General features: G+C 55.3%; 158 protein-coding genes, 1 pseudogene and 1 riboswitch. Of the genes and pseudogenes, 89 read left to right on the forward strand and 70 right to left on the reverse strand.

What is annotated here, in order from left to right:
* Positions 1-275 precede the first annotated feature (275 nt).
* On the forward strand, positions 276-2549 hold the full coding sequence (locus KJ970_14875) for a hypothetical protein (protein MBU2692203.1): 2274 nt from the start codon (positions 276-278) through the stop codon (positions 2547-2549).
* Between the two features lie 69 nt (positions 2550-2618).
* Here the strand turns inward: KJ970_14875 and tagF are convergent, their stop codons facing one another.
* Genes tagF through KJ970_14905 form a run of 6 tightly spaced genes read right to left on the reverse strand, consistent with a single transcriptional unit; the run spans position 2619 to position 10449 of the window.
* Positions 2619-3599, reverse strand: coding sequence for a type VI secretion system-associated protein TagF (tagF, locus tag KJ970_14880; GenBank protein ID MBU2692204.1), 981 nt, complete (start codon positions 3597-3599; stop codon positions 2619-2621).
* Positions 3600-3655: 56 nt separating this feature from the next.
* The gene (gene tssM, locus KJ970_14885) at positions 3656-7138 is read right to left on the reverse strand and encodes a type VI secretion system membrane subunit TssM (GenBank protein ID MBU2692205.1); all 3483 of its coding nucleotides are present in this window, start codon (positions 7136-7138) and stop codon (positions 3656-3658) included.
* Between the two features lie 28 nt (positions 7139-7166).
* Positions 7167-7943: a DotU family type IV/VI secretion system protein gene (locus KJ970_14890; GenBank protein ID MBU2692206.1), complete on the reverse strand. Its 777-nt coding sequence runs from the start codon at positions 7941-7943 to the stop codon at positions 7167-7169.
* A 10-nt stretch (positions 7944-7953) separates the two neighbouring features.
* On the reverse strand, positions 7954-9297 hold the full coding sequence (gene tssK / locus KJ970_14895; protein ID MBU2692207.1) for a type VI secretion system baseplate subunit TssK: 1344 nt from the start codon (positions 9295-9297) through the stop codon (positions 7954-7956).
* 26 nt (positions 9298-9323) lie between these two features.
* On the reverse strand, positions 9324-9797 hold the full coding sequence (tssJ, locus tag KJ970_14900; protein MBU2692208.1) for a type VI secretion system lipoprotein TssJ: 474 nt from the start codon (positions 9795-9797) through the stop codon (positions 9324-9326).
* Entirely contained in the window at positions 9784-10449 is a 666-nt protein-coding gene (locus KJ970_14905) for a hypothetical protein (GenBank protein MBU2692209.1), read from the reverse strand. Before KJ970_14905 ends, tssJ begins: the two co-directional genes overlap by 14 nt.
* Before the next feature lie 224 nt (positions 10450-10673).
* On the opposite strand from KJ970_14905, the gene KJ970_14910 reads away from it, so the two are divergent.
* The 14 genes from KJ970_14910 (at position 10674) to KJ970_14975 (ending at position 36440) form a co-directional block, all read left to right on the forward strand.
* The gene (locus KJ970_14910; GenBank protein MBU2692210.1) at positions 10674-10916 is read left to right on the forward strand and encodes a hypothetical protein; all 243 of its coding nucleotides are present in this window, start codon (positions 10674-10676) and stop codon (positions 10914-10916) included.
* Positions 10913-11917, forward strand: a complete 1005-nt coding sequence (locus KJ970_14915) for a hypothetical protein (protein MBU2692211.1) — start codon at positions 10913-10915, stop codon at positions 11915-11917. Before KJ970_14910 ends, KJ970_14915 begins: the two co-directional genes overlap by 4 nt.
* 132 nt (positions 11918-12049) lie before the next feature.
* Positions 12050-13882, forward strand: a complete 1833-nt coding sequence (locus KJ970_14920) for a hypothetical protein (GenBank protein ID MBU2692212.1) — start codon at positions 12050-12052, stop codon at positions 13880-13882.
* A 118-nt stretch (positions 13883-14000) separates the two neighbouring features.
* On the forward strand, positions 14001-15218 hold the full coding sequence (locus tag KJ970_14925) for a PEGA domain-containing protein (GenBank protein ID MBU2692213.1): 1218 nt from the start codon (positions 14001-14003) through the stop codon (positions 15216-15218).
* A gap of 44 nt (positions 15219-15262) precedes the next feature.
* Positions 15263-16423, forward strand: coding sequence for a CsgG/HfaB family protein (locus KJ970_14930; GenBank protein MBU2692214.1), 1161 nt, complete (start codon positions 15263-15265; stop codon positions 16421-16423).
* A gap of 11 nt (positions 16424-16434) precedes the next feature.
* The gene (locus tag KJ970_14935; protein ID MBU2692215.1) at positions 16435-17550 is read left to right on the forward strand and encodes a CsgG/HfaB family protein; all 1116 of its coding nucleotides are present in this window, start codon (positions 16435-16437) and stop codon (positions 17548-17550) included.
* 5 nt (positions 17551-17555) lie between these two features.
* Entirely contained in the window at positions 17556-19127 is a 1572-nt protein-coding gene (locus KJ970_14940; protein ID MBU2692216.1) for a tetratricopeptide repeat protein, read from the forward strand.
* Between the two features lie 8 nt (positions 19128-19135).
* On the forward strand, positions 19136-20269 hold the full coding sequence (locus KJ970_14945; protein ID MBU2692217.1) for a hypothetical protein: 1134 nt from the start codon (positions 19136-19138) through the stop codon (positions 20267-20269).
* A gap of 237 nt (positions 20270-20506) precedes the next feature.
* On the forward strand, positions 20507-25135 hold the full coding sequence (locus KJ970_14950) for a choice-of-anchor D domain-containing protein (GenBank protein MBU2692218.1): 4629 nt from the start codon (positions 20507-20509) through the stop codon (positions 25133-25135).
* Between the two features lie 298 nt (positions 25136-25433).
* Positions 25434-26015 carry a PadR family transcriptional regulator gene (locus tag KJ970_14955; protein ID MBU2692219.1) on the forward strand — a complete coding sequence of 194 codons (582 nt, stop codon included), beginning with the start codon at positions 25434-25436 and terminating at the stop codon, positions 26013-26015.
* Positions 26005-27519: a TolC family protein gene (locus tag KJ970_14960; protein MBU2692220.1), complete on the forward strand. Its 1515-nt coding sequence runs from the start codon at positions 26005-26007 to the stop codon at positions 27517-27519. The genes KJ970_14955 and KJ970_14960 overlap by 11 nt, the downstream gene beginning before the upstream one ends.
* A 36-nt stretch (positions 27520-27555) precedes the next feature.
* Complete coding sequence (locus tag KJ970_14965) at positions 27556-28737, forward strand: efflux RND transporter periplasmic adaptor subunit (GenBank protein MBU2692221.1); 1182 nt, start codon at positions 27556-27558, stop codon at positions 28735-28737.
* A 93-nt stretch (positions 28738-28830) separates the two neighbouring features.
* The gene (locus tag KJ970_14970; GenBank protein ID MBU2692222.1) at positions 28831-31914 is read left to right on the forward strand and encodes an efflux RND transporter permease subunit; all 3084 of its coding nucleotides are present in this window, start codon (positions 28831-28833) and stop codon (positions 31912-31914) included.
* A gap of 173 nt (positions 31915-32087) precedes the next feature.
* Positions 32088-36440: a fibronectin type III domain-containing protein gene (locus KJ970_14975; protein ID MBU2692223.1), complete on the forward strand. Its 4353-nt coding sequence runs from the start codon at positions 32088-32090 to the stop codon at positions 36438-36440.
* A gap of 28 nt (positions 36441-36468) precedes the next feature.
* On the opposite strand, the gene KJ970_14980 is transcribed toward KJ970_14975, so the two are convergent.
* The 11 genes from KJ970_14980 to KJ970_15030 form a co-directional block, all read right to left on the reverse strand.
* Positions 36469-36984: an N-acetyltransferase gene (locus KJ970_14980; protein MBU2692224.1), complete on the reverse strand. Its 516-nt coding sequence runs from the start codon at positions 36982-36984 to the stop codon at positions 36469-36471.
* A gap of 121 nt (positions 36985-37105) precedes the next feature.
* Entirely contained in the window at positions 37106-39607 is a 2502-nt protein-coding gene (locus KJ970_14985; protein MBU2692225.1) for a T9SS type A sorting domain-containing protein, read from the reverse strand.
* A gap of 11 nt (positions 39608-39618) precedes the next feature.
* Positions 39619-40401: a hypothetical protein gene (locus KJ970_14990; GenBank protein MBU2692226.1), complete on the reverse strand. Its 783-nt coding sequence runs from the start codon at positions 40399-40401 to the stop codon at positions 39619-39621.
* 34 nt (positions 40402-40435) lie between these two features.
* Positions 40436-40927 (reverse strand): hypothetical protein, encoded by a 492-nt coding sequence (locus KJ970_14995; GenBank protein MBU2692227.1) that lies wholly within the window; start codon positions 40925-40927, stop codon positions 40436-40438.
* Between the two features lie 586 nt (positions 40928-41513).
* Entirely contained in the window at positions 41514-43883 is a 2370-nt protein-coding gene (locus KJ970_15000; GenBank protein MBU2692228.1) for a sigma 54-interacting transcriptional regulator, read from the reverse strand.
* A gap of 72 nt (positions 43884-43955) precedes the next feature.
* A complete protein-coding gene (locus tag KJ970_15005; protein ID MBU2692229.1) occupies positions 43956-44312 on the reverse strand; it encodes a hypothetical protein in 357 nt (118 codons plus the stop codon).
* 365 nt (positions 44313-44677) lie between these two features.
* Positions 44678-45787, reverse strand: coding sequence for an SMP-30/gluconolactonase/LRE family protein (locus KJ970_15010; GenBank protein ID MBU2692230.1), 1110 nt, complete (start codon positions 45785-45787; stop codon positions 44678-44680).
* Between the two features lie 117 nt (positions 45788-45904).
* Positions 45905-47713: a T9SS type A sorting domain-containing protein gene (locus KJ970_15015; GenBank protein MBU2692231.1), complete on the reverse strand. Its 1809-nt coding sequence runs from the start codon at positions 47711-47713 to the stop codon at positions 45905-45907.
* A gap of 223 nt (positions 47714-47936) precedes the next feature.
* Entirely contained in the window at positions 47937-49217 is a 1281-nt protein-coding gene (locus KJ970_15020; GenBank protein MBU2692232.1) for a tyrosine--tRNA ligase, read from the reverse strand.
* Between the two features lie 61 nt (positions 49218-49278).
* Complete coding sequence (locus KJ970_15025) at positions 49279-50709, reverse strand: RtcB family protein (GenBank protein ID MBU2692233.1); 1431 nt, start codon at positions 50707-50709, stop codon at positions 49279-49281.
* A 125-nt stretch (positions 50710-50834) separates the two neighbouring features.
* Complete coding sequence (locus tag KJ970_15030) at positions 50835-51377, reverse strand: archease (protein ID MBU2692234.1); 543 nt, start codon at positions 51375-51377, stop codon at positions 50835-50837.
* Positions 51378-51485: 108 nt separating this feature from the next.
* On the opposite strand from KJ970_15030, the gene KJ970_15035 reads away from it, so the two are divergent.
* Both KJ970_15035 and KJ970_15040 read left to right on the forward strand, forming a co-directional pair.
* Positions 51486-51860, forward strand: coding sequence for a hypothetical protein (locus tag KJ970_15035; protein ID MBU2692235.1), 375 nt, complete (start codon positions 51486-51488; stop codon positions 51858-51860).
* A gap of 40 nt (positions 51861-51900) precedes the next feature.
* Complete coding sequence (locus KJ970_15040; protein ID MBU2692236.1) at positions 51901-53394, forward strand: hypothetical protein; 1494 nt, start codon at positions 51901-51903, stop codon at positions 53392-53394.
* A gap of 43 nt (positions 53395-53437) precedes the next feature.
* Here the strand turns inward: KJ970_15040 and KJ970_15045 are convergent, their stop codons facing one another.
* The 7 genes from KJ970_15045 to KJ970_15075 all read right to left on the reverse strand — a co-directional run bounded on the left by KJ970_15045 (position 53438) and on the right by KJ970_15075 (position 61718).
* The gene (locus tag KJ970_15045) at positions 53438-54076 is read right to left on the reverse strand and encodes a hypothetical protein (GenBank protein MBU2692237.1); all 639 of its coding nucleotides are present in this window, start codon (positions 54074-54076) and stop codon (positions 53438-53440) included.
* Position 54077: 1 nt separating this feature from the next.
* Positions 54078-55499 (reverse strand): dihydrolipoyl dehydrogenase, encoded by a 1422-nt coding sequence (lpdA, locus tag KJ970_15050; protein ID MBU2692238.1) that lies wholly within the window; start codon positions 55497-55499, stop codon positions 54078-54080.
* 54 nt (positions 55500-55553) lie between these two features.
* Positions 55554-56879: a 2-oxo acid dehydrogenase subunit E2 gene (locus KJ970_15055; protein MBU2692239.1), complete on the reverse strand. Its 1326-nt coding sequence runs from the start codon at positions 56877-56879 to the stop codon at positions 55554-55556.
* 9 nt (positions 56880-56888) lie between these two features.
* Positions 56889-57869 carry an alpha-ketoacid dehydrogenase subunit beta gene (locus KJ970_15060; protein ID MBU2692240.1) on the reverse strand — a complete coding sequence of 327 codons (981 nt, stop codon included), beginning with the start codon at positions 57867-57869 and terminating at the stop codon, positions 56889-56891.
* Positions 57870-57871: 2 nt separating this feature from the next.
* Positions 57872-58948, reverse strand: a complete 1077-nt coding sequence (gene pdhA / locus KJ970_15065; protein MBU2692241.1) for a pyruvate dehydrogenase (acetyl-transferring) E1 component subunit alpha — start codon at positions 58946-58948, stop codon at positions 57872-57874.
* Positions 58949-59294: 346 nt separating this feature from the next.
* On the reverse strand, positions 59295-61256 hold the full coding sequence (locus tag KJ970_15070) for a potassium transporter Kup (GenBank protein ID MBU2692242.1): 1962 nt from the start codon (positions 61254-61256) through the stop codon (positions 59295-59297).
* A 63-nt stretch (positions 61257-61319) separates the two neighbouring features.
* Positions 61320-61718: a hypothetical protein gene (locus tag KJ970_15075; GenBank protein MBU2692243.1), complete on the reverse strand. Its 399-nt coding sequence runs from the start codon at positions 61716-61718 to the stop codon at positions 61320-61322.
* A 211-nt stretch (positions 61719-61929) separates the two neighbouring features.
* Between KJ970_15075 and KJ970_15080 the strand changes: the two genes are divergently transcribed.
* The 5 genes from KJ970_15080 to KJ970_15100 all read left to right on the forward strand — a co-directional run bounded on the left by KJ970_15080 (position 61930) and on the right by KJ970_15100 (position 66824).
* Positions 61930-62658 carry a hypothetical protein gene (locus KJ970_15080; protein MBU2692244.1) on the forward strand — a complete coding sequence of 243 codons (729 nt, stop codon included), beginning with the start codon at positions 61930-61932 and terminating at the stop codon, positions 62656-62658.
* The gene (locus KJ970_15085) at positions 62659-63594 is read left to right on the forward strand and encodes an ABC transporter ATP-binding protein (GenBank protein MBU2692245.1); all 936 of its coding nucleotides are present in this window, start codon (positions 62659-62661) and stop codon (positions 63592-63594) included.
* Positions 63587-64384 carry an ABC transporter permease subunit gene (locus KJ970_15090; GenBank protein MBU2692246.1) on the forward strand — a complete coding sequence of 266 codons (798 nt, stop codon included), beginning with the start codon at positions 63587-63589 and terminating at the stop codon, positions 64382-64384. Before KJ970_15085 ends, KJ970_15090 begins: the two co-directional genes overlap by 8 nt.
* Positions 64385-64394: 10 nt before the next feature.
* Complete coding sequence (locus KJ970_15095; GenBank protein ID MBU2692247.1) at positions 64395-65396, forward strand: ABC transporter ATP-binding protein; 1002 nt, start codon at positions 64395-64397, stop codon at positions 65394-65396.
* Positions 65397-65519: 123 nt separating this feature from the next.
* Positions 65520-66824 carry a nucleoside transporter gene (locus tag KJ970_15100; protein ID MBU2692248.1) on the forward strand — a complete coding sequence of 435 codons (1305 nt, stop codon included), beginning with the start codon at positions 65520-65522 and terminating at the stop codon, positions 66822-66824.
* A gap of 224 nt (positions 66825-67048) precedes the next feature.
* Here KJ970_15100 and KJ970_15105 read toward each other — a convergent pair whose 3' ends face one another.
* Positions 67049-68179: a hypothetical protein gene (locus KJ970_15105; protein MBU2692249.1), complete on the reverse strand. Its 1131-nt coding sequence runs from the start codon at positions 68177-68179 to the stop codon at positions 67049-67051.
* Positions 68180-68481: 302 nt separating this feature from the next.
* Here KJ970_15105 and KJ970_15110 point away from each other — a divergent pair, with 302 nt between their 5' ends.
* Both KJ970_15110 and KJ970_15115 read left to right on the forward strand, forming a co-directional pair.
* Complete coding sequence (locus tag KJ970_15110; protein ID MBU2692250.1) at positions 68482-68880, forward strand: hypothetical protein; 399 nt, start codon at positions 68482-68484, stop codon at positions 68878-68880.
* A 121-nt stretch (positions 68881-69001) separates the two neighbouring features.
* Complete coding sequence (locus KJ970_15115; protein MBU2692251.1) at positions 69002-69661, forward strand: hypothetical protein; 660 nt, start codon at positions 69002-69004, stop codon at positions 69659-69661.
* A gap of 114 nt (positions 69662-69775) precedes the next feature.
* Here the strand turns inward: KJ970_15115 and KJ970_15120 are convergent, their stop codons facing one another.
* Complete coding sequence (locus tag KJ970_15120) at positions 69776-70864, reverse strand: right-handed parallel beta-helix repeat-containing protein (protein ID MBU2692252.1); 1089 nt, start codon at positions 70862-70864, stop codon at positions 69776-69778.
* A 389-nt stretch (positions 70865-71253) separates the two neighbouring features.
* Between KJ970_15120 and KJ970_15125 the strand changes: the two genes are divergently transcribed.
* The 16 genes from KJ970_15125 to KJ970_15200 all read left to right on the forward strand — a co-directional run bounded on the left by KJ970_15125 (position 71254) and on the right by KJ970_15200 (position 88905).
* A complete protein-coding gene (locus KJ970_15125; protein MBU2692253.1) occupies positions 71254-72162 on the forward strand; it encodes a GNAT family N-acetyltransferase in 909 nt (302 codons plus the stop codon).
* 315 nt (positions 72163-72477) lie between these two features.
* Entirely contained in the window at positions 72478-73071 is a 594-nt protein-coding gene (locus KJ970_15130) for a hypothetical protein (protein ID MBU2692254.1), read from the forward strand.
* Positions 73072-73309: 238 nt separating this feature from the next.
* A complete protein-coding gene (locus KJ970_15135) occupies positions 73310-73678 on the forward strand; it encodes a GIY-YIG nuclease family protein (GenBank protein MBU2692255.1) in 369 nt (122 codons plus the stop codon).
* A gap of 6 nt (positions 73679-73684) precedes the next feature.
* Positions 73685-74533 carry a hypothetical protein gene (locus KJ970_15140; GenBank protein ID MBU2692256.1) on the forward strand — a complete coding sequence of 283 codons (849 nt, stop codon included), beginning with the start codon at positions 73685-73687 and terminating at the stop codon, positions 74531-74533.
* Positions 74534-74566: 33 nt separating this feature from the next.
* Positions 74567-74989: a hypothetical protein gene (locus tag KJ970_15145; protein ID MBU2692257.1), complete on the forward strand. Its 423-nt coding sequence runs from the start codon at positions 74567-74569 to the stop codon at positions 74987-74989.
* A 78-nt stretch (positions 74990-75067) separates the two neighbouring features.
* Positions 75068-76975: a hypothetical protein gene (locus tag KJ970_15150; protein ID MBU2692258.1), complete on the forward strand. Its 1908-nt coding sequence runs from the start codon at positions 75068-75070 to the stop codon at positions 76973-76975.
* 96 nt (positions 76976-77071) lie between these two features.
* Complete coding sequence (locus KJ970_15155; protein MBU2692259.1) at positions 77072-77641, forward strand: hypothetical protein; 570 nt, start codon at positions 77072-77074, stop codon at positions 77639-77641.
* 119 nt (positions 77642-77760) lie between these two features.
* Positions 77761-78375, forward strand: coding sequence for an isoprenylcysteine carboxylmethyltransferase family protein (locus KJ970_15160; protein MBU2692260.1), 615 nt, complete (start codon positions 77761-77763; stop codon positions 78373-78375).
* A 275-nt stretch (positions 78376-78650) separates the two neighbouring features.
* Positions 78651-80711 (forward strand): hypothetical protein, encoded by a 2061-nt coding sequence (locus KJ970_15165; protein MBU2692261.1) that lies wholly within the window; start codon positions 78651-78653, stop codon positions 80709-80711.
* A gap of 391 nt (positions 80712-81102) precedes the next feature.
* Positions 81103-83352: a S8 family peptidase gene (locus KJ970_15170; GenBank protein MBU2692262.1), complete on the forward strand. Its 2250-nt coding sequence runs from the start codon at positions 81103-81105 to the stop codon at positions 83350-83352.
* A gap of 136 nt (positions 83353-83488) precedes the next feature.
* Positions 83489-85948 (forward strand): transporter substrate-binding domain-containing protein, encoded by a 2460-nt coding sequence (locus KJ970_15175; GenBank protein ID MBU2692263.1) that lies wholly within the window; start codon positions 83489-83491, stop codon positions 85946-85948.
* Positions 85949-86072: 124 nt separating this feature from the next.
* On the forward strand, positions 86073-86783 hold the full coding sequence (locus tag KJ970_15180; protein ID MBU2692264.1) for an MBL fold metallo-hydrolase: 711 nt from the start codon (positions 86073-86075) through the stop codon (positions 86781-86783).
* Between the two features lie 154 nt (positions 86784-86937).
* Positions 86938-87324, forward strand: a complete 387-nt coding sequence (locus KJ970_15185) for a hypothetical protein (protein MBU2692265.1) — start codon at positions 86938-86940, stop codon at positions 87322-87324.
* A gap of 96 nt (positions 87325-87420) precedes the next feature.
* Positions 87421-87651: a VF530 family protein gene (locus tag KJ970_15190; protein MBU2692266.1), complete on the forward strand. Its 231-nt coding sequence runs from the start codon at positions 87421-87423 to the stop codon at positions 87649-87651.
* 65 nt (positions 87652-87716) lie between these two features.
* Entirely contained in the window at positions 87717-88244 is a 528-nt protein-coding gene (locus KJ970_15195; protein MBU2692267.1) for a hypothetical protein, read from the forward strand.
* A gap of 49 nt (positions 88245-88293) precedes the next feature.
* Positions 88294-88905, forward strand: a complete 612-nt coding sequence (locus KJ970_15200; GenBank protein MBU2692268.1) for a GNAT family N-acetyltransferase — start codon at positions 88294-88296, stop codon at positions 88903-88905.
* Between the two features lie 230 nt (positions 88906-89135).
* Here KJ970_15200 and KJ970_15205 read toward each other — a convergent pair whose 3' ends face one another.
* Entirely contained in the window at positions 89136-89282 is a 147-nt protein-coding gene (locus KJ970_15205; GenBank protein MBU2692269.1) for a hypothetical protein, read from the reverse strand.
* A 160-nt stretch (positions 89283-89442) separates the two neighbouring features.
* On the opposite strand from KJ970_15205, the gene KJ970_15210 reads away from it, so the two are divergent.
* From KJ970_15210 to sodN, 5 genes are all read left to right on the forward strand, one after another.
* Entirely contained in the window at positions 89443-90414 is a 972-nt protein-coding gene (locus tag KJ970_15210) for a toll/interleukin-1 receptor domain-containing protein (GenBank protein MBU2692270.1), read from the forward strand.
* 304 nt (positions 90415-90718) lie between these two features.
* Complete coding sequence (locus tag KJ970_15215) at positions 90719-91441, forward strand: sugar phosphate isomerase/epimerase (GenBank protein MBU2692271.1); 723 nt, start codon at positions 90719-90721, stop codon at positions 91439-91441.
* Positions 91442-91503: 62 nt separating this feature from the next.
* Positions 91504-92754, forward strand: a complete 1251-nt coding sequence (locus tag KJ970_15220; protein MBU2692272.1) for an Nramp family divalent metal transporter — start codon at positions 91504-91506, stop codon at positions 92752-92754.
* A gap of 1 nt (position 92755) precedes the next feature.
* Positions 92756-93169 (forward strand): universal stress protein, encoded by a 414-nt coding sequence (locus KJ970_15225; protein MBU2692273.1) that lies wholly within the window; start codon positions 92756-92758, stop codon positions 93167-93169.
* A 103-nt stretch (positions 93170-93272) separates the two neighbouring features.
* Positions 93273-93755 carry a superoxide dismutase, Ni gene (sodN, locus tag KJ970_15230; GenBank protein MBU2692274.1) on the forward strand — a complete coding sequence of 161 codons (483 nt, stop codon included), beginning with the start codon at positions 93273-93275 and terminating at the stop codon, positions 93753-93755.
* A 10-nt stretch (positions 93756-93765) separates the two neighbouring features.
* Here the strand turns inward: sodN and KJ970_15235 are convergent, their stop codons facing one another.
* A complete protein-coding gene (locus tag KJ970_15235) occupies positions 93766-94743 on the reverse strand; it encodes a hypothetical protein (GenBank protein MBU2692275.1) in 978 nt (325 codons plus the stop codon).
* A 4-nt stretch (positions 94744-94747) separates the two neighbouring features.
* On the opposite strand from KJ970_15235, the gene KJ970_15240 reads away from it, so the two are divergent.
* The 4 genes from KJ970_15240 to KJ970_15255 all read left to right on the forward strand — a co-directional run bounded on the left by KJ970_15240 (position 94748) and on the right by KJ970_15255 (position 100539).
* Positions 94748-96469, forward strand: coding sequence for a capsule assembly Wzi family protein (locus tag KJ970_15240; GenBank protein ID MBU2692276.1), 1722 nt, complete (start codon positions 94748-94750; stop codon positions 96467-96469).
* Positions 96470-96538: 69 nt separating this feature from the next.
* A complete protein-coding gene (locus KJ970_15245) occupies positions 96539-98263 on the forward strand; it encodes an SEC-C domain-containing protein (protein ID MBU2692277.1) in 1725 nt (574 codons plus the stop codon).
* Positions 98264-98360: 97 nt separating this feature from the next.
* The gene (gene queF, locus KJ970_15250) at positions 98361-98759 is read left to right on the forward strand and encodes a preQ(1) synthase (protein ID MBU2692278.1); all 399 of its coding nucleotides are present in this window, start codon (positions 98361-98363) and stop codon (positions 98757-98759) included.
* Positions 98760-98853: 94 nt separating this feature from the next.
* Entirely contained in the window at positions 98854-100539 is a 1686-nt protein-coding gene (locus tag KJ970_15255) for a hypothetical protein (protein ID MBU2692279.1), read from the forward strand.
* A gap of 67 nt (positions 100540-100606) precedes the next feature.
* On the opposite strand, the gene KJ970_15260 is transcribed toward KJ970_15255, so the two are convergent.
* Genes KJ970_15260 through KJ970_15275 form a run of 4 tightly spaced genes read right to left on the reverse strand, consistent with a single transcriptional unit; the run spans position 100607 to position 104461 of the window.
* Positions 100607-101422: a ferredoxin--NADP reductase gene (locus KJ970_15260; GenBank protein MBU2692280.1), complete on the reverse strand. Its 816-nt coding sequence runs from the start codon at positions 101420-101422 to the stop codon at positions 100607-100609.
* Between the two features lie 52 nt (positions 101423-101474).
* A complete protein-coding gene (locus tag KJ970_15265; GenBank protein MBU2692281.1) occupies positions 101475-103019 on the reverse strand; it encodes a hypothetical protein in 1545 nt (514 codons plus the stop codon).
* A 1-nt stretch (position 103020) separates the two neighbouring features.
* Positions 103021-103971, reverse strand: coding sequence for a hypothetical protein (locus KJ970_15270; protein MBU2692282.1), 951 nt, complete (start codon positions 103969-103971; stop codon positions 103021-103023).
* Between the two features lie 22 nt (positions 103972-103993).
* Positions 103994-104461, reverse strand: coding sequence for a hemerythrin domain-containing protein (locus KJ970_15275; protein MBU2692283.1), 468 nt, complete (start codon positions 104459-104461; stop codon positions 103994-103996).
* Between the two features lie 874 nt (positions 104462-105335).
* On the opposite strand from KJ970_15275, the gene KJ970_15280 reads away from it, so the two are divergent.
* On the forward strand, positions 105336-105821 hold the full coding sequence (locus KJ970_15280; GenBank protein MBU2692284.1) for a YkgJ family cysteine cluster protein: 486 nt from the start codon (positions 105336-105338) through the stop codon (positions 105819-105821).
* A gap of 19 nt (positions 105822-105840) precedes the next feature.
* On the opposite strand, the gene KJ970_15285 is transcribed toward KJ970_15280, so the two are convergent.
* The gene (locus KJ970_15285; GenBank protein MBU2692285.1) at positions 105841-107175 is read right to left on the reverse strand and encodes a T9SS type A sorting domain-containing protein; all 1335 of its coding nucleotides are present in this window, start codon (positions 107173-107175) and stop codon (positions 105841-105843) included.
* 139 nt (positions 107176-107314) lie between these two features.
* Between KJ970_15285 and KJ970_15290 the strand changes: the two genes are divergently transcribed.
* Positions 107315-108112 carry a GNAT family N-acetyltransferase gene (locus KJ970_15290; GenBank protein ID MBU2692286.1) on the forward strand — a complete coding sequence of 266 codons (798 nt, stop codon included), beginning with the start codon at positions 107315-107317 and terminating at the stop codon, positions 108110-108112.
* 147 nt (positions 108113-108259) lie between these two features.
* Positions 108260-109969 (forward strand): SLBB domain-containing protein, encoded by a 1710-nt coding sequence (locus KJ970_15295; protein ID MBU2692287.1) that lies wholly within the window; start codon positions 108260-108262, stop codon positions 109967-109969.
* Positions 109970-109975: 6 nt separating this feature from the next.
* Here the strand turns inward: KJ970_15295 and KJ970_15300 are convergent, their stop codons facing one another.
* Positions 109976-111121, reverse strand: a complete 1146-nt coding sequence (locus KJ970_15300; protein ID MBU2692288.1) for a glycosyltransferase — start codon at positions 111119-111121, stop codon at positions 109976-109978.
* Positions 111122-111316: 195 nt separating this feature from the next.
* Here KJ970_15300 and KJ970_15305 point away from each other — a divergent pair, with 195 nt between their 5' ends.
* The 7 genes from KJ970_15305 to KJ970_15335 are packed head-to-tail and all read left to right on the forward strand — an operon-like array spanning position 111317 to position 120167.
* Positions 111317-112606: a hypothetical protein gene (locus tag KJ970_15305; GenBank protein ID MBU2692289.1), complete on the forward strand. Its 1290-nt coding sequence runs from the start codon at positions 111317-111319 to the stop codon at positions 112604-112606.
* Between the two features lie 10 nt (positions 112607-112616).
* Positions 112617-114173 carry an O-antigen ligase family protein gene (locus tag KJ970_15310; protein ID MBU2692290.1) on the forward strand — a complete coding sequence of 519 codons (1557 nt, stop codon included), beginning with the start codon at positions 112617-112619 and terminating at the stop codon, positions 114171-114173.
* Positions 114170-115462: a glycosyltransferase family 4 protein gene (locus KJ970_15315; protein MBU2692291.1), complete on the forward strand. Its 1293-nt coding sequence runs from the start codon at positions 114170-114172 to the stop codon at positions 115460-115462. The genes KJ970_15310 and KJ970_15315 overlap by 4 nt, the downstream gene beginning before the upstream one ends.
* Positions 115463-115471: 9 nt before the next feature.
* The gene (gene rfbD / locus KJ970_15320; GenBank protein MBU2692292.1) at positions 115472-116329 is read left to right on the forward strand and encodes a dTDP-4-dehydrorhamnose reductase; all 858 of its coding nucleotides are present in this window, start codon (positions 115472-115474) and stop codon (positions 116327-116329) included.
* Entirely contained in the window at positions 116313-117563 is a 1251-nt protein-coding gene (locus KJ970_15325; GenBank protein ID MBU2692293.1) for a glycosyltransferase family 4 protein, read from the forward strand. The genes rfbD and KJ970_15325 overlap by 17 nt, the downstream gene beginning before the upstream one ends.
* Positions 117550-118941, forward strand: a complete 1392-nt coding sequence (locus KJ970_15330) for a hypothetical protein (protein ID MBU2692294.1) — start codon at positions 117550-117552, stop codon at positions 118939-118941. The genes KJ970_15325 and KJ970_15330 overlap by 14 nt, the downstream gene beginning before the upstream one ends.
* Before the next feature lie 17 nt (positions 118942-118958).
* On the forward strand, positions 118959-120167 hold the full coding sequence (locus tag KJ970_15335) for a glycosyltransferase (GenBank protein ID MBU2692295.1): 1209 nt from the start codon (positions 118959-118961) through the stop codon (positions 120165-120167).
* On the opposite strand, the gene KJ970_15340 is transcribed toward KJ970_15335, so the two are convergent.
* Entirely contained in the window at positions 120159-121601 is a 1443-nt protein-coding gene (locus KJ970_15340) for an oligosaccharide flippase family protein (protein MBU2692296.1), read from the reverse strand. The two genes, KJ970_15335 and KJ970_15340, sit on opposite strands and share 9 nt — an antisense overlap.
* A 125-nt stretch (positions 121602-121726) precedes the next feature.
* Positions 121727-121939: riboswitch (cobalamin riboswitch) on the forward strand.
* Positions 121940-121964: 25 nt separating this feature from the next.
* On the opposite strand from KJ970_15340, the gene KJ970_15345 reads away from it, so the two are divergent.
* The 3 genes from KJ970_15345 (at position 121965) to KJ970_15355 (ending at position 126484) form a co-directional block, all read left to right on the forward strand.
* The gene (locus KJ970_15345; GenBank protein ID MBU2692297.1) at positions 121965-123995 is read left to right on the forward strand and encodes a TonB-dependent receptor; all 2031 of its coding nucleotides are present in this window, start codon (positions 121965-121967) and stop codon (positions 123993-123995) included.
* Positions 123996-124036: 41 nt separating this feature from the next.
* The gene (locus KJ970_15350) at positions 124037-125443 is read left to right on the forward strand and encodes a hypothetical protein (GenBank protein MBU2692298.1); all 1407 of its coding nucleotides are present in this window, start codon (positions 124037-124039) and stop codon (positions 125441-125443) included.
* A gap of 111 nt (positions 125444-125554) precedes the next feature.
* Entirely contained in the window at positions 125555-126484 is a 930-nt protein-coding gene (locus KJ970_15355) for a phosphodiester glycosidase family protein (GenBank protein ID MBU2692299.1), read from the forward strand.
* Between the two features lie 21 nt (positions 126485-126505).
* Here KJ970_15355 and KJ970_15360 read toward each other — a convergent pair whose 3' ends face one another.
* The 11 genes from KJ970_15360 to malQ form a co-directional block, all read right to left on the reverse strand.
* Positions 126506-127999, reverse strand: a complete 1494-nt coding sequence (locus KJ970_15360; GenBank protein MBU2692300.1) for a trehalose-6-phosphate synthase — start codon at positions 127997-127999, stop codon at positions 126506-126508.
* Positions 127996-128829 (reverse strand): trehalose-phosphatase, encoded by an 834-nt coding sequence (gene otsB / locus KJ970_15365; protein ID MBU2692301.1) that lies wholly within the window; start codon positions 128827-128829, stop codon positions 127996-127998. The genes KJ970_15360 and otsB overlap by 4 nt, the downstream gene beginning before the upstream one ends.
* The gene (locus tag KJ970_15370; protein MBU2692302.1) at positions 128826-130070 is read right to left on the reverse strand and encodes a glycosyltransferase; all 1245 of its coding nucleotides are present in this window, start codon (positions 130068-130070) and stop codon (positions 128826-128828) included. The genes otsB and KJ970_15370 overlap by 4 nt, the downstream gene beginning before the upstream one ends.
* Entirely contained in the window at positions 130063-130731 is a 669-nt protein-coding gene (locus KJ970_15375) for a hypothetical protein (protein ID MBU2692303.1), read from the reverse strand. Before KJ970_15375 ends, KJ970_15370 begins: the two co-directional genes overlap by 8 nt.
* A gap of 329 nt (positions 130732-131060) precedes the next feature.
* Entirely contained in the window at positions 131061-131324 is a 264-nt protein-coding gene (locus tag KJ970_15380; protein MBU2692304.1) for a hypothetical protein, read from the reverse strand.
* 28 nt (positions 131325-131352) lie between these two features.
* Positions 131353-132018 carry a hypothetical protein gene (locus KJ970_15385; GenBank protein MBU2692305.1) on the reverse strand — a complete coding sequence of 222 codons (666 nt, stop codon included), beginning with the start codon at positions 132016-132018 and terminating at the stop codon, positions 131353-131355.
* 66 nt (positions 132019-132084) lie between these two features.
* Entirely contained in the window at positions 132085-132813 is a 729-nt protein-coding gene (locus tag KJ970_15390) for an SIMPL domain-containing protein (GenBank protein MBU2692306.1), read from the reverse strand.
* 66 nt (positions 132814-132879) lie between these two features.
* Positions 132880-133452 carry a hypothetical protein gene (locus tag KJ970_15395; protein ID MBU2692307.1) on the reverse strand — a complete coding sequence of 191 codons (573 nt, stop codon included), beginning with the start codon at positions 133450-133452 and terminating at the stop codon, positions 132880-132882.
* 77 nt (positions 133453-133529) lie between these two features.
* A complete protein-coding gene (locus KJ970_15400) occupies positions 133530-135956 on the reverse strand; it encodes a DUF3536 domain-containing protein (protein MBU2692308.1) in 2427 nt (808 codons plus the stop codon).
* 17 nt (positions 135957-135973) lie between these two features.
* Positions 135974-137932 carry a 1,4-alpha-glucan branching protein GlgB gene (glgB, locus tag KJ970_15405; protein ID MBU2692309.1) on the reverse strand — a complete coding sequence of 653 codons (1959 nt, stop codon included), beginning with the start codon at positions 137930-137932 and terminating at the stop codon, positions 135974-135976.
* Positions 137887-139998, reverse strand: a complete 2112-nt coding sequence (malQ, locus tag KJ970_15410; protein MBU2692310.1) for a 4-alpha-glucanotransferase — start codon at positions 139996-139998, stop codon at positions 137887-137889. The genes glgB and malQ overlap by 46 nt, the downstream gene beginning before the upstream one ends.
* Positions 139999-140211: 213 nt before the next feature.
* Here malQ and KJ970_15415 point away from each other — a divergent pair.
* Both KJ970_15415 and KJ970_15420 read left to right on the forward strand, forming a co-directional pair.
* Positions 140212-142226, forward strand: a pseudogene (locus tag KJ970_15415) (S9 family peptidase).
* 59 nt (positions 142227-142285) lie between these two features.
* Positions 142286-144232, forward strand: a complete 1947-nt coding sequence (locus KJ970_15420) for a hypothetical protein (GenBank protein ID MBU2692311.1) — start codon at positions 142286-142288, stop codon at positions 144230-144232.
* On the opposite strand, the gene KJ970_15425 is transcribed toward KJ970_15420, so the two are convergent.
* The 3 genes from KJ970_15425 to cysK form a co-directional block, all read right to left on the reverse strand.
* On the reverse strand, positions 144129-145373 hold the full coding sequence (locus KJ970_15425; protein ID MBU2692312.1) for a glycosyltransferase family 4 protein: 1245 nt from the start codon (positions 145371-145373) through the stop codon (positions 144129-144131). The genes KJ970_15420 and KJ970_15425 overlap by 104 nt on opposite strands.
* The gene (locus tag KJ970_15430) at positions 145351-146454 is read right to left on the reverse strand and encodes a glycosyltransferase (protein ID MBU2692313.1); all 1104 of its coding nucleotides are present in this window, start codon (positions 146452-146454) and stop codon (positions 145351-145353) included. The genes KJ970_15425 and KJ970_15430 overlap by 23 nt, the downstream gene beginning before the upstream one ends.
* Before the next feature lie 150 nt (positions 146455-146604).
* Complete coding sequence (gene cysK, locus KJ970_15435) at positions 146605-147537, reverse strand: cysteine synthase A (protein MBU2692314.1); 933 nt, start codon at positions 147535-147537, stop codon at positions 146605-146607.
* Positions 147538-147632: 95 nt separating this feature from the next.
* Between cysK and KJ970_15440 the strand changes: the two genes are divergently transcribed.
* Positions 147633-148067 (forward strand): Rrf2 family transcriptional regulator, encoded by a 435-nt coding sequence (locus tag KJ970_15440; protein ID MBU2692315.1) that lies wholly within the window; start codon positions 147633-147635, stop codon positions 148065-148067.
* Positions 148068-148340: 273 nt separating this feature from the next.
* The gene (locus tag KJ970_15445; protein MBU2692316.1) at positions 148341-148808 is read left to right on the forward strand and encodes a hypothetical protein; all 468 of its coding nucleotides are present in this window, start codon (positions 148341-148343) and stop codon (positions 148806-148808) included.
* Between the two features lie 107 nt (positions 148809-148915).
* On the opposite strand, the gene KJ970_15450 is transcribed toward KJ970_15445, so the two are convergent.
* Complete coding sequence (locus KJ970_15450) at positions 148916-149173, reverse strand: hypothetical protein (GenBank protein ID MBU2692317.1); 258 nt, start codon at positions 149171-149173, stop codon at positions 148916-148918.
* Complete coding sequence (locus tag KJ970_15455; GenBank protein MBU2692318.1) at positions 149170-149721, reverse strand: hypothetical protein; 552 nt, start codon at positions 149719-149721, stop codon at positions 149170-149172. Before KJ970_15455 ends, KJ970_15450 begins: the two co-directional genes overlap by 4 nt.
* Positions 149722-149864: 143 nt before the next feature.
* On the opposite strand from KJ970_15455, the gene KJ970_15460 reads away from it, so the two are divergent.
* A complete protein-coding gene (locus KJ970_15460) occupies positions 149865-151175 on the forward strand; it encodes an OmpA family protein (GenBank protein MBU2692319.1) in 1311 nt (436 codons plus the stop codon).
* Here the strand turns inward: KJ970_15460 and KJ970_15465 are convergent, their stop codons facing one another.
* Entirely contained in the window at positions 151176-152660 is a 1485-nt protein-coding gene (locus tag KJ970_15465) for a nucleoside hydrolase (protein ID MBU2692320.1), read from the reverse strand.
* Between the two features lie 29 nt (positions 152661-152689).
* The gene (gene typA, locus KJ970_15470; GenBank protein MBU2692321.1) at positions 152690-154540 is read right to left on the reverse strand and encodes a translational GTPase TypA; all 1851 of its coding nucleotides are present in this window, start codon (positions 154538-154540) and stop codon (positions 152690-152692) included.
* Positions 154541-154901: 361 nt separating this feature from the next.
* On the opposite strand from typA, the gene nadE reads away from it, so the two are divergent.
* From nadE to KJ970_15485, 3 genes are read left to right on the forward strand one after another with little or no spacing between them, the layout of a single operon-like run.
* Entirely contained in the window at positions 154902-155888 is a 987-nt protein-coding gene (nadE, locus tag KJ970_15475) for an NAD(+) synthase (protein ID MBU2692322.1), read from the forward strand.
* Complete coding sequence (asnB, locus tag KJ970_15480) at positions 155888-157894, forward strand: asparagine synthase (glutamine-hydrolyzing) (GenBank protein MBU2692323.1); 2007 nt, start codon at positions 155888-155890, stop codon at positions 157892-157894. The genes nadE and asnB overlap by 1 nt, the downstream gene beginning before the upstream one ends.
* A 17-nt stretch (positions 157895-157911) precedes the next feature.
* Positions 157912-158208 carry an acyl carrier protein gene (locus KJ970_15485; protein ID MBU2692324.1) on the forward strand — a complete coding sequence of 99 codons (297 nt, stop codon included), beginning with the start codon at positions 157912-157914 and terminating at the stop codon, positions 158206-158208.
* 42 nt (positions 158209-158250) lie between these two features.
* Here the strand turns inward: KJ970_15485 and KJ970_15490 are convergent, their stop codons facing one another.
* The 4 genes from KJ970_15490 to pgsB are packed head-to-tail and all read right to left on the reverse strand — an operon-like array spanning position 158251 to position 162005.
* Positions 158251-159126 (reverse strand): hypothetical protein, encoded by an 876-nt coding sequence (locus tag KJ970_15490; GenBank protein ID MBU2692325.1) that lies wholly within the window; start codon positions 159124-159126, stop codon positions 158251-158253.
* A 56-nt stretch (positions 159127-159182) separates the two neighbouring features.
* The gene (pgsW, locus tag KJ970_15495; protein MBU2692326.1) at positions 159183-160385 is read right to left on the reverse strand and encodes a poly-gamma-glutamate system protein; all 1203 of its coding nucleotides are present in this window, start codon (positions 160383-160385) and stop codon (positions 159183-159185) included.
* The gene (gene pgsC, locus KJ970_15500) at positions 160366-160827 is read right to left on the reverse strand and encodes a poly-gamma-glutamate biosynthesis protein PgsC (protein MBU2692327.1); all 462 of its coding nucleotides are present in this window, start codon (positions 160825-160827) and stop codon (positions 160366-160368) included. Before pgsC ends, pgsW begins: the two co-directional genes overlap by 20 nt.
* Entirely contained in the window at positions 160821-162005 is a 1185-nt protein-coding gene (gene pgsB, locus KJ970_15505) for a poly-gamma-glutamate synthase PgsB (GenBank protein MBU2692328.1), read from the reverse strand. The genes pgsC and pgsB overlap by 7 nt, the downstream gene beginning before the upstream one ends.
* Before the next feature lie 489 nt (positions 162006-162494).
* Between pgsB and KJ970_15510 the strand changes: the two genes are divergently transcribed.
* From KJ970_15510 to KJ970_15525, 4 genes are all read left to right on the forward strand, one after another.
* Complete coding sequence (locus KJ970_15510; GenBank protein ID MBU2692329.1) at positions 162495-163016, forward strand: hypothetical protein; 522 nt, start codon at positions 162495-162497, stop codon at positions 163014-163016.
* Between the two features lie 425 nt (positions 163017-163441).
* Positions 163442-164611, forward strand: coding sequence for a hypothetical protein (locus tag KJ970_15515; protein ID MBU2692330.1), 1170 nt, complete (start codon positions 163442-163444; stop codon positions 164609-164611).
* A 10-nt stretch (positions 164612-164621) separates the two neighbouring features.
* Complete coding sequence (locus tag KJ970_15520) at positions 164622-165581, forward strand: metal ABC transporter substrate-binding protein (protein MBU2692331.1); 960 nt, start codon at positions 164622-164624, stop codon at positions 165579-165581.
* Between the two features lie 14 nt (positions 165582-165595).
* Positions 165596-166396, forward strand: a complete 801-nt coding sequence (locus KJ970_15525; protein MBU2692332.1) for a metal ABC transporter permease — start codon at positions 165596-165598, stop codon at positions 166394-166396.
* A gap of 105 nt (positions 166397-166501) precedes the next feature.
* Here KJ970_15525 and KJ970_15530 read toward each other — a convergent pair whose 3' ends face one another.
* Positions 166502-167602 carry a DUF1624 domain-containing protein gene (locus KJ970_15530; GenBank protein MBU2692333.1) on the reverse strand — a complete coding sequence of 367 codons (1101 nt, stop codon included), beginning with the start codon at positions 167600-167602 and terminating at the stop codon, positions 166502-166504.
* A gap of 296 nt (positions 167603-167898) precedes the next feature.
* Here KJ970_15530 and KJ970_15535 point away from each other — a divergent pair, with 296 nt between their 5' ends.
* The gene (locus KJ970_15535) at positions 167899-169134 is read left to right on the forward strand and encodes a hypothetical protein (protein ID MBU2692334.1); all 1236 of its coding nucleotides are present in this window, start codon (positions 167899-167901) and stop codon (positions 169132-169134) included.
* Between the two features lie 40 nt (positions 169135-169174).
* The gene (locus tag KJ970_15540; protein MBU2692335.1) at positions 169175-171631 is read left to right on the forward strand and encodes an SUMF1/EgtB/PvdO family nonheme iron enzyme; all 2457 of its coding nucleotides are present in this window, start codon (positions 169175-169177) and stop codon (positions 171629-171631) included.
* A gap of 34 nt (positions 171632-171665) precedes the next feature.
* Here the strand turns inward: KJ970_15540 and KJ970_15545 are convergent, their stop codons facing one another.
* From KJ970_15545 to KJ970_15565, 5 genes are all read right to left on the reverse strand, one after another.
* A complete protein-coding gene (locus KJ970_15545; protein ID MBU2692336.1) occupies positions 171666-172160 on the reverse strand; it encodes an MgtC/SapB family protein in 495 nt (164 codons plus the stop codon).
* 122 nt (positions 172161-172282) lie between these two features.
* The gene (locus tag KJ970_15550; GenBank protein MBU2692337.1) at positions 172283-173350 is read right to left on the reverse strand and encodes a nitronate monooxygenase family protein; all 1068 of its coding nucleotides are present in this window, start codon (positions 173348-173350) and stop codon (positions 172283-172285) included.
* Positions 173337-174593 (reverse strand): beta-ketoacyl-ACP synthase II, encoded by a 1257-nt coding sequence (fabF, locus tag KJ970_15555; GenBank protein MBU2692338.1) that lies wholly within the window; start codon positions 174591-174593, stop codon positions 173337-173339. The genes KJ970_15550 and fabF overlap by 14 nt, the downstream gene beginning before the upstream one ends.
* 468 nt (positions 174594-175061) lie before the next feature.
* Positions 175062-175817: an MBL fold metallo-hydrolase gene (locus KJ970_15560; GenBank protein MBU2692339.1), complete on the reverse strand. Its 756-nt coding sequence runs from the start codon at positions 175815-175817 to the stop codon at positions 175062-175064.
* Position 175818: 1 nt separating this feature from the next.
* Positions 175819-176961, reverse strand: coding sequence for an MFS transporter (locus tag KJ970_15565; GenBank protein ID MBU2692340.1), 1143 nt, complete (start codon positions 176959-176961; stop codon positions 175819-175821).
* Between KJ970_15565 and KJ970_15570 the strand changes: the two genes are divergently transcribed.
* Complete coding sequence (locus tag KJ970_15570; GenBank protein ID MBU2692341.1) at positions 176960-177157, forward strand: hypothetical protein; 198 nt, start codon at positions 176960-176962, stop codon at positions 177155-177157. The genes KJ970_15565 and KJ970_15570 overlap by 2 nt on opposite strands.
* On the opposite strand, the gene KJ970_15575 is transcribed toward KJ970_15570, so the two are convergent.
* The 4 genes from KJ970_15575 to KJ970_15590 all read right to left on the reverse strand — a co-directional run bounded on the left by KJ970_15575 (position 177146) and on the right by KJ970_15590 (position 184798).
* Positions 177146-178492 carry a hypothetical protein gene (locus tag KJ970_15575; GenBank protein MBU2692342.1) on the reverse strand — a complete coding sequence of 449 codons (1347 nt, stop codon included), beginning with the start codon at positions 178490-178492 and terminating at the stop codon, positions 177146-177148. The two genes, KJ970_15570 and KJ970_15575, sit on opposite strands and share 12 nt — an antisense overlap.
* 40 nt (positions 178493-178532) lie before the next feature.
* Positions 178533-179015 carry a DinB family protein gene (locus KJ970_15580; protein ID MBU2692343.1) on the reverse strand — a complete coding sequence of 161 codons (483 nt, stop codon included), beginning with the start codon at positions 179013-179015 and terminating at the stop codon, positions 178533-178535.
* Positions 179016-179147: 132 nt separating this feature from the next.
* Positions 179148-182972 (reverse strand): hypothetical protein, encoded by a 3825-nt coding sequence (locus KJ970_15585; GenBank protein MBU2692344.1) that lies wholly within the window; start codon positions 182970-182972, stop codon positions 179148-179150.
* A 188-nt stretch (positions 182973-183160) separates the two neighbouring features.
* Positions 183161-184798 (reverse strand): right-handed parallel beta-helix repeat-containing protein, encoded by a 1638-nt coding sequence (locus tag KJ970_15590; protein MBU2692345.1) that lies wholly within the window; start codon positions 184796-184798, stop codon positions 183161-183163.
* 345 nt (positions 184799-185143) lie between these two features.
* Between KJ970_15590 and KJ970_15595 the strand changes: the two genes are divergently transcribed.
* The 9 genes from KJ970_15595 (at position 185144) to KJ970_15635 (ending at position 212194) form a co-directional block, all read left to right on the forward strand.
* Complete coding sequence (locus KJ970_15595; protein MBU2692346.1) at positions 185144-190009, forward strand: carboxypeptidase regulatory-like domain-containing protein; 4866 nt, start codon at positions 185144-185146, stop codon at positions 190007-190009.
* A gap of 296 nt (positions 190010-190305) precedes the next feature.
* Positions 190306-195141 (forward strand): carboxypeptidase regulatory-like domain-containing protein, encoded by a 4836-nt coding sequence (locus KJ970_15600; GenBank protein MBU2692347.1) that lies wholly within the window; start codon positions 190306-190308, stop codon positions 195139-195141.
* A gap of 150 nt (positions 195142-195291) precedes the next feature.
* A complete protein-coding gene (locus KJ970_15605) occupies positions 195292-200145 on the forward strand; it encodes a T9SS type A sorting domain-containing protein (GenBank protein ID MBU2692348.1) in 4854 nt (1617 codons plus the stop codon).
* A 197-nt stretch (positions 200146-200342) separates the two neighbouring features.
* Positions 200343-202103: a hypothetical protein gene (locus KJ970_15610; GenBank protein MBU2692349.1), complete on the forward strand. Its 1761-nt coding sequence runs from the start codon at positions 200343-200345 to the stop codon at positions 202101-202103.
* Entirely contained in the window at positions 202100-203824 is a 1725-nt protein-coding gene (locus KJ970_15615; GenBank protein ID MBU2692350.1) for a hypothetical protein, read from the forward strand. Before KJ970_15610 ends, KJ970_15615 begins: the two co-directional genes overlap by 4 nt.
* 39 nt (positions 203825-203863) lie before the next feature.
* The gene (locus tag KJ970_15620) at positions 203864-204421 is read left to right on the forward strand and encodes a LemA family protein (GenBank protein ID MBU2692351.1); all 558 of its coding nucleotides are present in this window, start codon (positions 203864-203866) and stop codon (positions 204419-204421) included.
* Positions 204422-204441: 20 nt separating this feature from the next.
* Entirely contained in the window at positions 204442-205413 is a 972-nt protein-coding gene (locus KJ970_15625) for a DUF3137 domain-containing protein (GenBank protein MBU2692352.1), read from the forward strand.
* A gap of 264 nt (positions 205414-205677) precedes the next feature.
* Complete coding sequence (locus KJ970_15630) at positions 205678-209391, forward strand: T9SS type A sorting domain-containing protein (GenBank protein MBU2692353.1); 3714 nt, start codon at positions 205678-205680, stop codon at positions 209389-209391.
* 31 nt (positions 209392-209422) lie between these two features.
* Positions 209423-212194 carry a VCBS repeat-containing protein gene (locus tag KJ970_15635; protein MBU2692354.1) on the forward strand — a complete coding sequence of 924 codons (2772 nt, stop codon included), beginning with the start codon at positions 209423-209425 and terminating at the stop codon, positions 212192-212194.
* Positions 212195-212541: 347 nt separating this feature from the next.
* Here the strand turns inward: KJ970_15635 and KJ970_15640 are convergent, their stop codons facing one another.
* Complete coding sequence (locus KJ970_15640) at positions 212542-213609, reverse strand: DUF362 domain-containing protein (protein ID MBU2692355.1); 1068 nt, start codon at positions 213607-213609, stop codon at positions 212542-212544.
* A 113-nt stretch (positions 213610-213722) separates the two neighbouring features.
* On the opposite strand from KJ970_15640, the gene KJ970_15645 reads away from it, so the two are divergent.
* Complete coding sequence (locus KJ970_15645) at positions 213723-215996, forward strand: glycosyltransferase family 39 protein (protein MBU2692356.1); 2274 nt, start codon at positions 213723-213725, stop codon at positions 215994-215996.
* A gap of 76 nt (positions 215997-216072) precedes the next feature.
* Here the strand turns inward: KJ970_15645 and KJ970_15650 are convergent, their stop codons facing one another.
* The gene (locus tag KJ970_15650) at positions 216073-219435 is read right to left on the reverse strand and encodes a PDZ domain-containing protein (protein MBU2692357.1); all 3363 of its coding nucleotides are present in this window, start codon (positions 219433-219435) and stop codon (positions 216073-216075) included.
* Positions 219436-219724: 289 nt separating this feature from the next.
* On the opposite strand from KJ970_15650, the gene KJ970_15655 reads away from it, so the two are divergent.
* The gene (locus tag KJ970_15655; GenBank protein ID MBU2692358.1) at positions 219725-220411 is read left to right on the forward strand and encodes an ABC transporter ATP-binding protein; all 687 of its coding nucleotides are present in this window, start codon (positions 219725-219727) and stop codon (positions 220409-220411) included.
* 142 nt (positions 220412-220553) lie between these two features.
* Entirely contained in the window at positions 220554-221942 is a 1389-nt protein-coding gene (locus tag KJ970_15660) for an ABC transporter permease (protein MBU2692359.1), read from the forward strand.
* On the opposite strand, the gene KJ970_15665 is transcribed toward KJ970_15660, so the two are convergent.
* Positions 221939-222138, reverse strand: a 200-nt coding sequence (locus tag KJ970_15665) for a hypothetical protein (protein MBU2692360.1), incomplete at its 5' end; no start/stop codon positions are given. The genes KJ970_15660 and KJ970_15665 overlap by 4 nt on opposite strands.

Consider the following 222138-nt stretch of genomic DNA (forward strand, 5'->3'; position numbering starts at 1 on the left):
GCTGCCTGATCGGGATTTCCGGTTGGGTTCGGGGGGAGGTATGTCTGGGAAGATCGATCGGAGCGCCTACTGCGCTGGGAAGACGCCATCATGGACCGGATGAGTGGGGATTCGCAGAGGGGACAGGTCAGGAAAGGCTCTTCAAGCTGTCAGACCTTCCTTTGCATCCCGCCATCCCGTATACTAATCCCGGGTGGCTTATAACCATCAAGAATGTGAACTATCAGATCTTTTTCCGCCTTCCCTTTCCTGGGGGCCGCAGAGGAGCTAAATAAATGAAAATTTCAACAGCTCTTATCGCATTGGGCTATCTCGTTCTCTTTCTTGGGATTCTCCTGGGACCAAGTGCCGCGCTTGGTGATGACTGCCATGACTATTCGAATCATATGCGCTATGTAAGCCGCACACTGAGCGGCTATGACCACCAGGATATCGTTCTCCATGGATCTTACCTGCTCTCCGTCGGCCCGCAGAACGGACTCCTTGTGGCCGATATTTCTGATCCGACGGATCCATTTCCGGTCAGCTCACTCTGGTTGGATTCCTACCAATTCGGTCTCGCGGCCGAAGGCGATCTGGCCGCCATCATGGCCTATACCTCGGATGACGGTGAAATGGAGGGAGAGGGTCCCGCTTCCGGCGCGGTTCAGCTGGTTGATATCTCCGACCCCGCCCATCCTGAGTTCGAGGGAGAGCTTACTTTCAGGACGGCGCCGGATGATATCGCGATGCACAACAGCCATGTCTATCTGGCCATGCGGAATCTCGTTATTATAGACGCCTCCAATCCCGCCGAACCGGCCACTGTAAACAGAGTGCCTTTCATCAACGCTTCCGAGATTTTGATTTCGGACGGTGTCGCATTTGTTATGGATAACCTGTTCGACGATTCCGGTGTCCTTCACATTCTAGATCTCACGGATCCAGCGGAGCCCCTCGAGATCGCGTCTCTTGAAACGGCCTGGACCGTTAACAATATGGCGATTGATGAAAATCTCCTGTATCTCGGCTGCCGGCAAGACGCGGCGACAGGAAACCTCCTCGTCATCGATATCTCCGACATCGCGGATCCCTTCTTGGTCAGCACGACCGCATTACCGATGTGGCCGCAGGCCCTGGATGTCGACAACGGAGTCGCCACGATTCAATGCCACCTGCTGACAACCTACGATGTCGCTCAACCTGAAGGTCCGGTGAAGCTCGGCCAGACAGACAGCTCCACCGGCGCCTCCACAATACTCATGCGGGATGGCTACGCTTTCCTGGCGACCGGCACTCATGGGGTGCAGATCTATGATATCTCTCACCCCACATCGGCCGATTTTATTGGTTCCAATCCCATCCCGCCCGATCCTGAAGATATTGTCACGGATGGAACTCTCGCCTATGTCGTCGACAGATTCCGGGGGCTGCTCGTATTCGACATCTCGGATCCCCTCAAGCCGGCGGAAGTGGCCCAGACGGAGATCCCCGCCTCCGCGACAAGAAGAAAAATCGAGCGGGCCGGCGATTACGCCTATATCGCCAGCGGCGGGCTGCGCATTGTCGATGTATCGGATCCCCACAACCCACAGCCTCGCGGCGGCGCGGCCGTCGCCGAGCCTCCTTTCTCCTACAATGTTAAAGTCCGTGGCGATTACGCCTATCTCGGCACGTCCGAGGGCGTCTTGGTTTATCTCATCACGGATCCCGATCATCCCCTGCGGATGAGCACACTCACATTTGATGACTTCAGCTCCTATCTCGATATCGAAGAAGACTATCTCTATGTCGGTTCCTCCGCCTTTTCTCCGTACAGATCCTGGCTCAATGTTCTTGATCTCTCGGTTGATCCGGTTCTTCCGGAACGGGTCGGCTCCGTTGAAATTGACTTCGGCCACGGAATGGTCGAAGTTTTCGGCGACATCGCCTATGTCGGCGGCCACGATTATGTCGTCAGCACAATGTCTGTTATCGACATTTCCGTACCGGACGCTCCGACACTGCTCGGATCAACGGTCTGCCCGAATTCTCTCTACGATTTCATGGTTGTCGACGGGATCGGATACGGCGCTTCTCCTTACACCGGTCTTTCCGTCTTCGATTTAACGGAGCCCGCCGATCCGCAATTTATGTGTAATGTCCCGATCGAATCGGGGGAGTTGGCTCGTACAATTTGTCTTCTCGGCAATAACATCGCGGTCGGCGCGGACGGCCTGTATTACGCCCTTCCACATTGCGATTCATCCGCGGGTAGCGATGGTCCCGTTTCAAATCCGGCGGCCTATAACGCCACCGTCCGCCTGATCGGAGCGCGGCCCAATCCCTTTAATCCCAAAACATCGATTGATTTCACTTTAACAACCCCGCAGAAAATCAGGGTCGCCATCTATAATCTTGAGGGGCGCCATGTGACCACCCTCTGTGACAAAGGTTTTTCCCCGGGACCGCATTCGATTGTTTGGAACGGTCTGGATTCCGACGGGCGGCCGGTCGCGTCGAATCTCTATATGATCCGCCTGGAGGGAGAGCGGGAGCAAGAGGTCAAAAAGGTCATTTACTTGAAATAGGCCGGCGAATGAGGCGTCATCGCCGATCAAGACTCATAGGGCGCATTACACAATTCTTCAGGACCGGGGTCAGTGGCCCAGGGCGCGGTCCAAAGACCTCAGGACCGAGACCAGCGGCTCATCGGAACGCCCGGCCTGCTCCATGGCGCCCGCTATGAGGGCGTTGTGACTCATTCGCTGCGGAGCGTCATCCTCATCGAGTGGATAAAGATTATCGCTGGAGAGCGCCGGAACGAGCAGCAGTAAGAAGCGCGCCGGCGGGGGCGTCATATAGTAGAGATCGAGGTGGGCCTGGCTGCGATCCGCGGCCAGCGTCCAGAAGATGATCGGTAACGGGAGCGCGGATCCCAGAATCACTCGTGACGATTCCAGCCAGAACGTCAGCGCCGGCAGAACATTCTCGGCCTCGGAGGGCATCGGAAAGCGGAAACCAAGGGCCGGTGTGCGGTCAGGCCGTGTTTGGAAGCGCGGGGCGATATCTAAGAGATTACGGCTGACCCGGCGGACAATCTTGATACCGCCCCCAAAACCCAGAGATTGTGCAAGTTTTCCGACAGTCCAGCCATCCAGCGGATCCCAATCATTGCCCCGCCCCATTTGATCCATGGGGGGAATGGTCCCGCCCAGATCATTGAGGACCCGGTGCAAATCATTTATATCAGACGGATCCCCATCCCGGATCGCCGACGCCGCTTTAACAAACTCCCCGAGGTGCCGAGGGATCGCTGCGGCGTTGAGGGTTGCCGCCGAGCCGCCGGACCGAAAGAAGGTCGCAAAAGGAAAAGCCCGCCCGCTTTGATCCCTGGAGGGGAAAAGCGCCCCCGCCAGATAGGAACTCGATCCATTGGAGCGATAAATGAATCCATGGGGAGGCATCTTCTGAAAATGTTCAAGCCAGTCATCGTTCAGGCGCGTCCGGGCAAGGCTTATCGCCTCATCCAGCCAGCGGACAAACCCGGCGGCGGCTGGATGATCAGCCTGAGACGAAATGAAATCGGCCGCGACGGGAAGCTTCCCGTAGCAGCCGATTTCATAACCCTTTTCGTTCATGCTTCCCGCTCCGCCTCCTCGCATGAATCACAGAGGATCAATAAAAGTTCAACGCTTTAATTCGCCGTAATGTCCCGAGGGAATTGAATCCTCAAGAAATTCTTCTTCAAAGGATGCCGCGAAGGCAGCCCCCGAACTTCATATGTGACCGTGACATCCCACTTGTCGGCCGGGAAGCGCCAGATCAGCGATACCTCGCCTTCCGAGCCGCCGACAACGATCTCCTCCGTCCGATCCATGAGCCGGAAGAATCCCCAGGCGCCGTCATATTCCATGGCGGCAAGCGACGCTGTGGTTCCCGCATCAAGTCGCAGAACCGCGCCCGCCTCCGGGTTGTTTCCCGGCCAGCGAACCGGGCTCCAATTGCGCGCGCCCATATTGTAAATAAACGCTTCGCCCCCGACATCAAGCCGCATGCTCCTCACGGTGATCCCGGATGCGGCATCGCGCTCCGGCGGACGGGTGCGAATTGAAAAATCAAATCCGGCCGTACTTCTTCCGCCGGAGAAAAGGGCATGACGGATATGATTCGCTTTTCGCAACTCGCCCAAAAAAGTATTCGTCAGCGTCACGCTTTGGTTTAACACCTGTCCGTCTTCAGAGACCAAGGAAGCTAGGTTCTCTTCATAAAAGGTCCAGAAAGTCCCGCCTGTGCCGAAGAACTTTTCAAAATCCTTTAAAGACGCATCCACATCGGATGATTCGAGAGGATAACGTCCTGCCAATGTTTCCCGGTACTCTTGATAAACCGGATTCCATTTGACTTGCAGATCACTCTGCACGGCGCGGCGTACGGTCCGCGTGGCGGCAGCCGTTGGCAATCGAAGAATGCGGACCATCTCCGCGGCGACCTGATCTTCCGGTGCTTGTGGAATGCGGGTATCGATCCAGCTCCCGAATCCCAGATAGGCTTCCGAACGGCGGAGATCCCCGCCCTCGGCGGCGATCGCCGCATACGCCTGCGCCAGGGCGTTGACGCGTTCGAGGTACTCCAGATAGGGCGCCTTGCCGCTGTTATCCCCGCCCTTCAAAAACCGAAGGGGATTTGAGCTCGTGGGATTGCGGAAGAATTCATTTATGACACCGTACTTCTCAGCGACATCCAAAAGGCTCGGATCGGCTTCTTTATCAAAACGGGTGTTCCTCTCCACCTCACGCAACACTTGCAGCAACGGCGAGTTTTCCTTGCCGGCGCGCTCCAAGAAGGTGCGGGTGGTTTCCACATCCGTCACACCAGCCAATTCAACACCTCGCATATATTCAAGCCAAGCCTCTGCATAACCCAGAGCATATCGTGCCAGTAAACCATTGCGAATCGATGCCGGCATATCGTTGTAGGTGTTCTCCATCACCCATCCGGTGCGCACCTCTTCCAACTGCTCCAGATATTCACGGACCGGCCCTTCCCATCCCGCCGCGGAAAAAACGCCCGGAACGACGGCGCTTCCCGTGACCCCGAGATCGATGCTCACTTTGTCCGAGACGGCAACGTCGGGAATTTTAGAAGAGGCCAATAGGGAAGGATACATTCCATCAGCGGACCAATAGCGGCGGATGACGCTCTGGGCCTCCATATCCATCGATTCATCGCGCCCCGGCACAAAATAACTGACGAGCAGATGGGGAAAATCCGAACCATACTCAAGCTGCTTTTCAAGAAGTTGTACATATTCCTGTTGGTTCCGCTCGCTCGAGAGGCCGCCCGTCAACGGCATCCAATACTCCGACAGGGCCGGCGTGACATCCTTTACCGCCGGCCGCGAGAAACGCGTTCCGGGATCCTGGAGAATGCTCCACGTTTTGTACCACTGATAATAAGTATCGAATGAAACGCGCAGGGAGTCGGCATTGCGATGAAGCTTGTTGGCGAGCACCGGTGATGCGGGGCGCATGACACCGCCGAGCAGGACTCTTAGGTAGAGCTCCCGCGCCGCCTCAGCCGCCGGTTCACCTTGATAAGTGCCGAGAAACATCACCTTCGCCATGGTCTGCCCGCGCATATCCATCTTCTGGAGCTTTTTGCGAAGGGCGTCCATATCCTTGAGGTGGCCCAAGGTCAGCTCCGGGGAGTGACTCTGCCCCAGCACGGCGACTTTATCGGACAGGCGCCGGACATCCCGGATCAGTGAGCGATTGGTTGCGGAGAGGATAAACAAGGCCGCCGCCAAAACAGCCGTCACCACCGCACCGGTAGCAAAGACTCTGACCCTCCTCGCGCGCCTACGCCGTTCGCCCGCCGCCGAAGGGCCCGCCATGTGCCGGTCGGGGAAAATAATTTTTGAAAAAACCCGGCGGATAAAATAGGACTTCGTCTCGGTCGGCGCGACAGCCATTCCCTCATCTTTAGATGTCAATCCGAATCCGGCGAGCATCGCATTGATGACTTGATCGATCGGCCGGCCTTCCTGTGTTCCGCTGGTATAGTAGAAACCGCGAAAAATAGGACTCTCCTGATAGGGATTCACGCGGAAGAGATGTTCAATAAATATAGCGAGCCGGTCTCTCAGCGCTTGGTATTGCAGGGGGAAAAAGTGCAAGTCGGCCCGGGTTTCACTGCGGGTACCCGCCGCCTGCCGTGGAATGCGGGCATTCAACAGCTGCTGCTCGAGAAGCGCCATCTCGGCCCTGAAGATATCCTCGGCCGTTTCCGTAGCGGATCGATCGCGGGAGATCGTGGCGCCCCAAACCGAGGCCCGCTGATCTTTGTTTATATCGCCATAGTACTCTACAAACCCGCGGATCAAATCGCATTTTGTAAAAACAAGATAGACGGGGAAAGAGATCCCCAGACGGTTTATCAATTCATCGATGCGGGTTCGGATTTTTTTGGCATGTTCTTCGACGGCTTCGATTCCCCCCTTGACCAAATCCTCTATCGAAACGGCGACAAGCAGACCGTTGATCGGTTTGCGGCCCCGGTGGCGCCGGAGCAGATCGAGGAACCCAAGCCATTCCTGTGAATCATCCTCCTCAACCGGGAGGACATACCGGCCGGCCGTATCGAGAATCACCGCTTCTTCGGCAAACCACCAGTCGCAGTTGCGTGTTCCACCGACGCCCTTGACCGATGGATCATTCCGCTTCGGATCGGCATAGGGAAAATTGAGACCGGACTTCTTTAGAAGTGTCGTTTTTCCCACAGCGGGCGGGCCGATGATCATATACCAAGGAAGAAAATACAGCGCGCCCCCGCTTCCCCGGCTCTTGCCGACGCGGGACCGCTTCAATGCCTCGATCGCCTGCTGTAATCCCTCTTTCAACTCTTCGATATCTTTTTCCCGGCCGGGCCGCGATCCATCAATTTGGGCTTGCGCCTGTTCTTCAATCGACTTTTCCAAGGCTTTTGATGCACGGGAGGCGCGAACTCGCATGATAAGCATGACGATCATCCAGATCAGGAAGACCGCGATGATACCGAAGAAAAGATATCGCCTGGGGATTCCGAACTGAGGCCCGAGCCAAAGGGCCATCAGGATGAGACCGGCGGCCCCGGCCGTTACGAGGCTTTTAGGTTTAAGCAACCGGAACAGCAGATTCACGCCACCTCCAGATGTAGAAGGCTCCTACTCAAAATCCGATCGTCGCCAGCAGGCTCCGGATCTCATCGGCCGCATGGGATCCCGCAATGCGGGCGACGAGACCGAAGACGATTATAAGGAGGGCCATCGCGGGTATAAAAAGGAGCGCCGTCGCCCAGATTGGAAATCCTTCACCGACGACCTCGGGGAAATCATCCGGCCGTTTCCAATGCGGCGACAATTTCTCCACCATAAAGATATTGTCCCCCGTCAATTCACGGGCCAACTCCAGCAGCAGGGCGTCGCGCTTCTCCGGACCACTGAGGACATAGCGCCCGGAGAATCCGAGAACCAGCGCATCGTGATAAACCTCGAGCGCGGGCCGGTTCTCCCCCGGATTCATGCGCAGCCTGTCGAGCCGCTTGAAAAACTCCTCACCGGCGATATTGATGCCGAAGAGCTGCGATTGCAGCTTCGTCGAACGCCAAACATTTTTCCCAGGCCATTGTGAATTGAGAATCGCTTCGTCGAGAAGGGCGACGATGGCGAAGCGGGCTTCATCAACCTGCTGTGTGGAGTACCCGGCCTCTTTGCCCTCTTTCTCAAATCGTCCCAGCTGATCCAAAATCCTATTGCGGATATCCCCGGGCTCGCCGAGATCGGTCCTCGTGCGCAACGTGACGATAAAGGAAAAGAGATCGGAGGACAGAGTGCTCAGCGTCCGGGTGGTTGCGAGGGCCGCCGATGGCCGAGAAGGGTCCCCGCCGGCGCCGAACCCCGCCTCCGGTGTTTTCCTACTCCGGTTGAACAGATGACCCAGTCCCATGAGACTCCTTTCAACCCCAAACCGCGATGAGTTCGAGATGAATCCCCGGGAATTCCGGTGGGATATAGATCGACAGATTTCGCGAGCCGGCTACAAGATCCCAAACCTCGCCGGATTTTTCCATTTTGAAATAGACATAATTGCCCTGAGCCGGAAGCGAGGCGGGAAGCGTTTGCGCCAATGTTAAACCAACTCCGGTGAGGGCGTGGGCAAGCAGAAAATCGACCCGGTCGGGCGACGCAATCTTCACCTTCTCCGGGAAGTTTCTTTGGATTTCCTCGGTGGAGAGGCTCGCCGTAACACCCAGGAACCATGAGACCGAGCCGTCCAGATGCCGGTCATCCTGAATGGCCGCCGTGTACATTGTCTGATCCATCTTCGTCAGCGGGATCCGCGCGTAATTCTTCGGCAGCGAGATTTCCAACAGCCCCGGAATGCGAGTTCCGAGATCCTTGAAGACCGGGCCGCTGTGATCGTGTTCATAGGCGGGAATATCCCGGGGTGACTGATCGCTGAGGGTCGTCAGCCGGCCGGCCAGATCGGCCAGCATGAGATAGACCATTTCGCCGCTGCACCCTTGGAACCTCAGATAATGTGTCAGCCGGGGAATGGCGCCGTTCAGCGTTCCCAGAAGCCAGAACCCGGCGACGTCATCGCGGCCGAACTCGGCGGCCCCTTTGCCGCTGTGCCGGCGGCGGTCGCTGAGCTCCGTCGACCGGGTCACCAGGATCTCGAGCAAGCGTTGCAGCAGGCGGAGGAGATACGGCGAGCCTTCTACGGAAAGCAACGGGGGGACAAACTCTTTCAGATATGTATAACCCCCTTCCGGCTTCCGAACGACACGCGCCAAGGGGAGGACATCATATTCCCCAAGGGGATCGTCGGGAAACAGGATCATGAGGTTCGTCCTCGCGACTTCCACCTCGCGCTCATCCTCCCCGGTCACTTCATCCATTGCGGCGACCGAGACCCTCCGGAAACGCGATTCATGATCATCCCCTGATGACACCTGAATCTGTCCGGGGCGATGCAGGCGCACACCGAGATAAACGGGAAGCTCCGTCTCCTTGATCGGGAAATGCTCGTCAACATTTCTCGCTTCCGGCGGCTCTTCTCTTTCAGGAGCTCTGAACGGCGCCATGCTGGGGAAGACACCCGCCGTCTCTTCGATGCGGATCTGCCCGTTTTGCACGGCGGCCTCATCCAGGACAAGTTTGTTAAAACCGTAGGAGAACATCCGTTCGCTGCGGAGCTGGTCCGCAACGCGTTGTTCATGATAGAAATCCTGCAGCTGAAAATGGTGGGGGGAAAGCAGCATCCCCTCATTCCATATGACTCGGGAGCGTTTACTCATAGCATCACCATTGCCAAGACTCCGCCTCAGCGGGCCTCGCGGATACAGAATTTGTCAAATGTCAAAGCCTGGGGGGAAGAGATTTTGTCAATGGGGCTGACCCATTTCCAGCAGCTCCCCTCCGTTTGGCAGAAGTTGCCGACGACGGCGATGATCGAGGCGCCGTCCGCGGGTTTCAGGTTCATCGGGATTCTCTGCGAGGGTTCGAGAATCATCTCCAGTTGGTCTACAAATTCGTCGCCCAACTCCTTTTCCGGATCCCACCAAAGTCCCTGCAATGAGGCGATCGATATCTGTGAGTCGCCCGAGAGCTGAAAAATGCGGATGGGAAGCGTATTGGCGACTTCCTCGCCGCATGAATTCAACATATCGGTTCCGTTCAAGATCAGCACCAGCTCGCGGCTTTGAGTCTTCCCTCCAAAGATCCCGCATCCGGAGAACACAACCCCCGCCATGAGAAGTCCCACCACAAATTTCAACACCAGATCACGACGTTTCATCCTTCTCTCCCCCATCCTTCTCTACCCCGTCCTTCTCTACCGCCGTTTTATCTTCCCCGGTCTTCTCTCCCGCCATCTGATGCCTTTGGAGAAACCGAAGATACCCTTGCCGGAATCCCTCCCGATGGAACCGCTCATAATCGGCAGCCTCCAGCGCGCGCAACTTTTGGAACCGAAGGAGGTATTCTTCCCATATCGCTTGAGTCCGCAACGGCCTCCAGCTGCTGTTCATCATTATGGGCCCGACTTTAACTTTTGTCCCTTCCAGTTCGCGGCTCATCGCCTCGGGATCGAATTCATCGAGGATCTGGCGGGTGCCTTCGGCCACCGCCTCCTGGTATCCCTCGAGCAAGGCGGCATGATGAAGTTTCAGCTCCTGCACCCATTGATGCAATGACCGCCGGACCGCCTCTTTTTCGGATGATGTGAGGAGCTTCGCCGCCAGATCGTGCGGCTTCAACGAAAGCAACTCCGGATCGGCGCCGGGCAATTGATTCGCCTTTCGAAATCCGTCCATACCCCGCCACATGTCGAGCAGGAACTCCAGGAGTTCGAGGTTGACGTCGGCCAGAAGACGGGAGAAAGCCTGTTGCCCTGACAGCACCTCTTTGGGCAGCGCTTGCGGGGCATCATTGGGTGCTTCCGTTCCCATCGGTCGCCGCTTCCTCTGTTGGAGATCAAGATTACCCGCCCCGAGACCGGCACGCCGGTGGCGCTCGGATTCACCTTCAAGGCACACACTATCTTGTGCGAGAGAAATGGGAGCGTCAAGGATGCAGCGGGAGCAGACTCCATATCCCTTGAACCGATCCCCAAATCTCCCTCACCATAGGTTCATGATCCGGTCGTTTTGATCGGAGGGGGGATTCATCAACAATGACCGATATGACCCGGATTTCAAACCTTTCGGCGCCGCGCAGGGACCCCGCCGCCAAGCCTCCCTCCGGTTGGCTGTGGTTCGGCATCGGGATCTTGCTGCTTCTCGGCTCGTTGGCTTTTTCAATCCTCCTGCCGCGTGAGCCGATAGGGAAGCTGGAACGTTCCCTCGCGCCCATTGATATGACGATCGAAGCGACATCCGATGCAACGGGTGAAATAGAGGGATCAGAGAACCCATGACCGGGATCCGAGCGGCATCAGGGCGCCGAACAACATCGATTCATGCCGGCAGATGTCTTGAGCGATGCGCCGGAATCCTTATTTGGCGCCTTGCCGATCCGTCCACCTTGCCTGTCGAGGCGCTCTCCGCCGGAGCCGCCGGCTCCGCGAAGCGGCGCCGTTCAAAAGCCGACACCCTCCTCCGCATTTTTGGGATGGGTCTGGGGATCGGCGGATTCCTTCTCCTTGCCGCGGGGATCCTTGGCACCCGCGATGTTCGACATCTCACCCAGCGCTACATCACCAATCCGCCGGGATTTTCCATCCGTCAGACGGCCGATGAGCTGGAGCGGGCCCTTGATCAAGCCTGGTGGCGACCCCTGCAGCCCGGTCTCGCTCCGCGCCTGAACCGCCTCGCGGACGCCATCCGCCAGGGTCGGCGAACTCTTATGGAGGCCGCCGTTGCCTATTCCAACGCCGGCGAGCGGATGATGGAATACGGTCTGCCCGGCCGGCTGATTTATGGACCGGAGATCACCCGGCCGATAGTGGAAGCCCTGGCCCGTGTGTCGACCCGATGGCATCGAACCAGCTTGACTTATCTTCATATACAACAAGTGATAGCGCCATATCTTGAACCCGTCGTGGATCCGTCGCAAAGACTGGTGTTGACCCTGAAGCAGGCCCCGCCGCATCACGCCCTCCTTATAACAGTTCGCAATGAAGCGGGGCAGGAGATTTATGCCACGCCGCCGATCCCTGTCGGGTCAACCGCGGAAATCCCCTTCCGTCCAGGGTCAATCCTCACGTTGAGTGATCTGACGCGGCCGGCGAACGACAAGCCGTTTCAGATTCTCGAGGATATAAGCCGGCCGCTGGAAGATCTTTCGGAAAAGAGGCCCCTCGAATTTCCGGTGCATGGCGCCTCATTTCAGATTGGGTTTTCCGGAGAGCTGGCGGCCGCGGCGCCGCCTTGGGACCGGCTTCCTCCCGCCATCCGCCAGGAATTGGACATGCCTTAGAGGCGGCGACACAACATTGGATTCGCTTGTTCTCGGCGCACGACGATTGCTATTCTCGCAAAGAGTCAATATTCAGAATCCGATTCTGATCGGATGAAGCCATCAATTGCCCTTCGCAGGGAGGAGATGATCATGTTTTTTAGACGTCATAATTTTCTATGGAGCCTGCTCCTCGTTCTTCCTCTTCTCTTCGCCGTCGGTTGCAGCGACGACGACAATGGCGGCACCCAACCGACGGGTTCGGATGAGCCGCCGTTATTGGTCACACCGACCGTTCCCACCAATGTGACCGTCGGAAACGCCACGGCCGAGGCGATTGTTGAAGGGCAGCTGGCGATGGCTCAAGGGATGGCCTCTTTCGCCACCGCATTTACAGCGCCCGCCAACAATGCCGATTGGGATGATGTGGGCGGATGTTTCTCTTACACGGTATCCTATCAGGCCTGTACATGGACTTATCGCGTCTGTGAACTCACTTCCGGCTACGAGTGGACGCTGACCCTCGACGGCGCCTGCGATGGCACGACCTATGCAAACTGGGTGGCGATGAGAATCACCACCAACGCCAACGGCACCGAGGGAACGCTTAGAATCTATGGACAAAACACGGCAACGGTGGAATTCGCGGCGGCGTGGACCAGCACGGCGACGTCCGGCACCTGGACATATTATGAGGGTGACATTAACGCGTCGAATGTCGCCGCCATCATGGCATGGACTCAGAACACCGACGGCTCATCCGACTGGACCTATACCGTTCCCGCGGATATGAAGTGGGAAACCCATATTTCCGGCGATGGCGCCTCGGGATATTGGAGATTGTACGAGTGGAACGGCACGGCCTGGTGGCTCACCAGCCAGATCCTTTGGGATGCCGACGGCGGTTCCTACACGACTTATGATGAACAGGGAGGAATTGTCAGCCAGGAAACCTGGGGCGATGCCGGCGACGATCCGATCTGCCAGGTATCGACGATGACGCTCGATTTCGAAACGGTCACCATCGGCCAGTCGGCGACACTTTCTTATACAATATCCAACAGCGGCGGCGGGACGCTCACAGGAAGCGTCGGCCCCGGATGTGATGATTTCCAGATTATACAAGGCTCCGGGAGTTTCAGCCTCGCGGCGGGGGCGAGCCACACGGTGACGATCGCCTTCGCGCCGAGCATCTCCGGTTATCAAAGCTGCAGCATCGACAATGGGACCGCCTGCGAAAATGTCCTGGCCTTCGGCTTGGGGTCCACCGGCGCGGATGAGCCTGAGTTGCCCGACACGCCGATCCCCGATGTCAGCCTGATTGATATCGGCAACACCTTGGCGCAGGGAACGGTCGCGGGGAGCGCTCAGATCATTGCAAGCTTGGTGGGATTCGGGACAGCTTTCACAAATCCGGCAAACGGCGCCGATTGGGATGATCTCGGCGGCGGTTGCTGGGAATACGAGCTCACCGAAGCCGGGTGCACCTGGACTTATGAGGTCTGTTTGGACGGCACAGACTTTGTGTGGATCATCACACTCAACGGCACCTGCGACAGCGGGAGCTACAGCAACTGGGTCGCCGTTCGGATCACAGTGAACGAGGACGGGACCCAAGGCACCTTCGTCATGTACGAGCAGAACTCGACGACGGTCGCCTTCACTCTCGCCTGGACCAGTAACGCGACATCCGGCACTTGGACTCTTTACAGCGGAACACAGAGCCAGAGCAACCTCATCGGTATCATGACCTGGGTCGACAACGGAGACGGCACCGAGGAATGGACTTGGACCATCCCCGAGATGACGCGATGGGAGATGCAACTCAGCAGCAGTGGAACATCCGGCTGGTACAAGGCCTACTACTGGGATGATGATGGTCAAGTTTGGTGGCTCCGCACCGAGATCACCTGGATGATCAACGGCACCGGTACGATGACGACATACGATGAAGAGGGCGCCGTCGAAGATGAAGAGTCCTGGTAGTTTCGACGGAATTAAAGCCGCTCCTTGCGAAAAGATTGAGATGAGACCGGGCGCCGCGAAAGGCGCCCGGTTTTGTCACCCGCGCATTCCCGTGTTCGTTGACACTCCCCCCAGACTGGTGAAGAATGAATCCGCAATGACGACCGGCAAAAAACCCAGCCTGAGACCCGGCGGATGGCGTCTAGCCGCCTCTGCGGAAACCGGGTGGTCTATCCCGCCCATGAACTTCACGACGGGCCTGATCTTCCTTGGCTTGTTTCTTCCCCTCCTCTTTTCCGCCTGTGGCGGCCAAGGGGGGTTGAAGATTGATGTCCGCGATATGTCTAACAACTCGGTCGCCGATGTGGAAATCCGCCAGGTCGGCCAGGACAATCGCCTGCTGGGAAAAACCAATGAAAGCGGTACAGCCACGATCCACCCCGACCGGGGAGAGGGCTCCGTTCTGATTAAATTGAACCGGCCCGCCGAAGATGGACGCGTCTACCAGTTCCGTGCTTCCTATACCCTGTCGGAGGAGGATTTCCGTGTCGGCGTCAAGGTCATCCGCATTGAAGGGATCGACGGTGAGAGCCCATCCGGACAGATCACGACCAGTCTCTTGCGGCTATCCAGCACGCCGACAGGAGCCGAAGTTTGGATCAATGGTGCGTATAAAGGCATAACTCCCATCAGCTTACCCGATCTCGCCCCCGGGCGCTCTCTGGTCATCCTGACGAAGCAGGGTTGGCACCCGGATTCGACCGAGATTTTTCTCGAGGCGGGCGATGAAGTGGAGCACTTCCGGGAGCTCTCCGCCACCGCCGTCAAGACCGCCAGCCTGGAGATCCTATCGGATCCCTCCGGCGCGGCGATTTATATCGACGGCGCTCCAACCAACCGCACAACACCGGCGACACTGACCGATCTCCAGCCGGGTGAGCGCCGCGTCCGCTCCAGCCTGAGCGGCTACAAAAATGTGGAGCGGACCGTCCGTCTCAAGGCCGGAGGCGCCGGCTTTATCGATCTCGGCCCACTTCCTCTCGTTGAATCGACCCCCGCCCCCGTTCCCCGGGACGACTCCAATATCGCCGCCCCCGTGTCTTCGTCGTTCGAGAAACGGTACGGCGTGAGTACCGCCCCCTATTTCGCGGAAGTTTATATCGACGGCTCCGACCAGAACCTCAATATTCTGGGCAAGTTCAGTTTGACATTGAAAGATGGTCTTCACCGATTCAGGGTCATCAACCAACAGGCGGGTATCGATCGCGTCCTCACCTATGAGGTCAAGAAGGGCGATCCTAATGACAAATTGATATTGGATTGGAGCAAAGGCGTCGTCCGCGCCAAGAAAGATTAACGCTTCTTCGTTGTGGATTTCGGCGCCGTTAACGTTTCAACCAAGTGTTCCGATATGGAGGTGAAACGATGATCCCTTATACAAACCGTGAGAATGGCCGTTCCACATCAATCGCCGCAGCCGCCGGGGACATGCTTCTTTTACTTGCCATCGCCTGTCTTCTGCTTGTACCGGTACGCCCCGCCGAATCCCAGGCGCCGGTTCCCGAGGATCCCTCGCTGGTGGGAGATTCAAAAAGCGTCTGCCAGGCCTTCTGGGATCAGGAATACGACGAAGCGTTGAAGTTAGCGGATAAAATCCTAAAGACAGAGGAATCCATACCGGTGAAGGTCGGCGTGTACAAATGCACAGCCTGCACCTATGTCGCCAAGGGAGAGCTCCCCAATGCGATGAAGTCTATCGAGAGCATGCTCCAGCTGGATCCATCCGCCCGTTACTCGCCTGATTATCTCTATCCCCCGCCGGTGCTCGATCTCTATCACACTGTTCGGGAATCACTCTACGCCGGGTCGATGGATATCAAAACCATCGCCATTGGAGATTTCGAAGACAACTCGGTTTTTGTCGACAAGGACGGGAAGTATGACTACTCCAAGCTGCGCCTGGCACTCGTCCACACGGTCATGGCCGATCTGGCGCAGGCGACATCATTGAAGATCGTCGACCGGCAGCGCACCGAGACGATTCTTAAGGAGATCGAGCTGGGGCAATCGGGTTTCACCGATCCCGAAGAGGCGGTCCGCGCCGGCAAGCTGCTCGGCGCCCAAACCTTTATTTTCGGTCAATATATGATTCTTAATAAGAACACTGTACGGATCGACGCCCGGGTTGTTCATACAGCGACGGGAGAGGTTATCCTGACGCACAGCACCACCGGCGATTTCTCTGGCGACCCGGAGAAATTCCTAGCCCTCGAAAGGGATTTGGTGATGGGCCTGGCCGAGGGGATCGAGAAGATTCTGCTTTTGGGCGAGGCGCCCATGGAATGCCGGAGCCTGGCCGCATCCTATTTCGATGGAAAAACCAAGACCATCGGCAAGCGCAAGAAATACGTCGAAAGCAAGTTCCTCACGGCGGAGGCGTTAGAGCTTGAGGACAGAGGCGATCTCAAACAAGCTCGTACGGTCTGGCATTCAGTTGTTGAATTAGATCCCGAAAACGATGTGGCTCGAGCGCGTGTCCGTTCACTGGACGCACTTCTTTGAAAGGGCCGGCCATGATGAAAGAGATCCGGTTGATCCTGCTCGCGGGTGCGCTGCTGCTTGCGGGCGCGCCGCTGCTCCTCATGACAACCGCGGGGTTCTGTCAAAGCGACATGAATATCACCGAGCAGGACCTGGCTCGTTTCCGGGAAAGCCCGATGGAATTCTTTTTCGAAATGGAATCGGGTTCTGCGATTCGCGCCGCAGAAATTCTTCTTCAAGAGAAGGATTTACACAATGGTGAGAGAAAAGACATTCTTACCACCATGGGGATGATCTATCTGGCAGAGGGTCATCCCCGCGCGGCGCGGGCGTCATTTATGGAATGTATAACTCAGGATCCCCAGGCCGAGTTGACCGGCGCCGCAAAGCTCCCACCGCCGGTCGTGAATCTCTTCTATTCGCTTCGGGACAGCATTGTCTTGGCGAGACGGATTGAGCGTCCCCTGCAACTCAACACGCTTGCCATCGGGGACATCGAAAACAACTCCATCATTCCGGGACCGTTCGATCTCGACAAATTCGCAAAGGGGCTGGTTCATATCATCACCACCGATCTCTCCGGGATCGACAACCTCACTCTCGTGGACCGGCAGCGCCTTGATGTTCTCCGCCGGGAGATCGAGATGAACAACAACGACGCCATTTTTGATCCCGAGAAACGGGTGGCGTTCGGCAAGCTTACCGGGGCGGGCTCGTTTCTTTTCGGCAGTCTCATGATGGCCGAAAAGAACAACCTCCGAATCGATCTCCGGCTGGTTGAAACCGAGACCGGTGAAATCCTCCTCGCGGAGAGTGTCGACGGCAAAGCCAAGAGCGGATCCGATCTGATCAAGCTGGAACAGAAGCTGGTGGTCGATATCCTAGCCCCAAAAATCAAAGACCTTCTGGGTGGCGGTCCGGAGGATTGGGATAAAAACTTGAAAAACCAGATTCGTCGGCGAGAGGATGAGAAGTATCTTGTGATGGTGCTGGCAACAGGTCGGGCCGTGCTGGCTGAAGAGGCGGGCGATTTGGCGGCCGCCGCAACGGCATGGGCCGAGGTTGTCGCGTTGGATCCGAGGAATGAACAGGCCGCCGGCCGCACCCGTTCTCTGGCCGCCTACGCGGCCTATACCTCGAAGGAGTAACGGAGATGTCAACTTGGAAGTTATTCCTCGTCTCATTCATCTTGTCGTCTACCCTCCTGGCGGGATGTTCGGGTGGACCCAAGCCGCAGCACCTCTTCAAACAGGGTGATTACAAAACTGCGCTGGCGCTTTATCAGGAACGCGCGGAGAGACTCCCCGACAATGCCGAGACCTTCCGCGCTATCGGAGCCTGCCAATATGAGCTCGGGGATGTCACCGCGGCCCTGGCTTCATTGGAAAAGGCCCACGAACTGGATTCAAAAGATGCTTCCACGCTTTTCCTGCTCGGACGGGTCAATGAAAAGCTGAATGACCCGGGCGGCGCCCTGGCCGCCTACACCGCCTATATGGAAAGAAAGCCGGATGCGGTGGAGGTTAGTGCGCGGATGAACCTCCTCCGGCGGCAGATGCTCGAAAAGCAGACGCAGATCCTCGTCGCTCGTGAGGGTATGATGACGGCGACGCCCCCCTCCCGGCTGACCCTGGCTGTCTTCGATTTTGAGAACCTCTCGCCCGATTCCTTACTGACACCTCTGGGCAAAGGATTAGCGGCGATGTTGATCACCGATCTCTCGCAAGCCGATTCGCTGCGCCTGGTGGAACGGCAGCGACTCCAAGTGCTTCTTGATGAATTGGGAATGACGCATGCGGCGCCGCCGGCGGGGACACCCGCTGACAAGCCGGCGGGAGAACCGGCGGCGACCGCCGATCCGATCCTCCAACTCAAAACAAACTTGGCGACCCTCATCTCATCGGACGGCACGCCCTATTACAAAGGCCCTTTGGATTCCGAACAAACGACAATGTATAAAAATGCAGTTCGAGCTTTTCAACGCGACGCCGGATTGGTTGTCGACGGTATCCCCGGTCCCAACACCCGGAATGCCGTGAAGGCCGCGCTGAAGGCACAGACGTCAAAGACGGGGGCCGAAGGATCGGCTTTTGCACAGGGACGTGCGCCCCGTCTAGGACGTCTCCTCAGCGCAGGAACCCTTCTGCAGGGATCATTTTTAACATTTGAGGAAGGGGCGCAGGTCCGTTTGGACGCCGATCTGCTGGCGACGGAAACGGGCAGCCCCCGTGCCGACGTACAACCCGCGGCCGGAAAACTCGAACAGGTCCTCCACTTGGAAAAGGAACTGGTTCTCTCGATTCTAGCGGCGCTCGGACTCTCTCCCAGTGTCGACGAACGGGCGATTCTCATGGATATGCCGACCGAATCATTTGACGCCTTCCTCGCCTATTGCCGCGGTTTGGATATGGAGGAGCGCGGCTATCCCGCCCAGGCTGCGGGATACTACCGTGATGCGGCGAATCTCGATCCCGGCTTCCGCATAGCCTCTTCCAGAGCTGATATCCTATCGGTCACCCCTGAAGATCAAGAAAGCTACGATGCCGGTGAGATGGAAAAGATCGGCGAGACAAAACCACCGACCGATGACCGGCATATCCACCAGGGCGAGATCATCGGCCTTGTTCCCCCACCGGAGAAAACGCAGGCCGATCCACAGTTGACCCCGGGGCAAAAGCTACCCACCGAGGGAACCATTATTGTTGAAGGGGATGTGCCCAATTGAGGTTCGATATGAAAAGACGAGCGATGTCCTTGGTCTGTCTGTGCGGCATTCTGTTCTTCGTATTTCCTTTCTCCCTATTCCCGGCTTCTCTGTGGAATACCCCTATCGCGGCTCAAGATCAGCTCCGTTTCCCTTTCACATACCGCGTGTGGCAAATTGACTCCCCCGGAGAAAGCTTCGAGATTTCACAATGGATGGGAACGGCTTGGGGTGGATTCTCCTTCGGCGACACCTGGAGCCTCGCCGCGTCAACATCTTCCGCTGGAAGCACACTCAATTTGGAGCCTTCGGAATCATTGAACGGTTTAACAAATCTCCGCGCTCAACTCTTCGGATCCTTTCTGGATCATCATTTGCAGTTCCAGGCCGGCGCCAGCCTCCCGACCGGAAAGCGCGAGCTCACCTTCGAAGAGCTGACCGTTGAAGACAGCCTCTGGAACCCTGTTTTGGGATTTCCACTCCGCCATTACGGACAGGGTTTCGACATGAATATCGGGCTCTCATGGGCCATGCCTCTGGGATCGGCATGGGTCTTCGGGCTCGGTGGTTCATACACGATCAACGGAGCCTACGCCTTGGAAGCAGGGCAGCCCGATTACGAACCCGGCGATGTCGTCAATATCACAACCGGTCTCGACGCCAGCTTCACATCATTGAAGCTGATGCTCGATCTCACCGGGCGGTTCTTTGGGGCCGATGGTTTTGACGGCGTAGAGGTTTACGACGAAGGTCCCCAATGGGAGGGCCGCCTACAAGCCCAGCTCTTCAGAAGGAATTTCACCTGGAGCACCCATCTGCAAGCGATCTGGAAGGGCGAAAATGGTATCTTGTCCGCATCCCAACCGGAGATGCCCGATCTCTCTCCCGAGGGAGGGCGAACACTCCAACTGGCGACGGATGGACGATGGGGTTTGTCCCACCAATGGGCGGCGGGGATCACCCTAAGTTGGATGCAGTTCGTCGGATACGAAGATGAAAGCAAGACAGGCTGGTCGGCCGGATTTGGCCCCCTGGTTGGATGGTCCTCAGGCAAGTCCCTCTCCGCAGTCTTGCGGTGGGCGATGCTGACGGGAGCCTTGGATTCGGGGAATACAGATCTATCGGGGAACGACTTATCCTTGGCGCTCAGCTGGAATCTCTGATTCTAGTTGAAATTGGTTTAATTCTAAAAAGCAGATTTATTAATGCATACAATCTCATCAGGGTCGATGACTTGGATAGATTCCGTCCAGAAGGTTTGATTCGTTAAAAAACGGCCACCTTGCAAAATGCAACGGATTAGAAATATTCCATCCCCGCCTTGGCAACCGTAAAACCCAGGGTGTTTATGTTGTATAATAATGGGGTGACCACCAACGAACGAGTCGAGGAGGTATGACATGTTTTCTATGAAGCACCGGAATCAAGCGATTCGACAATTGGGCATCCTGACTGCCATCATCGGGGCCATGGTGATCATCTTTGTCGCTTGTGGAGAAGATAAACTCGTTTCCTCCTCCGCGACGGGAACCCTCTCGGTTCAGATGCAGTTTGTGGATAACCCGGCAGGTGCGGGGAAAGCCTTCGGCAATTCCAACATCGCCCTTATCGACTCAATTCAAGTTTTGGTTTTGGAAGAAGATTCCGACGAGATCGTCGCGCAGGCGATTGTGCCGGTCGCCGAAAACCAAAACTCATTCCGCATTTCTCTGGATGTTCCATCGCAGAAAAATCTTCGGATACGCGGCGTGGCGATTGGAACTCCGGCGGATGCCGGATGCGGCGCCTCGACGTCGGGGTCGGCTTATACCGGCCTGTCGGCTGTGATGTCGGTCCGACCTCGTTGCGAGGAAACAGTTCCGCTCACGATGAACAGCTTTATCCCCGGCATTCATATCACATCGATCCAGGGCCCCCTGGTCAATCTTGCCTGGGGACGGGTTCCGGGCGCTGAAGAATATATCCTGCGGACTTTTGATGAGCAGTGTGGATTCACCGATCTCGTTCAGGCCGATACGATCGCCATGGTAAACCTTAACGGCAAACTCCTCGAAAGCAGCAATGAGATCCTCCGCGTGCGGGCCGTTAATGCCATCTCAACGGGAACATTCTCCGCTCCGATCACCTTGAATGAGCTGCCTCTTTGCCTTGTCGAGCCCGCCTTCATCGATTTCGGTGATGTCAATATCGGTGAACTCTCCGAAAGAACTTTCACGATTATAAATGACGGTGGTGGTCTTTTGACCGGTTCCGTCGAATCAACCTGCGACGCCTTTGAGATCATTGAAGGGGCAGGCAACTTTGAACTCGCGGGAGCAGAGTCCCGCACCGTCACCATCCGTTATCTCCCGACCGCGGCCGGGGATCAGGATTGTACCATTCTCACCGGCACCGGGTGCGCTCAGGTCCAGATCACCGGATCCGGTGGTGTGCCGGGGTGCGAGATTAGCACCGCCAGCCTCGATTTCGGTTCGATCAAGGTCGGCGAAACGGCCGATCGCTCCTTTACGGTCAGCAATATCGGAAGCGGCATCGTCCGGGGTTCCATTTCTGCCAATTGCAATCAGTTCGCGGTCATCGAAGGCGCCGGCGATTACGTGCTGGCCGCACAGAGCTCCCGCACCGTGACCGTCCGCTATCACCCATCAACAACGGGGAGCCATTCCTGCGCGGTTCAGACCGGAACCCGCTGCGGCCAGGTATCCCTCACCGGTCATGCGACCAGCCCCAGATGCCAGATCCTTCCGGCTGTTCTCAATTTCGGCGATGTTGTCTTGGGCGCTTCAAAAGAGTTGTCCTTCCGGGTCACTAATACCGGCACCGGCATTCTGAACGGCGAGATAGGGATTGATTGCGATCAATTTGAAATCGTTTCCGGCGGGGGCGCCTTCGATCTAGAGAGTCTCGAATCCATCAGGATTACCGTCCGTTATGCGCCCGATGAACTAGGCGAACATACTTGTACAATTACGACGGGAACCGATTGCTCAGATATTACCGTCACCGGCGCATCCCGGAATGGCGACTGCCGCCTCACCGCATCAAACCTTGCCTTCGGCCTGGTGAATGTGGGTGAGTCAAAGGATCTAACTTTTGGGATCAGCAACCCGGGCGCGGGCAATCTGCATGGGAAAGTCGAAGAGGCTTGTGAACCCTTTGCGATCATTGAAGGGGCCGGCGACTTTGACATTCTCGGCGCCGGCACGCATACCGTCACGGTCCGCTATAGTCCTACGGCAGACGGCTTCCAGGCTTGCACGATTCAGACGGGCACCTCATGCAACGGCGTACGCGCCACCGGAACAGCCGAAACGCCTGTATGCCAAATCACCCCGGCCCAGCTCGACTTCGCCGCGCTGAATGTCGGCAGTATGCGCGACCGGTCTTTCACGATCAAAAATACCGGCGGCGGCGTGCTGAAAGGATTCATCGAAAGCAACTGCGATCAATTCGCCATCGTCAGAGGCGGCGGCGACTTTGCCCTCGAGAGCCTGAAATCACGAACCGTTACGGTTCGTTATCAGCCCACGGAATCTGGTGAACACACATGCACCATCCTCACCGGAACGGAATGCGATGTTATCCCCGCGGTGGGAACAGCGGTTCGACCCGACTGCCTCATCGAGCCCTCCGAGATCGTCTTCGACGCGACGGCGCTCGGCGATTTTCCGGAAAAGACCTTCATCCTCACCAATGTCGGCACCGGAATCCTTTCCGGCTTTGTTGAAGTAACCTGTGATGATTTTGAGATCATCGAAGGCGGCGGCGCCTTCAATCTGGGTGTGAATGATACGCTCACAGTCGTCGTCCGTTACCAACCGATGGTTGCCGGCGAGCACAGCTGTTCTATCCTCACCGGGACAACATGCGGGATGATTCCCGTCTCCGGCACGGCTCAAGGACCCATCTGTCAAATTGACGCCACCGAGTTTGATTTCGGCGAACTCCTCGTCGGCGAAACCAGCGAACAGACTTTCACATTGAGCAATGTGGGAATGGGAATGCTCACCGGTTCAATCATCACCGATTGCGATCAATTTGAAATCGTGGCCGGAAGCGGCCCATATGATTTAGGATCGCTTCAAGAGCTCGAGGTAACGGTCCGTTATCAGCCTACCGAGATCGGTAATCACTCCTGCTCGATCTCTACCGGCACAGAATGCGGATTCATTTATATCACCGGCTCGGCCAACTCAGCGATCTGCGATGTCAATCCATCCATCCTCGACTTCGACAATTTGGATGTCGGTGATTCAAATGAATTGACCTTCACACTCAGTAATATCGGAGTCGGAACTCTCTCGGGAGTCATCGAGGCCGATTGCGAGCATTTTGAAATCGTCTCCGGCGGCGGCGCTTTCGATCTTGCCGGCGGCGATGATGTTGTCGTCACGGTTCGCTACGAGCCGACAGAGCCGGGCGATCATCTCTGTATTATTGAAACCGGCACTGGATGCACCGTTCTGGCGAGAGCGGGATCGTCGCAGCCCGCTGCTTGCATTGTTGAGCCCAGCGCCGTCAATTTCGGCGAGGTGACCGTCGGATCCACGAAAGATTTGTCTTTCACTATCACCAACGGCGGTGGTGGAAATCTAAGCGGTTCGCTTTCACTGAGCTGCGAGCCCTTCACAATCATCAGCGGCGGTGGCGCCTTCAGTCTCGGCTCGCTGGATTCACGGGAGGTTGTGGTTCGCTATAGCCCCACCTCGGTCGGCAACCATTCCTGCACGGTCGCTTTGAACGGTACGACCTGCGGCAGCGTGGCCTTAACGGGATCGGGCACGCCGGCGCCGCTCGGCAAAGTCACGCCTTCTGTTCTCGACTTTGGCGTCGTCCCGCTCGGGTACAGCAGCGAACTCACCTTCACGCTCAAAAATATCGGCAGCATCAACTTGTCCGGCACGGTGACGGAAACCAGCCCGCATTATGAGATTATCGGCGGGAAGGGCGCCTATGAGCTCGCTCCCAATGCACAAATCCAAGTCACCGTCCGCTTCAAGCCGGTCGCGTACGGATATCAATCGTGCGTGGTGCAGACGGGACGCTATACTCCCAATGTTTCCTGTTTCGGAACCGGCGAGGCGGATGCGGACTGTTTCTTGAATCCAAGTACGTTGAACTTCGGCGATGTCGTCGTGGGTGAAACCCGCAATCGAAGCTTCACCATTTTGAATGTCGGTGACCATAACTTTACCAGCAGCGTCAGCGAAAGCTGCCCCAACTTCGAAATACTCTCCGGCGGCGGAACCTTTACATTATTCCCCGGCGACTCACGTACCGTGACGGCGCGCTTCTCGCCGACGACGGTGGGATCGCAAAACTGCTATATCAATACGGGAGCCACCTGCGGCGGCGTTTCCTGCAGCGGTGAAGGGATTGAATCTCCCCCGGCATGTGATGTGAATCCCACCAGCCTCACCTTCGGTATGGTCGAGGTCGGTGATTGGGAGAACCGCAGCTTCCAGATCACGAATACGGGAGGGAACATCCTCACCGGGCAGCCGGTTATCATCGGTAGCAGTTACTTTACCATTATCTCCGGTGGCGGCCCCTACAGCCTGGGCGCCGGGCAGAGTGCGTATGTCACGATACGCTACCAACCCTTTGTTGAGGGCGCTCATACCTGCAACGTCTCCGTCGGTACCTCGTGCAGCATGGTAGCCTGCTCGGGTGAGGCGGAAGACGGCCCCATCTGCCATGTGGAGCCCACGCTGGTTGATTTCGGAGAGGTGAAGATCAATCCTTGGACACCCACTTCCGGAAAAACCGACACCTTTGTCATTTCCAATTTGGGTGGGGGAACGCTCACGGGATCGGTGACGATGCCGGCCGGATGTGTCAGTTTCAGCATATTATCGGGCGGCGGGAGCTTTAGCCTCGGCGCAGGACAATTCCGCGTCGTCACGGTCCGCTTCAGGCCGCAGGGTGGATATGGCGAATATGAATGCACGGTCGATACGGGAACCGATTGCGACGACGTTACTCTCAAAGGAATCGCTATTCCTTGGTCGACATTTAGCGGGAATTAATCGTAGAAGACGGAGCTTCCCGGGGTCGGGACATTGTTGGTCCTGATCCCGGCAAAGACGACAACGTTCGGGATCGGCTGCTCTTAAGATCCCGAATCAACCAAGAGAGACCGCGGCCCGATAGGGATCGCGGTCTCTTTTGTAGATGTCTCGCCGACGAGATTCAGTAACCTCTTATAATTCAACAGCAAAAATCAGAAAGCCTGAGCATTTATTTCAGTGCATATTATCCCATATTTGAGTATTCTATATTCGAATACTCGAAAACCGGACGCAAGATCCGAAAAGGAGAGTCGTCATGAGCCTCACCGTCCCGCCAAAGAAGAATGAAATCGCCGCCCTGGGGCTGATTAATTGGCAGCCGATGCATGGTTATCTCTTGAATCAGAAGATGCAGCAGCTCGGGCTGGAGCAGTGGGCCAATATATCCCAGTCATCAATCTACTATGCCCTGAATAAATTGATGGAGCATGGGGCCGTGACCGTGACGACCGAGAGGGAGGGCAAAGCGCCCGAGCGCACGATCTACCATATTACGGAAAAGGGCCGCCGCCTTCTCGCCGGGCAACTCCGGGTCGCGATGGGTAAAATCGAATCCGATGATCTTCTTTTCTATCTGTCGATGTCATTCATCGATGCCCTCCCTATCGCCGAGACGATCTCCCTTCTTGAAGCGAGGGTCGAAAAGTTGAATGAAATTATCAAACTCGAGAAAAGCCAAGCGGGAGAGCCGGGAATGCCGCCCCACCTCATGGCTCTATGCCATGTCGGCGCTCGCCATATGAATGTAGAACTTGAATTCTGTTTGGAATTGATCGCGCTGTTCAAATCTCACCCCGATTATTTCGAAACCCTCGGAGGAATGTCCAATGAAGGTTAAATCATCGCGAAATATCATCAGCAGGAGCCGGATCGCTTGCGTTTTTGGGAAATCTCCTTCGGCGTCCACGGCGTCAGCCCGCCGGTTTTTGGCCGCATTATTATTTATGCCGGTCCTCCTCTTTCTCGAATCGCCATGTGATGCTTCTTATACATTATGTGAAGCGGTCAGCCGGGCTTTGGAGCATAACCATAACATCGCGGCGAAGAGCCACGCCCTCGATGCAGCTGTCTGGGCGCACCGGCAGGCAAAAGCACAGCTCTTCCCATCACTCTCCCTGCAATCTTCCTACACCCGGCTCGACGACGAGACGGTGAAACGCGCCAATAGTATCGGACGCGAGTTGACCTTTTTTTATCCGGATACCGCTGGTAACTTCCAGGCCGAGACGGTCGAGATTCCCCAGACGGTCTTTCGCAACGGATTTGAAACACAGATTACGGCGCAGATGCTGCTTTTTCACCCTACAGTCTGGAATGGGGTCGCCGCCACCGGTGCGATAAAGGATGCCGCCTATTGGCAGGAAATCCTGACGCGGCAGGAAACAGCGCATCAAACGGTGAGAGCCGGCATCCAACTCCTAAAAGTCTATTCCTTGATCGAAATTCAGAATGAGCATCTCGCCCAGGCGAGAGAAAATACAGCCCTCGCGGAGAGGCTCTTCTCCGTCGGCCGCTATTCAGAGGCGGATGTCCTTCGCTGGCGCGTTGAAGAAGCCCGCCGGCAGGGAGAATTGGCCCAGCAGGAGAACCTCCGGCGTGTCAACGCCATGAGTCTCGAAAATCTGCTCGGTGAACCTTCTGGTGGTTTTCTGGAGCTGGACGATCACCTCCCGCAGCCAATTCTTGATCAAATTGATCTTTTCCTCGGGTTTGATATGAATGAATGGTCGGACTTTGAGAGCCGGCCCGTCAACGAGATAATAGAGAATAATCCCACATTGAAGATATTGAACAACTCTGTACGGATTTCTGATCTCGAAAACCAACGCAGCAAGACAAAGCTGCTACCCAGCCTCACTCTCAGCGGCTCCTACGGCTGGCAAAATAATAACACTCTTAATCTCGACGGCGCCAAAGCGTGGAATGCAAGCCTCGTTTTCAGTCTGCCGATCTTTACAAGTTTCTCCAACTATTCCGAGTGGCAGATGACCAAGCGAAAGGTTCTACAAACCCGCGAGGAAAACGAAGTGGCCATCCGAGGGCTCTATCTGAGCGCCGAGGCGGCCAGATCCTCCATACGAAGCAACACCAAGCTTTTGTTGCTGGCCGAAGCCACTTTGGAAAGCGCGAGACGTAATCTTGAAATCATGCACAGCAATTACACATTGGGACGATTGACGAATCTTGAGTGGATCGATGCTAACTTGACCCTTCAGGAGGCCGAGCAGATCCATTCAGCCGCTTATTACGATCTCGTTCTCGCCATCGCCGATTTCTTCCAATCGCGGGGAGAAATCCTGGAATTGTTTTCAGGGACGGGCGCAGAAGGCGTTTCTCATTGATAGTTTGACTCACAGAGTGAATGGAGAGGTTCAAAGATGATATTTCAATCAACGAATTCGCCGAACAAGACTGAACCAGCACAAGAACACCGGTCGCTGGAAGGGATGAAGCCGTCACCGTCCCTTCCGTTGTTGCCGTCGGTCTTATTAATCAGCTTTTGTCTGGGCGTCATATTCCTCTCCGCCGGATGTGGCGCCAAGACGGGATCACAGAAGGATACCTCCGCCATTCCGGTGGAAATTTTGACCGTCTCTCCGGATTCCTTGACCGAAACGGCCGTTTTGACCGGCCTTCTCAAAGCCTACCGGGCTGTCAATGTGGTCAGCGAGGTTGGTGGTGAAATTACCTCAATCCTGCATGATGTCGGTGATCGCGTAGACTCAAACATACTCCTCGCCGTTATTGACAAGACCATATCGCGAGAAAGCCTCCATCAGGCTGATGCGGCGGTGATCGCTGCGCTCGCGCGGTTTGAAATGACAAGAAACGATTATCAGCGCGATTCGACTTTGTTTAAGACCGGCGATATCGCCGCCGCCGTCTACGATAACAGCCATCTCGCCTATCGAGCGGCCGAAGCAGAGCTTCTGAGCACCAAAGCGGCGAGGGAACTCGCCAAGCGGCAGCTTGATAAAACCGACCTGCGGGCGCCCTTCAAGGGAACCCTGTCACGGCGTCATTGCGATGTCGGAACCTACATTGTCCCAGGCCAGGCGGTTTATCGTATCGTTGATATTGACTCTCTGCGTCTTAGGCTCGGTGTTTCACAAAATGACATGATACAGCTGTCGGTTGGAAAGCGTGTCTTAATCACACCCGATGCGCTTAGCGATTGGACATTTGATGGAAAGATCCGTTCGGTTTCTCCCGAGGCGGATGAAATATCCCACACCTTCAGTGTCGAAGTCGTCATTCCAAATCCGCCGGGATATCCCCTTCGGGATGGATTGGTCGTTCATGCGACTCTGCTCCTCAAGGAGCATCCCGCCGCTTTCGCTGTTCCCAGAGAAGCGATTCTGAAGCAAGGACCGGAAACATACCTCTTCGTCATAGTGGACTCAACGGCTAAGCGGCGGGCAGTGGGATTGGGGCCGCTTATCGGTGATCGTTATGTCATCGAGAGTGGATTGAAGAACGGCGATAGAGTGGTCGTCGTCGGGATGCGAAACCTGCGCGAGGATTCCGAAATCATTATCGAGAAGCAGCCCAGGCAGTGACCGCCTGGGGAATAAAGCCCTTCGGCTTTTATGGGGCCGGGCATGACGGAGCCATCGAAAGACAGTACGTAATGAATCGAAGGAGTTGATGTCATGAGTAAAATGTTGCCGCGCTTTTCCGTGAATCAACCCGTCCTGGTGAACCTTTTGATGTTGGGTATCTTTCTGGGCGGTCTCTTCGCCTTGATGGCGATGCCGCAGGAATTGAATCCGAATATCAGCTTCAACTGGGCCTTTGTTACAATTCTCTATCCCGGCGCCTCACCACAAGAAGTCGAAGATCTCATTATCATTCCCGGCGAAAAAGAACTCGACAAGATTGATAGCGTGGATGAGATCCTGGCTACGGCCGGTGAGGGGTTCGGATTCTTCTTTCTGAAATTTAAGGATATGTCCGATTCCGATTTCACGGTGAAGCTCCAGGAAGTCCGGATTCAGATCGACAATACAGATCTACCCAACGATATCGAGGATCCGATCATCGAGGATTTCGGATCTGATGACTTCATGCCGATCGTGGCGGTCGGCGTTACGTCCGACGGCGATCCCAAGACCGCGTCACTTATCATCGATGATCTCGCCGAGGATATTGAACGGATCGCCGATGTCGCCAAAGTTCAAGTGTCGGGATTGGAGGACCGGGAAATCTGGGTCGAAGTGGATCCTATGAAACTCAATGCGCACAATCTGACCCTTGGCGGCATTGTGCAAGCCCTCAACCAGCGAAATATTAATTTTCCGGGCGGAAACATCACTATCGGGCGATCTGAATTTCAAATCAGGGCTTTGAGCCGGTTCACCTCCCCCGAAGAAATCAACGATCTTGTTCTAAAGATCGGGCCATCCGGAGGGATTGTATACCTCGGTGATGTGGCGACCGTCAGGGAAGCGCGCGCCGAACGATCGACTCTATCCAGGCTCAACGGCAAGAACGCCGTTTCAATTTCCGTTTCAAAATCGGCCCAGGGGTCGACATTCGCTATTGCCGGCCGAGTCAAAGAGCTCGTCAAACAATATCGCGCCGCCAGTCCTGAGGGAATTGAATACACCATCACAATCGATTCGACCAGGCATATCAGCAGGATTCTCAGCGTTCTTCGTAATAACGCACTCATCGGTATCTCAATAATCTTCATCATCTTGTTGATCTTTCTCGGAAGAGCCAATGCCCTACTCGCTGCGCTCGGCATCCCGCTGTCCTTCATGATTACTTTTATCCTGATGAAGTTCACTGGAAACACCATCAACGGTTCAAGCGTCTTTGCGATGATTGTCGTCCTTGGTATCATTGTCGACGACGCCATCATTGTATTGGAAAATGTTCATTGCCACCGGCAGCTGGGGAAACCGCTGCGGGAAGCCGTGATTGACGGCACGTCGGAGGTTGTGAGTCCGGTAACGTCGGGGATCCTCACGACTATTGCGGCCTTTCTACCGTTGATGTTGCTGCCCGGCATCATGGGCAAGTTCATGCGTGTTATCCCCCTCGTCGTCAGCCTGGCCCTCGCCGCTTCGCTATTTGAGGCGTTGGTGATGCTGCCGTCTCATATCCACGATTGGACAGGCGGCTCCACCCGGCACATGAAACCCGAGTTCCGCGGTTATCTATGGCTGCGTGAACGATATGAGCGGATCGTCCGACGTTTTATGAAACGGCGCTATCTCGTCATGCTGGTGATGACCGTTATCTTGGGCGGTTCTCTCGCGCTGATCCCCCTCGTCGGTATTCAGATGTTCGGCGAGGAAAACCTCGATTTCTTCACTATCCTTATAAAACTTCCCGAGGGTACGACACTCGAAGAAACGGATCGCATTATTAGTAAGATCGAATCAGCCGCCTTGAATCTCCCCGCGACTGAAATCTCATACATAGAGGCCACCCCGGGACTTTACCAAGGTAATGATGACTGGATCATTCGCAATAATGTCGGCCAGGTTCTGGTCAGCCTAATACCGGACAAAGCAAAACGCAGGCCGATGGATGAGATCATTGCGAGTCTTCGCGATTCTATCGCAACAGTCAGCGGCCTCTCCTCACTGAAGTTTGAAAAGCCGTCGAGCGGGCCTCCCTCGGCCCCGCCCGTGAGCCTTCGGCTGACCGGAAAATACTTCAGTGAATTGGAACGGGCTGTCGCCGATATCAAGGCGGTTCTCTCCAATACCGAAGGGGTCTACGACATCCGCGATGACTTCCCGGGGGGAAAGCAGGAAATTCGCTTTGTAATTGATGACGAGCGCGCCGCACTGTACGGACTCACGCCCCGGGAGATAGCCATTGAGCTTCGCACCGCCATCGGCGGCGTGAAGGCGACGACGTACCGCGAGGGTGATGAAGATATCGATATCATTGTGAAATTTCAGGAGGAGGCCATTAACTCGCTTGCCGAGATCCGCTCGCTACAGATCTCCACGAAGTCAGGAACGTCCGTCCCTTTGTCGGATGTCGCCGAGATCAGTATTCATGATTCCGTGACCGAGATCAAACGACGGAATCTAAAACGTACAATAATTGTCGGAGCTGATATCGACAAATCCGTCACATCGGTCGACCGGGCGATCAAAAATATCACACCGGTCTTTGACGAGATCCGCAAGCGATATGAAGAGGTCGATGTCGAGATCGGCGGTGAATTCGAAGAGTTCAATCAAGCTTTCAACGATATCGGCAAGCTGTTTGCCATCGGCCTCATGCTGATGTACCTGATACTCGGAACACAATTCAGGTCATACATTCAGCCATTGGTCATCCTTTGCACTATTCCCTTCGCCTTCATCGGCGCGATGGTCGGTCTCCTCGTCTGCGGCGACAAATTCGGGATTGTGACCCTCTTCGGCGTCGTCGCCTTGGCCGGGATCGTCGTCAACGATGCTATTGTCATGATCTCTTTTATCAATGCTGCGCGGCAAAATGGACTGGAGCGATGGGAATCGATTGTCTCCGGCGGGACACAACGGCTGCGCCCGATAATTCTCACATCGGTCACCACTATCGGTGGGCTGTTACCGACCGTCTTGGGGATCGGCGGCACTTCGAATGTTTGGCGCCCCCTGGCCAATACAATCACCTTCGGCCTGATCGCCTCCACCCTTTTGACCCTGCTGATCATCCCCTGCATTCTCGCCATAATTGACGATTTGAAGGTAAAACTAGGGATGGCATTGATAAAGGAAAGATAGGGAGAAAAGGGGGGGATCCGTCAGGCGGCCGCAAAGGGGCCGGCCGCCCCCAGCGAACGGTCACCAACGAGGATTCGGCGCTGGACCTGGCATGCAAGAGTGTTACTCTAAATGCGTCGCCGACCACGGCCGCGGTTTTAGGGATGGGCACGAACCGATGGATGGGGGTTGTGATGTCATCCACATGTCCGGGTTTCCGCTGTATCACTTTGGGATTTCTCTCGCTCCTGATCGTCTGTCTTCTGCCCACCGGCTGCGGAAAGGACGCCCGCCCCGGGGAACCCGCCCCGCTGATGATCAGCCTTTCCTGGAAGGGACTCCCAGCACCGGATGAGGGATCCGTGGAGATCGCCGCCATCCGTATCGCATTATACGATACCGAAGAATATCTTGTGACCGAGGGCTGGGACGATGTCGCGGCGGATGATTCGTTCTCGGTGCGGTTGGAGGAGATTCCCCCAGGCGAAGGTTACACTGTCACCGCGGAAGCCCACGGCCTCTATCACCCGGAGGACGGCAGCTCACCTGACTCGGGCCTGGTTTACTTCGCAAGCCGCCGGCATGATGTCTCGGTGACGGCGAATGAGATCACACGCATCGTTCTTGAACTCACACCCTTTGTTCCCCTTTTCCATGATCCGATCCTTGATGGGGACTCCCTCCGCCTCAGCTGGACATCCCTCGATGAGGCCGATGAGTATTACATTTTCAAATCGATCGGCGCCCCGGTCCCGTACAGAACCGCCGACACGACACTGACTCTGAATTGGGTCGTCGAGCGGGCTCGGCAGGACCGCATCCTTTTCCGGCTTCAGGCGCGCAATAGTTTAACCCAGGGGGCCCGTGGCGATACATTGGGTGTCGAATCCCCGCAGACTCCGGGCGCGGCTTTTGTCATCGATTCCTACTCCCCACAACAAGGGCAGACGATCTCGGCGAACGACTCGCTCGTCATAACCCTTAACCGAGGCGTCGATCCCGCAACCCTGATCAATGGCCAAACGGTCTATGTTACGGCCGGCTCGGAAGAAGCGCTCATCAACGATCCGGTCATTTCACAAAACGGGCGGCGCATCGAAATCTATCCCCAAATTGAATGGGCCGGCGGCGCCATGCACGCATTGACCCTGACCACCGGCATCACCGACTCCGCCGGTATGGCCCTCGACGGCTATTCCCCAACCCCCGACCCCGAGAACTTCGAATTGTCATTCTATGTCGACCTGATTCCGAATCGCGCACCGGGGACGCCTGTTCTCATTTCGCCGGATGACGGAACGGTCGACCTCCCGCCGGTCTTTGGTTTCCTGTGGAGAGCCTCAACGGATCCGGACGGCGACCCTGTCACCTACGACTTCCACGCTACACCGAGCATCGGTCATCCGATCTTCCGGGAGGCGGTGGCCGATACGTATGTCATCATCTCCCTCTCCAGTTATACTCCGGGGATTGACTTCACCTGGTATGTAGAGGCTAAGGATCCGCATGGTGCCGGCGCTTCATCTGCCACGCGATCTTTCACATTAATGGATACGCCCGCAATACCAACGGATCTCCGGGCGCTGCTCCGCAGCGACACACGAATAACCGTCGGCTGGACCGACAACTCGACCAGCGAATTGGGATTTCTTCTCGATCGCAAAGGGCCGGCGGACAATGAATTCGTACCGCAGCCCGCCCTGGACGCGGATGTGACGTCATACGAAGACAGCGGGCTCTTACCCCTGCAGACTGTTTCATACCGCGTCCGATCCTACAACGATATAGGAGCATCGGCGCCTTCCGAAACCCTCACCGTCCGGACACGGCCGGCCACGCCATCCGATGTCTCGGCGCATTGGATCTCTCCGGAACGGATCGCCGTTGAGTGGAGCTCGTCATTCCGTTCAGCGCTTTTGCCGGCGGATCTCTTTCTCGTGGAACGTTCCGTCGATGGCTCGCCCTTCTTGAATGCGCGAACCCTTTCCGGTCAATCGAGTCTCTGGATTGACAACGATGTCAATCCAGAACAGGAGTATGCCTACCGGCTGTTGGCGATCGTCGTTTCGCCGCCCGATACATCAGCCGTTTCGGAGACAGCCCTGGCGCAAACATCGATACCGACACCCCTCGATTTCAATGTTGAAGCGCTGGATACCCGGACCGTCGCCCTGACATGGTCCTATCAGGCCCCATCACCGGACAGCTTCCTCGTTCACCGCAGGGAACTCCAGACGCTCGAGTTCAGCCCGCTCATGACAGTGCCGGGCATGGAACGCTCCGCGGCCGATAATAGCGTGCTGCCGGGGCGTGCCTATGATTACCGCCTTCTCGCCGTCGCCGGGACCGACACCTCATTCCATACGCCGACCGAAAACGTTATCGTTCCGATCAATCCTCCCGATCCGATCTCGGTTACCGGGTACAGCCCCACCGAAATCATCGTGAGCTGGACCTATAACGATCCCGACCCCTTGGGATTCCTCATCGAGCGGAGGGATCCGGGGGAACAATCTTTTGTACAAATCGATGATGTTCCCGGCGGCTATGACACGATCCTCGACTCAGATCTTGAGTCGGTATCCCTCTATGCCTACCGAATCAAGGCTTATGATGTCGCCGACACCTCGGCGGCCAGCGTTATCGAATCCGCTTATACATTAACCGGGCTTCCATCAGCGCCGAGGAACCTCAGAGCGGAAGGCGTCTCATACAGCATTATTCAACTAACATGGGATGAACCCGATTCCGGCTCGGTTGACAGCTATACGATCGAAGGGATCCTTGGCGGAGAAGGCCAATGGCAGGAGCTCGGCACGACGGGCGCCGACACGCTGACCTTCGTTCACGCGGGTCTTGGATGGCGCAACTATTGGATCTACCGCGTCATTGCCGCCAACAACTACGGTCCGGGCGATCCGTCATCGCAGGCCGGAGCACGGCCGCTCCTTCCGGCGCCGCAGACGCTCTATGCGGAATCAACAGCGCCGGATGTTATACAAATCCAATGGTCCTACGACTTCAACGCCAATCCCGAGGCTTATGATTTCACCGTCCAACGGGCCGTCGGGGAAGGCGGATCCTTTGAAGACCATCTTGCGAATATCCCCGGCGACTGGAGGCTGTTCGCCGACTACCCATTGGAGCCCGCCACCCTCTATACTTACCGGGTGAGGGCGGAAGACGACTACGGCGTTTCGATCTGGAGCCCCGAGGCTTCCGATACAACCGAAGCCAACGCCGTTCCCGGTACGCCAACCAATGTGAACCTTGAGCTTCTCTCGGCGTATCAGGTCCGTCTCTCCTGGTCGATAGGCAATGGAGGCGCACCGGAAGGTTATGAGATCCGCAAACAGCGGATGCAGGATTCGAGTTTACTCGACTATGATGAGGTCTCCGCCGATCAAGAGGCCTATATCGACACGGTCCTTCCGGCCCGGCGTTATCGCTACGCCGTCCGGGCCTATAATTCCAGCGGCGCTTCAGCCTGGTCGGAAACCGTCGAGAATTGGACAACCGGGTGGCGGAAACTCACGCCTCAAGGTGACGGCCCCGAACTCAACGAGGCGGGCGGCGCGTATGACGAGCCCGGCGACCGGTGGGTCATCTTCGGCGGCACTGATCAGCAATTGGGTTTTGCCGGCGATTTTATAAGCGACGACCTCTGGTCCTTATCGTTTGGGGACAGCGCCTGGACACTCGTCGATGCCGGCGGGGATCCTCCTCCCGGCGCCTACGCCATGAACGCCGCCTCCGACCCGGCCGACCGGCGCTTCTTCTTCATAGGCGGACGCGGCTATAGCGATTACTGGAATTACCGGAGTGTATGGGTCCTGGATCTGAACACCGATACCTGGAGCTCTCTTCCCGACCAGAGCCCGACAACCGGCACTTTTATTGAAGGCGTGCTGATCTACCGCTCTACGCCTGAGAATTGGTACTTGCATGGCGGATGGTCCGCCGGATTTGACGGCCAGCACCCCACATCGATGGAAAAACTCATCTGGGGAGGCGTTGAATTCTCCGAATGGTATTGGGTGCGCCAGGACCGCCCATATGACCCCGTTCCGGTCTCCGGCCATTGCGGCTTTTACAATAACAACCGGAACCGGCTGGTCGTCTTCGGCGGGGAAATCGGAATGCTGACCTACGGCACACCGATCAACACCCTTTACACCGTCAATGTGGGATCCGACACCGATTCCTGGATCGCCGAGGTGACGACCGGCGATATCCCACCGGCCCGCGCGCGCCATGCCGCCGCCTTCGATGCCGATAACGAAATATTATATGTCTTCGGCGGGCTGGTCGGCAATCAGGCTTTCCGGTTCAATGATTTGTATATGTGCCCGGTGGGAACTTCCAATCCTGACCTATACAAATGGACGAGACTGGGGGTTGATCTTCTCCCCCAAGACACCCCCGAGGCGAGAGAAGGCGCCTTGATGATGCTGGATCCTGCAAGGGCTCGATTGGTTCTCTTCGGCGGATGGGATGGATCGAACGCGCTGGGTGATGTTTGGATTTATCAACTCGGTGCGCCGTAAGATTGTTACACCGGCGTGAGCGCGCCGCCTAGGCCAATCCGAAAACCGGCGGGTAAGCCACGCTCCCTTTCACATTGGACAGGGCGCCGGGAACCAACTCCAAAACCATAAAATTTTCATCCGGCACCGGCAGCGAACAGGCCAATCCCAGCGGCCGGGCCGGAGAAAACCCAAATCGCGAATAATACTCAGGATCGCCGACCACTATCACGATGCGGTGATTCAGGTTTGCCGCAGCCTGGTTGCCGTACCGGACCAATGCTGAACCGATCCCCTGATTCTGAAAATCAGGCCGTACGGCGATCGGCGCCAAGGCCAGCGCCCGGTGCTCCCCGGCTTCGGATTTGATGATCAAGGGGCTGTAGAGAATGTGGCCGATAAGCTGCCGGTCAACCTCGGCGACAAGCGAAAGTTGCGGATCAAAATCGTCGGAGTCGCGAATCGCGTCGACAAGATCAGCTTCATGCTTCTGTCCGAAAGCGAGGAGGTGCACTCCTCGTATCGCCTCGGTATCCGACTCCTGCTCCGGGCGGATCGATATCATGAATCATCCCCTCAATCGGCTTGATAAACAGAACTCATGGAATGAGCTTAAGGGGATAGCGGATGAATCTCAAGCACCTTCCGACATCCAACGAAACAGCCACTCAAGGGATACCAATGGATCACCTCAGGAGCAGCATTTTGCGCGTCACCCTCCGATTCTGCGCCGACAAACGGCAGAAGTAGACTCCCGATCCCGCTTGAAGGGCTGCATTATTGCGGCCATCCCACTCCAAGATATGCGGTCCGGCCGGGAAGCTCCTGTGAGCGAGCGAGCGAACGCAGTGTCCGGCGACACTATAGATATCAATCTCGACATCACTTTTCGCCGCTAAAACAAAAGAGATTTTTGTGTTGGCGGCAAAAGGATTCGGTTTGTTTTGATGGAGAGCATAACCTTGATCGGGACCCAGAACGTCGCCCACACCGGTTACGGAATTCATCTTGTTGATCCGCGCGAGTGGGTCGCCGAGAAAGACATAAGACCGTGCTGTATGGCGCACATCAAGCCTGTCTGGAAACTCTTCAAGAAGCCTTTGAACCGCAACCAGAAACGATTCGGCGGCCGGCCTGTCGGGATCGGCATACAGCTCTTGAACAAAATACTTCGCGAAGACAGCATTTGTCGGTTGCCACGATCCTGTGGTAGGTCCGACCCACGCCATAGCGCCTTTATCCCATGACGCTAAAAACTTTTCGGCTATGGGCGCCCCATAATCCGGATCTTCGGTCCGCGCAAAATCCGCTCCGTCACAGGAGCCGGATAGAACCAGGGCCGCGTGGGTCCCATACGGGTCAAGCATGCCCATGTCCCATGGATTTGCCGCATTGGTTTGATCAAAGAAATTTGCCGGCCAGGATCGATTTGAGTAGCTGCTGAGCATGAGGAGCAGCTCCGGCCTGTAAAGATTCCAATGATCGGCCGCGGCCTCATTTCTGGCGCCGCCGCTTGGGATATCCGACTCGTAGAGATGTTGAATCCAAAGCCCGCCGGGCAATTCGCCTTCGACCTGTTGCGCGGCATCGCGCGCACATTGTCCGTCGCCCAGGCCGTCATGATCAAGATCACCGACAAAAAAGCCGACAGATTGAGCGCCGTGCGATCCGCTATCGAAGAATTGATTCATCTCCAGTTTATGACCAAACGCCCAGACATCTTCTACATTGTTAAATGGCAGCCGCGCCAGAACGACGTCCGGCATCTCATCATTGTCGATGTCCTGATAGGGTTGATCCGTCATCCAATAGGGTGTGACATAGGCGGTGTTCAAACCCCGGGAGGCCGTGTCGGATACAGCGAAGGTCGGAATAATATCCTTTGCCGGCTGCCCCCTCTCCGAATAGCCGGAAGCCAGGTACCCGTTATGAATACTCAACCAGTCACCGGTCCAGTATTGCCCGCCCTGCTCGGCCAGATCAAACCACTGCCAATCATTTGCATCACCCACCAAAAGGAAGAAGCGGGCTCCCGACGCCGCCCACGAAGCGATTTCACCCTTGAGATGGGCGCGAAAACTTCCAGGATCGGCGGGATAGTCATCAATCTCCTCGATCATAACGCTGTAGCCGTATCCACCCCAGAATTCAGCATAGGTATATTCAAGGGCCTCTCTGAATTTCAGCGGGCAAAAGATGACAACGGTCTCATCTCGGCCCAGCTGTGGAATCGAGGATAAATAACCATTGTTTAGCCGGCTCTGTCGCAGACAATCAATTCGATCGCGCAGGAATTCTATCGTTGGGCGCGGTTCGACATTGTGTGTTACTTGATTTGTGTGTGTGGCGGCACCATGAAAAATCTCTTGGCCATTTGCCTCAACTTCAACCAGCCGGAACCACTCATGGCCGCCGCCGATTTCGACATGATGGAACCCCGCCCCCGGGCTAAGGGGCGGGGTCAACGAATTCCAGGGGCCGGCAAGGGTGTAGCTTCCATCGATTCTATAATGAGACGTGCGGTGTTCGCTCGAGACCTTCCATTGAGCGACTCCGTCGACGACGGCAAAACCGTGTACAACAGCCGCTGGATTATCAGGGCGGTAGAATTTTATATCCGTTTGATCATATGGACAATGATTCCATCTGTGCCGGACTAATGGTCCTTTGCCCCATTTGGAGACAAGATAACCCGGAATAGCGGTTGTTATCGCTGAATGATTACCATTTGGGAAATTGGCCTTCCTTGGGCCCCCGGCCGAGAAAACAGTCACTGTTTCCGGATTGACGCCATCAACTTCAAAGTAGCTGCCATCTTCCCAATAGATGTCCTCTGCCACTATGACTTCATTATATGTCGAACAATACTCAGCTTTCCCCATCCCAATCCAGACAGGATCGCCACCCTCAGAAGCATGCCAGGCATAACCATGGCAATTATAAGTAAGCGTGGACTCCTTCAATATTTCTGCGTCCCACCCGCTGAACGCGATAAGAAACTCGACGTCAACGTTCCATGTCTGAATGGAATCATACGGGGCCTCATCCCGAACCCAGGCGCAGGGTACCATCGAGCCATTCGGCGTATGGACATCGAGCGCAGGATAATCCTCGGCATGGGCGGGACCAAGAAAGATAAATCCACTAAGCGCGAGGAGAAGGGCCGGGTAACTCACGAACCGGATCATTTTTATCGCCCTTAATCATTACCCCTGATAAATTTTTCAATAAACCCACTCAGGGTCGACATTCCTCTTTTTGTGCTCTGCGTCATGGCTGTGGGATAATCCAGAAATTCAAGTATATCTGTACTTGTATTGACGTCGTGAAAGAAAGGCGAGTCTTCAACACTCTGAAAAAGGCGGCCCATCAGCAGGTGAATAGTGACATCTCCTTCTCGTTGCCGGAGCCTTGTCGTGTATCTGTCGCCGCACAGGGCCAATAACCTATGCTTTTCTTCGGTCGAAAGACCGGATAAAATTTCCGGGATACTCAACATGGACTCCAACAAAGCAAAATCCCATTCGAAATACATTTTCTTGATCCGGGGCCAATCGGGATCGAGTAGAGCTGGGTCCAATGCTTGATATACTTTTAGTATAGCGGATCCGGCATCAGGTCTTTGTAGCAGTTCCCAACGAAATCCTAGCGGCTTGTGTTCTGGAGATGGGATGGAAGCGGGAAGGGCACCATCGCTGCTAAAATTCCAGAAATGGCGATCAGGATATTTCAGACAGGTCCAGGCCAAACCTAAGGTAGACATTGTGCTCAAAACCGAATCGGGAACTTGAATCGCTTTCCTTCTGTCCTGCTCCTCCATCTCATTCCATTCAGGAGTGCCGGGAACAACAGGGAAGTCATACACGTCTATATTGTCGTAGGATATTAAATGAAACATATCATAATCGGTGTCACTTGCAGATGCCCTGCTATTTGGAACAAATGATACAACCAAGAACAGGAAAGCGATTATGACCTTCATGTTTCCTCCCCTCAAGAACCAAGGCACTCCACCCTCACCCTTCATCTTTGGGTTTTGGAATGCAAATGGGGTCATTGGGATGTACCTGGCACCATTTGATCAACGACCAAGACAATAGCGCATTATCCCCTTGCGGGAAGAGATAATTCTCGATGTCTGATACAATATTGGGATCTGTGATTCTGGGCATCTCGTAGCCATAGAACAGCTTTCCGGCGGTCTTGGCAACAAGGGTTTCAATCATGTCCGGATCTCTCACTTCAACGGCAAGGGCCGGAATGGTTCCGGTGCGATAAGCATAAATGATCAGGATCTCATCAACCGCGCCTGCTTTTGATTCGAAAACCATCCAGGGCCATTCGGTTCCATCCAGGGAGCGTGTTGAAGGCATCCCGGTCGGGTCATGCCCAGTCGAAGATTTGGACGACACACTGTCTTCACTGCATCCCATCATTCCTAATCCCATCGTTCCCATGATGATGCCGCCTCCGATAAGGAGGCACAGAATGGTAATCCTTGCGCCCATGACTTTCCCTCCCAATCGCGATCTCATGAGTGAGTCCAATCAACTTTCTAGTGGGCAATAATCATGCCGGGGGAGAGAAGAGGCGGGAAGCGCACCGGGTTTTGGGCGGAATATGATTAGGTCGCCCAACGCGCTGATATCATATGAATTGCGAGGTCAGGGCCGTTGTTCTCTGTAGAGGGGAGCCGCGTTCTCATCTTGAACAAAACAGGCGACCGTGTCTGAAAAGTGAGATTTCGTAACCCAGCGGACACTCCGGACACAATCGGACACTTTTTATGATTACAACGTAGACACGCGGTTCCCATTCGGATTCACAAAATGAGGCTGCCGGCGGAGAGCAGATAACTCTTCAATAGAAAACAGGTTATAATGCCGCCCCGATTCGCTGCCAGCGCCAAGAGCCTTGTTGGGATTCGCGCTCTTGCGTCTATCTGGGATGAAAATGTGTCCGGGGTGTCCGCCCGGACACTTTCGGACACTGTGATTGAACCGAATGCCGATGCCCACCGGAAAAAAATGAAGATTCTTCGCAGCTTTTTGTGAAATCTCTGGAATTGAAAAGGTGCGGGCGCAAAAGGTGAGCTTAACGAAGGATTCGATAGACCATCTGGCGTGATATCCCCAGCATTTTGGCCGCCCGGCTCCGGTTTCCTCCGGCCGCGGCAAGTGCGGACACAACCCTGTCTCTGCTCGGACGCTCAATGGCAACTGGTGAGGGCTTCAGCGCTGAATCGAGAAGCATCTCCCGGATGACCGCCGGATCGAACGATGCGCCATTCCCTATGCCATTGAATCGGAGCCTGAGCGCGCGCACGAAATGATCAAGCTCGCGGATATTTCCAGGCCATGAATGCTCCCGGAAAACAAGCAGACCCGCCTCCTCGACCAATCCCTTAGGAAGGGCGCTGCCGGCGCCATGGTGATTCCACAGGTGGCGGATGAGGAGGGCAAGGTCTTCCAACCGGTTCCGCAGGGGAGGGAGATCAATCCGGCCTTGAGCCAGCCGGTAATAGAGATCTTTCCGGAAGAGGCCCATCTTTAGTTTCTGCGGGAGATCTTTTTGTGTGGCGGATACGATACCCAGCTGAATATTGTGAATGGCTGTTGAGCCCAGCGCCTTCACCTCGCCGCGATCAAGAAAACGCAGCAAGGCGACTTGAGCCCGGGGCGACAACTCCCCCACTTCATCCAAAAAGAGCGTTCCCCCTTCGGCCTCCCGCACCAAACCGCGCCGGTTGCGCGTTGCCCCCGTGAAGGCGCCCGCGTCAGCGCCGAAGAGCTCGCTTTGTATAAGGGCGTCGGGACAGGCGCCGCAATTGAAGGGAACAAAGCGCCCTCTCCGGCCGGCAAGCTTGTGAATCCCCCGCGCCACGAGCTCTTTTCCCGTCCCCGTCTCACCCGTGAGAAGGATAAAAGCTCCGTCTTCCGCCAGTCGACGCGCTTTCTCCAAGACACGCTTCATCGGAAGAGATCCGGTGATAAGGCCGATCTCATTCCAGATGGGATTTAAAGCCATAGAAGTTTGTGCATCCGTCAGTGCGCCCTTCGGCGCAGCCTTTACCGCACCCTTGGGTTTCGGCCGGGAAAAATCCAAACGCTCGAAATGACCAGAGGGTCCTTCTGACGCGCGGGTCTTCATGTTTGCCTGCAATAGCTGATGGCGCCAGCCGGATACGAGATCGGCTTTCTGGCCCAGGTTCATTTTTCGCAAAAGATCTTGTGCTCGAAGAGCGGTTTGTTCAGCTTTATCATTCATGCCTTGGGATTCGAGAGCCAAGCTGAGAAGACCCCACCCCTGGGCTTCTTCCCAATCCATCCCGCATTGGGATGCGAGATCGATGGCGTTTCGCGCCGCCTTCTCCGCCCGCGGCCACTTTGACTCAGCGCAGGCCAGCAAGGAGAATCTTAAATAGCACTCGACAACCAGATCTCCCGCCGGCGAAAGACAGTCGGCCAGACGGCGGCAGAGGTTCAGGGCTCGGTGCGCCCTACCAAAATGTCCACTCGTCGCCATAACCTCACCGAGGAACTCCAGAGATAGACATTCTTCACGCGGCATCTCCATCCGGCGGGCCATGCGCCAGCAGCTTAAGAGCAGGCGGCGGGCCTCCGGCCAGTCACCACAGCGGCCCGCGAGCATGCCCTGTCCCAAAGCCGATCGCAAGATCAAGGTTGCATGACCTATCTGTCGCGCCTGTTTATGAGCCTGCGCGAACGTCGCGTGACTTTGCTCGAGGAGACCCATCCGATTAAGGAGCCAAGCGCGATTAAGCAGGACGCGCACAACGCCGGTCAGATCACCGCCATCGCGACGGAGTTGTTCTGATTTTCCATAAAACCGGAGCGATTCCTCAAGCCGTCCTCGGATGCGGAGCACATTGGCCATCTGGCCGCAGGTCTTGCCCCAGAGAACACGATCGCCATAACGCTCGGCCAGTTCGAGGGCCTCGGCCGCCTTGGCCTCGGCCTCCTCAAGATTGCCGAGTCTCATGAGGGGTGTGACGGTCTGGATGAGAATCAAAACAGCGGTTTGCGGGTTGGCTTTCGCGAGAACATCCGGGCCCATCCGTCGACAAAGGTCCAGGGATGAAGGGTAATCGCCACTCTCGGATAGAATATAAGCCAGGACGGCCGTGCCGCGGACTTGTATTTCCGCCGAAACCGAGCCGGCGCTTTGAAGCAGGTCGCGGAGGACAGGGGTCCATACTCTGAGCTCCTTGGTTTTACGGAGCGCTTGGCAGCTCTCTAAGTAGCATGAAACAAGAGCTAAACGATCATCCCTTTCGGGGATCCCTTCAATCGAAGTTGAAACGATAGGTTGGAGAAGCTCGTAGGCATGGGTCGGTGAAGCAGCATCCAGGTATAGCCGGGCTCGACGAAGACAGCTAGCCAATGCCTCGGCTGGAAGATGAGATGAAGTCGAAAGATGTTCCCCGCACCCCTCCAGACTCATTTCGAATCTCCTCAACAGGAGTAAGGCATCTGATGCTTAGAACAATCCCCCAATTCCAGCTTTTCGACCTGGTCAGCGGAGCAACCAGTTTAACAGCCACAACTGAACCCGGGTGGAAAACGGCATTGGGGTTCGCTCGGCTTGAAAAGGACGCACGGTGGAATGCGCACGTTCAGCGCCGACGTTTTTTTCCGCCGTACTTTTACAATCCAGCACATGCCCAAGGTCGCTGTTTTTGGCCGGCAAAGGAGTGAATTCAGGCTCATCTCCATCCCCATCCGAATTGGAATAGGGATCCCGTGTCGGTGTTCCCGAATAAGCGGAAGCGATAGAGGGAAGGGTTGCCAGGAAGCCGATAAGAAGCAAAGCCAGGACTCCATAGGACACGATCAGCATTCGGAAAGCACGGAAAACTTTAGCATGGTTCATGAAGACCACTCCTCAGATCTGCAATGAATACCGGACGACCTCGCAGATCGCAAAGACAGCGCTTCCAATGTGCATTCATTTTCAGATCTATTGTCAAAAATTGTCAAGGTTTTTCTGAGCTAATGGATTAGCCCCAGTAAAGATATCGGTATGAGGCGGGGGAACCTTCATAGGAGGAAGCTGACAATCCAAAGGCCTGCTTCCGGCGCCGCAAAGCGTTGCCGGGGATCCGGCTATCTTGTTGAAATGCCTGCACCAGGGGCTGGTGACCGCGCTTACTAACGATTATGATAGGCCCCATTTAGAAGCAAGCTTCGGTGCAAGTCCGCATTGCAAGGCTAGATCTATCTACCATTAGACATAGGCTATCTTAGGAGCAGCAACTTCCCCATCCGTGACCGTTCACCCACCTGTAACCGGTAGAAATAGAGGCCGGATGGCTCCAGTTCAGCGTTCCACGAGGCATGATGACTTCCCGCCGCCCGGACGCCGTCAACGAGTGTGGCCCGCTTGCGGCCGGCAATATTATAAATATCGATGTGGACATCGGCCGCGTCTTTAAGTTCATAGGAAAAATGGGCCTTATTCTTGAATGGGTTGGATCCGGTCTCAAAAACAATTTCAGTACCGGGGGTTACCGCACCCTCAACCGACGTCAGGTCAACCGGCAGAAAATCCACGGAATTTGTATAGAAATTCGGAACGGCGATCAAATCGTGAACGGCGTCATAATAGATATCGGCGGGTCCGTCATGGCCGGTCGAGAACGTTTCCGGCGGGCCGCTGAGCGCCGGATCATACCGGAGCACCGCGCTGTAATACCAGCTGGAGATATAAAAGGAACCGCCACTATCAACCGTAATACCATCGACACTGGGGATCTGTGTGTTCATCACGACAGAGACCGATGAATCAGCGATATCGATCGCTTTCATCGGGTAACCGGCTTCGTTCTGCATGACGGTGAGAAGGCGGTCATTCGGCGCATCAAAGATGATACCGTTCGGCATATTCAGATCCGCATCCACAAAAACAGACCAGCTGTGATCGGGCCGGATTTTATAGATTTTGCTGTTATAGAAATCAGTCACATAGAGATTGCCGCTGTCGTCGGATGTGATGCCATTGAGCATCCCCGGATCCGTGATCCAAATACTTGCGATCCTTTCGCCCGTTTCCAGATCGAAGCCGATGAGCGCGATATCAGGCTCCCCGCTCGATGCAACATAAAGAATGCCGTTTAAAATGTGCAATCCGGCGATCTTGGTGAGAGACGTATTGAAATAGGATTGTTGATGCGCTGCATCGATCGCGACAATACTGCCGTCGCCGTAGTTCGAGACGAGATAGCGATCCCGCGGGGCGTCATAAACAACGCTCTCGGGTTGATTCAGAAGATTTTGGGCATGACCCGGAAGGGCCGGCAATCCGCTGAAAACCAAGGCGAGAAGAAGCACTGAAATCAAGATTCTCATAAAAAACCTCCCGGCCGGAATGTTGTTCAGCCCGCTGGTATGAGTACGGGCCGAAGGCCGGGAGGGTTTCCCTCACAAGCCATCTTGCCTGCGCCGGCGCTACTCACCGGTCTCAGATTATCTGAGCAAAATCATCCGCGTCTTCGCGCATCCCCTTGATGAGGAGAGCTTCACAAAATAGACGCCGGATGGAACATCCTCCCCGCGATCCGACCGCGTATCCCACTGAAGGAGGCTCCCCGAATCCAGTGATCCCTTATAAAGATGCCGGACAAGGCGGCCGGCCACATCGAATATCCCGACATCCGTCGGGATCGCTTCATCGAGATTGAAGGTCAGTGATACATTGTGGCCCGCCGGATTAGGGCTGCAGGTGATCCTCACCGGGATCAGATCCGCAACCGTCCAATCGCCCACTCCCGACAACCCGCAACCGAGGGAATCATACCCGGCGTCTACATTAATACCGCCCGAGGCGATCATTCTGAATCCCATACGGCGGAGTGGATCTCTCTGCGCCCAACTAAGAGTTCTCGCCCCGCAGCCGTTGACCCAAATGCGTCCCGGTGTGGCATCGGTCAGATAAAATGTAACACCCAAGACATCATGTGGGCCGCTATCCATGGGAGGCAGCAATGGATAGGCGCCGTCTTCAAGAACCAGGGTCGTGGGATAAGCGGTGTTGTCGATATTGATATTGGGTGTGACCAGCACGCAGAGGTCAATCCCGGCAATCCCGTCGCAGCCTTCAACAACAACATGCGCCGTGGCGGGTTGATAGGGGGCCAGATCGATCCGGTCGAGATCGTCCGTAGGGTCGGCAGAGAAATTGATTCGGACGGTTCCCGCGCAGCTATCCGGAACCACGCCGCAGGTGGCGCAGGGTGTTACCGGTCCATGCTGAAAGAAACTATCGGAGAAGACCAGAAAATCCTCGATCCCCACCACGCCGTTGTCATTGAAATCCGCGCTGGGATCGTAACTCCCGCCATAGGCTTCACCAAAGAGAACAAGATCCAGAAGATCGACCCAGCAATCGTGATTCATTTCAGTCCAACCGGTCGTCTGATAAGCATCCTGGCCGCAGAATTCGCACGGTTCAAAATCCCACGCGCCATCGCCGCAGTATGGTTCCTGCGGGCCGCAGTTGCCCAAGGAATCAGGCGGCGGATAGGCGTTGATCCCCCCGAAGGCCACCGTCTCAAAATTCATGAGCCGAGGCGGATTGACCTGAGCCCATTGAAGCCCCTGGTTGGAATGCATTGTACAATCTCTGATCTTCACCCAGGCCGGCTCGCTGTCGGTGACATAGGCATGAAACTCCCCCTGATATCTCGCCGGTGAGCCGTCCGATGGGGTCATCCCCCATAGAGCCTCGGTCGAAAAATCGCCTTCGACATTACTCGAGGCGTAGAAACAGGCATCCGCGGATGTCATACCAACGCACCCCTCAAGGACAATAAAAACTCTGAATTCCTCGAAGGGCGCAATATCGATTCGATCAACGTCCTCCTCGGCATCCATCGAAAAATTGATTCTTGCGATCCCCATGCAGCTGTCGGGCACAACGCCGCAGGGGTCGCAGGGATCCACCTCATAGTCATGAAAATAGCTGGTGCCGAACAAATAATAATCGCCGGCATTAACAAAGCCATCATCATTAAAATCGGCGCTGGCCGTCCAATAGGATCCAAGGAACGGCTGCGCGAAGATCCCGAAATCGACAATGTTGACGATGCAATCATGCGTCATATCCGTATAAACAAAACCGGATTCCCAGTAGCAATCCTGGCCGCAATACTCGCAGGCTTCCCAGATATGGTCGCCGCAAGAGCGGTCAACTGCGATCACGGCGGGCGAAAGAAAGAGAAGACATCCAATGATAAAGAGGAATATAAAGGGATGAAGAGGCCGGCGGCTGTTCATGGGACACCTCCGAAAGATTAATGTCTGGCCAAGGATCTTATTTTAATAACAACAGAATGACGACACGAGTCTTTCAAACCAAGCTTATTATAGGCGGTTTTGGGGAGATTTGAAAGATCCAAGATAGCGGCGGGACAGCGGGCCGATCATCCGCGTGCTCTCGATGGCGGGAATGAGATTCATCGGGGGTCGCCGGCCGCTTACAGTGTATGCAACGCCGCCGTCAGGAGGGTATCAACCGGTAATACCGCCGCTTGCCGAGACGGATCATGAGTCCATCGCCGCCCTTGGCTTTCACCATCTCCGGATCGAAAAGGGCCGCGACATCGCCGACCGTCTCCTGTTCGACATAGAATCCACCCTGCTGGATCAGGCGCCGCGCTTCGCCCTTCGATTTGGTTAGATTGAGCGCCGCCAGAGCGTCAATCCAGGTCGGACCATTGCGCATGAGATCATCCGTCACTTTAACAATTTGAATTTCATCGGGCGCGGCCTTCTCTTGTACGACCCGGCGGAAATGTTCCTCAGCCTCCTTCGCCGCGGCCGCTCCGTGGTACATTTCAACCAGCCGTCCGGCAAGGCGCTTCTTAATCTCCATCGGATTGCCGCCGCTCTTCAGCTCGGCCAGAATCTTGTCGATCTCATCCATCGGCCAGCCCGAGGTGAGTTCCACATAGGCCGGCAATTGCTCGTCGGAGACCCGCATCGTCTTCCCGAACATATCCTCAGGCGTGCTGCGGATATCGATTGTGTTGCCGTATGACTTAGACATTTTCCGCCCGTCGGTCCCATCGATGAGCGGTACGGTGATCATGACATGAGGCCGTGCTCCGAAATGTTTTTGTATCTCACGGCCGGCGAGAAGATTGAAATGCTGATCGTAAGCGCCGACCTGCACATCGCATTCGAGCGCGTGCGCATCGTATCCCTGCATGAGGGCGTAGAGCGACTCATGAAAGCGCAGGCTTTCGCCGCGATCCAGCCGGTCTTTAAAATCCCGCCGGCTGATAATCTGGCGCAGAGGGAAAATGGAGGCGAGTTCTACAATATCGGCAAACTGCAGTTTCGCCAGCCACTCGCCGTTGTAACGAACCTCGGTCTTCTCCTCATCCAGCACCTTGAAGGCCTGTTCGCAGTAGGTCTTGGCGAGCCCCAGCACTTCTTCGTGTGTAAAACGGCGGCGCGTTTTGTCTTGTCCCGTCGGATCGCCGATCATGGCGGTGTAATCACCGATGAGAAAGATAACCTGATGCCCCAGCTCCTGAAACTGGCGGAGCTTTTGCAGCGGGACAAAGTGACCGACATGAAGATTCGGGCTGGTCGGATCGACACCGAGATAAATCCGCAGCTGCTTTCCCTCTTTGAGAATCTCCCGCAGCTCCTCGGTCATCTGCTCGCGCAGCGTCTTCTCCGTTGGAGCCGTATCCCAATTGACCTCATCCGCAAACTGCGTTCCCCGCAACAGAATGGAGAGTTGCTCATCGATCGAAAGCTTTGTCGCCACCAGCCTGTCTCCTCCTTATGAACCAACCCGCGCGCCAACCTCCACGCCACGCCAAAGATGCCTATCCCTTAATCACTCCGATCGGCCTGAGACGGGCGACCTTAAGGCTGATTCCCGCCAGCTCCATCGTATCGACCACATCGGCCACATTTTTATAAGCGCCCCGCATCTCTTCGGCCAGGGTGCGGCGCCCCTGAGCCATGACGGTAATCCCCTCCTCCGACAATTCAGCAGCAAGATCCCTCCCGGCAAAGGTCTTCACCGCCTGCGTCCGGCTCATCACGCGGCCGGCCCCGTGCGCCGTGCTGCCAAAAGTTTCCTCGAGGCTCTTGGGTGTCCCCACCGCGAGGTAGGAGCAGGAGCCCATATCCCCCGGAATGATGATCGGCTGCCCGACGCTACGGCCGGGCCGGGTCCCCTGCGGCCAGAAAGCGCGCGTGGCCCCCTTGCGATGCACACAGAGCCGCCGGGTCTTGCCGCCGACCTGGTGATTTTCGAGCTTCGCAATATTGTGGCAGACATCATAGACGAGACTTAATCCCAGGTCGCGCGGATGGCAGCTCAGCCCCTCCAAAAAGGCCTTCTCGGCTAAGTGCATGATAGTCTGTCGATTAGCCCAGGCGTAATTGGCCGCCGCAAACATTGCCGCCAGATAGCCACGCCCCTCTTCCGATTCCACCGGTGCGCAGGCTAACTGGCGGTCTGGTATCTCTATATTATATCGACGGATAGCCCGTCCCATCAATTTTAGATAATCATCGCAGATCTGGTATCCAAAGCCGCGGGAGCCGGTATGGATCATGAGAGTGATCTGTCCTTCGCGGATGCCGAATTCTCGTGCCGCCTCGGGATGATAGATCTCTTCCACCACCTCGATCTCGGCAAAATGATTGCCCGAGCCGAGGGTGCCGACCTGCTCCGACCCGCGGTCCATCGCCCGTTGACTGACCCTGTCGGGGTCCGCCCCGGGTAAGGATCCGCCATCTTCAATGAAGTTTAGATCATCGGATTTCCCATAGCCGCGCTTGACGGCCCATCGGGCGCCGTTCTTGATCAGGTCGAGCATTTCCTGGTGGCCGGCCCTTTTAACGGCGCCGTGCGAACCGACGCCGCACGGGATATGGCGGAACATTGAGGCGACCAGCTTCTGGATCTTCGGCTGCACATCTTCCAGCTGCAGCTGCGTCGTCGCCAAACGAACGCCGCAATTGATATCGTATCCGACGCCGCCCGGAGAAATGACACCCCCCGCCGCCGGATCGGTAGCCGCCACGCCGCCGATCGGGAAACCGTATCCCCAATGGATATCGGGCATCGCGAGAGAATATCCGACAATCCCCGGAAGATGAGCGACGTTCGCGACCTGCTCCAATCCGCCTTCTGAACGCAGCTGTTCCAGTAGCGGCTTGGTAGCGTAAATCCGACCCGGAACGCGCATTTTTCCCGTTTTGGGGATTTCCCACAACCAATCTTTAACGCGTTCTAATTTTATGGGAGGACCGGATTTCATCGAGCGCCTGCTTTTAAATAAGCCCCCGGCGGCGTCATAGCAATGTGTCGCCGCTTTTACGAAAATTCGAATCGATTTACCGAAAATGAGACAAAACCGGAAAAGGTTCAAGTATCCAAAATCAACGCGACGCGATAGATGATTTTTCCACCGGCTGGGTTCTCAGACCTGATCTTCAGATTATGATAGGTCGCCGCCTTGATATCGGTGTAGGCCTCGTGCCGGCCGGGATCCCACATCTCCCCGGTGATCACGCCCTCAAGGCGCCAAACATTTTCAACCCCGGCCTTTTCCACATCCGCCTTTTCTGGATCCTGCTCTCCTGGTTCTTGCTTTGACGGCGGCAAAATTCTCACCTGAAATCGCCGGCCTATAAAACCCGATCCGGACCAGAGATAGAGGAATTCCTGCAACCACGAAACAAGCAGCTCCTCCAGATCCCAACCTTCAACCTCGACGCGGCGCTGAACCAATGGATCAATCCGAGTGATGTCGACCGAGAGGGAGGCGACGCCTTCCGCCGCCTGCTCGAAGAGGCCCTCCAAGGTCGGCGCCCAAACCCGCAGACCGATATCGGCGGTATGATCCATCACCTCCCATCCCGCTGCGGGGTCGCCCGTTGCATCATTTTCCGGCTCAAAATCCGTCATCGATCCGCTCTTCCCCTGTCATCAGGGCTGGGTTATCTTTGGAGAGTAACCGAACTTAAAATAAATCTCGCGCAGATCAACCGCGATTACCAGGGAAGGAAGGCCGAAATGGAAGGACAAACGATTACGATACGAAAATTCCTGGATCAATTTGCCGTCGTTGAGGGGACGATTTTTAATATCGGCCATGAATCTGCATCGGTGGATCTCAACGGCACTTTTCGATGGTCGGATGAGGGGGATTGGGTCAGCCTGGTGCGCAAGGGCTGCGGGTGTGAAATACATTTAAAAAAGTCTGCTCTTTGCAATATTGTTCTCGGCAGTACACAGACCGGTTTCGGCGGCAATCCTTTCATGGATGTTGTTGACGAGGAAGGACGGCGAATCCTACGGGTTTACCTCCACACTCCTGAGGCTCAAAAGGTTGTACAGGCTCTTCGTGAGAAAATGGGAAATCCGGAATCGATTGCCATCAAACATTGATTCGGGCGATTCATTTACCGAGGTTCATAGGAGGTGCAATGTGAAAAAAGGTTTCTTGGCCCTCGGTTTGTTATCGCTTCTTCTTCTGCTCGGATGCGGTGACGATAATGAATGTCCCGCCATTCCCGATCCCGCAGTGAAAATCACCTACATGGCCTATTACCCTGATTCAGTCAGCGTCGGCGGTCTCGTCGATTTGGCGGTAGAAGCGACAGGCAATGACCTGACCTATGAGTGGACCGCCACCTCCGGATCCTTTTTGGATGATGAGGGGGATTACGCGACCTGGAAGGCCCCCGATGAACCGACTACGGCAAGGATCACCGCCGTCGTCTCCAGTCCCGATGGGACGGCGGCGCGATCGGTTATCGTGGCCGTCGCCATGTATATCCCTGAAGCGCGGCCCTACTATCTGAGCGCCGCGACCTGCGCCGAATGTCATTTTGATGATCCTGAATACCGTCAATGGCTGGGATCGGGGCATGCCAAGGCCTGGGCCGACTTGGGATCAAGCGCTCCATTGCAGTTCGAATGTTATGGATGCCACACGGTCGGTTACAATGACGCCGATGCCAACGGCGCCTATCTTAACAACGGCGGATACGACGAAACCGCCGTTGAGAGGCTCACTAATGTACAATGCGAGTCCTGCCACGGACCGCTAGGCGGACCCAGCGATTTCAGCGGGATTGTCGACCATGACAGCCAGCGGCTCGGCTCGGAACTCATGGGGATGGGAACGGCCGAAAATCCCACCGGCTGCGGCGTTTGCCACTCGGGTTATCATAGGGATTATGCCGCGGAATGGCGGGCGACCGGCCACGCGCGCAGCCACGCAACAGAGGGCGTCGCCGGAGATCCGACCTGCACGCCGTGTCATACCGGCGAAGGATTCGTTGATGAATTTGTCCACGGCACCGGAGCCGGAATCTACGGCGAGGATACGATCCCGCTGACCTGTGTCGTCTGCCACGATCCCCACGATCCCACACATCAGGGGATGCTTCGCGAAGAACATGCCGATCTTCTCTGCGTGAAGTGCCACACATCGGATGACGCCCTGCTGGCGGGCGCACCGCATCACCCTCAGGTCGATCTCTTGAAAGGCGATGGCGCCGTCGAGTATGCCGGTGCGGCCTATACAAACTCACCCCATCGGGATGATGTGCCCGATCTCTGCGCGACGTGCCATTTGACAAAGAAACCCTACGAAAGCCCGGTTTCGCCGGACTACACGCATCATGACTACGCGCCGCGGCCGGAATCCTGCGCCGAATGCCACAACGATGTGGGGGACGCCGCGTCGCTGGATGATCTGGAATTTCTCACCGATGCCCGCGCGGCGATCGATTTGTTGATCGATGAGCTGGAAGCGGAGCTGGAAGCGGCCGCCTCCGACACGACGCAGGCTTATATCGACGCCTTGTATAACTTGGAATTCGTGAAGGGCGACGGCAGCCGGGGAGCGCATAATTTTCTTTACGCAAAGAGCGTCCTGGAAGCGGCCATCGACAATTTTGACCCGGGAAAATAGGATTATAAGAATTGAGTCGGACGCCGCAGGTCTTCCGGCGTCATCATAAGGCCGCCAGCGTCTCTTTCAATGCGGCTTGAGTCAGCCGCCCGGCCAGCTGCAGCGCCGGATTCTCTGAGGGAGGCCATGGAAGGGCCGCCAAAAACTCCCGATGCTCCCGCCCCATCCGGTGATTCGGTTCTCTCGGCGGATGTTGTAAATACCGCTCGATGAGATCAAAACGTGGATTCACCAGCAGCGTTGTCGAGTAGTAGAGATAATTCCGTTTGCGCTGGATACAACTGCCGCCGACTTTCTTTCCGCCGACGACCAGGTCGGAGATGCCGTCCTGATAAACCGCCGGGATCCCGGCGTCAGCCAGCCTGGCTATCAGCCAGGATGAAATCTTGTTGAAATACCCGCTATTCCCGGAAATCCCTTCTGTGGGCAGAACCACCGAAACAATCACATTTCCGGGATCCAAAACAACCGCGCAACCGCCGCCATACCGCTGATAGACCGGCACACCGTCCTCGATGCAGTGTTCCACGTGCAGCTCGACCCCGGGCTTGCTGCCGCGGCCGATCACGACGGCGATCTCATCAGGCAGATATACTTTAACATGGGGGCTTCGATCGGTGAGGACAGCCCGTATGAGATCGTCATCAAATGTATAGGGTTTAATGTCGAGAGAATCACTCACGTCAGGAGTCTTTGCGCTTCCTGGGCGGAGAAATGTGAACCGCCTCGCCCGCGGCGACTTCGGCCGCCTCCATGATCGATTCAGAGAGGGTCGGATGCGGGTGGATCGTGACGATGATATCCTCGAGGGTCGCGCCCATCTCAATCGCCAGCGTCCCCTCCGCGATCAGCTCGGAGGCCAAGGGCCCCACCATGCCAACACCGAGAACGAGCCCGGAATCGGGGGCGGATAGGATCTTTACCAATCCATCGGTGCGGCCGATGGCTTGCGCACGGCCCAGTGCCTGCAGGGGAAACCGGCCGACATGAACCTCGATCCCCTTTTGCTTCGCTTCGATCTCCGTCAAGCCGGTCCAAGCAATCTCCGGATCGGTAAAGATCACGGCGGGAATGGCGCGATTGTCAAAGGCCGATTTGTGACCGCACAGAACCTCGGCCGCCACATGAGCCTCGCGGCTGGCCTTATGCGCCAGCATCGGCCCGGGAACAACATCGCCGATCGCGAAGATATGTGGGACGGATGTCCGGCACTCTTCATTGACTTCAATGAAACCGTGATCATTCACGGTGACTCCGGCGCTATCCAACCCGAGCCTGTCGGTATTGGGCTGTCTTCCGACAGCGATGAGAACCTTTTCTGTTTCCAGTTGCTGTCTTGCCCCCTCGTGCTCAACACCGACGAGATACCCTTCACCCGATTCCTTGATGTCAACGACTTTTGAGCCGTATAGAATTTTCGAAAAGCGCTTTTCAGCATGCTTGACCATAACCTGAACAAGATCCTGATCGGCTCCCGGCAGGAGTTCAGGCAGAAATTCAACAACTGTTATCGCGGAACCTAATCCGGCATAGACCAAACCGAGCTCAATCCCGATATAGCCGCCGCCGACAATCAGCAGCCGCTCCGGGATTTCGGGGATCTTCAATGCTTCGGTCGAGGTCCAGAGATTCATATCTTTCGCGGGCGGGATCGTGCGCACCCGTGATCCGGTGGCAATTATACAATGTTTAAACTCTATTCCTGAAACATCACCACCCTCGATCGTAAGGGTGGACTTGCTGTCAAAGACCGCCCGGCCGCGAATCACTTCGATACCCCGGCGTTTCATAAGGCCGTCAATACCACCGGTGAGCTTGTTGATGACCGAATCGGTCCAATCTCTCAGCTTGTTCAGATCAACATTGATATCCTTGAACGTAAAACCAAACTTTTCGGCGTCTTTTGCAGCCTGTAAAACCTCAACGGCATTGATCAATACTTTTGACGGGATGCATCCCTCAAGCAGGCAGGTGCCGCCCAGCTTATCCCTGTCATCGATCAAAACGACCTCTTTGCCCAGGTCGGCCGCGCGGATCGCCGCGACATAACCGCCGGGGCCGCCGCCGATGACAACGACTTCCGCCTCGGTTTTCAAGCTACCCATCACCATATCGCAATCCTTTGTTTAAGAGGCTCGAAACTCGTCAAACTTTTCCGTTTACGTTTCCAACAGCAAAAGATTCGGATCCGACAATGTCCGGACCATTTCTGATACAAACCTCGCCGCATCGGCGCCGTCGGTGATTCGGTGATCAAAGGCCAGCGTCAGCGGAAGCATCTTGCGGATGACGATTTGGCCGTCGCGGACAACCGCTTTGTCCTGCGCAGCGCCCATGGCCAGGATCGCCACTTCCGGGTAGTTGATGGTCGGGAGCAGGGCGGTTCCGCCCATCGGCCCGACATTTGTTATTGTGAATGTCCCGCCCTGCAGATCCTGAACCGCGATTTTCCCATCCCGCGCCGCCGCGGCTAATCTTTCAATCTCCGCGGAAACTTCGATGATGCTCTTCCGGTCGGTTTCACGGATGACGGGCACGATCAAACCCCGGCCTGTATCCACGGCGATCCCGATATTGTAATACTTCTTATAAATGATTTGATCTTTGAAGTGATCCAAACTCGCGTTAAAGGAGGGCGCCGCCCGCAATCCGGCGGTGACCGCCTTGATCACGAAAGATAGGAGGGTCAGGTGCCCGCCCGGCTTGCCCTTCCGCCTTTCATTCTCCCTTTTGCGGAAAGCTTCGAGATCGGTCACATCGGCTTCGTCCATGTGCGCTACATGCGGGATCAGCGAGAAAGAGGTGATCATTTTCCGGGCGACTTTGCGGCGGATGGATCGAAGCTTTTCTATTTCGATAAGACCCCATTGGCTGAAATCGGGAAGCGGTTCAATGTCGAGGTAGGGTATCGCCGATGCGGCCCGCGCGGCGAATTCCGTTTCAGGTGAAGCGACGATATCGAGAGGGCAGACCCTTTTCTCGGGCGCCGCCGCACCGCCGGTTCCATGGAATCGTTTCACATCCTCGCCCGTCACCCGCCCCGCCGGGCCGGTTGCCGGCACGGTGCGGATATCAACACCCAGCTCGCGTGCCAGCCTTCGGGTCGCGGGCGCCGCCGCGACAGGTCCCGCGCTCATCACCGCCGCCACGGGCGCCGCGGGTGCCGCTGGAGCCGCGGGTGCCTGGGCCGCCGGAGCCACGGATTCCTTTTCAGCAACTCCTTTGTCGTCAACGGCGACCGTTCCACCGGTCCCGTCATCAATGACAACAATGACATCCCCGACATTGATAATGCCGCCGACATCACCGCTCAGCCGGGCGATGGTGCCGCCTTTTGGAGAGGGAATGGTTACCGCGGCCTTATCCGTTTCAACGTCGACCAAGGGATCGTCCTCATTGATCTTATCCCCGGCAGCGATATACCATTTGAGAATCTCGCCCTCTTGAATTCCTTCGCCAAGATCCGGGAGCTTGAACTCGTACATAATTCTCTCCTAATAGTTCAATGTTTCCTCAATGGCTTTGTAGATATTTTCCTGGCCGGGAACATAGTTCATCTCCCTCCCAAAGTAGGGAGTCATCACATCATAATTCGTCAACCGCTTCACCGGCGCTTCCAGATACATGAGAGCCCGGTCATTAATCTGGGCGATGACTTCGGATGCGATTCCCATCGTCTTCGGCGCTTCTTGTACAATGACGCACCGCCCGGTTTTCTTCACCGATTCCGCCACCGTCAGGCCGTCCATCGGATTCATCGTCAGCAAATCGATCAACTCGACGGATTTTCCAAGCTTCTCTTTGATTTCATCGACGGCTTTTATTGCCGGCCGCATCATAGCGCCCCAGGCGATCACGGTGATATCCGACCCCTCCTGTACAATTTGGGCCTTCCCAATCTCCATGATCTCCTCCTCCTCGGGAACCTCCTCGCGGAAGGCCCGGTAGGAACGCTTCGGCTCCATGAAGATAACCGGATCGGGATCCCGGATGGCCGCCAGCAGCAGCGCCCGCGCGTTTCTCGGCGTGGACGGGATAACAACTTTTACACCTGGAATTGTTGAGTAAAGCCCTTCCCGGCTTTCACTGTGATGCTCCAGCGCCCGGACACCGCCGCCGTAGGGCATTCTGATAACCAGGGGAACATTCCATTCGCCCAACGACCGGCCCCTGAATCTCGAGGCGTGCCCTTCCAACTGATGAACCATGAGATAGGAGAATCCGGAGAACTGCATTTCACCCACCGGTTTCATCCCAGCCAGGGCCATCCCGATCGAGGTGCCGATGATAGCCGACTCAGCCAATGGGGTGTCGATGACCCGGCTTTCGCCGAACTTTTCAAGGAGGCCGGCGGTGACGCGGAAAACACCTTCATCCCGGCCGACATCTTCACCAAGGACGATGACGCTCTCATCTTTCGCCATCTCCGTCTCCAGCGCCAGATTGATCGCTTGAACCATATTCAACTTCGCCATCGTCAGCTTCCTTTCCTCTTCAAGAAATCCTGCTTTTGCTCTTCAAGCTCGGGAGTCATTTTGGCAAAAACATGATCGAAGCAAGCCTCGGGCGGGAGCTCGGTAAATTCTTCGAATGCCTTCACGCCGGCGTCGATTTCCTCTTTTGTCGCCCCCTGCAATGCCTCTTCTTTTTGTTCATCCCATAAACCCTTATCTTCGAGATATTTTTTAAAGCGGATAAGAGGATCTTTCGCCTGCCATCCCTCAACCTCATCATCTTGGCGGTATTTTTTCGGGTCATCCGCCGTTGTGTGCATCATCAACCGGTAGGTCACCGCTTCAATTAGTGTCGGTCCGCCGCCGGTGCGCGCCCTTTCAAGCGCCTCTTTTGTCGCGACATACATGCCAAGGGGATCGTTGCCGTCGACCTGGATGCCGGGAATATCAAAGGCGATCGATTTTTGCGCCAGAGTCTTGGAGCTCGTCTGCTTCTCCCGCGGCAGCGAGATCGCCCACTGGTTGTTTTGTACGATAAAAACAACCGGGACATTCCAAACGCCCGCGAAGTTCAACGCTTCATGGAAATCGCCTTCAGATGTGGCGCCGTCGCCCATGATACAGATTACCGACGTATCCTTTTCGCCTTGGTACTTCATAGCGTATCCGATCCCGACGGCATGAAGCGCCTGCCCCGCCACAATGATCGACACGGGAAGAATCCGCCGGTTGCCGGATCTTTTGTTCCCCTCCTCAAAGCCGTTATAATACAACAGTGTTTGTGTAATCGTTTCGCCCCGCAACAGACGTGCGCCCGTCTCGCGGAAGGCGCCGACGAACCAATCCTTGTCATTCATTAAGAAGGCGGGGACAATGTGGGCCGCTTCCTGCCCCGTACTCGGGGCGAAGGTGCCGATGCGGCCCTGCCGTTGCAGATTTAACATGCGTTGATCGACGGCGCGGCCCATAACCATCCCGCGATAGAGGGCGAGGAGATCCTCATCGCTGATCTTGGGCTCCAGCTCTTTGTCGACATTGCCCGATGCGTCGAGAATTTGCAGATACGACACAGAGTAATGACCAACCTCTTTTATTGGCATAGAAGACTCCTGTACGACTGATTTTTCCACCGGCGTAAAAACAACTCAAATTGGCCAAACATCTGATAATACCAGATCCGCGGCGCCTGAACCACCCTCTCCTTCATACAACTAATAGGAGGTACCGACAAGAAATCTAAGACACTTGAGCGGCATCTTGGTTTCAATCAGCAGGATAAAAACATCATTAGAATCCATAATCATTCGGGACATTTAGAATGAACGGATCGAATCGACAACGGGCAACCCGATGCCGTTAAAGGGGTTTTGGCCGGCGAGGCGGTACCCGGGGCGGTTGGAATCCAGTGCTGTACCCTTCGCCGGTTCCAGCTCCCAAAATCCCTCATTAGATTTCCAGCTGAATTCCCACCTCGATGATTTGATTGTTGGGAATGTCATAGAAAGTGGCGACATTTTGTGCATTTCTCGACATAAAGGAAAAAAGCATTGATCGGATGGCTTTTATACCGCCATGTTTCTTTTGTACAAGTCGTTCCCGTCCGAGAAAGAAGCTCATCTTCTCCATCTTGAAATCGAAACCCTTCTCGCGGATCAACGCGAGAATATTTCCAACTTTGGGATCCTCCATAAAGCCGTAATGAGCAATGACCTTATAAAAACCATTCCCCAATTTGAATTCCTCGACCTTCTCGTCATTCGGGACCCGCGGAACCTCCTCCGTTTTAAAATGCAGGAAAAGAATATCACTGTGCAGCACTTTGTTGTGGATCAAATTCTGAACTAACGCCGCCGGAACGATATCCGGATTCCCCGATAGAAAAACCGCCTGGCCGCTGATGCGATATGGAGGATCGTCCGTCAGCCTCGCTTGGAACTCTTCAAATGTTGGCGTCAGACCTTTCAACTGAGTCGATAACGACTCCCGGCCGCGTTTCCAGGTGATCATCATGAAATAGATCATTCCTCCTATGACCAATGGAAACCAAGCACCGTGGAATATCTTACTGATATTCGCTCCAAAAAAGGCAATATCGACGACAAGGAAGACACAGACCGGAAGACCCGCGGAGAACCTTGACCAGCCCCAGCGCTCCCTGGCTACCACATAGAAGAGGATTGTGGCGATCAACATCGTCGATGTGACGGCGACGCCATAGGCGGCCGCGAGCTTGCTGGTCGTGCGAAATGCGAGAACAAGACAGATTGTGGCCGCCATAAGAATCCAATTGACGAGCGGAACATAAATCTGCCCAAGATGCTTCACTGAGGTGTGGAGAATTCTCAGCCGCGGGAAATATCCGAGACGGATCGCCTGGCGGGTGAGCGAAAAGGCGCCCGTGATGACGGCCTGGGAAGCAATGATCGTCGCCGCCGTGGCCAGTATAACCATCGGAATCAACCCCCAGGAGGGCACCATAGCGTAGAAGGGGTGGTGGGCTTTTTCAGGGTCGGCCAGCAATAGAGCTCCCTGCCCGAAGTAATTCAATAACAACGCCGGCAAGACCAAAACAATCCAGACCAATCGAATGGGACGCCGTCCGAAATGTCCCATATCCGCATAGAGCGCCTCCGCACCCGTGACCACCAGAAACACGGCGCCGAGGACCAGGAAACCGTGCACTTGGTTGTTGATAAGAAAAGCGACCCCATACCATGGGAACATAGCCATCAGGATTTTTGGGTTTAACGTTATCTGAATAAAACCCAGAATCCCGAGAGCGCAAAACCAAACAAAAATGACCGGCCCGAAGAGCGCCCCCACCTTGGCGGTGCCGCGGCTTTGCAGAAGAAAAAGACAAGCCAGGATAATGACCGTGGCGGGGATTACAAAATAGTGAAAAGCCGGGGCGATGATTTTCACACCCTCAATAGCGCTCAAGACCGAAATGGCCGGCGTGATCATGCCATCCCCATAGAGCAGAGACGCGGCGAACAGGCCCGCCGTCACAAGAATCCATCTGGCCCTTGTTGTTTTCAGCTGCTTGGGTTGTATCAGCGCCGTGAGGGCGATGACGCCACCCTCTCCATGATTATCCGCTCTGAGGATAAAGGTCAGATATTTGAGAGTGACAACGATAATGAGCGCCCAAAACATGAGAGAAAGAACACCGAGCACATTATCCGTCGAGATGGCGATGCCGTATTGTCCGTGAAAACACTCGCGGATGGCATAGAGCGGGCTGGTTCCAATATCACCGAAGACCACACCGAGCGCCGCCAAAGAGAGCGCCGCCAGGTGATGGTGGCTTGAGCCTGCTGCACGAAGTTTCTTTTCTTCTGATGGCTTGATCGGTGTCGTCACGCTATGAACCGGCTTTTTTAAATGGCCCCGCAATAAAGATCCCATTTGGATCCAACTGGCCGGGGCCCTCCGTCAACCATTCATATTGTGACTCTTTTGACGGTTCACTCAAGGGGCACCAGCAACCTCACGGTATACCGGCGCGGGCATTCCCCTCAAATCATTGTGGTTCAGGAAATACCAGAGGGTGAGCGATCCGATCACGGTCCCGGTCGGAAACTTGAATAACTCCATGCACGCCAACACCATAGCCATCCTGCGCGCCCACGGCCGCTGCCGCCAGAGCCCCCATCCGGCGATGAAAAAGAGCACCGCAGAAGCCGCAACCAAGAGCGAAGCCCCCGAGAGGAGAACGGTCAGAAGAGTCAATTCACCGCCAGAAACCCCAAACAGGCCATTCCACGCAAGAGCCAAAACTCCTTGAGCGACCATAAATCCTATCGAGAATAAACCGGCCACCGCGAAGTGCCAGCAAGCCAGCATTGTGATCCCTTCAGAGCGTTTCATCGTCTTTCCCCTTTCGCCTGGATTACGGCGCCGCGGGGGAAATATTCACAAATTCCGCCGCTGGGCCCTTGTCAAAGTTGTCAAAGTTGTTAAAGCGGACGATGCGAGGATCAATGACAGGCTCTCGAGGGAACTCTTTGTGACGCCTTTTCGTATTTTGCACATCACCTCGACAATGGTAGGATGCGGATTCACCAGGGGGCGGGCCGTCATGCGAAACCTAAATATCGCTCTGCAGAGTTGCCTCGCGCCGATGGCTTCGGCCCGCGCCATCAAGATAACCCTGGCGATCTCGCTGCTCTTTCTTGCAACCGTCATCACCGGCCGTGTCCTCGGTTTTGTGAGCATCAGCAATCTCGCTCATCTCCGGGCCCTTGTCTTGATTCCCGGGCTTCCCATTGCGGCCATTATCCTTTCGGAAATGGCGTTGCGGGATGGCATCTCGCAAAAGACATTGCTCTACCCGCTTCTCGGCCCCGTTTCGCGCCCCGCACTCGCCGTTGTCCGCACCCTGGTTACAGCCCTGATTCTCATCACCGGCGCCACCCTTCTTATTCTCATCCTGCATTTTCTAAGACATGCCGGATGGGGCTCTTTCCCGCGCGAATTTTACTCTATTCTCCTCGGCGCCCTGGCCTATACCGGCCTTTTCAGCGTCATTCATCTTTTTACAAAAAGAGGGATGATCATTTCTCTCGCCGTCTACTTTATTTTCGATCACTTTATCGGCCAGATCCCATTCTCAATCAGAAGCATCGTCCCCTCATATCATTTGAGGCTGTTAACGAATCTGGAGGAGACATTCCAGATACCGATCTCCATGCACCTGGAATCGGGCACAGTCCTCGAATCTTCTGTTTATCTTATCATTATGGCCGCTATCGGATTCGGGCTCACAGCCTCCATCTTTTCAAAAAAGAATCTCGGGGAGTTGTGTTAAATGAGCGCGCCGTGGATCGAGCTCAATAATGTTCAACTCTCCAGGGGAGGGCGGCCGGTCCTGCAGGGAATCACCGCCAGTCTTTCCGGCCGGGCCATCGGCCTGGTCGGCGTCAATGGTTCCGGAAAATCGACCCTCATCGGCGCTCTTCTCGGCGTCTTGCGGGCGCACACCGGCTCTATAAAAATTTTGGGCCGGTCCATTCCCGAAGAGGCGATGGAAGTTCGCGCCCGCGCCGGCGTCATGGCGGAGCAGGCCGGGATCTTTCCCGGCGGATCGGGTGTTGACGCCGTGACCTTCGCCGGCACCCTCAGCGGTCTGCCCCGCCGCGAATCGTTGCGCCGCGCCCATCGAGCGCTGGATGCTCTCGATGTCGGCGAAGACCGGTACCGGCCGACAAAGGGCTACTCCACCGGAATGCGGCAGCGATGCAAGCTCGCCATGAGCCTCGTACACGGCCCGGAAATTCTAATCCTCGACGAACCGACGGTCGGACTCGATCCCAAGGGCCGGATGCAGCTTCTGTCGCTCATTCGGGATCTGAGGGATGAGGGGCGCAAAATACTCCTGAGTACCCACATTCTTCAAGACGCCGAATTCCTCTGCGATGATCTTCTGCTGCTGGAGGCGGGCACCATCTCCTACTTCGGTCCTGTCGCCAATTTAACAAAAGCCGGAACGCGGCAATATGTCGCAGAAGGAACCGGCTTCGTTGATGACTTCATCCAATCGCTGAAGGGCGCCGGCATGGAGATCCTGCATTTCACGAACAACCGCCTCTCCTTCCTCGCCCGCAATGATGATGACCTGCGGCTTTTTTGGCAGGCGGCGGCGGAGCGCAATGTGGAAATCCGTCAATTGTCCCGGGAAATCGCAACCCTCGAGGACGCCGTCGTCGATGTGATGGAGCAGAATATGGTACGAAACAATGTCTGATCAGAACCGCGCGCCCTCCTCATTCCAGGTCGTGAGAGCGATCGCACAGCGCGAATTCAACATTGGATTGCGCAGCAAGCTTATCAAACTTCTCTTTCTCGCCTCAACGCTGCCGCCACTCGTGCTGACAATTATCCTCATTGTTCGCACCATCGCCAAGCAGTCGACCGGCTTCGATCTGGGCTGGGACCCGATGCTTTGGTTCTTGAGATTTCAAACCCTGCCGATTGCACTTCTAGCCCTCCGGCTGGGCACGCCCAGTGTCGCGCGCGATCGCGCCGAGGAAGTTCTCTTTCTTTACGCCACCCGGCCCGTCCATCCCTGGCATTATGCTCTGGGGAAGATGCTGGCCGTCGCGATACCGGCCGCGGCCTTGCTTCTATTCCCGGGAATTCTCATCGGCATTTTTCGACTCGGCATCACCGCTGATTACACAACAGCGCAGGCGCTGGTGTTGATCGCAAAGCTCTTCGTGGCTTCGTTGGTGCTGGCCTGGTGCTTTGCCGGGGTTTCCGTCGGTCCCAGCGCGGCGGTCCGCCGTACACGTTGGGCTTTCCTTATCGCGCTTGGATGCTATCTGCTTCCCGATGCTCTTTCCGATATCCTCTCTCTCAACAACCAGATTGCATTGGGACCGGCCGACGGTATCCGCCTGCTGCTGGAACACCTCTTTAATGGAGGGCGCCACGCCGTGCTCTACACCATGGCCAATGCCGGTGTTCTGGCGGCATGGGGCTCCCTCGGCATGTTGGCGGCGGCCCTGCGCGTGCGGCAGGAGATGATCCCGTGAGGCGGGCGCGATGACTGATACAAAGCCGACATCAGCGGCTCCACAAGCCGCATCCGGTACGCAAAAGCCGTACGCTGCGCCGATCATCCTCAAGGATGTCAGTGTCTTCTATGGCGAGGTCATCGGCCTCAGTAAGTTCAATCTCACCTGCAGGCCTGGCATCACCGGTATCGTCGGACCCAACGGCAGCGGCAAAACCACCCTTATGCGCGTGCTCACCGGCCTCCTCTCCCCCGCCGAGGGAACGGCGCAGGTCCTGGGCGGATCGCCCTTCGCCGCGTCGGAAATCCGGCGGCGGATTAGCATTGTTCCGGCCACCGAATGTTTTTACGAATCCCTCTCCGGACGCCGCAATCTTGTCATCGCTTACCTCTCTCATGGAAATGACGCCTCGCGCGCCGGGCAGCTCGCCGACAAAGCCCTCGATCTGGTCGGATTGACGGCTGATGGCCGCCGGCGGTACGGTACCTGGTCGCGCGGGATGCGACAGCGCCTCAAGCTTGGTTTTACATTAGCCGGCGATTCCGAGATCGTGCTTCTCGACGAGCCGTTTCTCGGCGTCGATCCGCCGTCGCGCAAGCATTTGCGCATTCTCATCGAAGAATTGGGCCGCAGGAACAAAACCGTCGTGGTGTCATCCCATGTTCTTCATGAAGTCGAGACCTTGACGGATCTCTTCGGTGTTATCGCCAACGGCAGGCTTCTTGGATTCGGGCGCATCAACGAGATCCTCTATGATCTGCGCGACCGCCATCCTCACCGGATACGGATTGAGACGGAAGACGCACGACGTCTCGCGACCCTCTTCATGTCGCAGGAAGATGTGAACGAAATCACGATCATCAATCCGACCACGCTGGAATTCATCACCGCCAAACCCGACAAAACGTATATCGAAATTCCAAAATTGATCGTCGGCGCCGGAATGATCATCCGCAGCATGACGACCCTCGACAACAGCCTTGACGCCGTCTTCCGGCATGTCACCGAAGCGGGATCCAAACGCCTCTAACCCTCTTCATCACTCCTCCCGATCATCCTGCCTTTCTTCATCCTCCGCCGGCCTTCCCCCCGAGCGTCCCCCACCTTGCATTTTCGTTGCCACTGCCTATGATTCCTCGGGAGGGATTTTGGAATGGGTCCAATGCGGAGTTTTCTCGGTCTTTTTGTCTTGATGGCTCTCGCCTGGGGGGTATCCACCAACCGCCGGCGGATTCCCTGGCGCGTCGTCTTTTGGGGAACATCTCTTCAACTGATTTTCGCCGTCTTTATCTTTATCATTCCGGTCGGCGGAACGTTCTTTCTTGCCGTGAATCGTTTTGTTTCCGCCCTGCTCGAAAGCGCCATGGCGGGCACAACTTTTCTCTTCGGGCCTCTCGCCCTGCCGCCCGGCGTCGTTGGCGATAACGGCGAAGTCTCACCGGGTTTTATCCTCGCCTTTCAATCGCTGCCGACCGCCGTCTTCTTTGCGAGCCTCATGGGTCTTCTTTATCATATCCGCGTCATGCCCCTCCTCATCCGGCTTTTCAGTAAAGTCTTTACCACACTCATGCGGATCAGCGGCGCCGAATCACTCTGCGCGGCAAGCAATATCTTTGTCGGCGCCGAGTCGGCTTTAACCATCCGCCCCTATCTTTCCGCCATGACACGCTCGGAGCTTTGCACAATTCTGACCGCCGCAATGGCGACGATCGCCTCCACCGTTCTCGGCCTCTATGTCATGATTTTGCGCGACGCCTTCCCCAATATCGCCGGGCATCTTGTTTCTGCATCGATCCTTTCCGCCCCCGCGGCTGTCGTCATGTCAAAACTGATGCTGCCGGAGGAGGACAAGCCCAAAACACTCGGCAGGAACGCCACTCCCGGCGACAAGCGGGCATCGAGCTGGATGGAAGCGGCGATCGATGGCGCGATGGCAGGCGTCAAGCTCGTTGTCGGTATCGCGGCCCTGCTTCTCGCCTTTCTCGGTCTTTTACATTTAGCAGATCTGGGGATCGGATGGGCCGGCGGATGGATCAATGGTTGGACCGGATGGACGATGGACTGGTCACTGGCCCACTTGATTAGTTACGCCTTCTATCCATTGACCTGGTTGATCGGCGTTGTTCCGGCGGATGTGGGAGTCTGCGCGCGCCTCATCGGTGAACGCACCGTGATCACCGAGATCCCAGCGTATCAGGAGCTGGCCGGGCTGATCTCTTCGGGTGCTTTTCAGGATCCCCGCAGTATCGTTATCACAACCTATGCGCTCTGCGGATTCACCCATGTCGCGAGTCTCGCGATCTTTGTCGGCGGCATCTCGGCGCTCGCCCCCGACCGCACCAAGGATCTCGCGGCGATCGGCCCGCGCGCCCTGCTGGCCGCGATTCTAGCCACACTGATGACCGGCGCCGTGGCGGGGATCTTCGCCTCCGGCGGGACGATATTGGCGGGATCGTAAACTGGGGGCTTGCAGTATAACTCGATTGATTGGTAGTATCTTTGCAGTGATATCTGGTGATTTGTCTGCTTATCCAGCCCAGCAGAATTTGGCGCGCGATCGTATTATCAAGGGATTCATATCCCAAAATTATTGGGCTTGATAATTTACGTTATAGGGACTGGTTTGGGATATGCAGGTATGACTTAAACCAAATTCGAAAAGACCAGGGGCGCAGCATTCTATTATTCACCGTAAATAGATTTTAGCCTCCCCCAAGATGTACTCTTCGCGGGTGTAGGACACCCGGGGCCATATATCCCAATCAAACCGCAATCCATTCCTTCTGGGTGATTCTCCGGCAGACACATAGATCCGTCACTAACCGTAAAGTCGCCGGTTGCCGCATGACAGAATTGCGGATCAACGTTGAAATTCCAGTTCTCTTCTGTCAAGACCTCTGTAACAAGATCTACGTTCCAAACTATATTGCACTTCGGTAAATCTAGCGGATCATCATGACTAAACGCATATCCTATTGCACCTCTTAGGCCAACAAAAATATTGTTTTCAATGAAGCCAATAGGATTGCCCCAATAAGAAATGGCGGTACAGCAGCTACCGTAGTTATTAGTCATATAGAATATATTATTCTTAATTATTAATTCATCCAGTTGTTGGTAGCCTGTAATTTCAATTATGCCACCATCGGCATAGTTGTCCACGAATCTGTTTTCGACTATCCGTGCTGACGTACCAACAGACCGATAAACTCCGGCACTTTCATAATGTATATCCGAATAAATTGAATTATTTGAAAACAAATTTCCGCGCGAATATACATTGTTAGCCAAAATATTCGGCTCCCCAACGGCATAACAACCGGTGACGATATTATCTTCAAATCGGCTATATCCTATATTTTCCGTGGCCGCGAGAGAAATGTTAGGCCAGCAGATTTCAACAGCAGAACAGGCGCGCAAATCTCTAAAAATGCAATCATGAATATACGAGAATTCCCCATTGCAACTGAAGCTACCATTCATAAAACAAACGCCCGACATCTCAAGATTTTTGATATAAAAGGATGCGTAGCCGGCATACTCGCCATCAGATAAATCAATATTTGTTACTTCAGAGTCATAGGCGCCAATAAAAGTCAGTTCATCAAGGTCATTTCCAAAGGGCAAATTTGGAATCTCCCGATAGGTACCAGGATAAACCAAAACGGTGTCACCGGAATCAACTAAATCCAAAGCGGCTTGTATTGTTGGGGCATCACCTGAACCATCCACAAAAACGTTCCAGGTTGTTGAGAGACAAGCAACTGGAAGAGCTCCACCAAATAGCGTAATTACTATTAGTCGCCAGGACATAATTCGCCCCCAGTCTCGAGAGAGGAAGTGAACGATCACAATAGAATTATAGGGGCAGACTAACCCGATGAACAGTGGATATTTGTGTGCGTCCGGTATTATATGAGGCCCTATAACGACCTTATTAACCCGACGAGGTCCCTTGTCACGCCCCCCGCGATGAGAGATAATAGTAGCGCGATCATGGGAGAGGCGAGGGCCGTGCCAAAGACCCTCGCGGGTTATGAGAACGTTAGACGGACACTCCGATTTGAAGCAGGCGCCAGTTGTACAACGAGCTAATTGGACAAGCGAGGGGCCATATGAAGAGGGTTCTTGGGGCTAGGGCGGCCGCCAATGGTCTTCTGATCGGGTTAGGCGGACTTGCCGTTTTTCACGCTCTGCTTTTGCTGGGCGTTTTACCTGCAAGTATCGCGTGGGGTGGTCGGGCTGACGACGCATCGCACAGTTTTCTATTGCTCGAGTTGGTTGGTTTTACGGTCATAGCGTTCTTCGCCGTCATCGTAGCTGCAAAAATCGGGTATTTGAAAGTGGGCAGGTTCCGCCGAGTTGTACGCGTTGGTGTGTGGGTGGTTTTCGGGTACTTTTCACTCAACGTCCTCAGCAATTTGGCTTCCATGTCGGGTCTTGAACGGGCTATTTTTACGCCCGTTAGTGTTGTTCTTTCGCTACTTGCGTTCAGGTTGGCGATAGAGAGGTAGATTCATATATAATTGAATTCGATCCTTGAACTGATTTGGTGGTTAACCATCTCGACGAAACGCTAAGGTGGGCGAAATATAGAAAAGCCGGCCGGTAATCTCAGACATAAGGAGATGAGAGATGAAGTTCATAATTATTCTACTCTTTGGCATATTCTTGTTCTCAGAGACTTGCGCGGCGGGCACAAACAACGGCGTCGTTTTAATAGCTGATGGTTCCTTGCGATTTCCTTGTGGGGGCAGTTCAGTATATCCTTGGCTAATCGATCCGACGAGCTGCGAAGAAGCTGATCCAGCCGGGGAAGAATGGTGTTGGGGTTTGCATTGGTTCCATCTTTTTGCGGCCTCTCCAATCGAGAACAATACGCGTATTGGTGGGTTTTATTTGGGTCTTGGTCAATATGACCAACAGCGGCTATATATTGACTACTTTGGTGCCGCTGTGTCGGGCTCCCTTATAACTCCGACTAGCGGTTGGCCGGGTCCTGGAAGCGGGACGATCGTCGATTTTAGACCCTATTGGATTTCTGGCGAGTATGAACTTCTCTGCTATTTTGGCGCTTATGTATACGGCGAGGATGACATAACCATACCCTTGGCAAATCACCCGGATCACCTATCGGGCGTGTTTGACGAGGACGGGGAATTTGATGAATTTGTCGGCTTGCCAGCGATGGGCTTTGCAGGCCACCCCGGTAGTAATCCACTCTGTCCGGGTGAAGAACCAACACTCAACAAGGTTTCAACCTGGGGATCGATTAAGTCTTTATATAGCATCTAACGAACTCATTATTCCGACGAGGTTCCTTGTCACGGCGTGTTAAAAGAACGTTATAGGGTCAAAATTTGAATCGCTACGAAATGCCACCGTTGTAGATATCTGCTGTGAGTTTCTTCACTTTGTTTTGAAATATCTCTTCAGCAATCCCCAAGATATATTTTTCGTTGGCGTAGGACAGCCCGCCTCAAATATCCCGATCAAGCCGCAGTTCATCCCAACAGGTTGATTCTCAGGCAGGCACACTGATCCCACATTAACGGTGAAATCACCAATCTCGGCGCCACAGAAGCGTGGATCTAAATAGAGATTCCAATCCTCTTCGGCAAAAACCTCGGTGTCATATTCTATATTCCAGAGGATGTTGCAACTTGGTGGCTCAAAGGGGCGGGCAGAGTCTGTGAAAGGATTATTCGCGCTGGTAGATACAAGTATATTATTTTCAATTGATGCTGCAAAATCGTAATCGCTCCAGATTATCAGGGCTTGGTTATGATAGAATATGTTGTTCCAAAGGGTCATTTCTAGAAATTGCGGTTCGGAAAACAGGCTAACTATTATTGTCCCCAGTTCGGCGTAGTTGTTTGTAAATATATTCTCTTCAATTCTCGAAAATCGCCCACCTGGAAAGAAAATACCGGCGGGATCCAGATGGTATTCCATAATACACGTATTGTCTGAGAATAGATTGCCGCGCACGAAGGCATTATCTGCCCTCATGATCGGCCCCCCAACGCTGCCATTGTCCGTCACGAGGTTATCCTCAAAATAATTATAGCCATGGTCGTTCGTGTCCGTGAGAACTATGTTGCCTCCGGAATCACTATCAAGATCTCTAAAAGTGCAATCATGAACAGAATAGTATGCACTTTGGATATAGACATGATCACCATTCTCAAAACAAAAACCCGAAATTACAAAATAGACAATTCCAAATGATGAATGCCCGCCAGCCAAGTCAATGATCGTATCGTCCCGTCCGGAAACGCCGAGCAATGTGAGCTCAGCAAGATTGTATCTCGTAGGAGACTCATGATAAGTACCCGGATAGACCAAAACGGTATCGCCTGAGCTGGTTGAATCCAAAGCCGCCTGAATTGTCGGGGCGTCTCCAGAGCCGTCCTCATAGACTGTCCAAGTTGCTGTCATGCTTGGCGCTGGCAGGAATATCAGCAAGAGCAAAGTAATCCAAAGTCGATCCAACATGATATCATCCCCAATCTTAGAAAAGGGCTAACTGTCACAAGTGAAGTATAGTTGGTACTAGGGTATCTGAACAGAGAAAAATGGACTGCCCAATCAGGGTTCGACCGTGCAATTTAAGGCCCTATAGCGCCCTCATGAACCCGGCGAATGGACCTTGTCACGCACCCCGCATTTATGGGAGAATGGACGCGCACAAGAGGGTTGGCGGGGCCCGCGCCAAACGCACCTCGCAGGTTTGGGGAACATTATGTGTCATCTAACGAAGAATAAAAGCGATGAAGATAGCTACCGGAACTAAATCTGATTTACAAAATCCACTAATACTAGACCTTCTTAGAAAAGGGGTGTCCCGACCCACACAGAAACTAATATCGCGGATGCCGGAAATAATGAATTCCGACTCGGATCGGGTCTTCATAGCATTCGATAATGATTTACCGCTTGGCATTCTAATAGCTACCGAGAGATCTGAGAATCATTTTGAGATCAGGAATATCTTTGTTGAGCCTGTCAGCCGGCGCTCAGGCGTCGGTCGACAACTTATCTACAAGCTAATCAGCTCGAACGAGAACACGAAGATCGAAACCGAAACCGACGATGATACTGTCGCTTTCTACCACTCATTAGGATTTCGTATTCATTCACTCGGAGAGACGTATCCTGGAGTGATCCGGTATCGATGTAACTACGACCACACGGCATGGACACATATCGCATGTACTGATGTCGTAAACAGATTCGAACAAGATGGAGTTCTTTGCTGGATATCGGGTGGATGGGCGGTCGATCTTCATCTGGGCCGCCAAACAAGAGCTCACGATGATATCGACATTTCAATTCTTCGCGCGGATCAGCTTAAGCTGAAGAACCTCTTCCCTGGTTGGGAAATATTTCACACACATGCGCCTGGACTTCGGTACTGGAATGGCGTGAAGTATTTGCACTCGATCCCCAATGTATGGCTTCGCGAAAATAGCGATTCGCCATGGGCAGTCGAAGTGCTGTTTCAGGAAAGTAAGAACGAAATGTGGCAGTACAGGCGAATACCATCAATACAAAGATCCGTTGCGGAAATTGGCCTTATCAGTGATGACGGTCTTCCGTATCTACGACCCGAAATACAGCTTTTATACAAAGGTGGCGGAACGTCATATCGGAAAAAGGATCTGCAGGATCTCATTGCGCTATTGCCGGTCATTTCACCGGCGGAAAAATCTTGGTTGGTCGATTCAATACGCATAGAGTTTCCTGAAGGACATGATTGGATCGAAATCATTGAAAATGAGAATTACACATAACATATCGCTTGAACAACCGTCTTCTCGTCGCAGGTGTTTCCAGCAATTCGAAGTATTGCCGGTTCTCTATACTCTCTGTTGGTATTAGCCACGATTTGGGATAGGGATTGAACCAAAAAATAGACTTATCATACATGCAGGATAAAGAATGGCTAGAAGCAAAATTTATGGCATTTGGCCCTGCATCTTTGGGCCTCTTGTCACGCACCCCGCAGTTCGAGATAATAGTGGCGCGAATAGTGGAGCAGGCGGGGCTGCGTCTTGCACGCCTCGCATGTTAAACGAACGTTATGTGGATGGAGAAGGAGAAGGAAAGTGAAAGCGTCTCTCTTAGTCGTCTTGATGGTACTCCTGCTGGGTTGTGGCGATGATCGCGCGAGTGACTTTGAAGCCTACATCGCGACTATTCGCGAATCCGGAATGACGGAGACAGCACAGAGCCAAGTTCGAATGGTCGCGTCTATCAGAACCGGACTATCGGTTCTCAGCTTCCCAAAGAACGAAGAAGAGGAATCATATTTCATGCAGTATCTGAGCGGGAGTTGCCCAAACCCAGAGGCGACACCGGATGAGATCCAGCTGTGGCGGGCTTCTCTTTATGCAAAGCTCGAGCCTGAATATCAAGAACTCCGGAGGCTGGCTGACGCAGATCAGTCAGGGTTCGTGTCGACTGAGGAAGCAACGCGGCTGCGAAACATGTACGAGTTTGGAGTTATGGTAACCTTTGTCTTTGACAACACGCGGCAAGATATCCCGGCGACAGCCCGAGGGCTCGGTTTGACGGTTGAGCAGTTGCGCTCGCGGTTAGTTGAATATGAAGAGTATTGCCACTCGTTGGGCGCGGCCTATGAGGACGTAATGCCGGACGCCGATGCGGTGATGGCAGGCATTCGAGACGAGACGACATAGCGCCCTCATGAATCCGGCGAGTGGCCCTTGTCACACCCCCGCATTTATGGGAGAATGGACGCGCACATGAGGGTTGGCGGGCCCGCGCCAAAAGCACCTCGCGGGTTAAAAGAACGTCAGGCCCATGTAGGATTACCCAATGACCAGGCCAATGAAAGATTCCAAGATCACCAATGTGAGCGACCTACTTCGCGAAACATACATCGCGCTTGGTGAGGCTTAGTTTAGGAGATGCTTAATGAGTAATATCGATCGCAAGGCGCGCATTCGCGAATACAAGGAAACCCCTCGCCCTGCAGGCGTCTACCGTGTCCGCAACTCCATGAGAGGAAAGTCGCTGATCGGATCGACCATTGATATCCCCAGCATGCTGAACCGGCACCGATTCCAACTGGAGAACGGTTTGCACCCCGATAAGGAGCTTCTGGGGGACTGGAACGAGATCGGCGCGGATGCATTTGAATTCGAGACATTGGATCAGCTGGAACCGAGCGATAAACCGGCCTACGATCCGACTGAAGATCTTGCTGTCCTTAAATCGATGTGGATAGAGAAGCTCACGGCATCAGGAGAAACGCTGTACCAGCAGTCAAAGCGATACACCTAACACCGCATGAACCTGACGGGGATTGAAAATGTGAAATTTCTACGGCTTGCCATAATACTTCTGTCTCTTATAATATGTTCCTGCGGGGATAATGATGGTCCCAACGCCCCGGATGATGATTCTCAGGATCCCGGTTCCGCAGATTCAATAATTCGCGATATTTCGGATTTAGATCTCGACGTCATGATTTCATCGGAAATAATAACCCAAGTAGATACCGTTGTGATCAATATGATTCTGAGCAATCCCACGAATTATTCCGCCTGCATAGACTTCGCCACTACCTGCCAAGAAAAGCTCTGGGTTTATGACGAAGACGGGGATTATTTGGGGCGGCCATATACATGCCTGGGGCTGCCGACAACTATTGCCTTGGGGCCCGGCAAAAGCCGAGAGTATCAGTTCGAATGGACTCCTTGTCCTAATCTGCCGGGTTATTACACTTTAATTGCGGGATTTCATAATGCCGGCGGCGGCCATGGATATACATATGAGCCGATTCAAATACAAGTAATCGGCAGCGATGAGTCGGCAGCGGGCGCCTGGGAAGGCTCTTGCGCAAGAGTTTCGGCCATCCCAGAGTGGCAGGCTGACAGATTTACTATGTCACTCACCCAAGATAGCATCTTTGTGAGAGGCACGCTTACGGCGGGCGGCGCGACACTTGAGGGGCTTTATGGAACAATGAGATATAATAAATTAGTGTTGCGGATATCTTTCTATCAATACGACAGAGTCGTTGAATTCTCCGGCGATGTGTGTGGCGGCTCTGTCGGTGGTGTTGTCACTGTTCGATATATTGACACGGGCCGGATAATCCATAACCCCTGGAGTGCAGAGAAAGTAAGTCAATAACCATCTCACGAGATTATCTGGAGCTTTCTGCCGATGGAACCCGTAAATGATCATCCGTCCACTGAGAGAAAAATCCGCCTTGAACCGCTCAAGGTCGAAGATTTCCCTCTCATACGGCCGTGGATTGAGCCCCGCGTGTTTCGGATCTTCCACGAACCCGTGGACAATGCGCAACTGAAGCGCTTGCTGACAAAGTACGAAAGCGGACGGCCGCAATCCTTGGGTCTCCGCATCGTTCGGACTTCTGACGAGCAGCTCATCGGCGTGATCCATTCAACAATCGACTGGAAGAACAACCTCGCGCACGTTGGGCAGATTGTCCTGGGCGATCTGATGCACAGGAATGCGGGCTTCAAGGTCGAAGGCCTCATGAGGGAAGCCACAAGGATTCAAGACGGATACGTCAGTTGGTACAGCATGTCGATCCTCGAGGAGGAGTGGAAGGATCAATCGTAGAGAAGGATAAAGGCTGGATGGAGCGGACGAAACTGGCGTCCCCGAGCCGAACTCATGAACCTGTGCGAGGCGTTCCAAATGCTGCGACTCCTTTGTTGTATATGTATCATCGCCTATTTCGCAGTCGGCTGTTCGGAAGACAAACGCACAGCGCCAACTTATTCCGATACAACACCGCCAGCCGCGGTGCATAACCTGGCTACAGCACCAGCAGCGGAGGATCGAGTTACTATTTATTGGACGGCGCCGGGCGATGATGGCGCTGTGGGTCAAGCTTCCCATTACGATATCCGCTACTCGGCGACTCCCATCACCGAAGTCTTTTGGGATTCAGCAACAATTGTCGTCTCATGTCCGGCACCGGTATCGTCCGGACACATACAGCATGTTGAAGTTTTGGGGCTTGGGCTGGGCAAATGGTACTTTGGCCTAAAAACCGCAGACGAGGTTCCTAATTGGTCAGAGTTATCCAATATAGCAAACGCAACCATTGGGGATACAATTGCCCCAAGTGCTATCAGCGACCTTTATATCTTTTCCTTCGATGAAACCAGCGCAACTCTGGTATGGACCGCACCAGGTGACGATGGCGATATTGGTCAAGCAGCCGAATACGATCTTCGGTATGCCTTTGAAACCATATCCGAGGAAACCTGGGCTGTGGCAAACCGAGTCCAAGACGTTCCAGCGCCAGAGGCCGCGGATACCGGGGAGATTTTTACCTTCGCCGATCTGGAGACCGGCCGAGCGTATTTTGTTGCTATAAAGACCCTTGATGATAGGTCAAATGCCTCCGGGCTCTCGAATGTCGTGAGCGTAACACCCGCTCAAGACAATCTCCCGCCGGGGCAAGTGCTCGATTTAAATACAACCCACGCCGTTGGGCACAGCGTTACCTTGACATGGACAGCCCCTGGCGATAATGGATACGCAGGCTTGGCGTTCGAGTATGACTTGAGATATTCCCAAACCCAAATCACCAATGATTCATGGAACGAGGCGACTCGAATCCTTGATGTATCCCCACCCGGTGTGGCAGGTAACGAGGAATCCTTCATAGTCCATGATTTGGAACTCGAGACACCATATTTCTTTGCCCTCAAGACCGCAGACGATACATCCAACTGGTCAGAGATGTCGAATGTCGCAGACGCAATCACTGTTGCCCTGGCACAATTAACATTTAGCAATCGACTGGCCGGCGCTTTCCATAGTTTTTGGTCTTTAGATGGCAGGGATATTCTTTTCGAGGCAGACTATGGTCAAGAGTTTGTGTATCAGCTCTACCGAATGCCCGCGAACGGCGGTGTCCCTTCGAAATTGACGAATGAACCAGGACAAGCTTCGCAGGGCGCCTGGGCTCCTGATGGAAACCAGATCTCCTTCCTCACCACTGGATTCGGATTAAATGAACTCAGAATGGTCGATGCAGCCCAAGGTTCGGTTTCTTCACTACTACTGCGCCACGAAGAGCACCGTATTCAAGATTATTCTTGGTCTCCAGATGGAAACTATATTGTTTACACAGCTCACCCCCCAGACCAGTGGGATCAGCGAAGAGCTTACATTCTTTCACTATCAGGAGGAGCAACTGAGGAGATTCTCTCACCAGACTGGCTTCCCATCTGGGTGGCGTGGTCACCTTCAGGAGATCAAATATGTTTTACCTCTACACAAAACGAAAACGTGGACATCTGGGTAATGTCTTCGACGGGAGAGGATCCAACCCAGATTACCTTCGATTCAGCCTATGATGGTGCTCAAGCTTGGTCGCCTGATGGCAGCAAAATAGCATTCACATCCGACCGAACCGGAAACTATGCCATATGGGTCATGTCCGCATCTGGGGAGAACATGACCCAGTTGACATTTGATGATGAGCAAGAATTGTATCCTCACTGGTCACCCGACGGTAAGGCCATAACTTATACTAGCGGAACAGGCCCTTTTTGGAGAGGTGACATCTGGGTTCTTTATTTGGAATAAGGAAGAATCGTGAAACTCATTCAGCCAATGAGGTTCCGTACGACCCCGGCGCACGGGCCCTTGTCACGCCTCAAATAAACGGAGAAAGGATGCGACATGAGAACAGTGCTTAATGTGTGTATTCTAGCCGTTTTGATTACAATGTTTGCCAACGCCCCATCCGCAGATCAATGGGATTTAATCCACGAGTGCGGAACAATTGACTACAATGAAAACGAAGATTGCTATCTGTTTCTTGGATTCGAGTCAGGTCCATATGCGATCTATGATGGAGATCCTTTTAGCAGCGGTGATACAGCATTCATCTACGGCGAGGTAGATTCAACCGATGCACGAGAGTGTCCGGGGGCGGCGGAGTACTTATGGCGTTACGCCGACGGGTTGTGCAACGTGATCGATTTTGGCTGTGGCCGAGTCAGCCGCTGCGGCGTTGAAGATGAGTGTGGGTGTGTCATGACCGATGAATATGGAGGGCTAGCCCTTCTTAATTATAATGGCTTAAGCTATGGAGATAGTGTTCGAATCTACGGCCGCAAACTCTCGGGACCCCTATCATGGTGTGGTTTCAGCTGGTATGTCTGGGTCGATACTCTATTCTATTGTGGAGTTACACCGACAAAAATGGAGTCGTGGGGTCATATAAAAAGCCTTTATCCTGAGAATTAATGGCAGATTAGGCCGAACATCAAACGCACTTTTGAACCCGCCAAGCGCGCATCGCAGGTTAAAGTACGTTAGGTTGCGTCCTGCGTTTGTTTGATTCTCAGTGGGGGGACTACCCTTTTATGGAAACCATCGCGTACTACTTGGCCTTGGTGTGTGTAATGGCTGTTCCGGCGGCATTGGCCTCCTGGTTCGTTCTTCACTTGCTCGCGCCGTGGTTGCGCCGCGCCGGACCGATCGCCGTCCGCGCCGCCACCGTGGCCGTCATCCTAGCCGTCATGGGTGCGGTCTTCTTGATCAGGCAGCCGGTTCTCAGACAGCACTTCGGCGTGCAGGTGCCGCTCGTGGGTGTGGCGGTTATTTTCTTCGGGGTTTCGTCTTACCTTAGAACGCGGATCCTCCGACAAATCCCGATGAGGATGATGCTCGACCTTCCCAAGATGGCGGGCCAGGATGCCGGAAAACTCATCACAGGCGGGATCTACTCACGAATGCGTCATCCGGGGTACGTGGCCATGGCATTCGCCGTTGCAGCGGCGGCGCTGTTCACCAACTACTTGGCCATGTATGTGGTGGCGCTGGCGTACATGCCGCTGATCGGCCTTGTGGCAGTGCTCGATGAGCGTGAGCTAGCCACGCGGTTCCCCGGGGAGTATCGTGCGTACTGCGCACGGGTGCCTCGCTTCATCCCGCGGTTTTCTGCGTCAGGGCGTCATGGAGGAAAAGACGCACCCTAACAATAGCATCCAACCGCCGGCGCTGCGTGCCGCCGCTGATGCCGAGGTTCAGAATAGTTTAAGTTAAACATTTTCATTGCGGTGTTTGTATTGCAGCACCCTCAACGGAGAGTCTTTATCATTGGTTGCCTGTCGAAGAGTGTTATGAACGATGATCCTTGTCCCTTTAATGCCCATGAGATATAATCAAGTCGCGAAAAGAGAGTGAGCGAGGCCGCGCCGATAGCCCTCGCAGAAGATCTGAATGTAAGGCACGAACGAGGGGGGGCAACGTCATGAAAGGCATAACGATAGTCCTTTGTGTTCTTTCCCTGATTTTGATAGCTGCTGCCATTGGCACCGCACATTGCCAATCCGACGGAGCCATCGTGGGATGGGGGGACCTCGTCCTTGTCGAGGACGAAGCCCTCGAGAATTTTATCGCCGTGGCGGCTGGCGGAGTCCACAGCCTGGGTCTCAAGGCCGACGGCACGATCGTGGCCTGGGGGGATAACCGAGCCGCCGAGTGCATGGTCCCCTGGCCTAACGTGGATTTTGTCGCCATGGCGGCAGGTCGCGGGCACAGCCTGGGGATCAAATCCGACAGCACGATCGTGGCTTGGGGGCTGAACTATAGAGGCGAGTGTGACGTCCCCGAACCCAACGCGGACTTTGTGGCCGTCGCGGCGGGGGCCCACCACAGCCTGGGGATCAAATCCGACAGCACGATCGTTACCTGGGGGGACAACGGTGAAGGCCAGTGCAACGTTCCCACGCCCAACGCGGACTTTATTGCCGTGGCGGGGGGTGGTACCGGGGTGGAGTATGGCGAGGCCCACAGCTTGGGGCTCAAATCCGACGGTACGATCGTGGCTTGGGGGTGGAACAATTATGGCCAGTGCGACGTCCCGGCACCCAACGCCGACTTCGTCGCCGTGGCGGCGGGTGCCGATCACAGCTTGGGGCTCAAGTCCGACGGCACAATCGTGGCCTGGGGCTGGAACGGCTCAGGTCAATGTGATGTCCCAGAGCCGAACGCCGACTTTGTTGCCCTGGGGGGGGGATACAGACACAGCTTGGGGCTCAAGTCCGATGGCACAATTGTGGCATGGGGAAGCAACACCTCAGGACAATGCAACGTCCCCGAGCCGAACGCCGACTTCGTTGCCGTGTCGGTCGGCCTAGAGCACAACTTGGGGCTCAAGTCTGACAGCACAATGGTAGCCTGGGGGTACAACTTCTATGTCCAATGCGGCCTCCCGGTGCCCAACGCTGACTTTGTGGCCGCGGATGGGAGCCTGGGCTTCAGCCTGGGCCTCAAGTCCGACGGCACGATCGCGGCCTGGGGGTACAACAGCTGGGGCCGGCTAGACATTCCCGAGCCCAATGCCGACTTCGTTGCCGTGGCGGCTGGTGCCGCTCGACACGCACTGGGGCTCAAATCCGACAGCACGATCGTTACCTGGGGCGACAACTATTATGGCGTGTGCGACGTTCCCCTCAACGGCCACTATGTTGCTGTTTCGGCGGGGCTTCAGCACAGCCTGGCTCTTAAGTCGTATGGTCCCATTGTGGCCTGGGGGGACAACTATTATGGCCAGTGCGATGTCCCGGCGCCCAACGCCAACTTCGTTGCCATGTCGGGGGGGTTTTTTCACAGCCTGGGTCTCAAGTCCGACGGCACAATCATCGCCTGGGGTGACAATGAATATGGCCAGTGCGACGTCCCGGACCCCAACACCGACTTCGTTGCCGTGTCGGCGGGAAGCCAGCACAGCCTGGGTCTCAAGTCCGACGGCACTATTGTGGGCTGGGGGAGAAACTCAGCCGGCCAGTGTGATGTTCCCGAGCCCAACGCTGACTTTGTGGCGGTGGACGCATTCTGGCTTAGCCTGGGTCTCAAGTCCGACGGCACAATCGTGGCCTGGGGGTGCGGCAGCTCTAACCAGTGTGATATTCCTGCGCCCAATGCCAACTTCGTGGCCATTGCGGCATGTGGCTCTCACAGCCTGGGAATTAAGAGATCACCTTTGGTCTCTGTTCAGGAGCCCTGGCCGGGACATGCACCGAGGATCCCCACCCTCGCGATAAATTCGCTGACGCCAAACCCATTCCACCAGTCTCTGGAGCTGTCACTGGAAAGCCGCATATCATGTCCGGCGACGATGACGGTTCACGACCTGAGCGGGAGACTTGTAAGGGCTATACCTTTGGGCGTTCTGGAACCGGGTCTCCATCGCGTCCGATGGGACGGGCGCAACGGAAGCGGGGTTAATGTTAGTGACGGCGTGTACTGGATACGCCTAAGCAATTCGGTCGAGACGTCGGCAGCTGCAAAGGCGGTACTTATACGCTAGGACCTTTGGGTCAAGCGGGTCCATTTGAAACGGCAGTTTCAAAAGTAGACTTTGCCAGATCAACAGCGATGGTAGTAGAACATGCCGGATGGGACTCTTGCGTAGCATTGTGATCAGTGCGATGTAGGTGAAGAGAGTGGTCAGCGCAAGGCCGGCAGCCAAAACGGGATACTTGCAAATACGCCGGTAAAGCATGACTATTAGCATCGGAGCTTGGGTGGTTTTTGTATACTTCGTATTCAACACTCTCGGCAATCTAACTTCCGTGTCGAATCTTGAACATGCTATATTTACACCGACAAGTAGTATTCTCGCACTCCTGGCTTTTCGTGTCGCGAAAGAGCGGTAGGCGCGGCAGGGTTCGTATCCTTCTCACCCTGGAGAGTGACCTATGACCATCCGAAAGCAGAACAATCGTCGTAACCTACTCAAGCGCGTTGCCGCGACCGATCACCCGCTCGTGCTGTACATTCACGGCATCGGCCAACAGCCGCCGCCCGATGATCTGAAGCTCGAGTGGGATCTTGCACTGTTCGGACGTGACATGCGCGACCGCACACGCATGGCCTACTGGTCGGATATCCTGCACGGCGAACAGCGCACGCGAAGCAAGCAAACCACCCGCGCGGGCAGCGGCATGAGCATCGACACGCTTCTCGCCCAGGCTGGTGTGGATACGGACAACGAGAATGCGCGTAGGCTCGCGAATGCCCTGCTGCGCACCATCGGAGTTGAGGACGCCAGTGCGCACAAAAAGGTGCTGCCCCTGCCCGCTCCCCTGCGCAAGCCGATCGCCCAAGCGTTCTTGAAAGCGCTGATCAAGGATACGGCCGCCTACTTTTTCCGTTCAAACGTGCGGGAACAGATTCAGAAGCGCCTGCGCGATATCCTCCCGGTCGGCAAAGATCCAGTCATTATCGTGGCGCACAGCCAGGGTAGCATCATCACACTTGAAGTGCTGGCAGCGCTCAAAACAGGCACACCCGTGAAAATCGATCACCTCATCACACTCGGCTCACCGTTAGGCATCCGTGAAGTGCAGGACTTTCTCTCCTGTGAACTAAAGGTGCCGGGCTGCGTGAACGAGTGGCATAACTTCGCGGACCCGCTCGATCCAGTAGCGCTCGACAAGGGAATCAGCGGCGATTTCGAACCCGATCAGTTTATCACTGACGAGCTGATTATAAACGCACATAGCCGTCGGCTCGTGGGTTTCAATCCCCACTCCGCCGCCGGCTATCTGGCACATCCCAAGGTGCGCAAAGTGGTGCATGCCGCAGCCCGCGTGGATGCCCACGCGCGGTTCCTGGTAGCCCGCGACGTGGCCGCAGACCTGGCGGTGACAGCACGGCATCCTGTGCTGATCGAGATCCTGGAGCCGGGCTACCCGGCCGTGGACGAGCAATTGGATAAGATGCGTGAGCATGAGGAGACGGTGGAGCAAGGCAAGACGGATCCAGCCGCCCGCATCGAAAAAGCCGCCAAGCAGATCGAAGAAATTGTCGGCGAAAAAGAACTAAAGGAGGCCCGCGTGGACCGATTGCGCCGCTTCGTTGCAGCGCGCCTGACGCCGGCCGAACTCCGTGTCGTCGCCCGCCGACACCGCGATCTGCGCATTTATGCTGTGTGGAAGAGCACTACGAAACGAAAGTTACTCCACCGCTCAGCTCGCGTGATCCAGGCTGATGCCGCTCGGGCGAGTTACAGCGCTTCCGGAGACGGCATCCTGTGGGCGGTGCTGGATACCGGCGTGCGCCACGACCACCCTCATTTTAAGCCACATAGCACAATCTCTGCGATTTTGGATTGTACAAAGCCGGGTCCCCCGGTGCCTATCCAGAACGACCGGGACAGAGACGGTCACGGCACACACGTGGCCGGCATCATCGCTGGCGCCGGTGATGATATGTCCATACAGGGCATTGCGCCACGCGCAAAACTGGTGGTGTATAAGGTGCTCGACGACACGGGCGCCGGTGAAGACGCTTGGATCATCAAAGCACTCGATCATATCACCGAACAGAATGAAAACACCTCCGAGATCGTGATCCATGGCTTGAACCTCAGCCTCGGCGGGCCCTATGACTCGACAGTGTATGGCTGCGGTTTCTCGCCCATCTGCATGGAGTTGCGGCGGTTGTGGCGCGCGGGCGTGTTGGTTTGTGTCGCGAGCGGCAACGAGGGCCAAGTGCAAGTTACCACACCGGACGGCGAGTTAGACCTCAACAACTCGATGTCCATTGGGGACCCGGCGAATCTCGAGGATTGCATTGTGGTGGGCTCAGTGAATGCGGACCACCCACACTTGTACGGCGTCTCGTCCTTCTCCTCGCGCGGTCCTACCTCCGACGGCCGCATGAAACCCGACGTTGTGGCGCCCGGTGAACGAATCCGCTCCTGCAACTCGCGCTTTCAATCCCGGCGCCCCGAGAGTCTCTATTGCGAGGAAAGCGGCACCAGCTTGGCGGCGCCGCATGTGTCGGGTCTGCTGGCGGCGTTCCTGTCGGTACGGCGCGAGTTTCGTGGCCGACCCGACGAGGTCAAGCAGATCCTGCTGCGGACCTGCACTGATATCCGGCGCGACCAGTATCACCAAGGACACGGCATCCCGAACCTTATGCGCATGCTGCTGGAGGCCTGACCAAGCATTAGGAGCTGTTCCTCAGAACGAGGAGACCGTCATATAAACGACCCCGGTAACCCTCGCCGGTCAACAGAGCGTCCAGTCGCAGTATGCTTCGTAGCGAGAAAGATTATACCAAAATAGAGAGGTGGCCATGGTTACTAAAAGGAATTCATCACTTTGCTGGATAAAAGCCTCCATTGTAACAATAATCATGGCCCATCTGCTCGTTATCACACTTCCCTGTAATGCCCAAAAGCCGCAGAATCTTCACGATGGTGTCCACGCCCGTGAGGTGCGCGTTGGTTTATACGAGAACAAACCCAAAATTTTCACAAGTGAAACAGGTCGGCCCTCGGGAATTTTCGTCGGCATCCTCGAAGAGATCGCCCGAAGAGAGAATTGGCAAATAACCTATGTGCCGGGTGAATGGTCCAACTGCCTTGCGGCTCTCGAAGAGGGCCGCATCGACCTGATGCCGGATGTTGCCTTTTCATCGGAGCGGGCTAGGAAATTGGATTTTCACGAAGAGGAGGTCATCGAAAGCTGGTCACAAGTATATGCCCATAAAAATACGCCGGTGATGACCCTTTCCGACCTAAACGGCCGCCGGCTTGCGGTGCTCAAAGGTTCGATTCAGCATACGGTTTTAGAACGGATTACAAATGGATTCGGCTTTAAGGTTTTTTTTGTTGAGACTCATTCCTACGAAGAAGCCTTTGCCCTTGCAGCCAACGGCAGTGTCGATGCGGTTGTTTCAAACCACTTGTATGGAGACTATTATTTTCAGGAATACGGACTGGCAAGGACATCCATCGTTTTAAACTCGGTTGCATTATATTTTGCAACGGCCCATGGCGCCAACTCTGACCTACTTGAGGCCATTGACAATAATTTGCGCGCAATGAAATCTGAAGTCGGCTCTGTTTATTACAAGGAGTTGGCGCTTTGGATGGAAAGTCCGCCAAGGATAGTGGTACCACGGCATCTCATTTGGATTATTTGCGGCATCGGCGGGTTCCTCGTCTTGGCTTTCGTCGTCATTCTACTGCTTCGCCGGCAGGTTATTGCCAGAACGAGAAATCTGGTCCAGGTCAATGAAACGCTTCGCGAAAGCGAAGAAAAGTTCCGCAACCTTTTCCAGAACCACTTGGCCGTCAAACTGCTCATTGAGCCTGAAAACGGCAACATTGTTGAAGCCAATAAAGCAGCGGAAAAATTTTATGGTTGGTCGGGGCAACAACTGCGGCGGATGAAAATACAAGATATCAATTCACTATCGTCCGAGCAGGTCGAAGTGGAAATGGAAAAGGTCAATGCCCCAAAATGCTACCAGTGCGAGTCTCGACATCGGCTGGCCGACGGCTCTATCAGAGATGTTGAGGTGTTCAGCAGCAGGATTGATACCAAGGGAAAGCCGTTGCTCCATTCCATCATCCACGACATCACCGAGCACCGCAAACTGGAGGAGCACTATCGTCAGGCCCAAAAGATGGAAGCCGTGGGTCATCTGGCTGGTGGCATGGCTCACGATTACAATAATATGCTCAGCGTAATCCTCGGTTATACGGAACTGGTCATGGACAGAGTGGACACATCTGGGCCGCTGCATGCCGATCTCAAGGAGATTTTTAACGCCGCCACGCGATCCGCCGAAATCACCCGGCAATTGTTAGCCTTTGCCCGCAAACAGACAATCAACCCTAAGGTGCTCGACCTGAATAGGATCGTGGAGGATATGCTCAAGATGCTCCGGCGCCTCATCGGCGAAGACATCGATCTGGCCTGGCTGCCGGAGAGCAACTTGTGGCATGTAAAAATCGACCCCTCACAGATCGAACAGATCCTGGCTAATCTGTGCGTCAACGCACGGGATGCCATTGCCGGAGTGGGCAAGATTACCATCGAGACTCACTCGGTGACCTTTGATGAGGCCTATTGCGCTGACCACGCCGGATTTGTTCCCGGTGAGTTTGTTCAGCTGACCGCCACCGATGATGGCTGTGGCATGGACAAGGAAACTCTCGCCAACATCTTCGAACCGTTTTTCACCACAAAGGATGTGGGTCGGGGCACCGGCCTGGGGTTGGCCACGATCTACGGTATTGTCAAACAGAACAATGGATTCATCACCGCGCACAGCGAACCGGGGAAGGGAACGACCTTCAGAATTTACTTGCCGCGTCACGCGGGCGATGCCGAGAAAATAAAAGTGGACCCTGTTACGGAAATCCCCTTAAGCAACGGCGAGATGGTGCTCCTGGTGGAAGACGAGTCGGCGATCAGGAAGATGGGTCAGATGATGTTGGAACGACTGGGTTACCAAGTACTGACCGCGGGCACGCCCGACGAGGCCATGCGCCTGGCCGGAGAACATTCGGGCGGAATTCACCTGCTCATCACCGACGTGATCATGCCGGGAATAAACGGCCGCGATTTGGCGGATCAACTGCACACCCTTTGCCCAGATATCAAAACCCTATTCATGTCCGGTTACACGGCTGATATGATCGCTCACAGAGGTGTGCTGGAAGATGGTGTGAATTTTATTCAGAAACCTTTTTCCATGAATGACCTGGGTGTCAAAATCCGCAAGATTCTTGATGCGACATAGGATACCAGCAATGAGAATAATAGGGGGCGAGTTCCAGGACGCAAATGTGGTAATCCGCAACATCCCGATCATCGTTTTCTTCAGATTCATTCGGCGCATTCTTGCGAACGAGAGGTAGCATCCAATGCAAATCACAATGATCGGTCACAGCACAGTTTTGATTGAGACTGGAGGTCAGAAGATCATCACCGATCCCTACTTCGGCGTAGGGGGCAATATTGCCTATGCCCGCCTGGCTCCACCCGCCAAGATCCGTGAAGAAGTTCGAGATGTGAATCTGGTGCTCATTTCGCACAACCACTGGGATCATACCGACCCTCGGTTTCTGCGCGCTCTCGGAGAGGATGTCCCGGTTCTCGCTCCCAGGTGGGCAAAATGGCTGACAAAACTGCAGGGGGCCAAGACACTCATCGGGATGAAGGCCTGGGAGGAGAAGCGCTTCGGGACAGTCACCGTCACAGCTGTGCCGGCATTGCATCTTGCTGTGACAAATGGGTATGTAATTGAGAGTGAGGAGAAGAGATCCTATTTTGCGGGTGACACCTGCCATCGCCCGTTCATGAAGGAGATCGGCCGGCGGTTTCAGCTCGACGTGGCACTGATGCCGGTAACGACTTTTCGCATTCCAATGACGATGGGAGAAAAAGGCGCCGTTCGTGCTGTGCGCGACCTCAGGCCCAAGGTGGTCATACCTATCCACCTGGGCATCAAGCCTCGCTCGCCCCTGCTTCGAACAAAACACTCGCCGGATGGCTTCGCACAACGGGTGCGTAAAGCGGGGCTGGAGGTCGAAATAGTTAACCTGAAAGAGGGAGAGAGCTGGTCACTACAATAACAGAGTTCATCTCAGTGGAGCCCAGCCTCATGGACAAAGACGGGATTTGGAGATTCGGACTTGAGTTTACGGATTAATCTATCAATATCGGATGGTCTCGTTCCCATAATACCGAGAGAGACGATTGCCCGGGTACATCGTGAAGGAGAAAAAAATGTCGGTAGATCTCCGTTTTGACCCCGAGAAAAAGATACTCTATTTGACAGTGAAGGGGCGTTTCACTCTTGAAGAGTTTCAAGCCGCGATGGAGAAGATCGCGCGATCAGATCAATATCCCCCTGATACAAATGCCTTGTGGGATTTGCGGGAACTGGATTTTGAAACCATCGATGCCGGCTATTGGCGGAGAATCCTCGAAATCCGAAAAAAGTTTCCGGAAAGACATACCGCACGACTGGCACACATCGTTAAAGGGGATTTCGCCTTCGGTATGCTGCGGATGTATGAGATACTTTCAAGCTTGGATAAGGGCGGTTTGGAGCAACAGGTGAGGCTTTTTAAAAGTTTTTCAGAAGGTGAGCAATGGCTCCTTGGTAAATAGCTTTGTGATGTGAAAAACATTGTCACTGTCGGATTCATCTCTCATTGATAAGCGGCCGCTCTGCTTAGTGGGAGAATAGAGGAAATCACCCAGCTCATGAGTGAGCAGCAAGCCAATAATCCACTGCACGGCAAAACCCTAGAGGTGATTTTGAACAGCCTCGTCGATTATTTTGGCTGGAGCGAACTGGGCAAGCGCATCAACATTCGATGTTTTAACAGCGATCCGTCGGTGCCGTCCAGCCTGAAATTCCTGCGGAAGACCCCCTGGGCCAGGGAAAAGGTCGAGAACTTATACATCGCTATGCAGAAGAAGCCGCGCCGATGATAATATATAGGGTGGATTCCCTGGTGTTCGGCGTGGGCGCGAAGCGATTTTGGAGGCACGCCAGAATGAGAACTATACTGTATCTTGTCGTCCTTTGTCTTTTGATGTCTCTTCCAGCAACGGCGCAGCAACCCGATTTGCAGGATGCATTGCTGGATCATTTGACAGGCGTGTGGGTTCTACAGGGCGTCATTGCTGGCGGCCAGACGACACATGATATTGTCGCGGAGTGGGTGCTGGGCCATCAGTATCTGCGCATTCACGAGGTCTCGCGTGAGAAGAGCAGTGACGGCGCGCCCGTATATGAAGCCATCGTCTTCATCGGCTGGGATCAGCCGTCAAGCCAGTACGCATGCCTCTGGCTCGATTCAACAGGCGGCGGTGGTCTTTCAGCCGGAGCCATCGGTCATGCGGAACGCAGCGGCGGGGAAATGGCGTTTGTTTTCAAGGGAAGTGATGGGAGCACTTTTCACACGACATTCGCTTACGGCAAGGACAGCGACACTTGGCAGTGGCTAATGGATGCGAAAGAAAACGGAAAACGCCAGCCCTTTGCGAGGGTGACACTGACAAGGCCAGAGTCGCGCCGATAACCCCCGCGGGTTAAGAGCACGTCAGATGCGCTTGGGAGAAGGAAAACCTATGAACCTTGCCACAGCAGAATTGACTCCCAAGCTCTGGCCCCAGGTTGAGCTTCTTTTTGGCAAAACAGGGGCCTGCGGTGGTTGTTGGTGCCAAGCTTGGCGAATCGAAAAGGGCGAGGACTGGAAAAAGGTAAAGGGCGCAGTGGCTAAAGAAAGAATGCGCAGCGGCATACTCAACGGCACAACCCTCGGCATCATTGCATTTGATGGAAAGAAACCCATCGGCTGGTGTACATTCGGCCCAAGAGATTCGTTCTCACGCCTGAATCGCGCTCGTACACTTAAATGCACAGATTCTTCTCAAGTCTGGTCGCTCCCTTGCTTTTTTGTGATCAGAGGTTACAGGGAGAGGGGCGTAGCGAGGGCGATGCTGAAGCAAGCGCTCAAAGCGATGACAGCAAAGGGTGCAAGGATTGCGGAAGGTTATCCATCAAAACCCAACAAAGACGGTAAATACATCGCGGCCTTTTCTTGGACCGGCACAATTTCCCTTTTCGAAAAGGCAGGCTTCACAACGGCAGGGAATGAACAAGGCAGCAAGCGAAGGGTCAGAAAGCAACTGAGACCTCCCGCCAAGCGCAAGGGCGCTCGCGATGGTCGAGGCGGCTGAGGCTGATGGCCCTATTGCCGCCACTACGGTCCAATTGACCACGGAGCGATTGCTTTTCGCAAACTAACGTCTTTTGGAAGGTAATGGCATGGGCTTTGCGCCGAGATCCGTCGCAGGATCTGCAGACTGTGGTGCATGCCCGGGATTGAGGCGATGGGGGGGATTCCAGATGGGACCCGCGGGTGACGCCCAGCATTGATATAATTTCCCTTGTCAAAAAAAACAGACATTTAAATCTCTCCCCTCCATTTCAGGCATCCGATAAGCGCTTCTCTGTTGATCTCTACAAGATCGCGTCTCAGCTGATTTCCTGAGGCATTGAGGGCCCAGCTTGTGGAACTCCTTGCGTGCACATTGATTCCAATGTACTCTTCCATCACTATCCTCCTCTGGTTTAGGTGAATGCTCGGACTTCGCTATCAAGCCCAACATCTCATCCTCGGAGGCTGTTCATTGGTATTCGGCTCTCCTGAGCAGGCGCCCAGATGGCGGATATGACTTTCTTATGATGCCTCGTTAAATATCAGGGGGTGTCCCTTGCCTTCCACTGAACTCCAGCCACCATTCGACGCCTATAGAGGGTCAGGTCCATACATCTTCATCAGCTACGCTCATGCGGACGCCGCAGTAGTGTTTCCAGATCTCCTCCTCATCAGGGCGCTGGGGGCATCCGTGTGGTTCGACGAAGGCATCGACCCCGGCAATGAGTGGCCAGAAGACATCGCTCGTGCAATTGATCGATGTGCCTTGTTTGTGTTCTTCATCTCGCGGACTTCCGTATCCTCGCGCAATTGCAGGAATGAGGTTTACTTCGCCCTGACCAGAGACAAGCCTGTCGTTGCGATCTACTTGGAGGAGACCATGGTTCCCCGAGGCATAGCACTGAGCTTGAGTTCCACACAAGCCATAATGAAGTTCCGCATGGATGCTGACAGCTACGTGCGGGGACTTCGAAAAATCATTGCCACAATCTCGTCCCCGAATATGCCGTCTTCAACCAACGCGGCGTCCGCCGCGGGCAGCCTTGTACCGATTACGGGCGAATCGCCGGGCGGGCGGGCCCCTTTACTGTGGACCAAATCATCTCATACGCCACGCTGGATTCACCATCTCTACTTCTGCAAGATGAGCGCTGTGGAAGTCACGGTGACTGGAATACTCGACAAAAAGGTGACCTTGCTGGGGCGGCACTTCCTGGGGATTCACGACTATGTTCACCTTGGCGAGTCCCTGCCGAAGATCAAGAAGTATGCACGAATTCGGACCAAGTCCCTGGCGATGAAAGCACTGGGTTCGGGTGATGCAAATTTACGGGCGCGCCTGGTTGCCTGCGCTGACCGAGCGGCTCGTGCCGTAACTGCATTTCTGTCGACGTACGAGAAGGGTGCATGCATTGAATTCTATGCCCTGGTACCACCATCGAAAGACTCCGAGATTCAGTTGTGGCTCCTGAATCCGATTCAGCAACAGGCAGGCTCCAATCTCGACGTCTTCGTGGAGGTTGTATGAGAGGCTATAATCGGTTCTCGGCATGAGGCGCGGACAGTCGCTGACGGCCCGGCACGTATCTGTGACGAACGATCGAGGACATTGGTAGCGCTCTAGTCTGGGGACATGGGTGACTCCTTTCTTATTCTCTCTATCCGTCCCAGGGCGCCTTCATGACGAGTTCCCGCGTCACGGCAGGCATTCGGCCGTGATCTTTCAATGATTCCTCCGCATTTGTGAGAGAATGGTGGCGCTGAGAAGACATTGACGATCGGGGTCGTCAAACACTTTTGCAGGTTGAAGAAATGGTCGCCGGGGGAGATTAATGCCGTCACAACCGCTGGGAATGTTTGCTTGGTTTGGCTATCGTCTGCCGCTTGAGCAACGTGTCGGGCTTATTGCCCAGGCGGGTTTCTCGACGACCTGCTTGTGGTTCGGCGAGGACGAGGAGTTGGTTGCCGGCAACATGGCCGACAGGATGCCGGACATGGCACGCGATGCAGGGCTTTCTGTGGACAACCTCCACGCACCGTTTGAAGGATGCAACGCCCTCTGGTCGGATACAAAGAGCGCGATCTCCGCGGCAAGCCATCCGTATGTGCTGGTTGCGCGGGCCGAAGAGCTCGGGGTCATTCTTGCGGTCGAGAACACGCGTAGCCCGCTCCATATTGATTTCCTGCTCTCCAGCATCGAGTCGCGCCATCTTGCCCTTTGTTACGATTCATCTCACGACTTCATCAGCGGTCATCCGCCCTGCGCACTTCTTAGAAAATGGGGCTATCGCCTGGTAACCACGCACCTCTCGGACAACAACGGGGTCACCGACGACCATTACCTTCCGGGAGACGGCCGGATTGACTGGGATATAATTCAGGATGCGTTTCCCAAGACCCAGTATTCAGGGGCGCTGATGTTGGAAGTGGTTCCGCAGACCGGCGAGGTTCCGGCTCCGGAGCAATTTACCCGGATGGCATACAGTCGCGCACTGGATCAGCGCTCGAAAATCGGCCTGCGAGGCCCCGCGGACGATGCGCCGCCGCGCGCCTGACGGCCAGCATTATACCGCACTTTGCCAATGCGCGGTGTGAGATCACGCCAAAAGACGGAGGCATGACCGCTGTGACAGAAACCAAGAAGGGCTTCCCGTTCAAGACGATCCTCAGCTTTCTCGGGCCGGGCTTCCTTGTGACGGTCGGATTCATCGACCCCGGAAACTGGGCAACGAATATCGAGGGCGGATCGAAGTTCGGCTATGACCTTCTTTGGGTCATTACGCTCAGCACGGTCATGCTGATCGTGATCCAGAACATGGCCGCTAAGCTTGGTATTGCCACCGGTAAGTCTCTTGCGGTTAACATCCGGGAGCGCTTCTCGCGGCCGGTATCCGCGTTTCTGGGGCTGACGATTGTTCTGGCATGTGTCGCGACCGATGTGGCGGAACTGCTCGGCGGGGCCATAGGATTTAATCTTCTTTTCGGCATGCCGCTATGGTTGGGCGCCCTTCTCACGGTGCTGCTTGAAGTCTTCCTCATCATCAGCCAGAGGTATCATCGGCTCGAAGCGATCATCATTGGTTTTCTGGGAGTCATCGGCTTGTGTTACCTCGTGGAGGTCCTGATCGTCAAGCCCGACTGGGCGCAACTGGCGCCATCCCTGATCATTCCGAACGTCAACAGAAGCAGTATTTACGTGGCCATGGCCATCCTCGGCGCGGTGGTGATGCCGCACAATATCTTCCTGCATTCCAACGTCATACACAGCCGGAAATGGGGTGTTTCCGAGGGTGAAAGACTGACTCTCCTGCGTTACGAGAAAATCGATACGCTCGCCGCCATGCTCCTGGGATGGGTCGTGAACTCGGCAATGATCATCGTCGCGGCCGCCGTCTTTTTCCGCCATCACATCGTGGTCGACAGCATCGAACAAGCGTCGGCGACGTTGACGCCGTTAGCCGGGCCTGTTGCCGGCTTTCTGTTCGCCCTTGCCCTCGTCTTCGCAGGGGTCGGGTCGTCGGTGACGTCGTCCATGGCGGAGGTCAATGTCATTACCGGTTTCCTGGGAAAACCGGAAGATCCCCGAACACTTCTCTACAGAGTCTCTGTCTTTATTACGGCCATACCGTCATTCATGATCATCCTATTTTCCATGGACACATTTCGCATTCTGATCTTCAGTCAGGTCGTGTTGAGTATTCAGCTTCCTTTTACACTGATTCCGCTCTTGATAATCTGCCGCGACAAGAATCTCATGGGCCGATTCAGGAGCGGCCGGATCGAGTTCACCGCCGCTATTGTCATCTCCGCCATCGTTATCATCTTGAATATTTACCTGCTTTATTCAACCATCTCAGGGGGAGGTTGACATGCAAGTGTATAAAAAGATTCTGGTCACCATAGATTGCTCATCCGTAGACGATGTCATCATTGAGCATGTATCGGCCCTGGCGCTTCAGAACAACGCCCAGGTTTACCTGCTGCACGCCGTGCACTCCCATACGCTCGACCAGGACCGCGCGTTGCGTGAGCAGGCCAACGTGTTTTTGAAATCCCGTTGCGAGGCGTTGCAGGCTCGGGGCATCGATACCCACATCTTGATTAAAAGCGGTGAACCCGACGCAGAAATCCTGAAAGAGATTGAGGGAAACGACTATGACCTTGTGGCGATGGCCACTCATGGACACACTTTCATAGGCGACATCCTGTTTGGAAGTGTCTCCCGAACCCTTAAACACAAGATCAGCATACCTCTCTTATTGATAAGCGGCCGCTCTGCTTAGCGGGAACATAAGGGTTATTGTACCATGACGGGGTCCAGGCTCCGCAGGAGAGAAACAATAGAATCGTCCTGATCTCAAAGAAAATAATTTTTAGGAGTGATCCATGCCAGACAACTTTGTTCATCCGACTCATGAACACCCCTTCAGCGCCGGCGCCGGTCCCGAGAACTTCTGCGCCGGTCCGTGCGTGGTCCATGACCCGGCTTCAGCCCGGATCGCCGCGGAGACGGTGGTTGTTCTCACCCGCAATATCAAAACGATCACGCGGCCGATCCCCGATGATCCAGCGTCGCGGAAGGCTTATCACAATGCGCTGACACATTATATTCATTTAAAAGCGCAACAGGCCGATAGAGCGAAGCATGAGCTTCTGACCCTCTGGGCCGATTACTTTACCATTGATCATTTCACGGAATTCCCAAAACTGTCCGAATCGATTTGGAATGCGGCGCAGCTGGCGACAGAGGCAAAGCAAGAGGTGAACGAAGAAACGGCGCTGCAGCTGCTCGATGCGGTTCGGGAGATTCACAATATCTTCTGGAAAACAAAGGGACGGGAGGCGCCCTGGATCACGACAGCGGTATAGCAGAGCCGCCTCACTGATTCACCAGGGTTTCAACCTCCTCCAGTGTCGGTAACGATCCCCGCACACCCAATCCGCGGCAGGCCAGCGATCCGGCCGCCGTGGCGAAACGGACCCGTTCAACCCACGACCACTCATCCTGTGACAAGGCATAAATGTAAGCACCGTGGAATGTATCGCCGGCACCCGTGACATCCGTCAATTCAACATTAAAAGCCGGATGGAAGAGCGAAATATCCGGCGTATACAAATAAGCCCCTTTCGACCCCAATGTCATGACAAGCGACTTCAATCCGTCATGCCATAATTGCCTGGCCGCGCCCTCGGGATCTCCGTGGCCGGTCTTCCAGCGGGCGAATCCGGCCGCCATCACGAGATGATCGGCCGCCTCCCAGGCCGCGGGATCCGGCTCGCGGGGGGAACCGATATCCAATACAATCTCGCACCCACGCTGCTTCGCCGAGCGGACCGCATCCCCCATGCCAAGTTCGGTTCTGGCGTCGGTCAACATATAGCGGGCCGGGTGCGCTTCGATCCATTCCTCCGACACGGTCGGATTCGAGACCGTCCCATGATCGAAGATCGCCGTGCGCTGGCCTGTGCCCTTCTCCACAATCAGCGACGCCATCGCCGATTGCGCGCCGGGTTCGACCCGCAAACCGCTGATGTCGACACCGTACTGAACAAGATCATCCCGAATCGCAACACCCATGGGGTCATCCCCGACAACACCGACGACGGCCGACCGGCCGCCGAGCTTTGCGATCACGGCCATCGCTGTCGGCACGGGGCCGCCGCCGCCGCGCGTCGACTGCAACGCATCGATCTTCTCTCCCGCGCGGGGGGTCCGCTCCACCTGATGGGCGAAATCGAAGGGGCAAATCCCAATCCCCCATGCCGTCAGTCTTCCCGTTGAGATGGTGTCTGAATTCATTTCCCTCCACACGGCATCCCCGTGCTGGACATCCGCCGTCATCACCCACACACTCATTCCGATGAGCCGCTTACAAAATCATGCCGCCGGGCGCGGCGCTGTGAACAGGATAGGCCCCCGAAAAGCGCGGGCCAAGGAAACAGGTTCGATGCGAACGGCGTTTCTTTGCGGCATTCTGCTTGTGATCCTCGCCACCACGGCCTTCGGCGGATGGGTTTTTGAGGCGGATCACGACACCCCCCCGCCGGATGAACCCTGGGGCGATGAATTTCTGCCCACGGACCACCTGCTCTATCGCGATCTGGAGCGCTTGGCGATTCGCGGAGAGATGCCGCTGGCCGCATGGACATTGCGTTCGTTACCGCGGTTGGAGCTGGCCTGGATGAGCCGGAATCTTGTTGATGACGGCGGATTGTCCCCCAGCCGCGACCGGTTGGAGCGGACCTTAGCGCGCGAAGGGCGCGCCTTGGGCCGTGAATCGCGGTTTCACGAAACCGCGCCTTTGATTGAGGCGTTGACAAGCGCCGGCCGCTTGCGGATCCGCCCCTACATTCATCTCACGCCCCGTTTGACGATCCCGCTGGCCGATGGAAAGGCCGATGGGGATTGGAGCGACTCGACCCGGATCGGCCTCAGGGGCACGCTTTATCTCGGACGGTCGATCACGATCTCGCATGATGTTTTTGTCGGCGAGGTTGCGGGGGGGCGCGGCTTCTCGGATCCCCTTGTTGCGGGAACCGATATTCTCTTTTATACCGAGCGCTTCGATCTGACCCTGCGCACACCCCGCATCGACTTTCGGTTCGGCCGCGACCGCCACCGCTGGGGGCCGGGCGCCTGGGGAACCCTCCTTCTGGATGACCACTCCGCTCCTTATACATTCGCCCAATACGATGTTGAATTTAAACCCTGGTTTCGCTTCCGCGCCCTTTCGGGAAGCCTCGACTATTCCGATGGAAAATATCTTGCGGCCCACCGGCTCAGCTGGACGCCGTCACCGCGGTTCGAGCTGTCGTTTTCGGAAGGGGCGCGGTATCAATCGACATCACCCGGCCTGCTTTATACGCTGGGATTCATCCCTTATACATTTGTGGAGCGCATGCGAATGCAGGATGCGGGGAACGACGCCTCCCGCCGCAGCGAGCGCAACAATGTCCTCTGGGCCTTGGGATGGTCCTGGCGCACGAGACCGGCGCAACTTTTCTACGGCGAAATCCTCGCCGACGATATCGCGTCGAAAGACAGCCACACGCCGAGCCGCTGGGGTTTTCTCGGCGGATATTCTTTCGCCCCGCGATTCAACGGATGGGATTGGACCCTCGGCGTGGAGGCCTCAAAGATCTTTAATTACACCTATAGTGTTTATTATAGGGATCAATGCCTCTGTGATTGGGATCACCAGGAACGAGGTCTCGGCCACCCCGACGGACCCGACAGCGAGCGGCTGCTCCTCCGCGCCCTCGTTGATTTCAACACCGCTTGGGGCTGCGACGCCATGGTCACCCTCTTCCGTCATGGGCAGGGCGCTTTGGGGCGTCCCTGGTACCCTTCCACCGACCCGGAAAGTGAGGGCCAGCCCTCCTCGGCGTCGGAGCTTTGGGATCCGGTGACCGGCGGAGCCTCACTGCAAACCCGCGTGCGATGGGAACCCCGCGATAATCTGGCGGCATCATTCGGCCTCGCTTACAGCACGGTTCGCCTTCCAGCCGGTGATTCAGCCGGTGATTCAAAAGAGACACGCCGGTCCGTCGGCCTTGAATTCGCTCTAAAAGTACATTTATAGAAACGGGCTTAGAAACAGGCATTGACACCGAATCGACATCCGCCGGATACCGCCATAGAGGAGCCGTCAATGACAAAGGGCTGGGAAGACAAGCTCAAAGCGACCCTCAAAACCTACAGCAGCATGGCCTTTGATCCTCAGGTCGCCCGCGAATCCTATACATTGGCGATGGAAGTTCGCGAGGCGCTCGGCGACAGCCAAGACACCTTCAGAGAACTGGATAGAAAGTATAACTACAATCTTTTCGATTGGATTATCAGTTTGCCTTCGAATATCGCCGGTGAAGGTCTCATTGACGAAGGTGTCGAGCTTTGCGAGCGGTACGCTGAAATTGTAGAACCGCAAAACTTTCTCGCGGACCGGGCCCTGATCCTCGCCGGCGCGGGCCGGATCAAAGAGGCCGTGTCACAGGTTCAATTCAATCTCACCGTTTTCCCCGATGATCCCTGGGTCATGATCAAGGCGGCGGATGTTTATCAATCCGCCGGTGAGCTTGACCGGGCCGAGGAACTGTATCGCCGGGCGCTGGAGGCGGCGGGTGACGATCGCTTTACGCGCGAAGGGGCCTTGGAGCGGCTCGTCCCGATGCTCGAAGAGCAGAACCGCCATCCAGAGGCCTCGATTCTGCAGCAGGAAGAGAAAACAAAGCATGCCTCCGAAGGGAGCCAAGCGGCGCCGGCGCCCGCGGGGAAGACCATCCGCCGTGAACAGCCGAAGGTGAAGCGCAATGATCCCTGTCCCTGCGGCAGCGGTAAGAAGTACAAGAAATGTTGCGGCTCCGCCGAGGCGACTCACGCACCGGGAACCGAATCGGACATCCGGCAGCGGCTTCTATCCGCCCTCATGAAATTTGTTCATCGGGATGAATTCAGTGAAGAGGTTCAAAGAGCGCTGGTCCTCTACTGGGGAGAACGATTCGCCGACACGAAGCTTCCTGACGCTTTTGATCAAATGGAGCCCGATTTCGCCCAATGGGCCTTCTACGAATGGCTGATCCAGGATTATCCTTGCGCCGACGGCCGGTCTTTCATGGAGCGCTATTTCCAACGGCTGGGCTGGCAGCTCAACTCACGGGAACGGGTCCATCTCGAAAAGTCGATGGCGTCGCATATGGGATTGTATCAGATCATCGAGCTCCGGCCGGATGAAGGATTCCTGCTTCAAGATCTGCTCACGAACCGGCATATCGAGGTTCTGGATAAAACGGCGACGCAATATTTGATTCAGTGGGATCTTGTCGCCGCGCGCCTTCTTGAAATGAATGATCGTATACAATTCAGCGGCGGACTCTTTCCCTTCCGGCCCGATGAAAAGGATTCGCTGAAGCGGTTCTGCGAGGATGCTTATGCCGCCTATCAAATAACAAATCCGGATTCCGATTGGACCGCCTTCCTGAAAGGTCATGGCGAAATTTATAACCATTATCTTCAGGCGAAGCCGGATGCGCTTGCAGACGCCCTCCCCGGCGCCCCCAACGATACCCTCCCGCAAGACAGCGAGGATCGAGATCCCCGCGATGCGGGAGAGATGGATATCCCTCCCGAAATACGCGAGTCTCTCATCAACGAATTCTTGGATAAGCATTATCATGCCTGGTGCGATTTGCCGGTCCCGGCCCTGAAGGACCGCACGCCCCGGGCCGCGGTTCAGGATCCGGAAGGGCGACGAGCCGTTATTGATCTGATCCGCTCGATGGAAAACAGCGAGACCCGGCGGGAGTTGAGCGGCGGCGAGCCTTACGATTTTACATGGTTATGGCAAGAGCTCGGCCTCGATCGATCGGAAAAGGCGTAACTTCTTTTCAATCAATCAATTATAACGATTGTCGCTCCGCGGCAAAAAATCCTCAGCCTTGCCCCTCATCGGCCCGCCCTGTACACTTGACAGTGCCATGACGACACAACCCCAACAGAAGCCGGATCGGCAAAAGCAGGCCCAACGGCAGTTAGAAACCTTTCCGAATCCAAAACCGGAGAGGGATTACGAAATCCGGTCTGAGACCGACGAGTTCACCTGTGTCTGCCCGATGACCGGTCAACCCGACTTCGGTACGATCCGCATCCGATATATTCCCAACAAACTCTGTATCGAACTGAAATCGTTAAAGCTCTATCTCTGGTCTTTTCGGAATGAAGGCCACTACCATGAGGCGGTGACGAATCAGATCCTTGACGACCTGGTCAAGGCCTGCGCTCCCCGCTGGATGGAGGTAGAGGCTGATTTTAATATGCGGGGCGGCATCCAGACGGTGGTGACGGCCTGTCACGAGTTGAAATCGGAGGACTCATAGTAGGCTCGATCTCAGGCCGAATCGGGATCCCCCATTGTTGCCGCCGGCGCTTCGCCAAGACAGCATTTTGGGCAGGACAACACTGGAGGCAACAATGTTAAAGTCTAATTTCACCACTCCCTTTACCAGGCTCCCTGCCGCACTCTTTGCCCTTCTTTTTGCTCTCCCGCCCGCTTCCGCCGGCGCCGACGGCGGGGATCTGCTCTGGCGCTACCCAGGGATTGAAAATGTCGTCTGTATCGACTGGATTGAGGATATCGATGGTGATGGACGGCCCGATGTTCTCATGGAGACATACGACGCCGGGGCCAGCGGGGATCACCTTTATGCCATCAGTGGCGCCTCATCGGGGCTGGGTGATCTGATCTGGTCGATCCATCCTCCGGGCGGACCGAGCAACAGCGGCGGTTACGGCGACGCCTGCCTCCGAACAGCACCCGATCTGAACGGCGACAATGTACAAGACGTCTTGCTGGGAACAGCCTGGGGCGGACGAACCGTCTATGCCATCGACGGACCGACAGGCGGCATTATCTGGGATTTTGATACCTACTCGGATTCCCCCCCGACACCGCCCGAGTCGGGATGGGTCTATGGTGTGAATTGGATCGGCGACAATACGGGTGACGGCATCCCCGAGATCATCTTCTGCACCGGCAGCGACAGCGACGCCATGTACTGCGTCAACGGTGCGACGGGTGCCGTACTCTGGTACCTGCTCGGCCCCGACGCCTTTTTCGATTGCTGCAATATCGGGGATGTCAACGGCGACGGCTACGATGATGCGGCCTTCGGCAGCGGTGATTCCGGCCAGCGATTAACCGTGATGAGCGGGCCCGGCCTCGGCGGCGGTGTTCCTCATCAACTCTGGTACCGGGATTATTCCGGAACCGTTTACTCCGTCGCGGCCCTGCCCGATATCAACGGCGACGACATACCCGAGGTGCTCGCCGGAGCATGGAACAATACCGTCACCTGCCACAGCGGCGCCAACGGCACCGTCCTTTGGACGGGGCCCGTCGGCTCCTATGTGATGCGCATCGATGTCATCGGCGATGTCAATGACGACGGCACGCCCGATATCGCCGTCGCCTCCTGGGCTTCATTGGCCCGCGTGATCAGTGGTTCTGACGGCACGACTCTTTGGACCACACCGGTCGGGGATGACTGCTGGGCGATTGATGGTATAGAGGATGTGACAGGCGACGGCATACCCGATGTCGTCGCCGGATCGTTCGATCAAAAAATCTACCTCATGAACGGCATTGATGGCACGATCGAATGGTATTACACCACAAACGCCAAACTCCTTTCGGTCCGCGGCACACCCGATCTCGACGGCAATAATGTTCCCGACGTCATCGGCGGAACTCAGAGGTTGACGGTCGGCGGCGATATCTACGCGGTGCAGGGCGGTGAGCCGATATCCGACGTCAATGATCAGGCCTCGGGTTCGTTGACTCTCGCCGGTTTCCCCGGCGTCAAAGCGCAGGGACCGCTGGCCTTAACATTAAATCAGCCCAACCCATTCCTGGGCCGGACACAATGGCGGATGGAGACGGTGAGGGACGGTTTGCCGGTTACACTGGATGTGATCAATACGCAGGGACAGCGGATCCGGCGATTGGCCTCAAAACTCTCATTGGACCGGGGAATTCACACCTTTGATTGGGATACGCGGAATGATCACGGCCGTGTTGCGCCCGCCGGCATCTATTTTCTGCGTCTCACGGCGGCCGGGGAAACTCTAACCTCCGAAAAGGCGGTATTGGTGCGGTAATTTTAGCTTCGCCCGGTCTATACAGGCGCTTCTGGTTTTGGGATCGAATGATTCCGCCGGAGAGCTGTTACCAATATTTCTCCACATGGTACTGCCCCGGCTGTTTTTTCGTGTTCTCCACGAAGCGGTCCGCCTGAAGGACTTTCTCCATCGCCGCGATCATCGCGGGATTTCCGCAAAGGAAAACGTGGGTATGGTTCGGCTTCGGTGAAAAGCCCCAGTATTTTTTTATCAAGCGCTCCGTCCAAACATCCTGAACATAACCGGAGGCCCCTTTCCACGGGGCGGGCTCGTCGGCGACACGGCTGATGATGGGGATATAGGTCAGAAAAGGGCTGATTTGTTGAAGAGCCTCCAGCTCGGAACGATACCCCAAATCCCAGGAGTGCCTGGCGCCGTGGATCACGGCCATTTGCTGCCCTGTATTTTCAGACAAATAGGTGCGAACCATACTCATATAGGGCGCCAATCCGGTGCCCGTGGCGACCATCACAATATGCGCGTCGGTTGGAATCTTTTCCAATGTGAAATTCCCGAGCATCTTCTCTGAGAGCCACAGACGATCGCCTATATTTAAGTTAAAGAGCCGCGGTGTCAACGCGCCGGAGCGGACCAGGGCGATATAGAATTCGAGATACTCGCCCGGTCTGGAAGACGAGGCGATGGAATAGGCACGCGGGATAACCTTATCCGGCGGAAGCTCCGGCTCGTCAGCGTCGGATCCTTCACATCTGGGTGCGGAGCCCGGCAATCCCAGAACGGCATACTGCCCGGGTTTGAATGGGCCCAGCTCCCATCCATCCGGCGCGACACGGATAACAATCAGCCCCGGGGCAACTTCGATCTTTTGGCTCAGGACGGCATTAATTTCCCTTGTGGCCATGGTTTCCTCTCCTCACTAAAATACCCGATCCCGCCATTCCTTCATATATTTTCTATGGCTTCAGCGAGACATTCCATCTCATCCTATCCCGTGACCGATCAAGCCTCCACCCAGCCTCGATCCGGATATGTGAAAGGAACCCGGGGAAACCAAGAAAGCGTTGAATCCCCAATCCGACATCGAATCTATAATCCCCCGACTCGGGTCCCTGCAAGGATTCAAGGCTGCTCCATGGTTTATCCCCCCAAACCGCGCCCGCATCAGCAAAAATCACCGGCTGTAGACGAAGATTTTTCAGTATCGGTATTCTCAGATGGTACAGTGGATCGATGCCAAAAACATAATCGAGCCGCAGCAGGGAAACACCGGCCCCCGTATCGAATCGTGGTGGGTAGGCGCGCAGGCTCTGCTCCCCACCCAAATCCATGAGCTCCTGCACCGGCGGATGGCCGCCGACCGCCCCGGCCCAAAACTCGGTGAACAGCTCCCCGCGAAGAGGCGCCTTGAAAGAGGTGCGCCCCTCGATACCGGCGGTGTAAAACTCCCGGTCCCCTTCCAGTGTCCCGCCCCAAAGACCGACGCGAGCCCAGAGCCCGGCTCTTGTTCCCGTTTGCAGATCGAATCGCCCCCTGATCGACGCATCCAAAATGACGCCGTTCAATTCAACCGCGTCGGCGGATGGATTAAGTTTCATATTATCATCATCGAGTTCGAAGAGAGCTCCCGAGACGGCCTTCAGCGACCGATCCTCGCGATGAACCAGGCAGATTCCGCCGTTCGCGCCCTTCTCCCCGCGCAAGAGGAGGCCTCCGGCGATTTCCCGGCGCTCCAGATAGCTCTGATGATCCAAACCCATGAGGCCGCCCAAAGGCGTCGTCCCGTAGGGGCGGTTCGATCCAAAGGGTACCGGCTGATCACTCCACCCGGTTATGAATCCCCACCCGGGACTTTGCAGCAGCTCCAGGGAGCCGGCCTGCGGACTCCCCGGGCCGCCCCGCCCTCCGCCGGTCAATCTTGTTTCCGGACTCTTTAACAATCCCCTGACATTTTCTTCGCTGAAGACGACCCCGGCCAGCCCGAAACCCTCCCAGCGGCCCGCCTCAAGCCCGCGGCGGAGAACACCGCAGAGGTGAATATCAGGTTCCTTCTTGGTTGAAAGACTCAGTTTGAAACCCGGGGTCGCGCCATCCACCTTTGAAAAACCGAAGACCGGTTGGATATCAAAAGAAAGGGTGGAAGCGCCGTCGCGACCCTTGGCCGTTGTGGAATCCGAGGCATCAGGAATCCAAGCGATCTCACCGGGCTTGACCCACTCCTCGGGCGCGGATTCATTCCACGGGATCAGCGAATCCGGCTCGCTTCGCAGGCTGTCCAGCAAGGCTTCCCATGTTTTGGCCGGATCGGCATCCCCCGGTGGATCGATGAGCTGCGCCGCCGCCGCTCCGGGCGGCAGGATCCCGGCTAAAAGGAAAAATAAGGCTTTCCACAAGACCGCTTTTTGAAAACCCTGCATTCCTTGGTGGGGGCCCTTCATCATTCGATCCTCTGACCGTGTCACCGGCATATCATCATCATTCCATTGGCCTTTTGTTGTCATGTCATCGCGCAAAGATAGAATCAGGAATCCCGGCATTTAGTTGAATCTCTTCATGCCGGATATCCACCACCACCAGTTCCGGAGTGGAAACAAAGGGGATATCGCGAAGACGAATACTGATAATGATTCGATCCGGCAACCAGACCTCCTCATGCTTGCGTCGTGTCATAACAACCCGATCCACACTCTTTAAGAACAACGGAAAGGGAACATTGCGCGTCCACCGGAATTCTCCATGCACAATCTGGTAATCGCGCGTGTCAACAAGAAACCAGCCTTCCGGGAGAGGTTCAAATTCACTACGGGGCGTAAATTCGATCTTGTAGATGACACGATCAGAAAATATTTTCCGGTCCAAAATCTTAAATGAATAATCATCGAGAGCCTTAAAGAAAAATGGAAGGTCCACGAGGTGTCCTGTCGAGGTCTTCACCTCGACGCCAACATTCACCTCTTCATTGTCGGATTTGCTATCCCACTCGCGGCTTCCGAGTTCAACAATAAACTCCTCATTGGGTGACCGCAAATAGACTTTCTCGACGTTTTCCTCTACCTCCCGCCGCGTGGTGGTGTCCTCCGGATCGCCATAAAGCGCAACAACACGGCTTCGGCGGATGAAGGTCACGTCATCAACGAGTTCCTTGCGCTTGCTTTCGCCATCGATGCACCATCCCAAAATTTCCTTGAGGGTGGGGCGCTCCGCGCTGGACGGCACCCAATTTTTCAGAAGGTACTGGGGAAGACGGACCGTGTCCTCACGCGCCAGCCACCGGCCCCATCGCTGTGCAAGCGAATCATCAACGGCCTTGCCCAGCGTCGCATCCGGGGACCCGGCGACAAGGTCGCGGCCGCCCAGTTTCGAATTGTCCGGGAGAAGCAACAGGCCCAGCAAGAGAACAGACGGCACTAGAACACAATGCCAACCCTTGCGAAGACGAGGTTTATTCCGCAATCGAGGGTCCTCCGTTTAATTGTCAGGCAAGACCAGGTCCCTCGCCTTCAAGCACCTCCAGGAATAGGGTTCGCTCCTCGGCTTCGTGTCTTCTGAATGTCGCAAAAAGCCGCGTCATCCGGTCATAGAGCCCTGTTTGACTGCACTGCGTCAGCTCCGCCAAGGATGCCGTGATACCGTGGAGCTCACCAAGGGCTTTCAACAGCTCCGCGTGTTGAGAGAGCAGCGATTCCACCTTGTGAGTACAATGGGGCGCGGCCTCAATGATTTCACGGTGAAGGCCCTCCGTCTCTTCGATCCGAAAATGAGCCTCCATATCCGGGATCAGTTGATTGAGTTTTTCCAGCAACTCCCCGGCCTTTCTTCCCATCTCCTCGCGCGTGGCCCTAACCTGTGCCGCCTTTTCCTCAATCTCAGCCCACTGCTTTCGGAGATTCTGATGTTCTTCCAGGGTTCTCCGAATCATTGCCTTGTCATTTTTTTTCAACATAGGCGCCTCATTTCCCGTCGACTGGATCCCTATCTATTATTCTCTCTAATTAACCGAGAGGAGAAGTCGCGCCGAGACCTACTCGGATCCCCTCAAGTGGACCCCTTCCCATCGAATCCCCGGGGGAATCTTCGACCTCTCCCTGGGACCTTACCAGCTATTAGCGACCGGCACGAACAGAGACCGCCGGGAGGCGGATGATTCCTGGTCTGGAAGCCTAACAGACGCCGCCACTCCCTGTTACGAAATGTAAGGTTCTTTGGTTCCCTCCTGATCTTATGCGATTTCCCATCTCTATCCCGCCCCGGGATCTCATCCCCCTGGCCCCGGAACCGCCGATGTGTGTGACACAATGCGGCGACACAAATACCAAAGAGCGATCTTCCCCTTGTCACTGTCAGGCATGGAAACAGGTTATCGTTAAATACCCTGATTGAATTCGCCACAGACTTAATATTAAAGCTGCCGCTTATCCAGGCTGGATCGGCCTGAAAAACCAACGAGAAGGGGCTTGACAAATTTCGATCAGGGTGATATAATATATTTCAGTTTGATAGGAAGTTAGTCAAGGGGTCCACGCGGATTTGTGTGGACCCTTGTACATTTATCTTTCACTGTAGATGGTTGTTGGCGGAAGCGCTCCTGCCCCGATTGCTGTTCGAGCGGCCAATCTGTTTCCTCACCCTGCCTTCTCTGGCATAATTTTTACCGCCTCCTTTACCGCCTTGGAAATTTGGGTCAAATATTCTCATCTTGCAAAATCGAGAAAACAGAGTAGGATAAAGGAATTGAGAGTCGAGACAGGTTCTAGTTCCGTCTGCACGACAGCCCATGCAGGACACCATCTTCGGGCCGTGATCGATGGAGGGCATTCATGAGTACAAAAGCTCAAAAGAAAGACACTGGTGTCTGGTATAAGGATGGACTGCAGTTCACCTGCACACGATGTGGAAAGTGCTGCCAGGACAGGGAAGACCCCACCTTTGTTTTTCTGGAAGAGGATGATATTCAGAGATTGTCCGAATGCATGAATATTTCTCCAAAGCAGGTCCTGCAGCGATATTGTCAGTGGAGTGGCGAAGATGGCTACACCCTCAAGCGCAAACCCGGATCTTGCATTTTCTTTGATGAGTGCATCGGATGCCGGGTTTATCCCGCCCGCCCGTTGCAGTGCCGAACATGGCCTTTTTGGCCTTGGAATATGCGGCAAGAAAATTGGAACGATGCCGTAAAGTTCTGCCCCGGATGTAATAAGGGTGAAAAACACAACGCCCGAGAGATAGAGACCACAGCTAAAATGATGCTTGGCCGCCGGGGTGAAGGGTCGCTCTGGCCCGGGGAAATCTCCTTACCGAAGTAGCCCGATTCCCCACTGAATTTCACTTCACCAAAACCAGCTGTTTGGTGACCGTTATCCCTGCGCCCTCAAAGCGAAGAAAATAGACACCGGCGGCGAGATGCGCCGCGCCCCAGTACTCTTTATACCGCCCGGCCTCGAAAAATTGTTCAACCAATGTCTCTATCCGCCTTCCTCTGATATCATAGACATCCAATCGCAGCGGTCCGGCGACTTTTACATCATATACAATCGTCGTGCTCCCGTAGAAGGGATTGGGACTTATGCGGCATTCGGCCACGCTCCCCGGCGCTCCGGGAGCCGATGCGGCGCCACCGCTAAAGGGCAGAAGGATGGAGGAGAACTCAAACGGCTCCTGAAGGATGCTGCTGCAGTTCGGAGAGACATAGGGTATCTCTCCCCCGGAACATGGGCCGTCCCTGTTGAGGGACCAGAAGGAAAGCATTCCGATATGCTGCGCCTGTGCAAAAGCCAGGAGTTCTTCGGCATCCTCCGGGTAAAACACCTCGGTTGTGACATCATTAAGACCGATCATCGGTGTGACGCCTATCATATGCCACAATTCCTCATCCGGTCTTGGGAACCCTGCATCGTTGTAGAGGCCTTGCAGCTGATAGAAGAGACTCGTTGCCGACTCTATTGCATACTCTCCCATTTGCCCGTTGGGATTCGGGGCGGGAACATCACCATAATTCATGGTCATGATATTGACTCCCGCAATCTCGACACCGTAATGGAGAGCTGATTCCAAGAGGTTCAATGCGTCAGGAAGCAGCCCCGTGGGCAACACCGGCAAAGTGAACCAAACGGAAAGCTCTCTCCCGCCGCCGGCGGCATACTCCTGAAGAGCGGCAATCGCTTGTGAGCGGCGCTCAACCGAGGGTTCATCGCCGATCCAAGTCCCTTCAATGTCGAAATCAATGCGCGTTAAATTGTAAGCGTCAATGACCTGCTGGTAGGCCTGCCGGAGGTCTTCGGAATTGCCGCAGGACAGGCCCAGTTCCGTATTGGCCGCTCCGCCGAATGAGACGACCACATCGCCGCCACGGTCGCGGATCGCACCGATCTCGGTTTGAAGATATCCGGCATCGACCGGATAGTAGGTGCCCCATGAGGGGGTGCAATCATCCGGCGCCGCCGCCACAACAAATCCCAGATTAAAGTACTTAATTCCAATCTCGTCGATGGCATTGATAAAATCAAAAGTCGGCCAGATGACGGCATCCACATAGGGGGAAAAGAGATGATGCGGCCATGAGACGGCGCTTAAAGGCTGAGGGCTGGCCGGGGAAGGGGAAGTCCACAAGCCCAAAGGAAGGCAAAGCCAAAGATTCAGGATGATGGTGTTTTTTGACATTCGCTCTTCTCCCTCCCACATTCCAAGGCTTATTGAAATTACAGTTTACGATATAATTCCTGATTTGACCAGCCCAAGAGGTTTATCATTGAACTCTCAAAATCGCAGGGTCATAATTTGTGCGGAAGGGGGAACGCTTATGAATCTCGTGAACGTGACCTGGGAAACCGAAGGCACCTTTTTCAGATGCCTGCATGACGAAAAGCCGGATGATCCCCGCGCTATCACGCTCCGGCGTCAATGGTTCGAGGCCCATAGAGACAGGGGTTTGCGGGCGAGGGTACTGATACTCGACTCAGGTGAAGTCGCCGGGTTATGCCAATATATGCCGATCGAAGCGACACATATGATCGGCAGGGATCTCTTCGCGATACTCTGTATATGGGTTCACGGATATGAACATCATATCGGTAACCGCCAGGGAAATGGATATGGGCGTTTCATTCTTAACGAGATTGAAAAGGATGCTTATACATCAGGGGCGGCCGGTGTCGCCGCCTGGGGCATGGATTTCCCCTATTGGAATCCCGTCTCGTTCTATGAGCATATGGGTTATTCACGCGTCGACAAAGATGGCATGGCCGTCCTTGTGTGGAAATCCTTTTCACCCAACGCGGTGCCACCGCAGTTTCTCAAAGAAATCGGCCAACCCCCGTCCGCTTATGACAAAGTCAACGTAACTGTCTTTTTTAACGCATGGTGTCTCGGCGCCTGTTCACAATGCCTGTCGGCCAGAGATGCCGTCGAAGGACTGGCGGATCTCGTGAATTATATCGAGATGGACACGTCGGATCCGGAAGTGCTGCATGCGTGGGGAATCTCAAACGGGATTTATATTGAGGGCAAACCCCATCGCCCCTATGAACCGCCCCTTACGAGCGAAGCCTTGCGGGATGACATTCTAAAGATTCATCTGGCGAAGAGGGGCGGTCGCTAAGGGCGGTCACCGAGCCAGGGCCGGGAAAGGCGGCCGAAGACGGCGCCCCATGGGTCTCGTTGACCGACCCGGAATACTACCCTAGACTGCTCCTCAGTCATTCCTCAAATATCTGAGGCGGCCAAATCAACCAGCGAGCAGGGAATAATGCGTAACTCGATACATATCACTATCCTACTCATCATCGCGCTGTGCCTTTTCTCTACAGAGGCGGGATCGCAGGAGAACGGAGCCGTTACCCCCGGAGATCCTTTTGCGGGCGAGGCGCCGCAAGAGACCGTCATCGAACCGGCGCCGACACCCTTCGCCGGACCCGGCGGGGGACTGGAGTCGGCCATCTCCTCTCAGACCTATCGCGTGGGACCGGGCGACCGTTTCACCATCAATATCTGGGGTCCTGAACCGACCGTTTATCATCTCCAGATCACGCTCGAAGGGAAGATCCTCATCCCGAAGGTGGGGGAACTTAATGTCAATGGACGACCATTGAGCGAGGCGCAGGCGCTGATAACAAATTTACTGCACAAGCATTTCCGTCAGGCTGATATTGACGTCTCACTAACCGGTCTTCGCCAATTCCAGGTCCATGTCCTCGGACAGGTCGCGCGCCCCGGCACTTATCTGGCCTCAGCCGTGGACCGGGTTTCCGCCGCCGTCAACTGGGCGGCCGGATTTGCGAAAAATGCAAGCCAGCGGAAAATTTTCGTGATGAACAGCGACTCGATCAGGGCGAAAGTCGACCTTTTTGCATTTTTCCAGCAGGGCGACCCTCAGTTCAACCCCTGTCTGCGTGACGGCGATATTGTTTATGTCCCCTTCTCCACCGGCCGGTTTACTGTTATGGGTTCGGTAAACAACCCCGGCGCGGTCGAGTTTCTCGAAAAGGATCTTTTCAGCACCGCTTTGCACTATGCCGGCGGTTTCACATCTGAAGCCTTCCTCGATACGATTGAAATCGCTCGATATCAAACGGCGACCGGGGAACCTGAGCGCTATTTTGCTTTGGCCGACGGGCGGATCGTCGCCGCCACCGAGCAGCATCACAGTGCCATGCCGAAGGTATTAGGCGCCTTCACCATCAACAATGCGATGCTTGAGACTGGCGCGCATCCCAAATACCCTGAATTTGAACTTCAATCGGATGACATAATTTTCGTCCGCTCTGTTCCCGAATATAGATTGAAACGCCTGGTGGAAGTCACCGGCGAGGTCGTGTATCCGGGCTTTTATGCCATCGATGAAGGTGAAACGCGCGTTTCGGATGTCATCGCAAGGGCCGGTGGATTGACATCCGACGCCTTTCTCTTTGAAGCGCAGCTCATTCGGCGCGAAGCGGTTCGCCTTGAAGATAAAGAGTTTGAGCGTCTCAAAGATGTCCCGCGATCCGACATGACCGATGATGAGTATGAATATTATAAATTGAAGTCGCGGGAAAACCCGGGATTGATGTTTGTTGATTTCCACAAAGTTCTAGCCGAAGGCGACAGCAAGCAGGATCTTCTGCTGCAGCGCGGTGACTATATTAATATCCCCACTAGAAAAAACTTCATCAGTGTTCTCGGCATGGTTCGTTCTCCGGGGAATATCATATTCGATAAGGATCTCAAACCGGCGGACTATATTAAGCGGGTCGGCGGCTATGCGGAAAACGCCGACACGGGCCGGGCTCGCGTTATAAAGGCCGGAAGCGGCGAATGGATATCGTTGAAGTCGGCAAAGCGGGTTGAGCCCGGGGATACAATTTGGATACCTGAGAAGCGGGATCGCAATTACTGGGTGACTTTCAAAGAGGCGCTCACCGTCACAACTCAGATCATTGCATTCTATCTCATCATTGATCAGGCTATCTCCAAATAGACCCGGTCATTTCCCGCCGTCTTTCTTCCGCATTAATTGAAGATAAAGATCGACATGTTGCTGTACCATTTTGGCGGATGCAAACATCACTTCCGCCCGCCTGCGGCCCAAATCCCCCATCCGCTTTTGCCGCTTGGGATCACCCAAAAGCGATTCCAATGCCTGCTCGATCTCAATGGGATCTCTCCCGTCCACAACAATCCCGGTTTCATCATGGACAACCACCTCGGCATTCCCGCCCACCCGCGAGCAAACAACCGGTATGCCCAGAAACATCGCTTCCACCAGGAAATTACTGCTTCCCTCCCGCTGCTGCGAGAGCAGCACCGCGACGTCAAAACGCGATATCCAGGGGGTCGCCGGATAGGCGACGCCGGGGAATAAAATGTTTTGTGAAAGGCCCTGGCGCCGGACGCGCTCCAGCAACGGCCCCCGGGCGGGCCCGTCGCCGATAAAAACGCAAGTTAGATTCGGCCGGCGGGAGATGAGCCGTTCCGCCGCATCTATCAATTGGGCGTGTCCCTTGTCGGCCTCGAAATTCGCAACCATTCCAATAACGGGGGCATCGTTCGGAATGCCCAGCGACTGAATCTCCATATTTGTCTGAAGCTCTGAGGAATCGATCCCATTATAAATAACATGCAGTATTGATGGAGCCAATCCCAGTTCTTCACCCCACCGCGCCCCGGCCATGGAATTGCAAACGACCGCGTCGCACCGGCGCATGAGCCATCGTTCCACCCCGGAGAGAAGGCGATACCGCAGATCAGTGCGGGTCGTTCCGCTGCTTCGCAGCGACCCCACGCGAATCGTGTTCCCCGCCAGCGCAGCGGCCCCGAGACCAAACACCGTGGCGGGTGACAAAAATGTATGAATGATATCTATGCGTTCGGTTTTAAGATACCGGTGGATCAGACGAAAGGCGCTAAGATCCCATTTGCCGATCCGCTTAAAGGGTACTATGGGAAGATCAAGGGACCGGACCCTGTCCAGAAGAGCCCCGCCCTCCTCCAAGATACCGAGTCGTGGATCAAAAAGCGGCCGGGGAATCCCCCGGAGAAGCTCATAGATCTGCCGTTCTGTTCCCCCAATCCCCATTCCCACGGCCAGAAAGAGGATCCGGACCGGACCGGCAGAGCGCGTTTTATGCATATCTTCTTATCCATCTCCCCACTAAGGTTCCCTGGAAACCTATCCGATGGAATCGCCCGCTACAAGATCAGGGGGCGGGATCGTCATGAACTCCGCTGATCCCTTATTCATTCTTCCCCCTTGACCCTTCAAAGAATCCCCTCGTACGATCGCATGGGACAGGCCAAAGCTTAAATATCAAGGAGCTGCTGATTTATGAATGAAACCGGTATGCCGACGGATGCTACATCGCCCACCCGCCCGCGATCGAGTTTGATACACCTAGCGGAGATTCTCTTTCGCTGGCGCAAGTTTATTTTAATTTTCACGGCATGCACGATCCTCTTCGCCATCGTCATCTCTTTTGCCGTCTCGCCGGTTTATCAGGCGGAAACCGTCATTTATCCGCAGGCTGATCCGGCGACAATGCTCATGGGCGGCGAGTCCTCTTCACAGTTGCAGTCACTTCTTGGTTTCCCGGGTGCGGGCACGGGATCCGAGCTTCTTCAGGCGGTGCTGAACAGCCGCAACCTCACCAAATCCGTTCTCGAAGTGCTCGGCAAAATTCCGCGGGATCCGGACAATGCCCTGGAGAGAAGAGAAGTTGAAGAAGCCATCGATGAACAACTTCAACGAATTGATATCAATGTTTTACAAACCGGTGCTGTAAGAATTCGATTCAGCGCTCCTGATGCCGGCACCGCCGCCCGAACGGCGAACCTCTATGTCAGCCACGCCGATTCCCTGCTTCGCCTCATCGGCCGGTCGCATGCCGGATCGATCCGGCAGTTTTTAGAGCAACGGATGGACGAAACCCAGGAAGAGCTACATGCGGCGCAAGACCGGTTATTGGAATTTCAAACGAAAAACAACGCCGTTAATTTGGATGCCCAGACTGAAGCCACGATGCGCGTTCTTTCTGAACTTCAAACAGAAACGTTAAAGCTTGAAGCGGAAATCGATATGAAGCGCCGCTTCTATGCCGACGACGCGATGGAAATCCGCGCCCTCGAGGCTCATCGAAACGCCCTACGGGAACGTATTACGAAATTGACCGGCCCCGCCGATTCGAAGGATTCCATGGAATCGTCGGAGGTCGGCGGGACACCCATGGTAATCGATCCGGCGGGATCGACAGGCATCCTATTGAACACGCAGTCGATTCCCGGACTGAGCGCGCGATTCGCACGGCTGCTATTGGATGCAGAGGTTCAGAAAGAGGTTCTCGTTTTCCTCAACGGAAAAGTCGAACAAGCGAAGCTGGATGAGGCCCGCAGCGTTCCCACCATCCAGGTTATCGACCGGGCCATGCCGCCATCCTGGAAGATCAAGCCTCGCCGAAAACTGATCGTTTTCGCGGGCGTCGTTCTCGGTTTTCTTGGGGCCTGCATTCTGGCTGTTCTGCTGCAAAGCTCTTCAGACTCACTGTCGCAGGAGGATAGATCCGTATTGTCGTCAATCCGCCGACAACTACCTTTCGGTGGTAAAAACCCAACACGGAGTTGAGGCTGAACCCGTGAAGGAACTTTCAACAAATGGCCTCGCGGACCTCGCCCCCGCGTTTTCGCCCGCAAAAACCGCTCTCATCGCTTTACCCGCGGCTTTCGTGTGCGGAGCTATCGCGGCACATGCGCCGGCTATGGCCATCCTCCTTCCCATCGGCCTGATCCTTTTTATTTATGGCGTCCGCTATCCGATCCGCTTTTTCGCCGGCTATCTTTTTTATTGCAGTGTTGAACTCTTTCTCACGAACAAGCTGCTCGGCAACAGCGCCATGATGGCCCGGCTGAGCAGCGAGGCTCTCTTGCTCGGGGTCTCCGCCGCCGTCTTACTGAATATCTTTATTCAACGCGGCCGTCTTCACCGCACTCCGGCCGACATCCCCTTCTTCGCCTTTGTTTTTGTTTGTTTATTCTCCGCCTTCATGAACGGGATCGGGGTGACGCCGGTAGCTCTCGGCATGCGAATCTATCTGCGTTACGCGATCCCGTTTTATGCCCTGATTCAACTTCAGCCGAGCCGGGATGAGCTTCGCCCCATTCTATATGCCATTCTCTGGGCTTTCGGCATACAGGTCGGCGTCGGCCTCTTAGAAGCGCTCGCCCCCGCCATACTCAAACCCGTCTTCCTCGCCCGCAGCGAATCAGCCATGCTGGGGTTGACCATTGCCAAAGGACAAACATTCACCCGCACGGATCTCCACACCGCCATCTTCGGCACGCTTGAGAATTATAATAATTACGGAGCTTTTCTCGCTCTTACGATTCCGGTCATTTTCTTGATTTGTAAATTCAAAGTTGTTCGCAGCGGCCGGATACTGTTGCCGGCGCTGCTGGTCTTCGCCGTCATCGCCCTTGTCCTAACGGGATCCCGCTCCTCAATGATCGCCTTTTCCATGGGATCAATGATCATCTTCTGGAAAATGAAACGCCGGTGGGCGGTCGCCGTTCTTCTGATCGGCGTCCTCATGCTCGGCGCCATGGCGCTTTCGACGATCAACGCCAACCGCGGTTTGGCGCTTCAGGAGCACGAGATTTACAGCGACAGTCTGATGGACCGCTGGTTCCTCGTTCTCCAACCCGGCCAGCTTGACTCATCGCCCTACCGGAATTTCAGACTCTATCTTTGGCAGCATATTGGGAAGTATATCCTTCTGCGATCCCCCTTCTTTGGCCTTGGTATCGGCACGTTCGGGTCTCTCTATTCGACTCAGATGTTTTCGGGTCTTTACGAAGATTTGAATATCCATGCCCGCCATGTTCAACATTTCATCGGCGATTCAAATTGGATCACGATATACGCCCAAACAGGTCTTCTGGGGCTTCTCTCGTACTTCGGCATCTTTATCCGTTTTGGACGCCGCAAGAAGCCCGGCAGTGATCAGCGCGCTCATCCCATGCACAAAATGTTTCAGTTATTGATGCCGGTTTTCCTAACAACCTTTCTCATCGTCGCCATTTTCGGCCCCTATTTTGAAGCCCGCACCACATCGCTGTTACTATGGATTGTCGCCGCAATGAATATCGCGGTCTTCCATGGCAAGCTGGTGGATGAAATGGAGCCTTCCTCTTGAAAATAATTATCGCAAACAACCGCTATTTTGTATCAGGCGGGCCCGAGCGATATCTTTTCTCTGTTAAACAATTGCTGGCCGATAGAGGACACGAAGTCATTCCCTTTTCGGTCAACTACTCAAAAACCGAACCGACCCCCTACCAATCCTATTTTGTCGATCCGCCGGCCGGCCCTGAACAGGTTTATTATGGGGACATCAAACCGATGACGCCCCGCAGGATAATGACCCTGCTGTCCCGTTCGTTCTATTCGCTCAGCTCCCGTAATGCGATGATTCGCCTCATCCGGCACACAAATGCCGATATTGTCTATATTCTTCACTGTTCAAATTTTCTCTCCCCCTCTATTATAGACGGCGCCCACCATTGCGGCGTTCCTGTCGTCACGCGGCTGTCCGATTTCCATCTCTTTGCGCCTTGTTATCTCTTCTTGCGGGATGGAGAACCGTGCGAACTGTGCGCCTATGGCGACTTCTACAATGCTCTCCGTTACAAATGCCTTCAAAATTCGATTTCCGTCTCGTTGGCCAGAGTCGGCGCCATGCTGTTTCACCGGCTCATCGGACTGCAGTCGCGGGTCAGCGCCTATGCCGCCCCCTCTGAATATTTAAGAGCCAAGGTCGTTCAACTTGGTTTACCCGGAAACAAAGTTCATCTTTTACCGAGTTTTGTACAGATGACCCCCAACGAGCATGAAACATCAGAGAAAGCACCGGACGGCTTGGGTGATTTTGTTTACTTCGGCCGGCTGAGCCCCGAGAAGGGTCTGGATATTCTTCTCAAAGCCTATGCCTTGTTTCTTCGGAAGACGCCGGAGCCCATCGAGAATCAACCCCGCCTGGTCCTCGCCGGCTGGGAGACCGATGAGTCGGAAAGGCTCCAGCGGACAATCCCGCCGGAGATCCAGGACAATGTTCGCTTCGCCGGCGCTCTCGAGGGCGACGCGCTGCGGCGGCTCGTCGGAAGGGCCCGGGCGACCATCCTGCCGAGTCTTTGCTATGAGAACAGCCCGATGGCCCTGCTCGAGTCGATGTCCTGGGGAACGCCGGTGATTGCCTCCCGGATCGGATCGCTCCCCGAGGTCATCCGACACGAGGAAACCGGTCTTCTCGTTGAGCCAGGCTCTCCTACCGATCTGGCCCAGGCGCTGGCGCGGGCGGCCGGCGACCCCGGCCTGATCGCGAAGATGTCGCTCCAAGCACAGCAAGAGGCTTTCTCTCGTTTCGGAGCTGATCTACACTACGACAGGCTTCTTAAGATATTCGGGATGGCTGTGGAAACTCGCTGAGGGGGAAGCATGGCGCGCGTACTAGTCACTGGGGCGAGGGGCATGTTGGGTGGAGATCTTTGTCCGATCTGGAGGAGTTTCGGGTATGAAGTCCTCGAAACCGATATCGAGGATCTGGATGTTCGGAATCAGGAGAAGGTGCGCTCCGTATTTGAGACCTTTCAGCCGGATATCCTTCTTCATCTCGCCGCCGAGACCGATGTCGATGGATGTGAATTGCGGCCCGACGAAACCTATCAAACGAATACGCTCGGCACCCGGTACCTCGCCATGGCTTGCCGCGATTCACAGGCGCGGATGGTTTATATCAGCACGGCGAGTGTCTTCTCGGGGAAAAAGCCGACGCCCTATACCGAGTTTGATATCCCCGATCCTTTGAGCGCCTACTCGGGTTCGAAGCTCGCCGGCGAGAAGATTGTGCAGAATCTCGTTGTTGATCACTATATCTGCCGGGCCGGGTGGATGTTCGGCGGTGGAGCCGCCGACAAGAAGTTCGTCGCGAAGATTATGGAGCTTGCCCGTTCGCGTCCGGAGCTCAAGGTCGTTAACGACAAGTTTGGAACGCCGACCTATACAAAAGATTTCGCCGCGGCTCTTCATACGGTGATTCAGCGCGCGGTGCCCGGTATCTATCACCTCGCCAATGAAGGCACCGCCTCCCGCTTTGAAATTGCACAGGCCATTCTCAAGATTGGCAACATCACAACGTGCAAGTTGATTCCCGTCTCGTCGGCCCACTTCCCGCTTGCCGCGGCGCGTCCGCGTATGGAAGCGATTGAGAATCTCATGTTAAAGCTTCTTGGACTGCCCAGCCAGCCCTATTGGCGTGAGGCTCTTGAGCGGTATATTCATGAGCGTCTCTCTTGAACAGAAGGAAGCAAGGAAGGTTTCCGCCGATCGAGAGCTGCCGGCCGGGGCCGCTGCCGTGACACACAAAATCCAAGAAAAACCCAAACGCAGCTTGCGGATCGCCATGGCGGGCATCCGGGGCCTACCACCCCGTTATGGCGGAAGCGAAACCTGCGTCGACGAATTGGGCCGATTTCTGCATTCCTGGGATCACGCGGTTACCGTCTACAGCCGGATATACAAAGGGGATCACGCTGCGCGGCCTGATTCCTACCACAACATGAAGCTTGTTTATTTTCATTCGTTGAAGCAAAAGAACCTTGATACCCCTTTCCATTCTTTGCTTGTCAGCCTGCATCTCCTTTTCAAGGGCACCCAGGATGTCGTTCATTTTCACGGTGTCGGGAATAGTCTCTTTCTGCCCTTTTTCCGCCTCTCCCCCGTAGCCACCGTCGTTACGGTCGACGGGCGCGACTGGGATCGCGGGAAATGGGGCTTCCTGGCCCGGAAAATCTTAAAACTCTCGGCAAAAATGGCCGTTCGTTTCGCCGACGGCATCATTACAGACACGCCGGAAGCTCAAAAGCTCTACCGTGAGGAGTTCAACCGCGAAACAACCTATATCCCTTACGGCGCCCACACTGAAACGATTGAAACCCAAGTGGCGCTGGAGAAGTGGGGCCTGAAACCCGGCCGGTATATTCTCTTTGTGGGCCGCTTTATTCCGGAGAAGGGTATTCAGTATCTTGTCGATGCTTATAACGGGCTCGAAACGGACTTCCCTCTCGTCCTCGTCGGTGGAAATGAATATGACCTCGCCTTTGTTCAAAAGTTAAAGAATTTTGCAAGACCCGGCATCATCTTTCCCGGATTTGTCTTCGGACGGCCATTTGAGGAATTATTGCAACACTGTGCCCTCTATGTACAACCCTCGGATGTCGAGGGGACTTCTCCGGTTCTGTTGAATGCCATGGCTCTGGGCCGCTGCGTTATTGTCAGCGGCATCAAAGAAAACCTTGACGTTGTTGAGAAAACCGCTCTCTCTTTCTCTCCCGGATCAAGCGGGCATCTTGCTGAAATCATGAAACAAGCCCTTAATGATGAAGGACTCCGGAAGGATCTCGGCCGCATGGCCCAAGATCGTGTTCGGGTGGTCTATAGCTGGGAAACGGTTTCTAAATCCCACCTCGAGGCCTACTATGCCGCCCTGGAGGTGAAAAGAGGCGGGGCGCGTCCCGATGTTGCCACATAGAATTTCCGAGTTTTATATCCGTACGATTCAAAGCCGGAAGGAGCAGCCGATCTATGCGGCACTGAATGAACTCCGCACTCAATGGTTTTGGGATCGCAGAAAAATCGATCAATTCAAACTCGAGAGACTCAACCGGCTCCTGAAACATGCAGCGGAAGCCGTGCCGTATTACAAAACCCTATTTCAAGAGCATCGCGTCAGATTACCCCTGGCAAGCCTGGAGGACCTCTCCAGGATCCCCCCCCTTCTTCGCGACAATATCCGCTCGGCCGGCGATTCGATCCTGGCGACAAATCTGCCGGCATCCTCCTTTTTAAAAAGGAAAACGGGCGGGTCGACCGCCGAACCGCTCGTCGTTTATCAAACACCGGAATACCGGGTCTGGTCCGAGGCAAGCGTGCGTTTCAGCCGCGAGCTGACCGGTTATACCCCCGGGCGGAGCCAAATGTTTGTTTGGGGCGCCCCCGGGGATCTTGCCCAGCGTTCTTCTTTCCGGGCCCGCGCCCGGGAGACTTTGATGAATTCGAAGGTTGTCGATGCTTTTCATATCGGCGCGAGCGAAGTCATCCGGACGCTGGATTGGATGGAGCGGGCTCATCCACATTTTCTTTGGGCCTATGCCGGCGCCGCGACTCAATTGGCCAGAGCCGCCCTTGTATCAAAGCCCGGCCTATTTCTCACAGCGGCACAGATCACCGCAGAGGTTCTAACGCCGCAGGCCCGCCGTCTGATTTCAGAGGCATTCCACTGCCCGGTCTTCGAGCGGTACGGGAGCCGGGAGGTCTCGGTTGTCTCGGCGGAGTGCGATCAACACGAGGGAATGCATATTCTCGAAACATTAAACCATGTCGAGATCGTCGATGGTGAAGGCCGGCCCGCGCCGGAGGGTACGGCGGGCCGCATCCTTGTGACGAATCTCACAAATGACGCCCTTCCCCACATCCGCTATGAAATCGGCGACCTCGGAACAATGTCTGTGGCGCCCTGTTCCTGCGGATGCAAAACCAACCGTCTCTCCGCCATCCATGGACGCATCTGTGACGGAATCGCAACGCCCGACGGCCAATGGATTCACGGTTACTTCTTCCTTGAAATGATGCTTCATGTTCAAGGAGTCGAAAAGCTCCGGCTTATACAAGAACAGGATGGATGGTCTATTCGGATCGAACTCATCACAGGACCAACCGCCGATCGTCCCGCCATTGAGACCGGTCTCACCGAACTGATTCACCGGAAGGGGCACCAAAAATTCATGATCACCTTCGCCTATCCGGAGAGAATGGACCCCTCGGCCTCAGGCAAAATGGAATTTATACAGAGTCATTACCGGTCTGAAGGAAATCCTCTCGGTCCGCCCTCGCCGGGGCCGCGGTCATGAGCGCCGCTTCTGCTCGCATGACACCTATCCGCACAACACCCGTTCATATAACAATGGTGACCGGGGGACCGTTCCCCGCGCTGGGTGGAGCTGAAATCCAGGCCCTTCGCCTGGCAAAAGCCCTGAAAGAGTCCGGGTATCAAATTGAAATAATGTGCCTCAATGCCGCCGGCGCACAAAAGAGAAATGAATTCGTGGATTCAATCCCGGTTCATCGTGTCGGCGTCTTCACCTTTTCGACGCCGGGAGGAAAACACCGATTAGGTTCTCTCTCCTCCTTTCCCGCTGTTTTCACAACAATGCTTCGCCGGAAACCGCGGCCACATCTTATACACCTGCATCTACTCACCCGGGCGACACTCGCCGCTGCGCTGGCCGGCCGTTTTATGGGAATCCCCGTGATCGCCAAGCTCGGCAACAGCGGCCGGCGATTTGACTTCCGGCAGATCCGCGAAACCTACTTCGAAGGAGCTCTCCTCGCTTACCTCTTCAAGCAATCCATCTCGGCCTTTATCGCTCCAAGCTCCGCTGTGTCTGCGGATCTATTGAATGAAGGTATTAAAGTGAAGGATATTGTCTCGATCCCCAATGGCGTGGATCTTGAGTATTTCTCAAGGGAAGCGGCCGCTCCTTCGGAAGCGCCGCCGGGCTTCACCTTTGTCTACACAGGAACCCTGAAAAAGAAAAAGAATTTGCACATTCTTATCGAGGCTTTCGCCAAGGCGCAGGCCGATGCCGGCGGGCGACTCAACCTCATCATTGTTGGAGACGGACCCGAGCGCCGGACTCTTGAAACCCTCGCCGCAGAACACCATCTCACCGGCCGAATCACTTTTGCCGGCGGCCATCAGGATGTCCGGCCATGGCTTTCCCTGGCGGATGCCTTTGTCTTGCCGTCGGAAGCGGAAGGCCTGCCGAATGCCCTCATGGAGGCGATGGCTTTCTCTCTTCCGGCCATCGCCACGGGTGTCGGAGGTTCGCTCGAATTGATAGATCCCGCCAGGAGTTCCTTCGCCTCTCCGCCGGGCCGATTCTATGAAGCCCGGCACGGCATTCTCGTCACACCGGGTGATATCCAAGGGCTGGCCGGCGCCTTGACAAAAATGGCGGAGAACGCGGAAAGGAATCGAGTTTTGGGGGAATCCGCCCGCAGGCATATCGAAGAAAATTATACTCTCACCAATATTGCGAAGAAGTATGAGGAATTGTATCAGTCGCTAATCTAAACGCAGCCAGCTTCTGATGCCGCCCAAAGGCCCGCGCCAACCCAGCCAGATCACCGTCAGAAAAACCGCCGCACCCAGGATCAATCCAACGATCAATGCCGGCAGGAATGCGAGGCCGCCGGCCACCCCGCGCACGGCAAGAAACATCCCAAGGGAAGCAAGAGCGGGCCAGATATAAGCGGCCGGTGAAGGTTTCAATCCGGCCTTGCGGTTTAGAACAAATATCAAATAAGCAAAACCAAGCAGGAATCCGCCGGTTTGCGCCCAGGCGATTCCAACCAGGCCGAGCAGGGGTGCGAAGGCGGCATAGAGGAGTATTGTTGAAACGGAAATAACAATCTCTTGGCCGACAATAAACCGGGGAGGCGCCAGCTGAAGAACAAAACCTCTTTGAAATTGTGTCATCCCAAACACAGCGGCGGCCACTCCGAGGGCCGCAAGAATCGGGCCCGCATCCGTGTATTTTTCCCCGCCATAAGCGACCACAAGCCAGGGCGCTAATGCGCTGAGCCCCAGACCGACCGCGGCGACAAAGCCGGTCACGACATGGCTGGTTTTATAGTAGAAGCGCTTCAATCGATCTCCCCCCTGATCCCGCAATTCGGCGATCCGTGGAAGAATCGGCTGATTCATCGCCTCAATGAGAACCAGGGCGTAGCTCACTAATTTCTTCGCCACAAAGAACTCGGCGAGAGCCGATGGATCGAAAAAGACGGCGATAACCGTTTGATCAAGCTGCATATAGGTGGAGCGGAGAATATTGTGCAACCAGTACATCCGGCTTCGTGGAAACAAAGAAGCCAGCGGTTGCGGAGCCCCGAATATAAAATCCCTGACCGAATAGGCCATCATGATTATGCCCAGAATCGTTCCCGCCAAAAAACCGATGAAATATCCCCACAATCCCATTGTGAGGAAGAGCGTTACAGCCAGGACTCTTTGAACCGTTTGGGTTGTAAAAAAGATCCAGCTGCTGGGCTTGAAGCGTTGAAGCGCCGTGTGCGCCAATCTCAATCCATCCAACACGACCATGAGATAAGCCGTAACAATGACAAGACGGATATGCGCAAGATAGTCACCGGTATCAAGAATGAGCTTTGACACCGGCGCAGCCAGAAACTCCAGAATAAGGCAACCTATGCCCCCAACGATAACTCGATAAAATATTTGACTGCTGACAAGGCGGCGGGCGGTCTCCTCATCGTCTCGGGCCAGAAGGCCGGGAACCTCGCGGATACAGAGTGTCGGCAATCCAAATCCGCAGAAGATGGGAAACCAACTCGCCAGGATCTGCAGTGACGCAAAGAGGGCCATCTCTTCTTTTGTTAGGATTCTTGCAATATAGGCCATAAAGGCGAAGGAAACCAAAGCAACAGCCACCCGTGATCCGGCGATGTGACCCGATGAGACGAGAAGGTTTGGGCGGGGCTTCATCTGGTTTCGGTCCCTTTGGTCCTTTTTCCCGAAATGGGGTTCATGGGATCTCAACGAAAGGTCTTACGTCGGCTGATCTTAGACGACCGGCTTGACAGTTCCCACCCGTGTGGGACAACATGGCGTCAGTCACAATGCTTCCTGGTGCTTCGGTGATCGTCTCACATCACCGGGCAAAAGGGAAAACGGACAAAAGCCGTTGCGGGCCCGCCGCTGTAGTCGGGGACCGGTTCCGTACGATGCCACTTTCGCAATGCCATAGCGCAAAGGCGATGGGAAGGCACGGAAACCGGGTCGATCCGAGAGCCAGAAGACCTGCCGGGAAGCGATCCAGAATCATTCCTTTCGTGGAGCGGAGGAAATGTGATCCGATCGATCCCGCTTGCCGCCTTCTTGGCCCTAACGCTGATGGCGCCCACCCTTCAATCTCCTTTGGCCCAATGCTTTTGGCCGGAGGTCGTCGATACCATTCGGGTCGAGGGCCGGCGCCCGACAGTGGTCGAGCGCCTGGAGAGCCGCTCTGGTTTTACAACGGTCATTCCCCTTGGAAGCGGGGTGCCCGCGAGCCGGGATCTCTCCGATTTACTGGATCGCACCGCCGGGACTCACATCCACCGCTACGGCGGACTCGGCTCTTTCTCGCTCGCCAGCATCCGTGGAAGCGCGCCGGGGCAAGTCACCCTTTGCCTCGACGGCGTTCCCATCTCAGCGTCGGGCAACGGGTTCGTCAACCTCGCGCTGTTGCCCATCGGCCACCTCGCCCGGGCCGAGATTTACCGCGGTTCGCAAACACAATCGTTCGGCGGGCCTCCCGCGGCGGGGGTCATCAACCTTGTCACACCCAGTGATTTGCAGATCCCCTTTCAGCTCGCTGTGGCGGCGGGAAATTACAATACGCAATCGGTGCTGGGGCAGTGGGGCGGCGATCTCGGATCGTTTAAGACTTTCCTCTCCGGGCAATACCGGCGGAGCGACGGTGATTTCGAATACCTCTCCGGCAACGGTACAATGTTAAACTCCGATGATGACCATCTCGAAAAGCGGAGGAATAACGATTTCGAAGAATCATCCCTGCTATGGAAGATAACCCGGGGGCACCGCCGAAAGCTCCTCGCCAGTTATACGGGCCGTCTCACCATACGGGAAAACGGCGTTCCGGGTCATAAGGACCTCCAGACGGAACACGTTCGATATCGCAGCGATCAAACCCGCCATCAGGCCAATTTCCATATCCGCCCCGATCTTCCCTTCTCCCCGTGGTTCGATCTTTCCGCACATCTCGAGCGTATTCGCGACCGGTACAGCAATGTCGAGGGAGAGATCGGTCTCGGGAAATCCAAGACCGATGACCGGACGCGGGAGGAGGGATACCGGGTAAGCTTCAGCACACCGTCGCTTCCCTGCCGCCAGGAACCGAAGTTCTTTTTTGAGGCTCGCACCGAACGCTGGACCCCAAATGATTTGTTAAAGGATACATCAGGCTTTACGCGCACGCGCCGGCATCGCACGGCGGCCCTGGAAGACCGCATCGTTTTCGGGCGTTGGACTCTCGAGGCGGCCTATCGCTGGACGCGCGCCGCTGACAACTACGGCGGTCCGGTTGTCTGGGGACGCCCACCGAGCGCTGCGCCGGAGCGGGTTCACCGGCACGAAGGCCCCGCCTACGGCCTGCGGTTCGATCTTGGCTGGAACTGCGTCGCGAAGGCCAACCGCGGCACGATTGTCCGATTCCCCACCTTCCCAGAGCTCTTCGGCTCCAATGGCCTGCAAGACGGCAATCCAAAACTCAAGCCGGAGAGCGGTCTTCAATGGGACGCCGGACTTCAATATCTCCCGGAGTATCCGTTCCGGCTGGAAAGCGCCTATTTTGAAAGAATCGTTGAAGACCAGATTTATCTTCTACAAAACAGCCAGCGAACGGTGAAAGCCGACAATCTTGACCGGGCATGGGTTCGTGGCGTTGAATCCTCGGCCTTCTGGGCCGGCAGGCTTCCGGGCCGGGTTTGGTTCGAGTTGCTGGCGAACCACACCTGGCAGGAGGCGACCGATATCGGCCATAGCCGGACCTATCACGGCAAACGCATTCCGAATCTGCCGCGGAATGAGGAATATATTTCAACCGCCCTCCACCGTGATGGATGGGGGCTTCGATGGGAAGTTATGGCCAAGTCATTGAGCTATTGGCATCGGTACAACAAATCGGAGCAAAAAACACCAGCATATACAATTCACGATTTCACTATCGAACGGACTTTAGGATCCGGGCAATGGAAAATTCGAACCGTCGTCAGCAATGTGATGGATAGGCGGGTGGAAGATATCGATGGGTACCCCCTGCCCGGCCGCCATTTCATCGTGGAATTCATTATGACGCCTGGAAACCCAGCACACTAAATCCACACACAAATCTTAACCGCCGCGGCGGAGGTCAAACGATGAACACACCCAAATCCATCATTGGCTTGCTCTTTCTTATCTCTCTCGCCCTGGGATCCTCCACGGCGGACGGCGCTGACCTGGTTCTGGCCGTAACGACGGATTTCAGTTCGAGCGGCTCCTTATCCACTCTGAGCGTCCAGGCGCCGTGGATCTCAGACAATGATGTCGCCACAATTCACTCCGATGCCGTAGCCCGTGTTCATGACAGGATGATCTATGTCGTCAACCGTCTGGTGGCGGACAATATCCAGGTTATCAACCCTGATGCCGATTTTGCGACAGTACAGCAATTCTCGGTAGGGGCCGCCAGCGATCCTCAGGATATTGCCGTTATCTCCGAAACCCGCGCTTACGTTTCCCGGCACAATTCCAATCTTCTGCTGGAGGTGAATCCCGTGACCGGTGAGCACCTTGGAACGATTTCTCTCCTCGAGTTCGCCGATCCCGACGGCCTGTGCGAAATGCACCGGATGCATATCGATGGGAATTATCTTTATGTACAAATACAAAGATTGAACCGAAATGCAAATTGGGTTCCGGTGCCTCCATCCTTGCTCGCCGTCATTGATTTGAATACAAGGCAGCTTGTCGATGTCGATCCCGGTGAGCCTGGAATGCAGGGAATCACCCTGGCCGGCCTCAATCCAATCGCTCCGATGCAGATCGATCCCGTTTCGGGTTGCCTGCTCGTCCCCGAGGCGGGGCGGTATACCGTGATCGATGCCGGCGGTATTGAGGCGGTTGATCTCAGCACCTGGGAATCGACCGGTTTCGTGACGACCGAGGCGCAACTCGGCGGGGACCTTCTGGATTTCGCCCTCTGGTCATCCACAAAGGCCTACGCCCTCATCTCAACCGCGTCCTTTAACACACTCCTTCTCTCGTTTAATCCCCTCACCGGAGATCTCATCGAAACAATGTACAATCCAGGCGGCTATCTGCTCCACGATCTTCTTACATACGCCGGCGGCTATCTCTATCTCGCCGATCGCGACTACGTCACACCCGGCGTTAGGGTCTTTGATACAACGACGGATCAACTTATCGCCGGCCCGATCGACACCGGCCTGCCGCCCTTTGAGCTGCTCCTCCTTCCGGATCCCTCGTCGCATCTCCCCGAACCCTCTTCTCAGGCGGAGGGGATCGGCCGCGCCTGCCCCAATCCCTCCGGGGGGGGCGTCCGGATCCACCTCCAATCGCCGGCCGGCGAACCTTTGGCCGCGGAAGTTTACGATGTTTTCGGCCGGCGGATTCGCGCCATTGCGGTCCCGGCGTCGCGCTCCGACATCGTGTGGGATGGCTTCGATCAATCGGGACGCTGTGTTCCGGCCGGTGTTTATCACCTTCGCCTATCGGCGGGAAAGCGATTACTGGACACACAATCGATCCGCATCGTGCGTTGATAAGGCCCAACTCCCGGACCCGGGCCGCCATTTGATCCTTTCCGTCGCCCAAGGCCCCTGTGGTATAGTCAGGGCATCGGTCTCTCTTACCGCAGAGGAGGCGGATGGTCGATGCCACCCCTTCATCACAACGCCCGCCGTCACGACCCGGCGCCTTGTCTTGTCGTCTTGATGATGCTTCTCTTTACGATGGCCGTACCCCACCGATTGCTAGCGGATGCTCCCGCCGGCGACAAAACCACACCCGATTCAAGCTGCCTGCAAAACAACCCCTCCGAATGGCGCTGGCTGGAACCCGGGTTGGAGCTGGGCTGCTACAATGCTCCCGGCGCGGAAGGATCAAGGAAGCCGGATATCCACATTCTTCGGATCGACCCCGATCACTTTGATTTTGTTTTGTTAAACTCGTCGGCGCCCGGACAAGGAAAGAGGTTCACGGCGAAGGAGTGGTGCCGGAAGGAAAACCTCGTCGCCGCGACCAATACCAGCATGTATCAGGAGGACTGCCGAACCAGCGTCTCTTATATGAGAAGCCCTGTGCATACAAACAATTCATATATTTCCAAGGACAAGGCGATTCTTGCCTTTGACCGCCGGGACAGCGCTTTGCCGAAAGTGTGTATCATCGATCGGGATTGCGACGATTTTCATTATATGAAGGAACTCTATGGCACGCTGATACAGAGTATTCGGATGATTTCCTGCCAGGGAAATAATGTTTGGGAGAAACAACAAAAAAAATGGAGCGCCGCGATCATCGGCATCGATAAGAACGGCCGGGTCTTGTTTATCCATGTTCGCAAACCGTTCCCCATGCACGATCTCATCAACATCCTCATGGAGCTCCCTCTTGATTTGAAAAATGCGATGTATGTCGAAGGCGGTCCCGAGTCACAGCTCTTTGTCCAAGCGGGCGATATAGAATGCGAATTTATGGGGAGCTATGAGACGGGATTTCTCGAGAGCGACGCCAATTTTTCCGCCTGGCCTATCCCTAATGTCGTCGGTATCCGCCGCATCGGCGGCGACGAGAACCGCTGAAGACGGCTGGGCATTCCGGCATCACAATCCCTGTGTATTTCTATCGATATAAAGATCCGACGACTCCGATTCATTGAGGGGGAAATCGTTGAGGTTTTTAGAAAATGCCGCATTGAGGAAGGAATCCACCCACCAAAAGACATTTGTTCTTCGGATGGTGTCCCGCATTTTGCGCATCCGCAAGCGCCGTTCCTCACGGCTCATCATAAACGCGCGATGGATGGCGTCGGCCACCCCGTCATAATCAAGGGGGTTCACAAGAATGGCGCCGCGGTGGAGCTGTGAAGCGGCGCCGGCGAATTCGCTGAGAATCAAAACCCCCTTCTCTTCCACATCGCAGGCGCAATACTCCTTGGCCACCAGATTCATACCGTCTTTCAGAGGCGTGATGAGGCCGATTTCAGCTACCCGGTAATGTGCAATCAGTCCTTCCCGCTCCAAATGGCGGTATAGATAGTGGATGGGCACCCAGCCCGGCTTTGTAAACTCTCCGTTTATTTCACTGACCGATCTTTCGATCCGAGTCTTGAGTTTTTGATACCGCGGAACTTCTTCGCGGCTCGGCACAACAATCAGGACCAGTGTGACCCTTCCGTGGAGCTCCGGATACCGCATCAAAGCACGGCGGAATCCTTCCAGCCGCTCGGGTATTCCCTTTGTATAATCCAAGCGATCGACACTGAGAATGATTTGCCGGTCGGGCAGGGCCTCATGGAGATACCAGCCCCGATCGGAAACCTCAGGTGATTCGGCCACGCCGGCGAACTCATTGTAATCGATTCCGATGGGAAAAACCCCAATCCGGACTTCCCGGTCGTGATAACGCGCAGAAACCACCGGGCCGCGTCCGTGGGCCCTCGCTTCAGGAATCAGATGGCGAAGGCATTGTAAAAAATTACGCCGATCCCGCATTGTTTGAAAGCCAACGAGGTCATATTCAAGCAGAGCTTGTAGAACCTGGAACCGCCAGGGAAGTTTTAAAAAAATATCGATCGGCGGAAAAGGAATATGCAAAAAGAATCCAATCCGGTTGCTTATATCCTTCGCCCTCAGTGAGTTCGCCAGGTGCATCAGATGATAATCGTGAACCCAAATATAGTCATTTTCCGAACAACCGGCGGCGACAACCTTCGTGAATTTCCTGTTTACATCAAGATAGTTATGCCAATACTCCGGCATGAAATTGCAATTCGTTTGAAGATCGTGAAAGAGGGGCCACACAATCTCGTTTGAGAATCCGTGATAGAAATCATGAACGTCGTCTTCGGTCAGATAAACAGGGCGCAATCGATACCCGACTTCAAGTGATGCGGAACCCAGCGTTTCCTCGAGATCCATCTGTCCCGCCGTTCCCGGCCAACCGACCCAAAGACCGCCACGGTTGCGGAGCACAGGAGCGAGTGCGGTAACCAATCCGCCGCTGGCCGGGCGGACCGCCCATTCATCCCCGCTTCCAATCAGGCTGACAGGGAGCCGGTTGGAAACAACAACCAGGCGCACATCATGGTTAGTCACTTTAGTCCTCCCACATCATTATGTTCGTTCGGGAGATCAGGACGGTCTTTGCAAATCATGCACCACTTTCGAAGAAAGGCTATCAGATCATCCGGCGGTCTCAACCATATCTGCGCCGCGGTCGGCCTTCTTTCCGGGCGGATCAAAATACCCAGCCCGCGGGCTTTCACCGCGCGGAAGGCCTCTTCATCGGTGGCGTCATCCCCCAGATAGGCAACCGCCGCGGCATCCTCTTCCTCTTTAATAATCGTTCGCACGGCATCGCCTTTGGTTCTGCCGGGATGCCGCAATTCGATACCGCCGTCAAAGAGATGAATGTACAATTTGCCCTCGGCGGCGATCTCGGGCCAATCCGCCTCGGCGTTCCTGCGAATCCTGGCTTCACGCTCAGGAGTAAGACCTCTCCAATGAAGGGCCATACAGCCCGGCTTTTGCTCACAATGTTCAGTTAAGCCCTTTTGTTCGATCCATAACGCCGCTTGTTCGAGGGCCACCATAGCGCTTTGATCGATCGGATGGAGTTCCCGCCGGCCGTTCGAAATGCGCCGCTCCAAGCCATGGGAGCCCCAAATCTCCGGCGGCGGATCCATCCCCAAAAGCGGCAGCAGATCATCCACCGCGCGCCCGCTGATGATAACCAGCCGGCACGACGGTTCATTTTGAATGGAGGTCAGCAGACGTGTCACTTCCGGATAAGGGCAGGCCTTGTCTCTCTCGGTCTGGAAGGGGGCCAATGTCCCATCATAATCCAACAGCAAGATCCGGCGCGGCGCCCTTGTCAGCGTGCGCCAGAAAGAGTTAAGAAGAGCCTCACCAGGCTCTGAATTCATGCCACCCCCAACTCGATTCGGTCCTCAGTCAGATGCAGGACGGAGTGCATAAGAGAAAGATAATCCCCCAAATGTCTTGTGAGCAGGAAGTTTTCACGCACTAACTCTTTCGCTTTGTACCCAATCTTCTCCATCAATCCGCGGTGGTGCAGCAGAAACCGAATCCGCAGCGCCGCCCCTTCAGGGGTGCGAACCAAATAGCCGGTCCTGTGGTTAACAATCTGAAGCCGGATTCCACCCACATCCCCGCCGATCACCGGTTTACCTTTCCACAGGGCCTCCGTCACGGTAAGACCAAATCCCTCTCGCAAGGATTTTTGTAACACAATATCCGAGGCCCGTTGAAATGCATTGATGGTTCGATGCGCATCCGGCGGCAGGCTGATGATATGAATATTGGGGTCGCCATTGGCTGCATGCTGGACTTCTTCAAGGACGACAGCGCCCTCGGGGTCATCGGATGCGGTCCCCCCCACCAGAGCGAGCTGGACCGGTGTCATTTCCTTCACGATTTTGTAGGCTTCAATAACGCCCAATGGGTCTTTGAAACGATCAAAACGTGAAACCTGAAGCAATAATGGTATGTTTGGATCGATCCCGAAACGGGGAAAAATATCGCGGACCTCATCTTCCGGCAACTCAATATTCTTTTCGCTCAGGGCGTCAATGCTCGGCGGTACGAGAAACTGGGGATGGGGAAGCGGTTGGGCGAATTCCGACAATGAGAATATGCTGGCGCTGTACGGCGCCACTACCGGGCGAAGATACTTCCAGACGGGCCGGTAAGGCCGGCTCAGATCGATGTGGCATCTCCATATCCAGCGTCCCTCGTGCCGCGGGAAATGCTGGTACAGCCCGGCCGGCTGAGGATCGTGAATAAAAACAATATCGGCTTTTGAAAGAATCGGGCGGAGTTTCTCTGCATTCTCGGCATTAACATCTTCATAAGCTTTCAGGTGCTTTGTTGACAATCCAACAGGTGTTCCCTGTAAGCCGTTGTGAAAACTCTTTGTGCATTCAAAGAATTCAGGGTTCCCGTCAATCACTTCCCATTGAGCATCCAGGCCCAAGGATTGTTTAAGAGGAATCATCTTGTTGAGAATTTCCGCAACACCGCCGCCCTCACGCGTCGAATTGACGTGAACGATCTTTAAACCCCGCAGGGGCGCCGCCAACTGCTGCAAATGCCGGATGACATTGCTTCCCACGATTTCTTCGTATTGCTTCAACGTATCAGGCATTGGCCGCATTCCTCTCTGTCAATCGCCCGGCCGCAAAGAAGTCGCCGGTCATCCGGGTCAACTCTTCCCTGAGTTCGGTCAAAGATGAAAAGTATGGATCGATCGCCTGGATTGTTTCACATAGTGGCGCATACTCATCACTAAGGTCGGATAACCAAGCACTGAAATCATCGGAACAATTCGGCGTCCGGCGGCGGGCGTCGATAAAATGATAAAAAATGCTGCTTGGAGAGAGTTGGGGTAGGATTTTCGGCAAATCCTCCGGGGTTTCCACCCTCTGCCCGGTACCAAAGATGATAATCTTCGTCAGAATGAAGTGGAATTGCTGATCGGCCCGGTTCCAAGAAAAATCGTGCGTCTCATCAATCCGCATTTCAATGATATCGATCAGCTCTTGGCGCAAAGTTTCCAGACTGGAGAAGTCCGCGGGGTTGATGACGCTCAACCGCTCCGCGAGCTCTTTGTCATTGAGATGCAGATGGGCCCACGAGGCGAAATCATTGTTGTACTCAGGCTCGTTGTACGTCGGCCGCAGGAAGCGTCCCCAAAAATGGTAATAGATGCTGGCGCCGCTGACATAGGCAAGCCCTTCTCTAAGCTCTCTCAAGGTCAGCGCGCGGCGCCCGGTGGCTTGAATCACAAGCTCGCAGTCTCGAATCATAAAGGATCGGTCGCTATCCTTCTTTGGGGGTGCTTTCTTGGCGGGCGCTTCCGGAAGGCACGGTTTCCGGGTCACACCCTGCGCCGGATCTCCTTCGGTCCCTGCTTCTTCCCTCCCTGGATACAACCGTTCATCATCTATCATTCCGGATCCTCTTGAATTGATTGCCCCCTCGATCTTTCATCTTACCCCTATTTACGGAAGGTTTGGCGGATATATTGAGGGAAATGGGCTTCTGGGGCCTAAAAGCGCAGGCCGTGCTTCTGAACCCCTTTATTTATCGGGAGTTACGGAGTGCCTGCGAAACGCTCGACCCCATTCCGGCTTGGTCAAAGCGTCGCCTGCAGAACCTTCATCACAACAAATCCCAGTTTTTCGATATTCTCTTTGAGATCCGCGACCTTCTTATTGCTCGAGGCCGATGAGTTCACAATCGCCACGAGCGCGGCAAAATGCTCTTTGTCGGCCTTCCGGGGCAGCATGGCCTCGATCTGGGCGGCGGTCAGGGACGTCTTTTGCGCCATCTCCTCGGCCAATTGCCTGTTGGTCCGGTTGGCGCTATAGGCTGCAATCTGTCTGAAGCGATTCGGCATTCCTTCCTCCAGCGGCGTGCATCATTCCTCAATCGATTTGTTTATCCACAATCTGTTGGATCCGCGCAATAACCTCTTCAGCATCGTCTCCCGTTTCGATGAGCTCCAAAATCGTGTCATTGATCGAAATGGTCTCCGCGATGATTTGATCCCTCTTCTCTAATAACCCTGTGTGCCGCAAAACCCTATCCTGTTCCACCTGAATATCATGGACGGATAGGATAAACGCCGTCAGGGAGCCTTGCATCGAATTCAACTCCGTATAGGTCGCCCGCAACTCTTCGAGTGTTTTTCTTTCCAGTTTCTCGAGCGGGACGATCATTCTTTTGCGCTGATTCTCGATCTGTTCCGATGCGGCCATCACAAACTCGAAGAGTATCTGAATTCGATCCGACTCGCCGGAGGCCGTGGATTGATTGAGGAGCGGAAGGAGATTGGCGTCATGAACGAAGTTCTCAACGAATACCGGGCCCCATCGGTATTCAATGAAGTCTCCGATCCGCTCTCTTGAGAGGCGGAAGTATTCTTTAACAAAGGTCTCATGGGATTTTTGCATTTCGGTGATGCGCTGCTCCACGGCCATGGAAAGCTCCACAGATTCCTTTGGCACCGTGGCGCACGAGGTGAAAAGCTGCAAAAATGGAATAATGATAAAGAATACCATTCCCCATCTGACCCGGCATTGAATTCTCATGGGCAATGACCTCTTGGTTTTCCCCTCACTGCCGGCAGCGCTAAGACCTGACAATCGGGTTTCCCATCAATCAGCTAGAGTATAATCCACCGTGGTGACAACCCGAACGGTTTTGTGCGGCTGGCTCTCCTCCATGACCCCTTCCGCCCGATCCCGCGGCAGTATGAGAAAGACGCCCTGGTTCGCCTTCATGATCTTTCCCAGGCGGCTGCCCGAATCCTTTGCGAATTGCTGGGCCGCCGCACGGGCGTTTTCCGTCGCTTCCGCGATCATCCCCGGCTTGAGCTCGGTCAGACCGCTGAAAAGATAACTCGGTCCATCCCGATACCCTCCGCTGGACGAAAGAACAACGCCGGCCTCAACCAGATCGCCGACTTTCTGGCTGGCCGATTGGATCAATTGCGGCTGTGTGGTCCGCACCATGAGAACTTGCGTAATGATATAGCGGCTTGATGTATCGCCGCTGCGATAGGGATTCGCCATCTGATCATCGACTCTCAATTCCTGTAATTCGACTTGTCCGGCGTCAATCCCGAATCGCTTTAAGAATTCCATGATCTTTACACGGCTCATCTCACTATTCTTCTGCGCCGCCGCCAGGCTGTTATCGGTAGAGACAAAGCGGATCGGCCACAAAGCCAGATCGGCCTCGACATCGCGTTCCGACAATCCCTTGACCGTCACATACCGGTCCGTTGTTCGTCCCCGGGCGAATCCGTCGCCGACGAACCATCCGGCAACGGCGACGCCGATGGCCAATATCAATACCGCTAGGAAAGTGTGGCTGCTTTTCATGGAACCTCCAGGATACGATTGAAACTCAGGACCTAATTCCCATTGAGACTTCTACCATTGAGACTTCTACCAGCGCCAATGACCTGGATCTTGCCGGTCAGGGCCCTCGGGATCGTAAACGACCCTCCACACAGGATTACGTATCGCCGTAATTAATGGAAGAATGACGCCTCCCGCCAGCGCTCCACACATTGTAAAAGAATACCGGCCCATACCCGCCCACTCACCCTCCTCCTGTCCGAAAAAGAGTGGGTATGTGCTAAGCCCCACCAAACCCCCGGCAAGAATCCCCACTGGTATGGACGTCAGCACGGCGATTTCCAGCTTCGATTCAGAATAGACGCGTATTCTCTGCAGATCTTGATCTTCGGCGCAGGTCTCGGCAACGGAAATAGTGAGCAGGCTATCAGAAAGACTCCAATCCGCATCGGGTTTTTCAAACCGGCACTTCTGATCATTGGCGTATTCGATCTCAAGCCGCACCGCATTCTGGATTTTCTTCAGCGCCTTTTGATCAATCCCGGGAAGTTCGTATGTTTTTGTCGCCCGGTCGGGCGCCAAGCTCTCATTATCGGCCGCCGAAACAGATGTGGGCAGGAGGACGCAGAGGATAAACAGCATGGCTCGGATCACCGCCATTGCGCCCCCTTATCACCATGAAAATTCAGACAGTCAAAAAACAAAAATGGTGACACCCATCATTTGGCCGTGGGGACCTAATCGATCCTCACTTTCAGCCGCTGCGCCAGCAATCGGAACGTCTCGGTCCATTGCCGGGCCCAGGCGTTCCCGCTCTCGGCGGTCTCTGCGATCTGGGTGTAGTGCGATCCAAATATCTCGTAACAGACAATCTGTGGATAGACCGTATCGACATGGACGGGGAGCTTGTCCAACAGGCGCGTCCCGGCCTCCAGTCGCGCCAGTTGACGCGTATCCAATGGCTTGCTCCGAAGCTCATGGGCCAGTCTCTTCAAGCTATCCCGCAGGGTGAGGGCCATTTCATCTTTGTCCAGCTCAACGCCCGCCGCACCGGCTTCATCCCATAGTGACTGAAAACGATCCGCATCCGGTTCATCGCTTGCGAGTGTTTCATGTACAAGTTGATCGAGCGCAATCCCGGCGGCGGCTTGCAGGCGCCGTGGGCCCGGCAAACCGAGGTTGGCCAGCATCCGCATAAGAGGCGCGTTGCGTTCATAGATTTGCCGGTAGCTGGCGTCGGCCTCCAACAATGACGCCTGCAGGATCTTGTCGAGGATCCGGCGCTGTTCCTCAAGAAAAAGGGATTTGATCGAATAGGTCCGCGATTCAAAATACCGGTCGACAAGACGCATCACCTGTGGGTAATCGGCGCTGGAAAATGCCGAGGAGAGCTCCCCGGAAGCCGTGCTCCATTTCTCCTCATCATCAAAGCGGCGGACGCCGGCATTGAGGTTTTGATCCCCCAAATGGAAGACGGCGAAATTCAATCCGGCTGATTCCAGCGTCACATTCGATGTCACCTCCATGGCGCCCAAGTCCAGCCGGGCCCTTCCCGCTTCGGTCGATTTCAGGGATTTCCGGGCCGTTGTATAACAATAGATCCGGTTTTCCTCGTCATCTTCCCCGAAGAGATGGGCGATCGCCGCATGCGCTCCCACTTGTTCGAGGTCGACAACCGCCGGAACAACATGCTTCATGTAAAGGGCGCGTCCGTTTCCCTCCAGCGGATCATTGCTGGATACCGACGAGAAACGCTTCAAGAACTCCTCTTCCAGATCAAGGCCAAGCGCTTCCCGCGCCAATTGGATGACCCGTCCCGCATATTGAATGATTTGGATTGTCTCAATCCCGGATGGATCGGCAAAGAACCACCCGCAACTTGTGTACATCAACATCGCATGACGCTGAAGTTCCATCATCCTGAGAGCTTTTACGATTTCGCTCTGCTGCAGCGGGCGCGCCGCCTGCTCCGCGATGAATGCTTCCGGTTTGACCCGCTGCTGTTTGAGGAGTACCTCGATATAACTGTCCCGCGCCGCCCAGGGATCCTTGAAGATCTCGCGGCCTTTGTCTTCAAAGGCGGGCGCCACGGTATCCCGCAGCCAATCCAGGGACTCGCGCAGCGGTGTGCGCCAAGCCTGGTTCCATCCCGCCCGCGAACCGACCTCACAACCACAATTACTGCGCCAGCGCTCAATCCCATGGCTGCAGCTCCATGAGGTGTCTTCCTGTATTTCAACTTCGTATTCAGGCGGAAATTTTTCCAGATACTCGCCGTAATTTGTTAAACGAATTTGGCCGCGTGACGTGATTTTCTGAAGCGCATAGGCCAACGCCATCTCGCCGAACCGATGATGATGACCATAACTCTCGCCGTCAGTGGCAATGTGGACCAGCTGGGCATGCCGTCGCTGATCGGAAAATCCGTCTTGGAGGCGGCGGGCGAAGTTCTCGCCCGAAGAGAGCAGCCCTTCAAAGGCGATCGCCTTCGCAATCGGGCCGTCGTAGAAAAAGAGACTCATCGTGCGGCCGGAGGGAAGTTTGACGAGATAGGCCCTGGTCGGATCGATCTTCTGTCCGTTCACTTCGGTCCACGCATCGCTATCGAGAGGCCGGACGCGGCGGGCCTGATGGGGCGCCAGGATGGCAAAACGCATCCCGAACTCCGCCATGATGTCCAACGACTCCAGATCGACGGCGGTTTCCGGTAGCCACATCCCCTCCGGCTCCCGGCCGAAACGGGATTCAAAATCCCTGCGCCCCCAAATAACCTGCGTCCGCTTGTCGCGTGTATTGGCCAATGGAAGAATGATGTGGTTATAGGCCTGAGCGATCGCGTTACCGTGGCCGGAGTACACCCGCCGGCTGACGTCGTCGGCTTCCCGAAGCCGTGGCGCCAGCTCGGGCCGCCTCCTCTCCATCCAAGAGAGCAATGTTGGGCCGAAATTGAAGCTGATACGGGAATAATTGTTAACGATGGTAACGAGGCGTTCTTCATCGTCGAGAATGCGGGCCATCGTGTTCGGGATATAACATTCTTCGGTGATGCGGTCGTTCCAATCATGATATGGGGCGGCCGAACCCTGTATTTCAACCGCTTCAAGCCAGGGATTCTCCCGGGGCGGTTGATAAAAATGCCCATGCACGCAGAGAAAACGCTCCATCGGTACTTCCTTACATTCTATGAATTGTTCTCAGGCCGGCCCGGTTTGAAAAAGACCGCGGCCAGGGGTGGTAGTACAACTTCAAGTGAACAGGGCCGGCCATTCCACCCTGTCGCGTCGGCTTCCCGGCCGCCGTAATTCCCCATCCCGCTTCCGCCGTAAATCTCGGCATCAGTATTGAGAATCTCCTGCCAATATCCGCCGGTCGGCAGGCCAATGCGGAATTTGTGGCGGGGCACCGGGGTTAAGTTGAAGGCGGCGACGACCAGATCTTCTGGGCGCCGGCCCTTGCGCAGCAGTGTGAGTGTGCTGTTGATCGCATCATCGGCATCGATCCACTCAAACCCCTGCGGATCGACGTCCAGCTCATGCAATGCCGGCTCGGCCCGGTAGAGCTGATTGAGATCCCGAACCAGGTTCTTGACACCGGCGTGGCTGGGAGCATCGAGTAGGTGCCAATCAAGGCTCTTTTCATGATACCATTCATTGCGCTGGGCGAACTCGTCGCCCATAAAGAGAAGCTTCTTCGCCGGTTGCGCGAACATATAACCGAAAAGGAGCCTGAGATTCGCGAAAGCCTGCCAATCGTCTCCCGACATTCTCTGGAGCAACGATCCCTTGCCGTGAACAACCTCGTCATGAGAGAGGGGTAGGATATAATTTTCTGTCCACGAATAAAGCATCCGGAAGGACAATTCATTGTGATGGTGCTTCCGATGGATGGGATCGCGGGCGAGATAGGCCAAGGTATCATGCATCCAGCCCATATCCCATTTGTAACCAAACCCGAGGCCGCCCACGTCGACCGGTTTGGAAACGCCGGGCCATGCGGTCGACTCTTCGGCGCTCGTCTGGATCCCCGGGTGCGCGTGGTAGATCTCTCTATTAAAATCTTTCAACAGCGAGATGGCATCAATGTTTTCCCGCCCGCCGAATTCATTGGGGATCCACTCCCCCTCTTCGCGGGAATAATCAAGGTAGAGCATCGAGGCGACCGCATCGACGCGCAGACCGTCGACATGATACTTATCCACCCAGAAGAGGGCGTTGCTGAGAAGGAAGCTGCGGACCTCGTTCCGCCCGTAATTGAAGATCGCGCTGTTCCAGTCGGGATGAAGCCCCTTGCGTGGATCGGAATGTTCGTACAGGTGGGTCCCGTCGAAGTAAGCCGGTCCGTGCTGGTCGGTCGGGAAATGAGAGGGGACCCAATCGAGAATGACACCGATCCCGTTCTGATGCAGGTGATCGACAAAATACATGAAATCCTGCGGCGTGCCGTATCGGCTCGTGGGGGCGAAATATCCGGTGATTTGGTATCCCCAGGAGCCGTAGAAGGGATGCTCCATGATGGGAAGCAATTCGATATGGGTGAATCCCATCTCTTTAACATATTCGGCCAGTTGATGCGCCAGATCCCGGTAGTTTAAAAAGCCGTTGTCTTCCAGCCCACGGCGCCAGGAACCGAGGTGGATCTCGTAGATCGACATCGGTTTATCAAAACGGTTTTGTTCGTGCCGCCGATTCATCCATTCCTGATCGTCCCACCAGTATTCCAAATCCCAAACAATGGAAGCGGTTCGCGGCGGCAACTCATGCCGCAGCGCCATTGGATCGGCTTTGTTGACGCTATAGGCGATATCCCGGGAGATGATATGATATTTGTATAAGTCTCCCTTTTTTACGCCGGGGATGAAACCCTCCCAGATTCCGGAGGCGTCGCGCGGATATATGGGATGGCTCACGCGGCTCCAGTCGTTGAAATCTCCGGTGACATAGACATGGCGGGCATTCGGCGCCCAAACGGCAAAATAGGTTCCCTCGATCCGTCCGTCCACCATCGGGTGGCTGCCCAGTTTGTTAAAGAGGCTTAGATGGGTTCCCTCGTTGAAGAGATAAATATCGACCTCTGAAATACGCGTCACACCCACGGTTATTCTCCTTCGCTCCCGCTCCGCAGCCTGTTTATATCCCGCAATATTTCAACCATACCACTATTTTCCGCGGCCTCCTCCAATGAGAGTCGCATTTTTTGGCGCCAATTGGGACGTTCATAAGAACCGGTCCCTGGAATGTTTTGCTGCGCTATCTCACCCCAAAGATCCTCCAGCGTTACCTGCACGGCTTTGACGGGATCGGCCGCCATAACCCGCAGACAGGCGGCGAGCACCGCGCCGGCGCCATCACCATCCGCCAGCAAACCCCGGCGCCGGAAAGACTCCATCAGCGCCGCCTTGACCCGCTCCCGGTGTCCCCGTTCCCGTCCCGCTTCCTCATCATCCAGCAACTTTAACTCGATCCGCAGATCAATGTCGCGCCCCTCCCACCACCCGGCGAAGGTCGCCGTATCGTGCGTGTTCAATCCGACGACACTATTTGGGGGCGTCGGCGAAATCGCATGTGCCGGATCCGCATTCATCTGAAACGGCAGTACGGCGCAACGATAGATGCCGTGCCGCTCCATCGATTCGCGCACCGCGCCGGGTACCGTTCCCAAATCCTCTCCAATGATAAGGGTCCGGCTGCGATGAGATTCTATACAAAGGATCGCGTAGAGTTCATTCGCAGGATAACGAACATAGATCCCTTGCGTCGCATCGGCGCCGCGTGGAACCCAGTAGAGGCGATGGAGACCCATGACATGATCGATCCGCGCCATCCCCGCCGGACGGAAGATATGCCGCACCGCATTGATAAAGTAGCGGTGTCCCTCTTCGCGAATCACCTGCGGATGCAGCGGCGGAAACCCCCAATTCTGGCCGCCGCGGAAAAAATCATCCGGCGGCGCGCCGCCCGCGGCATCCCACACAAAAAGATTCTGATGCCGCCACGCATCAAACCCATCGGGATGAACGCCCAATGGGATATCCAAGTAGAGCGCCGCGGAACTCTCCTCGGTGAGGCGATCCAATTGCCGCTGCAGTGAATATTGTACATAGAGATGATAATCGCGTGCGAAGTCGCTGCCCTCGTCATGATCGAGCGCGCCTTGTTTCTGGCGGCTCGGCCAAAGGTGCCACGTTTCATTCCGCAACTCGAACATGGACCGGAAGCGGGCATAATCCCAGGCGGCGGGCTTGCCTCTCAGATAGGATTGAAAGGCGGGCCGTTCACCCTCGCCCGAGTGAAAAAAGGTCCGCGCCAGGGGCTCCAACACCTTGCGCTTCAGCTCCATGAGTCGTTTGAAGTCGACATGGCCTGCGGATCGCAGCTCTTCCACGCTTTTCCGAAAATCCAAAGAGGCGACCTGCTGTTGGGCCTCCGGCGCCGCCTCGAACTCGGGCAGGGCGGCCGGGTCGAGATAGATCTCATTCCAGAAGAGACGGCTCACCGGCATATAGGGGCTTGGCTCGAAAGGCTGATCGAGGAAGGCGGGGAAGAGGGGCAGGGTCCCGACGAAATCGCCGCCCAAGGACTCGGTCCACTTCAAAAGGTGTCGAAGATCCGACAGGTCACCGGCCCCCCAATCCCTTTTCGATCGGAGCGCGTAAAGGGGGGCGAAGAGGCCCCAAATTTTGGGGTCCGATTCCGGATCGGGTTGATAGGCGCGGCGGGGCGCATGGATGATCAACGACGTGACCGTTGTCCCGCCAACCTCAAGGGATAGATGATGATAGCCGTATGGAAGTTTCCCCGGCGGACGCCAACGACAAGCGCAAAAGCGCTCCCCATCGATCGTGCTCTCCTCCAGGATCTCCAGATCTTCACGACGGATGGGCTGGGTCGTCTCCGCGCCGTTCTCCTGCCGGATACATCCTTCGAGGGCCGCATCTCCTCTACCCACCGGCAGCCGGATAACGATCGATCCCCGGCCGCGGAGAACGGTCACCGGCTCCAGGGGTTTCCGCCAGAGCGCCACCTCGTACTGCCGAATCGCATGGGCCGCATCACTCATCCCGCGGATCGGCGCGCCCAGGGCGCGGAGGATCTGAATGAGAAACTCCGGTTCGGCCGACCTTCGGTTGCCATAAGTGTCTTGATAGGCCGTGCGCACACCATAAAGGGAGGCGAGCCGCTGCAAATCACGCGATGTTGGTGGTGTCATGGCCCGTGAATCCCCTGCTGTGGTGTCAGATTTCCATTCGGCGGCCAGGTGGTCTGATTCAAACCACCAAGCAACGGGATGATGTCAGATGGGGAGGTCTCAAACAAGAGAGGAGAGGCCTCATCCCGCTTGCTCCCCATCCACCCTACCGCTACCTTCCTCGAAGGGATGGTGTGGTCGCTATCGAAACCTTGGAACGGGGAGGATCGGGTCATGAAGCGCAGATCAATAGGAGGCTTAACCCTCTTATGTGTCGGACTCATTTTGGTGTCCGCCGCGGCCTGGATAGGCCTATCGGGTTGTGGGGGGAAGAAAGGGCTTCCGGAAATCATTTCCAGAGAAGTCCTTTTCGGCAATCCGGAGCGCGTCAGCCCAAGATTGTCCCCTGACGGCGAGCGGATGGCCTATATCGCGCCCGAAGAGGGTGTCCTTAATGTTTGGGTGCGCACCGTCGGCAAAGATGACGACATAGCGGTCACCCACGATCGCGGCCAGGGAATCCGCGGTTACTTCTGGGCCAAGAACAACGAGCAGATTCTTTATGTACAAGATAAAGATGGGGATGAGAACTGGCATGTCTATGCCGTCCCCGCCGGGGGCGGCGACGCGATCGACCTGACTCCGATTGATGGCGTGCAGGCGAGAATTGTCGCCGTCAATGAAGATTACCCAAACGAGATCATGGTCTCGATTAATGACCGGGTACCCCAGCTCCATGATGTCTACCGTGTCGATATCAAAACCGGCGAGCGCACCCTTGAGGCGCAAAACGATTTGGGCGCCGTCGGCTGGATCGCCGATCACGATTTTGTTTTGCGAATCGCCCAGATCCCGACACCGGACGGCGGCTTTGCCATTTTGCACCGGGCGACCCCCGAGGCGAATTGGGAGCTGCTCATGTCATGGGGCAGTGTCGACGCCCTCACAACCGATGTCGCCGATTTCGCAGGAGACAATCAGACCCTTTACATGATCAGCAGTATCGGTTCCAACACCGCCGAGCTGCGGGCCTATGACATTAAGACCGGAGTGACGGAGGTTATCGCGAAGGATTCCGTCGCCGATGCCGGTGGGTTGTTCATTCATCCCAAGACCCATAAGGTTCAGGCCGTCGCCTTTACAAGAAATATGCGGGAATGGAAAATCCTCGATCCCGACGTTGAGGCTGATTTCGCCGCCCTAAGAAAAATTCATGCCGGCGAGATCCGCTTCTCGGATCGGGATGACAACGACGCGACCTGGCTGGTCGCCTACATGCAGGATGACGGCCCGGTCGCCTATTACTCTTACGAACGGGCGACAAAGAAGGGAACCTTCCTCTTTACACACCGGCCGGAACTGGAAGGTCTGCCCTTGGCCAAGATGGAGCCGATATCTTATACATCGCGGGACGGATTAACAATTCACGGATACTTGACACTTCCGATCGGCGTTAAGGCGGAGAATCTCCCCACGGTCCTAAACATTCATGGCGGCCCCTGGTATCGGGACACCTGGGGATACAATCCTGAAGCGCAATGGCTGGCCAATCGCGGCTATGCCTGCCTTCAAATTAACTTCAGAGGCTCAACCGGATACGGAAAGGAATTTGTCAACGCCGGCGATAAGGAGTGGGGCGGCCGGATGCAGGACGATATCACCGACGGCGCCAAATGGATCATCGAGCAAGGGATCGCTGATTCAACGCGGATTGGTATCTACGGCGGTTCCTACGGCGGGTACGCTGTACTTTCCGGCCTGACAACGACACCCGATCTCTATGCCTGCGGTGTCGACATGGTCGGCCCTTCAAATTTGATTTCATTTATACAAACAATTCCACCCTACTGGGAACCATTGAAAATTTTATTCGGCCAGCGCGTGGGGAATCTGGAGACGGATACAGAGTTCCTGAAGTCGCGGTCGCCGCTCTTCTTCGTCGATAGGATTCAGGCGCCGCTCTTTATTGCGCAGGGGGCGAACGACCCCCGGGTGAACCGCGAAGAATCCATACAGATTCGCGACGCCCTGCTGGAAGAGGGCAAGGTTGTGGAGTATCTCGAGTTTGCCGACGAGGGTCACGGATTCGCGCGGCCGGAGAATCGCTTGAAATTCTACGCCGCGGCGGAAAGATTCCTGGAGGCGCATCTCCACGGCCGGTTTGAACCGGAACGCTAAGAGGATATTCCGGTTCTCTGCGGGCCGAGATGTGGTCTTGGCTATGGCTTGATAGGATACTTAACCGATGACGGGGACGTTTCGCTTGATGGGCGGGCGTCCCCGCTTCATGACAATAAGAATGTAAGCTATGAAATTCAGGCCGCTACAGATTTTTCTCATCGCCGCCACCGCTGTCATTCTCTTTCTCGGCATTAACTGGGGGCTTCCCGACACCAGCCGCATGGAGATCCTTTTTCGCGAGACGCCCTTGACCCCGGAGCAACAATCTCTTCTGAATTCGTTGACCCAAGCCTACTTCGCCGGGCGTGAGGCGGCCGATACGGAGGCGCTTGAACAATTTCAGCAAGGGAAAATTCCAGAAGCCTATACGGCGACGGAGACCGGTAAGGTTTTAAGCGAAGAAGAGAAATTTCGTTCCCTGCGGCGTTATATAATCGGAAGTTGCGCCGTCGATGAGAGAAAACCCTTTATCGCTCTGGCCCGCATGAATCCCGTCGCCCTCGATTTCAACCCCCGTGGCTTTATGTATGGCGGGACCTATCTCTACCCTCTCGGCCTCTCCCTTTTCCTCATGGAAGGAACGGGACTCATCTCCGCCACAAAAGAGATGAGCGCCTATATCGAACAGCCGGAGAAGATCGCGCGATTCTACATCGCCGGCCGGATGTTGAACATTCTCGCCTATCTCGGAATATCGATCTTGCTGATCCTTTTCGGGCGCGATTGGATCGGCGGCACGGCGGGTACACTCTCTTTGGCGGCCTGGTCCCTCTCGACCTTGCCGTTAAACCAAGCCCTGGTCAGTAAACCGCATCTCTATGCCGCATTCTGGATCTTTCTCGGACTCTATCTCCTCTACCGGTATTCTCGGCTGGGCCGCCGCCGAATTTTGTTCCTCAGCGCCGTGGCCTTCGGGCTGGGCGCGGGGAGCAGTCTCGTGGCCGCGGCGGCCTTTATCTTTTATCCGGCATTCTTGATTCGTTTCAAAGAGTTGCAGCGATCTTTCTTCGATCTTCTTCTTGTTTCAGGTGGCGCCTTTCTGGCCTTCGTGATCACAAACCCGTATGTCCTCATACACCCTGAACAATACCATCTGACGATTGTGCAACTCGGCTCGGCGGAAGGCCCGGGCCACGCCGTCTTTGAAATTAAAAAGGGGTTGATGACACTCAGAGATTTCTTTTTCAGGTCCTACTCCTTCCCGCTTGCCTTTGCCGGCGCGATCGGAGCGGTCATACATCTCATCCGCAAACCGGAGCCTCTTATCCCAAGTCATCTCCGCGGCGATTCCCGACGACACTTGCCTATTCTTAAAAAACCCCGGGCGCAGATGCCGTATCACGGTGAAACAAAAACAATTCGTCGCGAGCCGTCGCCGCGGAATCTGCGGGAACCTTCTTACCTCCGCCGTCTGGCCGTGACTTGGCTCATCCTGCTGTTAACCCTCAGCTTCACCAACGGCCGGGTGCGCCACATGTTGTTTCTGGGTCCGATCGCCTGCCTGCTCATCGGGGACGCCCTGAATCGTTTCATTCATCACCGTGGCCGGATTCCCGGCCTGTTAAAATCCGCCGTAGGATTCCTGCTTTTCATCCCCGGGATCTATTTCACGATACTTTTCGCTGGTGATGTCATCCAAGACGATCGTTGGATGAATCCGACGCGGGAATGGGTAGAGAGCGCTAATTTAACAAAAACGACAACCCCAAATATGGCAACCGGCATAACAGCCCAAACCACACTCGGATTCTTTGACCGGCCCGATCCTGTTTATCATCCACCCATTCCGTTCCTGGGATCGAGAATTCTGAATCTCCATGAATACAGGAACGGTGAAACGGATCCGGATTATGTCATCCTCGGAAATTTTTTCGATGACCGGGAGAGTTGGGAGAATCACCCGCTCTATTCGCACTATCGATTGGCCCGGGATCTCGGGGATAAGGCCTCGCTGCACAGGTTCCTATTTTTCAGGACGGCAAGTCAGTCGAGAATGACCGGTTGGATTTACGAGCGCCTTCCAATAAATCCTGATAAAGGCGGGTCAACGCCTGCATCCGAAGATCCAAACTAAAGCGTTTCTGAATCCGTTCCGGCACACCGGCGAGGTCGGGAGAGATGAGCAGTGTCTCCAAGATCGCCGCGGCCAGGGCCGAGGCATCCTCCGGCGGAACCATCCGGCCCAAACGGCCCTCTTCCAAAAGATCGGGGACCCCTCCGACCGCCGTCGACACGACCGGGCACCCGGCGGCCAGCGATTCGATCAGCGAGACCGGTGTCCCTTCATTGAAACTGCAGACAACCGAGAGATTAAGGTCGCTGTAGATCGGGGCCAGATCCTTCTGCCATCCGATAAAGTGAAAGACATTCTGTAGATTGAGGGTTGCGACCAGCTTCTCGATCCGCTCCCTCGTTTCTCCCTCGCCGATAACGATGAAATGGGTCGCCGGAAGCCTGTTTTTCACAATTTCAGCGGCCTGTACAAAGAGCTCATGATTCTTGATCGGCGCCATCCGGCCGATGATGCCCACCAGCGGAATGTCACTCGGGAGTTCCAGCCTGCGCCTGAAAATTCCCTGCCCCCGGGCTGTTGTTTTCAATTTCTCCAGATCAAATCCGAGGGGCAAGACGGTGATGCGGTCTTCGGTTGTTATTCGGTATCTCTCCCAGAGCTCGCGTTTGAGACCCTCGCTGAGTGTGATGATCGTTGTGGAGATCTTCGCGGCAAACCGTTCGAGCTTCAGGAAAATAGCTGTTTGCCAGCGGCTGAAGTAACCATGAAAGACATGTCCGTGATAGGTGTGAAGAATGACGGGGACTCCGGCGAGGTGCGCGGCGAGACGGCCGATGAACCCCGCCTTTGCGGTATGGGTGTGAACAATATCGGGCTTCTCCCGGCGGAAAAGACGATAGATCTTGAAGATCGCCACAAGATCTTTGAAGGGATTCAGGGACCGGCCGAGTTCCGGAATGATTTCCGGCGCCACCCTGTATTGATCGGCGAGATACGACATATCCCCTTCATCCGCACCAAGGCGGCCACTGAGCAACCGGCAATCGTAACCGGCCTCCTTCAGCCTGGCGACGGTAAGAATGACCTGCGCCGCGGCCCCGCCGATATTGAGGCGGGATATGACGTGAAAGACTCGGATACTTTTCGTTTCGGTTCGCATGGATGATGGCTGCCCCTCTTTAAGCCTGTCGATATACTTCAAGGGTGTTTTCCACCATTCTTGAAATAGTAAACTCCGTTTCCACCACCTTGCGCCCGGCCCGCCCCATCTTCATTCGCAATCCGGCGTCAGCGAGAAGCCGGCTGAGGCGCTGCTGCAGATCTTTCACATTCCGCGCTGCGACAAGAAAACCGGTCTCGCCCTCGCGGACAATCTCTGGAATCGCATCGACCCTGGACGCCACAACGGGGAGCTCCCGGCCCATCGCCTCGAGGAGAACAATCCCAAATCCTTCCCAGAGACTCGGCATCAAGAAAATATCAAAGGCGCGCATGGTCCGCTCGGCATGCTCCCGCCATCCCAGAAAGTGGACGTGATCATTGATTCCAAGGCTTACCGCTTCCCTTTTCAGCTCGCCGCATAGTGGGCCGTCGCCCACCACCACCAGCTGCACCGTTGTGAAGCCGGGAATGACTCGGGCAAAAGCTTGCAGGCCGTAACGCACCCCCTTCTGCTCGGTGAGGCGTCCAACCATCCCGATCACGACTTGATCGTCATTCAATCCCAGCTCGTGACGGATCCCCATGCGGTCCTCGCCTAACGGCGGCGCCTCGATTCCGTGGAGGACGACATGCTGGATCTCCGCCGGCGCCCCCTCCTCTTCAATGCTGAAACGGGCCACCGCTTGTGATACGGAAATGCCGGCGTCGACCTTCTGCCACAGATAACGGTTGATCTGCCGGATGGGACTTCTCCTGCGGAAGGCGTCGATATTATGGCGTGTAGTGACAATCTTCGGAACCTTGGCCATACGCGCCGATGGGATCCCGAAGAGATCGGCGTGGAGAAGATGGGTGTGAAGAATATCGGGTTTGGCGTGATGCAGCCGCCGGGACAGGCGCGGGTAGAGGGAGATATCGGCATCCCCATAAATAGTGAATCTCCGTGTAGGGATCCGACGCTCCGCGGCGGCCTTTTCATACAGCGTCATCGGGTTCCCGGGCTCTTCTAAAATCCACAAGCGCGCATCGATCTCATTCCGTCTCAATCCCGGCAGCAGATCCAGAATGTGCTTTTCAGCGCCCGCGATCCCCGTCGCCTTGATCAGGTGAATCACCCGCATGAATCCGGCTCTCTTTTTAATGAGACGGCAAGGCGGCCGGAAACCTCTTCTGTCGAAGAATCCCTCATGGGGAGAAGTCTGCGGCTTTAACGCCGCGGCGTCCAGGGCAGAATCACCGCGGGGCCTGCCGTTATCCCCAGAACCGGCCTTCTAGTTGTTGTCCTGAAAGACCCAAGTGGAGAGATAGCGTTCGCCCGTATCGGGAAGAATCACGACAATCAGCTTACCCTTGTTCTCTTTGCGCCGCGCGACTTCCAGCGCCGCATGCGTCGCCGCGCCGCTGGAGATACCGGCAAGAATGCCTTCTTCTTTCGCCAAACGCCGGGTGGCCTCACCGGCCTGCGCATTCGAAACCTTTACAATATCGTCGATTTGTTTAATATCCAAAACCTTGGGGATAAAACCCGCGCCGATCCCCTGTATCTTATGCGGTCCGGGCGCGCCGCCGGAAAGAACCGGCGAATCCTCGGGCTCGACCGCCACGATCTGAACTTCCGGCTTCTCCTGCTTGATCCGCTGTGAAACCCCGGTCAGGGTGCCGCCGGTGCCGACACCGCAGACGACGATATCTACTTGGCCGTCGGTATCGCGTAGAATTTCGAGGGCCGTCGTCTCGCGATGAATAAGTGGATTGGCGGGATTCTCAAATTGATTCGGCATAAAAGCATCGTCACGCGAGGCAACCAGCTCCTCAGCCTTCGCCACCGCGCCCTTCATCCCCTCGGCGCCCGGGGTCAGCACCAGTTCGGCTCCGAGCACCGTCATCATATGGCGCCGCTCGACACTCATCGTATCGGGCATGACCAGGATCGCATGGTACCCTTTCGCGGCGGCGATAAAAGAAAGGGCGATGCCGGTATTACCGCTGGTCGGCTCTATGATGGTCATTCCCGGCCTGAGCGACCCATCCTTCTCCGCCTCTTGAATCAGGGAAAGGCCCAAGCGGTCCTTAATGCTGGAGAGAGGATTGAAGGATTCCAACTTCGCTGCAATACGGGCCTCGCAATCTTCCGCTATTTGATTCAGATAAACCATTGGAGTGTTCCCAATGAGTTCTGTTATATTCGTAGCAATCCGGCCCATGTTTCGACCTCCTCTGGTTATTAGCGATCTTGAAAGCGACATGTAGGAGTAATAATATCCTACTCAAACACTGGGTTCAATAGGAAAAGGGCTTCATGAGAATTTCAACAAGAACGCGATACGGATTCCGAGCCTTGGCCGAACTGGCAAAGGGCTACCCGAATATCCCCATATCATTGAAGCAGATCTCGACCAACCAGAATATTTCGCTAAAATATCTTGAGCAAGTCATTGCGACACTTAAAGCTGCCGGCATCGTCCGGGCCGTCCGGGGCAACAACGGTGGGTATCTCCTCACCAGGCCACCCGCACAGATGACGCTCAAGGATCCCTTTCTGGCCCTGGAGGGAACCCCGATTCTCCTCAGTTGTTTGGACGAACCGGACCATTGTTCCACTCAGGTAATCTGCTCCACCCGTGTAACTTGGGAGAATATAGAGAAGGCTATCCTGGGAGTCCTCGACTCGACGACCATTGAGGATCTCCGCCAACAGAGTCTTCAACCGGAATCGCCCGACTACACCATATAGCGATCCTGTCTCTCTACCGCCCCAAATCCATCACTCCTGGCCCGGCGGCGCCCCTCCCCCATCCGTAATAATCTACAAAAATGGATTCTTTTGGGGCAACAAAGGCACAAATTCATGCACCTAATTCATATGATTAGTGTATATCATTCATCGAGAGGACGATCCCAGGCAAAGGGGACGATTCTTTGGCCGGCTGTCACACCGAAGCGCCGGCGTGACGGCTCCCTTGAAGTTCACAAACCATCCCGGGCCAACGGCCCCAAGGAGACAATAATGAAAAGATTCAACCAACTGGCCGGACTCACTATGGTTCTAGCCCTCGGGCTGTTGTTGCTGACGGCGACAGGCGCGTTTGCGGGAGACAAGGCAACGTGCGGATCAAAATCATCGTGTAGCTCCAAAACACAGGCGGCCGGCGACTCAACCTGCACCCAAGCGCAGAAGGCCGACGCAGAAATGACCCTCTGCGCCCACTGTGGTGAGATCGCGGGCGGCGAGAAGTGCTGCAAGGCCGAGGGTCGTGAAAAGTGTGAGGCCTGCGGCAAGTTCAAGGGCTCGCCCGGCTGCTGCAACCTCCCTAAGGATGCCGAAGGCACCGTATCGCTCTGTTCCCATTGTGGCGAGATCGCGGGCGGCGAGAAGTGCTGCAAAGCTGAGGGTCGCGAAAAGTGCGATAGCTGCGGCAAGTTCAAGGGCTCACCCGGCTGCTGCGCCGGCGCCCCGGCAAAAGAGAAGGTCTAGCTGGGATCATCCCGCTGCTCTCCACGGAGAGCGGTTTAAAAACATCGCCGCTGGAGAAAATCTCCGGCGGCGATATCATATCTTATAACAACTCGAATCGCGGTCCCCTACCGGGGCTCGGTCGCTCTGAGCCAAGCCAGGATTTTATTCCGCTCCGCTTCACCAAAGTCCTGTCCGTACATTCTCAGAAAAAGCATCACATTGATTTCACTCCGACTTCTGATCCCCGTCTTGTCGATGGCCGCCTGAGCTAGTTTCTTTGCCGTGGAAAACATCCGGCAAGCCATCCCCAGCCGTTCTTCCGCCGACCGCGCCAGCAATTGCCGGTGGAAACGCGCTTGAACCGCCGATGGGGTATCTTTCATGGCCGCCGTGCCTCGCCGACCAGTTTCTGCACGCCGAGTTCCGCCGCCCATCGCTCAATATATTCCCAATCGAGATCCAGACCCGATTGTACGATGGAACGAACATCTTTCCGCTGGGTTTCCGAGTTTGCCTCCCGCGCCCACACAAGTTTTGACAAAATCAAGTCTTCGGGCGCCACGAAACAGACCGAGACACCCTCGATCTCAAAATGTCGACGCCGTCGAAATTCCTCATTCCGATAATCAGTATCTTTGCGAACGATAAAATCAGCCTTGATAATCCATTCATTGTGAATGACGTTGAACATTCCCCGCGTCTTCACCGCACCTCGAATGGATTCAAGCTCCACGTAGCAATCCGGCTTGAATAAATCAAAAATGGTTCCTGAATCTTTGGGGTGGCATTCAACAACCAAGTCAATGTCCCGCGTCATCCTAGGCTGGGCGTACAACGCCAGGGCCATAGATCCTGTGATCATGTACGCGATCCCCGCGGAATCAAGGCGTGTGGCGATGGCTTTTAAAAATTCGAGTTGCTCATTCATCATAACCTCATCGCATCAACCGCTCCCGCGCAGCCGGTAGCCGGCAGTGGCGCCGAATTTACCGGCGGCCTCGGTCCCATCAATAAATAGTATAGAATGTTGATTTGATTTTGATATATGTATTGTGGAAATTTAGGAGTGTTTCTATGCTTTTGCGAAAGGCTCTTATAGCCGCCCGGCTGGGGATCGTCGCGGCGGCCGGAGGCACTATGAAAAAGCATTTAACGATTCGTTTCAATTTTTTCACTCGTCTTCTATTTGCCGGCATTTCCATCGCCGGCCTTCTCTTCACCCCCGCCCCGGCCGCGGGTGAGCCCGTCAATATGCTCTCCTTGCAGGAAGGCGCGCTTCCCGTGGTCATTCCCGCCACCTATGGCAGCTGGTCCGCTCATTTATTGCTGGATGACAGTCCGAATACCGGATGGGCCTGTGAAGAAGGCAACATCAGCAATAATGTTTTTGTCTTTGAGCTTGTGGAAACCACCACCCTGGAGCGTTTTGAATTCGACAACGCCGCTGTGGATGCCGAGGGCGCCGGCGCCAAGGAGGTCCTCGTTGAGGTGTCCAACACTTCGGCCCAGACCGGTTATACAACGGTTCTGGAAACCACCCTGGCCGACCTGACCGGCCGGCAGAGTTTCCCGGCCAGAACAAAAACGCCCGCCCGCTGGGTGCGTTTGACCATCCGGAACAACCAAGGCAGCGAGGCATGGACGGAGCTCTTCTCCTTTCAGGGATTCGGCGAAAAGCCGGCCATGGCTCCTCCGGGCAACATTTCCGGGACCTATGAAACCAGTTATTCCAACTTTCACGTTCTGCAGCAGGGCACAGCCCTGACCGGATGTTATGAGTACGATGAAGGACTCCTGGAAGGAACGATTGAAGGCCGGGTGATGAAGATCACCTGGCGGGAGGGTGGCGGCCCAGACGACCGCGGCCCGGCGGTCATGGTCTTCACCCCCGATGGCAAGACCTTCCAAGGCTTCTGGTGGTTTTGGGGTGGGGAAAATGAGGCCCCCAACGGTAGTTGGGAGGGGAAAAAGATCTCTGCTGAAGTCGGGGGCTGCCCCCACTGGTCCGGATCGGTGGGCGGTGAATTGAAAAAACAGTTAAGTGCTGAAAAGCGGGCGCGGTTGTACGGCATCCTCTTCGATACCGATTCCGCAGTCATTAAATCGGAATCCAAACCTGTCCTGGACCAAGTCCTTGAACTCCTGCGGACCGAGCCGGACTGGATATTGACCATCGAAGGGCACACCGACGCCCTGGGTTCCGACGAACACAATCTGGCTTTATCTCAAAAGAGAGCCGATTCCGTCAAAGCCCACCTGGTCTCCGGAGGGATTGGCGAAGGCCGGCTGAAGAGCGCTGGATTCGGGGAATCAAAACCTGTGGCCGATAATGAGACGGAACTGGGCCGCGCCCAGAACCGGCGCGTCGAGCTGGTACGGGAGTGATTACCGGCCATCCTTAAGCCAGACCTCTTTAAAAATCCGGGCGCGGTCCATCTCCAGCCAATAACGAAGAGCCAGCGCGCGCACGGCGGACCAATAGGCTGGGGTCAGGGCGCCATGCTCGTCGATGCACTTCTGGATATCCGCCCGAATTTGAGCAATGACATCGTCTTTGATCTGCAGATCGACAGCCTGCTCACCGTTGCGGAAGGTGGCTCCCGGCCGGCTTTCCTGCGGATGAACCGAGATCGTGCCCCGGCCCAGCGTGGCGCCGGTGGCCACCTGGAGGCCGTCGGTGAGACAGCTGAGAGGCGGCGTCGATCCGGCGCAGCTGACAACACTCAGATCATCAAGCCCCCCGGCCAGCAACTCGCGGGCGCGGATGCCCATTTTGGCGCCCAGGATCGAGTAAATGCCCAAGTGACGATGCAGCTCATTGGTCAGCAGTATGGTGTTCCATTCCTCTCTTCCATGCCGCGACAAAGTTTCCTCGGCGATGGCGGCGACGTCGGCCCGGAGCTGCTCGGGTTCCGTGGGGAAGGCGCGCAGATTAACCGTATGGCGGTGCCCATGTTTCATGCTCAAATCTCCAGCGAGAAGGTCAAGATATCGCTGACGGCCCAGCGCGAGGTCGAAGTGCCATTCCAATCCGGCCCCACTGGCCGCGGGCTGCCAGGCAAAGAGTTCTGGAAAGAGAAGGTCCAGCACAGCCGCCTCGTCCCAACAGCGGAAGTGTCCGTCTGTAACAAGCGCTTGTACCCTGTCGGAACTGTGGATCGCACACAACAGATCCGACGCGGTCCCTCCAAGACCACAGACGGCATCGGCCAAATCCTTGTCGTAGCGCAGAAGTTGATCATCCGGGAGCTGCAGGCAGCGAATCCGCAGGCCGGCAGCGAAGACGCGTTTCGCCGATTCCAGATCCCGCGCCGTGTTCCATGAGGGCTCCGGGCTGTCCGGTGGAGATCCATAGTATTGAACCACGGCGATCCGTTCCGCCAACGACGGGTCGCGGAGGAGAAGATCCGCCAGATTGCTCAAGGGCCCCAAGCAGATATAAATCACATTGTCCTGTCGGGCCAGCGTCTCCGATAGCAGTTCGAACCCATCCCTGTGTGTTGTGAGGGGTGTGGTCTCCAACGTCTCGCCGAGGTCGGACCAGCCCATGGATTCGGCCAGGGGACGCCAGGGGGGCGGATCTCCTTCCAGCGCGCGTCCGGCAGCCACGGGCACCGGGCCCCATCCTACTCGAGACACGATGCGGCGCAGATTCACCGCTCCGGTTTCAGGCGCGCAGGCGCCGTCAGAGGTTATGCCGGCCAGCAGATTCACCCCCTCGTACTGGCTCAACAGAACGATCGCCCGGATATCATCCAGAGCCATGTCCGTATCGACGATGATGGGGATTTTTGTCGCCGAATGGGCCAAGGCCAGGGCGGGCGCGCAGAGGAGGCAGATGGTGACAAGAAATTTCCTGGGTAGATGCATGAGGACCTCGGACTTCCTTATTTCTACGTTCAATCCACCTCGAGTTTGGCCGATGCCCGCTCGGAGCGTTTGCGGTCGTGCACGTCGAGCAGGGCCTTGCGCATGCGGATGCTGGCCGGGGTCACCTCCACATACTCGTCCGCGCCCACGTGTTCCAGGCAATCCTCCAGACTCATTTTTGCGGCCGGCGCGACCTTGAGGCTCCGGTCGGAGGCGGCCGCGCGCATATTCGTCAGCTTCTTGGTCTTTTGGGCATTGACGACGATATCCCCTTCCTTGGGGCTCTCGCCGATCACCTGGCCGATGTAGAGTTTATCCCCCGGCTCGATGAAGAATCGGCCGCGGCTTTGGAGCGCGTCCAGGGCGAAGGGAACCGCCGGGCCCTGGGCCATGGAGATGATGCTGCCTGTCTGGCGTTGGGGAATGGAGCCTTTGAAATACTCGTATTGAAGGAAGCGGTGGTTGAGAACGATCTCCCCCGAGGTGGCCTGCAACATGCGGCTGCGGAAACCGATGAGGCCGCGGCTGGGCACGTGGAACTTGATGAGGCTGCGCCCCTCGCGATTCACCATCTGCATCATCTCGGCTCGGCGGGTGCCCAGGTGTTCAATGACCGTGCCGGCGTGTTCGGCCGCCACATCGACGGTCAGCACTTCCACGGGCTCGGCTTTTTTCCCATTGATCTCCTTATAGATAACCCGCGGCTGACCGACCATGAATTCGTAGCCTTCCCGCCGCATATTCTCCATTAGAATCGATAAATGCAGGATCCCCCGGCCTGACACCTTGAATTCATCGGGGCTGGATGTGTTTTCCACGCGCAGGGCCATGTCGCGTTCGGTCTCCTTGAAGAGACGTTCCCGTAAATGGCGGCTCGAGCAGTAGCGCCCTTCCTTCCCGAAGAAGGGACTTGTGTTGACCAAGAAACTCATGGTGAGGGTGGGCTCATCCATAGCGATCAGCGGCAGGGGATCGGGCTGCAGGGGATCGGCCAGGGTGTCGCCAATTTCCACATCGGCCAGACCCACAACCGCGCAGATGTCGCCGCAATCGGCCTGCGCCACCTCGCGGCGGCCCAAACCCTCGAAGAGGAAGAGTTGGGTAATCATGGCGCTGCGCGAGCTGCCGTCCCTCTTGATGACGGCGACGGGCTCCCCCACTTTCAGGCAGCCCCGGAAGACGCGCCCGATGCCGATGCGGCCGACGTAATCGCTGTGGTCAAGGGCCGTGCAGAGCATCTGAACGGGCCCCTCGTTCCTGACCGGCGCCGGTATATGCTCAACGATCATCTCGAGCAGGGGCGTTAGGTCCTTGCGCTCGTCCTTCAACTCGGCGATGGCCCAGCCATCCCGGCCCGCGGCGTAGACGGTAGGGAACTCAAGCTGCTCGTCATCGGCATCCAGCTCGATAAAGAGATCCAGCACTTCCTCTTGTACTTCCAGGGGCCTTGACCCCTCGCGGTCTACCTTGTTGATAACGACGATAGGCCGCAGATGCAGTTGCAGCGCCTTCTGAAGGACAAAACGAGTTTGGGGCATGGGCCCCTCGAAAGCGTCGACCAACAGCAGGACGCCGTCGGCCATCTTCAACACCCGCTCGACCTCGCCGCCGAAATCCGAGTGGCCGGGCGTGTCGATGATGTTGATGCGCGTGTCGCCATAGTTCACGGCGATGTTCTTGGAGCGGATGGTAATGCCCCGTTCTCGCTCCAGGTCGTTTGAGTCCAGCATGCGTTCGATCACCTCCTGACCCTCTCGGAACAGGTGACACTGCTTCATGATCTCGTCCACGAGGGTGGTCTTGCCGTGATCGACGTGCGCGATAATGGCGATGTTGCGAAGGTTCGCCGTTGATGAAGGGGATAGATTAGTCAAAGTCATTGTTCTCCATGTGCGGAAGCCCCGGGCTGAAAGGGAACCCAGCCGGGCTCAATCCGTGTACATCTGTATTTTGGATCAGATATGAATCATGGGGCCTCGAAAAACGCCCCCGAGGAACTTGCCATTCTTAACTCTTATCGTCCCCTTTGGCAAGAGCCGGGGCTTTCCTGCCAAGGGATCCCAGCCAGGGAACCCCCGCCGCGCGCAAGGCCGCCGCGCCTAATTGGGTTTTTACGGCAAAAACACCGATCCAACAGACGGTTAAACAGGTCGACCTCTCCATCCGATAAGTAGTTACGGAATACCGAATGGCCGGAATCCGGCCCGGTCCGATAGCTCATGAACAAATTTCGGGGGAACGATGTTTAAAAAGAGTGTTTTGAGGATCGATTCAGCGGTCGCCACCGAGGAAATTACAGAGGCGATTCGATATCAGGTTTTGGGGACCATGCACCGGCGGGGGGCGGTCATCGGACTTTCCGGCGGAATCGACAGCTCGGTGGCCGCGGCCCTTTGTGTCAAGGCGCTGGGGCCCGAGCGGGTCTTTGGAATCTTCATGCCGGAGCGGGACTCGAGCGGCGACTCCCTCGCGCTGGGCCGCTCCCTCGCTGATAGCCTCGGCATCGAGACCCTTGTGGAGGATCTGGCGCCCGCGCTGGAGGCGGTCGGTTGCTATGCCCGCCAGATCGAGGCGATCCGCGATGTGGCGCCTGAATATGGAGATGGATACCGGTGCAAGCTGGTCCTGCCGTCGATCCTCGAGGGTGATCGCCTGAATGTCTATCACCTCACCATCCACCCGCCGGATGGGGCGGAGTATACCGTCCGGCTCTCGCCGAAGGCTTACCTGCAACTCGTCGCGGCGACCAATTTCAAACAGCGTTTCCGCAAGGCGATGGAATATTATCATGCGGATCGGTTGAACTATGCCGTCACCGGCACACCGAACCGTCTTGAGTATGATCAGGGATTTTTTGTAAAACAAGGCGACGGAGCGGCGGATTTCAAGCCGATCGCCCACCTCTACAAGACACAAGTTTATCAATTGGCGAAATACCTTGATGTGCCCGAAGAAATCCGCAACCGGCCGCCGACGACCGACACCTACTCAATGCCACAAACACAGGAAGAGTTCTATTTTTCGCTTCCTTACGACAAAATGGATCTCTGCCTCTATGGATACAACCATGGCGTGTCGCCCATCGAAGTCGCCATGGCGACGGGTTTGACCGAACAGCAGATCGCGTCGGTGTACAAAGATATCGAGTCAAAGCGGCGGACGACGAAGTATCAGCATATGCCTCCCCAGCTTGTACAAGAGGTATCGGACTTCAAGGTCACCGTCTAATGTGCGGCATCGCCGGCATCGTGAATTTCAGAGGCGATGCTCCGCCGGAGACGGCGTCGCTGCGGCGGATGGCCGGCGCTCTCCGCCACCGGGGTCCCGACGCGTTCGGCGTCTATCGGGATAAGATCGCCGGACTGGCGCATGCCCGGCTTTCCATCATCGATCTCGTGACCGGCCAGCAACCCCTCTGCAACGAGAACGAAAAGCTCTGGATCACCTTCAACGGTGAAATCTACAATTATGTCGAGCTGCGGAGACAGCTGGTTGATCTAGGACACTCATTTCGGACACAAAGCGATACCGAGGTTATTGTCCACGCCTATGAGGAGTGGGGTCATGAGGCCTTCGCGCGCTTTAACGGCCAATTCGCCTTTGCTCTTTGGAATTCAGAATCAAAAAAATTGATTCTCGCGCGGGATCCGCACGGGATTCGTCCTCTCTATATATGCCGGCACAAGTCCTCACTCTTCTTCGCCAGTGAAGTGAAGGCCATCTTCGCCGCCGAGCCCTCCATTCCCCGCGCCTTCGATCCTGAAGGCCTGGAGGAAACTTTTACATTCTGGTCGATTGTCCCGCCACAATCGATCTTTCGAGGCATTGAGGAGCTGCCGCCGGGTTGCATCCAAACCTATACGGCCGAGGGGATGGCGGAAAAACGCTTCTATGAGCCTCATTATCCGCATGACGGCGCGCACTCATTTCAGGGATCGATCGATGAGGCGACAGAAGCGGTCCGTGAGGTGCTGGAAGAGGCGGTTCGTCTTCGAATTTTGCGATCCGATGTTCCTGTGGGATGTTATCTCTCCGGCGGTCTTGACAGTTCTCTTGTCGCGGCCCTCGGTCTCGGCGTGAAAGGCGACAAGTTTTGCACCTATTCCCTGCGCTTTGAAGACGCCGAGTTTGACGAGACCGACTACCAGCGGATCATGGCGGATCGGCTGGGCAGCGAGCATCATGAGGTGATGGTTTCCCGGCGGGATATCGCCGAGGCCTTCCCGCTGGTGGTCCTCCACACCGAGCGGCCGATCCTCCGCACCGCTCCAACCCCTTTGTTCCTCCTTTCAAAGCTCGTGCATGATTCGAATATCAAGGTCGTGCTGACCGGCGAGGGGGCCGACGAGATGTTCGCCGGCTACGATCTTTTCCGTGAGGCGAAGGTCCGTCGTTTCTGGGCCCGGCAACCCGAGTCGGAATGGCGCCCCCGCCTCCTTGAGCGGCTCTATCCCTATCTCGCCCGATCACCGGTCACGACCCGCAATCTGGCAACTGCTTTTTTTGGGCGGGATCTGGCGCATTGGCGGGAGCCGGGTTTCTCCCACGGCCCGCGCTGGCAGACAACCGCCGCTCTCAAGAGACTCCTCTCCCCAGAGATTCGCACCGCCGTCGCGGGGCGCGATGTCGCCACCGAACTGCTCGCTTCATTCCCGGCCGCGTTCCACAAATGGTCGTTTCTCGCCCAGGACCAGTACCTGGAATGCCGTACCCTGCTATCAGGTTATCTACTTTCGTCCCAAGGGGATAGAATGTTGATGGCCCACTCCGTGGAGGGCCGCTTCCCCTTCCTCGATCCCAATGTGACCACTCTCGCCAATTCCCTGCCCGATACCTACAAGCTGCATGTTCTGGATGAGAAACATATCCTGAAGCGCGCCGCCGCCGGATTGGTGCCTCGCGTCGTCCGCTGGCGGAAGAAGCAACCCTACCGGGCGCCGGATGCCCTTTCTTTTATCGAGGAGAAGGCACCGGAATGGGTCGACATGATGATGAGCGAGGAGGCTGTTCGGAAGGCCGGGATCTTCGATCCGATCGCTGTCGGGAGGCTTTGGAAAAAATGCCGGACGGCGGAGCGCCGCGGTCCGTTTTCAAATTCAGACAATATGGCCGTCGTCGGGGTTCTCTCGACCCAACTGCTCCATGACCGGTACATCCGGCAATCCTTCAATGACATCGCCAAGATTCAGCTCCAGACAATGGTCGATCATGTCGAAAAGAAGGTTGGGCCATAAAAGGAGAGTCATGTCGTATGGATATCAAAGAGAAAGTACGCAACTTCATCACCGAAAGCTTTTATGTGGTCGATGAGATGAAGCTCAACGACGATAGTTCCCTTCTGGAGAAGGGGGTTGTTGACTCCACCGGTATTCTCGAGGTGATCGCTTTTCTCGAAGAGAAATTCTCGCTTCAGGTAGAAGAGAACGAGATGGTTGCAGACAATTTCGATTCCATTTCCAGCATAACACATTTCATCTGCAAAAAACTCGGCCTGGTAGTGCCGCAGCGGAACGCTTCGGACACACCGCTGAGCGAAGCCGCCAACTGACGGGAGAAATTCGGAACGTGAGCGCCGGTCCGGCGCCTATAGTTAAAACCCGACCCCTCCGCTATCGCGCAGCAGCTCTTTCTCCGGCACAAGGATACGAAGACTCGCCGCCGAGGCCGTGGCGCCGGTCAGGAATAACGTGATCTTGTGTTCTCCGTCCGCCACCTGCATCGAGATTTCCTGATTGCGGCCGGGGCTGATTTCCGGAAGGTCTGGATAGGTCAGCGTGTGGCTGGCCCGCGCCTGCAGGTGAAAGGACTTCCAGTGTTCACCATCGAGCAGGGTTCGTACGACATAGCTCTGTGTATAGCCGGCCTGCGGCGCGAAATCGATGCGCGTTAAAACGCGGAGGCTGAGCGGGCCGATCATCGTCACTTCCACGGGATTCTCATCGTCAAAACGATAATAGGTCACTTCCGAATCGGTGCCCTTGAGAACAATCGGCTGCAGATACTTTTCAGGCGCGTAGGAGATCCACTTCTCCTTCTTTGTCTGTTTCAATCCCCGGAACACCCGAAGGGCGATCGCGGCGCCCTCATCGACCGGGCGGATCGTGATGCGATGATCGCCTGCCGGAATCTGCGCGACTGACGCTTGCAGCGTCCCCACCGGCGATCCATCTCTCAACTTTAGAGTGCTCGGGCCTGTCGTCTCGACCACCGTCCGGATCTCAACGCCGTCGATTTCCAGACTCATGTGATACGCCATCTGTTCATCCAGGGGGGTGTCCGGATAGATATAACGGCTGAGAATGCGGATAGGGATCGGGCCACTCACCCGTACCGTTAGGGGTTTCGCATGCGTCGCCTTATAATAGGTCGTCAACTTTTTCCCGATCCGAAGTTTCACAACACCGGCATGATCCCGTGACTTGATCCGCTTCGACGCGGCGTAAGTGTTGGATGGAATTAAAAGCATCGGAATCAACAGCATTGGAATAAAAAAGGAAACTGCACTCATCCTACCACTCCACTTCATCCGCCTCTCCTTTCACCGGCCGGCTGATCCGCTATCGCTGCTACCGGTGCGGGTGTAGAAACTTCTCGCGCGGACTTTACAGCGCGCTGACGCGCTCTTAGGACCCTGAAGCACAGGATCATATAGACCAGCAACAGGGGAATCACGATTTTAAGATCATAAGACTCCTTATGATAAATCGTCCCCTCTCCCACCGCCGGTACAACGCCTGGTGCAACGGGAAATCCATGCATTCCAGCGAGAGCGTCAATATTCAAAATGTGTATGATCGGGATGCGGTCCTTCGCATAATAGTGCAAGGCGCCCCGTTGCGCCCAGTTGTACGGTTTCAATACCCGGTTGAGCCCGGGTTGTATCAACCGCCCATTTTGGCTGTTACCGATACTGGCGACGCCGCCACCGATATTGACATAGGCGCGGATGCCCCGCTCGCCCGCATCGCGGTTGAAGATACTGATTCGCTGCTGGACCGCTTCTTCAAGCGTCCTCTCATAGAGCAATTCGGCGCCGTTGCGCTTAATCGCTTCGCTGAGAAGGCCGCGGCCCATGGGGCTCAGCGTTCGACCGCGGTCATTGCTGCCTCCCAGGGAAGCGGCGACGCTCGTCGTTTTGAGAAGCCTCTGCCGACTCAGGTAAGTCTCCATATCGAGCCATGTGAACTTTGGATCATTGGCCCCCCACATACTGGCGCCGACGGAAGTGATACAGATCGGTTTCAGGTTCAATTCCTCGGCGGCGGCAAGCATGCAAATATTTAAGGCCGGAAACGATCCCGTGAAACTGATCGCAACCGGATCGCCGGCTTTCAATCCAATGTCATAGAAGTACTGCACAAAAAGGGCGGCGAAGTTCGGGTTGATTGATGTCAGCTTCGCTTCGAGGACACCCCGATCCGTCGTCGTTTGGGTGAACTCCTGGCCGACCAGTCCGGTCGAGGCCGGATCGCTTTCGGCATCCAGCGCGGCGGGCGTTCCCATCCGCGCCTGGCGGATCGCCTCGAAACATCGGACGGCGCAGGTCGCCGCCTGGGTCTTCTCAAGCATATGCGGCTGGGGCTTCAAGATCCGCGTCGCCTCGGCGGCCATGTGAAACCCAATCCCGATGAGGGCCAAAACGACTAAAAAGACATCGATCCGCCGCGTCCAGGGAAGGTTTTTTGTGATGTCTTTAGTAATGTCTTTAGTAAATATTCGCCTCAAGAAGGGCTCCTCCGTGTAGCACAATCAGTGCAAGGCGAACAAGGACGGCGGCAATAAACATTGCAGCGACGGTTTGTATAATTCCCTGGCGGGTCATCCAGTAGGCAATCAAACCCGGAATGATGTACCCGATGGCGGATATCCCTTCGCGGGAGGTAAAAGCGATCACCGGAAGCCGCTCCATGAGCGCGCCGAAAACAAATCCCAGAAGGACGGCCAGAACCAGGTTCCTCCGGCCGTAGAGCAAAAAGACGCGGCCCGCCAACTTGACGCAGACAAAGGTGATGACGGCGGCGATAGAGGTGCCCAAAAGTTTCAACGGCTGGTCAAGAAAGAGTGCGATATACCCCGGGACAACAAAACCCCCGGCGGCGAATCCGACCGCTTCGGTAAAAAGAAGACTTGCGACAAGGCCCAAACCAATCGCTTCGGCAATCAACAACTCGAACCTCCATCCTGAGACACAATGGGCTGTGATACATACGCCAGGATTTCGTGGCCCAACCCTCCGATATTACCAATGCCGCCGACCCTCGCCCGGGTGGGGCTCAACTCGGCGATCCGGTCAAAGATAGCACTCGGTGTGACGCGGCCAAGTGTTTTCAACCGGTCCCGGGGAACCTGCCGTTCGAATTGCCGTTGCACCGCGTTGGGAATATCCCCGACCAAAAAGTAGTAGTCGGCCCGGATCGTGTCCTCCACCGCCTCGGCGAATTGCAGCGATCGATCCAGACGATCCCCGCGGAGATTCAGCAGCGCGAAGGTGATATCTTCCCGCTTGGTGCTGTATCCAAGCTTCTGCCAAATAGCGATTGTTGATTCCAGATCATTGGCCGCGAAGGCATTCATGAATTCGATCTCACGACCAAGCCTGGTCAGATGCCAGCGTGTACAGGCGCCGACATCAGGGGTCGATTTGTGCATCCCACGGATCGCAACCTCGTCGGGGATGTTGAGATACCGCGTCACCGCCAAGGTCGTGGCGACATTTTCCTCGTGCTCGAGATAAGAAAATCCGTCCATGGCGTTCGGTGGGATGACCATCGGATCGGCGACGACAAAAATCGAGCCACGGCGCTCGGCGACCTCGCGCATCAGGCCGGCGTGGCGGCTGCAACCCACAACGGTCAATCCCTTCCGTGGAATCGTGGATGAGAGGGCGACGGCGACGTCGGCGACCGTCGGTCCCATCACGTCGAGATGATCCGCGCGGGCGTTTGTAATCACGCCGATCGTTGAATGCATGATTTTTTTCTCGCAGATCCTCTGCAGATCGGGCCGCACCGCCATACATTCCATGACAATAACCTCGGCCTTCTCGCGCCGGGCTCGATCGAGCACATTGATCTGCTCGCAAATATTCGGTGTGCTGAGACGGATGACCGGCTCTTCTCTGCCGTCGGGGAAGATCATCCGCGCTTTGGAGCCGGTCGTCTTGGCGAAGGTCCGTTTGCCGGATTCATTGATGGCCGAGGCGATGAGGCGTGTCACCGAGGATTTCCCGCGGCTTCCGTTGACATGAATGCGAATAGGGATCGCCCTCAACGCCCGGCGATGGCGCCACGTCTCGAAACCCCATAGCATGGCGACGCATGCTACTGCCAGCCACAATACTGTCAAGGCGGACTCCTCCTGGGGCTACCGGTTTCGCCAATGCGGGGTCGCAGAACCCCCACCCATGACTCCTAAATCCCTGTTATTGATAAGTACCCGTTTCGATTATACCGATAACCCTTGAGATCCATCCTCCGAGGAAAGGATAGAACCTCTATTATTATACCCTCTGATGCCGGTCATCGTAAAGCGGCGCGGGCAAGAGCCGGCCGCTCAATGGCGGAATCGCCGGGCAAGACACATCGGGATCCTCAGGGCTCTTTCGAAAAAACGCAAGGGGTGACCCCCTGGGATCGTTCCTGCCGGTTGAAAAACTCGGGTGGACCACAACACGAACATTAGAATTAATAATTCATTGCATAAACATAATTGCAGGATATAGACCGGCGGATCCCGGATTGCCCGGGACCTGTGGACTTCGGCCCGGCGGATAGAGTATTCTGCGCTGGATCATCACTGTTCATTGAATCTCTCTTTAGAAAAGGAGCCTCTGTCTTGAGAACGACTCTCCTGCAAACCCCTTTCCTGCGAAGCCTTCTGTCGCTTCTTCTGTCGATTGCCGTTCTCTCGAGCGGATCCCTCTTCTCCATGGGATGTTCTACCCGGGCGGAGTCGGGCACCTGGACCGCTGATTCCACCCTGGTTTATCCCGGCAAGATAGCCGGAGATGTCACCTGCACCATCACATTCTGCGAGAAGTTCAGCAGCAAGACCGGCCAATGCACCGGTGTCAGCCGTTCATTTGAGATGATGGAAGACGCCAAGGTGAGGGCCGTGATCCATCTCGAGAATGTATCCGCCCGCGGAGACGACGATTTGAGCTTTCATCTTGTTTGGCTCGATCCCAACGACGATACAATCTTCAAGAAGCGGGTTGAGGTCACACCGGACCCATCAAATACCACGCTGACGAGCTCTCTATCTATTACTCCCGACAACCGGGAGCTGGGGCGTTATAAATTTCGTCTTTACCTTTTCCGGGAACTGATGGCCGAGAAGTCGTTCGAGTTGTACTAAACTCGGAGCATTTATATCGGATCCTTCCGGGACGGATGACATGGGTGTGCCGACATGATGCCGCTGGAAGCCAAAAGATCCAGATTTTTACTACCGGCCCTTGTCCTGTCGGCTCTTTTCGCATTTCTGGGTTTACAAGCCGCAATTGTCATTCATGATTGCCATCATCACGGCTGTCGGTGCATGGATCATCATGAAGATTCCGATTGTCCCATCTGCTCTTGCGTTTCTAACAGCCCGGCGAGCCTAACGGTCGTCGTAACACTCACGACCAACCAAATCCGGCTCCCCTTTTCGCCGGTTCAAGCTCCGGCGGAGATCGAAGCCGACCAAGTTCCCTGCTGCGGACGCTCTCCTCCCGCCTTCTCCTGATATTTATCGCAATACATTCATCGATTAAACATCACATGTAACCAAGGAGGCGCATGATGCGTTACCTCGCGGTATTTGTTATACTTGCAATCTTGGGAGCCGCCGCTCAGCCTCTGCCGGCTCAGTCATCCAGCACCGCAACCGGTGTTTCCAACTCCATGAATCCGGCCATAAGCGTCAACGGCTTGTTCTTGGGACAGGTCTCGCGGGACAATCCCGATCACGAATTCAATAATATTAACGTGCAGGAAGCCGAAACCCGGTTCACCTCCATCGTCGATCCCTATTGGAAAGCGGCCCTCACTATTGCCGGCCACCCGGCGCATTCGCATGCGAGTCCGCACGATGCCGGGGAAGATAATCCTGACGATCAAGCGGTTGAAGAAACCAGCGCTGATTTTATCTTTCACATAGAAGAAGCCTACATCGACGGACGGGCCCTTCCCGCCGGATTCGCCCTCCGGATGGGGAAGTTCTTCCTTCCTTTCGGCAAGCATGTTCCGCTTCACACACATCAATTCCCCTTTGTGCATTCGCCCCTGGGCGTTTCCGCAATTCTAGGCGAGCACAGCCTGAGTGAATCCGGCGCCCAGATCACAGCCACCATCCCGGTTCCATGGTACGCGGATCTCTCGGTTTACGGCGTCGATGGGCGGGCCGGGATTTTCGATGCGGCAAACAAGAATTACGTCTTCGGCGCGTGCACCCATCACCTTTGGGACATTGGCCAGAATTCAACATTGGGGCTCGGCGGCTCGGCGCTTCAGGGCCCGGATGGGAGGCATCCCGGCGAGTCGATCCAACTCAATATCTACGGAGCGGATCTAACATATAAGTGGGTCTCCGCGGGACAATCCAAAGGGCCCGCATTGAATTTTACAGCAGAGCTGATCGTTCCCGATTCCGAAGAGAAGGAAGGAAGCCCTCTCGGCTGGTATTTCTTCACACAGTATCGCCCTCACAGGAATTGGTGGCTTGGGGGCGCCGTCAGCCAAGCGGTCGATATTCTTGGTGGTCATTCTGATCATGAGAAAGACGAATCTGAAACCCCCCTCGGGGAAATGTGGGAATATAAATTCAATCTCACCTTTGCTCCGAGCGAGTTCAGCGCCTTGCGTGCCGAAATAGTCTTTTCCGACGACCGCGCCGGCGATGAAGACGATCTGCAATTCTATCTCCAATGGAATTTCACGATCGGCTCTCATCCGGCGCACTTGTACTAGGGGGTGTCATATGCCAAGGCGAATCACAAATTTATTGACGACTGTTGCGGCCATCTTCTTGTTTGCCGCACCGGCATCGCAAGCCAAGTTAAAGGTCGTGGCCTCGATTTCCGACTTGGGATGGCTCGCACAACGCGTCGGGGGCGACGCGGTTGACGTCTCCGTCCTCTGCCCCGGCAACCGCGATCCCCACTATCTCCCGGCAAAGCCATCCTTGACGCGCAAACTGCGCAAGGCCGATCTGTTGATTTATAATGGCCTGGAGCTTGAGATCGGATGGCTGCCCCTGCTGATCAACACCGCAAGAAATCCAAGGATCGAATCCGGTGGCGGCGGCGAGCTTGATTGTTCTCTTGCGTTGACGCATATCCTCGAAATTCCATCAGGCCCCGTCAGCCGCGCCGAAGGTGACATCCATCCTCTTGGAAACCCGCACTATTTGATCGATCCACGCAACGGGGCCGCCGTCGCGACGCTGATGGCCGAGCGGATGGCCACGCTCGATCCGAAGTCCGGCGGTGATTACCGGGCCCGCGCCGCCGCCCTGGTGAAGGAGATCGAAGGGAAGTTGCCGGTCTGGGAGGATCTGGCCCGGCCGGCGAGGAATCACTCCATTGTTGTTTATGCCAAACAATGGGAATACCTGACGGAGTGGCTTGGCCTCACCGCAATCTGCGCCATCGAGCACAGACCCGGTATCGCTCCATCCCCAAAGCATGTGGAGGAACTTATACAAAAAGGAAAACATCTCGGTAATTCAATCGTGATCGCAGCACCTTGGAATCATCTCGATGCCGCCCGCAACACAGCGGATCGCATGGGGGCGCCCTTCTTGATCCTTCCGCCGGCGGTTGGATCCACAGAAGAGGCGGCCGGCTATTTTGACATGTTCGATGACATTTGCTCCAAGCTGGGAACCGCGGCGGCGTCCGACTCAGCGCGGGCGAAGGAATCGGGGATAATGCCATGAATGGATTCATTGAAATGATGGCGGCTCCGATGGCCGTTACGCTGATCCTCGTCGCCATGCACGGGTACCTCGGAACACATGTTGTGAGGCGGGGAGTCATCTTTGTCGATATTGCACTGGCGCAGATCGCCGCCTTCGGGGTGGCGATCGCGCTTCTCCTGGGGAGCGATGTCGGCACCGATAAGGCTTTCATCGTCGGTCTCGCCAGTACTTTCATCGGCGCATTGCTCTTATCTCGAACACGGACGCACGACGCCAGGATTCCTCAGGAAGCCTACATCGGCATCATCTATGTCGTCTTCAGCGCTGCAATGATCCTGATTTTGACGGGGATCCCGCACGGAGGGGATGAAATCGACCATCTGCTTGTCGGCGCGATCCTTTGGGTGACTTGGCCCGTTGTGATCAAAACAGCCGTACTCTACGGCATTCTCGGCGCCGGTCTCGTCTGCATGCACCGATCTTTAACATTGATCTCTGAAGATTCCGCAGCCGCCCGAAGCCGTGGACTTTCCCTTCGTACCTGGGATTTCCTTTTTTATATGGTTCTGGGCACGGTCGTGACATCCAGCGTTCAGATCGCCGGTGTGCTGCTGGTCTTTACGCTTCTGGTCGTGCCCAGCGTGATGGCCATCCGGCTCCTTGAACGGTCACACCATCGGTTTCTGTATATTTTAGGGATCGGCGTTGTGGCGGTGGTCACCGGATCGGGCGCCAGCTACATCTTTGATCTGCCGACCGGCGCCGCCATCGTCTGCACCTTTGGGCTCTTTCTGGGAGTTCAGGTGATCATGGAGATTATCTTGAGGCGGTGATATTTCCGTCTATCCTCCGCCAGCGAAAAGGGAGCCGTCACCGGCTCCCTTTTCCCGATCCTACTGGGTCGCTTCGCTAAAGCATCCAAATCCGCCGAGACCCTTTTAAATCATTTGGATCAGGTAGTTCTTGCTGCGGCGCTTCACACCGCCGAACCAATACGCCAGCGGCAGCATCACGACAAGCATCACCGCCAATCCGACAAATGAGCCCAGCACCGCATACTCCCGGTAGTGGAAATCCATCCGTTTGACAAAAACGCCCAGGATCCCGATATGCACCGCATAGAAAAAGAGCGGCACCCGGCCGACAATACCCAGCCAGGCGGTCAGCCTCGGGATGATTTCTCCAAGAATCATGATGAGGGACATCATGATGCAGACCGCGCCGGTGAACCAGATATTGTGATAGAGGCTCGGCGGGTATTTCTGATCAAGGAAGAAGGAATATTGGAAGAACTCAGAGAAGGGAAAGATGTTTCCATAGCCGCGGCTCAAGCGGATCGCGGTGGCGATCGCCAGCGCCGCGAAGCCGATGATAAGAGTCATCGTTATCCGCTTTTTCGGCGTCTTCCAAATTTCGAGCCACCCCGTCGCCAGGACCGATCCCATCGCCCCCAAACCAAACCAGGGGATCAATGGATACTTTGTAAAGTCCCCGGCGGCGACAAGAAGCTGCATCGGATAGATCTGCCAGGAATCGGCATTGTAGGGGATCTTTAACAGAAGGGGATGAATCAGGAAGGCGGCCAGCGCGGCGGCGAGCCGAATTTGCCAGCGGGTGTTCGCCAGGAGGGCCAAACAGCACATCGCCAGGCCGATCGTAGCGATGATTCCAAAATGTTCCGGCTTGAAGCTGCTGAATCCACCCCAGGATGAATTCACCCATGTGATTTGCACGAGAACGAGAAAAAGCCCGCGCTGCAATAAATGCCATTTGGCCTGCCGGTCCCCCTGACCGGCCTTGCGACGCCGTTGATACGAGTACCAGGTCATCGCACCGTTCATGAAGAGGAAGCCGGGCGCGCAGAGATAACCCATATATCTCAAGGAGAACTGGCCGAAGGTGGCAAAAAAAGGATCCAGCGGATCGAGGCTGTGCCAGACTGAATTCAAAAAATAATTGCAGTGCCCCAACAACATCATGACGCCGATCAATCCACGGAATTGGTCGATAAAGAGAAACCTAGGCTTTTTTTTGGTCACCTCACCCATCCCATCATCCCCAACAAGTTGTTAATTAAAGCCTTAGGGTTTAGATGCCTCACCCAACACCCTGCCCCCGGACCGCTGCATTCTGACACGGAACATGGAGACTCCGCAAGAGCTCCCGTGGCGGGGAAAAGAATCCACATGGCTTTGGGGGACTTTCGTATCCCTTGCCATTCATGTAATCTAACCAAAGTTGTGTCCCCAGGGGGGAGGAGAGGGCACTCCGGGAGGGGAGGCAGCAGGGAATCGGTCTGCACCGATTTAAACGCTGACTTGGGGAGCGAACCAGCATGATCCATCGATGTCGCCTGGGTGTTCTTGCATCACTTGTTTTAATTCTGGCTGCCGGTCACGTTTACGGAGAGGGTTCCGCGTCTCAACGGGACATTATCCCATTGAGCCGCCGGATCCTCACGGATCTCATTCCATCTTCCGCGCAAGACCCCACTCCCCCTAAGAAGAAAAGCAGCTCGAAAAAAACAAGCGGGACAAAGAAGGCAAAGCCCAAAAGGAAGGCGAATCCGATAAAGGTTTCCGGCAACTTTTTTCTCAAGTTTCTTTATACCGGCAACGCCTACAATTACTCAGAAGAGTATATCAGCGAGTTCCGCCATAGCATGAACCCCCATAAATTCGCGATGAACACGGTGGATGATCTTGTTGTCGAGCCTCGAATCGATGTGGATTTTGAAAAGAAGTTTATCAAATACGGCCCGACAACCCTCGGCGTATCTTATATCCGGTCTCAGTACACATCGAACCACAATAAATCCAAGGACTCCTTCCGAATAGATATTAGACAGCCTGTGTGGGGCAGTGATTGGATGAGTTTTGGATATTCCCTTACACCCTATTCTTACATCCGGAAAATGTCGGATAGGCCGCCTTACGTTCCCCGCTCGACACCGATCGATTATTTCGCCTTCCAGTATACCAATAATACTTTTGCGTTTGAATACGCCCACCGGTTTTCCTATCCCTACCGGCTCAACATCCGGGCGGGACGGGTGATCCGTTATTACAACCAACCCCAAATGGAAAACGACAATTGGGAGTGGTACATCGGCGGCAAATTCTACTGGTACGCATCCAAGAGCTGGCGTTTCAGCGCGGAATACAGATATAGCGACGCCCCGGCGCGCGCGGCCGATTCGATCGGCGAAACGCTCGAAACTTCCGATGACTCCGATCCCTCTTTCGAACGGGACGCCTACTATATTGATTTCCGTTACGCCCCGCGCGGAAAACTGTGGATCGCGAAGTATCTGACCCTCTCACTTGCCCTTAAGGACTACTACTTTACCAGCGACCGTGTGCTGTACCGGGATGGATACCATGTCGGCCGGTTGGATGAGATCGACACATACAGCTTTACTGTCGATACGGAAGAGATTTATGGCCCCATAACACTTGAGCTCGGCTTTTTCTATGACGAGCGCCGGACAACATCCCCCTGGGAGGGGGTGGCGGCAGACAAGGATTATATCGATAGGAGTTTTTGGCTGGGCATGAGCTATCCCTTCTAGGCTTTGGCCCCGAATGACACAGGAAAAGAGGAGAGGAAGAATGGTTCGCTTGACGACTCGATGGGTTGGGATTGGGCTCGGCGTCCTGACGGCGCTTTCCGCGGTTATTCTGATGCTTCCCGGCTGCGCGGAACAGGACCTGTACAAACCGCCGGTCTCACCCTATGAGGTCCTTTCGGTTCTGCCGCTTCCGGCCAGCGCCGAGGATGTGGATGTTCTCGGGGATATTGCGTATATCGCCTGTGGACAGGCGGGGCTTATTACGGTGGACATCTCCAATCCGTATGCTCCTGTCATCCTCTCCCAGTTGGACACAAAGAAGTTCGCCGAATCGATTGTCGTCGCCAGCACGCCCTTCGGCGACGGGGTGATCGAAATCGCCTTTATCGTTGAAGGAACCGAGGGTGTCACAACCTGGGATGTAACCCATCCTGACAGCGTCTTCTCCTTCCATCAAGGAACGACGGCCGTCGACGGCAACGGCCTCTGCATCAAGTTGCCGGACAATCCGGGCGACCCCTATATCATTTATCTAGCCGAGAACTGGAAGGGCCTGCGGATCTTCAAGTCCGACCCCTTTGTTCCCGGTCTTCTTAATTATGAAGGCGCCTTCGCCTATGGGCGCGGCTATGCCAAAGCGGTCGCCGTGGAAGATGGTTTCGCCTACGTGGCGGATGACGAGATGGGCGTCACGGTTTTTGACGTCCGCAACCCTGTACTCGGCCAGATGGATGTCGTCTCTTATTGCGATACCGATGGATGGTCACGCGGTATCGCTGTTCATGACGGCATCGCCTATGTGGCCGACGGCTACAACGGCTTTGTCATCATGGAGACACACGGCGCCGAGCCTCCGGTCCCAATCGGGCATTACCTCGAAGTGTTGGGGCTCTGCCGCGACGTCGTTTATCGCGACGGCTTGGCCTTTGTCGCGGCGCAGGACGGCGGGGTGCATATCTTTGATGTGAGAAATCCGGCAAAACCCGAACACATCGGCAGCAATATCACGAGCTATGCGCAGGGCATCGCTCTTTCCTCATCCGGCTTGCTTGTTGTCGCCGACCGCTCCGATGGACTGGTTATTCTCGGCGGTCCGGGACCCTTCAATGACACAACGCCGCCGGCGGCCATCGGCGACCTGGCCGCCGTGCCGGTCGACTCGACCAGCATCCGCCTTGAGTGGCACGCGACAGGAAACGATTTGTACAATGGCAGAGCGGCGGAGTACGACATCCGTTACTCCGAGCTTGCCATCACAGAGGCGATCTGGGATTCCTCCGCCGTCTTTAAAACCGGCTTCAATCTGACCCCTGCGACAAGCGGGACGGCTGAAAGTTATCTCGTCGAGAATCTCATCCCGGGCACCCCGTACACCTTCGCCATCAAGGTTGCCGATACAACGCCGAATTGGTCCGGGATCTCCAATGTCGCTTCGGCCGTCACCCCGCTGGGCAATGTGCCGCCGACCCTATCGAACGGAACGGTGTCACCGGAAGCCGGCGCCCCGGAGACCCAGTTTATTTTCTCCGTTCTGTATACCGATGGAGATGGGGATGCGCCGATACAGGCCGATGTCATCATCAACGGCACAAATTACGCCATGCAGCTTGTGAGCGGCGACTACGAGAATGGGGCCACCTACCACTACGAAACGGCGCTGTCGGTCGGATCCTATGAGCACGCCTTTGCCTTTGATGACGGCGAGGGCCACGCCATTCAGACACCCCTCACGAGGGGTCCATGGGCGGGCACTGTCCTCCAGATGGGCAGCCCATTGAATGAAGTGGGCCACGGATTCAACGAAACGCTTCACACGGTCGTATTGACCCACGATTTCTGGATCAGTGATCACGAGGTAACACAGGCGGAGTATGAAGATGTCATGGGCGTGAATCCTTCCCGCTTTGACGGCGATAATCTGCCTGTGGAGAAGGTCACCTGGCTGGATGCGGTATCTTACTGCAACATTATTTCCGACCGGGACGGATATGAGCTTGCTTATACAATCGACGGCAGCGTCGTGACTTGGAATAAAGAGGCCGACGGATATCGTCTTCCCACAGAAGCCGAATGGGAATATGCCTGCCGCGCCGGGACACAGACGGCCACCTGCAACGGCAACCTGACGGAAGAGGCCTGCGGGGTCGATCCGGTGCTGGATGCGGTCGGCTGGTATTGCGGCAATGCCGCCTACATGACGCATGATGTCATGAGCAAGGCGCCCAACAGCATGGATCTCTATGATATGCACGGTAATGTCTGGGAGTGGTGCTGGGATATTTACATGGAAGATCTGGGGACGGATGTCGTCGTCGATCCCAGCGGTCCTCCCGGCGGCGCGCAACGCGTCGTTAAGGGCGGTTCCTGGTACTATTACGCACGCGAGTGCCGCTCCGCATCCCGTGCGCCCTATTGGCCCAACTCGCAGGATGACATTCTCGGATTCCGGGTGGCGCGGACGGTCCCTTCATCCGGGAAGAAAGTTCAGGCGCGATGATCAGGCCTTTTGCAGAGGATCTCTAAGAAAAAAGTTATTCTCTACTTCCCAGGCCGGGGTCACCGTTCTTGCTTCCTCGTTCATGCGAGTGCACCCCGCGGCGGAGCAATTTAATGGCGGATTCAAGGGATTCCATCCCCGTCAGAATCCCGACGGTGACGGCGGATAGGGCGATGGCGCCGAGGAGGTGACCGAGTCCTATCGCTGCGCCGATGGCTGCCAACACCCAAATAACCGCGGCCGTTGTCACGCCCGACACGGTCCCTTCTCGCGCAAGGATCACACCAGCCCCTAGGAATCCAATCCCGGTCACCAGCTGGCCGAGAACGCGGGTGGGATCGGAGCTAGAGCTGGCGACCCCGGAACCGAGATGGATGAAAACAGCGGTGCCGAGGCATATGAGACAGCTGGTGCGAACACCGGCGGGCTTGCCGCGCAGCTGCCGTTCAAGGCCGATAATGGTTCCGCAGAGAACGGCCACCCCAATGGTGAGCCAGAAAGGGGAGGAAAAAGGATTAAAGTAGTTCACTAAAAGACTCCTTCTGTACACCTAAGATATCAAGGCCGCCCGGCGGTCGGTCTAAGAAATTATCCCCTGTTCCCTCGTGTTGAGTCGATGGCGTGTTGAGACGACAGAGCCGTTGGAGTTTTTTAGGCTTCTTCGAGCTCGCTGAGAAGTTCCTTAATGAGTTCTTTAACGGTGACAATTTTGTCAATCCGGTGCGCGTTTTGCCCGCAGAAAATGAGGCCGTGGTCCACATCGCCAAAATAGGAATTCAGCAGAGCCAGTGCAATACAATATTTCGCCTCTTTGACCTTGCAGGCCGTGAGACATCTGTAGGGGCAACTTATTTTCAACTTTCCTTTAATTTCAAGATCTTTTAAGAATTTATTATATATCGCCCGGCCGGGCATGCCGACAGGACTCTTAATGATAACAATGTCCTCTTCTTTGGCATCCAGATATGCTTGCTTGAATTCTTGAGATGCATCGCATTCTTCGGTGCAGACAAAACGGGTCCCCATCTGGACACCAGAGGCGCCCAGCGACAGCATTCGCGCGATATCCTTTCCGCTATAAATGCCACCTGCTGTGATAACAGGAATTTTCTTTCCGTATCTGTCTTCATAGGGTTTAATCGTTTCCAGAACTTCAGATAAGAGTTTTTCGATGGAGAAATCCTCTAAACGCGTCAATTGCTCTGGTGAAAAACCGAGATGTCCGCCGGCCAGCGGCCCTTCCAAGATTAATCCATCGGCGATTCTTCCGTAGCGCCTTTCCCAGCTTCGCAGAATAAAATCTGCAACTCTGGCGGAACTGATGATGGGTACAAGGTTGACACTGGGATCCTGCACCAAAGCCGGAAGCCTGGTCGGCAACCCGGCGCCTAATACAATTATTTTGATTCCGTCTTTCACCGCGGTTTGAATGAGATCGTCTACGTTGCTAAGCACACTCATGAAATTTACGGCGAGGAGGCCGTCTGTCATTTCCCTGGCTTTGCGGATTTCACTTGATAGCGCTTCTCTGGATGTCTTTTCATAATCTTTTTCCGAATCTTTGTGGTCTCCTAAACCGATGCTGGAAATGGTACCGATCCCGCCCTGGTTTGCGACCGCCGAAGCGAGCGAAGCAAGAGAAATTCTGACACCCATCCCCCCTTGAACAATAGGTATCTTTGCAGACAAATCGCCGATCTGAAGCTTAGGAACGTCCATTTCTGTCTCCATACTTCTTAATCACAAGGCAGGCGTTGCCGCCACCAAAACCAAACGAATTGCTCATGGCCGCATTTATATCCATCGATTCGGCCCCATTGGTGACATAATCAAGAGAACAATCAGGGTCGGCTTCCTCAAAATTAATGGTTGGCGGAATGATGCCCGTGAACACACTCATTACAGTCGCCACAAACTCCACGGATCCGGCGGCCGCCATAAGATGGCCGATCATTGATTTTATTGAGCTCACCTTCAGGCTCTTTGCATGTTCGCCGAACACTTTTTCAATGGCCGCGCTCTCACATTTGTCATTTAAAACAGTGGATGTGCCGTGCGCATTGATATATTCGACATTCTCTGCATCCAAACCGGCGTCTCGCAATGCCGCCTGCATGACCCTGATCATGCCGTCGCTATTGGGCTCCGGCGCCGTAAAGTGATAGGCATCAGCTGTATTGCCATATCCCGCGATTTCAGCATAAATGCGGGCGCCTCGCTCGAGGGCGTGTTCCAGATTCTCCAAAACAGCGATGCCGGCCCCTTCCCCCATCACAAACCCATCACGATTCTTATCAAAGGGTCTGCTGGCGTTTGAAGCATTATCATTTGGAGTCATGGATCGTGTGGCGCAAAAACATCCATAGGCCAGCCGCGTAATACATGCTTCGGAACTGCCCGCCAGCATGATATCGGCATCCCCTCTTTGAAGAATCCGGAAAGCATCGCCAATGGCATTTGATCCACTAGAGCAGGCCACCGATGGAGCGGAAAGAGGACCTTTCAAGCCATGCTTGATGGAAACCATGCACGCCGCCATGTTGATCAGCAGCTTGGACACAAAAAACGGATTCAAGCCATCGGGTCCATTTTCTTGAAGCGCCGCATATCCATCTTCGATGGTCTGTGAGCCACCGATGCCGGAGCCGATGATAACGCCGGCCCTATTCTTATCAAATGAGAAAGAGTTTAATCCTGCATCATCAAAAGCCATTGCCGAGGCGGCAACCCCAAACTGCGCGAATCGATCCATGCGCCTGGCTGCTTTTTTATCAATCCATTCTTCGGGTTGAAAAGATTTCACCTCTGCCGCCAGCTTGGACCGAAATTCCGCCGGATCAAAATGAGTGACCCTTGCAATTCCGTTTCTCCCGGCCTCCAAGCCCTCACAAAAGCTTTTTACACCTATGCCTACCGGCGTTACAGCACCCAAGCCCGTTATAACAACCTGATGTTCTTTCATAACACATTTCTTTTTAGATATTTTACAAAGACGTGGAGCCGCATTATTAAATTTGACACCTTTTCTTTTAGATAATCATTTCTTATCGCACAACTGACCTTATGTTGAATTCAGTCAGATGTTCCAGACTTCTAATCTCGACATTTCTACATCCCAACATTGCCACATCCTGGAACAACTCACAAGCATTCGATCTCAACCCCAATTCCTCACTCCAACCCGCCGGGGCTTGGAGCAATCGCTCAAGGATAGCGCCCCATCAGAGAACAGCTTAGAAACCGCGCCTCCCTCCCGGGTACCCTCAAACTGACAGGACAGAAGACGCTGGGCCGGGAGCCTGAGGGGTTGAGCCCCTATGAGCTCGTTCGGGTCGTTCCCGATGCCCCCCCCCGGTCCCGCGTCCTCGATGCCTCGACGAAGAGGCCTGAGTCAGGTGCCCGCCGGCCGGTCTGGGCAATCGCCCTGGAGTCACGAGTGATTCAACAGAACATAAGCGAGGTCTTGTGGGGGATTGTCCACATCAAGATGAAAACTGTTTCCGTTTACTCTTATGACATTCTGTTTACCCTTTAAGAAATCTTCTGCGGTGTTGGGCAAGAAGGCAGAAAGATCCGTTCTGTAATGCATCGGGAAAACAACCGCTCCTGGATGGAGTTGTTTGACAACCTGATCAGCTTCATCCAATGAAATTGTATACTTACCGCCGACGGGGATCATTAGGACATCAATATTTCCGATCTTATCGATCTGTTCATCGGAAAGCAAAACACCCAGGTCGCCCAGATGAGCCACCCTAATGCCATCGAACTCAAAAACGAAAATTGAATTCAACATGGGGCTTATCTCCGGCTTATTGTGGTTTGAAACAACATTATAAATTCTCACATCGCCGATTTGCTCATCAATCTCCACAAACTTCTGCAACAACCCTTGATCTCTTGGCCCCACAAGGCCTTTCAGAATGATAGGATTTCCCGAGACGGCGTCAACGTTGTCATGATCGATATGCCCGTGTGACACGGTGACAACCGTTGGCTCCACTTCTTTGGGAACGCTGTATCCCTCGAGCTTCATTGGATCTGTCATTATCTGAGTGTTTTGCGAGGTTGTGATTAGGAAACATGCGTGTCCATAAAAAGTAAATGTGACCTTGGTTGAAATGCGGGCCCCGGAAGTTGATGAAAAGCAAAAACTTAATAGTGAAAGCGCCAGCATATATTTCATCTTAACTTCTCCTTTTAATAAACGCCGTTGCAGGCTCCCGCATGGCGGCTAATAAACCGACGGCTGCCACCGCCGCGAAGACGGCGCCCGCAAGAAATGTCGCCGACGCGCCATGCGAACTCCATAGAAGACCGGCGATGACACTCGCCAGCAGCAGCGCGCCGCCGCTCACAAGATTGAATATGCCGAAACCCGTGCCGATTAACTTCGGCGGCGCGGTGTCGGCGACCAGTTTCGACAGCAAGCCCTGCGTGGAGGCCATATGTAATCCCCACAGGGCGGCCCCGGCAAACACGATCAGCGGTGATGCGGCTAAGGCCAGCACAAGATCGGCGGCAATCAGCAAGACAAGCCCGAGAAACAACAATGTGCGAGAGCTGATGCGGTCGGCGGCGGCCCCGGCAGGATAGGCGGCCCCGGCATAAAAGACATTCATAACAATCATCACAAACGGTACGCGGCCGATTTGAAGCCCGACATCCAGGGCGCGCAACACCAGAAAAGCCTCACTGAAGCGCGCCAGCATAAAGACGGCCCCCATCAGCACAACGAGCCAGTAGCGCATTGGAAGCCTTTTGGCGTCGGAAAGAGCAAGCGGAGCTTTTGCCGGGCCGTCCGGCTTCCCCCGCTCGGGCTCGCGCACATAAATAAGCAGCAGCGCCACGGCGATGAAGGCCGGCACCACGGCGACCCACATGACCGCCCTGATGTTATTGACGAACCAGATCATGAGCCCAACCGCCAGCAGCGGGCCCAACAACGCGCCGACGGAATCGAGCGCCTGGCGAAGTCCATAGGCCGCGCCTCGCAGTTTCGGCGGCGTAAGATCGGCAACCAGCGCGTCACGCGGTGCGCCGCGAATGCCCTTGCCTATACGATCTATAAAACGCGCTGAGAAGACCCAGCCGGCCGATGCAGCCATCGGGAAGATCGGTTTGGTGAAAGCAGCAAGCGTATAACCGAGAACCATTAGGAATTTGCGCCGCCCGAGGTAATCGCTGAGGGCGCCCGAGAAGACCTTCATGACAGCGGCCGCCGCTTCAGCCACGCCCTCGATGATGCCGACGGTAACCATGGAGGCGCCCAGGGTGGTGACCATAAATGCCGGAAGCAGGCTGTGGATCAGTTCCGAGGAGGTATCCATGAACAGGGAGCCGAACCCCAAAACCCAGATGCCTGCGGGCAAAGCACGCCATGCCGCCGGCGTGGACTGGGGAGATCGTGAATTAATTGAAGTTTGCACCCGCACCCTTGACCTTCAAAACGACAGGCCCCCTGTCGGATCCCCCTGCCGGATCTTTAACATCCAGAGCGGTTTATCTTACACATCAATGGTTTGATAATTCATCCAATAAAAGATCCAATGTCTGCTCGGAATAATAGTCGATTCCCATGGTTTCCCCCTCGATGCTGCTTGGATAATCCAGTGGTATTCTTTCTCTTAGGGGAAAGCCTATGCGGGTTCCGGTGTTTTTTAATTTAAAATCGTCTGTGCCGCCTCCCCTGCCCGCGGGGGGCATCCCCACAATGACCGCCCTACCATTCATTTTCATCCATCTAATAAAAAAGTCGCATGCGCTGCCGCAAATCTCATTTGAGCGAATATACACCTTCCCGCTCCATGAATTCTTCATGGAAATTCTATCTGTAATAAAATCAAAATCGTCCACGCCGGATTCTCTTCTATTTTCCTTGTCAATGATGTCGTAGAAAAACTTAAATTCCTTCTCAACACCCAAAGCATAGCTTAGATAGAGCATGTCATTGAATCCGCCTCCACTGCAGTCCTTCAAGTCAATCACAAGGGCGTCGGGGCCGATTTCCTTTATCATACCCATAATCGTTTCGATGTCGGCGGCTTCCCAAGCCACAAAATCACGCGGATGAAGAATGCAATATTTTTCCTTTTCTGTTTCCAGCATGTACAGCAGCAGCGAAGAATGGGGCGAGATGCTTTCATCCGGGAGATCTTCCAGCGACAAATACCCATTTCGCTGCAATAGCAACGTTTCTTTATTTTTCCGGCTTTTCGAGATGTCGGTAGTAATGGAACATTTCTTATACCCGATATTGAATACCAGCTTCTTCTGGTCTCTTAAAACTTCAATTTTGACATCTTCCAAACTGTCCATTGTCGGCGCCTGGCGCCGTATCAGAGATAGATTCCTCGCGGCGATTTCGTATGTTGCATTCCTGGTCGACTGTGGCTCTTTGCGGCCGAGTTCCTTTATATAATCCTTTGCGGGTATATTGTTTATATCTGAGATGATATCACCGATTTTGACCGGAGGAGCATAATGTGGAAAGATCTTTTTTACAATCAACAGGCTATCATCCGTAAATGTCGATACAAAACCCAGTGTGTAGAAAGTATCAACCGGTGATATTTCACGAGGTACATCCCAGTAGAAATGTCCGTCAGAAAAGGTGGCGCGCAGATTGCGGATTTCCTTAACAAAAGATTGTCGATTCCAGATGATAGTGTCGGCATGTAGTTTTCTTTGCTCCAGGAATCCAGACCTTGAAAGGGCGCATTTTCTTTCAAAATATATATATTTTGAGGAAATCAGCTCACAGGCTTCAAGATAATCCTCTTTAAATTCATCGCCCGAATATTCCTGCGAAACCGCCATACCCATTGCAAGCATCAGAAGAATGCTCGCTAAATATTTCATTTTCCGTATCTCCCAAGACTTGTATAACGCTCGCTGTTTTCTATGAAATCGGAAAGTCCATTCCCGATGCCGGTTTCCCCATCAACCGGCACATCGCAAGGATTTGGCCTTGATGAGAATATATATGTGTAAGGGGGCGTATAACAACATGCGCCGGCGTCAACATCCTTTCATTATTTCCCCATGTCATCATCTCGCGGGCGGTGTTGAGTTCCTCCGTAGAGGCCGCGCGCAGGTACTTCTGCGTCGCGGAGAAAACTTTCTTGCGGTACAACTCCAGCTTCTCGATTGTGGGGTAGTCTGAGTCATTCTCATCGACTTCGAGACGCCCCTGTAGCACACCGATCCAATACTCCTCTGCGCCGATAATGTGATGGATTTGCGCCCGGACCGAGGGATAGCCAAAACCATCCATCTCGCCATCCCGTTCCGCTGCGCTCAGCTGGCGGCAGTGCGCCAATAGTTTCTCCAGGCTGTGATGGGCGCGTTCATGGAGATCGAGCAGGGCTGCAGGCGTGTACATGGATCCTCCAGCATTTTGGGAATGTCATATATTGACGATGGGAACCCTAAATAGAAGCCCCAGGCGTCGGCCCGGGGCTTCCAGCATCATGCTCGGTGGGCCGTTTTGCCGCCCCGCCGGATCAAACTCATTTTACTTCACCAACATCAGCTTCAGGCTCTTCTGCTCCATGCCGGCGCTCAACTTGGCCAAATACAGCCCACTCGAGACGGCCCGGCCGTTGGTGTCATTGCCATCCCAGGGGATTGTCCACTGGCCGGGATCGGTGACGCCATTCACCAGTGTGCGCACAAGGCGGCCGGAAATGTCAAAGAGCTGCAGCTGCACATCGACGCGGATCGGCAAGGTGAAACCGAGTTCCACCGCTCCACGGAACGGATTGGCGCCGCGTGATGTCAGCGCGAGGCGGAGGTTACCGGAAACCGGCCCGTCATATATGTACGGGCCATGCATCGACTCATATCCGACAGGGTCGAGAATCCCGATCTTATACGCTATGACCGCATCCGGATCGACGTCCCTGTCCAAGTACGTATTCGTTTTGCTTCCGATTATCGATTTGGAGACTTCGGCAAAACCGCCGCCTTCCTGTTCCCGGTATATGCGGTATCCGTTCAACGGTCGGTCATCACACGGCGCCCAGCTCATTAGAATACCGCCATCCACCGGTTCCGCGGTAAACCGGGCGATGCGAACCGGATCATAGCGCGGCGGCTCGGTTGTAAAACGTATCGCCAATCCGTCGGAAAGGGGTGCGGCGCCGGGGGCGTATTCGTTCAAGTGTGAGTACTCGATGCCGATATCTTCGGTCTCGTTCTCAATCCCGACGGTCGAATACATCCGCTCATGATCATTGTTGACGATATTTTTATACTGGAACTCAATCACTCCGTCCCCCGTGGTTTGATTGGGATAATACGCGGGATCGTAGAGAATGAGCTGGAATGTCTGGAGATCCCAATCCGGCTCATTGGGACTATTAAAAACCGACCGCTCGTTGGCGAGCCGGCTCCACTCAACGACGAAGCGGTGATGGGCGTCATCACTATACGTATAGATACCATCGCCCACAAGAACATCGTCGACTTTAAACCCGGGATCGAGATTATCCCAGAAGGGAGCCATCTTCGCACCGCTTCCGTATGCGTCGGGCAGGCGCCAATTGTAATAGTCGTGGTAGGACAATGTGTCAAAAGAAGCCCAGCCATTGTCGCTGATCATCAGCCGGTCGTACGATTTCCCGTAAAATGTGAAGGGAAAGGGCACATCGACAAGGGTCGTTCGGTTGTCCCGCAATTCGATCCGTGTTCCGGATCCGCCATATAAAGTGGAGCAGGTAATCCAATCATAGAGCGGCGCGGTGTCGGGATAGTCGGTATCGGAGTTGTCGTAGGCGTAATACCCATACGCATCGGCGGCTAGAGGCGCCCGATGGTCCACCTCGCCGACGACAAGCGAAAAGTCCGTTTCGGAAATGTATCCCTCTTCTGTTGTGAGGATGAGCTTCATGTTGGCAACCTGGCCTATAAAAGCCTCATCGCCGGCTTGAACCGTAAAAGCTGTCTCGGAAAGACCACTGCCGCCGATTTCCAAGGCGGGGTAGCTGCTCGCCGAATCGATAACCGCAATAATGCCGGGCAGCTCCGACCGCAACACCGCCGTTGCGGCCGACGCCGTCAGCGAGCCGTCATTGGTGATCGTCACGGTGAGTCCGGCTGATTCTCCGGGATTCAAAACACCGTCATCGGCCACAGTATAAGATTCATAGCGCAGCGCCGGGGCAACCACCTGGAGATTGAATTCGGTAACCGAGGATCGTTCGGCGGCTTGGGCTTCCAGCAGGAAGATCAGGCGCAGCCCGTCGCCCGCGTCAGGGTCGACGGATATTGTAAAAGGGGCGTCCGGTATCGCTGACGCGCCCGGGGCGATATCGGGATAATCGGCGGAGCCGGTGACCAACTCCGCGCCGACCCCCACCGCGATGGCCGCCTGAAGACTCGTGGCGGCCGTTTCGCCGAAGTTGTGGAGGGTCACTGATAAATCGACCGTTTCGCCGGGGTTCACAACACCGTCACTGTTTCCAGCGGAGTCATCGATCTCGACGCCTTCAAAGGCCGCAAAAGCGCCCTCCGTCACCACATCAATCTGGCCGCGATAGGGAGCCAGACCGGTTCCGGTGACGGTCATGCCGACCGATCGCACCTCTCCGAAGAGGGCCGGCACCCGCGCGACACCATTTTCATCGGTCCACGCGCACCCCAGCGTTGTGTTGCCGGAGCTGATACCGACCCTGGCGCCCACGATCGGTGTGACATCATCATCCTCCGTCACAACGACATCGGTGAAATTAGCGCCCATCGGAATTTCACTTTGATGATCGACGAGGATCGCTTTCGGCGGAGCCATTAAAATTTCCATCTCAGGATCGCCGAGGAGATTATAAATATAAAAGTTGTGCTCCACCGAGGAATCTTCATATTCCGCATACTCAAGTTCTGTCGGGAATTGATGCAAGATCTCAAGTTTCGAGGCCAGCAATAGTGACCCCAACCGCCGTGCGCCGTCGGCGATAGACTTAAAAGCCCCGATCGCGGCGGCATCGTTAAAGCGGGTATGCGACCAGGGTTCGCTGTTGCCGATAAAGGCGACCGCTCCGCGGGGCTGTTCTTCGGTACCGGCGCGCAACCACGCCTCACCGAAGCAAATACCCTCCGCGGCGTAATCATTGTTTTGGCAGACAAAGCTGAAGACCGCGGGCAGCATCCAGCCATTTGTTAAACCAAAGACCTCGTTGGATGTAAAATGGGGGGGCTCCCAACCGTGAACTCCATAGGCCCAGCCCCTGTAACTGATGATGGAGACACCGCCATTGATTGCCGCGGGGATGAGTCCTGCATGATCGTCATAATGGGGTGGGTAGTAGACCGATGACACCGCTTCATAATCGAGGCCGAGCAACACCTCGCGGCACCAATTGCTGACCGCGACCGGCGTATCCGAGGCGTAATCGGCGCCAACGACCAATCCGCGCCGCAGCCAATCGGTGCCGACACCATCGCCGGAATCGGTGAAATAGGTTTGCCATTCATAATTGAGGATTTTTTTTATGACGGTTTTTGCCTCCGCCACCGTCTCGACCGAAAGCCGGCCGACATGCAGATCGGGAAACCAATCATCCCCATCCATCAGGGCATAGGGCAGGTCGCTTACACTCGCATGAAAATTCCATCCCGGAATTTGTCCCACATCTCCGACGAGGAGAACATATTCCGGCGGGTAGGCAGAATTGTGATACCGAGCCCGGATCGAATCCTGGATCACACCATTATCCGTCCCCCAGTCGAGTGTCGTCACGACATCAACGACGAAACCCTTTTCCCGCTTCCACCCCGCGAAGGGTTGCAGATCACTCTCAAAACGGGGATCGGTGATGATCAAGTAGCTTCCCGCTTCAACAGAGGAGAGAAGATACTGCTGCTCGGACGCGATGAGAATCTCTAATCCGTCAAAAAAACCTTTGCTGTGGCGAAGGGGATTGGAGGGTTGCTGCACCTCAAGGCCGCCGCTGTGAAAAACCTCAATCTCCACCGTCTTTGTGTGGATGGCCGAGGGTCCCTTTACCGGGGAGATGGTAATCGGCAGGAGCCGGAGCCCCCTCATGATCATCGGCGCGCCGGCCGTGATCCGGACAGCGGAAACCAATTCATCGTCTGCAAGCCGGACTTGAACATCCCCGGCATTCGTTGGGAGCACGACATAGCGGGTCACCGGCTCCTGAAAACTGGTGGATGACTCGCCCTGAAGGCTGACGGTCATTCTTCCGGGAGAGGAAGCGATCTTCATGGAAATCTCACTGGGATGGATCGATGGAAGTCCTTCAAGTCCGAGTGCCGCCGTTGTCAGCGACAAGAAAAGCGACAGCAAAAAAAATACGGACAACGCCGCAAGAATCCGCATACTTCCTCCCTGGTTAATGTCCATCACAAAACTCCCCCGCAGGCTCCCACACATCGGTGAGTCTTTAATTCGATGAGCCTTCTATCGGGTGAGCCTACCATCCTTGAAGAATAGATGCCACACGTTGACGAGCCGCTCGCTTTCGCGCGCGGCCCGTCCATAGACCTACCATGACAATGACGACAACCCTATCGGGCGTAAACCATACGCCGGGTTTGCGTTTCGCCGTTGGTGGTGAGGAGATAGAAATAGACGCCGCTGGCGACGGGATCTCCCGCATCATCCTTTGCATCCCAGACGCTGGTATGCATCCCCGCCGGTAAACTCCGGTTGACGAGAGAGCGAACCTGGCGGCCCGTCACATCGACAATCCGCAGACCGACAGCACCCGCCTTGTTCAACTGGAAGTGAACCGTTGTGGTTGTTCTAAAAGGATTTGGCCGGTTCGCGAGGAAGAGCCCGGTAACGACGCCGCCCTCTTCGACGCTGTCGGTGCAGCCGGCATCACGGGCGCCGAGACGGTCGCCGTTGCAGGCCCCACCGCCATTGGGATGGTTCCCCGCGGCGCATGGAGAGGTTGTCTCGATACCGAAATTGTCGGTTGGCATATCGCAAAAGAGAGGATCAAGCGAGAAGTTGTCGCCGGCATCGGTGCCGCAGATACTGTTGTCATCGAGGTTGCCATAGATATCGGTACAGGAAACAACGGGGACACTGCCGTTGTAGCAGTAGATACCGTATCCATCGTTATTGGCGATAATCGATTTTGTGATGGTCGGCGATGTGAAGTCGAGATAGATCCCGCCGCCGAAATTTTCCTCTTCCTCCCAAATCTTGTTCGCGGCGAATGTACACTGCGTGATCGAAATGGGGCTGGCCAGGAGGCAGAAAAGACCACCGCCCTCGGAGCCGTCGCCCTCGACTTCATTGCGTGTCACAAGGCAATCAACCATAGTTAGCGACGAGTAATCGGCGAAGAGGCCGCCGCCGGGACCATAGGCCGCGGTCGTGGAATTTCCATGAATACGGCATCGCTGCAGATCCAGCGTCGATTCATCGCGACAGGCGATTCCGCCGCCGGTGCCGTCAGAGGTGTTGTTCATAACCTCGGAATCGAGAAGGGTCAGGTCGCTGGTGATAACATTAATGCCGCCGCCGCTTCCATTGGGGAAATCAATTTCGTTCTCGTTGATTTCGCAAAAGCTGATAATGCCCGTGGAGCGCGCTTTAATAAGAAGGCCGCCGCCGCTCGGTGAGATATTTCTGCTCAACTCGCACCCGGTCACCTCGGCATAGCTGTCTTCTTCAACAGCCAAACCACCCCCCTGTTTCGCCACATTCTCGTTGATTGTGCAGTCGTTAATATACGCCGTGGAAAAGCCGTAGACGATGATTCCGCCGTCATCATTATTTGAAACATCACAATTATTTATCGTTGCGGTGGAATTATTCCTGATAAGAATCCCAGGAGCATAAACCTGCGCAAAGGCATCGGTCACCGTCAGGTCTTCGATCACCACATCCGTCACGCCTTCACAGTGAATCCCGCGCCCCTGATGCAATGGATCGATGATTGTCAGTCCGGCGCCGGCGCCCCGAATCGTAATCCCGGATATCGGGATGACGACAGAGCGGGTCGTGTCCGGAGGAACCGTATGTGTTATATCGCTGTAGACTCCAGCATCAATCAGGATAAGATCGCCCGAGCTTGCAGCGTCCACAGCGGACTGGATGGTCGGATACGGAACCGGTACGGTGAACGTATCGCCCCAGGCAGGAGCCGTGATAATTATAAAGACGGCTATTAAAACCAAATGTCTCTTCATGGTTGATCCCCCGCGGAAAGATCCAAGCGGAATGAAATATTCCAATCCGTTAGACAGTTAGAGTATCTCTACTGTTTCCAGTGACACTGTTTCCAGTGACACTGCCTCAAATGACACTGTTTCCAGTGATAAATAGAAACCAAGGTTGAAGAGATCTTCCAAGAGCGGATCTTGCGCAGCACTCAGGACACTGAACCTTCCTGGATGAATCCGCCGACGACAACACCTCTTGCTCAACAACCCCTTTATATAATATAATAAATTTGTCTCTTTGGCAATTCACTAACGCAATCGGATGCCGCCGTAAACAGCGAAATCCGATTCCCACCAGAAGGGCCTGCATCAATGAATTCAACAACTTACTCCCGAAATAGGCGCGATTTCGTATTGGGGATAACCCCTAAGGTTGCCCCCTTTCTTTTGGCTGTTTGCTTGATTTTCGCGGCCGCGGCGGGATCAGGCGCCGCCGGAACGTCTCCCGAGGAACCGAGCCGGAGCGCTGGAAAGATGCCCGAATTCCAGGTTCTCCGTTCCGATGATTCCGGCGTCAGTTTCCTGTTTGAGTTGCAGGATCTCTCAATTGAGCAGATTTCTTTGGTGGGGACGGACTTCCATCTGATCGCCATCCCCGGCGGCGAGCTGGCCGGCGGCATCGGATCGCCCGCCCTGCCGACCTTTACACGCCTGGTGGCGGTACCGAACAATGTCGGCGTTTCACTAAGCGTGACCTCCGAGGAAGAGGAACTGCTGAGCGGTTATCGTGTCGCGCCGATGCAGGCGCTTGACGGCGAGGTCGTCGCATATGATCTCGCCGCATACAGCCGGGACAATTTCGGCAGCGTGCCGCTGGCGAAAGAGGGCGCCCCCGCGGTTCTTCGTGATTTGCGGGTTATTCCAATCACATTCCATCCGGTTCAGTGCAATCCGGCGGAAGGCATTTTGAAAATCTCCCGCCGTTTTCGGGTCGATATTGAGTTCGCAGGCGTTGACCTGCGCAATGCGAGCCCCTCTCGCGACCGGCTCATCACACCTTCCTTTGATAATCTTTACCGCAGTGTGATCATCAACTATGAGGAACCGGACCAGAGCCTGATTCAGCCCGGAACCTATATGATTATTTATCCCAATTTAAGCGGCGTCGAGAGCCGGCTTCAGCCGCTGGCCGACTGGCGCGATCGCAAGGGTACCCCTGTGATCATGGTTTCGACCGCTGTCACGGGTACGTCCACAACCAGCATCAAGAATTATATTCAATCTGTTTACAACTCATCTGATCCGCCGCTCGAGTATGTTTGTCTCGCGGGAGACGCCAACGGAACCTACGCCATTCCAACCTTTACCGAAAATCTCAGCGGCTACGGCGGAGAGGGGGATCATCCTTATACCCAGTTGGACGGCGGCGATATTCTGGCTGATGTCCACATTGGACGTCTCACCTTCGGCGATTTGAGCAAAATTGAGATGATTGTCGAGAAGATGGTCGGGTATGAAAGCACACCCTATATGGATGAAACCGATTGGTATACGCGGGGTTGCGTCTGCGGGGATTGGGATACGCAGACCGGGTGGAGCGCCGTCTATGTGAACCAGTGGGTCAAGACGGCGTTGCTGCGGAACAACTATACCGAAGTCGATACCATTTGGTATGAACCCTACGTCTCCGGCATGGTCCAGAAGCTCAATCGCGGCGACACGGTCTTCAGTTATCGCGGCTGGTGGGGCATGAGCGGCTGGAGCAACAGCAACGCCTATACCCTGACCAACAGCTGGAAGATGCCCTTCTGTGTGAATATCACCTGTGATACCGGTTCGTTCGCCTCCGGCACCGCCTTCTCCGAAGGCTTTCTGTTGGCGGGTAGTGTCGGGGCCCCCCGCGGCGGCATCGGCTCCATCGGCACCGCAACGACAGGGACACATACTCGCTATAACAATTGCATGCATTACGGCATTTTCCAAGGACTGCTGTACGATAACATGTACGAGATGGGCGCCGCGCTGAGCCGCGGCAAAATGGAGATGTATCTGAATTACCAGGCGCATGATGCCAACCATGTCACCATTTGGTCCTATTGGAACAATCTCATGGGCGACCCGGCGGGTGAGGTGTGGACCGCCGTGCCGCGCCTCATGTCGGTTTCTTATCCCGCCAACGTCACTCAGGGCACGAATTCCTTCACCGTCACCGTGTCGGATGGACCCCTCCCGGTATCCGGAGCATTGGTCTGCTTGAAGAGAGCCGGGTCGATCTATGAAACGGGTTATACCAACGCCTCAGGCGAGGTGGAACTCCCTATCACCGCCGCTTCAAATGGCGCGGTGCTGGTGACGGCAACAAAGCACAACTACCAGCCTCATCTCGGTTCATTCAACATTATCGACGCCGCGATGATGGTCGGCCTTCAAAGCTCAAACATCGACGACGACACCTCGGGAACCAGCAGTGGAAACAACGATGGCGTTGTCAACCCCGGCGAAAGCATCGAGTTGAGCGTCCAGCTCAAGAACTTCGGTTTTATCTCCGCCTCAGCCGTTGAGGCTCAGCTCACGACAAATGATCCCAATGTCACCTTCACCGATGCCTTTGAGTCCTTCGGAACAATCGGCGGGGGCGCCAGCGCTTGGAGCCTTGATGACTTCGATTTTACGGTCGCGTCCGGTTGCCCCGACGGCCATATCATCCGGTTCAGCCTCGAGGTGTCATCCGGCGCCAACCATTGGCATTCTATGCTGGAGTTGGAGGTCACATCATCCGCGTTGGTGACGCAGGGTATAACATTGTATAATGTCGGCAACTCGGTTCTCGATCCGGGTGAAACCGGACAGCTCAGCATCGCGCTTAAAAATGAAGGCGGCTCCGCCGCGACCGGCGTTACAGCAAACCTGATATCACTGAGCCCCATGGTCAGCGTGCTGGACGCCTCGGCTGGTTACGGCACGATCAATGTCGGCAGTACGGTTGAGAATACCGGCGATCGTTTTGAGGTCTCCGCAGACGGAAACACCTATGCCGGTTATCAAGCCAGTCTGCTTGTGGTGGCATCCTTCTCAGGAGGAAGGCAGGATACCGCGTTTGTGACATTGACCGTCGGAACCCGCAGCAGCGACGATCCGATCGGTCCGGATGGTTACGGCTATTGGGCTTTTGACAATACCGACACATCATACCCCGAGGCGCCGACCTACAACTGGATCGAGATCGATCCGGCCTACGGCGGAAGCGGCACCGCTCTTAATCTGAATGATTCCGGCGAGTACGATGACAAAACTGTAACGGTGAATCTCCCCTTTAACTTTACCTACTACGGCACAAGCTATCCCCGCGCATCGGTCTGTTCCAACGGCTGGATGTCAATGGGCTCGACCTATCTTGTCAATTACCGGAACTGGACGATTCCGGGCGCCGGTAGCCCCAACGCCATGATCGCCCCCTTCTGGGATGATCTCTATAGCACCAACAACAAGATCATCCAGTGGCATGACAGCGCCAATCACCGGTATATCGTTGAGTGGAGCCGCGTCAGAAATCTCAGCGGCGGTAACACCGAGACATTCCAGGTGATCCTCTACGACCCCGCCTACTATCCCACCGACACCGGTGACGGCGAGATCGTTTTCCAGTATGAGACCATCGCCAATGTCGACAGCGGCGATAATTACGCCACGGTCGGCATCGAAAACTATAACCACACCGGCGGGCTGCTTTATTCATTCTGGAATGATTATCCGGCCGGGGCGGCCCCATTGACCTCGGGCCGCGCCATCCGCTTCCTGCCGGTACAGGCGAGCCCAACCGGCACGGTGACCGGCACCATCCGCAATGATTTGAATAATAATCCGATTCAGAACGCCTCTGTGATGATTGTCGAGGAAGGTGATACCTTCGTGACCGGAGCCGATGGGACCTACTCCGGCAACACGGCGCCGGGGACCTATACGGTGATCGCCTCCCACCCGAGCTTTGAACCTGACACCGCCTACAACGTCGCCGTTGTGGAAGGCGAGCAGGTGCAGGTTGATTTCTATCTCACTGATATCGCGGGCCCGCTTCTCACAACGACACTGCACACCGACACAAGCGATCCGAACGGGCCCTATGTCATACCGGTCACCATCGAGGAGTACTCGGGGCTTACCGAAGCGACTCTATACTATAGAACAGAAGGAACGAGTTTCGAATCCGCACCCTTGGCGCATCAAACGGGGAATGAATATGTCGGCGAGATACCGGGACAGGCCTATGGAACATACGTCGAATACTATATCTATGCCCGCGATGCTCTCGGATTGGAATCCACCGATCCCACGGGTGCGCCCGGTGACACCTATGCCTTCTTCGTCATCCAGACGATACAGCTCTTCTTCGACGACATGGAGGCGGATCAGGGCTGGACGGTCGGAGCCGCCGGCGACGACGCGACGACCGGGATCTGGGAACGCGTCGATCCCAACGGCACCTACAACGGCGCGGACGAGATTCAGCCGGAAGACGATCACACGCCCGCTCCGGGCGTAACCTGTTTCGTCACGGGGAACGCGGCTGTGGGCGGCGGGCAGGGTGATAATGATGTTGACGGCGGAACCACGACCTTGATCTCCCCCATCATTGATCTCTCGGGCCAGATCGGCGAGATCACCTTGACCTATTACCGGTGGTACTCCAATGACTCCGGCTCGACGACAAACGACAGCTGGGTTGCGGTCATCACCGATGATGGATCCCAGTGGCATTATCTCGAAAATCTCAGCACCAGCGACCGGAACTGGACGCTGATGGAGTTCAACCTGGGTGACTACATCGATTTCACCAACCAGGTTCAGATCCGTTTCATCGCCTCCGATCTGGGCGATGGCGGGATTGTTGAAGCCGGTATTGATGATGTCGAGATTACGATCTTTGGGACCGCCGGCGCGCCCGATATCCAGCTGCCGGGCGAAACCTTCGCGCTCTATCAAAACACACCGAATCCGGCGTCGTCATCCACGATGATCCGCTTCGCGCTCGGAGCGGACGGCCCGGTGAAGCTGGTTGTTTATGATATCCAGGGCCGAGTCCTCCGCCATTTGATCGATGGCCCGCGTACCGCGGGGCTGCAGTCGGTACTGTGGGATGGAATGGATGGCCTGGGAAACAAAGTGCCCTCCGGTATCTATTTCTACCGCCTCCAGGCCGGCGCGACATCCGACACGAGAAAGATGATCTTCTTGAAATAGGATCAAAATCATTCACGCCTCTCGCGGGGCCCCGGTCGTAAAGCCGGGGCCCTGTGCCTTTAGGAGACCCCGGCTCTCCCTTGCCACAACCCCGTCGGAATGATATAATCCTACAAAATGACCGGGGTGTCCTGGCGTCGCGAATCTTCAGAACTCACCCCCGCCACGGAAAACAATACATTCTTTTATACATTTATGGCGTGTCGCGCCATGGAGGAAATATCGTGAAGATCGGGATGCCATCTCTGGGGAGAACCGTACCGGATAACCCGCCACGGAGGGGGACGAGGGGCGAGATGAGTTCACAGCGACCGGGGAGAGCAAAAGCCACCTCGGTCGTTTTCTTGATGGGATGTTTCCTCGTTTTGCTTTGCCACGGCGGCGGCTTTGCCGACTCAGAAACCCCAAACCTCGCGGAAAGTCCCCGGATCCGGGTCTTGCAATCCGACGAAACGGGCGTCAGCTTCCAGTTTGATCTGCCGGATTTGGTTATCGAGGCGGTCTCCCTCGAGGGAACTGATTTTCACATTCTTTCCATACCCGGTGGCGAACTTTCAGGCGACATCGGGCAACCCGCGTTGCCGACATTTTCCCGGCTCATCAGCATCCCCGATCAATCGGGCCTAAATATAACCCTGACAGTCGAGGAAGAGGAGATCCTCTCCGGCCACAAAGTCATGCCGATGCAGGAGGATCAAGGCACCGTTTTCGCCTATGACCCGGCCGCTTATTCCCGAAACGATTTCGGCGCCACACCGGTCGTTAGGAAGGGCGATCCCGCGATCATGGCGGGCCAGCGGGTTGTGCCGCTGACATTCCAACCGGTTCAATATAACCCGGCGCAAGGAATCCTGAAGATCGCGCGTCAGATCCGCGTTGATGTCGATTTCGCGGGCGTCGACCTGCGCAATAGCCGCACGGATTTTAACCGGCGCGTGACTCCAAGTTTCAACGATCTGTACAAAAGCACCATCATCAATTATGAAGAGCCCGACCAGGCCGAGATAGTTCCCGGAACTTATCTGATGATTTGTCCCAATGACGCACAGGTGATTGCGGAACTCCAGCCCCTGATTGAATGGCGCGAGCGGAAGGGAACGCCTGTTCTCTTCGCGACAACATCTCAGACCGGCACATCGACCTCCGCCATAAAGAGCTATATACAGGGGGTCTATAATTCCGCTGACCCGCCTCTGGAATATGTCTGCCTCGTCGGCGACGGAACCTCTCCTTACCTCATCGCCACATGGAGAGAATCCTTCAGCGGCTACAACGGCGAGGGGGACCATCCCTATACCCAGTTGGATGGAAGCGACATCCTTCCCGATGTCCATATCGGCCGGCTTTCCTTCAATACGCTCGACAAGCTGAAGCTTATCGTCGCTAAAATGGTCAATTATGAAAGCAATCCCTACCTGGATAACACCTCTTGGTATACCCGCGCCTGTCTTGTCGGCGACCCATATGATTCCGGCTACACAACCGTTGTTGTGAATCAGTGGATCAAGACCCGCCTGGTTCAATTGGGGTATGCGCAGATCGATACCATTTGGGATAACCCTTTCGTGACCCAGATGGTGGAAAAGCTGAACAGAGGCGACACGATCTTCAGCTACCGGGGTATCTATGGGATGAGCGGCTGGAGCAATAGCTACGCCTATAGCTTGACCAACGGCTGGATGCTACCGTTTTGCGTCAACCTAACCTGCGATACAGGCTCTTTCGCCTCCGGCACCGCCTATTCAGAGGGTTTTCTCATGGCGGGAACCGGCAACCCTCTCGCTCCCAAGGGCGGAATCGGCTCGATCGGGACTTCCACAACCGGAACCCATACGCGGTATAACAATTGCATGCACTACGGTATTTTCCAAGGCCTGCTTTACGAAGAGCAATACGAGATGGGCGCCACGCTATCCCGCGGGAAGGTGGAGTTTTATCTCAACTACAACCTCTCCCAACCCAACACCGTTAATACCTGGCTCCACTGGAACAATCTTATAGGCGATCCGGCGGGTGAAGTTTGGACCGGCGTGCCGCAGCCTTTAACGGTCGAGTATCCCTCCACTGACCATCTCGGAACAAATTCTTTTGCGGTCACCGTCACGGATCATGGTGCGCCCGTCGCCAACGCGCTGGTTTGTTTCAAGAAGGGAACGGAGTCATATATCACCGGATATACAAATACCGATGGAGAAGTGATCCTTCCCACAACCATTACGACAACCGGCGACATGCTGGTTACGGTAACCAAACATAATTATCAGCCGCATCTCGGTACGGTTTCTATTCTGGATCCGGCCATGTATATTGGTTTTGAGAGTGTGATTATCGATGATGATACTACCGGAGACAGCTCAGGCAACTATGACGGCATTGCCAATCCCGGTGAAACCCTTGAGCTGCGTGTCCAATTGAAGAACCATGGATTCGTCAACGCTTCGGGAGTGACGGCTGTCCTCACAACAAGCGATCCTTTTGTCACCCTCATCGATACCAATGAATCCTTCGGTACTATCAACGGCGGAGCCTCGGCTTGGAGCCTTGAGGACTTCGACATCTCTATCGCTCCGGGCTGTCCCCAGGGTCACATTATTCCATGCGTTCTTGATATCGCTTCCGGCGCCAATGCGTGGCAATCCCTGATGATGATCGAGGTGACTTCCTCAGAACTCGTCGCCGAAGGTTATACGCTTTACAATGTCGGCGGCAACGGGATCCTGGATCCCGGAGAAACCGGGCAGCTCAGTGTTGAATTGACCAACGCGGCCGGAGCGCTCGCGATCAACGTTGCCGGCACGCTTGTTTCATTGTCTCCCGGCATTACTGTCACCGACGATACCGGTTCCTTCGGGACCATCGCCGTCGGCAACAGCGGCGAGAATACGGGCGACCTATTTGAGGTTCAGGCGAACAGCATGGTATTTCCCGGTTATTTGGCGAATTTCATGGTCGTGACGGAATTCTACCCCGGTCGCCATGACACTTCCTATGTGAATTTTACCGTCGGGACCAGGGCCACCGACGATCCAATCGGTCCGGATCAATACGGCTATTGGGCCTTTGACAATACAGACACCTACTATCCTGAAGCACCCATATACGAATGGATCGAAATCGACACGGGAGAGGGCGGAGACGGAACTCTTATCTATTTCAACGATCTCGGCCAATATCAGGACCAATCCAAAACAATCAATATTCCCTTCCCATTCTCCTACTATGGGACTCCGTATACCTTGGCCACAGTGTGCACAAATGGCTGGATCGCCATGGGATCGAGCTATCTTACAAATTTCCGAAACTGGACGATCCCTGGAGCCGGCGGACCCAACGGCATGGTGGCGGTTTTCTGGGATGATCTTTTTCAGAGCGGCGGCGGCGAAATCTATCAAAAATATGATAGTGCGAATCATCGGTGGATCGTGGAGTGGAGCCGCATGCGAAACCTTTACAATGGTTCTACAGAGACATTCGAAGTCATCTTTTATGATCCGGCCTACTATTCAACCGACACGGGAGATGGTATCATCGTCTTCCAATACCTCACCATCGCCAACGTGGACGGTTTAAACGGCTATGCAACTGTCGGGATAGAAAATGCCGATCATTCTGATGGTTTGTTATACACTTATTGGAATCAATATCCACTAGGCGCTGCGACTCTGGCCGCCGGTCGCGCCATCAAATTCCTGCCGGCGGCTATTGGTCCTACCGGAACAGTAACCGGTACGGTGCGCAATGAACTGAACAGCGCCCCGATTCAAAACGCCATGGTGACCATCCTTGAGAACGGCCGAAGCTGGGTTACCGGCCAGGAGGGAACATATGTCGGCGGAGCGTCCGCGGGTGTCTACACCCTGGTCGCCCAACACGAGAGCTTTGAGCCCGACACAAGCTACAATGTTCTGGTTGAGGAAGGCGGGATTGTCACGATCGATTTCAATCTGACCGACGTCGGCGGCCCTGTGATCACAACGACCACGCATCCATCAACCGACGATGAGATCGGACCCTACCCGATCCCGGTCAGCATTGAGGAGTATTCCGGATTATCGGAACTAACGCTTTTCTACACCACCAACGGCTCCGATTACTCAACCCTGCCGGTCAACCATCAATCCGGCGATGAGTATCTTGCGGAAATTCCGGGCCAGGACTACACGGCCTTTATCGGGTATTACATTTACGGCCGGGACGGGCTTGGAAACGAATCCTTCGATCCGCCGGGCGGCGCATTGGATCCGTATAGCTTCTATGTTGTCCCGGTGGTCGAGTTCTTCAACGATGATCTGGAATCGGAGCAGGGATGGACGGTCGGAGCCCCCGGTGATAACGCCACGACCGGGATATGGATTCGGTTGGATCCCAACGGAACCTGGGCCGAAGACATGCCGGTGCAACCCGAGGACGACAACACGCCCACTCCGGGAACACGCTGTTACATTACCGGAAACGGTTCAGTGGGCGGCAGCCAAGGCGAAAACGATGTCGATGATGGGACGACAACCTTGTTCTCGCCGGTGATCGATCTCTCTTCCGCCGAAGGGATGGTTATGCTCCGGTATTATCGGTGGTACACGAACAATACCGGTTCGGCGGTTGACGACTCCTGGGTTGTCAAGATAACCGACAATGGCTCGGATTGGGTCGAGTTGGAAAATACCTCTGAGTCCGCCCGGTATTGGAGGCTGATGGAGTTTAATCTGAATCAGTACATTGATCTTACAAATCACGTACAGGTGCAATTCATCGCCTCGGACCTCAATAGTGGAAGTATCGTAGAGGCTGGTGTGGATGATATGGAGTTTGTTTTCGCCGGTATCAGCGGAACACCCGCCCCCACCGGCACCACGCCGGTTTTCCTCCTCTCCCAGAATTCCCCCAATCCGGCGGCCGCCACAACGACGATCCGGTTTATTTTGGATCGTGAAGGACCGGCGGAGCTCCTGATCTATGATGTGCGGGGCCGTGTTTTGCGGCGCCTGATCGACGGTCCACGGAATGCGGGGGTGCAATCGGTGCTCTGGGACGGGTTGGACGGCAGGGGCCGATCCGTACCGCCCGGTATCTATTTCTACCGTCTAAAGACGGATCGGGATGAGGCAACCAAGAAAATGGTGATCATGAGGTAGTCGATCTCCCTCATGATTGGTATAATTCTACACAAAGGCTGGGGGTGTCCTTGCGTCGCGAACAGCAAGCCTTCCAACCCGGATAATTCCTGAGCCGAGCCGGAAAGTGGACGGCGCCATTCTGTTTACGCCATCAAACAAGGAGGAGTTGTGAAGTCTTGCGCGACTTTTTGGGGGGGATCCGCGTCTTGCGGGCAGAAGTGGTTGACGGGCATTCTAACCCTGACCGGTCTTTTCCTGGCTCTCTTCGCGATTCAGGGGTTCGCCGAGGAGATCCCAACCAGTGAATTGGGCAGAACGCCCGAGATTCAGATCCTTCATTCCGACGACGCCGGCGTCAGCCTGCGATTCGAACTGATCGACCTGGTCACTGAAACGGCCACGATCGATGGGACGGAATGGAAGATGCTGGCGATCCCCGGCGGCGATCTCGCCGGTGAGATCGGCCGGCCGGCCCTGCCGACCTTCTCCCGCCTTGTCTCCATCCCCAATCAATCGGGGGTGGACATCTCCGTGACCATCGAGGAAGAGGAGACAAGGACCGGATATCGCGTCATGCCGATGCAGGGAAACGATGGGGACAGCTTCGCCTATGATGCCGCGGCTTATGATCTCGATGATTTCGGCTCCACCGCCGCCGCGATGACCGGTGACCCCGCGATCCTCAGGGATCAGCGCGTGGTGACTTTAACATTCCAGCCCGTTCAATACAATCCGGCGCAAGGGATCATCAAGGTCGCGCGCCGAATCCGTGTCGATGTCCAATTCGCCGGCGTTGATCTGCGCAACTCACTCGATAATACCAACCGGCGCATTACTCCAAGCTTCAACAAGTTATACCGCAGCACCATCCTCAATTACGTGGAACCTGATCGCGCCGATATCGTGCCGGGATCCTATCTATTGATTTGCCCCAACGACGCCGCCGTCATCAATCTTCTTCAGCCGCTCATTGAATGGCGGGAACGCAAGGGAGCCCCGGTGATCCTGGCAACCACGGCGGAAACCGGCGCCAGCGCCGCCAATATTTTGAGCTATATTCAAACCGTCTACGCTTCATCCGATCCGCCTCTCGAGTTTGTCTGCCTCGTGGGAGACGCCAATGGGACGTATGCGATCCCCACTTGGTTCGAATCGTATAGCGGCTACAACGGAGAAGGAGACAATCCCTATACATTGCTGGCGGGTGGAGATGTCCTCTCCGATATTCATATCGGCCGGATCTCCATCGCCAGTCTGAGCGAGCTCGAGCTGATCGTCGCCAAAACGGTCGGCTATGAAAGCGAGCCTTACATGGAGGAAACGGATTGGTACAAGCGCGCCTGTCTGGTCGCTGACACCTCGCCCTCCGGTTGGAGCTGCGTAACGGTCCAACAGTGGATTAAAACCCGCCTGATCGAGATGGGTTATACAGATATAGATACACTTTGGCCGGAACCTGTACCTCCCGACATGATCACTGAGCTCAACAAAGGGGACACATTTTTCAGTTATCGCGGTTACCTGGGGATGAGCAGCTGGAGCAGCAGTAATGCCTATTCATTAACCAATGGATGGAAAATGCCCTTCTGTGTGAATATCACCTGCGATACCGGCTCTTTTGCCAGCGGGACAGCGCGTTCGGAGGGATTTTTGCGGGCCGGAAGCGTCAATCCGATAACGCCCAAAGGCGGCGTCGGCTCTATCGGAACCGCCACCACCGGAACTCACACCCGGTATAACAATTGTATGCACTACGGCATCCATCATGGAATGCTCTACGACGAACTTTACGAGATGGGTGCGGCTTTGACCCGCGGCAAGGTAGAGATGTACATCAACTATCAACTGCGCGAACCGACTAAGGTGCAAATATGGAGCCACTGGAACAATCTTATGGGTGACCCGGCGGGTGAAATATTCACAGATATCCCCGTCGAACTATCAGTGAATCATCCGGCCTCTCTCTATAGAGGAGCAAATTCCCTTGCGGTAAGCGTAACCGCCGGCCCCCTGCCTGTGGCCGATGCGCAGGTTTGCCTCCTCAAGGATGGAGAAACGTATATCGTCGGATACACCGACGGCAACGGCGAAGTAGAGCTTCCGATTGTGACAGACGCGGCGGGAGATCTTCTTGTAACCGTAACCAAGCACAATTGCCTGCCCTATTTGGCCACCGTGCCGGTAACCAACCCAACGCTCTTTGTCGGATTTGAAAGCTTCACCATTGATGATGACACTTCCGGCGAGAGCCAAGGCGACAACAACGGCCTGCCGAACCCGGGCGAGACAATCGAGCTTCCCGTTCAGGTCAAGAATTTCGGCACATCGAGCGCCGCCAGCGTCACGGCGACCCTCACAACCGATGATCCCTACATCACGATCACCGATGGAAATGAAGCCTTCGGCACAGTTGCGGGCGGTGCGTCCGTATGGAGCGCCGACGATTTTGACTTCACGATCGATCTTGGGTGTCCGCATGGGCGTGTCATCCAGTTCGCCCTGGAAGTCAGCTCCGGCGCCACCAGTTGGCATTCGCTGGTTGAGGTTGAGGTTATCTCGGCGGATCTTCAATTCCAGGACTTCCGTGTCGAAGACGGCTTCAACGGTATCCTTGACCCCGGAGAGACAGCGGGACTAAGGCTCAAGATATACAATGGGGGTGGTATCACGGCTGAGAATGCTGTTGGGACCCTCGTTTCCCTCAGCCCGCTGATCACGGTGACTGACGCCGCCGGCACTTTTGGATCGATCCCCGCCGGCCTGGCCGGCGATAATTTGAGTGACCTGTTCGAGGTGCATGCCGACAACGGCGCCCACCCGGGCTACCAAGCTCATTTCCTGGCTTATATGGAATTCTCCGGCGGGATGAAAGATACCGTCTTTGCCCAAATCACGGTCGGAAACCGCACTGTGGGCGACCCCATCGGGCCCGATGCCCACGGTTATTGGGCCTTTTATAATACCGACGTTAATTACACCGAGGCACCCACCTATAACTGGATCGAGATCGATCCGAATTACGGCGGCGATGGCGTCGAAATCTCTCTCAGCGATTTCGGCGAATACCAGGATGATTCGAAGACCCTCGATATTCCCTTCCCGTTTATGTATTACGGCGAGACCTTTACCCGCGCCACTGTTTGTTCAAACGGCTGGATGGCGATGGGTTCGACCTATCTCAACAACTACCGTAATTGGAATATCCCCGGCGCCGGAAGTCCGCAGGATATGCTGGCTGTATTCTGGGATAACTTGTACCGCACCGGCAACGCCGCCGTCTATCAGAAATTCGACGCCGCGAATCACCGGTGGATTGTTCAATGGAGCCGGATGAGACATTTTGATACGGGCGCCACAGAAACGTTCCAGGTCCTCCTTTATGATCCCGCGCATTATCCAACCAGTTCCGGTGACGGCGAGATTGTTTATCAATATGAAACAATCGTCAACAATGACAGCGGGGAGAATTACGCTACCGTTGGGATTCAGAATCACACACAGACCGATGGCTTACTCTATACCTATGCGAACAGCTACCCGACAGGCGCGGCAGCCCTTGCCGCCGGACGGGCGATCCGGTTTATGCCGATTACCGCCGAGCCGACCGGGGGAATCGCCGGAACGGTTCGTAACGACTATAACAACAATCCGATCGAGAGCGTCAATGTAAAGCTTCTGGAAACAGGGACCAGCTGGAACACAACCGCCGCCGGAACCTATTCGGGCTCCGCCCCTGAAGGAATCTATACGGTGATCACGACACATTCGAGTTTTGATCCCGATACGACGTATAACGTTGAGGTTATCCTGGGCCAGCAGGTCACGGTTGATTTCTATCTCACTGATATCGCCGCCCCGGTGATCACGACAACCCAGCATCTCACGACAAATGATACCGAAGGGCCGTATGAGATCCCGGTGACGATCGAGGAATATACCGGTGTGACATTGGCCACATTGTTCTACAGAACCGGCGGCCCCGATTGGACACCTGTGCCCCTTACACACATCTCCGGCCACGAGTATCTTGGCGAGATTCCGGGACAGGATTATACGACCTATGTTGAGTATTATATCTACTCACGGGACAACCTCGGTTATGAAACCTACGATCCGGCGGGCGCGCCGATTCTTTACTACGGCTTCCTCGTTGCGCCGGCGGTGCAGCTCTTTATGGATGATCTCGAAACAAATCAGGGGTGGACCGTCGGCGCCCCGGGTGACGATGCGACGACCGGAATCTGGGAGCGGGTCGACTCCAACGCCATCTGGGAGGGCGAATACGAGGTTCAGCCTGAAGATGATCATACTCCCGATCCGGGTGTCCTGTGCTTCGTTACCGGAAACGCCCCTGAGGGTTCAGCCCAGGGTACCAACGACGTGGATGGCGGCACGACGACCCTATTCTCACCGGTGATCGACCTTTCCTCCATGTCCGGAACCGCCAACCTGACCTACTATCGTTGGTACTCATGCGACACAGGATATTCGACAGACGACGTTTGGATTGTTCAGATAACAGATAATGGAACCGATTGGGTCTCTCTGGAAAACACGGGAACCAGCGATCGCAGTTGGAGGAAGATGGATTTCATCCTCAATAACTATGTCGACCTCACCGATCACATACAGGTCAAATTCATCGCCTCGGATCTTGGAACGGGGGGCGTTGTAGAAGCGGCTGTCGATGATTTTGAGATCCTCTTTACAGGGACCAGCGACGTGGCGGAGGAAGCGAGCCCCGCGCCCTTCCTCCTCTTCCAGAATCATCCGAACCCCGCTTCATCCTCGACGACGATCCGGTTCGCCTTGGATTCCGAGGGGCCGGTGCATTTGGTCCTTTACGATATTCAAGGACGCGTCCTGCGGCACCTGATTGACGGGAACCGCAAAGCCGGGATGCAATCGATCCTTTGGGACGGGCGGGATGGATCCGGAAACAAGGTTCCATCGGGGATCTATTTCTACCGGATTCAGACCGCGGATCAGTCGGCAACGAGGAAGATGATATTCATCCAGTGACCCACGGGTCATCCATATACCGGTCCAGGCCGGTATTGATTCAAAATAGGCGGCTCCTGCGATGGGGCCGCCTATTTCATGCTATTTTCTCATGTGTCACTTCCAACCAAAGTGCTAAGGTTCTGTTCATATGGAATAAAAATGACACGGTGATCTCCAGGCCGCCAAAAGCTCATTTTAACCCTACCGGAGGAATTATGGTTCGATACCTCATTCTGGCCTTCGCCGCCGGACTCCTTCTTTTGGCGCCCCTTTTTCCGGCGCCCCTCTTCTCGGGACAAGAAGCGGTTGCGGCGGCTATTCCAGGCACTGGGATCCTGGATATCTTGCAGACTGAGCTGACCCGGTCGATGGACAACCTGTCCTCGGCCTCCGAGATCCCCCTCTATTACCTTCAGTATGCTGTAACGGAGCAATGTTCTTTCAACCTCTCCATGAGCAATGGGGGATTCGAGGCTCCGCATGCCATGCATGAACGGTTTCTGGATGTCGATCTCAGAGTTGGATCCATGGATCTGGACAATACGCACGAAATCCGTGGCGGCAATTGGCGCGACAACTATGACGGCCGCCGGGTTATCTATTTCCCATTGGATAACGACCCCGGATCGATCGCCGCGGCGCTCTGGAGTGAAACGGAGTACCAATACCGCAAGGCCCAGGAACGCTACACAAAGGTCTTGAGCAATAGACAGGTCATGGTCGAGGAAGAGGACCTTTCCAATGATTTTTCGCCTGGAGAACCGCATCAATTCACCGAAGCCATCTCTATTGCGCAATATGATGAGAAGTATTGGCGGGATGTCATAGGCTTGGCCGGGAGGTATTTTGCCTCCGTCCCCTTCGTCAAAGAATCGCAGGTCAGATTTTCCGTGCAGGATAACGCCACCTACCTGGTCAATAGCGACGGGGACCGGTTACAGCATGGCAATCACTATCACCGCCTGTCCCTCTCCATAGAGGGAATGGCTGAAGACGGCATGGTTCTGAATCGATCGCATTATTATGCCGCGGCGGCGATCACCAACTTCCCGGATGCCGAAACCATCATGGCCGACGCGGAGCGCCTTGTTACGGAGTTGGAGCTCTTGATCAACGCGCCGATGGTCGAGCCCTATATCGGTCCAGCCATTCTCCGCCACAGGGCCAGCGGCGTTTTTTTCCACGAAATCTTCGGGCATCGGATTGAAGGCCATCGGCAGAAGAGCGAGAGCGAGGGGCAAACCTTCACAAAAAAAGTCGGACAGCAGATTCTCCCCGAATTTATAAGTGTTTATGACGACGCAACGCTCCAACAATTCAACAATGATGATCTTCGGGGGTACTACAAATTCGACGACGAGGGTACGCCGGCGGAGCGGGTCACCGTGGTTGAGAAGGGCGTCCTGAAGAATTTTCTAACGAGCCGCTCGCCTATCAATAATTTCCCCAAGAGTAACGGCCATGGCCGGAGGCAGGCGGGATACGATGTCGTCGCCCGCCAAGGGAACCTGGTCATAGAGTCGGAGAGAAGGGTTCCCTATAGTGAACTGCGGGCCATGTTAATAGAAGAATGCAAGCGGCAGAACAAACCGTACGGCCTCATTTTCGACGATATCTCAGGCGGATTCACGATGACGGGGCGCGGCGGACCCCAGGCCTTCAAGGTGAATCCCCTTTTGGTGTATCGGGTTCATACCGATGGCCGGCCGGATGAGGTTGTAAGAGGTGTCGACATTGTCGGTACGCCGCTGACCTGCTTCAGCAAGATTCTGATGGCGGCGCAGGATGACGCCGTATTTAACGGCACCTGCGGCGCGGAATCAGGGAATGTGCCCGTTTCCGCCATTTCTCCAAGCCTTCTCGTCGCGGAAATCGAGGTTGAAAAACGCCGGAAGGGCCAGGATCGCCCCCCTATCTTGCCGCCGCCGTTATTGGAAGGATCCAAAGAAGAATCCGAAGGGGGGGAGATGCCATGAGAACATTTCATCGTCTCATACTGGTCTTCGCGGCGCTGCTGTCGTTTCAATCGGCCGCCCATTGCACCGAACCGGTGGATCCCGTTTTCACGGCAATGGAATCGGAGCTTCATCGATCCATAAATCACCTGTTTTTCGACGAGATGCCGAAACCATATTTTTTAAGCTATAAAATTCAAGATAACGATTACATCCACGTCGCCTCGCGATACGGCGCTCTAACCCACTCAAGCCGCCAGCAAAATCGATACCTGACGATCGATCTCCGTGTCGGCAATCCCGCCCGCGATAACAGCTACTTTGTTCGCGACTGGCGGGATTTATACAATATGCGGGATGAATTGCCTATTGATGATGATATTCAAGGCCTGAGACATCACCTCTGGCTTCTCACCGATACGGCATACAAAACCGCCCTTGAAAACCTATCACGAAAAGAGGCGTATCTGCAGGCCAACCCCCCCAAGGAAGAGATCCCGGATATGAGCGTCGCAGAGCCCAATATCTATCTGGAAGAACCAATGCTGTTGAAGACGACCCCGGAGGAATGGGAAAAGGAGGTCACTTCAATCGCGGAAGTTCTGCGGGAATTCAGGGAGCTTCAGGATTGGTCTGTTGAATATATCGGGGTGTCGGTTAATAAGCGTTTTATAAACTCCGAAGGCAGCCGGACATTGAGCGGATATCTGTACCAGTACCTCGAAGTGAAGGCGACAGCGCAGGCGTCCGACGGACAGCGTCTCTCCAATTTCTATCGCATCGCCCTGCGTGATGACGATCCATTGCCAGCAAGAGAAAAACTAACCGCAGATGTTCGCAAGATGGCCATCGAGCTGCAGGAGATGGTTTCCGCACCGGCGCTGGATGAATATGCGGGCCCCGTCCTCTTTGAAGGGTATGCGGCGGCCCAGTTCTTCTCGCAGCTTTTTATAAGTCAACTGTCCCCGGCTCGCGCGCCCCTGGTCGCCGAGGAGTGGATAAAGGACCAACTCCCGGATTCAAAACTGGCGGGGAAATTGAATCGCAGGATCTTCCCCGAATTCATCACCGTGACCGATGAGCCCAGCCGGAAAAAATGGGAGGGCGCCGCCTGTCTGGGACACCGTTCAGTCGACGATGAGGGGGTTCCTTGCCGTGATATCGCCCTCGTCAAGGCGGGGCGGCTTACCACCCTGCCGATGACCCGGCGGCCGATAAAGAAGCTTGCAGAGACAAACGGCCATGCAAGATCCTTGCAGAATCAATGGACAGTTCCTGGAATCACCACTTTGGTGATCAAATCAGATAAAACCAACAAAGATCTTCATAATGAGCTAAGGCGGCTCTGCAAGGAATTCGGAAATGAATACGGCCTCTTGATAACACGTATAGATGATCCGGATGTCTCCCGTCCCTATCAGTGGACGGAACAGAATAATGATGGCAACGCCTTGCTGACATCCCCCATTATCATGTACTGCGTTTATGCCGATGATGGGCGCATCGAACCCGTTCGCGGCCTCGGCTTCGATGAGGTAACGATCCGCTCCCTGCGCGACGTTGTGATCATGGGCAAGGATCCAAAGCTGTTTAATTTCAGGCAGACAACCGGCTTCTCCGGCATTCGGTACCCTGCTTCAATTATCACGCCCTCCATACTTATTGAAGAGATGGAGTTTAAGGACGCCATGATTCGGGAGCCGCTTCCTTTGACCCAAAACCCGATATTTTTAAAAGAATAGCCGGCGGCGCATTGCCTGCCGGACAAAAAGGAGATGAACATGCTCATAATTCTTGGACTTATCTTTGTTGTGCTGATTACGATTTTTATTATGTACAACAGCCTTATCGGGAAAAAGAACCAGGTCGAAAACGCCTTCGCCGGCATTGATACGCTGCTTAAGAAACGTTATGACCTTATTCCGAATCTCGTGTCCGCTGTGAAGCAATATATGAAGCATGAGGCCGGTGTCTTGACAGAAATCACAGAACTTCGCGCAAAGGCGACATCCGGCACCCTTTCTTCCGATGAAGCCGTCGATCTTAACAATAAAATCGGTCGGGCCCTAGGCGGCATCATGGTGGCCGTTGAAAACTATCCGGATCTCAAGGCCAGTGAAAACTTCCAGCAACTGCAACGTACGCTTAACGAAGTTGAAGAGCAGATCTCCGCGGCCAGAAGATCGTTTAACGCATCTGTTACAGATTTCAACAATGCTGTTGAGATGTTCCCGACCAATATCATGGCAGGCATGATGGGCTATAAAAGACGGCAACTCTTTGAAATTCCGGAATCCGAACGCCAAAACCCGAATGTCGGTGACCTGTTCAGGGCATAAAACCAACGGCTGGTAAGTATATGAAGACAATTGCTGAGTTTCAGCAGCACTATGAAAAAGATCTGAAACCGGTTCTCCTGGAACTCGAGGGGTGGCGCGCAAGGATCAGCAGGAAGTTCGTGCGGATCGCGTCCGCCATTATCATTGCGGGTGGTCTTCTGATCTTTGCATTGTACTTGATAAATGCACCGGATTGGCTTCTATTCATAACGGCCGGATTGAGTTTTGTCGCCATCATGATCTTCTACGCGCGCCTGACCGTAAAATTCGTCGCTGAATTCAAACGCAGAATCGTCGGCGATATCGTGAAATACCTGGACCCCAGCCTCGCTTACTCGCCCACTGGTCACGTTACGCAGCAACAATTCGTTGCCAGCCGCATCTTCAAGCATCAGATTGACCGTTACGGCGGGGAGGATTGCGTTTCGGGAAAGCTCGATGCAACAGCCATTAAGTTTTCTGAAATACATGCCGAGTACAAAACCGAACATACGGACAGCAAGGGCCGGCGCCGCACAGAATGGCACACAATATTCAAAGGATTATTTTTTATTGGGGACTTCAACAAAAATTTCAATGGTGTTACAGTCGTTCTTCCCGACACGGCGGAGCGGCTTTTTGGATTTCTCGGAAATAAATTCCAGAACGTTTTCAAGCACCACGGTGAATTGGTAAAGCTTGAGGATCCAGAGTTCGAAAAGCTCTTTGTTGTTTATGGCGACGACCAAATCGAGGCAAGGTATATCCTTTCTACCAGTCTTATGCGGCGAATTGTAGAATTTAAAAAGAAGACCGGATATAATATCTATATCTCGTTTGTGAATTCCAATGTGAATGTGGCGATCACGACGCGGAAAAATATGTTTGAGCCTCGGATTTTCAGCACCCTGATGGATTTCGAGCTCGCCCGGGAGTATTTCGAGGATCTCCAATTGGCGACCGGAATTGTCGACGATCTAAACTTGAATACCCGAATTTGGACAAAAAGCTGATCCCGTCATCATTCCGCCGCCACGGGACTCGTCCTTGGAAAAGCTTCGAGAGAATGCCGTAACGCATTGATTCACAATCGCCTGCGACGCTCTCAGGGGACATCCTAACCTATGTGGGAGCCCATTCGACAATTCCCCCTTCTTTGTAGTATAATTGATAACAACTGACTGGATGGCAGTGACTTAGCCACGTCATCCGTGTCTCAGTCCCTCAGCTGTTTAAACGGCCGTATGGTGCCTGTTCTTTTACATGGAGGGGAAGCTGTGAAGCGTCGCGCTATCAATACAGGGATTTGCATCCTTTTGTTACTGGTATCAGGTTTCAGTACTTCGCCCGCGCTCGCCGGCTCACTGCAGGCGCTGCAAGGGCAAAGTCCGGAGATTCAAATTCTTCAATCAGGTGATGATGGGTTCCAGCTTCTCTTTGAGCTGCCGGAAATCACGATGGATCCGGTCACTCTGAATGGATTGAATTTTCAGGAAATCGCGATCCCCGGGGGGGGGTTGTCCGGCGTCGAGGGGGAGCCGGCTCTCCCAACCTACACACGCCTGATCGCGATTCCGAACCAATCCGGTGTCAGCATCACCTTTAACGCCGAGGAGGAAGAACTCCTCGCGGGATACAGGGTCATGCCCCTGCAGGGTGCCAATGAAACGGACCTCTTGTATAGTCCCGAATCGTATCTGCGCGACGACTTCGGCGACATGCCGCTGGCTGAAATCGGTGACCCGGCGATCCTCAGAGATTTCCGTGTTATTCCGCTGACCTTCAGGCCGGTTCGGTACAATCCCGCCCGGGATGAGTTGCTGATCACGCGCCGGCTTCATGTCAATGTGCAATTTGCGGGCGTCGATTTACGTAATTCCCGCGAACCCAACATGCGGCACATCACGCCCAGCTTCAACCAGCTTTACAAGAGCGTTATCCTTAACTATGAAGAACCCGATCCCGCGACCATTATGCCCGGAACGTATCTCATTATCTGCCCCAACATCGCGGGCGTCATCAGCCGCTTGCAACCGCTTGTCGATTGGCGGACACGGAAGGGATCTCCGGTTATCCTGACAACCACCGCTGAGACGGGCACCAGCGCCAGCTCCATAAAGAATTATATACAGACCGTCTATAACACCGCCGACCCGCCCTTGGAGTTTGTCTGCCTGGCCGGTGACGCGACGACACCCTATCAGGTGAATACTTTTACGGAATACCTCTCCGGATACTACGGCGAGGGAGACCATCCTTACACCCAATTGGAAGGCGGCGATGTGCTTGCCGATGTTCATATCGGCCGGATCACCTGCAGCAGCCTGGATCATTACGAACTAATCGTCGGAAAGACCGTTGGGTATGAAAGCACGCCCTATATGGATGAAACCGATTGGTTCACCCGTGGCTGCGTCGTGGGAGACCAATACAATCAGACCGGGATCTCGGCGGTCTATGTCAACCAATGGGTGAAGACGGGATTGTTGAAGCTCGGCTACACCGAGGTCGACACAATTTGGACGGAATCCTTCGTTGCCAAAATGCAGCAGAAGCTCAACCGCGGGGATACGGTCTTCAGTTACCGCGGCTGGTGGGGGATGAGCAGCTGGAGTAACAGTTACGCTTACGCGCTGACAAACGGCTGGAAGATGCCTTTCTGCGTTAACATTACCTGCGACACCGGATCCTTCGCATCCGGCACAGCCTTCTCCGAGGGATTCCTTCGTTCGGGAAGCGTGAGCCCTACACTCGTGCCCGGCGGCGGGGTCGGATCGATCGGCACGGCGACGACCGGGACGCACACACGCTATAACAATTGCATGCACTATGGGATCTTCCAGGGATTGCTGTACGAACAACAATTCGAGATGGGCGCCGCGCTGACCCGCGGTAAGATGGAAATGTTTCTGAATTACAACAAGGATGAGCCCACCAAAGTCGAAATCTGGTCGCACTGGAACAACCTGATGGGCGATCCCGCTGGAGAGGTCTGGACCGCCGTTCCCAGGATTCTGACGGTAACTCATCCGTCATCCATTTACCGCGGAACAAACAGCTTCGCTCTCACGGTCAAAGATGGGCCATTTACTGTGGCGCATGCACAGGTCTGCCTGCTGAAAGAAGGCGAGACGTATGTCGTGGGGTACACAGATTCCAACGGCCAAGTAGAGCTTCCCATCACCGCCGAGACAACAGGGGATCTGCTTGTCACCGTGACACAACACAACAAGCACCCCTATCTCGCCACCGTCCCTGTTACCGACCCGGTGCTTCTCGTCTCCTATCAGAGTTCCACCATTGATGACGACAATACCGGCACGAGCTCCGGAAATAATGACGGATTGATAAACCCGGGCGAAACCATTGAGCTGACGGTTCAGGTACGGAATTACGGATATATCAACGCCACCGGCGTGACGGCGGCCCTGTCATCCGACGATCCGTATGTGACGATCACCGACGGTACGGAAACCTTCGGAGATATCTCCGGGGGCGCCAGCGCCTGGAGCGCCGATGATTTCGATATCGAAATCGGCCTCGGATCTCCCAATGACCGCACGCTCAGGTTCGATTTAGATGTGACGGACGGCGGCAACTATTGGCATTCCATTCTTGAGTTAAAAATCACCGCCGCGGAATTGGCGATGGAATCGTATAACCTCCACAATGTCGGGGGCGATGAGATTCTGGATCCGGGCGAGACAGGGGAGCTCAGTGTAAAACTCAAGAATACCGGCGCCGCCATCGCATCGAATGTCACCGGCACACTCGTTTCGTTAAGTCCCGTCATCGAAGTGCTCGATGCAGCAGGAAGCTTCGGCACTATCAACATCGGAGCCACCGGCGACAATGCTGCTGATCACTTTGGGATTAGCGCCAGCTCTCATGTCTATCCAGGATACTTGGCAAATCTAGCGATCACTACAGAGTTCTCGGGCGGCGTGCGCGATACATCCTACGTCGGCGTTACCATCGGCACCCGCGCCGCCGGTGATCCGATCGGCCCCGACCTCTATGGTTATTGGGCCTTTGATAATACCGATACAGCCTATGACAAGGCGCCGGCCTACAATTGGATTGAAATTGATCCGGGTTACGGTGGGTATGGCCAACAGGTCACGCTGGGGGATTATGGAGACTCCCAGGATAAATCGACCACCGTCGATATCCCATTCGCCTTCCAGTACTACGGACGGTCGTTTAGCAGGGCGACCATCTGCTCGAATGGGTGGATGTCGATGGGCTCGACATATCTTGTTAATTACCGCAATTGGACAATTCCCGGTGCGGGAAGCCCGAACTCAATGCTGGCTGTCTTTTGGGACGATCTGCAGGAGGTCAGCGGCGGCAAGGTCTTCCAATTGTATGATTCCCAAAATCATCGCTGGATCGTGCAGTGGAGCCGGATGAGAAACAATGTTGGAGCCGCAACCGAAACATTCCAGGCGATCCTCTACGATCCCGGCTACTACCCGACGGACACGGGAGACGGCATCATAGTCTTTCAGTATCACACGATTTCAAATATCGACTCCGGCGGCAACTATGCCACCGTCGGCATCGAAAACGAAACACATACCGACGGGCTTCTGTACACCTTCTGGAACAGTTATCCCCAGGGGGCGGCGTCTCTCGCAAGCGGGCGCGCGATACGTTTTGAACCGGTAAATCTTCAGGGCTCGGATGTCGCTGATCTCGAGGCTGATCGGCTCTCTTTCGCCCTTTACCAAAATCAACCGAATCCGGCATCCGCAACGACCACCATCCGGTTTACATTGGACCGCCCGGGTCCGGTCGATCTCGCCATTTATGATGTCCAAGGTCGTATTTTGAGGCATCTGGTTAATGAGCCTCTCAATACCGGGATGCAATCGATTGTGTGGGACGGCCTTGATCGCAGCGGCCATCCCGTGCCATCGGGAATCTATTTTTATCGTCTTAAGGCGGGAGAGCGGAATGCGACCCGCCAGCTTATTTTCCTTAAATAGTATTTTCTGAAATAGCCTTTTGGGGGGAGGTGTGAGGTTTTCTATTGCGGCTATCAACTGCTGTTTCATCGCGGCTTTTCTTACCGTGTCTGTCCAGCCGGAAGACAGCCCCGCTGAGAATATCTCGCACTCTCCCGCAGCGGCGACCTTTATCGATTCATCCGACGTTGTAGAGAATGTCTCATCCGGCCGGATTTCTCTCCAACTCGATGGATATAACTGCTCCATCCCTTGCGACGCGACCCACGATCCCGATATACCCCATTCCGGTATTACCCGCGCTATTATTGTTATCCATGGAACCCTTCGCAACGCCGAGTCATATCTATCAGCCATCCTCGACGCCGCGTCTCTCGCGGGATGCGCGACCGATTCCACCATGGTGATCGCGCCCCAGTTCTTGGCCGAACAGGATCTTGTTCTTCACTCCCTCCCCTCCGGCATCGCCTTCTGGGCCTATATGGGATGGCGGCAGGGAGATCTCTCGCTGAACACGCCCGCACATCCCAGACCCTGGCGGATCAGTTCTTATGCCGTGATCGATACGATTCTCTTCCGATTGGCAATGCTCAATCCCGCCCTTCGCAAGATTGTTTTGGTGGGGCATTCCGCCGGTGGACAATTCACTCATCGTTACGCCGCGGCCTCCCTCATCCCGACAATCCTGGATGATCAATTCGGCATTGAAGTCCAACATATCATCGCGAATCCCTCATCCTATCTTTACTTTACTGATGAGAGATGGGTCGCCGGCACAGCCTATGAATTTGAAACCCCTTCCGAACAAGACAGCGAATTGTGCCCGCAGTTCAACGACTACAAATACGGGCTCAGATTCCCAAATGAATATATGGATGCCGGCGCCGATGTTGTCCTTCAGCAGTACCAACAACGAAACATTGCTTGTCTCTTGGGATCCGATGACACCAACCCCTATGAATTGTACCTCGACACATCCTGTATGGCGGGGTTCCAAGGCCGTCACCGCTTGGAACGCGGTCTTGTTTATACCTATTATCTTCATTATCTTTTCGGCCCGAATGCTCTGGAAAATAACCATACCGCGGTTATCGCGGGGATCGCCCATGACTATCGAGGGATCTTCACCTCGGAATGCGGACTCCACTATCTTTTTGACACGGGGGAATGCATACCACTTCCTCCAACTCCGCCCTGGGCGGATGTCACAACCTCCCTTCTAAAAAACCGGGAAACGAGGGCTGCGGCTTGGGGAGATGCTGATAATGATGGGCATCTGGATCTCTATCTCGCCGGACTTGAAAAATCCAACAAGCTTCTTGCCGGCGATGGAAACGCCGGCTTCGTGGATGTGACCAGCGATCCTTTAGATAATGATGGTCCCGGCATGTGCGCAGCCTGGGGGGATTATGATAATGACCGCCTATTGGACTTATACATAAGCAATTGGAATGAGGAAAACAAGCTCCTTAGAAACCTGGGCTCATTTGAATTCGAGGATACTTCAAACAACTTGCTGCAAATAGCAGGGCCCTCGTGCGATGTAAAGTGGAGCGATTATGACAATGACGGCGATTTGGATCTCTATGTGACCCGAACGAATAGCCAGCCCAACCAACTTTTCAGAAATGAGGGGGACGGATCTTTTTCAGATGCGACCAGCGGTCCTTTGGGGGGTTCCCAACACAGCAGGGGCTGCGCCTGGGGGGATTACGATAACGATGGCGACATGGACTTGTATATTTGTAACGGAAGCGCGCCGAATCTTTTACTTAGGAATGACGGCGCCGGACTATTTATGGATGTCACCGCGCCGCCGCTAAATGACACTTCGAGCGGTTCCAGCGCGGCATGGGGAGACTATGACAACGACGGCTATTTGGATCTTTACGTCGTGAATCGCGAATCGGCGGATCATTTATTCCACAATGAGCGCGCCGAATACTTTACCGATGAGACGCACGGCGCGATGACCTCCCCGCTGAACGGGCGTTCGGCCTGCTGGGGCGATTATGATAACGACGGGTACCTGGATCTCTATGTGGCCGTTTTGGGCGGGTCGAATATTTTGCTGCACAATATCGGCGGCAGTCTATTTGAAGATGCGACCGAGTTTCCTCTTGGCAATCCGGAAGCAGGGTACAGCGCGTCATGGGGAGATTATGACAACGACGGTGATTTGGATCTCTATGTGGCCAACAGCGACGGCGACAACAACCTTTTCCAAAACAATCTCGAGACGGGGAATCACTGGCTTCAAATCGATCTCGAAGGAGAGGTTTCTAATTCCTTCGGTGTCGGCTCCAGAATCAGGATCGTTGTCGGCGGCAAACAACAGATCCGAGAAGTGGGAACCGGGGCCGGGTCTCTATCGCAGAACGCCCTAACCGCCTCTTTCGGCCTGGCGGCCTCAACAATGATCGATACCTTGGAGATACAATGGCCCAGCGGAATAACCCAAGTGTTCCGGTATGTGACAGCGGATCGCCGGCTCAGGATCAATGAAACCATGACGTCTTCTGTCCTTGATCCGCCGCGGCGGCAGGGGGTTCTATTATATCCGCCCTGCCCCAATCCTTCGCGGGGTTCCGCCACGCTCCAATATCTTCTATCCGGCCACGCTCACGTGTCGCTTCGTGTTCTGGATATAGCGGGCCGGGTCGTGGCGGTTTTGAAGGATCATAGAATGGAACAGCCTGGCCTATATAAGGTTAGCTGGGGCGATTCCGGGCCGGCGGGGCGACGGGCGCCTGCGGGGATCTACTTCTACACCCTGGAAAGCAACGGCATCACTCAAACACGCAAATTCCTTCTCTTGAGATAAGGTCAACTGTCCTAACTGAGCTATCAACCCGACTTAATCAGGCCTTTTCTCCGGGGCCTTCTCTTTTGGAGCCTCTTTCTGGCCCGCCACCTGGCAGGCGGAAGTGGCTCAGGTGCGGATGCCAAGTTTCGGTAACACCACATACTGCAGCAAGATCCATCCGGCCAGGACGGCCAAAAATACGAGAAGATTATGCATGGCCCGGCTCCTTATAATTTTTTGTCTCATAGCATCTCCCCCCCTTAGGGTAACATGCTTCTACCATCAATCCCCCTCCGGGGTCCTCATTCCGGCCATTATTCTCCCCGCTCACGTCGCCGCCGGGGCGGAAGAGCTTCGCTTTTAGACTAATCAACCAGCACAAGTTCCGCGGAGCTTTGGCCAAGGCCGAGTTCCGCCGCATAGTGGATCTGAATCATGCCATCCCGGTCGGGATAGGACATTGATTCGAGCGTGCGCCCGGCGCGCTCTTTCACAAGCTCCATCACCGCCAGATCAATGGCGACGGGATCGTGCGACGCAAGGATGCCGATATCTTCGCAAAGGGGATCTTGCCTCTTGCTGAGACAGTCACAATCTTTTGTTATACCCATCGCCACGGTGACATAACCGATCCGCCCAGGCTTGCCCCGGACAACGGCGGCGGCGTGTTCAACAATCCGCTCTTGAAGCTCCCGGCCCATGATCGTCCAATCAAAACGGACGGCGCCGTCGAGACACATGGCCACGCACTCGCCGCATCCGATGCACAGTTCCTTCACAATCTCAGCGCCCGCATTGACGGTGATCGCGTTTTCCGGGCACCAGACGGCGCAGGTTCCACAGGAGGTGCACTTCTTTAGATCGATATGCGGATGCTGGCCGCTGTGTTGGCGCAGTTTTCCCTTCTTGGCGCTGAGTCCCATTCCCAAATTCTTCAGCGCCCCGCCGAACCCCGTTCCAAGATGCCCGGTGGCGTGGGTCAGCACAAGCATACTGCGCGCCTGAATCGCGGCCGAGGCGATCGCCACCGTTTTGTAATGTTTACCCGAAACGGTCACCTCAATCTCTTCGCTGCCGTTCAAGCCGTCTGTCGGTATAAACGGCGCGCCCGTACCTTCGATTGAGAATCCATGTTCATAGGCTACCTGCGCATGATCGACCCCGTTATCCCGGCGGCTTTTATAGAGAACCGCCGTATCGGTCAGAAAGGGCCTCGCTCCGGCTTCCTTCATACAGTCCACCAGGGCCGCCGCGACGACCGGCGAAAGATGCGGTTCGCGGCCCGGCTCCCCCACGTGAAGCTTCAGAGCCGCGAGGTCCTGCTTGCGGAAACAATTTGCCAATCCGGCCTGCCGCCACAACGCCCGAATCTTTTGATGGATCTGATCCTTGGTTTCCGTACTTTGGGCCGGGACGAGATAAACTTTACTCATGAGTGGCGACTCCATCGGTTTTGGGTATAAACTTGCCGGAGGATCATCCTGTTTCACTTGGAAATCTACCAGATCCCAGGGTGTATCGAAAGGGAGGAGGCCCCGACAGGCCCATGACAAAGCATCCCGCAACGGACCGGCCTTTGAGAGTCCGGCCTGTAATAGCTTGGTTTCTAGCTCAGATACGTGATCCCCTGACCGCTATCTCCCTGCTTTACGGTCTTGGCTGGCTGATCCTCTCGAGCCTGATCCGGCCGATTGGCGATTACGGGGTCGAAACCGATTTCTACAATGATGTTGTCTTCACCCGGCAGTGGATGACCGGAAATCCAACCATCATGAACGGATTCCGGGGCCCGTTCTACCACCTCCTCCTCGGTCTCCTCATACTCCCATTCCGTGATCCATTTCTAACCGGGAAAGTGATCTCGGTTGTCTCGGCAGCCGCTGGATTGCGCCTGGCCGGTGGGATTGTGAAGCGCTTCTTCGGCCCCCTGCCTGCCGTCTGCGCCATCCTTTTTATCGCCGGCAACAAAACATTTATTGAGCACACCTTTCGAGCCTGCACGGATATGCTTTTCTTCGCTCTGCTCGCTGGTGTTTTTTTACTGATCCTTCAAGAGGGCCGGAGATCTCTGAGGAATTGGGTGTTTGCAGGCGCGGCGGCCGGAGTGGCATGGTTGACGCGATATAATGGGATCCTTCTTCTCCCCTGCGCCGCTCTTGTCGCCTTTATCGCCCTCCGTCCCTTCCCGCGCGCCGTTAAACATTTCATCTCTTTTTTTGCAGCTTGGATCATCATCATCGCGCCCTGGTGCCTCTTCCTATGGATGAAGACGGGGGATCCTTTTTGGAACCGGTCCTATCAGAATGTCGCGATCGGTATCTATACGGCCAATTCCTCTATGGCACAGGTGGGAAGATTCATTTCGCAATTAAGCTTTTCATCACTTCTTGAGGTCTGGCAGGTCGATCCGGCCCATTTTATCACCGTCGCCGTTAAGAATGTCTACTATCACCTGCGGGATGACGCCACCCTGCTGGTTGGGATTCCTTTCGCCGCCGTTGCGGCGCTTGGTCTCATCTTCAACATCCGGCGTCTATCGCAGAGCCGGTACCTGGCTTATACGCTTTGCGGTTTGCTGATCTTTCTCGGCATGTCGGTTATCTTTTATAATTCGCGGTTCATGATCCCCCTGCTTCTCTGGTGGTCTCTTTTCGCCGCTGCTTTCATCTTCGTCATCGCTTCATTTCTTTCCGGCGCCCGCAGGTGGGGCCGGCTTGTCGCTATGACCCTCGCCGGCTCTCTGGGCCTCGTCGCCATCCTTGGAAATCTGGCGGTTGTCAAGGAATCGATGGATCCGATGACCTCCAGCTTCCCAGCCGTCTCGATAAAGGAACTCGCGAAAAAGCTAAAAGAAGGCGGTGTTGTGATCAATGCAACAACCCCGATCGCAGCCCGCAAACCCCACATCGGGTCCTTTTTTAACGCCCCCGTGGTTCCCATTCCCTATGGGAACATTGATGACCTGCGCGAGAGCGGTGCGCATTATCTGCTCATCTCCGGGCCGGAGCTGAATGTCACGCCCCAACTGAAGGATCTTCTTTTGAGCACGGACCCCGCGGATGTGCCGGACGGCCTCCGCCTTGTCAAGAGGGTCATTCTTTCAACACGTGGCGGGTATTCCCGCGTCGCCGCCATCTTCGCCATTGAAAATCCAAAACCATGGACACCCAAGCCTCCTCCCTCGGTGACCCGGCCGGGTGAGATCCTTCCCGGAATGTCCCGCGTGGACGCCCTTCGGGTTCAATTAGCCGCTTGGTATCAAATATGGGAACCCCAGAGGGAAGTTGCGCCGCTAATAGGACACCTGGCTCCCGAAGCACAGAAACATCCTGAAGCTTTACTGGTGTTGGGAAACGCGGCCTTTAAAAAACGCGATGCGAAAAGGGCTGAAGTTTTGTATATCCAGGCCCTTGCGGCGGATCCGAAATATCTCACCGCCGGCATCCGCCTCACTGCTGAGCTCCGTCTTGCCGGTGCGCGGTATCTTCAGGACAAAGATCTCTCAATTGATCCTCTTATTCCGAGATTGGAACCTGAATACGGCCCGCCGGCCGAGACGCCCTCGGCTTTCTGGTTCCTGGTTGGAAACACTTACCTTGCGCGCGGGGATTATGCGGCCGCGTTGGCTCCATTGGCCCGCTGTCTTGAGATCGATCCCGACGCCGCCGTCTGTTATCGAGCCCTTGGCGATGCCCTTCACTTTTTGGGATGGTATGAAAAGGCTCTTTATCATTATTCCCGCTACTTGAGATACGAGCCGAAGGATAAGGAAATTGAAAAGACGGTGGAAAAACTAAGAAGAATCATTGAAGACGGGTGACTTAATTAAATGGCGCCGGATCCATCGGGACCCGGCGCCAATTTCATTCAACCGTCACTGGATATTATTCTTTAAATCAATTTTCGTTCTTAAAGGCGTCGCGATCCTTCCGCGGTGCGGGTCCGAAGTTGGGCTTCAACGGCGGCTTTTCTTTGTGTAGCCGCAGAACCTCTTCAATGCCGCGGTTAAGCTGGCTGTCGATACCTTTCGCCAGTTCCTGTGGCAGATTGCGGACTTCGATATCGGGCTCGACACCACGGCCTTCAAGCCCCCAGCCCTTTTGGCTATCCCACCAAGCGTACTCCGGCCGCGTTACAAGTCCGTTGTCGATGAAGGGTTTGCTCATATCGATCCCAACAACACCGCCCCAGGTGCGTGTCCCGATGATCGGCGCCAATCCGGCCAGCTGAACCGCCGCCGGAAAGATATCGCCGTCAGAACCGGCGTTCTCGTTCGTCAGGACAACAAAGGGGCCGTTTAATGTTCTATAAGGATAAACGGACGGCGAGCCGTAGCGCGGCCGGTCCCAACTGATGATCGTCCGCATAAACCGGCTCAGCAACAACTGTGATACAAATCCCCCGCCGTTCCAGCGCACATCAACGATCATCCCCTCTTTGTCCAGCTGTGGATAATACCAGGTGTCGAACTCAATGAGCCCGTCGCTGCCCATATCGGGAACATGAATATATCCAATCTTGCCACCGGTTTTCTCTGCGACATACTCACGGTTCCGCCGAACCCAATCGGAATAGCGCAGCTCGCTATCGGATCCGATCGGCGTCACGATAACATCGCGGGCGCCGTCTGTTTTGGGTTTGTCATTAACTGTGAGCAGCACAGGAACATCGGTGAAGTTTTCAAAACTCGCCTCGAATGGACGATCCTTTAGGAAAGGCTTTTGATTAACCGCGAGAATATAGGTTCCTTCTTTAATATCAACTCCCGGCTCAAGCAGCGGCGATCGCACACGATCCGGGTCACCACCGTGATAAATCCGATCGACCTTGAAATAGTCACCCTCCCGCGTCAAACGCGCACCGAGGAGCCCTGTGGAAATATGAGGCACGCGAACGGCGTTATCGCCTCCCCAGACATAGGTATGACCGGTTGACAACTCGCCAATCATCTCCGCGATGACATCCTGGAGATCCCCCCGATTTCCGAGGAGCGGCAGCAGCGTCGCATACTGGTCGCGGATCGCCTCCCAATCCAAGCCGCACATGCTTTCATCCCAATAATGGTCGCGCAGATTCCGCCACGCCTCATAGAATATCTGTTCCCACTCATCCCGCGGATGGAGCTCGATAATGACGCCATCCAGCGAGATCGCACTGTCGGATAGATCGTCACCCGGAGGGCTCCCCGTGCCGACAACATAGATCTCTCCGCGGTCTTTCATAACCGCCATTTTGCTGGCGCCCGCCCGCAGGCTGTACCCGGAGACACCGCCCATGAACTTGTCGGCTTCCTTCTCCTCCAGATCAAAGGCCATGATCGATCCCGGCGGGGCCTCCCTGCGATCTCCATCCGCCATTCCCCTCGTCGGGGAGGAAAAGTAAAAGAGCTTGCCGCTGACGGCGCCAAGAGCACGGTAATTCCCGGCATCAACCGGCAGCTCGAGAACGCGCTCGGCCAGACCGTCAAATTCGATCTCGACCGGTTCCAGCTTGTCTTCATCTTCGTCGTCGTCTTTATCGCCGTCGTCATCTTTATCGCCGTCGTCGTCTTCGTCTTTATCGCCCTTTTTGTCTTTGTCTTTATCTTTGTCTTTATCTTTTTTGTCTTCGTCGCCGGCTTTGGGCGGGATGCCGTTGGCGTCGGCAAGAGGATTTTCTACATCGGGGCGAAGAAGAAGCATGTAGAGCTTGCCCGATTCAATGGCGATCGTCTCGAAATCGAAAGCCCCGATGTGGGGATTCACATTCCGTTCACTGGCGAAATAGAGGTACTTGCCGTCGGGATCCCAGGCGGGGGAATGATCGTCCGTCAACCAGCTCGTGACCTGATGGATTTCCTTCTCCTGTGTGTCATAGATAAAGATCGAACCGAAATCGACCGTGTTCCGTTTGTCATAGGCCAGCCACCGGCCGTCAGGACTCCATTCATAACTTCTAATCTGGCTCTCTTTACATTGATCCACCTTAGTCCTGGTGTTGCCCTCAACTTCAATAATGTATAGGTTGTGGGCTTGGTCGACATAGGCGATATTCTTGCCATCGGGCGACCAGACGGGCGGATGGATCCACTTCGTCTCTTTGGCGACCGTTAATTTCTTGATATCTCCACGGCCCCAAGAATCAGCTGTGACAATTTCCTGCTCTCTGCTCTCATCGGTAATGTATAGAATTCTCTTTCCCTTGGGATCAAGATCGACGAATCTGTCGCGGGCGCCGCTTCCCTTTGTAATGGGCAGCGTGACACCATCTTTTACTGGAATTGTGAAAATCTCGCCGCGGGCGGAGATGACGACGCGTTCACCATCCGGGGAAAGCGTAAAATCGGTGATATACTGCCCCGGATCTGAATAGCGTTTCCGGGTTAGGGTATTCTCACTGGGAAGATCAATCTCAACGGCGCGATCCTGATTCGTGGATGGATCGTAGATATGCAGGCCGCCGGCATACATATAGATAATCCGGCCGTCGGGTCCCATCGTTGTGGTGCGTGCATCCCATTTGTCATGATGTGTATGCTGTTTGCGATCCGAACCATCCGGCATCATCGACCAGATATTTCCCGTGCCCCCCTGGTCGGTAAGAAAATAGATCCGGCCGTTAAAAAACATGGGATAGAGATCGTTACCGTCGAAGTGTGTTACTTCTTTGAAATCGGCGCGATCGGGATGCCCCACCCAGATTTCCGGCGCCGTGCCGCCGCGATACCGCTTCCAGGTTCCGCCACCCCATGTCCGGTGAAAGGCCCATAGCCCGGTCTTGGGATCGATGTCGATCATCACCGCGCGGCCGATGGGCAGCTGTTCCACATCGCCGCCGGCGGCCGGTATGGTGAACAACTCCGCATCATGGGTGGGTGAGTAGCGGTAGCTCCGGAAAATGATCTTTTTGCCGTCGGGGGTCCATCCGACGACCATATCGGGGGAAGGATTCCATGTCAGGCGTGTGGGTTCTCCTCCATCGGCGGAGATAATATAGACATCATTATTGCCGTCATACACTCCTGTGAAGGCCACCCATTTCCCGTCCGGCGAAAAATGTGCAAGCTGTTCATCGCCGGGAAATGTTGTAAGTCGGCGGACATTGCTACCGTCGGTATTTGCCGTCCAAAGATCACCGTCAACTGAAAAAACAATCCGGTCACCATAGATGTCCGGATCCTGAAGATAACCTGGTTTTGCTGATGCCGCCGAAAAGATGACTGTCGTCATGAAAAGGCTTAGGACGGCGATGAGCGACGCGCGTGCCATCAGTGACTTCATAGAACCTCCTCTGCACAAACCCCAATATTCAACCCCAATAGGCGAACCCAATCCCCGCAAAAAGCCGAGATCCAACGCAGATAAGTGGTGTATGGATAGGCAGGCCAATTCAGCCCCGGCGAGGCCTAACCTGTTGAAGACTACTCTCATGAATACGGATTGTCAGCCTCTCCAGTTGCATACATTATAAGGGTCGCAATGGGAATCGCACGAAATCAGGATCTGCATACTGGATCATGGAAAATCATACCGGAACAGTGGGCATTACTGAGGGATCATGAGAGGAAGCATGCTGAGCGCCACGGGTCTGACACGCATCTTTCGTCTCGGCGGACAGGAGATTCGCGCCGTCGACGGTGTCGATTTGGAAATCCGGGAGGGCGAATATACTCGTATCACGGGCGCCTCCGGATCCGGTAAGTCTACTTTATTAAACCTGTTAGCCGGACTTGATACGCCCTCTTCCGGCTGCATCACGACACCGGAGGGTGTTCTCTCCGACTTCTCCTCGCGACGACTGGCCGCTTACCGGGCCCATCAAGTCGGGATGGTCTTCCAGTCTTTCAACCTGATTCCCCACCGGACGGCCCTTCAGAACGTGGAGCTGGGGATGCTCTTTCTCGGCCGGCCCCGGGCGGAGCGGCACCAGCGGGCCGAGGAAATCCTTGCTCGATTGGGCCTCGCCGATCGGCTGCACCACCGCCCGAACGACCTTTCTGGCGGCGAACAACAGCGGGTTTCCCTCGCCCGCGCCCTTGCCAAGCAACCGAAGATGCTGATGGCTGATGAGCCGACGGGAAATCTCGACCGCGACACCTCCATCGAAATTTCAAGATTGTTAAAGGAGCTGAACGCAGAGGGACTGACGGTGATTTTAGTAACGCACGACACGGATCTTGCGGTGTCGGATGCCCACCGGACATTGAAGATGAGTTACGGCAAAATTGTTGAAGAGACGCCGCGGCAATCGATCTAGTTGCGGCCCTTATCGCCCATTTATTCAATGCCGTCGTGGCGGTGGCGATGGCCATCCCTAAAAGACGCGATCTTTTCTCATCCTTGATGCCCCACGGCCTGGTTTTCTTGTCATGGCACAGGAAGTATGACAGCATTCAGTCATGATCCACCGCGACTTCGTTACTATCGCCATGGGCAATCTCTGGCGGATGAAGCTCCGCTCGGCGCTGACTATCTCTGGTGTCGTCATTGGCATCGGGGCGCTGGTGTCGATGCTGTCTTTTGCCTTCGGGGCGCAAAAAAACGTGTCGGATCAATTTCAATCCCTGGGCCTCTTTCATACGCTGCATGTGATGCCGGTTCCGGAGGAAGAGTCGAAAGAGGCGGACTCCTCGGCGGCCGCCGCCGGCAATCCCACCCCGATCATTGATGATGCCGCCTTGACGCAGATAGAACAGCTTCCAGGCGTCACCCTTGTTTATCCGGAAGATATCTTTGATGCGCGCATTGAGTGGGGAGAGAAGAGGCTCTCTATCATGGCGCAATCGATGCCGGCCGCCTTTGTTGAGAAGCCGGGGATGCTGAAGATGCTCGCCGGAAATTTCTTTTCTTCCGATGATGTTCATGAGGTGGTCTTAGATAAAAGGCTCGTTGAAAGACTCGGCGCCGAGCCCGACTCGATTATCGGCGATTCGATCCTGATCAAGGTAACCGGGAAAAAAATGATCATTCGCGAGTTCGCGGTGGATCTTCTTCGCGACCTAAAGGCTTCAGAGCCGTTGCAAGATGCGGCACGCCAGGTCGCCGATATTGTTCTTGAGGGGCTTGGCGCGAGCGAGGTTCGTCTTGTCGTTTCGGGCGTCGCGGATTTTCAGGGGCGGTTCGGATTCCGATTGCACGATATTATGATCCCCTCCGGTGTCGCCGGCGGTCTTGATAGAATGAGTTTCAGCAATCCGATGGAGCTGCTCTCGATGATGACCGCTCCAGGACGGCAGGGTTACTCCCTCGCCGTCGTGACACTGGCGCCGGATACTGATCACACGGTTATCCGCGACGCCATTGACGATATGGGATTTCGCACGTTCAGTTTTATTGAGCAATTCGAGGAAATGAAGGACCAGTTTTTATTGTTCGATCTGATGATGGGGATTGTCGGTTTTATAGCCATTGTTGTCGCCTCGCTCGGCATTATGAATACGATGATCATGTCGATCCTCGAGCGCACCCGCGAGATCGGCATTTTGAAGTCCCTCGGTGCTGAAGATGGTCAGATCCGCTGGCTCTTTCTGATGGAATCCGGCATCATCGGCTTTCTCGGCGGTATCGGAGGCGTCATTCTCGGGTGGATTGTCTCCCGCATCGCATCCTTGGTGATTCAACGCATCATGGTTTCACGGGGCATGCCCGAGGTCGAAATGTTCTATCTCCCCTGGTTGCTGGTTATCGCCTCCATCGCCTTTGGGATACTGGTCAGCCTGCTGGCCGGGATGTACCCCGCCCGGCGCGCGGTTCGTGTCGATCCGGTACAGGCGCTTCGAAACGATTAGTTGTCTGACGCCGGACGCACCCGCACATCTCCCCGGTATGCCGGCTCTTCGCACTCCGCTGAGAACCTCAATCCTAATGTATAAGTAACTCCGCCCGGCGCATCGCCTTCGCAGCGCATTCTCATTTGATGTACAATGCCGCGGTGATGCACGGAGCAAAGTGTAATGAGATTGTCGGGTTCGTCGGACCCGCCCC

The organism is Candidatus Eisenbacteria bacterium (genome assembly GCA_018831195.1).
Lineage (GTDB): Bacteria > Eisenbacteria > RBG-16-71-46 > CAIMUX01 > JAHJDP01 > JAHJDP01.

What these genes read in the sequence shown, in the direction of transcription:
- KJ970_14875 (MBU2692203.1), top strand. Translation starts at nt 276, where the DNA reads ATGAAAATTTCAACAGCTCTTATCGCATTGGGCTATCTCGTTCTCTTT.
- tagF (MBU2692204.1), bottom strand. Translation starts at nt 3,599, where the DNA reads ATGAACGAAAAGGGTTATGAAATCGGCTGCTACGGGAAGCTTCCCGTC.
- KJ970_14890 (MBU2692206.1), bottom strand. Translation starts at nt 7,943, where the DNA reads ATGGGACTGGGTCATCTGTTCAACCGGAGTAGGAAAACACCGGAGGCG.
- tssK (MBU2692207.1), bottom strand. Translation starts at nt 9,297, where the DNA reads ATGAGTAAACGCTCCCGAGTCATATGGAATGAGGGGATGCTGCTTTCC.
- tssJ (MBU2692208.1), bottom strand. Translation starts at nt 9,797, where the DNA reads ATGAAACGTCGTGATCTGGTGTTGAAATTTGTGGTGGGACTTCTCATG.
- KJ970_14905 (MBU2692209.1), bottom strand. Translation starts at nt 10,449, where the DNA reads ATGGGAACGGAAGCACCCAATGATGCCCCGCAAGCGCTGCCCAAAGAG.
- KJ970_14910 (MBU2692210.1), top strand. Translation starts at nt 10,674, where the DNA reads ATGACCGATATGACCCGGATTTCAAACCTTTCGGCGCCGCGCAGGGAC.
- KJ970_14915 (MBU2692211.1), top strand. Translation starts at nt 10,913, where the DNA reads ATGACCGGGATCCGAGCGGCATCAGGGCGCCGAACAACATCGATTCAT.
- KJ970_14920 (MBU2692212.1), top strand. Translation starts at nt 12,050, where the DNA reads ATGTTTTTTAGACGTCATAATTTTCTATGGAGCCTGCTCCTCGTTCTT.
- KJ970_14935 (MBU2692215.1), top strand. Translation starts at nt 16,435, where the DNA reads ATGATGAAAGAGATCCGGTTGATCCTGCTCGCGGGTGCGCTGCTGCTT.
- KJ970_14940 (MBU2692216.1), top strand. Translation starts at nt 17,556, where the DNA reads ATGTCAACTTGGAAGTTATTCCTCGTCTCATTCATCTTGTCGTCTACC.
- KJ970_14945 (MBU2692217.1), top strand. Translation starts at nt 19,136, where the DNA reads ATGAAAAGACGAGCGATGTCCTTGGTCTGTCTGTGCGGCATTCTGTTC.
- KJ970_14950 (MBU2692218.1), top strand. Translation starts at nt 20,507, where the DNA reads ATGTTTTCTATGAAGCACCGGAATCAAGCGATTCGACAATTGGGCATC.
- KJ970_14955 (MBU2692219.1), top strand. Translation starts at nt 25,434, where the DNA reads ATGAGCCTCACCGTCCCGCCAAAGAAGAATGAAATCGCCGCCCTGGGG.
- KJ970_14960 (MBU2692220.1), top strand. Translation starts at nt 26,005, where the DNA reads ATGAAGGTTAAATCATCGCGAAATATCATCAGCAGGAGCCGGATCGCT.
- KJ970_14965 (MBU2692221.1), top strand. Translation starts at nt 27,556, where the DNA reads ATGATATTTCAATCAACGAATTCGCCGAACAAGACTGAACCAGCACAA.
- KJ970_14970 (MBU2692222.1), top strand. Translation starts at nt 28,831, where the DNA reads ATGAGTAAAATGTTGCCGCGCTTTTCCGTGAATCAACCCGTCCTGGTG.
- KJ970_14975 (MBU2692223.1), top strand. Translation starts at nt 32,088, where the DNA reads ATGTCATCCACATGTCCGGGTTTCCGCTGTATCACTTTGGGATTTCTC.
- KJ970_14980 (MBU2692224.1), bottom strand. Translation starts at nt 36,984, where the DNA reads ATGATATCGATCCGCCCGGAGCAGGAGTCGGATACCGAGGCGATACGA.
- KJ970_14985 (MBU2692225.1), bottom strand. Translation starts at nt 39,607, where the DNA reads ATGATCCGGTTCGTGAGTTACCCGGCCCTTCTCCTCGCGCTTAGTGGA.
- KJ970_14990 (MBU2692226.1), bottom strand. Translation starts at nt 40,401, where the DNA reads ATGAAGGTCATAATCGCTTTCCTGTTCTTGGTTGTATCATTTGTTCCA.
- KJ970_14995 (MBU2692227.1), bottom strand. Translation starts at nt 40,927, where the DNA reads ATGGGCGCAAGGATTACCATTCTGTGCCTCCTTATCGGAGGCGGCATC.
- KJ970_15000 (MBU2692228.1), bottom strand. Translation starts at nt 43,883, where the DNA reads ATGAGTCTGGAGGGGTGCGGGGAACATCTTTCGACTTCATCTCATCTT.
- KJ970_15005 (MBU2692229.1), bottom strand. Translation starts at nt 44,312, where the DNA reads ATGAACCATGCTAAAGTTTTCCGTGCTTTCCGAATGCTGATCGTGTCC.
- KJ970_15010 (MBU2692230.1), bottom strand. Translation starts at nt 45,787, where the DNA reads ATGAGAATCTTGATTTCAGTGCTTCTTCTCGCCTTGGTTTTCAGCGGA.
- KJ970_15015 (MBU2692231.1), bottom strand. Translation starts at nt 47,713, where the DNA reads ATGAACAGCCGCCGGCCTCTTCATCCCTTTATATTCCTCTTTATCATT.
- KJ970_15030 (MBU2692234.1), bottom strand. Translation starts at nt 51,377, where the DNA reads ATGACGGATTTTGAGCCGGAAAATGATGCAACGGGCGACCCCGCAGCG.
- KJ970_15035 (MBU2692235.1), top strand. Translation starts at nt 51,486, where the DNA reads ATGGAAGGACAAACGATTACGATACGAAAATTCCTGGATCAATTTGCC.
- lpdA (MBU2692238.1), bottom strand. Translation starts at nt 55,499, where the DNA reads ATGGGTAGCTTGAAAACCGAGGCGGAAGTCGTTGTCATCGGCGGCGGC.
- KJ970_15055 (MBU2692239.1), bottom strand. Translation starts at nt 56,879, where the DNA reads ATGTACGAGTTCAAGCTCCCGGATCTTGGCGAAGGAATTCAAGAGGGC.
- KJ970_15060 (MBU2692240.1), bottom strand. Translation starts at nt 57,869, where the DNA reads ATGGCGAAGTTGAATATGGTTCAAGCGATCAATCTGGCGCTGGAGACG.
- pdhA (MBU2692241.1), bottom strand. Translation starts at nt 58,948, where the DNA reads ATGCCAATAAAAGAGGTTGGTCATTACTCTGTGTCGTATCTGCAAATT.
- KJ970_15070 (MBU2692242.1), bottom strand. Translation starts at nt 61,256, where the DNA reads ATGGGATCTTTATTGCGGGGCCATTTAAAAAAGCCGGTTCATAGCGTG.
- KJ970_15075 (MBU2692243.1), bottom strand. Translation starts at nt 61,718, where the DNA reads ATGAAACGCTCTGAAGGGATCACAATGCTGGCTTGCTGGCACTTCGCG.
- KJ970_15080 (MBU2692244.1), top strand. Translation starts at nt 61,930, where the DNA reads ATGCGAAACCTAAATATCGCTCTGCAGAGTTGCCTCGCGCCGATGGCT.
- KJ970_15085 (MBU2692245.1), top strand. Translation starts at nt 62,659, where the DNA reads ATGAGCGCGCCGTGGATCGAGCTCAATAATGTTCAACTCTCCAGGGGA.
- KJ970_15090 (MBU2692246.1), top strand. Translation starts at nt 63,587, where the DNA reads ATGTCTGATCAGAACCGCGCGCCCTCCTCATTCCAGGTCGTGAGAGCG.
- KJ970_15095 (MBU2692247.1), top strand. Translation starts at nt 64,395, where the DNA reads ATGACTGATACAAAGCCGACATCAGCGGCTCCACAAGCCGCATCCGGT.
- KJ970_15100 (MBU2692248.1), top strand. Translation starts at nt 65,520, where the DNA reads ATGGGTCCAATGCGGAGTTTTCTCGGTCTTTTTGTCTTGATGGCTCTC.
- KJ970_15105 (MBU2692249.1), bottom strand. Translation starts at nt 68,179, where the DNA reads ATGTCCTGGCGACTAATAGTAATTACGCTATTTGGTGGAGCTCTTCCA.
- KJ970_15110 (MBU2692250.1), top strand. Translation starts at nt 68,482, where the DNA reads ATGAAGAGGGTTCTTGGGGCTAGGGCGGCCGCCAATGGTCTTCTGATC.
- KJ970_15115 (MBU2692251.1), top strand. Translation starts at nt 69,002, where the DNA reads ATGAAGTTCATAATTATTCTACTCTTTGGCATATTCTTGTTCTCAGAG.
- KJ970_15120 (MBU2692252.1), bottom strand. Translation starts at nt 70,864, where the DNA reads ATGTTGGATCGACTTTGGATTACTTTGCTCTTGCTGATATTCCTGCCA.
- KJ970_15125 (MBU2692253.1), top strand. Translation starts at nt 71,254, where the DNA reads ATGAATTCCGACTCGGATCGGGTCTTCATAGCATTCGATAATGATTTA.
- KJ970_15135 (MBU2692255.1), top strand. Translation starts at nt 73,310, where the DNA reads ATGAGTAATATCGATCGCAAGGCGCGCATTCGCGAATACAAGGAAACC.
- KJ970_15140 (MBU2692256.1), top strand. Translation starts at nt 73,685, where the DNA reads ATGAACCTGACGGGGATTGAAAATGTGAAATTTCTACGGCTTGCCATA.
- KJ970_15145 (MBU2692257.1), top strand. Translation starts at nt 74,567, where the DNA reads ATGGAACCCGTAAATGATCATCCGTCCACTGAGAGAAAAATCCGCCTT.
- KJ970_15150 (MBU2692258.1), top strand. Translation starts at nt 75,068, where the DNA reads ATGCTGCGACTCCTTTGTTGTATATGTATCATCGCCTATTTCGCAGTC.
- KJ970_15155 (MBU2692259.1), top strand. Translation starts at nt 77,072, where the DNA reads ATGAGAACAGTGCTTAATGTGTGTATTCTAGCCGTTTTGATTACAATG.
- KJ970_15160 (MBU2692260.1), top strand. Translation starts at nt 77,761, where the DNA reads ATGGAAACCATCGCGTACTACTTGGCCTTGGTGTGTGTAATGGCTGTT.
- KJ970_15165 (MBU2692261.1), top strand. Translation starts at nt 78,651, where the DNA reads ATGAAAGGCATAACGATAGTCCTTTGTGTTCTTTCCCTGATTTTGATA.
- KJ970_15170 (MBU2692262.1), top strand. Translation starts at nt 81,103, where the DNA reads ATGACCATCCGAAAGCAGAACAATCGTCGTAACCTACTCAAGCGCGTT.
- KJ970_15175 (MBU2692263.1), top strand. Translation starts at nt 83,489, where the DNA reads ATGGTTACTAAAAGGAATTCATCACTTTGCTGGATAAAAGCCTCCATT.
- KJ970_15180 (MBU2692264.1), top strand. Translation starts at nt 86,073, where the DNA reads ATGCAAATCACAATGATCGGTCACAGCACAGTTTTGATTGAGACTGGA.
- KJ970_15185 (MBU2692265.1), top strand. Translation starts at nt 86,938, where the DNA reads ATGTCGGTAGATCTCCGTTTTGACCCCGAGAAAAAGATACTCTATTTG.
- KJ970_15190 (MBU2692266.1), top strand. Translation starts at nt 87,421, where the DNA reads ATGAGTGAGCAGCAAGCCAATAATCCACTGCACGGCAAAACCCTAGAG.
- KJ970_15195 (MBU2692267.1), top strand. Translation starts at nt 87,717, where the DNA reads ATGAGAACTATACTGTATCTTGTCGTCCTTTGTCTTTTGATGTCTCTT.
- KJ970_15200 (MBU2692268.1), top strand. Translation starts at nt 88,294, where the DNA reads ATGAACCTTGCCACAGCAGAATTGACTCCCAAGCTCTGGCCCCAGGTT.
- KJ970_15205 (MBU2692269.1), bottom strand. Translation starts at nt 89,282, where the DNA reads ATGGAAGAGTACATTGGAATCAATGTGCACGCAAGGAGTTCCACAAGC.
- KJ970_15215 (MBU2692271.1), top strand. Translation starts at nt 90,719, where the DNA reads ATGCCGTCACAACCGCTGGGAATGTTTGCTTGGTTTGGCTATCGTCTG.
- KJ970_15220 (MBU2692272.1), top strand. Translation starts at nt 91,504, where the DNA reads ATGACCGCTGTGACAGAAACCAAGAAGGGCTTCCCGTTCAAGACGATC.
- KJ970_15225 (MBU2692273.1), top strand. Translation starts at nt 92,756, where the DNA reads ATGCAAGTGTATAAAAAGATTCTGGTCACCATAGATTGCTCATCCGTA.
- sodN (MBU2692274.1), top strand. Translation starts at nt 93,273, where the DNA reads ATGCCAGACAACTTTGTTCATCCGACTCATGAACACCCCTTCAGCGCC.
- KJ970_15235 (MBU2692275.1), bottom strand. Translation starts at nt 94,743, where the DNA reads ATGAGTGTGTGGGTGATGACGGCGGATGTCCAGCACGGGGATGCCGTG.
- KJ970_15240 (MBU2692276.1), top strand. Translation starts at nt 94,748, where the DNA reads ATGAGCCGCTTACAAAATCATGCCGCCGGGCGCGGCGCTGTGAACAGG.
- KJ970_15245 (MBU2692277.1), top strand. Translation starts at nt 96,539, where the DNA reads ATGACAAAGGGCTGGGAAGACAAGCTCAAAGCGACCCTCAAAACCTAC.
- queF (MBU2692278.1), top strand. Translation starts at nt 98,361, where the DNA reads ATGACGACACAACCCCAACAGAAGCCGGATCGGCAAAAGCAGGCCCAA.
- KJ970_15255 (MBU2692279.1), top strand. Translation starts at nt 98,854, where the DNA reads ATGTTAAAGTCTAATTTCACCACTCCCTTTACCAGGCTCCCTGCCGCA.
- KJ970_15260 (MBU2692280.1), bottom strand. Translation starts at nt 101,422, where the DNA reads ATGGCCACAAGGGAAATTAATGCCGTCCTGAGCCAAAAGATCGAAGTT.
- KJ970_15265 (MBU2692281.1), bottom strand. Translation starts at nt 103,019, where the DNA reads ATGACAACAAAAGGCCAATGGAATGATGATGATATGCCGGTGACACGG.
- KJ970_15275 (MBU2692283.1), bottom strand. Translation starts at nt 104,461, where the DNA reads ATGTTGAAAAAAAATGACAAGGCAATGATTCGGAGAACCCTGGAAGAA.
- KJ970_15280 (MBU2692284.1), top strand. Translation starts at nt 105,336, where the DNA reads ATGAGTACAAAAGCTCAAAAGAAAGACACTGGTGTCTGGTATAAGGAT.
- KJ970_15285 (MBU2692285.1), bottom strand. Translation starts at nt 107,175, where the DNA reads ATGTCAAAAAACACCATCATCCTGAATCTTTGGCTTTGCCTTCCTTTG.
- KJ970_15290 (MBU2692286.1), top strand. Translation starts at nt 107,315, where the DNA reads ATGAATCTCGTGAACGTGACCTGGGAAACCGAAGGCACCTTTTTCAGA.
- KJ970_15295 (MBU2692287.1), top strand. Translation starts at nt 108,260, where the DNA reads ATGCGTAACTCGATACATATCACTATCCTACTCATCATCGCGCTGTGC.
- KJ970_15300 (MBU2692288.1), bottom strand. Translation starts at nt 111,121, where the DNA reads ATGCATAAAACGCGCTCTGCCGGTCCGGTCCGGATCCTCTTTCTGGCC.
- KJ970_15305 (MBU2692289.1), top strand. Translation starts at nt 111,317, where the DNA reads ATGAATGAAACCGGTATGCCGACGGATGCTACATCGCCCACCCGCCCG.
- rfbD (MBU2692292.1), top strand. Translation starts at nt 115,472, where the DNA reads ATGGCGCGCGTACTAGTCACTGGGGCGAGGGGCATGTTGGGTGGAGAT.
- KJ970_15325 (MBU2692293.1), top strand. Translation starts at nt 116,313, where the DNA reads ATGAGCGTCTCTCTTGAACAGAAGGAAGCAAGGAAGGTTTCCGCCGAT.
- KJ970_15330 (MBU2692294.1), top strand. Translation starts at nt 117,550, where the DNA reads ATGTTGCCACATAGAATTTCCGAGTTTTATATCCGTACGATTCAAAGC.
- KJ970_15335 (MBU2692295.1), top strand. Translation starts at nt 118,959, where the DNA reads ATGACACCTATCCGCACAACACCCGTTCATATAACAATGGTGACCGGG.
- KJ970_15340 (MBU2692296.1), bottom strand. Translation starts at nt 121,601, where the DNA reads ATGAAGCCCCGCCCAAACCTTCTCGTCTCATCGGGTCACATCGCCGGA.
- KJ970_15350 (MBU2692298.1), top strand. Translation starts at nt 124,037, where the DNA reads ATGAACACACCCAAATCCATCATTGGCTTGCTCTTTCTTATCTCTCTC.
- KJ970_15355 (MBU2692299.1), top strand. Translation starts at nt 125,555, where the DNA reads ATGCCACCCCTTCATCACAACGCCCGCCGTCACGACCCGGCGCCTTGT.
- otsB (MBU2692301.1), bottom strand. Translation starts at nt 128,829, where the DNA reads ATGAATTCAGAGCCTGGTGAGGCTCTTCTTAACTCTTTCTGGCGCACG.
- KJ970_15370 (MBU2692302.1), bottom strand. Translation starts at nt 130,070, where the DNA reads ATGCCTGATACGTTGAAGCAATACGAAGAAATCGTGGGAAGCAATGTC.
- KJ970_15375 (MBU2692303.1), bottom strand. Translation starts at nt 130,731, where the DNA reads ATGATTCGAGACTGCGAGCTTGTGATTCAAGCCACCGGGCGCCGCGCG.
- KJ970_15380 (MBU2692304.1), bottom strand. Translation starts at nt 131,324, where the DNA reads ATGCCGAATCGCTTCAGACAGATTGCAGCCTATAGCGCCAACCGGACC.
- KJ970_15385 (MBU2692305.1), bottom strand. Translation starts at nt 132,018, where the DNA reads ATGAGAATTCAATGCCGGGTCAGATGGGGAATGGTATTCTTTATCATT.
- KJ970_15390 (MBU2692306.1), bottom strand. Translation starts at nt 132,813, where the DNA reads ATGAAAAGCAGCCACACTTTCCTAGCGGTATTGATATTGGCCATCGGC.
- KJ970_15395 (MBU2692307.1), bottom strand. Translation starts at nt 133,452, where the DNA reads ATGGCGGTGATCCGAGCCATGCTGTTTATCCTCTGCGTCCTCCTGCCC.
- KJ970_15400 (MBU2692308.1), bottom strand. Translation starts at nt 135,956, where the DNA reads ATGGAGCGTTTTCTCTGCGTGCATGGGCATTTTTATCAACCGCCCCGG.
- malQ (MBU2692310.1), bottom strand. Translation starts at nt 139,998, where the DNA reads ATGACACCACCAACATCGCGTGATTTGCAGCGGCTCGCCTCCCTTTAT.
- KJ970_15420 (MBU2692311.1), top strand. Translation starts at nt 142,286, where the DNA reads ATGAAATTCAGGCCGCTACAGATTTTTCTCATCGCCGCCACCGCTGTC.
- KJ970_15430 (MBU2692313.1), bottom strand. Translation starts at nt 146,454, where the DNA reads ATGCGGGTGATTCACCTGATCAAGGCGACGGGGATCGCGGGCGCTGAA.
- cysK (MBU2692314.1), bottom strand. Translation starts at nt 147,537, where the DNA reads ATGGGCCGGATTGCTACGAATATAACAGAACTCATTGGGAACACTCCA.
- KJ970_15440 (MBU2692315.1), top strand. Translation starts at nt 147,633, where the DNA reads ATGAGAATTTCAACAAGAACGCGATACGGATTCCGAGCCTTGGCCGAA.
- KJ970_15445 (MBU2692316.1), top strand. Translation starts at nt 148,341, where the DNA reads ATGAAAAGATTCAACCAACTGGCCGGACTCACTATGGTTCTAGCCCTC.
- KJ970_15450 (MBU2692317.1), bottom strand. Translation starts at nt 149,173, where the DNA reads ATGAAAGATACCCCATCGGCGGTTCAAGCGCGTTTCCACCGGCAATTG.
- KJ970_15455 (MBU2692318.1), bottom strand. Translation starts at nt 149,721, where the DNA reads ATGATGAATGAGCAACTCGAATTTTTAAAAGCCATCGCCACACGCCTT.
- KJ970_15460 (MBU2692319.1), top strand. Translation starts at nt 149,865, where the DNA reads ATGCTTTTGCGAAAGGCTCTTATAGCCGCCCGGCTGGGGATCGTCGCG.
- KJ970_15465 (MBU2692320.1), bottom strand. Translation starts at nt 152,660, where the DNA reads ATGCATCTACCCAGGAAATTTCTTGTCACCATCTGCCTCCTCTGCGCG.
- typA (MBU2692321.1), bottom strand. Translation starts at nt 154,540, where the DNA reads ATGACTTTGACTAATCTATCCCCTTCATCAACGGCGAACCTTCGCAAC.
- nadE (MBU2692322.1), top strand. Translation starts at nt 154,902, where the DNA reads ATGTTTAAAAAGAGTGTTTTGAGGATCGATTCAGCGGTCGCCACCGAG.
- asnB (MBU2692323.1), top strand. Translation starts at nt 155,888, where the DNA reads ATGTGCGGCATCGCCGGCATCGTGAATTTCAGAGGCGATGCTCCGCCG.
- KJ970_15485 (MBU2692324.1), top strand. Translation starts at nt 157,912, where the DNA reads ATGGATATCAAAGAGAAAGTACGCAACTTCATCACCGAAAGCTTTTAT.
- KJ970_15490 (MBU2692325.1), bottom strand. Translation starts at nt 159,126, where the DNA reads ATGCTTTTAATTCCATCCAACACTTACGCCGCGTCGAAGCGGATCAAG.
- KJ970_15515 (MBU2692330.1), top strand. Translation starts at nt 163,442, where the DNA reads ATGATGCGTTACCTCGCGGTATTTGTTATACTTGCAATCTTGGGAGCC.
- KJ970_15520 (MBU2692331.1), top strand. Translation starts at nt 164,622, where the DNA reads ATGCCAAGGCGAATCACAAATTTATTGACGACTGTTGCGGCCATCTTC.
- KJ970_15525 (MBU2692332.1), top strand. Translation starts at nt 165,596, where the DNA reads ATGATGGCGGCTCCGATGGCCGTTACGCTGATCCTCGTCGCCATGCAC.
- KJ970_15535 (MBU2692334.1), top strand. Translation starts at nt 167,899, where the DNA reads ATGATCCATCGATGTCGCCTGGGTGTTCTTGCATCACTTGTTTTAATT.
- KJ970_15540 (MBU2692335.1), top strand. Translation starts at nt 169,175, where the DNA reads ATGGTTCGCTTGACGACTCGATGGGTTGGGATTGGGCTCGGCGTCCTG.
- KJ970_15550 (MBU2692337.1), bottom strand. Translation starts at nt 173,350, where the DNA reads ATGGACGTTCCTAAGCTTCAGATCGGCGATTTGTCTGCAAAGATACCT.
- fabF (MBU2692338.1), bottom strand. Translation starts at nt 174,593, where the DNA reads ATGAAAGAACATCAGGTTGTTATAACGGGCTTGGGTGCTGTAACGCCG.
- KJ970_15560 (MBU2692339.1), bottom strand. Translation starts at nt 175,817, where the DNA reads ATGAAATATATGCTGGCGCTTTCACTATTAAGTTTTTGCTTTTCATCA.
- KJ970_15570 (MBU2692341.1), top strand. Translation starts at nt 176,960, where the DNA reads ATGAACAGGGAGCCGAACCCCAAAACCCAGATGCCTGCGGGCAAAGCA.
- KJ970_15565 (MBU2692340.1), bottom strand. Translation starts at nt 176,961, where the DNA reads ATGGATACCTCCTCGGAACTGATCCACAGCCTGCTTCCGGCATTTATG.
- KJ970_15575 (MBU2692342.1), bottom strand. Translation starts at nt 178,492, where the DNA reads ATGAAATATTTAGCGAGCATTCTTCTGATGCTTGCAATGGGTATGGCG.
- KJ970_15580 (MBU2692343.1), bottom strand. Translation starts at nt 179,015, where the DNA reads ATGTACACGCCTGCAGCCCTGCTCGATCTCCATGAACGCGCCCATCAC.
- KJ970_15585 (MBU2692344.1), bottom strand. Translation starts at nt 182,972, where the DNA reads ATGCGGATTCTTGCGGCGTTGTCCGTATTTTTTTTGCTGTCGCTTTTC.
- KJ970_15590 (MBU2692345.1), bottom strand. Translation starts at nt 184,798, where the DNA reads ATGAAGAGACATTTGGTTTTAATAGCCGTCTTTATAATTATCACGGCT.
- KJ970_15595 (MBU2692346.1), top strand. Translation starts at nt 185,144, where the DNA reads ATGAATTCAACAACTTACTCCCGAAATAGGCGCGATTTCGTATTGGGG.
- KJ970_15600 (MBU2692347.1), top strand. Translation starts at nt 190,306, where the DNA reads ATGAGTTCACAGCGACCGGGGAGAGCAAAAGCCACCTCGGTCGTTTTC.
- KJ970_15610 (MBU2692349.1), top strand. Translation starts at nt 200,343, where the DNA reads ATGGTTCGATACCTCATTCTGGCCTTCGCCGCCGGACTCCTTCTTTTG.
- KJ970_15615 (MBU2692350.1), top strand. Translation starts at nt 202,100, where the DNA reads ATGAGAACATTTCATCGTCTCATACTGGTCTTCGCGGCGCTGCTGTCG.
- KJ970_15620 (MBU2692351.1), top strand. Translation starts at nt 203,864, where the DNA reads ATGCTCATAATTCTTGGACTTATCTTTGTTGTGCTGATTACGATTTTT.
- KJ970_15625 (MBU2692352.1), top strand. Translation starts at nt 204,442, where the DNA reads ATGAAGACAATTGCTGAGTTTCAGCAGCACTATGAAAAAGATCTGAAA.
- KJ970_15640 (MBU2692355.1), bottom strand. Translation starts at nt 213,609, where the DNA reads ATGAGTAAAGTTTATCTCGTCCCGGCCCAAAGTACGGAAACCAAGGAT.
- KJ970_15645 (MBU2692356.1), top strand. Translation starts at nt 213,723, where the DNA reads ATGACAAAGCATCCCGCAACGGACCGGCCTTTGAGAGTCCGGCCTGTA.
- KJ970_15650 (MBU2692357.1), bottom strand. Translation starts at nt 219,435, where the DNA reads ATGAAGTCACTGATGGCACGCGCGTCGCTCATCGCCGTCCTAAGCCTT.
- KJ970_15655 (MBU2692358.1), top strand. Translation starts at nt 219,725, where the DNA reads ATGCTGAGCGCCACGGGTCTGACACGCATCTTTCGTCTCGGCGGACAG.
- KJ970_15660 (MBU2692359.1), top strand. Translation starts at nt 220,554, where the DNA reads ATGATCCACCGCGACTTCGTTACTATCGCCATGGGCAATCTCTGGCGG.